Genomic DNA, 230,686 nt, shown 5'->3' on the forward strand with positions numbered 1-230,686 from the left:
CTCAGCCCGGAGGCGGAGACGGTGCAGGTCATACGGCACTCCCGTGGACGTCGCGGAGGAAGGGGGAAGGGACGGGGAAGGAGGCGGGGGCGGTCACGCCGCGTTCGCCCGGCCGGAGTCGAAGCGGTCGCGGAGCAGCACGAGCAGCCCGGCGGCGAGGACGGCGACCAGCGCCGACACGCCCTGCCCGGCGGCGGTGAACGGGGCGAGCGGGTCCTCGGCGCCGGTCCGGGCCGCCTCCGCCGTCACCAGCAGCGCGATCCAGCCGACGCCGACGAGGGACGGCCCGCGCACCGGGCCCAGCCGGGCCGCCAGCGCGAGCCCGGTCGCGGTGAGCGCGAGGGCGGGCAGCAGCCAGCCCAGGGCCCGCAGTCCGTACCCGGGCAGGGCGAGGGTCGCCAGCCCGTTGAACCCGATCCCGACGGTGAGCACCGCCACCGTGCGGATCATCAGCAGCCGGAAGCCGTGCACCGGGGCGACGACCGCCATCTCGTACGTGGGGTCCAGCGCGGGCCCGTACGACAGGGCGACCCCGGCCAGCGGCAGCAGCGGCGCGAGGGCGAGGAAGAGGGCGGGCGAGCCGCCGGCCGAGTGCCCCGCGGTCACGGCCACGGTCAGCAGCAGGACGGCGGCGACCGCGCCCACCCAGGAGCGGCGCAGCGCCGGCGTGGCCGCGAGCAGCCGTGCGGTGTGGTCGGCCATGCCGCACCGCAGCAGCAGCGCCTCCAGGAAGCCGGGCCGGGGCGCGTCCAGTTCGGCGTCGAGCCGTTCCCAGCCGGCGTCGAGGGCGACGGGGTCGCCGACGTCGGCGAGGACGCCCCGGCAGTGCGCGCAGGCGGCGAGGTGGGTGTCGGCGGACCACAGCGCAGGGGCCGTCAGCCCGCCGCGCGCGTAGGCCCGCAGGTCCTCCTCGGACACGTGCCAGCCGGTGCCGCCACCCCTCGCGCCGCCCGTCGTTGCGTCCGTCATGCCAGCGCCTCCCGGAGTTGCCTGCGGGCCCGCATGGCCCGCGTCTTGACCGTGCCCGGCGGGATGCCGAGCAGGACGGCGGCCTCACGGGTGGTCAGCCCGTCGACGACGGTGGCCTGGAGCACCGCGCGCAGTTCGGGCGAGAGCCGGACCAGCGCGCCGGCCAGGTCCCCGTGCTCCACCCCCGCGAGCACGCGTTCCTCCGCCGACGCCTCGTCCCGGTGCCGCAGCCGTGCCAGGGCCTGCCGCAGCCGGCCGCGTGCCCCGGCGCCGCGCAGGGCGTCGACCAGCCGCCGCGAGGCGATCCGCCACAGCCACCCGGCGGCGTCCGCGCCCTCGACGTCCTCGCGGTAGCGGGCCGTGCCGCGCCACACCGCGAGGAACGTCTCCTGGACGACGTCGTCGACGATCCCCGCGTCGGCGCACCGGCCGCGCATCCGGGCGGTCAGCCACGGCGCGTACCGCCGGTACAGCTCCTCGAAGGCGCGCCGGTCGCCGTCCGCCGCGACGGCGCGCAGCAGCTCCCCGTCGCTTCTCGTTTCGCTCACGTCCCCTCATCGCACGGGCCCGGCCGATCGGTTCACCCGGCCGCGGTTGACTTTTCCAGACCCCTTGCACCACCCTTTCACTACTCAATTAGTGAAAGGGTGGTTGTCGAGTGGTCGACTACCGCATCGACCGGCGCAGCGGCGTGGCCACCTACGTCCAGATCGTGCAGCAGACCAAACAGGCCCTGCGCCTGGGCGAGCTGGTGCCCGGCGACAAGCTGCCCACGGCCCGCGAGGTCGTCGAGGCCACCGCCGTGAACCCCAACACCGTGCTGAAGGCCTACCGCGAACTGGAGCGCGAGGGCCTGGTGGAGGCCCGGCGCGGCCTCGGCACCTTCGTCCGGCGCTCGCTGGGCGCCGCCCCCGCCGACTCCCCGCTGCGCGCGGAGCTGGAGGACTGGGCGGCCCGGGCCCGGGAGTCCGGGCTGGAGCGGGAGGACGTGGCCGCGCTCTTCACCGACGTACTCGCGAAGCACTTCCAGGCGCACCAGGCGCCTCAGGCACCTCCAGCACCCCAGACACCCCGAACCCACCAGGCACATCCCCAGGGAGACCCGTCATGACCGACCCGGCCATCGAGGCGACCGCGCTCGGCAAGCGCTTCGGCCGACGCGGGGCGTGGGCGCTGCGCGACTGCTCCTTCCGGCTGCCCGCCGGCCGCGTCTGCGCCGTCGTCGGTCCCAACGGCGCGGGCAAGTCCACGCTGCTCGCCCTCGCCGCCGGGCTGCTGGCCCCCACCGAGGGCACGGTCGCGGTCCTCGGCACCGGCCCGGCATCGGCCCGCCCCCGCGTCGGCTTCGTCGACCAGGACAAGCCGCTGTACCCGCAGCTCACCGTCGCCGAGACGCTGCGCATGGGCGCCGACCTCAACCCCGGCCGCTGGGACGCGGACACCGCCGGACGCGTGGTGGCCGGCGGCGACCTGGACCCGGGCAAGCGGATCCGCTCGCTCTCCGGCGGCCAGCGCACCCGGGTCGCGCTCGCCCTCGCCCTGGGCAAGCGGCCGGAGCTGCTGCTCCTGGACGAGCCGATGGCCGACCTCGACCCGCTGGCCCGGCACGAGCTGATGGGCGTGCTGATGGGGCGGGCCGCCGGGCACGGCACGACGATCGTGATGTCCTCGCACGTGGTCGCCGAACTGGAGGACTCCTGCGACCACCTGCTGCTGATCGGCGGCGGCCGCATCCGTCTCGCGGGCGAGATCGACGACCTGCTGGCCGCCCACACCCGGGTGTCCGTCCCGGCGGGGACCGGCCTCGACCCGCACCGGGTCGTCGAGTCCCGCGCCACCGGCCGCCGGACCGGCGCGCTGATCCGCCCGGCCGGCCCGCTGCCCGACGACTGGCGCGCCGCCGCGCCCTCGCTGGAGGAGCTCGTCCTGTCCTACCTGCGCAACCCCGAGGCCCCCGCCCTCGTCCCGGGCCCGGCGCACGACACCACGGAGGCCGCCGCGTGACCGCCGCCCCGACCGCCCCACCCGCCCCGGCCGCCGTCGCCGACCGCCCCCGGCCGCCCCGCCAGCTGCGCTGGCTGCTGCGGCTGCACCGCCCGGCCGTGCTCGGCTGGACGGCGTTCGTGCTGGTGGCGGGCGCGGCGCTGCTGTGGCTCGGCGGCCCGCTGACCGACGCCTCGGCGGCGGCCTGGAAGGAGTACAACGCCTGCGCCTTCGACGCGCCCTGCTCCTACGACCAGGACGCGATCGTGCTCCACAAGGACGTCTACCTCTACACGACCTCCGCCGTGCTGGTCGCGCCGTTCCTGATCGCCGCGTGGGCGGGCGGCTCGCTGACCGGCCGCGAGACGGAGTCCGGCACCGTGCGGCTGGCCTGGACCCAGGGCGTCACCCCGGCCCGCTGGCTCGCCTCCCGGCTCGCCCTCCCGGCGGTGCTGACCGCCGCCTCGACCGGTCTGCTGGTCTGGCTGCACCGCCTGGCCCGGACCGCGGGCGAGGGCCGGATCGACACCGCCAAGCCGTGGCACGACGTCCCCACCTTCTACGCCGGCGGCACCGTCCCCGTGGCCCTCGCCCTGGCCGGGCTCACCGGGGGCGCCCTGGCGGGCCTGCTGCTGCGCCGCTCCCTCGCCGCGCTCACCACGGCCGCGGTCGCCCTCGCGGGACTGTGGGCGGCCGTCCACCTGCTCCTCCCGCACCTGTGGCCCACGGTCACCAGGGTCAGCGACCTGCGCACCGGGCCGTCGGGCAGCGGCATCGTCGTCGAGCAGGGCGCCCTGACCGCCGACGGCGACCGCCTGCCCTCCCTCTGCGGCGATCACGCACCGCAGGACTGCCACACGGCACCGATCGACCCGGACGTCGTCGGCTTCTACCGCGACCTCCACCCGGCCGCGCACCACTGGCCGCTGCACCTGACGGCCTCCGGCGTGCTGCTCGTCGTCGCCGCGCTGCTGGCCCTGGCGGCGTTCCGCGTGCTGCGCCTGCGCACCGCGGGACCGGCCGGGAAGGACGGCCCGGCATGAGCGCCACCGCACCCGCGCGGCCGTTCCGGACGGTGCTGCGGCTGCACCGCACGGCGCTGATCGTCTGGGGCGCGTTCGTCGCGGGCCTGATCGGCCGGCTGGTGTGGCTGGACGAGATCACCGTGGACGCGGTGCGGGCGGCGGAGGCGGAGTGCTCCCGCGGCCCGTGGGGCTGCGTGGACGTCCTCGAGGCCCTCGACTTCAGCCAGCCGCTCGAGCAGGTCGGCTTCCTCGTCCACCACGGCTTCCTCGCCGTGGCCGCCTTCGCCGGCGGCGCGCTGATCGGGCGCGAGCTGGAGTCCGGCACCGCCAGGCTGGCCTGGACCCAGGGCGTCACCCCGGCCCGCTGGCTGGCGGCCAAGCTGCTCGTGCCCGCGCTGGTCCTCACCGCCGGCGGCACCGCCCTGGTCCTGGTGTTCCGCCGGGTCTGGGCGGCCAACCGGGACCTCGTCGTCCTGGCCGACGGCTGGGCCTCCGCCGACGTCTTCGTGGCCCGCGGCCCGGCGACGGTGGCGTACGCGCTGTGCGCCCTCGCGGTCGGCACGCTCACCGCGCTCCTCCTGCGCCGCGCGCTGCCCGCCCTCGCCGTCTCCGTCACCGCGGTGTGGCTGCTCGGCGCCGTCCTGGAGCGCCACCGCGCCCGGCTGTGGCCGGCCGAGGCGCTCCCCGCGCACGAGGAGTTCGCGCTGCCGGACAGCGCGTGGCGGCTGGAAGCAGTCGGCACCGGCCACCCCACCGCGTACCACCCCGCGTCCCATTTCTGGCCCCTGCACCTCGTCGAGACCGGCCTCGTCCTCGCCGTCGCCGTCGTCGCCGCGGTCGCCGCCTTCGCGGTGCTGCGCCGCCGGACGGCCTGATCGGCGCCGTCCGCACGTCCCTTCCCGGCGCGGCCGTACGTCCCTCCCACGGGGAGAGGGAGGTACGGCCGCTCCCCGCGGGCCACCCCTGCGGACCGCCTCCCGCTATCCGGGACGTCATGTCTTCGTAACCGGAGATTCAGACAGGCTTGCGACGCTCGGCCAATGCATCCCGCCGTGCCGGAACCTTCACCACCCCGACGGGGGAACGGGTGGAGCGGGGAAGCCTCAGGGCCACCACCACTCCCACCCGCATTTTCCGACGCGCTCGTGATGCGGTCGGCGCGGAAGAATGGGTCCATGAGCCAGCAGAACGCCCAGGCACAGCAGGTACAGCACGCGCAGCCCTCCGTGGGCTCCATAGCCGCCCACCGCCCGCACACCGTGGCCGGGGTGGTCTCCGACCTGGAACCCGACATCGACGCCGACCTCGGCGGGTACGAGGAGTCCCCGAGGGACGCCCTCCAGCTGCCGCAGGGCCGCTTCCTCGACCGGGAACGCAGCTGGCTCGCGTTCAACGAACGCGTCCTGGAACTCGCCGAGGACCCCGAGACCCCGCTGCTGGAGCGGGCGAACTTCCTGGCGATCTTCGCCAGCAACCTGGACGAGTTCTTCATGGTCCGGGTGGCCGGTCTGAAGCGCCGCATCGCCACCGGTGTCGCCACCCGCTCCGCCTCCGGCCTCCAGCCGCGCGAGGTGCTGGAGATGATCTGGTCCCGCTCCCGCGAGCTGATGGCGCGGCACGCCGCCTGCTTCCACGAGGACGTCCTCCCCGCGCTGACGGACGCCGGCATCCACCTGGTCCGCTGGAGCGAGCTGACGGAGAAGGAGCAGGCCCGCCTGTTCACCCTCTTCCGGCACCAGATCTTCCCGGTCCTCACGCCCCTCGCGGTCGACCCGGCGCACCCCTTCCCGTACATATCGGGCCTGTCGCTGAACCTGGCCGTGGTCGTCCGCAACCCGGTCACCGGCCACAAGCACTTCGCGCGGGTCAAGGTGCCGCCGCTGCTGTCCCGCTTCCTGGAGAGCTCCCCGGGCCGCTACGTCCCGGTCGAGGACGTCATCGCCGCCCACCTGGAGGAGCTGTTCCCGGGCATGGAGGTGCTGCAGCACCACGCCTTCCGGCTCACCCGCAACGAGGACCTGGAGGTCGAGGAGGACGACGCCGAGAACCTGCTCCAGGCGCTGGAGAAGGAGCTCATGCGGCGCCGCTTCGGGCCGCCGGTGCGGCTGGAGGTGGAGGAGTCCATCGACCGGGAGGTGCTGGACCTGCTGGTCCGGGAGCTGAAGGTCGGCGAGGCCGAGGTGTACCCGCTGCCCGGCCCGCTGGACCTCACCGGTCTCTTCCGCATCCACAGCCTGGACCGGCCCGAGCTGAAGTACCCGAAGTTCATCGCCGGCACCCACCGCGACCTGGCGGAGGTGGAGTCCGCCTCGGCCCCCGACATCTTCGCCGCGCTGCGCAGCCGCGACGTGCTGCTGCACCACCCGTACGACTCGTTCTCCACGTCCGTCCAGGCGTTCCTGGAGCAGGCCGCCGCCGACCCGGACGTCCTCGCCATCAAGCAGACGCTGTACCGGACGTCGGGCGACTCCCCGATCGTGGACGCGCTCATCGACGCCGCCGAGTCCGGCAAGCAGGTCCTCGTCCTGGTCGAGATCAAGGCCCGCTTCGACGAGAGCGCCAACATCAAGTGGGCGCGCAAGCTGGAGGAGGCCGGCTGCCACGTCGTCTACGGCCTGGTCGGCCTGAAGACCCACTGCAAGCTGTCCCTGGTGGTCCGTCAGGAGGGCGAGACGCTCCGGCGGTACAGCCACGTCGGCACCGGCAACTACCACCCGAAGACGGCCCGCCTCTACGAGGACCTGGGTCTGCTCACCGCCGACCAGCAGGTCGGCGCGGACCTCTCCGACCTGTTCAACCGCCTCTCCGGCTACTCCCGCCGGGAGACCTACCGCCGGCTCCTGGTCGCCCCCAAGTCCCTGCGGGACGGGCTGGTCTCACGGATCGACAAGGAGGCCCAGCACCACCGCGCCGGGCGTCCCGCCCACGTCCGCATCAAGGTCAACTCGATGGTCGACGAGGCGGTCATCGACGCCTGCTACCGCGCGTCCCAGGCGGGCGTACCGGTCGACATCTGGGTGCGCGGCATCTGCGCGATCCGGCCGGGCGTGGAGGGCCTGTCGGAGAACATCCGGGTCCGGTCCATCCTCGGCCGCTTCCTCGAGCACTCGCGCGTCTTCGCCTTCGGCAACGGCGGCGAGCCCGAAGTGTGGATCGGCAGCGCGGACATGATGCACCGCAACCTCGACCGCCGCATAGAGGCACTGGTCCGGGTCACCGACCCCGCCCACCGGGCGGCCCTCAACCGGCTGCTGGAGACCGGGATGTCCGACAGCACCGCCTCCTGGCACCTCGGCCCGGACGGTGAGTGGACCCGGCACGCGACGGACGCGGACGGCCAGCCCCTGCGCAACGTCCAGGAGATGCTCATTGACGCCCGGAGGCGCCGGCGTGGCACAGCGACACCTTGACCCGACGGCCGGTCCGGTACCGGCGGACGCCCTGGCCGGCTACCTGCGGGGCCGGGCGACCGAGTTCCTCCGCGCGCTGCGCCTCCACCGGGAGACCGGCGCGGGCGCGGCGGAGGACTCCGTCGAAGCGGCCCGGGCGCTGCGCCGCGCCTCCCGCCGCATCAGCGCCAGCCTGCACACCTTCCAGCCGGTCCTGGACCCCGACTGGTCGGAGGCGATGCGCCCCGAACTGGCCTGGGTCTCCGGCACGCTGGCCCTGGAACACGCGTACGGGGCCCGTCTGGAGCGGCTGCTGCTGGCCCTGCACCGGTTGTCGGGCGCCGCCACCGCCTTCCCCCCGGCCCAGGAGGAGGGCGGCGCGGTCACGGTGCCGGGGGCCACCGACCGCGTCACGCGCACGGCGGGCGGGCCGGCCGGCCGTCCCCCCGGCGCCACCGACGGCACGCCGGACGCGGAGAGCACGGCACGGCGGCTCGCCCCCGACGCCGCCACCGCACGCCCCGGCGGATCCGGCCGGGCCACGGCCACCGTGCCGACCACGGGCACCGACCGCCTCCCGGGCACCCCCCTCCCCACCGGGAGGACCACCGTCACCGGCACGGCGGGCGTGACCCGCGCGGCCCCCGCCACGGGCACCACCGTCGACCGCGGCCACCTCACCGTGGGGGCCGCCAAGGCGGGCGCCCTGCTCGACCGGCAGCTGACGCTCGCCCGTACCCGGGCCCACTCCACCGCCCTCCAGGCCCTGCGGTCCTCCCGGTTCCACGCGATCGCCGACAAGGTCGCCGTGCTCGCCAGCGAGGTCCCGCTGTCACCGGCCGCGTCCGCCGCGGACCTCGTCCCCCTGGCGGCGGCCGCGCGCGAGCGCCTCGTCGACGCCGTCGCCGCGCTTCCCCTGCTCACCGCGGGCAGCCCGTACAACGCGGAGGCGCTGATCCACGGGCTGTCCCCGGACCCCGCCCCGCACCCGCAGGACGCCCCCTGGCACCAGGTCCGCCTGCTGCTGCGCCTGCACCGCTACGCCCGCGAGGTCCTGCACGCCGGAGCCGGCGCGGACCCGGCCGCCGAGCGCCTGCGCGCCGCCGGCGAGGCCCTCGACCGGCACCGCGACGCCTCCGAGGCGGCGGCCGCCGCGGCACAGGCGGCGCGCACCCCGCGGATCGCCCCGGCCACGGCGTACGCGCTGGGCGTGCTCCACGCCGATCAGCGGCATGAGGTGGAGGCGGCGCGGTACGCGTTCCAGCGTGCGTGGCAGAAGGACGTCGTCGGCACGTCCTGAGGAGACAGGGAGGTACCCGATGAACTCCCCGGGCTCAGGATCCGGCCCAGGCTCCGGCCCAGAATCCGGATCCAGCTCAGGGTCCGGCTCCGGCTCCGGCAAGCATCCCTCCCTCACCGTCCAGGCCGCCGGCTGCGTCCTGTGGCGCCGCTCCCCGGTGACCGGGGAGCTCCAGCTCTGCCTGGTGCACCGGCCGAAGTACGACGACTGGTCCTGGCCCAAGGGCAAGCTCAGACGGGGCGAGGACCCGCTGGCCGGCGCGCTGCGCGAGGTCACCGAGGAGACGGGCCACACCGCGGCGCCGTCCGCCGAGCTCCCCTCGACGCACTATCTGGCCAAGGGCCGCCCCAAGCGGGTCCGCTACTGGGCGGCCGAGGCCGTCTCCGGCACGTTCACCCCGAACGACGAGATCGACCGCATCCTGTGGCTCCCCCCGGACGCGGCCCGCTCCCGCCTCACCGCGCCCGGGGACGCCGCCCTGGTGGACGCCCTGCTCGCCGTCCTGCGCCCGGCCGCTCCCTGAGCGCGGTCCCGGGTGCCCCGTTCCGACCCGGTCGCCCGGTATCCTCCCGTGTCCTTGACGTAAGCGTTCCGTTACCTCACCGCACCGTCCACAGGGGTTCACCCCCCGTTCATTTACGCCCATCGGCGCCGTCACCTGATCTGCCTAATTTCGGCCTTACGCGATGCGGATCGCCCGGGAAGAGGGAGACCGCAGCACTCACACTTCGCACGCCGCCGAATGCAGGACGGCGGCTCCTGGAAGGAACTCAAGTGAAGCTTCAGCGCAAGAACCGGCGGGCCCTCGCTCTCGGCGCTCTCGCCGTCTCCGGCGCCCTGGCCCTCACGGCGTGCGGCTCCGACGACACCGGCGGCGCCGGCAACGGCGACGCGTCGTCCAGCACGGCGGCCGGCAACATCGACTGCGGTGACGCCAAGGGTCAGCTGCAGGCCTCCGGCTCCTCCGCCCAGAAGAACGCGATCGACGCCTGGGTCAAGCAGTACACCGCGGCCTGCAAGGACGTGCAGATCAACTACAACCCGACCGGTTCGGGCGCCGGCATCACCGCGTTCACCCAGGGCCAGACCGCCTTCGCCGGTTCGGACTCCGCGCTGAAGCCCGAGGAGATCGAGGCCTCGAAGAAGGTCTGCACCGACGGCCAGGCCATCGACCTGCCGATGGTCGGCGGCCCGATCGCGGTCGGCTACAACGTCCCCGGCGTCGACACCCTCGCCCTGGACGCCGCCACCCTCGCGCAGATCTTCGACAACAAGATCACCAACTGGAACGACGAGGCCATCAAGAAGCTCAACCCCGACGCGAAGCTTCCCGACCTCAAGATCCAGGCCTTCCACCGCTCCGACGAGTCCGGCACCACCGACAACTTCACCAAGTACCTGAAGGCCGCCGCGCCCAAGGACTGGAAGTACGAGCCGGGCAAGTCCTGGGAGGCCGAGGGCGGCCAGTCCGCTCAGGGCTCCTCCGGCGTGGCCCAGCAGGTGAAGCAGACCGAGGGCGCGATCTCGTACTTCGAGCTCTCCTACGCCAAGGACGGCATCAAGACCGTCGACATCAAGACCGAGGCCGCCGAGCCGGTCAAGGCCACCGTCGAGAACGCCACCGCCGCCATCGGCGCCGCCAAGATCGTCGGCACCGGCAAGGACCTCGCGCTGGAGCTGGACTACACCCCGTCCGCCGAGGGCGCCTACCCGATGGTCATGGTGACGTACGAGATCGTCTGCGACAAGGGCAACAAGGCGGACACCCTGCCCGCCACCAAGTCCTTCCTGAACTACGTGGCCTCCGAGGACGGTCAGGGCCTGCTCGCCGACGCCGGCTACGCCCCGATGCCCCAGGAGATCATCACCAAGGTCCGCGAAACCGTCTCGGGCCTGAGCTGACCCGAGTGTGCGGACCGGCCCCCACCACGGGGCCGGTCCGCACCGTCCGGTGCACCGCCATCAGGAGCCCCCGGCCCCCGGACGGCTCCGACCGAGCCGCCCACCCCGGTGGCTCCGCAGACCGGAGAACCCGATGGACATCAAGACACACCGACCCACCGTTCCCCCCACACCCGCCGCACCCGCGCCCGCCGCGCCCCAGGACAAGCGCGCCGCACGCGGTGCCACCCGCCCCGGCGACCGGATCTTCCTCGGGCTCTCCCGCGGATCCGGCATCTTCGTGCTGGCCCTCATGGCCGCCATCGCGGCCTTCCTGACCTACCGCGCCTCCATAGCCCTCGGCGAGAACGAGGCGAACTTCTTCACCTCCTTCGAGTGGAACCCCAGCGGCGTCCCGCCGAAGTTCGGCATCGCGGTCCTGGCCTTCGGCACCGTCGTGTCGTCGATCATCGCCATGGCCATCGCGGTCCCGATCGCGGTCGGCATCGCCCTGTTCATCACGCACTACGCCCCGCGCCGCCTCGGCGGCCCCATCGCGTACGTGATCGACCTGCTCGCCGCCGTCCCCTCCATCGTCTACGGCCTGTGGGGCGCCCTCGTCCTGGTACCGCACCTGGAGGGCCTCTACGGCTGGCTGGACGACTACCTCGGCTGGACCGGCGTCTTCGAGTGGAACGACGGCGCCCCGCGCTCGCTGTTCACCGTCGGCATCCTGCTCGCCATCATGATCCTGCCGATCATCACCAACGTGAGCCGCGAGGTCTTCCGGCAGGTCCCGCGGATGCACGAGGAGGCGGCCCTGGCCCTCGGCGCCACGCGCTGGGAGGTCATCCGCATGTCGGTGCTGCCCTTCGGCCGCTCCGGCGTCATCTCCGCCTCGATGCTCGGCCTCGGCCGCGCGCTCGGCGAGACGATGGCCGTGGCCATGGTGCTCTCCTCCAGCTTCGACATCAACGTCAGCCTGCTCGACACGGGCGGCGGCACCTTCGCGCAGAACATCGCCAGCAAGTTCAACGAGGCCACCGTGACGGGCCGGGACGCGCTGATCGCCTCCGGTCTCGTCCTCTTCGTCATCACGCTGCTGGTCAACGGCGCGGCCCGCATGATCATCGCCCGCCGCAAGGAGTACTCGGGGGCCAACGCATGAGCCACGCAACCCTTTCCCCCCAGCGCAGCTCCCTGCGCGGCGCGACCCTGCCCAAGTGGTTCGCCTGGGCGGTCGCCGCGGGTTCCGCCGTCGCGGGCCTGGGCATCAGCGCCGCGGCCGGCCTGCACAGCGACATCCAGTGGGCCCTGATCGCGGCCCTGCTGTTCGTCCTCGGCTCCTACGGCATCTCCGCCAAGGTCGAGGGCAGCCGCCAGGCCAAGGACCGCACCGCGACCAGCCTGGTGTGGGTCGCCTTCCTCCTGGCCGTGATCCCGCTGGCCTCCCTGATCTGGGAGACCCTCAAGCGCGGCGTGAAGGTCCTCGACGGGTACTTCCTGACCCACTCGATGGGCGTGGTCGCCGACACCGAGCCCGGCGGCGGCATCTACCACGCCATCCTCGGCACGCTGCAGCAGGTCGGCCTCGCCACCCTGATCTCCGTGCCGATCGGCGTGCTCACCGCGATCTACCTGGTCGAGTACGGCCGCGGCCGGCTCGCCAAGGCCGTCACCTACTTCGTCGACGTCATGACGGGCATCCCGTCCATCGTCGCGGGCCTGTTCATCCTCAGCCTGTGGATCCTGATCCTGGACATGGGCTACTCCGGCTTCGCCGGCGCGATGGCCCTGTCCATCCTGATGATCCCGGTGGTCGTCCGTTCCACCGAGGAGATGCTCAAGCTCGTCCCGAACGAGCTGCGCGAGGCGTCGCTGGCGCTGGGCGTGCCGAAGTGGCGCACCATCCTCAAGGTGGTCCTGCCCACGTCGATCGGCGGCATCACCACCGGCATCATGCTCGCGATCGCCCGCATCACCGGTGAGACCGCGCCCGTGCTGCTGCTGGTCTGGGGAACGAACTTCATCAACAGCAACCCGTTCTCCGACCCGCAGGCCTCGCTGCCGATGTACATCTACCTGCAGTACGCCAACAGCGGAGGCTACGGCGCGGCCTACGACCGTGCCTGGGCGGCGGCCCTGACGCTCATCGCGTTCATCATGATCCTCAACCTGGTGGCCCGCGGCATCGCCCGCTGGAAGGCCCCGAAGACCGGTCGCTGACGCGGCCAGGAGCCCTTTTCCGTCAGCGACCCGAAAGAAGCAGTGATTCACATGGCCAAGCGCATCGATGTCAGCGGCCTCAACGCCTACTACGGCTCCTTCCTCGCCATCGAGGACATCTCGATGACCGTCGAGCCCCGCTCGGTGACCGCCTTCATCGGCCCCTCCGGCTGTGGCAAGTCCACCTTCCTGCGCACGCTCAACCGCATGCACGAGGTGACGCCGGGCGGCCGGGTCGAGGGCAAGGTCCTGCTCGACGACGAGAACCTGTACGGCAGCGGGATCGACCCGGTGGCCGTGCGGCGCGAGGTCGGCATGGTCTTCCAGCGCCCGAACCCGTTCCCCACGATGTCGGTCTACGACAACGTGGCGGCGGGCCTGCGCCTGAACGGCAAGTACAAGAAGTCCGAGCTGGACGACATCGTCGAGAAGTCCCTCAAGGGCGCGAACCTCTGGAACGAGGTCAAGGACCGCCTGAACAAGCCCGGCTCGGGCCTCTCCGGCGGCCAGCAGCAGCGCCTGTGCATCGCCCGCGCCATCGCGGTCGAGCCGAACGTCCTGCTGATGGACGAGCCCTGCTCCGCCCTGGACCCGATCTCCACCCTCGCCATCGAGGACCTGATCGGCGAGCTGAAGGAGCGCTTCACGATCGTCATCGTGACGCACAACATGCAGCAGGCGGCGCGCGTCTCCGACCGCACGGCGTTCTTCAACCTGGCGGCGGTCGGCCAGCCCGGCAAGCTGATCGAGATCGACGACACGGAGCGGATCTTCTCCAACCCGTCCGTCCAGGCCACGGAGGACTACATCTCCGGCCGCTTCGGCTGACCCCCCGAACCCCTCGCGGTGCTGCATGGCGGTGCCACCGTGAGGACGAAAAGGGCCCGCCCCCGGCTCCCGGGGGCGGGCCCGTCGTCGTACCGCGTTCCTCTCCGGCCCTAGAGGAACGCCAGGTGCACCAGGCCGAAGGACGCCGCGGCCACCAGCGCCGCCGCCGGCATGGTGATGAACCACCCGAGGACGATGTTCTTGGCCACGCCCCAGCGCACCGCGTTGACCCGCTTCGTCGCCCCCGCACCCATGATCGCGGACGTGATCACATGCGTCGTCGAGATCGGCGCGTGGAACAGGAACGCCGACCCGAACATGATCGACGCGCCGGTCGTCTCCGCCGCGAACCCCTGCGGCGGGTCCAGCTCGATGATCTTCCGGCCCAGCGTCCGCATGATCCGCCAGCCACCCGCGTACGTCCCCGCGGACAGCATCAGCGCACAGGCGACCTTCACCCACACCGGGATCGGATCGCCGTAGTCCTCCACGTCGGCGATGACCAGCGCCATCACCACGATGCCCATCGTCTTCTGCGCGTCCTGCAGACCGTGCCCCAGCGCCATGCCCGCCGCCGACACCGTCTGCGCTATGCGGAAGCCCCGCTTGGCCTTGTGCGGGTTGGCCCGCCGGAACATCCACAGGATCGCCGTCATCACCAGGTAACCGGCGATCAGGCCCACCACCGGCGACACGAACATCGGGATGACGATCTTCTCCAGCACCCCGTCCCAGTACACGGTCGTGCCGCCGGCCAGCGCGGCGCCCACCATGCCGCCGAACAGGGCGTGCGAGGACGAGGACGGCAGCCCGAAGTACCAGGTGATCAGGTTCCAGACGATCGCCCCCACCAGGGCGGCGAAGAGGATCCCCATGCCCGTCGAGCCCTCGGGCGTCTCGATCAGTCCCTCACTGACCGTCTTGGCGACCCCCGACCCCAGGAAGGCGCCGGCGAGGTTCATGACGGCCGCCATCGCGAGCGCGGCCCGGGGGGTGAGGGCCCGCGTCGACACCGAGGTGGCGATCGCGTTCGCCGAGTCGTGGAAACCGTTGGTGTACGTGAAGAAGAGCGCGACCCCGATGGTCACGACCAGAGCGAAGGTGTCCATGGACGGGCCTCAGGACTCCTTGACCGCGATGGTCTCCACCGTGTTCGCCACGTGCTCGAAGGCGTCGGCCGCCTCCTCCAGTACGTCCACGATCTGCTTCAGCTTCAGCACCTCGATCGCGTCGTACTTGCCGTTGAAGAGGTGGGCCAGCAGCTTGCGGTGGATCTGGTCGGCCTGGTTCTCCAGGCGGTTGACCTCGATCCAGTACTCGGTGAGGCTGTCCATCGTGCGCAGGTGCGGCATGGCCTCCGCGGTCAGCTCCGCGGCCCGTGCCAGCACCTCGATCTGCTGCTCGACGCCCCTGGGCAGCTCCTCGATGTTGTAGAGGACGACCAGGTCGACGGCCTCCTCCATGAAGTCCATGATGTCGTCGAGGGAGGAGGCGAGGGAGTAGATGTCCTCGCGGTCGAAGGGCGTGATGAAGGAGGAGTTCAACTGGTGGAAGATCGCGTGCGTGGCGTCGTCACCTGCGTGTTCCGCGGCCCGCATACGCTCTGCGATCTCGGCCCGGGCGGAGGCGTCCGCCCCGAGCAGTTCCATCAGGAGTTTCGAGCCCGTGACGATGTTGTCCGCGGACGCGGCGAACATGTCGTAGAAGCTCGTCTCCCTGGGGGTCAGACGAAAGCGCACGTGGGGTCCTCGGTATGCATCGGTTTCAGTCAGGCTGATGCTAGGCGCATCCTCCGGCCACGACTAACGGGCCGTCCCCCAGTGTCGCCCATCGGACACAGTGATGAGCAGGGGGGCGGTCCGCGGGCCGCGCCCGGCCACAGCGCACGGCAGCAGCCAAGACCCCTGTACCCCGTAAAATTCGGTACCATATACCCACCAGGGGTATATGACGCCCTTCCGTACACCAGGAGGACGCGATGACGACCACCGGGACCGGCGCGAACGCGCCCTCCGCCCCCGCCGTCACGGACATGACCGGTGCGGCCGGCGCGGCCCAGGCACCGGACGCGGCGGACGTCGTGACCGACCACGACCGCGGCATCCACGGCTACCACCACCAGAAGCAGGACCACGTCAAACGCCTGCGCCGCATCGAGGGCCAGATCCGCGGCCTGCAGCGGATGGTCGACGAGGACGTCTACTGCATCGACATACTCACCCAGGTGTCCGCCTCCACCAAGGCGCTGCAGTCCTTCGCGCTGCAACTGCTGGAGGAGCATCTGCGCCACTGCGTCGCGGACGCGGCCGTCAAGGGCGGCGACGAGATCGACGCCAAGGTCAAGGAGGCGACGCAGGCCATCGCCCGCATGATGCGGACCTGAGCGACCCGGCCGGCCCGCGGGCGGAGGGCCCTACTCCCGGGAGTACTCCGCCCGTGCCTCGGCCACCCGCAGCACCTCGTCGATGCTCTCCAGGCTGAGCCGGTCCTCGGCGGCGGAGGCAGCGATGATCAGATCACCGCACAGCTCGATCTCGGCGAGCGCCACGTGATCCTGCACCGTCCCGCCCCTGAGCGGAACCACCCGCCTCACCCCATCCCTGCCGTCGCCGACTTCCTAGGGTAGGGAGCCGCCCACACGCCGCGCATGGCACGGAAGGGCTAGTTCGAGCCGGTCACTCCGCGGCGATCCGGCCGGCGTAGATGTCCTCCCGCGCCGGGAGCCGCACGTCGGCCGGGGCCCCGAAGGCGTACAGCAGCGTGGTCGAGGCGACCGCGACGGGCTCGACCCGCTCTCCGTCCTCCCCGTTGACGAAACTGAACCGGTGCCGGACCTTGCGGATCCGCCCTTCGCCGTCGAGGTAGACGTCGAACGGCACCTCGGTCGTGGCGAACCCCTTCGCCGCCGCGGCCAGCGGGCCGCGGTTCGCGTCCGACGCGTCCCGCGCGGCCTCGGCCAGATCCGCCGTCCCCCGGTAGTGCCGCACCCGCGTCCCCGCGACCTCGGTCCGCCCCACGAACGTCGCCTCGCGCGTCCCGCGCAGCACCTCGGCGGCGGCGAACGGATCGGTGGCCCCGCCGGTGACGAGGTTCCCGTCGGACAGCGTCCCGGTGTCCACCCGCACCCACTTGTCGGCGGGCACCCCGGCCCCCCGGTTCTTCATGAACAGCGCCCCGGGAGCGAGCAGCTCGATGATGGGCCGCCGCGCCGCGGTCCCCGCCGCTCCCTGCGGCAGCAGCACCTCCAGCCGCCCCAGCCGCTTGCGGTAGTCGTACACGCCCTCGCCCCGGATGGTCACCCGGGTCCCGCCGGTGGCCATCTCCAGGGAGGTCCGCGCCCTGGAGCTCCCGGCGTCCACCAGCGCGTCGGCGGCCCGGTGCAGCATCCGCACCGGATCGTCGGCCGGGGCACCCCCGGTCACGGCGGTGCTCCGCGCGCAGCCCGCGGCGCCCAGGCAGAGACAGCCCGCGACCACCATGCCGACCGTCCGCCGGTACCGCTGCTGCCGTCGCGCCATCGCCTGCCTACCCCCGCTCCGTCCGACACGGGCCGTTCGTCGTTCCCGTTAACGACCGGCGGGAGACCCCGTCACGCCGACGCACCGGAGCGCTACGGTGGTCGACGTGGCTCACCAGGACGACGAGGCAGGCCCAGGCCGACACAGCACGACCACCACCGAGCAGGGTCCTTTCTGCGTAGCCCGCTGCACCTGCGGCTGGCGCGGCCCGGCCAGGAGAGCCAGGAGCCTGGCCCGCACGGACGCCGAGAACCACACCCTCGAGTGACCCCGCCCACGCCGGCGTCGTACCGCGCCCGCCCGGGCCGCCCCGGGCGGGCGACGGGGGGCGGCTGCCCGAGCGGAGCCGAGAGCTCGGGGGCGAGGGCTCGGGGAGGGCGAGGGCTCGGGGGGAGGCGCCCGTCGGCACCGGGCCGCGCTCCCCGCCTCCGGCCCACGCCGACCCCGGGCGACCAGCCGGCGCCCGAGCACCATGGAACCCCCGCGCCCCGCCCCCGTCTCGTTCCACGGCCCCGGGAGACCCCATGGAGCGGCGCACCTTCCTCGCCGGCGCGGCGACCGCGGCCCTCACCGCCACCGGCTGCACCCGCAAGGACAGCGGCACCCCCGCACGCACCCCCGCCCCCGCCGACTGGGCCGCCCTGGCCCGGGACCTCGACGGCGCCCTCGTCCGCCCGGGCGGCGCCGACTGGCCGACGGCCCACCGCCTCCACAACACCCGCTTCGACGACCTCGAGCCCGCCGCCGTGGCCTACGTCGCCCACGCCGACGACATCCGCACCGTCCTCGCCCACGCCCGCGCCGTCCCCGTGGCGATCCGCAACGGCGGCCACTCCTACGCCGGTTGGTCCTCCGGCGACGGCCGCCTGATCGTCGACGTCTCAGCGCTCGACACCGTCCGCGCCTCTGCGGGCACCGCCGTCGTCGGCGCCAAGCTCATCGACGTCCACCGCGCCCTCGCCGCGAAGGGCGTGACGGTCCCCGGCGGCTCCTGACCCACCGTCGGCATATCCGGCCTCACCCTCGGCGGCGGCCACGGCGTGGTCTCCCGCGCCTACGGCCCGACCTGCGACAGCCTCACCGGGGTCACCCTCGTCAGAGCCGACGGCACACGACTCACCGCCGACGCCACCGAGAAGGCGGACCTCTTCGAGACCCGGGGGCGAGGGGGCCGGTCAGGCCGCCAGGTCCCGCTCCTCCGCCCCGGGCGCCCCGTTCCGGGTGCCCGGCACCGCCGAGTTCCGTTCCGCGTGGTTGCGCCCCCGCGCCGCGATCAGCCACCCGGCCCGCGGCGACCGTTCGATCGCCCGCATGACCGGCGTCAGCAGCGCCATGGCGAGCGGCGACAGCAGCAGGGCGACCGCCGTGCCGAGCGCGAGTCCGCCGATGACGTCCGTCGGGTAGTGCACGCCCATGTAGACGCGGCAGAAGCCCGCGAACAGGGCGAGCACGAGGCCGACGAGCCCCAACTTCCGATTGGCCAGGAACAGCCCCACCGCGAGCGCCATGGTGAGCGTCGCGTGGTCGCTGACGAAGGAGTAGTCGGTCTTGCCCTGGATGAGGACCTCGAGCCCCTCGTGGTCGTTGAACGGCCGGGGCCGCTCCACGAATCCGCGGATCGGCACGTTCACCAGGACGGCGACGCCGGCCGCGAGCGGTGCCCACACCAGCGCCGCGACGGAGGACGCCGCGTCCTCACCGCCCCGCCGCCGCACGCCCCACCAGCACCACAGGATCAGCCCCATCACGGCGATCAACAGGCCGAACTCGCCGACGAACTCCATGATCCGGTCGAACCACGGCGGCGCGTCCTTGGCGAGTCCGTTGATGTCATAGAGCAGGTCGACGTCGGGGTTCGACCCGGATTCTGCGAGTCCAGCCATGGTGCTGCGGCCCCTTCGTCATCTCTCCCGGCGTGCCGTGCGCACGCCTCTCCTGCCACCCCCGTGGTTTGTAGACCCGCTCGTCCGCTCGGCTACGAGAACAGGAACGCATGGTCCCCGTCAATACGTTCCACACTCCACCGAATGATCACGCAGACGTTATCGAAGAGAGATTCATCTGCGCAGCTCAGGGGGTGGGTTCACACGTCGCTCACAGCGTCGTGGGCAGTGCTTTCGCGCCATCTTCGGTGACCCGGGTGGCCCCGAAGTAGTCAGGTGTGTCGATCGGGTCGAATCGGATCACGGCACCCGGACGGGGCGCATCGATCATGTATCCACCACCGACATAAATGCCCACATGCCGGATGGCCCGGGAATCGGTGAGGTCGTCCGAGAAGAACACCAGATCGCCGGGGAGGAGTTCACTCCGCTTCGGGTGCGGCCCCGCGTTGTACTGGTCGTTGGCCACGCGCGGCAGCGTGATCCCGACGCTCTCGTACGCCGCCTTGGTCAGACCCGAGCAGTCGAAGCGTCCGCCCTGGTCAGCGGTGCCGTTGCCGCCCCAGAGGTAGGGCGTGCCGAGCTTCTTCTGCGCGTAGGCGATGGCACCGGCGGCCTGCCGGGAGGGGTCGACGCGGCCGACCGGCGCGGCGAAGCTGTCCTCCAGGGCACGGATCCTCTTGACGTAGTTCTGGGTCTCCTTGTACGGCGGCACCCCCTGGTACTTGATCACCGCGTAGGCCCCGGCGTTGTAGGAGGCCAGCATGTTTTCGGTCAAATTCCCGGGGACGTCCTTCACGTAGGACGCGAGCGCGCAGTCGTACGTGGCCGCCGACGGGATGGCGTCCTGCGGATCCCACACGTCGCGGTCCCCGTCCCCGTCCCCGTCGATGCCGTGGGTGGCCCAGGTGCCGGGGATGAACTGGGCGATGCCCTGCGCCGCCGCGTGGCTCTGCGCCTTCGGGTTGAACCCGCTCTCCTGGTAGAGCTGGGCGGCGAGCAGCGCCGGGTTGATCGCCGGGCAGAGGTTGCCCCACTTCTGCACGAGCGCCTGGTACGCGGCCGGCACGGTCCCCTTGGCGAGCGCCTTGGCCGCTCCGCCGCCGACCCCGTTGACGAGGTTCCCGGCGACGACGTAGACCCCGACGACGAGCAGCATCACGAAGGCCAGACCGGAACCGGTGGCGATGGTCACCCCGACCCAGACCTTACGCACCGTCAACCACCCCTCACCGTCCGGGAGTCCACCGCCGGACGTCAGTGTAGGGGCGACACCCCCACTTCGGGGTGATCACGTGACAGAAGTGACGCCCGACCCCGGGGGGCGGGCCGCCGCACCGGACCCGCGCACCGCGCGGCCTTCCCGGAGGAGGGGACCCGGCGACGGAACCACGCACCGGCTTCCCCCCCGGGTTCATTGCCCTGCGTAACTCAGCGTGATACACAGAGTGACGATACGACTCTTCACTCGTCGGAGCACGCCCCTCCCGGAGCCCGGCGTGCGCCGGTGGCAAGCTGTTCGTACGAAACCCGTCAACGGATGACGCCAAGTCGACATACGACAGCGACAATGTCGGTGACAATGAGGCCTGTCCTCTGCACTACCGCAGGGGAAGCGGAACTACCCATACAGGGGCGGTGACTTACATGCTCTTTGCGGCCGACGAGGGAGACATCAACACCATTATCGGCGGGATCGCTCCGGATTGGGGCCCCTTCGGCAGCCTGGGCAACGAGGCCAAGGTGATGATCGAAGTGGTCATGGCGATCGCCATCCTGATCTGCCTGGGCATCGCCATCTGGGGGGCGGCCAAACAGCGCATCGGCGCCACCGCGTTGAGGGACACGTTCAGCGCCGAACAGGGCAAGGGCCTCATCATCGCGGGACTGACGGGCGTCTTCATCATCGGCTCGCTCGGCACGCTGTTCACCATCGTGTACGGCATGGCCGTGTAGGCCCCGCCCACTCCATCGGTCCCGACCGGGCACGCCCGGCCTCCCCTCCACCCCACCCGCCCGTCGTGCCCACCGGCTGAGGTTGTGCTTCCCTGATGTCCAGTCACCACACCGCGCCCGCGCGGGAACCAACACGGCTACCGTCGTACGTGGAGTACACGGAGCACGAGGTGTTTCCGCACGACGCTGAAAGGGCGTACGCGGTATGAGTCTCGGAGACGAGCACGAGACCTCCGGTGGGTACGGCGGCACGGGCCAGACCCGCACCCGCCTGCCGGGAAGGGACGACGACCTGCACGGCGGCACGCGCAGAGGCGGCCGTTCGTCGTCGCGCAGCCTGGTCACGGTCGTCGGCGTGGTGGTCCTCCTCATCGCCGCGATCGCCTTCGCGAACCGCGGAGGAGGCGGTTCCTCCTCGACGGACGACTCCGACGACTCCCCCAAGGCGGCGGCGACGGCCCCTTCGGGGGAGAAGCCGGTGGGGGCGAAGGCGGCGGGGATCCCCTCGGGCTTCGCCCACGACCGCCAGGGAGCGGAGAGCGCGGCGGCGAACTACGCGGTGGCGCTGGTCTCCGCCGACATCCTCAAACCCGCGCGGCGAACCGAGATCGTCCAGCAGGTCTTCATCACCGACAAGCAGGCCGTCCTGGAGGAACGCTTCAACAAGGCGTACACCAAGGAGTTCCTGAGCAAGCTCGGTCTCGACGAGAACGGCAACCCTGTCGCGGGCAACACCTACGTCTCGCGCACCGTGCCGATCGGCACCAAGGTCACGAGTCACTCGGACACCTCCGCCACCGTCGAGGTCTGGTGTTCGGGCGTGTTCGGCACCGCCGGAGAGAAGTCCACCAACCCCGTCAGCAGCGACTGGTTCACCATGACGCTTCAACTGCGCTGGGCGGACGACGACTGGAAGGTGGACAGCTTCTCGCAGAAGGACGGCCCCGCGCCCGTCCCCGGAGACGACAAGGCGTCCACCGCCGAGGAAATGGCCAAGGCCGTCCAGGAGTACGGAGGCTTCACATATGCCCGGTAGCCCGCGCCGCGTACTCAAGGTCGCCACCCTCCTCACGGCCGTGCAGGCCACGGTCGTGCTACTGGCCACTCGTGCCACAGCGGTTCCCACCCCGTCACCGACCCCGTCGGACGACAACTGCGACCTCATCGTGGGTCCCGCCAAGGACTACTGCGAGCGAGGCGAAGGCGGCTCCTCCGGAACCAGCAGCATCCCCGACGGCCCCACCTCCGCCCTCGACCCCCTCGCCTCCCTGGCCCAGGGCTGCGCCGACGCCGCCGCCTGGACCGTCAAGCAGCTCAGCAAGGCCGTGGAGGAGACCGCGGAGGTCGACTTCACCAACGACACGTTCCTCAAGCAGTACGCCGTCGTCTTCGCCGCGTCGACGATCCTCACCCTCATCCTCTGGCTGCTCGCGGTCGCCAAGCGGGCGGTGCGGGGCGTCCCCCTCACCACCGCCCTCTCCGAGGCCATCGGCTTCCTCTGGCTGACCGTGCTCGCCTCGGCCTTCACCCCGCTGATCCTCTACACCGTCGTCTCGGCCACCGACGGCGTCACCGACGTGCTCGCGAAGGCGACCGGCGACCAGACGGACACCTTCTTCGGCACCTTCTCCGCCGCGCTGGAGAAGGGCGACGACATCGGCGGCGGCCCGATCATGCTGATCGTCGTGTCCCTGGTCTCCATCCTCGCCGCCGGCGTCCTCTGGCTGGAGCTGGTCATCCGCGCCGCCCTGCTCTACGTCGGCGCCCTCCTCGGCACCGTCGTCTACGCGGGCCTCGTCGACAAGAACCTGTGGGGCCACGTCCGCCGCTGGGCCGGGATCATGATCGCGGTGATCCTGGTGAAACCGGTCATCGTCATCGTGCTCGGCCTCGCCGGGGCCCTGTCCGCCGACGACGGCCCCGACGCGTTCTCCGCCGTCGTCTCCGGACTGGCGATCATCCTGCTCGCCATCTTCGCGTCCGCGATGATCTACCGCTTCGTCCCCGGCTTCGGCGACGAACTCGCCCACTCCCGCAGCAACCGCCTCATGCAGGGCGCCGAGGGCAAGGCCGCCGCCGTCATGAGCTCCCCGGCGACCCTGGTCGCGCAGGGCATCAAGACCCACAGCAGCCGGACCGACCACCACGGCGGCGGGGGCGGCCAGTCCACCGGACCGCGCCCCTCCAACCCCGCCTCCGGCGGCGTCGCCGCGCACAGCTCGCGCACCTCCGGCGGCAGCGGCGGATCCGTCCCCTCCGCCGCACCCGCGCCCCGCTCGAGCAGCCCGGTGAACACGCCCCACGCCAGCAGCACCCGCAACAGCAGCAGCAACAACCGCACGGGAGGTGAAGGGCGTTGACGACCGAGTCCCACCTGTCCCATCCGATCACGCCCCGCCGTACGTATCTGATCGGCCGCGCCCGGCCGAACGCGATCGTCGGACGCAACCGCGAGACCGGAGAGATCGCGCTGATCGTCGTGGGCGCGTTCCTCGGCATGATGTGCGGGCTCCTCGTCCCCGTCCTGTCCGTGCGGATCGTCCTCCTCGCGGGCCTGCCGATGCTGGCGCTGTCCGTGGTGTACGTGCCCTACAAGGGCCGCACGTTCTACAAGTGGTTCGAGATCAACCGCAGCTACAAGCGCACCGTGCGCCGGGGCACCACCTACCGCTCCGACGCCGCCGAGGCCGGCACCCGGCTGGACGGGCGCGAGGTGGAGATCGGGCCGCCGCCCGGCATCGGACGGATCACCTGGCTCTCCGCGCCCTTCGGCCCGGACGAGATCGCCGTCCTGCTGCACGCGGACCGCAAGACCGTCACCGCCGCCATCGAGATCGAGGGCCCCGGTGTCGGCCTGCGCGACTCCGAGGACCAGGAGGCCCTCGTCGACCGCTTCGGCACCCTGCTCAAGCACGTCGCCAACGGCGACGGCTTCGTCACCCGCCTCCAGATGCTCGCCCGCACCCTGCCCGCCGACCCCGACGCCCACGCCAAGGACGTCGCCGTGCGCGGCGACGACAGGGCGCCGGCGTGGCTGCAGCAGTCGTACGACCAGCTGCAGTCGATGGTGTCGACCAGCAGCGAGCAGCACCGCGCGTACCTCGTCGCCTGCATGCACTACAACCGGGACCTGGCCGCCGAGGCCAACGCCATGGCGCGGGCGATGCGCGGCCAGGGCGGCGGCAAGGTGGACCGCGACGCCGGGCTCGCCGTCGTCATGGCCCGCGAGCTGACCGACATCTGCTCCCGGCTCCAGGAGGCCGACATCCGCGTACGGCAGCCGCTCGGCCAGAGCAGGATGTCCTCGCTGATCCACTCCATGTACGACCCGGACCACCCGATCGACCACATCCAGGCGATGAGCAAGCGCAACTCCTGGCCGGCCGAGCTGGACGCCATGGAGCCGACCTACCTCCAGGCCAAGACCCGCGAGTCCGCCACCCGCGCCCCCTGGTGCCACGCCACGGCCTGGATCAAGGAGTGGCCGATGACCCCGGTGGGCGTCAACTTCCTGGCCCCGCTCCTCGTCCACACCCCGGACGTGATCCGCACGGTCGCCGTCACGATGGACCTCGAACCCACCGAGATCGCCATCGAGCGCATGCTGACCGAGAAGACCAACGACGCGGCGGAGGCGTCCCGCGCCGCCAAGATGAACCGCACCGTCGACCCGCGCGACGTCGCCGCCCACAGCCGGCTCGACCAGCGCGGCGAGGACCTCGCCAGCGGCGCGGCCGGCGTCAACCTGGTCGGCTACATCACCGTCTCCTCCCGCTCTCCCGAGGCCCTGGCCCGCGACAAGCGGACCATACGGGCCTCGGCCGGAAAGTCGTACCTGAAGCTGGAGTGGTGCGACCGCGAGCACCACCGCGCCTTCGTGAACACACTCCCGTTCGCCACCGGCATTCGAAGGTAGGGGCTGAGCTGAAGATGCGGGATCCGCTGTCCGTCGTCACCGACGCCTTCACGTCCTTCCTGTTCGGGAAGGTCGAGACGACACGGCTGCCGGTGCGCACCTCCACAGGCCAGGCACAGGCGGTCTACCTGCCGACCGCGGCGCCCGGCCTCGGCGACTCCGGCGTCATCATCGGCCGCGAGGTCTACTCCGGGAAGGGGTACATCTACGACCCCTTCCAGCTCTACGGCCAGCAGCTGCCCGCCCCCCACTGGCTGGTCCTCGGCGAGTCGGGAAACGGCAAGTCGGCCCTGGAGAAGACGTACGTCCTGCGCCAGCTGCGCTTCCGCGACCGCCAGGTCGTCGTCCTGGACGCGCAGGGCGAGGACGGCGTCGGCGAATGGAACCTCATCGCGCAGGAACTGGGCATCACCCCCATCCGGCTGGACCCGATGGCCGCCCTGGACCACGGCATCCGGCTCAACCCGCTCGACCCGTCGATCACCACCACGGGCCAGCTCGCGCTGCTGCGGACCATCATCGAGGTCGCGATGGGGCACGGCCTGGACGAGCGCTCCGGCTTCGCGCTCAAGGTCGCGCACGCCTACGTCAACGAGACGATCGTCGAACGCCAGCCGGTCCTCTCCGACATCGTCGAGCAACTGCGCCACCCCGAACCGGAGTCGGCGGAGGCGATGAACGTCGCCATAGACGACGTACGGGCCTGGGGCCTGGACGTGGCGCTCGTCCTGGACCGCCTGGTCGACGGTGACCTGCGCGGCATGTTCGACGGCCCCACGACCGTCGGCATCGACCTGGACGCCCCGCTGATCGTCTTCGACCTGTCCCACATCGACCGCAACTCCATCGCCATGCCGATCCTGATGGCGATCGTCGGCGTGTGGCTGGAGCACACCTGGATCCGCCCCGACCGGAAGAAGCGCATCTTCCTGGTCGAGGAGGCCTGGCACATCATCAACAGCCCCTTCGTCGCCCAGCTGTTCCAGCGCCTGCTGAAGTTCGGCCGCCGGCTCGGCCTGTCCTTCGTCGCGGTCGTCCACCACCTGTCCGACGTGGTGGACGGAGCGGCGGCGAAAGAGGCCGCGGCCATCCTGAAGATGGCCTCCACCCGGACCATCTACGCCCAGAAGGCCGACGAGGCACGGGCGACCGGGCGGGTCCTGGGCCTGCCGAGGTGGGCCGTGGAGATCATCCCGACCCTCACCCCCGGCATCGCGGTCTGGGACGTCAACGGCAACGTCCAGGTGGTCAAACACCTGGTCACCGAGACCGAACGCCCGCTGGTCTTCACCGACCGCGCGATGACCGAGTCCTCCGCCGACCTGTCCGACGACGCCCTGCGCGCCGCCGAACTGGAGGCGGAGGAGCGCGCGGCGGCCTTCGTGGAGCAGCACGTCGGGGACCCCCGGTCGACGGTGGCGTAGGGACGAGGGTGCACGGGGAGGACGTGTGAGACCGGACGATCACCGCGGGAGCGGCCGGAGCGGCCAGGGCGGCATCCCGGACGGGCTGCTGATCGGCCTCATCGCGTTCCTCCTCGGCATGACCCTGCTGGTGTGGACGGCCACGGGCCTCGCGGGCCTCTTCGCCCACGGCTCCTGGCCGTCCGGGCTCGCCTTCGCCCGCACCCCCCTGGCCATGCGCCACCTCGTCGCCGAACCGCACGACATCCCCGGCGCCTGGCCGCAGACGCCGGCGTCCGACCTCTCGGGCTACGGCCTGTTCTGGGGCCTGTTCATCGGCCAGTTGATGCTCCTGACCGTCCTGACCGTGTTCGTGCTGGGCACGGTGGCCCGCTGGAGAGCGGTACGGGCCCGGCGCCGCGCGGAACGGACGGCGCCGGAACGGGCGACGACCGCGGTCCCGGAACCGGCACAGGCACCGGCACAGGCGCAGGCGCAGGCACCGGCAGAGCACGAAGTGCCCCTGCCGAGGACGGCACCGGAGCCCGTGCGGGAGACGAAGCCGCTCCGGCCCACGGCACCGCAGGAGGCCGCGCCCCCCGCCCCTCCGCCCGACGGCGGACGGCTGGACGAGCGGGAGGCGCACCGCGTCGAAGGAACGGTGCACTACGGCCCACCGGACCTGCGCCACCTGACCGCCGTCCAGGCCGTACGGGACGCCGACGGCCCCGCCCTCGTCATCACCTCGAACCCCGCGCTCTGGGCGGAGACCAAGGACGCCCGGGCCAAACTCGGCCCCACCCACCTCTACGACCCCACGCACCTCTGCGACACCCCGGCCCGCCTCCACTGGTCCCCCACGGTCGGCTGCGAGGACCGGCGCACCGCCGCCTCCCGCGCGGCGGCGCTCCTCGCCCCCGTGCGCCCCGCCTCCCGCCTGGACCAGGCGGTCAGCGACACGGCCGCGACCCTCCTGCGCAGCTATGTGCACGCCGCCGCCGTGGACGGCCGCACCGTCCGCCACGTCCACCGCTGGGCCCAGGGCCTCCAGGTCCAGGACGCCGTGCGCATCCTGCGCACCCACCCCCAGGCCGCCCCCGGCGCCGCGGGCGAACTCGAAGCGGCCCTCACCGCCCACCCCGAACGCCGGGACATGGCCCAGCAGCTGACCACCCGTGCGCTGTCCGCCCTCGCCACGGTCAACGTCCGTGAAGCCTGCACCCCCAACCGAAATGATGCCCTCGCCTTGGATTCCTTCATCCACGAGGGGGGAACGCTTTACGTAGTGGGCGAATCCATCGAGGACCCCCGTACCAGCCCGGGCGCGATGCCCCTGCTGACGGCCCTCGCCGCACACGTGGTCGAGCGCGGCCGGCGCATGGCCGAACGGTCATCCTCCGGTCGGCTCGACCCACCACTCACCCTCGTCCTGGACGACATCGCGGCCGTGGCCCCGCTTCCCCAGCTCCCGGAGCTCCTGGCCACCGGGGCGGACCGGGGCATGCCGACCCTGGCCCTGCTCCGGTCCCGCGAACAGGGCCGGGCCCGCTGGCCGCACGACGAACTGCCGGTATGACCACCGACGCCCCGGACGGCACGGGCGTCCTTCCCCCTCCGCGCGGCACGGGCGACACCGACGCCCGGCGCGACACCGGGGCCGGCGGCGGTCAGCGCGCCACCGGGACCGGGGCCGACGTCGGTCAACGCGATACCGGGGTCGACGTCGGTCGGCGCTCGACGACCATCTCCAGCTCGTGCTCGTCCGGCTTCCCCGCAAGCGGCACGGTCACCCCGCTCTCCACGAACCCCGCCTTGCGGTAGAAGCCCAGCGCCCGCGCGTTCTCCGGATGCACGATGAGCCGCACACGCTCCGCCCCGCGCCCCCACGCCCACTCCAGCGCGGCGTCGAACAGCGCCCCGGTCACCCCGCTCCCCCGGTGCCCGGGCCGCACGTACACCCCGACGAGATGCCCCTGCCGCCGCGCGACCGGGAACCCGGCCCAGTCCGTCGCCCCGGCCTCCTCGATCAGCACGGTGACCGTGCCCACCCAGGACCCGTCCGCCGCCTCGGCGACGAACTGCCGCACCCCGCCCGCGTCCTCCGCCGCGTTCGCCGTCCGCTCCCGCCAGTAGGAGTCGGGCCGGCCCACCGCCTCCTCATGGGTCTCCAGGTACGCGAGATGCGCCACCGGGTCCCGCAGCGCCGTCAGCCGCAGCTCCCTCACCGGCGCGCACCGGCCGAACCGCACGGTCCTCGAAGGGCTCACTCCTCATGCCGGCCACGGTAGTACCGGAGTACCACGGCCCTCACCCCGCACACCGCCCCCGGTCCGACGCCCGCCGCCCCCGCACGGACGAGCATCGAAGCATGATTACGGCACAGGGCCTCACCCAACGCCACGGCGACCGGACCGTCGTCACCGACCTGCCCTCCACCGTCCGCCCCGGCACCGTCACCGGCTTCCTCGGCCCGGACGCCCCCACCCGCGGTCACGCCACCGTCGACCTCGCCGTCCTGGGCGTCCTCGCCACCGCCGGCGAGTACTCCACCGGCCGGATCCGCGCCACCATGACCGCCGTCCCGCGCCGCCTGCCCGTCCTGACCCCGTGGGCGGCGGTCTCCCTCGCGGCCGCCGCGACGGCCCTGCGCCGCCGGGACGTCTGATCCATGGCCCCCACCGTGTTCCCCCCGACCGACGGACCCACCACCATGAACCTCGTGGCGAACGACCAGGAGGCATCCGCGGGAGGACGGCCGACGGAACCCCTCACCCCGTACGTGCAACGCCTCGCCCAACGGGTGCGCGCCTTCGACCGGCGCCACCCGCTGCTGTGGGACCTGCACTTCACCGGCTTCTGGGTGACCGCCGCCCTCATCGACCACCTCGGCGGCGGCTGGCGCACCACCACGCACAACCCCGACACCCCCGGCCGGCTCCTGCTCGCCCTGAGCCTCGGCCTGTCCGTCCCCCTCCTCCTGCGCCGCACCCGCCCCGCGGCGGCCCTGCTCGTCCTCACCCCGTTCGCCCTCGTCAACGCCTGGACCGGCGCCGCCCTCCAGGCGGCCCTGCTCCACCTCGTCGTCGTCTACCACATCGCCCTGCGCCTCCCCCTGCGCGACCTGTGGTGGGCGACCGCCCTGGTCCTCACCCCGGTGGCGGTCTCCACGGCCCGCCACGGGGAGGGCGACTGGAGCCAGCAGATCGGCTCCCAGCTGACGTCCGTCGTCGTGGCGGTCCTGATCGGCATCACCGTCCGCACCCGCCGGAACTACACCGAGGCCCTGGAGGACCGCGCCCGCCGACTGGAGATCGAACGCGACCAGCAGGCCCGGATCGCCGCCGCCGTCGAACGCGCCCGCATCGCCCGCGAGATGCACGACATCATCGGCCACAACCTCTCCGTCATCACGGGTCTGGCCGACGGCGGCGCCTACGCGGCCGCCAAGTCCCCGGAACGCGCCGTCCAGGCCCTGGACGCCATCGCCACCACCAGCCGCCAGGCCCTCGGCGAACTGCGCCGCCTCCTGGACGTCCTGCGGGACGACGAGTCGACCCGCCCCGCCGAGCTGACCCCTCAACCCACCCTCACCGACCTCGAGCACCTCGTCGACGGCGTCCGTGCCGCGGGCCTCCCCGTCCACACCACGGTCGAGGGCCGGGCCACCCTCCCCGCGGGCCGCCAGCTCACCGTCTACCGCGTCGTCCAGGAAGCCCTCACCAACACCCTCAAGCACGCCGGCCCGGACGCCACCGCCGAGATCACCCTCTCCTACGGCGACAAGGGCGCCGTCACGGTCACGATCACCGACACCGGAGAACCCGGGACGACCGTCCCCGGCGACGGCCGCGGCCTCCCCGGAATGCGCGAGCGAACCACCCTGTACGGCGGCACACTTGAGGCCGGCCCACGCCCCCACCCCGAACGGGGCTGGCGCGTCCACCTGCACCTCCCGGAGGAAACCCCGCAGTGACCACCGTCCTCATCGCCGACGACCAGCCCCTCCAGCGTTTCGGCTTCCGCATGCTCCTGGAGAGCCAGGACGACATGACGGTCCTGGGCGAGGCGGCGAACGGCACCGAAGCGATCCGCATGACGGCCGAACTGCACCCCGATGTGGTCCTGATGGACATCCGCATGCCCGGCCTCGACGGCATCGAGGCCACCCGTCGCATCGTCGCCACGGGCGACCGCACCCGTGTCCTCATCCTCACGACCTTCGACCTCGACGAGTACGCCTACGCCGGCCTGCGCGCGGGCGCCTCCGGCTTCCTCGTCAAGGACGTGCGGCCCGAGGAACTCCTCTCCGGCATCCGCGCGGTGGCGACCGGCGACGCGGTGGTCGCCCCCAGCCTGACCCGCCGCCTCCTGGACGCCTACGCCCACCATCTGCCGGTCGGCGACACCGAGGAGAAGCCGACGTCCGACGACCCCCGGCTGTCCGCCCTCACCGAGCGGGAACGGGAGATCCTCACGGTCATCGGCAAGGGCTGGACGAACACGGAGATAGCGACCCGCTTCCACCTCGCCGAATCGACGGTGAAGACGCACGTCGGCCGCATCCTCGCCAAGACGGGGTCCCGCGACAGAATTCAGGCGGTGATTCTGGCGTACGACGCCAAGCTGGTGGAGCCGGCCTGAAACGCAGAAATCCCCCGTGCCGAATGGCACGGGGGATTCCCTGAATGATTGTTCGGCGGCGTCCTACTCTCCCACAGGGTCCCCCCTGCAGTACCATCGGCGCGGTAGGGCTTAGCTTCCGGGTTCGGAATGTAACCGGGCGTTTCCCCTACGCTATGACCACCGAAACACTATGAAACAATCAACAACCGTTGGCTGTTCGTGGTTTCAGAACCAACACAGTGGACGCGAGCAGCTGAGGACAAGCCCTCGGCCTATTAGTACCGGTCACCTCCACACGTTACCGTGCTTCCAGATCCGGCCTATCAACCCAGTCGTCTGCTGGGAGCCTTACCCCATCAAGTGGGTGGGAGTCCTCATCTCGAAGCAGGCTTCCCGCTTAGATGCTTTCAGCGGTTATCCCTCCCGAACGTAGCCAACCAGCCATGCCCTTGGCAGGACAACTGGCACACCAGAGGTTCGTCCGTCCCGGTCCTCTCGTACTAGGGACAGCCCTTCTCAAGACTCCTGCGCGCACAGCGGATAGGGACCGAACTGTCTCACGACGTTCTAAACCCAGCTCGCGTACCGCTTTAATGGGCGAACAGCCCAACCCTTGGGACCGACTCCAGCCCCAGGATGCGACGAGCCGACATCGAGGTGCCAAACCATCCCGTCGATATGGACTCTTGGGGAAGATCAGCCTGTTATCCCCGGGGTACCTTTTATCCGTTGAGCGACGGCGCTTCCACAAGCCACCGCCGGATCACTAGTCCCGACTTTCGTCCCTGCTCGACCCGTCGGTCTCACAGTCAAGCTCCCTTGTGCACTTACACTCACCACCTGATTGCCAACCAGGCTGAGGGAACCTTTGGGCGCCTCCGTTACCCTTTAGGAGGCAACCGCCCCAGTTAAACTACCCATCAGACACTGTCCCTGATCCGGATCACGGACCCAGGTTAGACATCCAGCACGACCAGACTGGTATTTCAACGACGACTCCACGACCACTGGCGTGGCCGCTTCACAGTCTCCCAGCTATCCTACACAAGCCGAACCGAACACCAATATCAAACTGTAGTAAAGGTCCCGGGGTCTTTCCGTCCTGCTGCGCGAAACGAGCATCTTTACTCGTAGTGCAATTTCACCGGGCCTATGGTTGAGACAGTCGAGAAGTCGTTACGCCATTCGTGCAGGTCGGAACTTACCCGACAAGGAATTTCGCTACCTTAGGATGGTTATAGTTACCACCGCCGTTTACTGGCGCTTAAGTTCTCAGCTTCGCCTGGACGAATCCAAGCTGACCGGTCCCCTTAACGTTCCAGCACCGGGCAGGCGTCAGTCCGTATACCTCGCCTTACGGCTTCGCACGGACCTGTGTTTTTAGTAAACAGTCGCTTCTCGCTGGTCTCTGCGGCCACCCCCAGCTCACCGGGCAAAGCCGGATCACCAGTGATGGCCCCCCTTCTCCCGAAGTTACGGGGGCATTTTGCCGAGTTCCTTAACCATAGTTCACCCGAACGCCTCGGTATTCTCTACCTGACCACCTGAGTCGGTTTCGGGTACGGGCCGCCGTGCAACTCGCTAGAGGCTTTTCTCGACAGCATAGGATCATCCACTTCGCCGCAATCGGCTCGGCATCGGGTCTCAGACGATGTGCCAGGCGGATTTGCCTACCTGACGTCCTACACCCTTACCCCGGGACAACCACCGCCCGGGCTGGACTGCCTTCCTGCGTCACCCCATCACTCACCTACTACCAGCTCGGGTCACCGGCTCCACCACTCCGGCCTCGTCCGAAGACTCGGCCGGCGGCTTCACGGGCTTAGCATCACTGGATTCGGTGTCTGGCGCTGCACCGCGGGTACCGGAATATCAACCGGTTGTCCATCGACTACGCCTGTCGGCCTCGCCTTAGGTCCCGACTTACCCTGGGCAGATCAGCTTGACCCAGGAACCCTTAGTCAATCGGCGCACACGTTTCTCACGTGTGAATCGCTACTCATGCCTGCATTCTCACTCGTGAACCGTCCACAACTCGCTTCCGCGGCTGCTTCACCCGGCACACGACGCTCCCCTACCCATCACGATCCCCGTTGGGGGTACATATCGCAATGACACGACTTCGGCGGTACGCTTGAGCCCCGCTACATTGTCGGCGCGGAATCACTAGACCAGTGAGCTATTACGCACTCTTTCAAGGGTGGCTGCTTCTAAGCCAACCTCCTGGTTGTCTCTGCGACTCCACATCCTTTCCCACTTAGCGTACGCTTGGGGGCCTTAGTCGATGCTCTGGGCTGTTTCCCTCTCGACCATGGAGCTTATCCCCCACGGTCTCACTGCCGCGCTCTCACTTGCCGGCATTCGGAGTTTGGCTAAGGTCAGTAACCCGGTAGGGCCCATCGCCTATCCAGTGCTCTACCTCCGGCAAGAAACACACGACGCTGCACCTAAATGCATTTCGGGGAGAACCAGCTATCACGGAGTTTGATTGGCCTTTCACCCCTAACCACAGGTCATCCCCCAGGTTTTCAACCCTGGTGGGTTCGGTCCTCCACGAAGTCTTACCTCCGCTTCAACCTGCCCATGGCTAGATCACTCCGCTTCGGGTCTTGAGCGTGCTACTGAAACCGCCCTGTTCGGACTCGCTTTCGCTACGGCTTCCCCACCCGGGTTAACCTCGCAACACACCGCAAACTCGCAGGCTCATTCTTCAAAAGGCACGCAGTCACGAGAACGAGGCAAGCCTCGTTCCGACGCTCCCACGGCTTGTAGGCACACGGTTTCAGGTACTATTTCACTCCCCTCCCGGGGTACTTTTCACCATTCCCTCACGGTACTCTCCGCTATCGGTCACCAGGGAATATTTAGGCTTGGCGGGTGGTCCCGCCGGATTCACACGGGATTTCTCGGGCCCCGTGCTACTTGGGTGTCTCTCCAACGAGCCGCTGACGTTTCGGCTACGGGGGTCTTACCCTCTGCGCCGGACCTTTCGCATGTCCTTCGCCTACGCCAACGGTTTCTGACTCGTCCCACGGCCGGCAGACCGTGGAAGAGAGATCCCACAACCCCGCATGCGCAACCCCTGCCGGGTCTCACACGCCTGCGGTTTGGCCTCGTCCGGTTTCGCTCGCCACTACTCCCGGAATCACGGTTGTTTTCTCTTCCTGCGGGTACTGAGATGTTTCACTTCCCCGCGTTCCCTCCGCACTGCCTATGTGTTCAGCAGCGGGTGACAGCCCATGACGACTGCCGGGTTTCCCCATTCGGACACCCCCGGATCACAGCCTGGTTGACGGCTCCCCGGGGCCTATCGTGGCCTCCCACGTCCTTCATCGGTTCCTGGTGCCAAGGCATCCACCGTGCGCCCTTAAAAACTTGGCCACAGATGCTCGCGTCCACTGTGCAGTTCTCAAACAACGACCAGCCACCCGTCACGCACCGCTCACGCGGTGCTGCACCGGGGCCGGCGACCGAAGACCCGGCCGTGCGGCCGTGCCCTCAGACACCCAACAGCGTGCCCGACACCCTCCCCACCCGTGGCCTGCGTTCCACGCTCCGAAGAGCAGTACTGGCAGCCCGAGGCGGCTGATGATGCCGAGTAGTCAACGTTCCACCCATGAGCAACCAGTGCGGGACGTGCGCCCGCATGCTGGCCCCTGGACCGCCGGAGCGGCCTAGAAGTGCTCCTTAGAAAGGAGGTGATCCAGCCGCACCTTCCGGTACGGCTACCTTGTTACGACTTCGTCCCAATCGCCAGTCCCACCTTCGACGGCTCCCTCCCCAGGGGGGTTGGGCCACCGGCTTCGGGTGTTACCGACTTTCGTGACGTGACGGGCGGTGTGTACAAGGCCCGGGAACGTATTCACCGCAGCAGTGCTGATCTGCGATTACTAGCGACTCCGACTTCATGGGGTCGAGTTGCAGACCCCAATCCGAACTGAGACCGGCTTTTTGAGATTCGCTCCACCTCGCGGTATCGCAGCTCATTGTACCGGCCATTGTAGCACGTGTGCAGCCCAAGACATAAGGGGCATGATGACTTGACGTCGTCCCCACCTTCCTCCGAGTTGACCCCGGCGGTCTCCCGTGAGTCCCCAGCACCCCCGAAGGGGCCTGCTGGCAACACGGGACAAGGGTTGCGCTCGTTGCGGGACTTAACCCAACATCTCACGACACGAGCTGACGACAGCCATGCACCACCTGTACACCGACCACAAGGGGGCACCCATCTCTGGGTGTTTCCGGTGTATGTCAAGCCTTGGTAAGGTTCTTCGCGTTGCGTCGAATTAAGCCACATGCTCCGCCGCTTGTGCGGGCCCCCGTCAATTCCTTTGAGTTTTAGCCTTGCGGCCGTACTCCCCAGGCGGGGCACTTAATGCGTTAGCTGCGGCACGGACGACGTGGAATGTCGCCCACACCTAGTGCCCACCGTTTACGGCGTGGACTACCAGGGTATCTAATCCTGTTCGCTCCCCACGCTTTCGCTCCTCAGCGTCAGTGTCGGCCCAGAGATCCGCCTTCGCCACCGGTGTTCCTCCTGATATCTGCGCATTTCACCGCTACACCAGGAATTCCGATCTCCCCTACCGAACTCTAGCCTGCCCGTATCGACTGCAGACCCGGGGTTGAGCCCCGGGCTTTCACAACCGACGCGACAGGCCGCCTACGAGCTCTTTACGCCCAATAATTCCGGACAACGCTCGCGCCCTACGTATTACCGCGGCTGCTGGCACGTAGTTAGCCGGCGCTTCTTCTGCAGGTACCGTCACTCGCGCTTCTTCCCTGCTGAAAGAGGTTTACAACCCGAAGGCCGTCATCCCTCACGCGGCGTCGCTGCATCAGGCTTGCGCCCATTGTGCAATATTCCCCACTGCTGCCTCCCGTAGGAGTCTGGGCCGTGTCTCAGTCCCAGTGTGGCCGGTCGCCCTCTCAGGCCGGCTACCCGTCGTCGCCTTGGTGAGCCGTTACCTCACCAACCAGCTGATAGGCCGCGGGCCCATCCTGCACCGCCGGAGCTTTCCACACCGAGGAGATGCCTCCCGGTGTCGTATCCGGTATTAGACCCCGTTTCCAGGGCTTGTCCCGAAGTGCAGGGCAGATTGCCCACGTGTTACTCACCCGTTCGCCACTAATCCCCACCCGAAGGTGGTTCATCGTTCGACTTGCATGTGTTAAGCACGCCGCCAGCGTTCGTCCTGAGCCAGGATCAAACTCTCCGTGAATGTTTACCGGTGATCCGGTGCAACACCACGAGAGCGGTGCGAGGGGAGGAATAGTCCCCTCGCACACAGCGTCCTCGCTGTGTTTCTTCAAAGGAACCTCGACCATCGGTGTACCCGATGGACGGGGTATCAACATATCTGGCGTTGACTTTTGGCACGCTGTTGAGTTCTCAAGGAACGGACGCTTCCTTCGTACTCACCCCTCCGGGCTTTCCTCCGGGCGCTTCCCTTCGGTCTTGCGTTTCCGACTCTATCAGATCTTTCCGATCCGATTTCCTCGGTGCTTTCCGGGGTCCCGCTTCCGCGTTTCCCTTTCCGGCGTTTCCGACTCTAGCAGACCCTTTCGGGCCTGACTCCCCGTCAGGAGGGGGTGTCTTCCCGGCCGTTGGGCCGTTCCGACGTTTCAAACCTTAGCGGACTCGCTCGGCGCTTCTCAAATCGGAGCCACTCGGTTCCGTTCAAGCCGCCGTGTCCCGTGCGAATTGAATTTCGGCATGCCGAAAACAACCCGTCAGGGAGGTCGTGCTGGTGGTTTGAGTGCCGCTGTCGCGGCGGAGATGCCGTCGCAGAACCGTTACGGCTCCGCGGCAACTCGAAGAACTCTACGGATCGGGCAGGGGGGTGTCAAGCGCCCCTGTCAAGATCTTTTCGGCCGGACGGAGGGCCTGCTGTCAGTCCAGGTCGGAGAGGCGTCCGCCGGCGTCGGGCTGGGCGTGCTCCACCCTGCGCAGGAGACGGGTGAGGACCTCGCCCAGGGTCACCCGCTCCTCGGGGGAGAGGTCCTGGAGGAGGTCCTCCTCGAAGACGGTGGCCATGCGCATGACCTCGAGCCACTTCTCGCGGCCGGCCGGGGTCAGCTCCACGATCACCCGAACGCGGTTGGTCTCGTCCCGCTCCCGGGTGACCAGGTCCTCGGCGACCATGCGGTCGATCCGGTGGGTCATGGCGGCCGGGGTCAGCCCGAGGCGCTTGGCGAGGTCACCGGGACCCATGCGGTAGGGGGCACCGGAGAGGACGAGGGCCTTGAGGACCTCCCAGTCGGCGTTGGTGATGCCGAGCTCGGCCGTCTGGCGACCGTAGGCGACGTTCATCCGACGGTTCAGACGGGACAGCGCGTTGACGATCTTCTCGACCTGGGGGTCGAGGTCCTGGAACTCGCGCTGGTACGCGGCGATCTGCTCTTCGAGTGTCGGCTCGCCGAGGCCGGTGGTGTCGCCCATGGCCGCAGTATGGCATGCCTTGTCTTTGCTTTGAAGTCCTTCGCTGTGTACTCTTTAGCGTCGAACTTTAGCTTCTAAGTCTTCACTCCTAACCAGTGAGAGAGGTGAATGTGACCAGGGCGATGGGCGCTGCGATGCGTCGGATCCACGTGGGCAACGCACTCAGCGCTTTCGGGCTCGGCTTCACGGTCCCGTACCTGTACGTCTATGTGGCGCAGGTGCGAGGGCTGGGGGCCATGACGGCGGGTCTCGTGCTCGCCGTCTTCGCTGTGGCCGCGCTGATCGTGCTGCCGTTCGCCGGGCGGGCGATCGTCCGGCGCGGCCCGCTGCCCGTACTGCTCGCCGCCCTGGTCACGGCCGCGGTCGGCGCGATGAGCCTGGGACTGTCCGGCAGTGCCGCGACCGTGCTGCTGTCGGCGGCGGCGCTCGGCGCCGGACAGGCCGTGATGCAGCCGGCGCTCGCGACGATGATCGTCGACTGCTCCACCGCGGAGACCCGGTCACGGGCGTTCGCCACGCAGTTCTTCCTGCAGAACCTCGGACTCGGCGTCGGCGGTCTGATCGGCGGGCACCTCGTGGACACCACGAAGGCCGGCTCCTTCACTCTGCTGTTCGCGCTCGAGGCGGTGATGTTCCTGCTGCTCGTCGTGGTGATGGCGACGGTGCGGATGCCGCGTGCGCCGCGCATCGGGGGCGCTCCGGCGCAGTCGGCCAAGGGCAGCTGGAAGGAACTGCTGGGCAACCGGGCCATGGTGCAGCTCTGTGTGCTGGGCTTCGTGCTCTTCTTCGCCTGCTACGGGCAGTTCGAGTCGGGGCTGAGCGCGTACGGGGTCGAGGCCGCCGGGATCTCGACGTCCACGCTGGGGACGGCGCTGGCGGCGAACACCCTGGTGATCGTGGTCGCGCAGTTCGCGGTGCTGCGGTTCGTCGAGCGGCGCAAGCGCTCGCGCGTGATCGCCTCCGTGGGGCTGATCTGGGCCGTCGCGTGGGCCGCGGCCGCGTACGCGGGGCTCGGGAACGGCAGCCAGGCGATGGCGACCGCCGCCTTCATCTCCACGTACGCGCTGTTCGGGCTCGGGGAGTCGCTGCTGTCGCCGACGCTCGCGCCGCTGGTCGCCGATCTCGCGCCGGCCGGTATGGCCGGGCAGTACAACGCGGCGTTCGCCCTGGTGAAGCAGCTCGCGCTGGCCGTCGGTCCGGCGGTGGGCGGGCCGATGGGCGCCTCGCTGCACGGGCCGTACGTGGCGACCTTCCTGCTGTTCTCGCTGGGGATCACCGTGCTGGCGGTGCGGCTGGGACGGCGGCTCACCGAGGCGCAGAACCATCCGGCGGCGCGGAGCCGTGTGGTGACCCAGGGGGGCACCGCGGCGGGGCAGGCACCGGCGCACGCCTGACGTACGCGCCGGCTCCCCGCTTCCACTCCCGCTCCCGTCCCTGTTCCCGACCCGTCCCCGCGGTCCGTCTCACGCGCCGGCGGGTTTCGGCAGGGCGAACTCGCACCAGACCGCCTTGCCGCCGCCCGGGGTGCGCCTGCTGCCCCAGTTGGAGGCGATCGTCGCGACGATGGCGATGCCCCGGCCGGACTCGTCACCGGGCTCCGCGCGGCGGCGCCTCGGCAGGTGGTCGTCCCCGTCGGTGACCTCGACGATCAGGCGCCGGTCGGTGCGGCGCAGGCGCAGCCGCATGGGCGGCGTGCCGTGCTGGAGGGAGTTGGCGACCAGCTCGCTCGCCGCCAGGACGCCCAGGTCGTGCAGGTCGGGAGGGAAGCGCCAGCTGGTCAGCACGCCGGAGGCGAAGGCACGCGCGCGGGGGGCCGCTTCGACGCCCCCGAGGAGTTCCAGGGCGGCGTTGCGGAACAGCTCGCTCTCCGGGCCCGTGCGGGCGGGGTGCTGGAGGACCAGCACGGCGACGTCGTCGTCGTGGTCCGGGGTCACCCCGGCCGAACGGACCAGGCGGTCGCAGACGACCTGGGGGGTGCCGGTGGCTCCGGCCAGGGCGCGCTCCAGGGCGGCGATGCCCTCGTCCAGGTCCTCGTTGCGGCGCTCCACCAGGCCGTCCGTGTAGAGGACGGCGGTGGAGCCGGGGCCGAGGGGGATCGAGCCGGAGGCGTGGATCCAGCCGCCGGTGCCGAGCGGGGGGCCGGTCGGTTCGTCGGCGCGCCGGACGGTGCCGTCCTCGTCGCGGACCAGGATGGGCAGGTGGCCGGCGGAGGCGTACACCAGGCGTCCCTCGTTGGGGTCGTGGACGGCGTACGCGCACGTGGCGATCTGGTTGGCGTCGATCTCCGTGGCCAGTCCGTCGAGGAGCTGGAGGACCTCGTGCGGGGGGAGGTCGAGCCGGGCGTACGCGCGGACGGCCGTGCGGAGCTGCCCCATGACCGCGGCGGCCCGCACGCCCCTGCCCATGACGTCACCGATGACGAGGGCGGTGCGGCCGCCGCCGAGGGTGATCACGTCGTACCAGTCGCCGCCGACGGCGGCCTCGGTGCCGCCGGGGTGGTAGGTGGCGGCGATGCGCAGGTCGTCGGGTTGCTCGAGCTTCTGGGGGAGGAGGGAGCGCTGGAGGGTGACGGCCGTCTCGCGCTGGCGGCGCTCGCTGGCGCGCAGGCGTGCGGCGGCCTCGGCGTGGTCGGTGACGTCGGTGGCGAAGACCAGGACACCGCGCCCGCCGCGCCCGCCGCCCTCCCCTTCGGTGACCGGGGTGCAGGTGAAGGTGTAGGAGCGGCCGTCGGGGGCCTTGCGGGACTTGACCGTGCGGGGCTTGCCGCTGCGCAGGACCTGGTCGAGGAGGGGCAGCAGGCCGAGTGCGTCGAGTTCCGGGAGGGCTCCGCGCGCGGGGGCGTCGACCGGGCGGTCGCCGAAGGCCGCCCGGTAGGCGCCGTTGACGTAGGCGACGCGGTGGTCGGGGCCGTGGACCAGGGCGACGAGGGAGGGGACGTGATCCAGGACCTCGCGCGCCCTCAGCTCGTCGACGGCCGGTACGGACCGCTCGCCGTCGGTGAGCCGTTCGGCGCGGGCCGCGGGCACGGAGCCCTCTCCCCGCCGGTCCGGGGGGACCGTGTGCTCGGTCCGCGCTGCGGCGCGGCGCTGCGTTCCGGGGAGCCGGGCGCTCCAGCGCGTGAAGTTCACGAATCCTTGCCTCGTGTAGTTGTCGGCGGCCGGGAACCGGGACCGGCCGGGGCCCCGGGGCCGCACCGGGGTGGGCTGCGGCCCGCCCGCGGTGGTGGACCAGTCTGGCAGGGTGCCGCCCGGGCCGACATCCGTCAGACGCCGGGCCGGCGGGCGGAGTTCCTGGGTCCGGTCAGGACGACCCCTTCGGGTCGTGCGGGGGGTCCTGAGAAGGCTTTCCACCGGCCGCCAGTTCGAACTCGGCCCGCGGGTGTTCGAGCGAGCCCAGGGAGACGATCTCCCGTTTGAAGAGCCCGGCGAGGGCCCACTCGGCGGCCACGCGCGCCTTGCGGTTGAAGGTGGGGACCCGGCTGAGGTGGTAGGTGCGGTGCATGAACCACGCGGGGTAGCCCTTGAGCCTGCGCCCGTAGACCTGGGCGACGCCCTTGTGCAGGCCCAGGGAGGCGACGGACCCGGCGTACTTGTGGGCGTACGTCTCCAGGGGTTCGCCGCGCAGGGAGTGCGCGATGTTGTCGCCGAGCAGCCTGGCCTGGCGCAGGGCGTGCTGGGCGTTGGGGGCGCACTCCCGGCCGGGTTCCCCGGCGGTGACGTCGGGGACGGCGGCGGCGTCCCCGGCCGCCCACGCGTGCGGGGCGCCCTCGACGGCCAGCTCCGCGGTGCACTTCAGCCGCCCGCGCTCGTCCCGGGGCAGGTCGGTGGCGGCGAGGAGGGGGTGCGGTTTGACCCCGGCCGTCCACACGACCGTGCGGGTGGGGAAGCGGGAGCCGTCGCTGAGCACGGCGAGCCGGTCCGCGCAGGACTCCAGACGGGTCCCGAGGCGTACGTCGATGTTGCGGCGGCGCAGCTCGGTGACCGTGTAGCGGCCCATCTCCTCGCCGACCTCGGGCAGGATGCGGTCCGAGGCCTCGACGAGGATCCACTTCATGTCCTCGGGCCGGAGGTTGTGGTAGTACCGCGTGGCGTACCGGGCCATGTCCTCCAGTTCGCCGAGCGCCTCGACACCGGCGTAGCCGCCACCGACGAAGACGAAGGTGAGGGCGGCGTCCCGCAGGGCCGGGTCGCGGGTGGAGGAGGCGATGTCCATCTGCTCGAGGACGTGGTTGCGCAGTCCGATGGCCTCCTCGACGGTCTTGAAGCCGATGCCGTGGTCGGCGAGGCCGGGGATCGGCAGCGTGCGCGACACGGAACCGGGTGCGAGGACCAGCTCGTCGTACGCGAACCGCCGCCCTCCGGTGCCCTCCTCCTCGGTGGCGAGCGTGGTGACGGTCGCCGTGCGTCCGGCGTGGTCGACGGCGGTGGCCTCGCCGATGACGACGTGGCACCGGTCGAGGACACGACGCAGCGGTACGACGACGTGCCGGGGGGAGATGGCACCGGCGGCCGCCTCCGGGAGGAAGGGCTGGTACGTCATGTACGGATCCGGGGTGACGACCGTGATCTCGGCCTCGCCCCGTCCGAGTTCCCGTTTCAGCTTCCGCTGCAGACGCAGGGCCGTGTACATCCCGACGTAGCCGCCACCGACAACGAGAATGCGCGCACGTTCCTTCACCCTCCCATGACGCACCCGCCGCTTGCGTTTGTCCACAGCCTCGACATTTTGTGTGACCGAAGGACCCGAACGCGCGGAGTTGGCCGATTTACCGATGTGAGTCGAATTCACGCAGGTCAGAAAGGGTGGGCCAGGCCCCGTTCATGGTCACATACGGGACGTATGCCCTTCGTGCTCCGATCGGGGGGCGCTCCGTGCGGAACCTGCCCCTTCTGAATTGACTTCCTCTCAACTATGTTCGTGTGTCGACGGGGTGCAGGGGGATGTGCTCATCGGATCCGCCGCGGGCGGGTCCGGCAGCCGGGTCCGTCCCGCACGCCCCAGCCATCAATGGCGGGGAGAAGTCTCCGGGGGGAGACGTCATTACCGGGGGAACACACATGCATGTTCAGGACTCTCATTGGTCTTCCGCGTCCGCTGTGGCGACCGGCGCCACGATGAGCGCGCCCACGGGCAACGGGCGCGCGGACGGCGCGCGCACGACACCGCTGCGCGTGGACGCCCAGCGCAACCTGGAGCACGTGCTGCGTGCCGCGCGCGAGGTCTTCGGCGAGCTGGGTTACGGCGCGCCGATGGAGGACGTGGCGCGCCGGGCGCGGGTCGGCGTGGGCACGGTCTACCGGCGCTTCCCGAGCAAGGACGTCCTGGTGCGGCGGATCGCCGAGGAGGAGACCTCCCGGCTGACCGACCAGGCGCGTGCGGCGCTCGGCCAGGAGGACGAGCCGTGGTCGGCGCTGTCCCGCTTCCTGCGCACGTCGGTCGCCTCCGGCGCCGGGCGGCTGCTGCCGCCGCAGGTGCTGCGGGTGGGCGTGGCGGAGGAGCACGCGCACGTGCCGCAGCAGCGGACCCAGCCGGCCGCGGGTGAACTGCGGCTGGTGTCCGAGGAGCCGGCGGCCGCCGACCCCGGGGACGCCGGCACGGCCCGGCTCCTCGACGTGGTGGGCCGGCTGGTGGAACGGGCCCGTGCCGCGGGCGAGCTCCGCCCCGACGTGTCGGTGTCGGACGTCCTCCTGGTGATCGCCACGGCCGCCCCCTCCCTGCCGGACGCGGCCCAGCAGGCAGCGGCCTCGGCCCGTCTGCTGGACATCCTGCTGGAGGGCCTGCGCTCACGGCCCGAATAGGAGCCGAACAGAACCCGAACAGAACCAGCCACCGGGGCACCCCGTCCGGCACACCGCGGGCGGGGTGCCCGCCGTCGCGTACGGCGGCGGGCCGGGGACGGCGAAAGGCCCCCCGGCAGCTCCGGCCCGGGGCGGGCTCCATCACCACCGCGGACGCCCCGCGCACCCCCGGACCGAAAGCCGCGTCGCGGGCGTCGCACGCGCCCCCGGCCGCACCCGCACCTGAGAACGCGCCGCGGAGGCACGCACCCCGATCCGCACAGCCCGCCGCGGGCGCCCCGCACCCCGGATCCGCCCGTGCGCCGCAGGCACCCGCGCCCGGCTCCGTCCGTGCGCGGCAGGCACCCGCGGGCACCCGCGGGCACCCGCAGGCGCCCGCCCTACGCCCGCCGTCCTCCGGCCCCCGCTCCCAGCGCTCCCCGCTGCGGCGCGATGCCCGCCGGCACCGCCCGCTGCCGCGCCGGCGTCCCCGTCCAGCACGTCCCCCGGCGCGCCAGCAACCGCCGCAGCCACAGCTCCAGCGCGACCAGCTCCGCCAGCCCGTCCAGCGGGAGCGCCTCCCCCTCCGCCGCCTTCCGCAGCGCCTTCCGCACCACCCGCGCCTCGACCAGTCCCGCCTCCGCCAGCAGCGGCGTGTCGAACAACGTCATCAGCCCGTCCGTCGCCGCCCGCAGCCCCGTCCGCGCCACGGCCGCCGCGGTGGCCCGGGTCGGCGCCCCCCACCCGGCCGGCAGCTCCCGCACGCCCGCCCCCTCCAGCACCGACCGCAGGATCGACGCCCGCGCCCCCGGCCGCACCCGCAGGGCCTCCGGCAGCGCCCGGCACGCCCGCACGACCTGGTTGTCCAGGAACGGGGCGTGCAACCGCTGGGAACGGATCTCGGCGGCCTGCTCCAGCACCCGCAGATCCGCCGCGTACCGGGCCAGCGCCGCCCGCGCCCGGAAGTCACCGGGCCGCTGCCCCGGTCCCACGTCGGACCGCCGCGTCGACGCCTGCAGGCGAACCGATACTTCAGCCAGCGCCTCACCGGTCAGCCAGCGCGCCGCGGGCCCGGGTCTCCCCCAGGTCAGCGCGGCCAGCGAGGCGTCCCCCGCGCCTCCGGGGCCGTCCTCGTCCAGCCGGCGGCGCAGCAGCTGCTCCGCGAGGCCCTCCAGTCCCGTCCGGTAGGGCGTGCGCGCCAGCCGGCGGGCCGCCGCGTACACGCGGGCGGGAACCATCACGGACCCGTCCGCCTTGGCCAGCGCGGCGACCGGCCGCACGAGGTGCCGCCGCTTGCGGTCCATCAGCAGGTCGGCGAGCCGCGCCGGATGCGCGTCCAGCACCTGCCGCGCCCCGTACCCCGTGAAGTGGTCCGCGCTGCCCGCCGCCAGCCGCGCCCGGTGCCGTGCGGCCGACACCAGCGAGGGTCCCGGCTCGTCGGTCAGCGGGCCGTCCAGGTCGGCGTAGGGGAGGGTCTCCTCCCCGCCCGCGACCACCACGTGGTGCAGCCGGGGGTTCGCGGCCAGCGCCCCGGCCCGCTCCAGCTCGTCGTCGTCGCGCCCGCCGTCCGCGCCGCCCGCCGCCGCGAGGTCGTTGAAGGTGACGGCCAGCAGCCGCTCCCCGGCCCCGGTGCCGTGCCCCAGCACGGTCCCCGGCATCCCGGGCAGCCCCGCCGCCAGCAGCGCCAGCGTCCCGGACGCCGGCCCCCCGGACAGGTCGGCCCCGATCCCCGGTACCGGCGTCCCGCGCGCCGCGCGCCGCTCGGCGGGTCCCATCCCCGGGACGGGCCCGGGGTCGATGCCCGCGCCCGGCACGTGCCGGGGCGCGGCCAGCCGCGTCCGCACGGCCTCGACCAGTGCGTCCCCCACCGCCTCCACCGCCCGGTCGGGGTCCGCGGGGGGTGCCGCGACCGCGAGCGAGGCGACGGGCTCGTACCCGGCGACCTCGCGCGCCCCCGCGCGCAGGATCAGCGCGTGTCCCGGCGGAACGCGCTTCACGCCGTCGTACGGGGTCGAGTCGTGCAGCGCGGCCGGTACGTCCGGCACGGCGAGCAGCGCGGCGAGGTGCCCGAAGTCGAGGTTGGCCTCGACGAGGTCGGCGAGCGGCAGCGCGGCGGTCGCGTACGCCGTGCCGCCCGCCCAGGGGGTGTGGAACACCGGCCGGGCGCCCGCGAGATCACCGCAGACGGTGACCCGGCGGCCCACCTGCACGACGGCGGTGTAGCTGCCCGGCCAGGCGGTGAGGTGCCGCAGGGCTCCCCCGCGCGCGGCGAACAGCGCGACGCGCAGTTGCTCGTCGGAGGCGCCGCAGGTGCCGAGGACGGCGATCCGGGTCTGGGCGTCGGACGTGACCACGCGCACCTCGTCGGGACGCCAGTCGCCGACCGCCCACAGCGGGTCGGGGCCGCCCCACAACAGCTGGGAGCCCACGGGCTGCAGGGTCTCGCCGTCGTCCCCGGTGGCGCCGGCGGAGCCGAACCCCACGGCTCCCGCGGCGGTGCTGCTCCATCCCACCAACCACCGCATCGACGCCTCCGCAGGCTGTGGACAACCAGTGCACCGCATGAACCGGTTCCCCATGCTGCCATGAAGGAGGCGCTCGGGAGGCGTGCCGGAGCCGTGTGTGCTCCGTCCCATGCGCCCCGGCGGATACACCACCCCGGGGCGAACGCCCCGCCCGTCGCGGGAAGATCACCGAGTGTCGCCGTACAGCCGTCCCCACCGCTACGACGCGAATGCGCCCCCTCAACGCGCCCCCAGAACCACCAACGCGCCCTCAACTGCCGTGGTAGACACGGGATATCCCGGGAACAGCGGGGATCGATTTTCGGCCAAATCGGAGCGGCGGCCCACGTCCCGAACACGCTCCGTACATGCTCTGCGCACCGCTGGACGGTCGCGCGGTCCGGGAGGCGCCGCACGCCTCCCGGACCGTTCCGCCGCCCGCGGGGATGAAGGCGGCGGTGTCCCCCAGCCCGCTGGATCCAGTACAGCGGGCCGACCCACGCACGGACCATGGAATCGCTCCCGCGGTGGCCGGAGAAGAGCGCACGTACGGGCGCACGGCCACACACCGGGAGCACGCCGCAACTGCGCGTATCGGGGCCGCACTTCCGTACGGACCACAATCCCGCCATCCGGAAGAATGCCCCTTAACGCTTGGGATGCGGCGAACTACGCTGGGTTTACGAATGCCGCGTGGTTATGCCAGAACGGCAGCCGTCTGTGTCGAGGGGTGGCGCATGTCCAGGGAGCAACGCGGGCCGAACGAAAAGCTCGGCGCCGTTCTCGCCCTCGCGGGAATCTCCAACGCGGGCCTCGCACGACGCGTCAACGACCTCGGCGCGCAACGGGGACTGACGCTTCGCTACGACAAGACGTCGGTGGCGCGCTGGGTGTCGAAGGGCATGGTGCCGCAGGGCGCCGCCCCGCACCTGATCGCCGCCGCCATCGGCCAGAAGCTGGGCCGCCCGGTGCCGCTGCACGAGATCGGCCTGGCGGACGCGGACCCCGCGCCCGAGGTGGGCCTCGCCTTCCCCCGGGACGTCGGGCAGGCGGTGAAGTCCGCGACGGAGCTGTACCGGCTGGACCTCGCCGGCCGCAGAGCGGGGGCCGGCGGCATCTGGCAGTCCCTGGCCGGCTCCTTCGCGGTCAGCGCATACGCCACGCCCGCCTCACGATGGCTGATAACCCCGGCCGACAGCTCGGTGGCGCGCGAGGTGAACCCGTCCGAGGGTCCCGGCGCACCGATCAAAGTCGGCCACAGCGATGTGCGGAAACTGCGGGAGGCCGCCGAGGACGCCCGCCGCTGGGACTCCAAGTACGGCGGCGGCGACTGGCGTTCGTCGATGGTCCCCGAATGCCTGAGGGTCGAGGCGGCCCCGCTGCTGCTCGGCTCCTACTCCGACGACGTCGGCCGCTCGCTCTTCGGCGCCGCCGCCGAACTCACCCGCCTCGCGGGCTGGATGGCCTTCGACACCGGCCAGCAGGAGGCCGCCCAGCGCTACTACATCCAGGCGCTGCGCCTGGCCCGCGCCGCGGCGGACGTGCCGCTGGGGGGCTACGTCCTGGCGTCCATGTCCCTCCAGGCGACCTACCGCGGCTTCGGCGACGAGGGCGTCGACCTCGCCCAGGCCGCACTGGAGCGCAACCGGGGCCTGGCCACCGCGCGCACCATGAGCTTCTTCCGCCTCGTCGAGGCACGCGCGCACGCACGCGCCGGGGACGCCCAGGCCGCCGGCACCGCCCTGAAGGCGGCGGAGGGCTGGCTGGAGCGTTCCCGCCCCGGCGACAGCGACCCGACCTGGCTCGGCTTCTACGGCTACGACCGGTTCGCCGCCGACGCCGCGGAGTGCTACCGCGACCTCAAGGCGCCCCGCCAGGTCCGCCGCTTCACCGAGCAGGCGCTGTCGAAGCCGACGGAGGAGTTCGTGCGCTCGCACGGCCTGCGGCTGGTCGTCTCGGCGGTCGCCGAACTGGAGTCGGGCAACCTGGACGCGGCCTGCGAGCAGGGCGTCCGCGCGGTGGAGGTGGCGGGCCGCATCTCGTCGGCCCGCACCACCGAGTACGTCAAGGACCTCCTGCACCGTCTGGAGCCCTACGGCGACGAACCCCGTGTGGTCGAGCTGCGCGAGCGCGCCCGTCCGCTGCTGATGGCCCCGGCCGGCTGACCCCGCCCCGGCACGGCGCCCCGGGGGGCCGCCCCACGGGTGTGACGGCGGCACGGGCACGACGGGGCCGTCCCCCTCACGCACGGCACCGGCGGCGTCCGGGTCGGCCCCGACGCGGTACCGGCCCCGGCACGCGAGGGCCACGACCGGCGCGCGGCGCTCCGCGCGAGCCGGCGGAACCGGGGCGGTGACGGGCGCGGCGGCCGTCCGCCGCGCCCCCGTAAAATCGACAGCACTGTGTCTGACTTCGTGAACACCCCCGAAGCCCCGCACCCCGCGCACGCGCCCGGTGCGTCGATCCGCCGTACCCGGGCCAAGGGGGAGCCGCGGTTCCCGGACGGTCCGAAGGCCGATCCCGCCGGGTCGCACTTCGAGCGGCGCATCCGGAGCTTCCAGCCGCGCCGCAGCCGGGTGACCGCCGGACAGGCGGACGCGCTGCAGCGGCTGTGGCCCCGGTGGGGCTTCGACATCGACGGCCGGCACCGGCTCGACCTCGCGGAGTTCTTCGGCAACGGCAACCCGGTCGTCCTGGAGATCGGCTTCGGCATGGGCGAGGCCACCGCGCAGATGGCCGCAGCCGACCCGGCCACCAACATCCTCGCCGTCGACGTCCACACCCCCGGCCAGGGCAACCTCCTGAACCTGGCCGACCAGCAGGGCCTGACCAACGTCCGCGTCGGCAACGGCGACGCGATCATCCTCCTGCGCGAGATGCTCGCCCCCGACTCCCTCGACGGACTGCGCGTCTACTTCCCCGACCCGTGGCCCAAGAAGCGGCACCACAAGCGGCGGCTGATCCAGCCCGCGTTCCTCTCCCTGGCGGCGACCCGCCTCAAGCCGGGCGCGGTGCTGCACTGCGCCACCGACTGGGAGCCGTACGCCGAGCAGATGCTCGAGGTGCTGACGGCCCACCCCGCCTTCGCGAACACCCGGGCCGACGGCGGTTTCGCGCCGCGTCCCGCGTTCCGGCCGCTGACCCGTTTCGAGGGTCAGGGACTGGACAAGGGTCATGTCGTGAACGACCTGCTCTTCCGTCGCGTACAGCACGACGACCGACCCGGAACAGACCAGCCCGCCCAGCCCTCCACCGGCGCCTGAGCCCACCGCGCGCTCCTGCGGCCGGCGCCCCGTCCCGTTAGGGTCCCTTCCGTGGCCAGCAGCCCTCCCCGTCCGGGGTGTCCCGCAGCGGTGCCCCAGCCCGGCGTGCCCCCGCGACCCGACGGTGCGCTCCGGCACGCGCACTGGTGGCAGCGGCCCTGGGTGCGCTACGGAGCGCTGGTCGCCCTGCTCGCGCTGTCGGGGCTGGTCATCCTCGCGCTGGTGCGCGAGCAGACCGGTACGGAGGGGTTCCTGGTCGGGCTGGGGCTCGCGGTGCTTCCCGTGCCGCTGCTCCTGGCCGCCTTCCGGTGGCTGGACCGGGTGGAGCCGGGCCCCTGGCAGAACCTGCTGTTCTCCTTCGCCTGGGGGGCCTGCGCGGCGGCGCTCATGGCGATCGTGGCCAACAGCTTCGCCACGCAGTGGATAGCGACGGCCACGGCCGACCCGTCGAGCGCGGACACGCTCGGCGCGACCGTCATAGCGCCCGTCGTGGAGGAGACCGTCAAGGCCGCCGCCGTGCTGCTGGTCTTCCTCTTCCGCAGACGCGACTTCACCGGGCTCCTCGACGGCGTGGTGATAGCCGGGGTCACCGCCACCGGGTTCGCGTTCACCGAGAACATCCTCTACCTCGGCACCGCCTTCGGCACCGACCGGCTGACCGGTGACAGCGGCCTCGCCTCGGTCACCGCGGCGACCTTCTTCGTCCGCATCGTCATGTCGCCGTTCGCGCACCCGCTGTTCACCGTGCTCACCGGCATCGGGTTCGGGATCTCCGCGCTCTGCGCGCAGCGGCAGCGGGTCCGCCGGGTGCTGCTGCCGCTGTGCGGACTGCTGCTCGCGATGGGCATGCACGCGCTGTGGAACGGGTCCTCGGCGCTGGGCGACCACGGGTTCTTCGTCGTGTACCTGGTGTTCATGGTGCCGGCGTTCGGCGTGCTGACCTGGCTGGTGGTGTGGACGCGGCAGCGCGAACTGCGGACGGTGCGGGCGGAGCTGCCCGCGTACGCCGTGGCCGGCTGGCTGAGGCCGATGGAGCCGTTCGCCCTGGGCTCGATGTGCGCCCGGCGCGTCGCCCGGCGGTACGCGCGCCGGCACGGGGGGAGGGCCGCGGCACGGGCGGTGGCGCAGTACGAGGCGTACGCGACCTCGCTGGCGTTCCTGCGGCACCGGGGGCGGCTCGGCCGGGCGGGGCCGGACTTCACCGTACGGGAGCGGGAACTGCTGGGAGAGCTGTGGCACCGCCGGGAGGCGGCCCGTCCGGCGCTGGACCACGCGGCCCGCGCCACCGCGCCACCGGTCCCGGCCGCCTTCGCGCCGTGGCCGGCGTACGGGGGCCACGGGCCCTACGGGGGCCACGTACCCCACGGGTTCCAGGGGGCTCAGGGGATGCGGGGGAGCCACAGGTACGGGCCGCCGCCGCAGGCGCACCCGTACTCCGCGTACCCGCCGAACCCCTACCGGTCCTGAGCCGCCGGGCGGCGGGCCGCGGGACGCACGGGCCGTCGGCACCGCGCGCGGGGGCAGGCCGCGCACGCGACCGGCAGCCCTGACGTCGGGGGGTCGCCGTCGGGACTGCCGGGGTGCGGGGAGCTGGGAGCTGCGGTTCCTAGGGGTTGAGGCCCTTGCTGCGCAGCCACGCCAGCGGGTCGATGCCCGAGGAGGAGCCGCCGGAGTGGACCTCCAGGTGGAGGTGGGCCCCGGTGGAGTTGCCGGTGGAGCCGACGCGGCCGATCACGTCGCCGGTGGTGACCTGCTGGCCGACGCTGACGTTGATCGAGGACTGGTGGGCGTACCAGATCTCGGTGCCGTCGTCGAGGGTCAGCACGGTCTTGTAGCCGTAGGAGCCGTCCCAGCCGGCGAAGGTGATCGTGCCGGTGTGGACCGCCTTGATCAGCGTGCCCGAGGGAGCGGCGAAGTCGAGGCCGGTGTGGTAGCCGGAGGACCAGTAGGCGCCGGCCTGACCGAAGGTCGAGCTGAGGGTGTACGAGGAGGTCGGCAGCGCGTACTGCTTGGCGAGCGCGGCGAGGCGCTCGGCCTCGGCCTTCTCCCGGGCCTCCTCCTCCGCCTTCTTCTTCGCGGCGGCGGCCTCGGCCTTGGCCTCCTTCTCCGCCTTGGCGGCGGCCTCGGCGGCCTCCTTCTCGGCGGCGGCGAGGGCCTCGGCCGCGGCCTTGCTCTCGGCCTGGTCCTGCTGCTGCTCGACCTGCGCCATGATCCGGGCGCGCAGCGCCTCACCGGCGCCGGCGGTGCCCTGCTCGGTGTCGGCGGCGGTCATGCCGATGCTGCTGAGCGGAGTGGCGGAACCGGCGGGCTCTTCCTCGTCGGAGATGAGGGAACCCACGTTGGGGAGGTCGGGCACGGAGATCGAGACCGGCGGCTTGCCGGTCTGAGCGCTGGCCATGCCGCCCGCGCCCACCGCGGCGATGACGCCGACGCCCAGGACGGTGGAGCTGCGGGCGAGTCCTCCGCCGCGCTGCTTGCTGACGCGGTGCCGGCCGCGGACCGGGCGGATGGACTCCGCGGTGGGGTTCCACTCCTCGAAGGGGCCCTCGTCGTCGGGGACGCGGCCGTAGCCGAAGGTTTCGCCGTCGCGTTGGCTCGGCATGAAGGGGGCCTCGGGAGCGGGCCGGTTGGACGCCACGTGGGCGTACTCCTTTCCTTCCTCCACCGCCTACCGGGTTAGCTGACGGGTTCGGAGCAGGAAGGTCTCCTACGCGCGTATACGAGCCGTGCTTCCACGGCGGCATCCACGCGATTCACCCCATGGTGGTGGTTCCCCGGTTCCCTTGCGGGATTCGGCGCGTGCGCACGGAGCCGACTTCTGTGACGGCTGGGACGACCGCGCTGCGTTATCGAACGTTAATAGACGCGAGGGCCGGATTCCAAGCCGTTCCTCTTGATCATTCACGGTTCCCGCTGGGACTTAACCGTCAGGAGCAGGCGAAAACGGGCGAGTTGACCGCCTCTCAGGCCTCCATGATCTTCTGACGGTTCGTCAGTCGTTATGCGCAGCGGGGCGGACCGGTCACCTTCGGTGACGGGATCCGCGCACGGGAAAACACCGAGGGCCGGAACCCTTTTCGGATTCCGGCCCTCGGCCTTCAGTAGCGGGGACAGGATTTGAACCTGCGACCTCTGGGTTATGAGCCCAGCGAGCTACCGAGCTGCTCCACCCCGCGTCGGTATGACACCAGTGTACGCCATGCGCGGGACACGCAGCACACCCCTTTCCCCCGCCCCTCCTCAGCGGCCGATCAGGTGGCCGTTCGGCGCCTGGGCCCGCTCCTCGTGCTCCGGCAGGACGACGACGGTGGCGCCCCCGTCCACCAGCACCCCGCTGCCGTCGGCGCCCGGCACGAAGGTGTCCGGCTCGCGCCAGGCCGTGACCACCCGCCGTATCCCCGCGTCCAGGATCAGCCGGGCGCAAGGCGCCGGCCGGGACGCGCGCCGGGCGCAGGGCTCCAGGCTGGAGTACACGGTGGCGGTCGCGAGCCGGGGGTCCGTGGGATCGGTCTTGGCGAGCGCCGCCTCCTCCGCGTGCACCACCGGGTCCCCGCCCTCCCGGGAGTGGCCCCGCGCCAGCTCCGTACCGTCGGCCGCGACCACCACCGCGCCCACGCTGAACGCCGTCCCGGACGGCGGGCACCGCTCCGCGAGGTCGCAGGCGAGGGCCAGCCAGTGGTGGTCGGCGGCGGAGGGCAGCGCACCGGTGCCGGGCGCGGTGGGCCCGTAGCGCATCAGGACGACGTCGCCGACGGCCCGGGTCTCCAGCAGCCGCAGCCGGCCGCCCTGGTAGGAGCCGGGGCCGAAGAGGCGGGGGGCGTCCGGGTCGCCGACGAAGAGCGGGGCGAGGACCAGCTGGAGCTCGTCGGCGAGGCCCTGGGTGAGGAGCTGGGTGTGGACCAGGCCGCCGCCCTCGACCATGAGCCGCCGGACCCCGCGCACGGCGTGCAGGTGCTCCAGCAGCCGGCGCCAGTCGAGCTCGGGACCGAGCGGGACGACGTCGGCCGCGAGGCCGTGGGCACGGGCCCGCTCGGCGCCCCGGTCGGTCGTGTAGAGGACCTTCTCGCCGCCGGTGTGCCAGAACCGCGCCGCCGGGTCCAGGTCGCCGGAGCCGCTGACGGTGACCTTGAGCGGGTACTCCGGCCGGCCCCGGGCGACCCGGTCGGCCCGCCGCTCGGGCGAGTTGACCAGCAGGCGCGGGTTGTCGGCGCGGATCGTGCCGGCGCCGACCAGGATCGCGTCCACCGACGCCCGCACCTCGTCGACCCGGTCGAAGTCGGCCGGGCCGGACAGCAGCAGCCGCTCGGGGCCGGTGTCGTCCAGGTAGCCGTCCAGGGAGACGGCGGCGGACAGCAGGACGTAGGGGTGGGGCATCGGCGCACTCTCCTGGCGAGGACGGCGGACGGGGGCCCGGCCCGTGCGGAGCCGTCCGGGCCGGGTCTGACCACAAGCCTGCACGACGCACGACGCACGGCGGGCCGGGGACCGCGCGCAGGTCGGGCGCCACCGCACCCGGCGGCGGCCGGGGCGACGCCGCACGGGAGCAGCCGGGGCCGGGGCGACGCCGTACGGGGGCGTCAGGGCTCGATCAGGCCCACGCGGATGGCGTACCGGGTCAGTTCCAGGCGGTCCTTCAGGCCCAGCTTGGAGAGCAGGTTGGCGCGGTGGCGCTCCACCGTCTTCGGGCTGATGACGAGGAGGTCGGCGATCTGCTGCGAGGTGTTTCCCTCGGCGACCAGCTTGAGGATCTCCTCCTCCCGGTCGGTGATGGCCTTCGGGGGCAGGTTCCGGCCGTCCCGGGCGAGGTCGAGGTAGTTGCGGATGAGGGCGTTGACGGCGCCCGGGTAGAGGAACGGCTCCCCGCGCATGGTGGCCCGGCACGCCTCGACCAGGTCGCGGTCGGCGACGGACTTGAGGACGTACCCGGAGGCACCGGCGCCGAGGGCCTCGAAGAAGAACTGCTCGTTGTCGTACATCGTCAGGACGAGTATCCGCGTCTCCGGCAGGGTGTGGGAGAGCTCGCGGGCCGCCTGCAGACCGGTCAGACGGGGCATGGCGATGTCGAGTATGGCCAGGTCGGGCCGGTGGACGCGGGCCTGTTCGAGGGCTTCGGCACCGTCGTCGGCCTCGGCGACGACGGTCAGGTCCGGTTCGCCGTCGAGGATGAGGCGGACCCCTCGGCGGACCAATGCGTGGTCGTCGGCGAGGAGGATGCGGGTGGGGGCCGGGTCGGTCATGTTCAGTGTTTCCGGTCGGGGACTGCGAGCGCGAGGGCCGGTACCCGGACGGGCGCCGGCCCCCGCACGGGAACGGGAACGGCCAGACGTACTTCGGTGCCTCCGCCGTCGGCCGGGCCCACGGTGAGGTCGGCGCCGACGAGCAGGGCACGCTCCCGCATCCCGCGGATTCCGGCGCCCTCGGCCACGTCACCGAGGCCGCGGCCGTCGTCGTGGACACGGAGTTCGACACCGGTGGGGACGCGGCGCAGGGCGATCCCGGCACGACGGGCCCCGGCGTGGCGTGCGGTGTTGGTCAGCCCTTCCTGGGCCACCCGGTAGATCACCAGCTCGGCCTCCGGACCCAGGTCGGGCAGATCGGGGCCGAACCGGTGCTGGACGGTGAGGCCGGGGCCGCCGAACTCGGTGGCGAGGGCCTTGAGGGCGGGGATCAGCCCGAGTTCGTCCAGGACCCCGGGGCGCAGCCGGCGGGCGATGCGCCGGACCTCGTCCAGGCTGCTCCGGGTGATCTCCTGCGCCGGGCTCAGCTCCTCGCGCAGTTCCGGCGGGGCGTGGTCGGCGACCCGCTTCAGCTGGAGCAGCACGGCGGTGAGGCTCTGGCCCACCTCGTCGTGCAGTTCCTGGGCGATGCGGCGGCGTTCCGCCTCCTGCGCGGACAGGGCGCGTGCACTGCTCGTGGCCCGTTCGTCCTCCAGCCGGTCGAGCATCGTGTTGTACGTGCTGATCAGCTCGGCGACCTCTCCCCGGCCGGTGACCGCGGGACGCTGCCCGGGGCGGAGGAGGTCGGTGGTGTTCATGGCGCGGGTGAGGCGCTGCAGCGGGGCGAGCCCCACCCGCAGCAGCAGCGCGTTGGCGACCAGCATGGCGGCCAGGCCCACGGTGAGCACCGCGGCCTCGGTGAGCAGGACCGGGGTGGAGACGGTGACCGGCCCGAGCAGCAGGGCGGTGGCTGTGATCAGCACGACGGCGTTGAGCAGGAAGATACGCCAGAACAGTGGCACCCGGTACCACCTCCTCACCGCTCGCCCCGTGCCGCTCGTGTCGTAGGCTCCCGCCGTGCCGGGGCCGGGACAGCCCGCGGGTCCGGGGGCGCGGGCGCGGGCCGTCACGACCCAGCGTGAGCGCTGCACGGGCCGTACGCCATCCGTGGCAGTCCCCATTTTCCGGGCGGCCGGCCGGTGCCGGGCCGGCACCCCTACACCCCGGACCCCCCGGAGATGGGGATCGGACCCGATGGCGGAACCGTCGCCGGCGGGCGACGGTGGGGGCACGGGTGGTGAACCCGGCACCGCCGCACCGCCGTACCGGGCGGGCGACGGCGCGAACGTACGGAAGAGCTCCCTGTGCGTCGGCCCGCGTGCGCGGGCCGACGGTTCGTTCTCCACCCCCGGCGCCACGGGACCGACGCCCGGTGGTGCCCCAGAAGCGGCGGTCGGTGTCGCCCGGCTGCCCACCGGTCGGGAAGGAGGAGCCGTGCCCCAGTCCGACGACGAGCGCCTCGTCGATCTCGCGACCCGACTCCAGAAGGAGGACCCCCACTTCGCGCGCTCGTTCTCCGACGGACGGCCGACCCCGCCGCGCGAGTACCGCCGGACACGCGCCTGGTGGGCGCTGGGGATCGGCCTGACCCTGCTGATCGCGGGCATGGTCCTGCCCGACGGGTTGCTCATCGCGACGGGCCTGGTCGTCAGCGGCATCTCCGTCCACCTGCTCGACCCGGTCGACCCGCACCGGCAGCGGCACCCGCGCAGCCGCTCACCCCGCTCGCCCCGCTCACCCCGCTGACCGTGGACGCCGTCCCCGTCCCCGCTTTCCCGCCGTCCCCGACCCCGGCCGACCGCGCCGACCGGCCGGGCGGCTGCCCGTACCGCTCACGGGCAGCCGCCCGCGCCCGACCGACCGTACGGCTGTCTCATTCGACGCTTCCGCCCGGTCCCCTCCTGCTGCCAGCCTGACCAGCACCCCGCCGGACCGGTCCGCCGAGCCGTGGCCCGTGGCAGCCGCGGTGAGAAAATCCGCCGGGAGAGACCGGAAGGGAAGCGTCAGCATGATCGAGTGGGTGACCCTCGGTACCGGACCGAAACCGGTCCCCCGGCCGGCCGCCACGCCCCTGGTGTGGGCCGGTGCCTTCGGCGGTGCGCCGCTCCTGGTGGCGCTGCTCAACACGACCGTGGGCACGGACCGTCCCGGACTCGCCCTGATCGCCCTGTCCCTGCTGGCCGCCGCCCTCGGCGTGTGCGCCCGGTTCACCGCGGCCCCGGGTACGGCCGTCCTGTGCTGGCTGTTCCTCAACGGCTTCGCGATCCCGCCCGCGGGCACCCTCTCCTGGGCCGGCCCCCGCGACACCTTCTGGCTCGCCTGCCTGCTCGCCGCCGCCCTCGTCGGCACGGTCGTCTCCCGCCTGGCCCACGCCCGCGCGGCCCACCACCGCCTCGCCACGGTCGTCGGCACGCCGCGCACGGAACCGGACGAGTGGCCGCACGCCTCCTGACGGGAGCGGCACGGCCCCGGACCGGCTCGCACGGCATTCGCACGGGACTCGCACGGGAGGGGAGAACGCAGCGGCGCCCGGGCCGGCCGAAGCCGGACCGGGCGCCGCACGGCAGGTCGAAGGGGTCTCCCCTTCCCCGCGGCCGTAGGCCCTGTGGGACTCGAACCCACAACCAATGGATTAAAAGTCCACTGCTCTGCCAATTGAGCTAAGGGCCCAGGCGGTGTCGCCTCCCCGAGCATAGCGGGATGTGGCCGGGTCTCCGATCGGGTATCGGGGAGCCGGACCCGGCCGTGTCCCCCGCGGAAACGCGGAAGGGCCCGCACGACGGGTGTCGCGCGGGCCCTCGGGAACGGCACGGTGAGGCCGCGTCAGCCGTTGCGCTTCCAGCGCGGCTTGTCCTCGCGGCGGCCGAAGGAGCCGCCGCCGCGGTGGTCGTCACGGCGGCCGTACGGACGGTCGTGGCCGCCGGTGCGGAAGCCCGGGCGGTCGCCCTGACGGTCGCGGTTGAAGGGGCGGTCGCTGCCCCGGTGGCCGCCGCGCTCGTCCCGGCGGAAACCGCCGCGGTCACGGTCCCGGTCGCGGTGGAAACCGCCCCGGTCGTCACGGCGCTCGAAGGGACGCCCACCGCGGTCGCCGCGGTCGCCCCGGTCGTCACGGCGCTCGAAGGAACGCCCGCCGCGGTCGCCCCGGTCGTCACGGCGGAAACCGCCGCGGTCGCCGCGGTCGTCCCGGCGGAAGCCGCCCCGGTCGCCGTCACGGCGCTCGAAGCCGCGGTCGCGGTCGAAGGAACGTCCGCCCCGGTCGCCGCGGTCGTCACGGCGGAAGCCGTTACGGTCGCCCCGGTCGCGGTCGAAGGAACGCCCGCCCCGGTCGTCACGGCGCTCGTAGGAACGCCCACCGCGGTCGCCGCGGTCGTCCCGGCGGAAGCCGTTACGGTCGTCCCGGTCGTCCCGGCGTTCACGCCGCTCGTACGGCGCCTCCGCACGCTCCGCGCGCTCGGTCCGCTCGACGTCCCGTGCGGACGGCTGCTCCGGCAGCGAGACCTCCGCCTCGGCCGACACCACGGCGGCCGCCTCGGCCACCACCGCATCGGCGTCCTCGCCCCGCTCGCGCGCCGCCCGGGCCAGCAGCCGGTCCGCCTCGTCGCGCAGCTCGGCCGCACGGCGCTGCGCCCGCTCCAGCTCCTTGGTGAGCTGGGCGACCTCGCGCTCGGCCTGCTGCGCCGCGTTGCCCGCGGACTCGGCCTGCACCTCGGTCATCGACCGGGCGCCGGTGATCTCGGCGAGCTCCGGGTCGAAGGCCGCGCCGCCCTGGATGATGTGACGCATCGCGTCGACGCCCGCGTCCTCCATCAGCCGGAAGATTTGGCGCCGCTGGTGCGGCAGGGCCAGGGACACGACCGTGCCCGTACGCCCGGCGCGCGCCGTGCGGCCCGCCCGGTGCAGGTAGTCCTTGTGGTCGCCGGCCGGGTCGACGTTCAGCACGAGGTCGATGCCGTCGACGTGGATGCCGCGGGCCGCGACGTCCGTCGCCACCAGGACGTTCACGTACCCGTCCTTGAAGTCCGCCAGCGTCCGGGTCCGGGCGCCCTGGGTCATGCCGCCGTGCAGCGCGTCGGCCTTCGCCCCGGCGTCCCGCAGCTGCTCGGCGACGCGGTCGGCGCCCAGCTGCGTCCGGACGAAGATGATGGTGCGGCCCTTGCGGGAGGCGATGGCCGCCGTGACCGGGGCCTTGTCCTTGGGCTTCACCACGAGGATGTGGTGCGACATGGTCGTCACCGCGCCCTGCGCCGCGTCGACCTCGTGCGAGACCGGGTCGTTCAGGTAGCGGTCGACGAGGGTCTTGATCTCGTTCTCCATCGTCGCGGAGAACAGCATCCGCTGGCCGCCCGCCGGGACCTGGTCCAGCAGTTCCGTGACCTCGGGCAGGAAGCCCAGGTCGGACATCTGGTCGGCCTCGTCGAGAACCGCGATCTGCACGTTCTCCAGCGAGCACGCGCCGCGGTTGATGATGTCGCGCAGCCGGCCCGGCGTGGCCACCAGGATGTCGACGCCGCGCTCGAGGGCGTAGATCTGGTTGCCCATGGACGTGCCGCCGCAGACGACCTTCATCTTCAGGCCCAGGACGTCGCCGTACGGCTGGAGCGCGTCGGCGACCTGCATCGCCAGCTCACGCGTCGGCGTCAGGATGACGGCACGCGGCTTGTGCTTCTCGGTCCGGCCGCCGGCCAGCGTGGCCAGCGTCGGCAGACCGAAGGAGAGGGTCTTGCCGGAGCCGGTGCGGCCGCGGCCGAGGATGTCCTTGCCGGCCAGGGCGTCCGGGATGGTCGCCGCCTGGATCGGGAAGGGGGTGGTCACGCCGTTCTGCGCGAGCTTGCGCACGACGCCCTCGGGAAGGCCGAGGTCGGCGAAGGTGAGCTCGGGGGCGGTGGGGGTGGTGGGGTCGGCGTCCTCGGTGTTCTTGGGCACGACGACGTGATCAGTACTGGCGATGGGCATACGAATGCGAAACCTTCCGGAGTCTCTTCGGCACGCGCCCGTCAACTCCGTGATTCGCGATTCGCAATATGACCGCCTCGATGCGGTCCACCACGGCAAGGGAGAGTACGCGCCACACGGCGCGCTCTGCAGTGGCGCCGGGCAAATAGGATCAAACGATCTGCCACCATACGCACCCACCGCCCCCGAAAGCAAACCGGACCCTCGCCGCAGGATCGATCCGCAGGTCAGCGCACGATCCCCGGACGAGCCGGCCGCGACGGCGGACGGACACGCAGGACGACGGAGAAGAGGAAAGAGTCCCTAGACCGGCGCCCCCGCTTCCGGCACCGGCTCCCGCCGTGCCCACTGCGGCTGAGGCGGTTCGGGCGCCGCCGAGGACGGCTCCGGCGGCGTCGGCTCCGGCGGCGCCGACGGCTCGGGCGGCGCCGGCGTGGGCTCCGGGTCCGGCGACCGGCTGGGCACCGGCGGCACGGGCCGCTCCGGCGTCGGACCGGCGGGCTCACCGGGACCACCGGCGGCCGGTGCGGACCGGCTCGCCCCCGCCGACGGCGAGGCCCCCTCCGACGCCCGCTTCCCCGCTCCGCCCTTCTTCCCCTCGCCCCCGCGCCCCCGCTCGTCCCTGCCGCCCGCACGCTCGCCGCCGGCCGCCGTGGCGTCACGGCCCGCCCCGCCGCCCGACACCGCCGGTTTCCCGTCCGACGTCTCGTCGCCCTGCCGCCCCGCCGAACTCGACGGCTCGGCCCTCCCGCCCGCGCCGTCCTCGCCCACGCTCACGCAACCGGCGGCGGCGACGAGGACCACCGTCGTGGCGGCCAGGCGGGCGGATACGTACAAGGGGCGCACGGGCCACCTCCGGTCGGAGTGCGGGGACTACATGCCCAACTCCCTCCACCCGCAAGAGGACACGCGAACGGTTCATCCGTAGCCGAGAGCGTGCAGCCGGGCGTCGTCGATCCCGAAGTGATGCGCGATCTCGTGCACCACCGTGATCTCCGTCTCCGCGACCACGTCCTCCCGCGTCTCGCACATCCGCAGCGTCGGCCCCCGGTAGATCGTGATCCGGTCCGGCAGCACCCCCGCGTACCACTCGCCCCGCTCCGTCAGCGGGGTCCCCTCGTACAGCCCGAGCAGTTCCGGATCGTCCGCCGGCGGCTCGTCCTCCACGAACACCGCCACGTTGTCCATCAACCGCGTCAGCTCCGGCGGGATCCGGTCCAGCGCCTCGGCGACCAGCTCCTCGAACATCTCGCGCGTCATCTCCAGCACAGAGCCATTCTCGGACACGAGCCGTCCGTACGAGATCCCCCACGCCCTCGCATATCCGGTCCCGCGCTGGGGCATACGGGACCAATGTCCCGCGTCCCCTCCGCAGTCGTGAAGTTCCGGCACCGCCTCCGAAGGGCTCCGCGCGTCCCCACCCTCCGCACCCGTCGGCCCGCCTGCGCACCGCTCGCCCTCGCCCCGCGTCCCCGCCACCCCCTGGTCCGCGCCCTGGGGCTCGTCACCGTGGTCGTCCTCGGCGCCTGGCTCGGCCTCCTCGTCGTCGGCAACGTCCGGGTCCCCGTCGGCCCCATGGACACCACCATGACCCTGCGCCCCTCCCTCACCGGCGGCACCAAAATCAACGTCTCTCCCCTGGGCGCGCTGCAACTGGACAGCCACACCGCCCCCGTCCGCCTGGACGTCAACGTCGACCAGCTCGACCCCGCCCGCTCCCAGGCCCTCGTCGACCACCCCGAACGGTTCTCCGGCCTCCAGGACGAGGTCGCCCACGACATCACCCGCGGCACCGCCGACCTCGCCGTGCGCTCCGGCGTCGCGGTCGTCACCGGCGCCACCGCGCTCGGCCTCGCCGTCTACCGGCGCCCCCGCCGCGCCCTCGCCTCCGGCGGCCTCGCCCTCGCCCTCCTCGCCGCATCCGGCGGCACCGCCTACGCCACCTGGAACCCGGACTCCGTCCTCGAGCCCAAGTTCTCCGGCCTGCTCTCCTCCGCCCCCTCACTCGTCGGCAACGCCCGCAGCATCGTCACCGAGTTCGACGTCTACCAGCAGGAACTGGCGCGCCTGGTCACCAACGTGACCAAGCTCTACGACGCCACCTCCACGCTCCCCGCCTACCAGCCCGACCCGACCACCATCCGTGTCCTTCACGTCTCCGACATCCACCTCAACCCGGCCAGCTGGACGATCATCGCCTCGCTGGTGGAGCAGTACCGGGTGGACGTCATCGTCGACTCCGGCGACACCATGGACCACGGCACCGCCGCCGAGAACGGCTTCCTGGACCCCATCGAGGGCCTCGGCGCCCCCTATGTCTGGGTCCGCGGCAACCACGACTCCCTCGTCACCCAGCGCTACCTCGAACGCATGAAGAACGTCCACGTCCTGGACGACGGCCGGGCCACGACCATCGCCGGACTGCGCTTCGCCGGCATCGGCGACCCCCAGTTCACCCCCGACCGCTCCCAGGCCTCCGGAGCCGAGCAGTCCCAGGAACTCGCGGGCGCCCGCCTCGCCTCCGCCCTGCGCGACCAGCGGGCCGCCGGCACCCCCGTGGACGTGGCCGTCGCCCACGAACCGTCGGCCGCCCGCGAGGTCGACGGCACCGTGCCCCTGGTTCTGGCCGGCCACATCCACCGCGAGAAGACCGAGGTCATGAAGTACGGCACCCGCCTCCGCATCGAGGGCTCCACCGGCGGCAGCGGCCTGCGCGCCGTCGAGGGCAAGTACCCCGACCCGATCGAGGCCTCGATCCTCTACTTCGACCGCGACACCCGCCGCCTCCAGGCCTGGGACTCCATCGAACTGGGCGGCCTGGGCCGGACGACGGCAGAGGTCAGCCGCCACCTCCCGAAGGAGAACCAGCCGGGCGCGACCACCTCGCCGAACCCCTCGCCGACCCCCTCTCCCGCCACCCCCTCGACGAACTCCCCGTAAACCGTTTTGGCGATCCCTCTCCCCATCCCATATGCTTCTCACGTCCCCGACGCGCTGAGAAGCGCCCAGGCGGGCCGATAGCCCTCATCGTCTAGCGGCCTAGGACGCCGCCCTTTCAAGGCGGTAGCACGGGTTCGAATCCCGTTGGGGGCACGCACCACCCTGTGCGACACTGTCGTACGACACGCTTGGTCCTGTGGAGCAGTTTGGAGTGCTCGCCACCCTGTCAAGGTGGAGGCCGCGGGTTCAAATCCCGTCAGGACCGCTGATGTTTCACGTGAAACATCGCGGCTGGGTAGCTCAGTTGGTACGAGCGTCCGCCTGAAAAGCGGAAGGTCGCCGGTTCGACCCCGGCCCCAGCCACAGCAAAGGCCCCGATCTTCGGATCGGGGCCTTGTTGGTGTGTACTGCCGAATGGTCGACATCGGCGGCAAAAGTGTTCGCCAGGAATTTCCCGAGGATGAGATCCTGAGTCCCGTATGTCCACGCATCCCGCCCCCGCCCCCGCCCTCGGCGCCCTCGCCTCCCGCCTGACCGAGCTGTCGCTGCGCGACGCGCACCGGCTCGGGCGCAGGCTGGAAGGTGCGCGCAAGATCCGTAAGCCGGAGGCCCGGGCCGCCGTACTCGCCGAGATCGAGGCGGAGACCGTCCGGGCCGAGGAGCGGATGGCCGAGCGGCGCCTCCGTGTGCCGGAGATCCGCTACCCCGAGCAGTTGCCGGTCAGCCAGAAGAAGGACGAGATCGCCGAGGCCATCCGCGATCACCAGGTGGTGATCGTCGCGGGTGAGACCGGTTCCGGCAAGACGACGCAGATCCCGAAGATCTGCCTGGAGCTGGGCCGGGGCGTGCGGGGCATGATCGGGCACACGCAGCCCCGCCGCATCGCCGCCCGCACGGTGGCCGAGCGGGTGGCGGAGGAGTTGGAGACTCCGCTGGGCGAGGCCGTCGGCTGGAAGGTCCGTTTCACCGATCAGGTGAACCCGGACGCCACCTTCATCAAGCTGATGACCGACGGCATCCTGCTCGCCGAGATCCAGACCGACCGCGAACTGCGCGCCTACGACACGATCATCATCGACGAGGCGCACGAGCGGTCCCTGAACATCGACTTCCTGCTCGGCTACCTGGCGCAGTTGCTGCCGAAGCGCCCGGACCTGAAGGTCGTCATCACCTCGGCGACGATCGACCCGGAGCGCTTCTCCCGTCATTTCGGCGACGCCCCGATCATCGAGGTGAGCGGTCGCACGTATCCGGTGGAGGTCCGGTACCGCCCGCTCCTGGAGGAGGACTCGGACGACGCCGACCGGGACCAGATCACCGCGATCACGGACGCCGTCGAGGAGCTGATGGCGGAGGGGCCCGGCGACATCCTGGTCTTCCTGTCCGGGGAGCGGGAGATCCGGGACACGGCGGACGCGCTGACGAAGAAGCAGTACCGGTTCACTGAGGTGCTGCCGCTGTACGCCCGGCTCTCGCACGCCGAGCAGCACCGGGTCTTCCAGCGGCACAGCGGCCGGCGGATCGTCCTGGCGACCAACGTCGCCGAGACCTCGCTGACGGTGCCGGGCATCAAGTACGTCATCGACCCCGGTTTCGCCCGCATCTCGCGCTACAGCCACCGCACCAAGGTGCAGCGCCTGCCGATCGAGCCGATCTCCCAGGCGAGCGCGAACCAGCGCAAGGGCCGCTGCGGACGCACCTCGGACGGCATCTGCATCCGCCTCTACAGCGAGGACGACTTCCTGTCCCGTCCGGAGTTCACGGACGCGGAGATCCTGCGGACGAACCTGGCCTCCGTCATCCTGCAGATGACCGCGGCCGGCCTGGGCGACATCGAGAAGTTCCCGTTCATCGACCCGCCGGACCACCGCAACATCCGTGACGGCGTGCAGCTGCTGCAGGAGCTGGGCGCGCTCGACGCGACGCAGAAGGACCCGCGCAAGCGGCTGACGGAGACGGGCCGGAAGCTGGCCCAGCTGCCGGTGGACCCGCGGCTGGCCCGCATGGTGCTGGAGGCGGAGCGCAACGGCTGTGTCCGTGAGGTCATGGTCGTCGCCGCGGCGCTGTCCATCCAGGACCCGCGGGAGCGGCCCGCCGACAAGCAGACGCAGGCCGACCAGCAGCACGCCCGCTTCCGGGACGAGACGAGCGACTTCCTCGCCTATCTGAACCTGTGGCGCTACGTGCGGGAGCAGCAGAAGGAGCGCGGTTCGTCGTCGTTCCGGCGGATGTGCAAGCAGGAGTACCTGAACTTCCTGCGCATCCGTGAGTGGCAGGACATCTACACGCAGCTGCGCACGGTCGCCAAGCAGATGGGGATCCACCTCAACGACCAGGACGCCCCCGCCGACCGCATCCACGTCTCCCTCCTGGCCGGTCTGCTGTCGCACATCGGCATGAAGGACGTGAAGGAGTCGAAGGACTCCGGTCCGGGCGGGCGCAAGGACGGCGGCCGGAACGAGTACCTGGGCGCCCGCAACGCCAAGTTCGCGATCTTCCCGGGTTCGGCGCTGTTCAAGAAGCCCCCGCGCTTCGTGATGTCGGCCGAGCTGGTCGAGACGTCCCGTCTGTGGGCCCGGGTCAACGCGAAGATCGAGCCGGAGTGGGTCGAGCCGCTCGCCGAGCACCTGCTGAAGCGCACGTACAGCGAACCGCACTGGGAGAAGGACCAGGCCGCGGTGATGGCGTACGAGAAGGTGACGCTGTACGGCGTTCCGATCGTCGCGCAGCGCAAGGTGAACTACGGCCGGATCGACCCGGAGGTGTCGCGGGAGCTGTTCATCCGCAACGCGCTGGTCGAGGGCGACTGGCGCACGCACCACAAGTTCTTCGCCGCCAACCGCCGACTCCTCACCGAGGTGGAGGAGTTGGAGCACCGTGCCCGGCGCCGGGACATCCTGGTGGACGACGAGACGCTGTTCGACTTCTACGACCAGCGGGTCCCGGAGCACGTGGTCTCGGGCGCCCACTTCGACTCGTGGTGGAAGCGCAAGCGGCACGAGCAGCCGGACTTCCTGGACTTCGAGCGGGAGATGCTGATCCGGGAGTCGGCGGAGGCGGTCACGAAGGCCGACTATCCCGACACCTGGCAGCAGGGTCCGCTGAAGTTCCGGGTCACGTACCAGTTCGAGCCCGGGGCGGATGCCGACGGGGTGACCGTCCACATCCCGCTCCAGGTGCTCAACCAGGTCACCGACGAGGGCTTCGACTGGCAGATCCCGGGTCTGCGGGAGGAGGTCGTCACGGAGCTGATCCGTTCGCTCCCCAAGCCGATCCGCCGGAACTACGTACCCGCGCCGAACTACGCGAGGGCGTTCCTGGAGAAGGCGGTGCCGCTCCAGGAGCCGTTGACCACGACCATGGCGCGTGAGCTGAAGCGCATGGTCGGTGTTCCCTTCGACGCGGAGGACTTCGACTGGTCGAAGGTCCCCGACCATCTGAAGATCACTTTCCGGATCGTCGACGAGCGGCGCCGCAAGCTCGCCGAGGACAAGGATCTCGAGGCGCTGAAGCTGCGGCTCAAGTTGAAGGCCCGCAAGGCCCTTTCGCAGGCGGCCGCCGCGACGGCGGAGCGCCGGGGCGGCGAGTCCCTGGAGCGCACGGGACTGACGGAGTGGACCATCGGGACGCTCACCCGGGTGTTCGAGACCCGTCGGGCCGGTCAGCCGGTGAAGGCGTATCCGGCGCTGGTCGACGACGGGGACACGGTCTCCGTCCGTCTCTTCGACACGGAGGCCGAGCAGGCGGAGGCGATGTGGAAGGGCACGCGCCGGCTGATCCTGCTGGGGATTCCGGTGAACCCTGCGAAGTTCGCGTCCGAAAAGCTGTCGAACGCTCAGAAGCTCGCGCTGTCCGCGAATCCGCACGGTTCCGTCCAGGCCCTGTTCGACGACTGCGCGATGGCCGCGGCGGACAAGCTGATCGCGGACTTCGGCGGGCCGGTGTGGGACGAGGAGTCGTACCGGAAGCTGTACGACAAGGTGCGCGCGGAGATCGTCGACACGACCGTCCGCGCGGTGGACCAGGTGCAGCAGGTGCTGGCCGCCTGGCAGGCCTGTGAGCGCCGCCTGAAGGGCGTGCGCAGCCCGGCGCTGCTGCCGAACCTGCAGGACGTGCGGAAGCAGCTGGACGCGCTGGTCCGGCCGGGCTTCGTGACGGAGACGGGCCTGCGCCGCCTGCCGGACCTGATGCGCTATCTGGTGGCCGCGGACCGCCGTCTGCAGCAGATGCCGACGAACGTGCAGCGGGACACGACCCGTATGGCGAAGGTCCACGAGATGCAGGACGAGTACGCGCGGCTGCTGGAGCAGATGCCGCAGGGCCGGCCGGTCCCCCCGTCGGTGCGGGACATCCGCTGGATGATCGAGGAACTGCGGGTGAGCTACTTCGCCCACGCGCTGGGGACGGCGTACCCGGTCTCGGACAAGCGGATCGTGAAGGCGATCGACGCGGCGGTTCCGTGACGGAAACGTGACGCGGCCGGTGCGGAGAGTGAGTTCGACCTGGCGGCCCACCCTCCTGTACAGTCTCTTCTCGCAGCGCAACGCGCACGAAGTCCACTGAGCGGCTTTGTCGCACGGGCCCTGCGAAACCTGGTCCTGTGGAGCAGTTTGGAGTGCTCGCCACCCTGTCAAGGTGGAGGCCGCGGGTTCAAATCCCGTCAGGACCGCCGTAGAGAAGAAGGCCCGCGCCCGCAAGGGACCGCGGGCCTTCCGCATGTGAGGACGGCTCTCCCGCCCGTGCCCTCGCCTTCTCCCTGCCCTCCCCCTCCCCTCTCTCCCCTGCTCCCTCCCCTGCCTCTGCGCCTTCTCGCCCTACGCGCCGTCAGGCCCTTCTCCCGCGCGTTCTCCCCTCTTCCGCGGTTCTCCTGCTCCGAGGCGCTGCGCGGCCCTCACGGGGCCCTCCTGACGTCTTGACGGGCCGGCGTTCCGCCGGTACCTCAGGAGCAGGGTCCCTCTCCGTACGGCCGTGGAGGTGGCGCATGGGGGAATCGGCCAGGCACGAGACGCGGGCGTTGCTCCGCGCGCACCTGTCGGCCGCGTCGTCGTACCGGCACCTGACCCGCCACTGCCCGATCTGCCACCGCCTGCACCGGCTGGCGATGGAGTCGGCACCGGACTCCACCGCGTCCGCCGAGGACGAGAACGTCCCCGACTCCCCTTCCCGCGAGCCCGGTTGGCCCGCGCACTCCCTTTAGCGCATGTGCCACAGCGTCAACAAGCCGACCGGTATGTGACGGGTGTCACCGCATGAGTTTCAGGAAGTGCGGTACTTACACCCCTCCTACAACAGGTCAATTTAATATGTGCAATTGCACCACTCGGAGAGGTCCGCGCCGCCGACCGCGCAGGTGGCCCGCGGTCGCCCCCGCGGAGTCCGGCCGGCCCGCACACGGAGCCACCCCTCCCGCTCCGCCGACCGGGGCCGGGACCGGACCCGGAGTGCCCGAGAGCGGCGCGCACACAAAAGATCGCGCTGGACCCGGCGGAGTCCAGCGCGATCGACGACGCACCCTTGTTCAGTTGTCCGAAGAGTTCTGATCGGCTTGGGCGAGGGGTCTGTTGGGGCAGTCCCCGCGTCGCTTGGAGCTAGGGTTTCGAGCGCCTCGGCCAGTTGGGGGACCAGCCGGTTCGCCCGGATTGTTCAGTTGTTCAGGCCTCGCTGCGCTGCTGCGGAATGCCCGCGAGCAGGGCGCGGACCTCGGCTTCGCGGTAGCGGCGGTGCCCGCCGAGCGTGCGGATCGACGTGAGCTTGCCGGCCTTCGCCCAGCGCGTGACCGTCTTCGGGTCGACGCGGAACATGGTGGCGACCTCAGCCGGGGTCAGCAGCGGCTCGGCATCAGGGGTGCGAGCGGTCATGAGCGGCCTCCTCGGGAGAACCGAACCTTCTCGGTTCTTTCCTCTAAATTCTGCACCTTGACCCGCGTTGCCCGAAATGGCGGACGCGAGTCGAGTCGGTTATAGGACGAACGGCTTGTCCTCGGCACTACAACTACACCATCTGTCCAGCCGCGTCGGCCAAACCGATGGAATTGCCCTCCCAGGTGTTCATCAGCCGCGGAAGCCGATGGACCATGCCATAGCGGACAGTCACGCCGGTGTGACGATCAGTCACACCGGCGATCAGGAGGCACCGGACCCCCCAAAGCGTGCAATGCTGAGATTCCGCCCACAATGGCGGACAGTGGGACGGAGGAGCCCTCCCCGGACTCCTTGTCCTATTTTGGCATGAGGAGGGGCAAGCGGCGCAAGGGCCGCGTACGTGCGGTCCGTCACGCTTGACACGCTTGGGGCATACGCCCAAATCGGCGCCTACGTCCGTTGTCGGGTCCGGGTTGACGGAACCTCAGGGCGAAGACAAAACCCGAAGAAGGGCGTTTGGTCAAACGTCAGTTCGCCGAGCGCAGGTCCCGTACCGACCGCCACCGGTCGACCAGCCGCCCGTACGCGGCGCCCGCGCCCTCGTCGTCACCGCGGCGCAGCGCCGCGATCCCCTCGGCCACGTCCGCCGCCGAGTGGTCGTCCTCCAGCGCGCCGGCCGGCAGGGCGTGCACCAGGCCGCCGTAGTCCAGCTCGACCAGGGAGCGCGGGTGGAACTCCTCGAGCCAGCGACCGACATCGACGAGGCCGTCGATCAGCGGCCCCTCCTCCACCGCGTCGCGCAGGGCCCGCAGACCCCGCGCGACCCGCCGCCGGGCCTGGACCATGGGCGTCCGGTAGCGCAGGAAGGGCGCCTCGTCGGCGGAGCCCTTGGCGTACTCGCGCTCCTCGTCCGCGAACAGCACGAACCAGTTGATCGGCACCTGCCAGGTGGCGGTGCGGATCCAGGGCCGGGCGTCGGGGTGGTCGGTCAGCCAGCGCTCGTAGTCCTGGGCCGCCTGGCGGCGCAGCACCGGGGGCAGGAGCGCGTCGAGGACCGGCGGGGGGAAGTCCTCGGCGAGTTCGCCCAGGGCCTGCCAGCCGCGCAGCCGGGTGCGCCAGGGGCAGACGTGGACCACGCCGTCGCTCTCCAGCACGAACGCGTCGTCGCTTTCGTGAACCGGCACCGGCACCGGCGGGGTGGGCACCAGGTCGGTCAGCGCCCGGCGGAGTTCGTCCTGGTAGGAGGGGCGGTCGGGGCGGTGGGCGTAGCGGGCCCAGTGGTCGCGCTCCGGCTCGGGAAAGGCGGCCAGCGGTTCGTACACGCGCAGGTAGGTCGTGTAGGGGACGATCACCGAGGTCACCTTGGGCACGCCTGCTCCCTCCCCCGAGGACCGCCGTGAAAACCTGCCGGCCCTTCACACGGATGCGCGGGAAATCCATGCAAATCGTCGCACGGCGGTACTCCGGTCGGAGGTGATCCCCGCCACGGTGCGCCCCGCGAGCGCCTCAGGCTCTACCCTCGTGCTCACAGTCCCGCCACCCTCCCCACTGCCACAAGCGCGGGGAACCGGGGAGACTGTTCCCACCCCGCCGCTACTTACTCAGGAGTCACCACAGTGACCGACGTATCTGACGGCGTCCTGCACACCCTGTTCCGTTCGGACCAGGGCGGCCACGAGCAAGTCGTGCTCTGCCAGGACCGTGCCAGCGGCCTCAAGGCCGTGATCGCCATCCACTCCACCGCCCTGGGCCCCGCCCTCGGCGGTACGCGCTTCTACCCGTACGCGACCGAGGAGGAGGCCGTCGCCGACGCGCTGAACCTCGCGCGCGGGATGTCGTACAAGAACGCCCTGGCCGGTCTCGACCACGGCGGCGGCAAGGCCGTGATCATCGGCGACCCGGAGCAGCTCAAGAGCGAGGAGCTGCTGCTGGCCTACGGCCGGTTCGTCGCCTCGCTCGGCGGTCGGTACGTCACCGCCTGCGACGTGGGCACCTACGTGGCCGACATGGACGTCGTGGCCCGCGAGTGCCGCTGGACCACCGGCCGCTCCCCCGAGAACGGCGGCGCCGGCGACTCCTCGGTGCTCACCTCCTTCGGCGTCTACCAGGGCATGCGGGCGGCCGCCCAGCACCTGTGGGGCGACCCGTCGCTGCGGGACCGCACGGTCGGCGTCGCGGGGGTCGGCAAGGTCGGCCACCACCTGGTGGAGCACCTGCGGGCCGAGGGCGCCCGGGTCGTGATCACCGATGTGCGCGAGGACGCCGTGCGGCGGATCCTCGACCGGCACCCCGAGGGCGTCTCGGCGGTCGCCGACACCGAGGCGCTGATCCGGACCGAGGGCCTGGACGTCTACGCCCCGTGCGCCCTGGGCGGCGCGCTGAACGACGACAGCGTGCCGGTGCTGACCGCCAAGGTGGTCTGCGGCGCCGCCAACAACCAGCTCGCCCACCCGGGGGTGGAGAAGGACCTCGCCGACCGCGGGATCCTCTACGCGCCGGACTACGTGGTGAACGCCGGCGGGGTCATCCAGGTGGCCGACGAGCTGCACGGCTTCGACTTCGACCGGTGCCGGGCGAAGGCGGCGAAGATCTTCGACACCACGCTCGCCATATTCGCACGTGCGAAGGCGGACGGGATTCCGCCGGCTGCCGCGGCCGACCGGATCGCCGAGCAGCGGATGGCGGAGGCGCGCCCGGCGGCCTGACACGCGGGGCACGAGGTGTGCGCGGGCGCCCGGCAGCGGGCGCCCGCGCGCGTTCGGCCGGTACCCGCCGGGGGCACTTGGAGAGAACTCTCACTTCTCCCGGCGGGTCGACCGCCGATAAGTGGTTAAAATCGCGTTTGACCAGCGAGGACGGGATGTCTCGAGGGTCTGGGCGCGGGCACGTCATGCGGGCGACGTACCGGATGGGCGCGGGCTCAGGTACCGTGGAAGCTCTACAGACCGGACTCTCCGAGGAGAGTTCGTTCTGGACCATGAACGCGTGTCAAGACTCTGGGGCCGTCGAGCCCCGTCGTTGAGGGGGTCGAGCCATGGGGCGCGGCCGGGCCAAGGCCAAGCAGACGAAGGTCGCCCGCCAGCTGAAGTACAACAGCGGTGGGACGGACCTTGCACGCCTGGCCGAGGAGCTGGGCGCATCGACGTCGAACCAGTCACCGAACGGTGACCATTTCGAGGACGATGAGCGAGACGACGACCTGTACGCACGGTACGCCGATCTCTACGAGGACGACGACGAGGACGAGGACGGCCAGTCCCCGCAACAGCGTCGCGGCGCTTGACCTTGCACTGAGCATCAGCCCGGTCGGTGATTCCGGTCACCGACCGGGTTTCATGCTGCCCGCCCGTCGCACGCGCGGGCAGCATTCCGGTGCTCAGTCCGCGTAGTCGCCCACGAGGGCCGCGCCGGTCGTGTGCTCGCCCCGGCCGGTGATCTCGCCGGCCACCCAGGCGTCCACACCGCGGTCGGCCAGCGTCGCCAGCGCCACGTCCGTGGACTCCTGCGGCACGATGGCGATCATGCCGACGCCCATGTTGAGGGTCTTCTCCAGCTCCGCGCGCTCGACCGAACCGGTCCGGCCGACGAGGTCGAAGACCGGGGCCGGGGTCCAGGTGGAGCGGTCGACGACCGCGTGCAGCCCGTCCGGGACGACCCGGGCCAGGTTGGCCGCCAGACCGCCGCCGGTGACGTGGCTGAAGGCGTGCACCTCGGTGGTGCGGATCAGGGCCAGGCAGTCCAGCGAGTAGATCTTGGTGGGCTCGAGCAGTTCCTCGCCGAGGGTGCGGCCCAGTTCGTCGATCCGGCGGTCCAGGTCGAGTCCGGCCCGGTCCAGCAGCACGTGCCGAACGAGGGAGTACCCGTTCGAGTGAAGTCCGGAGGACGCCATGGCGATCACCGCGTCGCCCTCGCGGATGCGGTCCGCGCCGAGCATCCGGTCGGCCTCCACGACGCCCGTACCGGCGCCGGCGACGTCGAAGTCGTCCGGACCGAGCAGGCCCGGGTGCTCGGCCGTCTCACCGCCGACCAGGGCGCATCCGGCCAGCACACAGCCCTCGGCGATGCCCTTGACGAGGGCGGCGACGCGTTCGGGGTGGACCTTGCCGACGCAGATGTAGTCGGTCATGAACAGCGGCTCGGCACCGCACACCACGATGTCGTCCATGACCATGGCGACCAGGTCGTGGCCGATGGAGTCGTACACGCCCATCCGGCGGGCGATGTCGACCTTGGTGCCGACGCCGTCCGTGGCGGAGGCGAGCAGGGGTCGGTCGTAGTTCTTCAGGGCGGAGGCGTCGAAGAGGCCGGCGAAACCGCCGAGGCCGCCGAGGACCTCGGGGCGCTGCGTCTTCTTCACCCACTCCTTCATGAGCTCGACGGCGCGGTCGCCCGCTTCGATGTCGACGCCCGCCGCTGCATAGCTGGCGCCGCCCCCGGCAAGAGGTGTTTGGGACATGACTGTGAGAGCTTTCGTGTCGTCCGGCAGGGCTTACGGGCGGCGGATCGCGTCGACCGCGGCCGGGGCGGCGGTGCCGGCGGCCAGCTCGGTCTCCAGGAGCTGCTTGCCGAGGAGCTCGGGGTCGGGCAGCTCCATCGGGTACTCGCCGTCGAAGCAGGCGCGGCACAGGTTCGGCTTGGCGATGGTGGTCGCCTCGATCATGCCGTCGATGGAGATGTACGCCAGGGAGTCGGCGCCCAGCGAGGTGCCGATCTCGTCGATGGTCATCCCGTTGGCGATGAGCTCGGCGCGGGTGGCGAAGTCGATGCCGAAGAAGCAGGGCCACTTCACGGGCGGCGAGGAGATCCGGATGTGGACCTCGGCGGCACCGGCCTCGCGGAGCATGCGGACCAGGGCGCGCTGGGTGTTGCCGCGGACGATCGAGTCGTCGACGACGACCAGGCGCTTGCCCTTGATGACTTCCTTGAGCGGGTTCAGCTTCAGGCGGATGCCGAGCTGCCGGATGGTCTGCGAGGGCTGGATGAAGGTCCGCCCGACGTACGCGTTCTTGACCAGGCCGGCGCCGAAGGGGATGCCGGACTCCTCGGCGTAGCCGATGGCGGCCGGGGTGCCGGACTCGGGGGTCGGTATGACCAGGTCGGCCTCGGCCGGGGCCTCCTTGGCGAGGCGGCGGCCCATCTCGACGCGCGAGAGGTACACGTTCCGGCCGGCGATGTCGGTGTCCGGGCGGGCCAGGTACACGTACTCGAAGACACACCCCTTGGGCTTCGCTTCCGCGAATCGGGAGGTGCGCAGTCCGTTCTCGTCGATGGCGACGAACTCGCCCGGCTCGATCTCGCGGACGAAGCTGGCGCCCGTGATGTCGAGGGCGGCGGTCTCGGAGGCGACCACCCAGCCGCGCTCCAGGCGGCCGAGGACCAGCGGGCGGATGCCCTGCGGGTCGCGGGCGGCGTAGAGGGTGCCCTCGTCCATGAAGACGAGGCTGAAGGCGCCCCTGACCTTCGGGAGGACGACGTGCGCGGCCTGCTCGACCGTCACCGGTTCGCCGTCGGCGGCGCGCTGGCCGGCCAGCAGGGCGGTGATCAGGTCGGTGTCGTTGGTGGCCGCCACCTTCGGGGCGCGGCCGTTCTCCTTGGGGAGTTCGGCGACCATCTCGGCGAGCTGCGCCGTGTTGACCAGGTTGCCGTTGTGGCCGAGCGCGATGGATCCGTGCGCGGTGGCGCGGAAGGTCGGCTGGGCGTTCTCCCACACGGAGGCGCCGGTGGTCGAGTAGCGGGCGTGTCCGACCGCGATGTGACCCTGGAGCGAACCGAGCGAGGTCTCGTCGAAGACCTGGGAGACCAGGCCCATGTCCTTGAAGACGAGGATCTGGGAGCCGTTGCTGACCGCGATACCCGCGGATTCCTGGCCCCGATGCTGGAGGGCGTAGAGCCCGAAGTACGTGAGCTTGGCGACCTCTTCACCCGGGGCCCAGACACCGAAGACGCCGCAGGCGTCCTGGGGGCCCTTCTCACCGGGGAGCAGGTCGTGGTTGAGTCGTCCGTCACCACGTGGCACGTCATCGAGTGTAGGCGAGGCCGACCGCTGGTCCGAATGCGGGATGCGCCCCCGCCGGTGGATCACTCGGCGGCGAAGGCAGTGACACGGGTTCCGTTTTCGCTGGTCAGCGTCAGGTTTCCGGGATCGATCCGGTAGGCGACCGTGCCGTCGAAGAGCCGCAGCAGGGTCCTCTCGACGTCCATGAGTGAGTCTTCGCACATCATTCGGGTCATGGCGGGGGCGCCGAGGGTGATATGGCCGTCGCGGACGGTGGCGTCGGCGTTGACGTCGTTGCAGCCGAGGCTGCCGGAGACGGTGCCCTTCTCGTCGAAGGTGAGGTGGGCGCGGCCGTCGGCCTCGGGGAGGGCGACGGTCCACCGCGTGCCGTGCAGCGGCTCGTCGCCGGCCCTGCTGAGGCGGACGGTCGTGCCGTCGTCGGCGGTGAGGGTCAGGCGGTCGTCGTCCACGCGGGTGGTGAGCGCGCCGCCGGTGAGGGTGCGGGAGAGGGTGCGTTCGAAGTCCATGCGCGGTGCTGCGCAGGCCTTGAGGGTGGTGTCGGCGCGCAGGCGGATCCGGTCGCCCTCGAAGGCGACGTCGCCCCGGAACCGGTTGCAGCCGTAGCTGCCCTCGGCCCGGCCGCGGTCGTCGACGCTCATGTGGACGCCCGGGGGCGCGCGGTGGGTGGTGCCGTCCGCGGTGACGCTGTCGACGTTCCACCGGACACCGGTGAGCGGTGGCGCCGCCTCGGCGGAGCCGCTGCCGCGGCCCGCGCCCGCCTGTTCGCCGCCGCAGGCCGCCACGAGCGGGAGAAGCACGGCGGCGGCCACCAGGGTCCTGCGCTGCTGCTGCCTCTGCGTGTCCATGCCCATCCGACGGGGACGGGGAGGAAACGGTTCCCTTCCTCTTCCGCCGCCCTCACGGGTCACGCCAGCAGCGGCAGGTACGGCTCGAGGTCCGCCCGTTCCCCGCTCGCGCTCACCTCGGCGTCGGCCACGGCGTCCCGCCAGGCCTTCCGCCCGGTGGCCAGCCGGATCCAGGTCAGCGGGTCGGTCTCGACGACGTGGGGCGGGGTGCCGCGGGTGTGCCGCGGTCCCGGCACGCACTGCACGACGGCGTACGGCGGGATCCGCACCTCCGTCGAGCCGCCGGGCGCCTTCGCGGCGAGCGTGTCGGCGAGCAGCCGGGTGCAGGCGGCGAGGGCCTGGCGGTCGTAAGGGACGTCCAGTCCGGGCACGGCGGCGTTCAGGTCGTCGGTGTGGACGACGAGTTCGACGGTGCGGGTGACCAGGTAGTCGGCCAGCGGCAGGGCACCGGCGCCGGTGGCGAGCAGTCTCGTGCCGGGGTGGAGGGCGAGGTCGGCGGTGAAGCGCTCCTCGGCGGCGGCGAGGTGGGCGTCCGGGTCCGGGTTGCGCTCGGCCTGCTCGCGGGCGTGTGCGGCGATGTCCGGGGCCTCGGCGGCGATCGCGAGCGGCCAGTCGGTCAGCGTCCCGTCCTGTGCGGCCGGCTCCGGGAGGTCGACCAGGCGGGCGACCGCCCCCAGGGACTCCCCGAGGTGCGCGACCAGGTCCCGCACCGTCCAGTCCCCGAGCCGTGTGGGCAGCGCGAGCTGCTCGGGGGTGAGGGTGCGCACGGCGGCCCGGACGTTCCCGAACTGGGCCAGCACCGCGGCACGGATCTTGACGGGGTCGTAGGAGCGGGTGCGTTTCTTCGCCGGTGGCATGGGAGGAGCCTATGCGGGACGGAAGGGGAAGTCGGAGGGCTCCGGGAGGGAATCCGGCGCGGGGGCGGCCGGCGCCGGCTGCGGTACGTCGAACGTCTCCCCGTTGCGCGGTACGCCGATGCCGCGCCAGGTGAACGGGACGCCGCGCGCGGTGTCCGGGTCGGGGCCGTCCATCAGCTGGAAGTGCAGGTGCGGCTCGGAGGAGTTGCCCGAGTTGCCGCAGCGGGCGAGCACCTGCCCGGCGCGCACCGTGTCGCCCACGCGGACGGCGAGGGAGCCGCGGCGCAGGTGGGCGTAGGCGGCGTGGGTGCCGTCGCCGAGGTCCAGGACCAGGTGGTTGCCGAGGATCCGGCGGACCCCGGACATCTCGCGCACCGAGCCCTCGATCAGCATCAGGTACAGCAGCCCGGGCAGCGAGGTGCGGCTGAGGTGGTCGCGCTGCCGGTCGTCGGCCCGGACGACCGTGCCGTCGGCGACCGCGTGCAGCGGGGCGCCGAACGCCGGGAAGTCGGCGGGGCGGCGGACGAGCGGCCACAGCGGGGAGAAACCCGGGCGGGCGCCCGGCTCGGGTTCGGCGACGACGTCGATGGCGTACGTCTGGCCGTAGGCGTGGACGCCGTGGCTCGGGGTGCGGTCGGCCGGGCTGTTCAGCGCGGACCAGCGGCCGGTGACCGGCGGGGCGACCTCGACCGGCTCGCGGGCGGCGCGCGGGGCGTCCGGAGCGCCGCCGCCCCACCGGTTGACCACGGTGATCAGGAGGTGGGCCAGGACCAGCGGGAGGAAGTTCCACCACCAGGGGTGTCCCCAGTCGAAGCAGAGGTCGGCGGCCACCAGGGCGACGAAGCCCAGCTGCAGGCCCCGGAAGACGGTCATGGCGAGTTTGCGTGCGGACATGGTTCCCCCTCGATCGCGATGTCCCCGGTCAGTCGCGCGCCGCCGACAGCACCACCAGCAGCGGTACGACCCGGCCCGGCGGCACCTCGTGGCGGCCGCGGCCGGTGGTGTGCAGCCAGCCGGCGCCGGTGAGCTGGCGCAGGTGGTGGTAGATCTGGCCGGTCGTGCCGACCCCGTCCAGTTCGGCGAGCTCGGCCGCGGTGCGCCGGCCGCCGACGATCTCGCGGAGCAGCCGCAGCCGCACCGGGTGACCGAGCGCGGCGAACGCCTCGGCGGCGGCCGGCCAGTCGTCGTTCAGCAGCCCTTCGGTGAGCGCGCCGTACTGCCACTCGTACCGCTCGCCGGTGGGCAGCCGGACCGCGCCGGTGAACAGCACGCCTCCGTCGGCCGCCTCGATCCCGGCGAGCCGGTCCTTCCAGCCCTCCAGGGCCCAGAAGTCGCCTTCGCCGGGGCGGGGTGCGCCGCGCCGGTCCGCCTCCAGTGCCGCGAGGCGGCGTTCGAGGTCGGCGACGCGCTCTTCGAGTTCCACGACCACGAGATTACGTAACTACGTAATCCCGTGCAAGCAGACGCGGAGACACGCCGAAGCCCCCGCCCGGCAGCGGACCGGGCGGGGGCTTCGTACGAACAGGCGAGGCGGGAGGAGCAGGCCGGCGGCGATCAGGCCAGCAGCGCCGGGATCGTCCTCTCGTGCACCTCGCGCAGTTCCCGGAGGGTCAGCGTGAACTCGCCCTGGACCTCCACGGTGTCTCCGTCGACGACGCCGATGCGGGTGGCCGGGAGGCCGCGCGCGCCGCACATGTCGTTGAAGCGGACCTCCTCCGAGCGCGGTACCGCGACGATCGCGCGGCCGGCCGACTCGGAGAACAGGAAGGTGAAGGCGTCGAGCCCGTCCGGGACGACCAGACGCGCGCCCTTCTCCCCGAGCAGCGCCGACTCGACGACCGCCTGGATCAGACCGCCGTCGGACAGGTCGTGCGCGGAGTCGATCATGCCGTCGCGGGAGGCGGCGATCAGGATCTCGCCGAGCAGCCGCTCGCGCTCCAGATCGACCTGCGGGGGCAGACCGCCGAGGTGGTCGTGGACGACCTCGGACCAGGCCGAGCCGCCGAACTCCTCACGGGTGTCGCCGAGGAGGTAGAGCAGCTGGCCCTCCTCCTGGAAGGCGGCCGGGGTGCGACGGGCCACGTCGTCGATGACGCCGAGGACCGCGACCACCGGGGTCGGGTGGATGGCCGTCTCGCCGGTCTGGTTGTACAGCGAGACGTTGCCGCCGGTCACCGGGGTGCCGAGCTCCTGGCAGGCGTCCGCCAGGCCGCGCACGGCCTCCGCGAACTGCCACATCACCGCGGGGTCCTCGGGCGAGCCGAAGTTCAGGCAGTCGGAGACCGCGAGGGGCTTGGCACCGGTGGTCGCCACGTTCCGGTAGGCCTCCGCCAGGGCCAGCTGCGCGCCCGTGTACGGGTCGAGCTTGGCGTACCGGCCGTTGCCGTCGGTGGCGATCGCGACGCCGAGGCCGCTCTCCTCGTCGATGCGGATCATGCCGGAGTCCTCCGGCATGGCCAGCACGGTGTTGCCCTGCACGAAGTGGTCGTACTGCTGGGTGATCCACTGCTTGGAGGCCTGGTTGGGCGAGCCGACGAGCTTCAGGACCTGGTCCTTGAGCTCCTCGGACGTCCGCGGCCGGGGCAGCTTGTTCGCGTCGTCGGCCTGGAGCGCGTCCTGCCACTCGGGGCGGGCGTAGGGGCGCTCGTAGACCGGGCCGTCGTGGGCGACGGTGCGCGGGTCGACGTCGACGATCTTGCCGCCGTGCCAGTAGATCTCCAGGCGGTCGCCGTCGGTCACCTCGCCGATGACGGTGGCGATGACGTCCCACTTGTCGCAGATCTCGAGGAAGCGGTCGACCTTGCCGGGCTCGACGACCGCGCACATGCGCTCCTGCGACTCGCTCATGAGGATTTCCTCGGGAGAGAGGGTCGAGTCGCGCAGCGGGACGTCGTCGAGGGTGACGCGCATGCCGCCGGAGCCGTTGGAGGCCAGCTCGGACGTGGCGCAGGACAGGCCGGCCGCGCCGAGGTCCTGGATGCCGACGACCAGCTTCTCCTTGAACGCCTCCAGGGTGCACTCGATGAGGAGCTTCTCCTGGAAGGGGTCGCCGACCTGGACGGCCGGGCGCTTGGAGGGCTTGGCGTCGTCGAAGGTCTCGGAGGCCAGGATCGAGGCGCCGCCGATGCCGTCACCGCCGGTGCGGGCGCCGTACAGGATGACCTTGTTGCCCGCGCCGGAGGCCTTGGCGAGGTGGATGTCCTCGTGCCGCATCACGCCGATGGCTCCGGCGTTGACCAGCGGGTTGCCCTGGTAGCAGGCGTCGAAGACGACCTCGCCGCCGATGTTGGGCAGGCCCAGGCAGTTGCCGTAGCCGCCGATGCCGGCGACGACGCCGGGCAGCACCCGCTTGGTGTCGGGGTGGTCGGCGGCGCCGAAGCGCAGCGGGTCCACGACGGCGACCGGGCGGGCGCCCATCGCGATGATGTCGCGGACGATGCCGCCGACGCCGGTGGCCGCGCCCTGGTAGGGCTCGACGTAGGAGGGGTGGTTGTGCGACTCGACCTTGAAGGTGACCGCGTAGCCCTGGCCGACGTCGACCACGCCGGCGTTCTCGCCGATGCCGACGAGCAGGGCGTCGGACTCGGGGGCCTTCTCCCCGAACTGGCGGAGGTGGACCTTGGAGGACTTGTACGAGCAGTGCTCGGACCACATCACCGAGTACATGGCGAGTTCGGCGCCGGTGGGCCGGCGGCCGAGGATCTCGACGATCCGCTCGTACTCGTCCTTCTTCAGGCCGAGTTCGGCCCAGGGCAGCTCGACGTCGGGGGTCGCGGCCGCGTGCTCGACCGTGTCCAGAGGCGTCCGGCTCATGCGTTGACCAGCTTCTTGAGGATCGAGGTGAAGAACGGGAGCCCGTCGGTACGGCCCGTACCGATCAGCGACTCGACGGCGTGCTCGGGGTGCGGCATCAGGCCGACGACGTTGCCCGCCTCGTTGGTGATGCCGGCGATGTCGTTGAGCGAGCCGTTGGGGTTGAAGTCGAGGTACCGGAAGGCGACACGGCCCTCGGCCTCCAGCTCGTCCAGCGTGTACCGGTCGGCGACGTAGCGGCCGTCCATGTTCTTCAGCGGGATGTGGATCTCCTGGCCGGCCGTGTAGTCGGTGGTCCAGGCGGTGTCCGCGTTCTCCACCCGCAGCTTCTGGTCGCGGCAGATGAAGTGCAGGTGGTCGTTGCCCAGCATGCCGCCGGGCAGCAGGTGCGCCTCGGTGAGGATCTGGAAGCCGTTGCAGATGCCGAGGACGGGCAGGCCCGCCTTCGCCTGCTCGATGACGGTGTCCATCACCGGCGAGAACCGGGCGATGGCCCCGGCGCGCAGGTAGTCGCCGTAGGAGAAACCGCCGCACAGCACCACGGCGTCGACCTGCTTGAGGCTCTTGTCCTTGTGCCAGAGCGCCACGGGTTCGGCGCCGGCGACCCGGATCGCGCGCTGGGTGTCCCGGTCGTCGAGGCTGCCGGGGAAAGTGACGACGCCAATACGAGCGGTCACTTCACGGCCTCCGCGACTGCCTCTTCCGACTCCACCCGGACGGTGAAGTCCTCGATCACGGTGTTGGCGAGGAAGGATTCCGCAAGATCGTGGATGCGGGCGAGCGCGGCCTCGTCGACCGGCCCGTCAACTTCCAGTTCGAATCGCTTTCCCTGACGGACGTCCGAGATCCCTTCGAAACCCAGCCGCGGCAGTGCGCGCTGCACCGCCTGGCCCTGGGGGTCGAGGATCTCCGGCTTGAGCATGACGTCGACTACGACGCGTGCCACTGGCACTCCCGGTGTGTGGTGCTGAGCAGGTTCCTTCAGACTACCCGTACAAAATTTCTACGCGAGTAGAGTTGGAGGAATCTACGTGAGCACGATCACGATCGGGTGACATGAGGAGGCGTCGGGGAAAAGATCCGGGAAAGATCCGCGTTCTCTCGCCCATCTCTATTGCGCCACGGACACGCGGACAGATTTAGTCGAGCTTCACAATGCATTGCCGGGCACTGTACAAATGAATTGCCATTAGCAGATACTTTGCCCGATTACAGGCGAACAGACGGCATCTCGGTGACGTCCCGGCACGTCATCACGGACGTCCGGACCGAGATCCCGCACGAAGGGACCGATATTCGTGGCGCAGAAGGTCGTGGTCACTCTCTTTGACGACATCGACGGCTCGGAAGCGGCGGAGACGATCGCCTTCGGACTCGACGGCAAGTCGTACGAGATCGATCTGAACGAAGCCAACGCCGGCGAACTACGGAAGGCGCTCGCGCCGTACGTGGAGGCCGGGCGCAAGCGGTCGCGCTCGGGCCGGACGTACCGGCAGACGGAGGTCGCCCCCGACCCCGCGGCCGTGCGCGCCTGGGCCCAGGCGAACCGGATGGACGTCCCGGCGCGCGGGCGGATCCCCAAGAGGGTCTACGAGGCGTTCGCCGCCGCACGGTGAACGGCCGGCACCCGCGGAGCCGTCCCCCGACGGCCGGTCACCCGCCCCGTGGCACAACCGACTTGCGCACCACCCCAGGTGATCAGCTAGAGTCTGGAGCACGCCGCGGGGCAAGGCCGGAAGGCCCGGCCCACGGAGTACATGCGGGTGTAGTTCAGTAGTAGAACATCCCCCTTCCAGGGGGAAGGCGCAGTGTGCAATTCCTGTCACCCGCTCTACACGGCCGTACCGTCCCCTTGCGGGATGCCTCCCGATCGAGCACTGTCGAGAGCTCGGGGGAGGATCAGGTAGGCTGGTGCGTGCACCGATCGGTGAAAGCCGGTCGGGAGCCATGCGGACGTAGCTCAGTTGGTAGAGCGCAACCTTGCCAAGGTTGAGGTCGCGAGTTCGAGCCTCGTCGTCCGCTCGGGAAGAAGGCCCCGGTCCATCGGACCGGGGCCTTCTCGTGCGTGCGCTCCCGGCCGTCTGACATTTGTCATGCCCGGTGATGACAGCCCGCACTGCCGCCCCCTTCACGGCTCGACGATGATTGGATCATGCAAGCACATGGGCACGAGCACGTGATAGAGGTCACTGGCCTGCGACGCGTGTACGGGGACGGGTTCGAGGCGGTGCGCGGGATCGACTTCTCCGTGCGCCGCGGGGAGATCTTCGCGCTGCTGGGCACCAACGGCGCCGGCAAGACGTCGACGGTCGAGCTGCTGGAGGGCCTCGCCGCGCCGGCCGGCGGCCGGGTGCGCGTGCTCGGGCACGACCCCTACACCGAGCGGGCCGCCGTGCGCCCCCGCACCGGCGTGATGCTCCAGGAGGGCGGTTTCCCCTCCGAGCTGACCGTCGCGGAGACCGCGCGGATGTGGGCCGGATGCGTCACCGGGGCGCGCCCGCCGCGGGAGGCGCTGGCGCGGGTCGGGCTGGAGAAGAAGACCGACGTGCGGGTGAAGCAGCTCTCCGGGGGCGAACGGCGGCGGCTGGACCTGGCCCTCGCCCTGCTCGGCGACCCCGAGGTGCTCTTCCTGGACGAGCCCACCACCGGACTCGACGCCGAAGGACGCCGGGACACCTGGGAGTTGGTGAGCGCGCTGCGCGACGGCGGCACGACGGTGCTGCTGACCACCCACTACCTGGAAGAGGCCGAGAACCTCTCCGACCGGCTGGCGATCCTGCACGAGGGACGCATCGCCGCCACCGGCACCCCGGCCGAGGTGACGGCCGCGCAGCCGTCCCGGATCACCTTCGAACTGCCCGAGGGCTACTTCCTCGGCGACCTGCCCCCGCTCGACGAACTGGGCGTGTGCGGGCACGGGGCGGACGGACGGCTGGTCCGGCTGCAGACCCGTGAGCTGCAGCGGGCGGCCACCAGGCTGCTGGTGTGGGCCGAGACGGCCGGAGTGGAGCTGCGCCGCCTGGACGTGCGGTCGGCGTCCCTGGAGGAGGCGTTCCTGGGGATAGCGAAGGAGGCGTCCGCGCAGACGGGGACGCCGCGGACGAAGCAGACGAAGCAGGAGTACGCGGCATGAGCGGCACGACCCCGACCGTCACCACACCGATGAGCCGGATGGCCGCCCTCGCCCGCGCCGAACTGACGCTGTTCGGACGGAGCAAGGGGACGCTCGTCGCCGCGCTGTTCGTCCCCCTGGTCCTGCCGGTGAGCGTGGCGGCGACGGCCGAGGAGATGGACCTCGCCGGGGCCGGGCTGACCGTCGGCGCCGTCGTGCTGCCCGCCGCGATCGGCTTCTCGCTGCTGTTCGCCGTCTACTCGGCCCTCGTCGGCGCCTTCGTCGCCCGGCGCGAGGAACTCGTCCTCAAGCGGCTGCGCACCGGCGAGCTGAGGGACGCCGAGATCCTGGCCGGGTCGGCCCTGCCGGCCGCCGCCACGGGGCTCGCGCAGTCGCTGCTGCTGGCCGCCGGCTGCATGGTGCTGCTGGACATGGCGGCCCCCTCGGCCATCCACCTGGCGGTGCTGGGGCTGCTGTTGGGGCTGGTGATGTGCGCGGCGCTCGCCGCCGTCACCGCGAGCTTCACCCGGACCACCGAGAGCGCCCAGGTCACCCCGATGCCGCTGATGCTGGTCTCCATGATGGGCTCCGGGATGATGTTCCCCCTGGAACTGTTCCCCGACCGGCTCGCCTCCTTCTGCGAACTGCTGCCGCTCACCCCCGTCATGACCCTGGTGCGCGGCGGCTTCACCGGCGGCCTGTCGGCGTCCGAGACGCTGACCGCCCTGGTCACGGCGGTGGCCTGGACCGCGTTCGCGGTGTTTGCTGTACGACGGTGGTTCCGCTGGGAGCCGCGGCACTGACGGAGGCGGGAGCGGGGAGGGCGGACCATGCGCAGGCCGGGTGGCTGGTGGGGGCGCAAGAGCACCCCGGCGAAGGTCGAGACGTACACGCGGTGGTCGTACCACTTCTTCGCGCTGTTCGAATGCGCGATGGCCGGCCTGCCGGTGGCCGGACGGATCGGGCGGCTCGGGCCGGCCCTCGCGGCCCTGCTCCTGCTCCTGGTGGCCGCGCACAGCGCGGTCTGCGCCGTGACCGCCTCACGGGCCCTGGACTGGCTGCGGGGGCGGCGGGACCAGCCGCTGAGACTGCTGTGGGTGCTCGGCGCCCTCACCGCGGTGGTCGCCGTCACGGTCGTCGCGGTCTCCGAGCACCGCCCGGCGGACGAGGACACCGGCAGCACGGCCGGCGGGATCTTCGGGATCGTCCTGGTCTTCGGCCTCGGGAACATCGCGCTCGGCGTGCGCAGCCGGCGGCGGGTGTTCGCCTCCGTGGTGGGCTTCGCGGCGGGCGCGGGGCTGGTGTCCTTCCCCTTCGGGGCATCCGGCCCGACCGCCCTGGCCGTCGCGGCGGCGGTCCTGCTGGGCGGCGGCTTCCTCGCCTTCACCTCCGTGTTCTCCGTCTGGCTGCTCAACGCCGTCTACGAGCTCGACGAGGCGCGGGAGACCCGCACCCGGCTCGCCGTCGCGGAGGAACGGCTCAGGTTCGGGCGGGACCTGCACGACGTGATGGGCCGCAACCTCACCGTGATCGCGCTGAAGAGCGAGCTGGCCGTCCAGCTCGCCCAGCGGGGACGGCCGGAGGCCGTGGTGCAGATGGTCGAGGTGCAGCGGCTGGCGCACGAGGCGCAGCGCGAGGTGCGCGAGGTGGTGCGCGGCTACCGCGAGGCCGACCTCGCCGGCGAACTCGCGGGCGCGCAGGGTGTGCTGACCGCCGCTGGCATCGACTGCACGGTCACCGGCCCGGCGACGGGACTGCCCGCGCCGGTGCAGTCCGCGCTCGGGTGGGTGGTGCGGGAGGCGGCCACGAACGTCCTGCGGCACGGGGACGCGCGGTGCTGCGCGGTGGAACTGCGGAGAGGGGAGGGCCGTGTGGTGCTGACGGTGGAGAACGACGGGGTGCCGCAGACCGAGGGGCCGGGCCGGGGGTCCGGACTCGTCGGGCTGCGCGAGCGGCTGGCGGAGATCGGGGGGACGCTGCGGGCCGGGCCCACCGGGGACGGGCTGTTCCTGCTGACCGCCGAGGTCCCGCTGCCGGCGCACTCCGGCGAGGCTCCCCCCGCGGCGTCCCCGGCCGCGCACACCCCCCTTCCCCTGAGCGAGGTCACCCCATGACGGCACCCCGGCCCGTACGACTGCTGCTGGCCGACGACGAACACCTGATCCGGGGGGCGCTCGCCACGCTGCTGTCGCTGGAGGACGACCTGCTGGTCGTCGCCGAGGCCGCGACCGGGCCTGAGGCGCTGGCGATGGCGCGGGCGCACGCGCCCGACGTGGCCGTCCTGGATCTGCAGATGCCCGGCGCGGACGGTGTGAAGGTCGCCACATCCCTGCGGGCGGAGCTGCCCGGCTGCCGGGTGCTGATCGTGACCAGTCACGGGCGGCCGGGGCACCTGAAGCGGGCGCTTGCCGCGGGTGTGCGCGGATTCGTCCCCAAGACCGTCAGCGCGCAGCGCCTCGCGGAGATCATCCGCACGGTGCACGCCGGAAACCGCTACGTCGACCCCGAGTTGGCCGCCGACGCGATCGCCGCCGGGGACTCCCCGCTGACCGCGCGCGAGGCCGAGGTGCTGGAACTCGCGGCGGACGGGGCGCCCGTGGCGGAGATCGCGGAGCGGGCCGCGCTGTCCCAGGGCACCGTGCGGAACTACCTCTCCTCGGCCGTCTCGAAGCTCGGGGCGGAGAACCGGCACACGGCGGTACGTCTCGCCCGGGAGCGGGGTTGGGTATAGTTGCTCTCGCGCCACGGCGCAACGCGGACGTAGCTCAGTTGGTAGAGCGCAACCTTGCCAAGGTTGAGGTCGCGAGTTCGAGCCTCGTCGTCCGCTCGGAACCGAAGGCCCCGGTCATCGACCGGGGCCTTCGTCGTGTGCTCCGGCCCGGCGTGTGCTCCCGCCCGTCGGGCGTTCGCGCCTCGTCCGGCGTTCGCGCCTCGCCGGGCGCGTTTCGCCGGGCGCTCAGCTCCAGGCGGTGCCCGTCAGCCGCTCGTAGGCCTCCACGTACTTGGCCCGGGTCGCGTCCACGACCTGCCGGGGCAGCGGCGGCGGGGGCTGCTCGCCCCTGCGGTCCCAGCCGGACTCGGCGGACGTCAGCCAGTCCCGCACGTACTGCTTGTCGTACGACGGCTGCGCGCGGCCCGGCTCCCACTGCTCGGCCGGCCAGAAGCGGGAGGAGTCCGGGGTGAGCACCTCGTCCGCGATCACCAGGCTCTCGCCGTCGAAGCCGAACTCGAACTTGGTGTCCGCGAGGATGATCCCCCGCTCGCGGGCGACGTCGCGGGCGCGGGAGTAGGCGGCCAGGGTCGCCTGGCGCAGTCGGGCCGCGGTGTCCGCGCCGACCTGGCGGGCGACCTCCTCGTAGGAGACGTTCTCGTCGTGCTCGCCCACGGCGGCCTTGGTGGCCGGGGTGAAGATCGGGGCGGGCAGCTCCGAGCCGTCCACCAGGCCCTCGGGGAGGGCGAGGCCGCAGACCGTGCGGGACTCGTTGTACTCGGCCAGGCCCGAGCCGGTGAGGTAGCCGCGGGCCACGCACTCCACGGGGACCATGTTCAGGGACTTGCACACCAGGGTGCGGCCCGCCCAGTCGTCCGGGGCGCCGGCCGGGACCTCGGTGCTCAGGACGTGGTGCGGGAGCAGGTCGGCGAGCTGGTCGAACCACCACAGGGAGAGCTGGGTGAGGACGCGGCCCTTGTCGGGGATCTCGGTCGGCAGCACCCAGTCGTAGGCGGAGATGCGGTCGCTGGCGACCATCACGAGGTCGCCCGCCTCGTTCCGGTACAGCTCGCGCACCTTTCCGGTGTGCAGGTGCACCAGGCCCGGAACCTGGATCGGCTCGGGCTTTTCGACGAATCCGGACACGGTTCCTCCCCGTGGTTCTGTCCAATGCGTCGATTCTCCCGCACGGGGCGAACGGTCTCGGCCAGGGGGCGGTGCGGGGCGCGGGACGCGGGGGTGCGCCGCCCGGCGGATCAGTCGCGTTTGCAGATGCGGTCGAGGAGGTTGGCGGTGGCGCGCTGGATCCGGGGGTCGACGTGGCCGGGTCGGTCCAGGGCCGGGGACCAGGCGAAGGTGCCGGAGGCGAACACCCAGGCGCCGGAGGGGGCCCGGTGGAGGGACGTCTCCTGGTGCCGCCGGACGCCCTCGCGGTCGGTGTACGGGGAGTGCGCGAGCAGGACGCGCTCCTCGTGCTCGGGCAGCGGGGTGCGCGGGAAGTAGCGGTCGGCCTCCCCCGCGACCATCCCCTCGAGGGCCTCGCCCTCGTGCGCGCCGGTCGCCTCCCACATCCAGTGGTCGGCGTTGCGGACGATCAGCGGGTGCGGCTCGGGGACCTGGCCGGCGTACTGGATGCCGAGCAGCTGCTGCTCGGCGCGGTCGATCTCCCGCCACAGCACCGGTTTGCCCGGGCCCTTGCGCTTGCGGCAGGTCAGCAGGCGGTCGGGGCCGGCCGGGGAGGGGGCCAGCTCGACCTGCCAGTACAGGGTGTTGGCGGAGAGGAAGACCAGGGACGTGCCGTGGTCGCGGGCGCGTTCCACGGCGCCGCGCATGGGCTGCGACCAGTACTCGTCGTGGCCCGGGAAGATCAGGCCCCGGTAGCGGGTGGGGTCGACGCGGCCGGCGTGCAGGTCCCGGGCGTCGGCGTAGGCGAGGTCGTAGCCGTAGCGCTCGGCCCAGCGGATCACGTCGTAGGCGTGACCGACGTGCAGCGGGAGGCCGGCGCCCGCGTACGGGCGGTCGAAGGAGACGGTGGTGGCGGCGCCGGCCTCGCCGAGCAGGCGGCCCTCCTCGTCCCAGGCGTGGTAGAGGCTGGCGCCGGTGCGGCCGTCCTCCGGGTAGAGGTTGTACGCCTGCCAGGTGACGTCGGGCAGCACCAGGAGCAGGTCGGCGGGGCGGTCGTCGCGGACCGTGAACGGGATGTGCGAGCGGTAGCCGTCGGCCGTGGTGAGGACGGCGACGTACGCGCCGACGCTCCAGTACGACGGGATCGGCAGCCGCCAGGACAGCCACCAGTGGTGGCAGGAGACGGTGCGGTCGGCGGTGAGCGGCGGGGGCTGCACGATGCCGGAGAGGCGGGGACTTGAGGTGATCTTGGTGGCGCCGTCGCCGCCGTAGTGGCCGATGCGGTAGACGTCGACGCCGAACTCCTGGGGCGGGTCGACGGTGACGTGGAAGTCGATGGCCTCGCCGGGGGCGACCCCGCCCGTGGAGGCGAAGCCCTTGATCTGGCGGCGCACGTCGTCGGAGGCGCGGGGGCCGCCGGAGGAGCGCGGGGCCGGGACCCTGGGCGTGCCCTGCCGCGGGAGGCGGGCGGTGGGCGCGGGCGGTTCCGGGTCCACGTACCAGGGGACGACCTGGCCGGTGTCGTCGAAGTACGTCTCGCTGCCGCGCAGCCACGGAAGGGGGCCCTGCCCGAAGGGGTCGTTCACGGCGTGCGCCAGTGCTCCCGACTCCCAGCGGCGGATGCGTTCCGAACCCATGACCGCTCCCCTCCCTCGTGCCCCGGTGGCGGTGTGGCGCGTGGTGCCGTCCGGCCGTCGTCTGGCGGGTGGTGCCTGCCGACAGTCATGTGCTTGTCGTATGTCACACGCCCTTGCCAGGGAACGCGAACGGTCCAAGCACATCACATTGGGCGCGTACTCCGTCACCGTTCGTTTCGAATTGACCGAAAGCGGAAGGGTGGGCTCCACGCGGGTGGGCGGACGTCCGCTCAGACGAGCCGTACCGGCTTCTCCGGGCGTATCCCCTGCCGGGCCAGCCACAGCCGCAGGGCCGCGGGATCGCCGTCCTCGATCAGGGCCAGGACCTGGGGGGACAGGTCCGCGGCCCGCTCGCCGCCGACGAGCAGGACCGGGCCGTCGAGCCAGTCCAGGCCGGGGACGGCGCCCGCGGTGTCCATCGCCGCGCAGCAGACCATCGCGGTGATGTGGTCGGCGAGAAGTTCGCGGGCGGTGCGCGGGGGCTGGAGGGGGAAGAGGGGAAGGGCCCGGTCGTCCCAGAGGGCGACGGGGTCGTGGGCGGCCGGGGCGGCGGCGTTCCCGGGGGCGGTGGAGGGAGCGGCGGGGCGCGGGGAGGCCGCCGCCTCCTCCCGGGCCAGTTCGGCGCTCAGCCGGGCGGCCAGGGCGGCGCTGCGGGCGGTGGTGTCGGCCAGGTCCTCGTCCTCCGGGGCCGGTCCGGGGCCGGCGGGCGGGGTCGGCGCCGTCGGCGGGACCGGCTCGGCGGCCGGGTCCGGGTCCGGGTTCGTCAGGTGGTCGAGGACGCGGGAGAGGCTCGGGCCGTCGGAGACCGGTGCCGCGCCGTCGGCGGCGGGGCGCACGCGCAGGACGTCCAGGACCCGGTGGAGGCGGGCGGCGTCGGTGCGCCACTTGCGGTCCACGACCTCCTCCGGGTAGTCGCTCCAGTGCACCGGCGACCAGTTCGGGCCGGGCTCCGCGGGACCGCCGTGGAAGAGGCGGGCGGCCAGCAGGGAGGCGGCCTCGTCCACCGCGCCGGGCTCTTCGAGCAGGTCGCAGGCGGGGCGCTCGCCGAGGCGGGAGGCGAAGCCCTCGGCCAGCCGGTCCCGGCGGGACAGCTCGGTGAGCGCCGACACCACTCCGGCGTTGAGCCGCGAGGGCCAGCGGCCCATCCGCCAGGCGGGCAGCGCCACCCGGGTGAGCAGCCGGTCCCAGCCGGCGTACGCCAGACCCACCTGTTCCTGGGCGACGATGCGCAGCCCGTAGTCCACGGCCTGCGCGCGCTCGGCCGCCGCCGCGGCGACCGAGCGCTCCATCTCGGCGGCGTGTCCCCGGCAGCCGCGCAGCAGCACCCGGGCGGCCCAGCCGACGCCCGCGAGCACCGCCCGGAACACCGGCCCCCGGCGGGGCGCGGAGGCCACGGCCACCGCGGCGTCCAGGCCCCGCACGAAGCGCCGGGCGGCCGCTATGTCCGGGTGCGCCGACGGCCCCGTGCCGGCGACGACCGGGGCGAGGACCGCGCGCAGCTCGCCCACGCGCATCCACCACAGGAACGGGGAGCCGATCACCAGCACGGGCGTGGCGGCGCCGTCCGGGTGCCGTCCCGCGGCCGCCGTGACGCCGTGCTCCTCGGCGGGCGGCGGGCCGTGGGCCGGATGGGTGCGGTCCTCGAGCCAGCTGTCGCAGTCCGGGGTGAGCGCTATCGCGGACGGGGCGGGGACGTCGAGGCGGTCGGCGAGGTCGCGCACCATCCGGTACAGCTCCGGGGCCGCCGCCTCGGCGATCGGCACCGTCGGGCTCACGGCGGGCCGGGCCCGGGCGACGACCAGGGCGACACCGGCGGCGGCGAGCAGGACGAGCACCGCGAGCGGCGTGAGGACCCAGCGGGCGAGGTCCCAGACGGTGCCCGGGAGGTGGCCGGTGGGGCCGCCGGCGAGCAGGATCACGGCGCCGGCGGCCGGCAGTACGGCGACGGCCAGTGCCTGGCTGCGGACGCGCAGCACGGCGACCGCCCGCGACCGCGCGGCCTGCGCGCCCGCCTCCGTTCCCGTTCCGCTTCCGCTCATGGCCCGACCCCACCCCCTCCCGGCGGTCCTGACGCTGTCCTGGCGTTGCTCACTCCCCCACTGTGGCACCCGTCCCCGACATCGCAATGCCGATGGGCCAAGTGCCGGAACACATGCGCGGCACCCTAGTTGGGGGTCCGGCCCTCGTCAGCCGGATGGCTCATTGCTCACTCGATGGAATGGCTTTGGGGAAAGGTGGACGACCGACGGCAAGGTTCGGGCCCCGGATCCTGAGACGGATCCGGGGCCCGTGGGGTTCGGCGGCGCCGGCGGCGGACCGGGCGCGGCGCCCGTCGTGGTCAGGCGTCCTGCGCCGCCTTCGCCGCGATGTCCGTGCGGTGCTGGGAGCCGTCGAGGCCGATGCGGGCGACCGAGCGGTAGGCGCGGTCGCGGGCCTCGGCGAGGTCCTTGCCGGTCGCCGTGACGGACAGCACGCGGCCGCCCGCGCTGACGATCGCGCCGCCCTCGCTCCTCGTCCCGGCGTGCAGCACGTACGCGTGCGGCGCGTCCTGCGCGGCGACCTCGTCGAGGCCGGTGATCGGGTCGCCGGTGCGCGGGGTGCCCGGGTAGTTGTGCGAGGCGACGACCACGGTGACCGCGGCCTCGTCGCTCCAGCGCAGCGGCTCCAGATGGGCGAGGTTCCCGGTGGCGGCGGCCATCAGCACGCCGGCCAGCGGGGTCTTCAGGCGGGCCAGGACCACCTGCGTCTCGGGGTCGCCGAACCGGGCGTTGAACTCGATCACGCGGATCCCGCGCGAGGTGATCGCCAGACCGGCGTAGAGCAGGCCGGAGAACGGGGTGCCGCGGCGCCGCATCTCGTCGACCGTCGGCTGGAGCACCGTCTGCACGACCTCGTCGACCAGCTTCGGGTCGGCCCACGGCAGCGGGGAGTACGCCCCCATGCCGCCGGTGTTCGGGCCCTCGTCGCCGTCCAGCGCGCGCTTGAAGTCCTGGGCGGGCTGGAGGGGCAGGACCGTCTCGCCGTCGGTGATCGCGAAGAGGGAGACCTCGGCACCGTCGAGGTACTCCTCGACGACCACGCGCTCGCAGACACCGGCGTGCGCCCGGGCCGCCTCGATGTCGGCGGTGACGACGACGCCCTTGCCGGCGGCGAGCCCGTCGTCCTTGACGACGTACGGGGCGCCGAACGCGTCGAGGGCCGCGTCGGCCTCCTCGGGCGTCGTGCAGACGTACGACCGGGCCGTGGGCACGCCCGCCGCCGCCATGACGTCCTTGGCGAAGGCCTTGGACCCCTCCAGCCGCGCGGCCTCCCCGGAGGGGCCGAAGACCGCGATGCCCGCGTCGCGCACGGCGTCGGCGACACCGGCGACGAGGGGGGCCTCCGGGCCGATCACCACGAGGTCCGCGCCGAGCCGCGCGGCCAGCGCGGACACGGCCGCACCGTCGAGGGCGTCGACCCGGTGCAGCTCGGCGACCTCGGCGATGCCGGCGTTGCCGGGGGCGCAGTGCAGCGCGGTGACGTCGGGGTCGAGGGACAGGGAGCGGCACAGGGCGTGTTCGCGGGCGCCGCTTCCGATGACGAGGACCTTCACGGGGTCAGCCTAACGGGAGGCGGCGGATTCGCTTGTGCGGGCTTCCGAAGGAACGGGGGGCACGGGTTTGTGGGTTCCTCCAGAAACGCGCGCACGGCACGCCGGGCCGGCGAGGCGACAGGTCGCCGGGTCGGTGGGCCGGTGGGCCGGTGGGCCGCCCTACTCGTTGGCGATCTCCTCGACCACCGTCGCGCCGAGCTCCCGGACGATCAGCTCCTGCCCGGAGAGGGCCGACTCGTCCAGGTCGGGGTCGTCGTCCTCGGGGATGTCGTCCTCGGGGGAGACCGGGGGCGGCGGTTCCGGGGCGGACGGCCGGGGTGCCGGGGCGGACGGGGCGGACGCGGGTGCCGTCGGGGCGCCGGTCGCCTGCGCGGGACCCGCGGGGGACGGGGCGGGCGGCTGAGCGGCGGGCCGCCGGCCGGGCCCGGCTCCGGTGCCGCCGTACCCGCCGCCCCCGCCGTGGCCTCCCCCACCGCCGTGGCGGACGCCGGCCGGGCCCGCCGGGGCGGGGGCCGCCGCGCCGCCGCCACCGGACGGGTCGACGATCGCCTCGATCTTCCACTGGACGTTGAACTGATCGGCCAGCGCCTGGCGCAGCACGTCCTCGCTGCCGCTGCTGAGGAAGTTGTCGCGGGCGCCCGCGTTCACGAAGCCGAGCTGGAGGGTCGTGCCGTCGAACGAGGTCACCTGGGCGTTCTGGCTGAGCAGGATCCAGGTGAAGCGGCGGCGGTTCTTGACCGCCTCCAGGATGTTCGGCCAGAGCATGCGGGGGTCGAGGCCCCCGCCGCCTGCGGCGGGGGCCGACGGGGCGGGAGCCGCCTGGGGCGCGGGGGCGCTCGGCGCGGCCGCGACCGGGGACGGGGACGGCCCGCCGCCCGCCGGGGCGGCCGTGGGCCAGCCGCCGGGCCGACGGCCCCCGCCGCCGACGGAGGCGGCGGTGGGCCAGGCCCCGGGAGCGGGCGTGGGCGCGGGCGCGGCAGGGGCGCTCGGCGCAGCCGGCGGCGGAGCCTGCGCCGGAGCCGGTGTGGGAGCGGGTGCGGGCGGGGCCGGAGCGGGCGCGGCGGCGGGACCGCCCCCCGGAGCCCGCACCGCGGCCCGGGCTGCGGCGGGGCCGCCGCCCGGCGGGACCGGGGCCTGGCCCTGCGCCGGGCCGGCCGCCGCTGCGCCGTGGACGTCCGGTCCGGGCACGTATCCCAGGGCGGGTGCGCCCGCGCCGCCGCCCGCCGAGAAGTTCACGCCGCGCTCGATCCGGTCCAGGCGGGCCATGACCGAGCGCTCGTCGCCGTAGGCGGCGGGCAGCAGCACGCGGGCGCAGATCAGCTCGAGCTGGAGGCGGGGCGAGGTGGCGCCGCGCATCTCGGTGAGCCCCTCGTTGACGAGGTCGGCGGCGCGGCTGAGCTCGGCGGCGCCGAAGGTGCCGGCCTGGGCCAGCATCCGCTCGATGACGTCGGCGGGGGCGTCGATGAGCCCCTTCTCCGCGGCGTCCGGCACGGCGGCGAGGATCACCAGGTCCCGCAGCCGCTCCAGCAGGTCGGCGACGAACCGCCGCGGGTCGTTGCCGCCCTCGATCACCCGGTCGACGACCTCGAAGGCGGCGGCCCCGTCACCGGTCGCGAAGGCCTCCACCACGGAGTCGAGCAGCGAGCCGTCCGTGTACCCCAGCAGGGAGGTGGCCATGGCGTACGTCACGCCCTCCGCCCCGGCGCCGGCGAGCAACTGGTCCATGACGGACATCGAGTCCCGCACGGATCCGGCGCCGGCCCGCACGACGAGCGGCAGCACGCCCTCCTCGACGGGGATGTCCTCCTTCGCGCACACCTCGCCGAGGTAGTCCCGGAGGGTGCCCGGCGGCACCAGCCGGAACGGGTAGTGGTGGGTGCGCGACCGGATGGTCCCGATGACCTTCTCGGGCTCGGTGGTGGCGAAGATGAACTTCAGGTGCTCCGGGGGCTCCTCGACGACCTTGAGCAGCGCGTTGAAGCCGGCCGACGTGACCATGTGGGCCTCGTCGATGATGTAGATCTTGTAACGGCTCTGGGCGGGCCCGAAGAACGCCTTCTCGCGCAGGTCCCGGGCGTCGTCCACACCACCGTGGGAAGCGGCGTCGATCTCGATGACGTCGATCGAGCCGGGGCCGTTGCGCGCGAGGTCCTGACAGGACTGGCAGGTGCCGCACGGGGTCGGCGTGGGACCTTCCTCACAGTTCAGGCACCGCGCGAGGATCCGCGCACTGGTCGTCTTGCCGCATCCGCGCGGGCCGCTGAACAGGTACGCGTGATTGACCCGGTTGTTCCGCAGCGCCTGCTGCAACGGGTCGGTGACATGCTCCTGCCCGATGACCTCGGCGAACGACTCCGGGCGATAGCGGCGGTACAGCGCGAGAGACGACACGCCTACGAGGTTATAGGCGCCCGCCGACATCCGGTCCCGTCCGCGGCCCCGCCCCCGCGGGCCGGTCTCCCCGGGCCCGCGTCCGCACACGCAAGCGCCCCCCACGCACCCGCCAGAGCCAACCTACCCTTGCTGCCTTCCGGCCCTGGGGGAGTTCAGTCAGATAGCGCCGCGTGAGGGGCTACGCAGAGGCTACCTCATGTCGCGGGGAGGGAACGAGTTCGCGAGCACTCCTCTCGGTCATGTAATGTTTCCGGCGGAGGATTCGCCTAGAGGCCTAGGGCGCACGCTTGGAAAGCGTGTTGGGGGCAACCCCTCACGAGTTCGAATCTCGTATCCTCCGCCAGTGCCTCACCGGGCACGATGTCGAAGGGCCCCACCGCTTGCGGTGGGGCCCTTCGACGTTGTCCGTCCCCCTCGAAGCACCCGCCCCCGAGCCGGGAGCGGGTGTGGCTTCCCTCACCTCCTGCACGGGGACGGTGCCGACACCGCCGTGCTCGCCGGTCGTCGTCCCAGGGGCGTTCTCGGAGAAGGAGACCGGCAGGTCGACGGCGAACACCGGGGTGCCCATGAACAGGACGCACGCGCTCGACCAGGCCGCCCGCCTCGGCCCGTCACTCCACCGGCGCCGGGCGGGCGGACGGCGATGGTTCCGCGCCGCCGGGCGAGCCGTGACTGCCGGCCGTCAGCGGGGAGGGGAGAGCGGAAGGGCGTCCGTGTAGGCGTTCGCCGGCCGGTCGACCTCGCTGACGGTGCGGGCGTCGAGCGCGACCGGGGCGGAGCTCGTACCGAGGGTTCCGCCCGCGTGCCAGGTGCCCTCGACCGTCACCCAGGTGTCGGCGGGCGGGGCCGGGGCTCCGTGGATCCGCACCTTGACCGACTGGGCGTCCGCCGCGCAGCAGTTGATCAGGAGCCGGGTCAGGTACCAGCCCTCGCCCCGCCCGCCGGGGGTGACGAAGCCGGTCATCCGGACGGTGCGGCCCTTGATGGCCTGCTCGCGGTCCTGCTGGACGCGGCTGGTGAAGTCGCGGAGGGTCAGCGGGACCGGTGAGGTCGCGGGCAGGGGATCGAACTCGTCCTGCTGCACGACCGGTTTGGTGGCCTGGCGGGAGGCGGTGTAGGCGCCGAGGGACGGCGGGGCGTAGAAGAGCAGGCTCAGGGCGGGGAGGAAGAGCAGCCAGGCCACACCGGGCACACCGGAGTGGTCGTGGCCGTCACCGTCATGACCGTCGCCGTGGCGGTCCTCGTGACGGTGGTCCTCGTCGGTCTCCCGGCGCCTGCCCGGCCTCCGCAGCGACCAGGCCTCCGCCGTGCCGAGCAGGAGCAGCACCGCCCCCGACGCGATCAGCAGCGGACGCATCCAGTCGTTGACGTACCTCAGGTAGAGGTCGGTGAGGAGCGAGGCGTGCAGCAGGCCGACGCCGCTGAGGACGAGCAGGACCGCCTGCAGGGGGCGCTTCACAGCAGGGTTCCTCCGATGAGCACGCTGCACAGGACGGCGACGACCGCCGTGGCGGCGGAGAAGCGGATCGCGAAGGCCCGTCCGAAGGTGCCCGCCTGAAGGGCGATCAGCTTCAGGTCGACCATCGGTCCGACCACCATGAACGTCAGCCGCGCGAGGGGCGAGAAGCCGGTGAGGGAGGCCGCGAGGAACGCGTCGGCCTCGGAGCAGACCGAGAGGAGGACGGCGAGCGCGGCCAGGAAGAGCACCGACAACCAGGGCGAGTCGGAGAACACGCCGAGCACGGAGTCGGGAACGGCCACGTTGAAGGTGGCCGCCGCCATGGCCCCGACGATGACGAAGCCGCCCGCGTGCAGGAAGTCGTGCTGGAAACCGAGCCGGAACTCCCTCCAGCGGCTCCGCCCCGGCCGGTGCCCGGTGTGCCGTACGGCCGGCCGCAGCCACTTCTCGCGGCCCAGCCAGAGCCACAGCCAGCCCATCGCACTGGCGGTGGCGAGCGAGGCGAGCAGCCGGGCCAGCACCATCTCGGGGCTTCCGGGGAAGGCGATGGCCGTGGTGGTCAGGACCACCGGGTTGATGGCGGGGGCCGACAGCAGGAACGCGAAAGCGGCGGCCGGGGTGACGCCCCGGCCGATGAGGCTGTTGGCGACCGGCACGGAGGCGCACTCGCAGCCGGGCAGGACGGCCCCGGCGGCCCCGGCGACCGGGACGGCGAGCGAGGGGTTGCGGGGCAGCGCCCGGGTGAACACCCGGGCCGGCACGAACGCGTTGATCGCGCCGGACAGGGCCGTTCCGAGCAGCAGGAACGGCAGCGCCTGCACGGTGATGGAGAGACAGACGGTCCGCCAGGCCTGCACGGCCGGCTCGTCCCCCCACCGGCCGACGACGAAGAGCATCGTCCCGGGAAGCACGGCCGCCCCGAGGAGCAGCAAGGGCCAGTACCGGGGCCAGCCGCCCGCCAAAACCCCATCGGCGTCCGCCGGGGCTCCAGCGGCGTCCGCGGGGGCCTCGTCGTCGACCGCGGGGGCCGTGACGCTCCCGTACGGCTCCCCGGCCCGTTCCTCTGCCTGTCGCATGCCGCTCCGTGTGTCCGACGTCCGGAGCGAAAGATAGCGGCCCTCGGGCACCCGTGTTCGAGCGCGCTGCGCACGGGCCCTTCGCCCGCTCCTCGTCGGCCGTGCGCCCGGACCACGGGCACCCCGGGTCGTGGTCCGGACCGACCCCCTGGACTCATACCCCTAGGGGGTATACCGTGGGGAAGGTGGGGCCCTGTGGGGGACACCGGACGGACAGGGGATGAAGGCCATGGAGCACACCGGTCGGCACGGCGACACCACGCATGCCCACGCCGCCCGCCGAAGCCACGGCGGGCACGGAGACCTGGCGGGCGGTGAAGCCCGCCACGACACCCACACCGACCACACCGCTCACACCGCCCATGGCGCCCACGGCCCCCGCGCCGGGGCCTCCTGGGCCATGGCCGTGAAGGCGACCCTGCACTGCCTGACCGGCTGCGCCGTCGGCGAGATCCTCGGCATGGTCGTCGGGACGGCGCTGGGCTGGGGCAACCTGCCCACCATGGTCCTGGCGATCGCGCTGGCGTTCCTGTTCGGCTACTCGTTCACCCTGTTCGCGGTGGTCCGGGCCGGCCTGGACCTCAAGTCCGCGATCAAGGTGGCACTGGCCGCCGACACCGTCTCGATCGCGGTGATGGAGGCCGTCGACAACGGCATCGTCGCCCTCACCCCGGGCGCGATGGACGCCCATCTGTCCGACGGGCTGTTCTGGTCGGCCCTGCTCGGCGGGTTCGCGGTCGCCTTCCTGATCACCACCCCGGTCAACAAGTGGATGATCGGCCGCGGCCGGGGCCACGCCGTCGTGCACGCCCACCACTGAACACCGGACCGGTCCTCGCGTCCGGGGCGCCGCGGAAGGGTTCGGGGTGCCCCGGAGGGGTCCGGGGCACCCCGGACGCGTTTGCGTTCCCCGGCCGGGCCAACCCGGCAGGGGCGGGGGCGGACCGAACGCGGCCACCCCGGACCGCACCGCCCCGGCGACGACCGAGGAGGACCGATCGTGACGACCGTCAAGGACATGCTCGCGACCTACCCCGCCGACCTGGGCCGGGTGGACCGCGACAAACTCACCCGGTGCATCGAGGAGTGCGTCGCCTGCGCCCAGGCGTGCACCGCGTGCGCGGACGCCTGTCTGTCCGAGAGCATGGTCGGCGAGCTCACCAAGTGCATCCGCACCGACATGGACTGCGCCGACATCTGCAACGCCACCGCATCCGTCCTGTCCCGGCACATCGGCTACGACGCCCACGTCACCCGCGCGATCCTCACCGCGTGCGCCACCGCCTGCCGGGCCTGTGCGGACGAGTGCTCCGCCCACGCCGACCGGCACGAGCACTGCCGCCTGTGCGCGGAGGCCTGCCGCTCGTGCGAGCAGGCGTGCGACGAACTCCTCCGGTCCCTCGGCTGACCGCCCGGCCGGCTCCGCCGGTGTCTGCGGGGTGGCGCGGCGGGTAACCGGGCCCCATGGGCGACATCCTGGTGGGCACCTGTTCCTGGACCGACCGGGCGCTGGTCGGCAGCGGCTGGTACCCGGCGGGGCGGCGGGACGCCGAGGGACGGCTGCGGTACTACGCGCAGCGGTTCCCCGTCGTCGAGGTCGACGCGTCGTACTACGCCCTGCCCTCCGAGCGGAACAGCCGGCTGTGGGTGGAGCGGACGCCCGACGGGTTCGTGTTCGACGTCAAGGCGTTCTCCCTGCTGACCGGGCACCCCACCCGGAGCGCGGTGATGCCCGGCGGGCTGCCGCCCGACGCGCGCGACCCGGCGGTGCTGGACGAGGTGTGGGCGCGGTTCGCCGAGGGGATCGGGCCGCTGCGTCGGAGCGGGCGGCTGGGGAGCGTGCTGTTCCAGTTCCCGCCGTGGCTGCGGGCCGGGGCGGGGGCCGAGGCGTTCGTGGAGGAGTGTGCGCGGCGGGCCGAAGGGTGGCCCCTCGCCGTGGAGTTCCGGCATCCCTCGTGGTGGGAGGCGGGGCGCGCCGAGGCCACGTCCGCGCTGCTCGCCCGGTGCGCGATGGCCGCGGTCGGCGTCGACATGGTGCAGTCGCTGCCCTCGTCCGTACCGCCGGTCACGCCCGTGACCTCGCCCCGCCTGTCCGTGGTGCGGTTCCACGGGCGCAGCGCCGCCTGGGGCACGGGCAGCAAGGAGGACCGGTTCCGGTACGCGTACGGGGCGGAGGAACTCGGGGCGTGGGTGCCGAGGTTGCGCCGGCTGGCCGACCGGGTCGAGCAGGTGCACGTGCTGTTCAACACGTGCTGCGGGGACGCCTCCGTGCGGGCCGCCGAACTCATGAGCGGGCTGCTCGGGCTTTCCGCCGACGGGCGGACCCCGCGGGCGGACGGCCCGTCGACGGACGGCCCGTCGACGGGAGATGCGTCAACGAGCGATCCGCACCTTCCGTGACGCGCTCACCTGGTCCAGCTCGGTCACCCTGACCGTCGCCTTCATCGTCCAGGTGCCCTCGAGGGGCAGGTTGAGGTCGCTGGTGGCCCAGTAGCCGCCCCGGTCGGTCAACCGGGCGTCGACGGGCCCGATGTCCTTCGCGGCGAGAGTGAAGGACAGCCTCAGTTCCGGGACGATAGTCAGCCCGCCGTCCGCGCCGAAGACCACCGCCTGGACGCCGTTCTCGCCCACCCGGCCCGGGTCCAGCGTGATCTGCACCCGGCCCTTGCCGCCGGGGGTGCCGACGTCGTAGGGGATCGTGACCGTCGACGCCCCGGGGAGCCCGGCCACCGGGGCCGTCCCGGCGGTCTCGGCGGCCGCGGCCTCCGCGCGGGCCGGGAGGGTGCCGGTCAGCACCGACGTGACCAGCAGCACCACGATGCCCACGGCCACTTCGACCAGCACGGACAGCCGCAGGGCCCGGCGGTGGCGGTCCGGCTCGTCCGCCGGGGGGCGCGGCCGGTCCCCGGGGCCCGCCTCCGGCTCCCCGCTCCCCGGCTCTTCGGTCCGCGACTTCCCGGTCCCCGGCTCTTCGTTCCCCGGGCCCCCGGTCCCCGGCTTCGTCTCCGGGCCCGCCCCCGCCGCTCCCACCAACTGCGGCACCCGCTCCTCCACCGCCACCGGTGCCTTCGCCGCCGCCAGCCGTGCCGTCCAGTGGCGGGACAGTCCCGCCGCCGCCAGCAGGAGGGCCGTCACGACGAGTTTGACGGTCAGGGTCCTGCCATACGACGTCTCCGTGAGCGCGGCCCAGGAGCCGAGGCCGCGCCAGGACTGGTAGACGCCGGTGACGACGAGGACGGTCACCGAGGCGAAGGCCAGGCGGGAGAAGCGGGTGACCGTGGCCACGGGCGGCGGGGTCCGCGTGCGGCGCAGGGTGAGGAGCAGGGCCGTCAGGCCGCCGAGCCAGCACGCCATCGCCAGCAGGTGCAGGACGGAGGAGGTCATCGCCAGCGGGACCTGGATCCCGGCGGAGGCGTGCTCGGCCGCCGCCCAGGTCAGGGCGAGGCCGACGGACAGGGCGGCGCCCGCCGCCAGGTGCGCGCGGGGCGTCCGGTCCGGTTCCGGCGCGGGGCGCCGGGAGAGCCACAGGAGGACCGCCGCCGTCAGCAGGAGCAGCGCCAGCCGGGTGAGCAGGGCGATCCCCGGACGGCCGGTGAGGGTGCGGGCGAAGGCGGAGGCGTCGAAGGCGGTGGCCGGTGCCGTCCCGGTCTCGTACGGGGCGCGCAGGACGAGGAGGGCGACCGTGGCCGTCAGCAGCGTCCACCAGCCGGTGAGCAGCGGCGTCCGCAGCGGGGCGGGGTCCGGCGGACGGCACAGGGCCACGAACGCCGCCGTGCCGACGAGCAGGGCGGCGGCGATGTACGCGAGGTGGCGGCCGGTGTCGTAGAGGCTCTTGGTGACCGGGTGCTCGACCTGCTCCGCGGGCACCGCGGGCGCGGTGGGCGAGGGCTTGCCGATGGAGAAGGAGAAGGCACCGGAGGCCGGGTGGCTGTCGGCGGAGATCACCCGCCAGGCCACCGTGTAGGTGCCCTCGGCGAGCCCGTCGGGCAGGTCGATCCGGGCGGTGTCGGAGGCCCCGTCCGCGTGCTGCGGCTCGCCCAGGCTCACCCGGCGGTTCTCGGGGCTGTAGACGCGGAAGGAGTCCTCGAGCAGGCCGACGGACTCCGTGAAGGTCAGGGTGACGTACCGGGGGGCGGACTCGAGGACGCTTCCGTCCTCGGGGTCGGCGCCGCGGAGGCCGGCGTGGGCGCTCGCCGGGGCCGCGCCGCCGAGGAGGAGCAGGACCAGCACGGCTCCCAGCAGCACCAGCCCCCGAAGCCGCCGGGTTCCGCGGCCCGCCGCCCCGCCCCGTCCGCCGTCCGTCGCCCCGCCCCGTCGCTCACCGTCCGTCGCCGCCCCGCTGCGCCGTCGCTCCACGTCGTACCCCGCCTTCCGGCAATCCGGCTCCGGTGGGGTACGGACGGAAGGCGCGGTGCGTTCACCGCGCGGCCCGCCCCCGCCGTTTCACCAGGTCGGCCGGGCCGAGACCCCTCCGTCCACCACCAGGTCGTGGCCCGTCACCCAGGACGCGAGCCGGGAGGCCAGGAACACGCAGGCGTCGCCGACGTCCTCCGGACGGCCGAGCCGGCCCACCGCGGACGCCCGCCGCCACCGGCGCACGCCCTCCGGCCAGGCGTCCTCCAGCCCCTCCCGTTCGATCAGGCCGGGCGAGACCGTGTTGACGCGGATCCCCCACGGGCCGTACTCCAGGGCCGCCGCGCGGGCGTGCATCACCACGGCCGCCTTGGACGCGCAGTAGTGGGCGTGGCCCGGTGCCGGGCTGCGCGCCTCCACGGACGCGATGTGGGTGACCGAACCGCCGCCCGCCGGCCGCATGAGCTCCGCCGCCGCCCGGGTGCAGGCGAAGACGCCGGTGGTGTTGGTGTCCACGACCGCCCGCCACTCGGCCGCCGTCATCCCGGCGAGCTCCTGGACCGGCTGCACCCCCGCGCAGTTGACCAGGGCGGTCAGCCGGCCCCCGCCCCACCGGGCCGCCTCCGCCACCAGGCGGCGGCAGGCGTCCTCGTCGGTCAGGTCGGCGCGCAGGACGACGGCCTCGCCGCCCGATCCCCGGATGCGGTCGGCGAGCTCGCGCGCGGACGACACCGCCGTACGGCAGTGCAGCGCGACCGCGGCGCCCTCCTCGGCGAACCGCAGGGCGATGCCCCGGCCGATGCCGCCGCCCGCGCCGGTGACCAGGGCGACCTGCCCCTCCAGCAGTCCCGGCGGGCTCACGGGCGGCACAGTTCCACGATCCGCTCCGCCTGGTCCGGGTAGCGCGCCGCCAGCTCCGCCGCGTCCCCGTGCTCGTAGCCCTCGTAGGTGAACCCGGGCGCCATGGTGCAGCCGAAGAGCGTCCAGGCCCCGCCCGCCGCCACCCGTGCCCCCATCCAGGTGCCCGCGGGCACGACGAGCTGGACGTGCTGGCCGCCGAGGACGTCCGGGCCCAGCACGGGGGTGCGGGCGGTGCCGTCGGGGGCGAGGAGGAGCAGCCGGAGCGGGTCGCCGAGGTGGAAGTGCCAGACCTCGTCGGCGGGCAGGCGGTGCAGGGCGCAGAAGTCGTCCGGCGCGTCGGTGAGCAGGACGAGGGCGGCGGTGCCCTCGGGCCGGCCGTCGGGCCGCTCGGGACCCGCCCAGGTCCGCCGGAACCGCCCGCCCTCGCGGGGGATCGGTTCCAGTCCGTAGTGGGCGACGAGATCGTCGGGGGTCACCCGCCGAAGGCTACCTCGCGGGTGAGGAAGGCGAGCCGGGCCTTCTTCCGCGGGAGGTACACGTCGGGCAGGTCGACCTCCGGCAGCACGACCTCGGGACCGGCGGTGAAGCCCTGCCGCAGGAAACGGGCGATCGCCTTCCCGTTGGCCACGTCGGGGTCGACCACCACGCGCTCGCGGTCCAGCCCCAGCAGGACGTACCCGGTGACGGCGGTCAGCAGCCCGGCGGTCCAGCCGGAACGGGCCGCGCCGGGCGCGGCGGGGGCGACCAGCAGGTGGATGCCGATGTCGCCGGGCGCGACGGGGTAGCACTCCGCGACCCGGTCGGCCGCCGGCTCGTAGGTCTGCAGCAGCGCGGCCGGCGCGCCGTCCTTGAGGACGAGGTGGGCGTGGTGGGTGTCGAGCGTGTCCATGTGGGCGTAGACCTCGGCGACCTGCTCCTCGGTGAGGCCGTTCATGCCCCAGAAGACGGCGCGCTCCGCGTTCACCCAGCGGTGCAGCAGGGGGGCGTCGGCCCGGGCGTCCAGCGGCAGGACGCGCACGGTTCCGAAGCCGTCGACCACCTGCTCGTGGACGGCCGCGCGGGAGGCGTAGGGGTCGGACATCGGTCTCCTCGTCAGTCGTTCGTCGGTCGTTCCTCAGTCGTTCCTCAGTCGTTCGCAGGTCGTGCGCCGGTCTCCCGGTGCAGCCGGTCCCAGTCGGTGACGACCGGGACCAGGTCCCCCGCGCGCCACAGGGGCTGCTGGTCGCGGTGGTGGGGCGAGCCGGGGACGCCCGAGGCGCCGAACGGCACCACCCAGCGGCTGTCCTCGCGCCGGGCCAGGTCCCAGACGTACCGGGCGGCCGGGCCGCGCGCGGCGAGGTCGGTCAGGCCGGGCACGGGCGAGGTGCACAGCACGCAGTCGTGGTCGCCGGACAGGCCGGGCTCCTCGTACGGCGTCGTCGGGGGCAGGGCCCGCCAGGGCGCCAGGCGGTGGGTGTCGCCCCAGGTGCCGGCGGGCGGCCGGGCGGCCACCTCCTCCAGGGCCGCGCGGACGGCCGCCGGACGGTCGACGCCGAACAGCTCGTCGGCGGTGAGGAGGTGTTCGAGGGCGTACCCGATCCGCGGGACCAGCGCGAGCCAGGGCCGGAAGACCTCCGGGTACGCGGGCGGCACGGCCGTCGCGGCGAACGCGGGGTGCGCCGCGAGGTGCCGTACGACCGCGCCGCGCACGGCCGCGAAGGCGGCCGCGTCGGCGCTGTCCGCGTCCATGCGGCGGTCCCAGCGCAGCAGGCGGTCGCGCAGGGCGGCGGCCGGTCCGCTCAGGTCCGTGCCGTCCAGCGCGGCGAGGCGGTCCAGCAGGGCGGCGGCGGAGGCGAGGTGGGTGTCCGTGTGGATCGCGGGCATGTCGGCGGCCGACCAGCGCTCCCGGCCCGCCAGCAGCGCGGCGATGCGGTCGGCGCGGTGCGGCGGGGCGAACTCGACGCCGAGCGGGGCCGCGGGGCCGCGCTGGTTCGCCATCACGGCGACCCCGTCGGACAGCCCGGCGCGCGGCGGCTCGTGCCAGCCCCGCCACTCGTGGCCGGGCTCCCAGGCCGGCACCAGGCGGACCCGGTTGGCCTCGGAGCGCACCGGGACCCGGCCGGCCACCCGGTGCAGCGTGCCGCCCTCGGTGTCGGCGGCCAGGAGCACGTTGACCGGCTCGGCCCACCGGTCGGCGGCCCGGTCCACGTCGGCGACCCGGCGGGCCCGCAGCAGCGGCAGCAGGGCGCCGAAGCCGAGGTCGCCGGTGACCCGGGGCGGATGGCGCAGGGCGACGGCGAGCGGAGGCCCGCCGGGTGCGGGCACGCCGTCGTCGAGGCCCTCGGGGCCGCCGATGACGACCGGGCCGCGGTCGGTCTCGATCACCTCGACCTCGACCGGCTCCCCGCCGGCCACCTCGACGGTCTCGGTGTGCCGGGCGGCCGGGTGCCACGCCCCGTCCGGACCGAGCGCCTCCACTGCCTGCCCCGGGCTTCCGGCTCCTCCCCCGTCGGTGCGCCGCAGCCGCTCGCGGTAGAGGTCCTGGTAGTCGGCCATGGCGTTGGTGATGGCCCAGGCGACCGTGCCGGTGTGGCCGAAGTGGGCGATGCCGGGCACGCCGGGCACGGCGAGGCCGACCACGTCGAACTCCGGGCAGGCCAGGCGGATCTGCTGGTAGACGCCGGGGTCCTCGATGAAGCGGTGCGGATCCCCGGCGATGACCGCCTGCCCGGTGACCGTGCGCTCCCCGGCGACCAGCCAGCCGTTGCTGCCCGAGGTGCCGGGGCCGTCGGTGGCGAACAGGCCGACGGCGTCGGCGCCGAGGTGGGCGGCGAGGTGCTCGCGCCACAGCTTGGCGGGGAAGCCGGCGAAGAGGATGTGGGTGGCGAGCCAGATCCCGAGGGGGGTCCAGGGCTCCCAGCGGCCGGGGGCGAGGCCCGTGCGGGCGAACTCGGGGGCGGTGGCGGCGCCCAGCCCCTCGTTCACGCCCGCGGTGTAGGCCCGGACCCAGTCGGCCGTCTCCGGGTCCGTCCGCTCCAGTTCGGCCCAGCAGCGGCGGGCCGTGTCGGCCAGGCGGGCGCGGCGGACGAAGCGGTCCCAGGGCAGGGCCTCGGGGCCGAGGAAGGACGCCGAGGTGCCCTGCGCGCGGTGCCGTTCGACCTCCAGCTGCCAGGCGCGGTCGAGGGCGGTGACCCGGCCCTGGGCGTGCGCGAGTTCGTCCGCGCTGTCTGCGCGCAGATGGGGGATGCCCCAGGGGTCCCGAAAGATCTCGCCGGCCACTGTGCCCCCATTCCTTTAGGTTAGGCTCCCCTAACCAAACAATCGTGGCGGAATCGTACGCGAAGGACGCGGACGCGAGGGGGCGGGGGCGGGACCGGGAGGACGCGGCCCTCGGACCGCCGCGCGCGAAGGACTTCGGGTCCACCGTGACGGGGCCGAGGACGCCACCGCCGCGTACCGGCGGGTGCGCGCGCCGGGGCACCGGCGCGCGAGCCGAGCGGCGGCGCGGCCCGCGTCCGCCCGCCCGGGAGCCGATTTCCGGTCCCTCCCGGTTCCGGGTGGTTTTTTCGGCGTCGTACTCCGTCGCCATGGCTGCGCCCGGAACGTCTCGACCGGTAGGCTTTCCGTGTGATCTTCAAGCGCATCGGAAACGGCCGGCCGTACCCCGACCACGGCCGGGAGAGCACCCGGCAGTGGGCGGACGTCGCGCCGCGCCCGGTCCGCCTCGATCAGCTCGTGACGACCAAGCAGCAGCTCGACCTCGAGACCCTCCTCGCCGAGGACTCGACCTTCTACGGCGACCTCTTCGCGCACGTCGTGAAGTGGCAGGGCGACCTGTACCTGGAGGACGGACTGCACCGCGCGGTCCGGGCGGCGCTCCAGCAGCGGCAGGTGCTGCACGCCCGCGTCCTCGAGGTGGACTGACGCCGCTCCGGCACCCCGCCGGCACCCCGCCTCGGCCGGTTTGCCCCTTTCGGGTCAGACTGCACACAGTCGGATGATCACCCGGTAGGCATTGCTGCCCGGGCGCACTACGCTGCGCCCATGAGCATGCTCACTCCTCCCGGCATGGGCGGCCAGTACCGGATCACGGGTGACAAGTACCCGCGGATGCGCCGACCCCGGCGACACGGCAGGCTCGTCGTCCTGGCCGTCGCCTCGGTCGCCGTGCTCGGTGGGGCCGGCTGGGGCACGCTGCAGCTCATCGACGTGTTCACCGGTGGCGGCGACTCCGCCCCCACCGGCAAGGCCAAGGCGGCCTGCGCCGTCAGGGCGACCCCCGCGGCCGCCCCGAGGGCCCTCCCCGAGCCCGGCACGATCACGGTCAACGTCCTCAACGCCACGACCCGCAGCGGTCTCGCCCAGAAGACCGCCGACGAGCTGGAGAAGCGCGGCTTCAAGATCGGCGAGGTCGCCAACGCGCCCGAGGAGTACGACAAGAAGGTCGAGGGCACCGGAGTCCTGCTCGGGCCCGCCTCCGCCCTCGACACCTCGCTGCCGGTGCTCGGCGCCCAGCTCGCCGGCGCCGAACAGCGCACCGACGCCGCCCGCGAGGGGGACGCGATCGACCTCGTCATCGGCGACGATTTCCGGAGCCTGACGCGGAAGGCGGACGCCGACCGGGCGCTGGCCGCACTGACCGAGCCCGAACCGGCGCCCACCACGAAGAAGAATTGCTGAACGGCGGCGGGTGACGGCCCCGCCGCCGGACCGGTCTATTCGGCCGCGCCGTACATCCGGTCCCCGGCGTCGCCCAGGCCCGGCACGATGTAGCCCTGCTCGTCGAGGCGCTCGTCGACCGACGCCGTCACGACCGTCACCGGGGTGCCGGCCAGATCGCGCTCCATGACCTCGACGCCCTCCGGCGCGGCCAGCAGCACCACGGCGGTCACGTCGTCCGCGCCGCGCTCGATCAGCTCCCGGATCGCCGCGACCAGCGTGCCGCCGGTGGCGAGCATCGGGTCCAGGACGTACACCTGACGGCCGGAGAGGTCCTCCGGCATCCGGGTGGTGTACGTGGAGGCCTGCAGCGTCTCCTCGTTGCGGATCATGCCGAGGAAGCCCACCTCGGCGGTCGGCAGCAGCCGGACCATGCCGTCCAGCATGCCGAGGCCGGCCCGCAGGATCGGCACCACCAGCGGACGCGGGTGGGACAGCTTCACTCCCGTGGTGCGCGCCACCGGCGTCTGGATGTCGACCTGCTCGGTGCGCACGTCACGCGTGGCCTCGTAGGCGAGCAGGGTGACCAGCTCGTCGGCCAGACGGCGGAAGGTCGCGGAGTCGGTGCGCTGGTCGCGCAGCGTGGTGAGCTTGTGGGCGACCAGGGGGTGGTCGACGACGTGGAGACGCATGTCCCCAACAGTAACCGGGCCCAAGAGGCCCATTGTCCCCGCGCACGGCAAGCCGCGGGGCCTGCCGTCACTCGTTCGCTGGCGTCAAACCGCCCGTCCGGGGAAGGTGGGAGGGACGGACTGGGGTGGTGAACCGATGCCTGAGCAGGAGTACCGAGACGACCCGTCGCCGCGTGGAACGCCCGGCCCGGCCGAGACGGAGGCCGAGCGACGACGGCGGCGCGCCCGGTTCCTGCGCGAGCTCGCCGAGGCCCGGGCCCTGCGCGACCGGGTCCAGCCGCGCCGCGCCAAGGCGGCCCGGCTGCGCCACGCGATGCGCATGCGGACCTTCCGCTGGTAGGCGGCCCCCCGGGTGAACGCCGTACCGGCGGTCCGCACCGGGCCGACCCGTCGGCGGTGCGGACCGCGTGGACGGCGCGTGTGCGGGAAGATCGTGGCACACCCGCGTGTTTCCCGAAGTGGCCGCGCGGGGACCGCGGGTAAAGCCGCGTACGATCCGCACGTGGCGGCGACGAGAGCGCCGGTGGTTCCTTCACGGGCGCCCTCGGCGACCCGATGATCGAAACTGCCGGACACAGGGAGCCGAAGACGTCCCCTGACGGCCTTGTTTCTGCCACGATTCCGAGTGGGTGGGGCTCTCAGGAGCACTTCCCGCCCGCAGCCTCCGCCGGGGGGACCCCCAACCGGCACGCCTATGACCAGTGGGAGAGTCACGGTGTACTTCGCCGCACTGCTCGCGCGCACCGAAGACGGGTGGGAAGCGAGCGACACGGAACTCGACGATGTGGAAACCCTGTCGGATCTGGCCGACCTGGCCCGGGAAGCCTCTCCCGACGAGGACACGGTGCTCGTGCTGATCGAGCAGGAGAACAGCTGGTTCGGCGTCGTCCGCGTGGACGGCGAGGAGGATCCCCGGATCTACGTCTCCGACGCCGCCGCGGCCTCCCGCAGCAGCTACGGCGAGATCCTGCTCACCGACGAGCTGCTGGGCCGTGAGCCCGGGAACGACGGCACCGACCTGGACGCCCTGGACCTCGACGGCACCGAGGACGGTGAACCCGACGACGGGGACGCCGACGAGGGCGTGGTCACCGGCTCCGGCGACGCCGTGCCGCACGGACCGGTCGGTGACCCGCAGGTCCTGGAGGACCTGGGCGTGAGCGAGAAGGAGTTGCGTGCGATGACCGAGGACGCCCTCGGCGAGATCGCCGAGGCCCTGGGCGCCTCCGAGGTCCTGGAGACCGTCCGCTGACCGTGCAGACCACACCGGGGCCGCCGGACCCGGTACGCGACCCCTGGCGGCCCGCGATGCGACTCGCCCTGGACGAGGCCGAACGGGCCGTCCGGGGCGGGGACGTCCCCGTCGGGGCCGTCGTCCTGGCCCCGGACGGCACCACCGTGCTGGCCCGCGGCCACAACGAACGCGAGGCCGCCGGCGACCCCACGGCGCACGCCGAGGTGCTCGCCGTCCGGCGGGCCGCCGCGGAGCTCGGGCAGTGGCGGCTGGCGGGCTGCACCCTGGTGGTGACGCTGGAGCCGTGCACGATGTGCGCGGGCGCGATCCAGCAGGCGCGGGTGGACCGGGTCGTCTACGGCGCACGCGACGAGAAGGCGGGCGCGGCCGGCTCCCTCTGGGACCTCCTGCGCGACCGGCGGCTCAACCACCGGCCCGAGGTGGTCGAGGGCGTGCTCGCCGAGGAGTGCGCCCGGCTGCTCACGGAGTTCTTCCGCGAGCGGTGAACACCGATTGAACACCGATTTCGGAGCACGACCCACCTTGCTGTAAGGTCTCCCTCGGTAGCGTGTCCGAGCGGCCGAAGGAGCTCGCCTCGAAAGCGAGTGTGGCGCAAGTCACCGAGGGTTCAAATCCCTCCGCTACCGCTCCTGAAGAGCCCCGTCGCCAGACGGGGCTCTTCGTGCGATCATGGGCCCGCTCGATGCGCGTGCGACACCGGTGCACGTCAGTGACAGGGGAGGGCCGCGGTGGCGGTGAACGCGAAGAAGATCGCCGTCTTTGTTCTCGTGGTCTTCGTGCTGTACGTGATCATCACGGATCCGGCCGGGGCGGCCGACTACGTCCAGATAGGGTTCGAGGGCATCTCGGACGCCGCGAAGGCCATCGGCGACTTCATGACCTGGCTCGCCGACGGAGGAAAGTGATGATCCGCCATCTGGTGCTCTTCCGGCTGAACGAGGGCGTCGAGCGGGACGACCCGAGGGTCGTGAAGGGCGTGGAGGCCTTCCGGTCGCTCGAGGGCAGGATCCCGGAGATCCTCTCCTGGGAGTGCGCCTGGAACGTCAGCGACCGCCCCATCGCCTACGACTTCGTCATCAACTCGGCGTTCGAGGACGCCCGGGCCCTGCACCGGTACGTGGAGCACCCGGAGCACCGGGCGGGCGTGGCCCTGTGGCGCGAGTTCGCCACGTGGGTGATCGCCGACTACGAATTCTGACGCTCCGCCTTCCGGAGCCCTCCGCCGTGACGGCGGAGGGCTCTCCTGCGTTCTGTGTCCATGATCGGGCTCAACACGGAATATGCGGTGCTTGCACACATTGAGCCTGTCTTGTGATGCTATGACCGCTTTTGATGGATGAGTCGACGGACGAGTTGACGAGCGAGTTGACCGATGAAGAGGTGGCGTTGACCGTGTCGGCCAGTACTGCGCCGCCCCAGAACCAGGCGTCCGCCCAGGCCCCGACTCCGGCTTCACCCCCGGCTCGGTCACCGGATCCGGCACCGGACCCGGCTCCGGACCCGGCCACCGACCAGCACCCGGCCCCGGACCCGGCCAAGCGCCGCGGCGCCGACACCCGGGCCCTGACCCAGGTGCTCTTCGGCCAGCTCAAGGAGCTGGAGCCGGGCACACCGGAGCACACCCGCGTGCGCGCGGCGCTCATCGAGGCCAACCTCCCCCTGGTGCGGTACGCCGCCGCCCGCTTCCGCTCCCGCAACGAGCCGATGGAGGACGTCGTCCAGGTCGGCACCATCGGGCTCATCAACGCCATCGACCGCTTCGACCCGGACCGGGGCGTGCAGTTCCCGACGTTCGCGATGCCGACGGTGGTCGGCGAGATCAAGCGGTACTTCCGCGACAACGTCCGCACCGTCCACGTACCGCGCCGGCTGCACGAACTGTGGGTGCAGGTCAACGGCGCGACCGAGGACCTGACGACCGCCTTCGGGCGCTCCCCGTCGACCGCGGAGATCGCCGAGCGGCTGCGCATCACCGAGGAGGACGTGCTGTCCTGCATCGAGGCCGGCCGCTCGTACCACGCCACCTCGCTGGAGGCCGCGCAGGAGGGCGACGGCATGCCGGGGCTGCTGGACCGGCTCGGCTACGAGGACCCCGCCCTGGACGGCGTCGAGCACCGCGACCTCGTCCGGCACCTGCTCGTCCAGCTGCCCGAGAGGGAGCAGCGCATCCTGCTGCTGCGGTACTACAGCAACCTCACGCAGTCGCAGATCAGTGCGGAGCTCGGCGTCTCGCAGATGCACGTGTCCCGGCTACTGGCACGTAGCTTCCAACGGTTGCGGTCCGCAAACAGGATCGACGCGTAACCTGTTCGAGCGAATCGCTCATCAGTGCTGTTCTGCGCGTTTCTGAGCCGAAAGGCCGTCAGACCCTCTGTTTACAGGGCCGATTCGCCTCTCGGATGTCGACATGTCACTACAGCGCGTTGCCGACATGTGACATTCTGCGGGAAGCGCGTTTGCCGGAGCCCCGGCGCCGGTATTCAGGTGAAGGCTGCGTTCCTCAGACGGGAGCGCCGGCCGCGACCGTCCCGCGACCCAAAGGGGGTGGCATGTCCGCAGAACAGGGCAGCTCGAAGGTGCTCACGCTCGCGGAGAGCGACACGGCTCCCCATGCTCTCGACGCACTCGGCCCCATCGACGAGGGCCCGGCCCTCCCGGCCGCGCCCGCTCCGGACCTCCCGGACACGGCGGCCCTCGACACCCGCACCCTGTCCCGTTCCCTGTTCCTGCGGCTCGCCGTACTCGACGAGGACAGCCCGGAGCGCGTCTACGTCCGGGACACCCTGATCGAGCTCAACCTCCCGCTGGTGCGGTACGCCGCGGCCCGCTTCCGCTCCCGCAACGAGCCGATGGAGGACATCGTCCAGGTCGGCACCATCGGGCTGATCAAGGCGATCGACCGCTTCGACTGCGAACGGGGCGTGGAGTTCCCGACGTTCGCGATGCCGACGGTGGTCGGTGAGATCAAGCGGTTCTTCCGCGACACGTCGTGGTCGGTGCGGGTGCCGCGCCGCCTGCAGGAGCTGCGCCTGGCGCTGACGAAGACCAGCGACGAGCTCTCCCAGAAGCTGGACCGCTCCCCCACGGTCACCGAACTCGCCACCGCGCTGGGCGTGTCGGAGGAGGACGTGGTCGACGGCCTCGCGGTCGGCAACGCCTACACCGCCTCCTCATTGGACTCCCCGGCACCCGAGGACGACGGCGGCGAGGGCTCGCTCGCGGACCGGCTCGGCTACGAGGACACGGCGCTGGAGGGCGTGGAGTACCGGGAGTCGCTCAAGCCCCTGCTGGCCAAGCTGCCGCCCCGGGAGCGGCGGATCATCATGCTGCGCTTCTTCGCCAACATGACCCAGTCGCAGATCGGCGAGGAGGTCGGCATCTCCCAGATGCACGTCTCCCGGCTGCTGACCCGGACCCTGGCCCAGCTGCGGGAGGGCCTCATCTCGGACTGAGGCACCGAAGGGCCGGACACGGCACCGGGCCGCCGGGGCGCCTCCTCGCGTGGGCGCAACGGCGGCCGTCGTGTGTCCGGTCGTTCCGGGCGGGGGCCGCCCCGGCGCGGGTTACTTCAGCGCGAGCCAGGCCACCGCCGCGACGATCGCCACGGCGACGACGACGCCGACGATCAGACCGATCCGCGGCCCGCCGCTCGAGGCGGCGGCCTGCCGGCCCTGCGGGGCCTCGTCGACGAACGCGCGGAACATCTGGGTGCTGCCGGCGGGGTCGTGGTGGCCCTGCGGGCCCTGGGTGTTAGCCATGCCCCGAGACCCTAGCGAATGCCCGGTGGAGGGCCCAAGTGGGGTCAGGGGGAGGGGTTGTCGGCCGGACGGGCCGGGTGCGGCCCCGGGACGCGGACGAGGCAGGGCCCACGGCGACCGGCGGGCGCGGCCTCGCCCGTGCGGGCCCCGCCGCCGGGGGCCGTCACCCCCGTCGCGCGGCTCACCTGCAGGTTTACTCTTGTGATTACTTGCCTTTGCCAAGTTTTTGAGCCGCATCACCTCTTTTTCATTGCCTGTGGCAACCATCGACTTCTATGGTTGCCCTAAGCAACAAATGGGAGGTGTCATGGCCGAGCGAGCGCAGTACGAGGAGCTGGTCCGGCAGTTCAGTGCCTTCGGCGCGGTGAAGCGGGAGATGGGCCGGATCATGCCGGCCGACTGCCACAGCGGCTCCGCCGCCGTCCTGACGCTCCTCGGCCGCCACGGCGACATGCGCCTGAGCAGGCTCGCCGAGCTGCTCTCCGTGGACCTGTCGGTCACCAGCCGCCACGTCGCCCACCTGGCCGAGCGCGGCTGGATCGCACGCTCCCCCGACCCCGCCGACAAGCGCTCCCGCATCCTGCGCCTCACCCCCGCCGGCCAGACCCAGCTCGACGAGCTGTTCCGGCGGACCACGCAGCTGCTCGCCGAGCGCCTGGGCGACTGGTCGGACGAGGAGGTCGGCCGGCTCACCCAGCTCATGGCCCGGCTCAGGGACAGCTTCGGCGAGGGCCGGTCCACGGCCCGCCCGGCCCCGCCGCCGCCCCACCCGGCGCCTCCCGCACTCGAACGGACCACCCGTACACCCGCAAGCACGTAAGAGAAGGAAGCCCATGGCAACGACCACACCAGCCGGTGTGCGGGCTCATGCCAAGCACGGGGGAGGCTCCTCCGAAGGTCATGCTCCGATGACGCACCGACAGATCATGGAGGCTCTGTCGGGCCTGCTGCTCGGCATGTTCGCCGCGATCCTGTCCTCCACCATCGTCACCAACGCCCTGCCCGAGATCGTCTCCGACCTCGGCGGCGGCCAGAGCGCCTACACCTGGGTCGTCACCGCCTCGCTGCTGGCGATGACCGCGTCCACCCCCCTGTGGGGCAAGCTCGCCGACCTGGTCAGCAAGAAGGCGCTGGTCCAGATAGCCCTGGTGGTCTTCGTCATCGGGTCCGTGGTGGCCGGCATGGCGCACAACCCGGGCACGCTGATCACGGCCCGGGTCATCCAGGGCCTGGGCGCCGGCGGTCTGTCCGCCCTGGCGCAGATCATCATGGCCGCGATGATCTCCCCGCGCGAGCGCGGGCGCTACTCCGGCTACCTGGGCGCGACGTTCGCCGTCGCGACCGTCGGCGGGCCGCTGCTCGGCGGTGTCATCACCGACACCAGCTGGCTCGGCTGGCGCTGGTGCCTCTACGTCGGCGTGCCGTTCGCGGTGATCGCCCTGCTGGTGCTGCAGAAGACGCTGAACCTGCCGGTGGTCAAGCGCAGGGTCAAGGTCGACTGGGCCGGCGCCTTCTTCGTCACCGCGGCCGTCTGCCTGCTGCTCGTCTGGGTGACCTTCGCCGACGACAAGTACGCCTGGCTCTCCTGGCAGACGTACACGATGGTCGGCGGGTCGATCGCCCTCGCGCTGATCTTCGTCCTCGTCGAGTCCAGGGCCGCCGAGCCGATCATCCCGCTGCGCCTGTTCCGCAACCGCACCATCACCCTGGCGTCGCTCGCCTCGCTGTTCGTCGGCATCGCGATGTTCGCGGGCACCGTCTACTTCAGCCAGTACTTCCAGCTGGCCCGGGGCAAGTCCCCGACCATGTCGGGCGTCATGACGATCCCGATGATCGGCGGCCTGTTCCTGTCGTCCACGGCGTCCGGTCTGATCATCACCAAGACCGGCAAGTGGAAGAGCTGGCTGCTGGTCGGCGGTGTGCTGCTGACGGCGGGCCTGGGCCTGATGGGCACCATGCGCTACGACACCCCGTACTGGCACATCGCGCTCTTCATGGCGCTGATGGGTCTCGGCGTCGGCATGATGATGCAGAACCTGGTGCTCTGCACGCAGAACCAGGTGGCCCCGAGCGACCTGGGCGCGGCCTCCTCGGTCGTGACCTTCTTCCGGTCCCTCGGCGGCGCGGTGGGCGTCTCGGTGCTCGGCTCCGTGATGTCCTCCCGGATCAGCCACTACGCCGCGGACACCATCGGCACGCTCGGCCCGCAGGACCGGGCGGTGGCCGGTCAGACCTCCGGCGGCGCGATCCCCGACATGGACCTGCTGCCCCCGGCCGTCCGCACCTGGCTGGAGAGCGCCTACGGGCACGGCATCGCCGACATCTTCCTGTACGTCGCGCCGATCGCCTTCCTCGGCTTCCTGGTGACCCTGTTCATCAAGGAGGTCCCGCTGCGCACCGCCGGCGGGCTGGCCCAGGCGGCCGAGGCACCGGCTCCGGCCGGAGCCGGTGCCTCGGCCCGGGCCGCCGCCGGGACCACCGCTCCGGTCGCCGCGACGGCCGCCGCCCCCGCCGCCGTCGCGGACACCGGGGCGGCGGACCCGGGCACGGCCGCCCGGCCGCTGTCCGCCGTCGCCACCGTCGCACCCCCGCAGGAGTCCACCGGGGGCGGCATCCCGGTGCGCGGTGTGGTGCGGGGCACCGAGAGCGCGCCCGTGCCGCAGGCCGCCGTCACGCTGATCTCGCTGGCCGGGCGCCAGTTGAGCCGGTCGGTGGCGCAGGCCGACGGTTCCTACGCGGTGGACGCGCCCGGGGCCGGGTCGTACGTCCTGATCGCCTCCGCCGACGGCCACCAGCCGCAGGCGTCCACGATCGTGGTGAACGGCGAGCCCGTCTCCTACGACATCCTGCTCGGCGGGACCGGCGGGCTGACCGGTCTGGTCCGGTCCGCCGACAGCGGGCTGCCGGTGCCGGGCGCGATGGTCATCGTCACCGATGTGCGCGGGGACCTGCTGGCCACCGGGAACACCGACGAGCAGGGCGGCTTCTCCTTCGCCGAGCTGGTGCCGGGAACGGTGACCGTCGCGGTGAACGCCCTCGGCCACCGGCCGCGCGCGCTCCCCGTCGAGGTGGGCGGCGCCGGGGTGACCCGGCTCGAGATCGAGCTGGAGACCGGCGCCCGGGTGCAGGGCGTGGTCCGCGCCCCGCACGGGCCGCTGGCCGACGCCCGGGTGACCCTGGTCGACGCGGCGGGCAACGTGGTCGGCACGGCCACGACCGGCGCGGACGGGGCGTACGCCTTCGCCGACCTGGACGGCGGCGAGTACACCGTCATCGCCACGGGCTACCCGCCGGTGGCCACCACGCTGACGGTCGCCGGCGGCGGAGTCGACGGCCACGACATCGTGCTCGCCCACCCGGGCGAGTGACCGGACCCCGGCCCGTGGCGGGCGAGCGCGTTCCGAGCGGGGACGCGCCCCGCCACGGGCCGGTCCCCCCTCAGACCCTTTCGCCATCCTTCGCAGGGAGAACAACGGGATGCCACTGACCGCGAGGATCCGTACCCGGGACGGATGGGCCGTGTCGCACGCGGTCGTCACGGTGGTCGACGCGACCGGTACGCAGGTGCTGCGCACCGAGGCGGACGCCGAGGGCGCCGTCCGGGACGCCACCGCGCTGGCACCGGGGGCGTACACCGTCGTCGTCACCGCGGTCGGCTACGCGCCCGCCGCCGCCAGCGCCCTCGTCACGGGCGGGGGAGGGCGGGCCGAGGTCGGCACCGTGACCCTGGCCCGGCAGGGCGGCACCGAGCTGCCGCCGCCCGGTCCGTGGACCGTGGACCCCGCGCACTCGAGCGTGGCCGCCGTCGCCCGGCACCTGGGCATCTCCAGCGTGCGCGGCCGGTTCACCGACTTCTCCGCCGCGCTGGAGATCGCGCCGGACGACGTCGCCGGGTCCCGGGTGGAGGCGGTGATCCGGGCGGCCTCCATCGACACCGGCAACGGCGTGCGCGACACCCACCTGCGGTCGGCGGACTTCCTGGACGTCGAACGGCACCCCGAGATCACCTACCGGTCCACCGGTCTGACCGGGGCCGGCTCCGACCGCTGGACGGTCCACGGCGAGCTGACGATGCGCGGGGTCGCCCGGCCGGTCGACCTGGACCTGGCCTACCTCGGCACCGGACCGGACCCGTGGGGCGGTACGCGGGCGGCGTTCCGCGCCACGGCCGAACTGCGGCGCGAGGACTTCGCGATGAACTACAACCAGGTCCTCCAGGCGGGCATCGCGGCCATCGGCACCACACTCCGGGTGGAGCTGGACGTCCAGGCGGTGCGGGGGACGTCAGTTCCGGCCGTCTGAGGGCCCGTTCGCGGTGCGCGCCACCACCTGGGCGCACAGATCGCGGAGTTTGATGTTCCGGTCCTGTGAGACGCGGCGCAGCCGTTCCAGGGCCCGGCCCGCGTCGATCCGCTCGCGGGCCATGAGGATGCCGGTCGCCTGGTCGATGACGCTGCGCGAGAGCAGGGCGGTGCGGACGTCGGCGGCGGACTGCCGACCGCGTTCGATGCGCAGGGCGGTGGTGACGGTGTCCGTCACCCGGACCGCGAGGGCGCGGGCCGCCTCCCGTCCGGCGGCGAGCGCGCCGGGACGCTCGCCGTAGAGGTTGAGCGCGGCCCCCGACGCGCCCGCCACGTCCAGCGGGACCGCCAGCACCGTGCGCACCCCGGTGGCCAGCGCGTACCGCGTGTACTCCGGCCAGCGCGTCTCGGCGGCCAGGTCGGGGGAGTACTGCTCGGTGCCGGTCCCGGCGGCCGCCACGCAGGGGCCCGAACCGTTCTCGTACTGCCGCTGGTCGAGGCCGCTGGGCAGGCCCGCGCTGCCCGCGAGGGTCAGCAACCGGTCGGCCCGACGCACCGTGATGCTGCACGCGGCGGCGCCGGGCACTTCCTGCACCGCGCGGTCGGTCAGGTCGCGCAGCAGCGTGTCGAGACCGCTGCTGCGCACCATCGCCTGATCGAGCGTGTCGGACGTCTCGGAAGTCATGCCCGTACGGATATCCCGCGGGAGCCCGCCCACGCCCGCGGGCGGATCACCGGGCGTCGGGGGTGTTGTGCGCGTCGACGATGCGGCGGGCGAGGTCCCGGAGCTTGACGTTCTCCCGCTGCGATGCCTTCACCAGGCTGTCGAAGGCCCCGGCCGCGTCGATGTTCAGGCGCTCCATGAGGATGCCGGTGGCCTGGCCGATCAGGTCCCGGGTGCGCATGGCCTCGGTGAGCTGCTCGCGCACGGTGGCGGACTCCAGGGCGATGCCGACGTGCGCGGTGAACAGCCGGCCCACCCTGAGCGCGGTCTCGTCGAAGGCGCGCGGCTTGCGGGCGTAGGCGGTGAGCACGGTCAGCCGGCGGCGGTCGGCGCGCAGCCGCAGCGACAGCACGGAACGCAGGCCCAGTTCGGACAGCGCGTCCTCGCCCTCGTCGCCCTCGCTGTCCGTGACCTCGGCCACCGGGGCGGTCCACAGCCGCTGCCAGTACGGCTGCCGGTCCCCCGCGGGGTGGCCGTCCTCGGCGGCGCGCACGACCTCGTCGGTCCAGGCGAGCGTGCGGCGCAGGTTGTTCCGCTCGATGAGGGAGATGCCGGCGTGCTCGGCGCCGGGCACGAGGTCCACCGCGAGGCGGACCGCGGTGTCCAGGGTGGAGTCCGGGGTGGGCGTCTCGTGGAGTCGCCGCGCCGCAGCCGTCAGCGCTTCCGCCAGGTCACCACCGGATGGAAAACAGGGCAAATCAGCAAACTCGGACGCAGCCACCACGAACCTCTTCGGCGTGCACGACCACATGGCCGTGCGCAGGAGAGCTCCGCAGCACATTCCTGACTGCGAGCACAGGACGTAAGAACTCTAACCGTTCACTTGCCGGGAGGTGACGCCCGGATGCCGGGAGGCGGTCGCCCGCACCCGCGGGGTCCGAACACGCCTCGCGCGCCCCCCTGGGGCCGCTTCCGCCGGGGCCCTCCGGCATGGTGCAATGGCCGGACGGGTCAGGAAGCGGCCTCACTGGAATACCGGACGAACGTCTGCCAGGTGACTGCCGTGACCTTCCCCCCGTTCCCCCCTCCCGAACCGCACGACCCGTCCGAGCGCGTGCTGTTCCCGTTCCCCCCGGAGATCGACTTCTCCACCGCCTCCGATCTGCTGCCGCTGATCCTGTCGCGGACCCACGCCCGTCCCGGCGGCCCGCCGGGGGTCCTGGTCCTCGACCTGACCCCGACCCGCTTCATGGACTCCCAGGGCGTCCGCCTCATCAACGAGGTGCGCCAACTGCTGCGCCCCCGCACCCGCGTCCACGTGGTGGCCCGGCCGGACGGCCTGGCGAGCCACGTCCTGGAAGTCACCGGACTGCGCCGCGACGTCCCCGTGTACGACAACCTCCCGGAGGCGATGGCCGCCTAGGCTCGCCCCACGACACCGGACATCGCGACGAACACCCGTGTCTCCCCGGACGAGTTGCTGGACTTCGTACGGCCCCGGCACCGCGCGGTCCTGCTGACCCGGCGGGCCGACGGCGCTCCCCAGGGCTCACCGCTGACCTGCGGGGTCGACGACTCGGGCCGGATCGTGGTCTCCACGTACCCGGAGCGCGCCAAGACCCTCAACGCGTGGGGGCACCTCCCAGGCTCTTGAGGCACTGGGGGAGGGACGCGCGGGTGAGCGTGATCGTGCTGAGCGACGACTGGAACGGTCCCTGGGTGCGGATCGACGGCACCGCCGAGGTCGTGGACGCGCCCGACTCGGTGGAGCCGCTGGTGGAGTACTACCGGAACATCGCCGGGGAGCACCCCGACTGGGACGAGTACCGGGCGGCCATGGTCAGGCAGGGCAAGTCGGTCATCCGGATCACTCCCGAGCGGTGGGGCCCGGTGGCGACCGGCGGGTTCCCGGCGCGGCTGGTCGAGGGGGAGTAGGCCCCCGGTCCCCTCAGTCCCGGCCGCGGGCCACCATCGTCTCGATGCCCGCGACCAGCAGGTCCAGGGCGAACGCGAAGTCCCGCTCCATCATCTCCTCGACCGTGTCGCCGCCGCGGGCCTCCATGATCCTCGTCGTCTCCTGGGCGACCTCGGCGGTGTCGGGCGCCCGCGTCACCGCGCTCATGGCCTGCCGGTGGTACTCGTCGGGGGTCATGTCCGTCTCGGCGACCCGGGCGAGGAAGTGGCCCTCGATCGTGCCGTAGCCGTACACGAACTGGAAGACGGCCGAGATGGCCCCGGTCACCCCGTGCGCGGGCAGGCCCGCCTTGTGGACGACCCGCTGGATCACCCGGGAGAACGACAGCGAGTTCGGCCCGATGTTGAGGAAGTTCCCGGCCAGCGGCGACAGCCAGGGGTGGCGCACCAGAAGGGCGCGGTACTCCCGCGCGAGCACGCGCAGTTGGTCGCGCCAGTCCTCGTCGGCGGCCGGGTCGGGCAGCGCGAGTTCGCCGTGGACCGCGTCCAGGGCGAGTTCCAGGAGGTCGTCCTTGGTGTCGACGTACCAGTAGACGGACATCGCCGTCACGTTCAGCTCGGCCGCGAGCCGCCGCATGGAGAACCGGGCCAGGCCCTCGGCGTCCAGCAGCCGGACGGTGGCCTCGGTGATCCGCTCCCGGTCCAGCCCCGACGGCTGCCCGCCGCCGCGCCCGCCCCGGCGGGTCCTGCCCTCCAGCCAGACGCTGGGCCGCGCACCCCTCCCGGACCGCTGGGCTGCCCTCACCATGGCGCACCTTCCTCGACTCGCCGACGCCGATCATGCTAGGGCGTGGCGCGAGAGCCCCGCCTTCGTCCGGACGACCCCGGTCCTCAGGACTTCTCCCCGGAGTCTGCCCGGCCCGCCCGGTGCAGCAACGCCGCCGCGACCAGTCCGCCGAGCAGCACGGCCGGCGCCCCCACCAGCAGACTCGTCTCCAGCCCGGAGGAGAACGCGTCGGTGATCCGCCCCCGTTCGCCCGCCGAGTCCGCCGCGGCCAGCGCCGCCGGGAGCGAGCTCGCCGCCACCGGCACCAGGGCCGCGAACCGCGCGTTGAGCACCGCGCCCAGCACGGCGACCCCGAGCCCGTGGCCGAACTCGGCGAGCGTGCCGTTGATCCCGGCCCCGACGCCCGCCTTCTCCCGGGGGATGGAGCTCATGACCGCGTGCGCCATCACCGGGCTGCCGAGCGCCGTGCCCGCCCCGATCAGGACCAGGCCGAGCAGCGTGCCGGCGTAGCCGTGCCCGGTGAGGGTGGCGATCGACACCAGCCCGCCCGCCATCAGCGCCATGCCGAGGGCGATGGAGAGCGGGGTGCCCAGTTTCGCCGCCCACTTCGTGCCCACGCCCGTGAAGTTGAGGGCGACGACGGTCAGGGCCATCGGCGCGGTGCGCAGGCCCGCCTCCAGAGGGCCGTAGCCGAGGACGAACTGCAGGTACTGGGTGAGCAGGAAGAGCGCGCCGCCCATGCCGAAGGTGATCAGCACCAGGCCGCCGACCGCGCCCGTGAACCGGCGGTTGCGGAAGAAGTGCGGGTCGAGCATCGGGTGGGGGATCCGGCTCTCCCAGTACGCGAAGGCGCCGAGGACCACGACGGCCACGGCGGCCGTGGTCAGCACCCGGCCCGAGGTCCAGCCGTGTCCGGGGCCCGAGATGATCGCGTAGACCAGTGCCGCCATGCCGAGGGTGGAGAGCACGGCGCCGAGCAGGTCGGGGCGGTCGCCCTGCCGGTTCCTGGACTCGGGGACGTAGGCCACGACGGCGGCCAGGCCGAGCACCGCGACCGGCAGGTTGATCAGGAAGATCGCGCCCCACCAGAAGTGGTTCAGCACGAAGCCGCCGACCAGCGGGCCGGCCGCGAAGCCGAGCGAGTTGACGGCGCTCCAGATGCCGATCGCCCTGGGCTGCTCCTCGGGCGTGAAGATCTGCATCACGACGGCGAGGGTCGTGGTCAGCAGCAGCGCGCCGCCGACGCCCATGCCGGCCCGTGCCGCGATCAACTGGCCGGGCGACTCGGCCAGTCCGGCCGCCAGCGAACCCGCGCCGAACAGGGCCAGACCCACGATCAGCATCCGCTTGCGGCCGTAGCGGTCGGCGGCGTTGCCCGCGGTGAGCAGCAGGCCCGACTGCACCAGGGAGTACGCGTTGATCATCCATTGGATGTCGGCGGTCGAGGCGTCCATCTCCCGGGTGAGCGAGGGGATCGCCACGTTCAGGACGGTGTTGTCCAGCAGCACGGTGAGCTGGGCGAGGCAGATCACGCCGAGGATCAGCCAGCGCCGGGAGTGGCCCTGGGGCTGCTGGGACCGCTGGGTCCGCTCACCCCGGTCCGGGGTCCGGTCGGGGGTCTGTTCCTGGGGGGAGGCCGTCATGCCGTACACCGTAGAGCGGTTCCCATACGGCGTACAGCTCCCCTCTCCTCCGCGCCGTGCGACGAGGTCCCCGGGAGGAGAAGGAGGTCCCCAGGAGGAGAGGGGAGGGCGGCGGCCGGTGCGGCACCGGCCGCTTACGCCCTCACACCGCGGGCTTGATCATGTACCCGGCACCGCGCCGGGTGTGGATCATCGGTTCCCGCCCCGCGTCGATCTTCTTGCGCAGGTACGAGATGTACAGCTCGACGACGTTCGCGTGCCCGCCGAAGTCGTAGGACCAGACCCGGTCGAGGATCTGCGCCTTGCTGAGCACGCGCCGCGGGTTGCGCATGAGGAAGCGCAGCAGCTCGAACTCGGTGGCGGTGAGGTGGATGCCCTCCCCGGCCCGGGTGACCTCGTGGCTGTCCTCGTCGAGGGTGAGGTCGCCGACGACCAGCAGGGACCCGGCCCTGCGGTCGGCCGCCCCGGAGCGCCGGATCAGCCCGCGCAGCCGGGCGACGACCTCCTCCAGGCCGAACGGCTTGGTGACGTAGTCGTCGCCGCCGGCGGTCAGCCCCGCGACACGCTCCTCGACGGAGCCCTTGGCGGTCAGGAACAGCACGGGCACGTCCGGCAGTTCACGGCGCAGCCGCCCGAGGACGGACAGCCCGTCCATGTCCGGCAGCATCATGTCCAGGACGACGGCGTCGGGCCGGAGCTCCCGCGCGGCCCGGAGAGCGCCCTGACCGTCCCCCTCGCTGTGTATCTGCCAGCCCTCGTACCGCAGGGCCATGGACAGCAGTTCGGTGATCGACTGCTCGTCGTCCACCACGAGCACGCGGACGGGGCCCCCGTCCGGCCTCAGCAGTTCGGTGCGCCCCCGGGGCGAGATGGTGGTCATGCCGGACACGATGTCCGCCGCCTCTGAGAGCATCCTTTCGCCCTTCTGTGTTTTTGCTGAGAAACGCACGGGAGGCGCCGGGCCCCGGCCCGGGCCGGCGTCCGGCCGCCGCCCGGTCCGGTACTCGGACCGCCGGGCCCGGTGTCCCGGCCGCCGCCCGGTCCGATACGGGCCGCCCCGTCCGGCGCTGCGGCCTCCGCCCGGCGCTCCGGCTGCCGTCCGGCTCAGTCGGGCAGGCCGAAGAGCCGTGCCGCGTTGTCGTGGCACACCGCCCTCAGCCACCCGTCCCCGAGCCCCAGCCGCTCCAGCGCGTGGAGCTGGTGGACGTACGGATACGGGATGTTGGGGAAGTCGGAGCCGAGCAGGACCCGGTCGCCGAGGGCGGCCAGCCGGGGCAGGGCCCGCCGGGGGAACGGCGCCATGCGCTCGCTGAAGTCGGTGAACGCCATCGTGGTGTCCAGCCGCACCTCCCCGTACCGCTCGGCGAGGTCCAGGAAGTCCTCGTACTCGGGCATCCCGAGGTGCGCCACGACCAGCCGGAGCCGGGGGTGTCGCGCCAGCACCCGCGCGATCGGCTCGGGACCGGTGTGCTTGCCGGGCGCGGGCCCGGACCCGCAGTGGATCACCACCGGGACACCCGCCTCGGCGAGCAGCCCCCACACCTCGTCCAGCAGCGCGTCGGCCGGGTCGTACGCACCCACCTGCACATGCGCCTTGAACACCCGCGCCCCCGCCTCGACGGCCTCCCGGACGTGGTCCGCGGCGCCCGGCTCGGGGAAGAGCGTCGCGGTGTGCAGGCAGTCCGGCGTGCGGCCGGCGAACCCGGCCGCCCAGTCGTTGAGCCACCGGGCCATGCCCGGCTTGTGCGGGTAGAGCATCGCCGTGAAGGCGCGCACCCCGAACTCCCGCAGCAGTGCGGCCCGTTCGTCCTCCTCATGGCGGTAGGTGATCGGCCACTCGATCCCGCCGGTCAGCTCCCCGAGCGCGTCGAAGTACGCCCACACCTTGCGCAGCACCCGCTCCGGCATGAAGTGCGTGTGCACGTCGACGAGCCCGGGCAGCCCGAGCCCCTCCCAGAAACGCCGCACGTCACCGGCTTCGGTCCGCGGATCGAGATGAGCACCCATGCCCCCACGATCACCCCTGAGCAAGCGCTCGGTCCACCCCTGTGGACGGGGCGACCGGGAGCCGGGCCGGTTCAGAACAGCCCGTCCTGCCGTCCCGGCCGCTGCGTGAACCCCTTGACCGGCACGTCGAGTTCCCGCTCCCGCCCGCCGGCCGGGACCAGCCCCCAGCCGGCCAGCAGCCGCGTGTCCAGCACCACCACCCCGGCGCGCGTCGCCAGGTGCAGATCGGGCCCGGCGGCGGCCACCAGCTCCCCGCTCACCCCGCCCCCGGCGACCAGCTCGCTCACCGCTCCCACGGCGGCCGGCGCCCCCGCCAGCCCGAACACCCCGACGTGGTCGACGGGCCGGAACGGCTCACGGCCGAGCGACTCCGGCCAGCCGCTCAGCGCCACCGCCCGCGCGTGCAGTGCGGCGATCTCCGCCGCCCGCGCCCCCTCCGTCTCCGGCAGGGCGGCCCGCACCGCGCGCTTGTCGGCGTAGGGGATCCGGTCGGGCACCCCGAGCGCGGCGCGCAGCAGTTCCTCGGTGCGCCGCGCCGCCATCAGCGGCCCGGTCCCCAGCCAGCTGAAGCAGACCGCCCCCTGCTCCAGCAGCCGCGCCGGACCCCGCTCCACCGCGGTGATCCCGACCTTGGCCATCCCGGGCCCGAACCACGCCAGGTAGACGCGGTACGGCCGCGGATCGTCCGCAAGGGTGTCGGCGGCCACGGAGTGCGCCCGGTCCAGCCGCGCGCACTCCTCGCAGCGCGCCCCCGTGCTCCGCCCCGGCACCACCGCGCCGAGCGGACACCGGTGCCCCCGCGCCCCCACGCAGGTCCGCACGCCCGCTTCCTCGACGCCGAAGGCCACCCGCTTGCCCCGGGACAGCGCACTGCGCCGCCCGCCGTCCCACGCCAGCTCGGGACCGTCCGCGGACCACCGCAGCCCCGAGCACCTCCATGCCTGTGCCATCCCCGACGAGCCTAGGGGCCACCGCCGACAACGGCTCCGCGCGGCGGCTCGGCCCCGGCGCGGCCGGTGCCCACGGGATCCGCGTCCGCGGTTCCGCCCCGGGGCGCGGGAACGGCCTCCCGGCCGGAAGCCACCCGCGCCGCGTCCCGGCCGCCCCGCCCCCGGCCCGCCAGTCGGCACCCGAGGCACCGGGCGTGCCCTTCCAGTGCCTCCAGGTCCCGCACCCGCCAGTCCCACTGCTCCCTCGGCCGCGGCCCGGACGCCTTGCCCCAGCCGGCGAGGTGCAGCACCCAGGTGGTGAGGAGGCCGACCACCACGATCCCCGCCCCGACGGCCGACAGCGGGCCGGACACCGTGCAGACCCCCAGGCCCAGTACGGCCGCTCCGGCCGTGACGATCCCGAAACCGGTCCATCCGGCGACCGTGTGCCCATGGTCATATGGATGTGCGCCCACGTCTGCCCCTTCACGCAGTCGGTGCCCCACGACGAACATCTCACGTCGTGAGGAGTTTACGGAAGAAATATCTCACGAGCTAAGTGAAATGAGGAACCCGGGATGCACGCCACTCCACGCCCGCCCGCGACCCAGGAGCAGGCGATGTGGGCGATGGACCAGCTCATCGCGACCCACCTGGTGGGTCAGCAGGAAATGGCCCAGCAGGCCGGCCTGAACGTGACCGACATGACCTGCTTCGGCTTCGTCATCGCGGCCGGGGAGAACCTGCTCACGGCCGGCGAGCTGGCGGAGCGCGTCCACGTCACGACGGGAGCGATGACCGGGATCCTCAACCGCCTCGAACGCGTGGGCTACATCACCCGCCGCCCGGACCCCGCGGACCGCCGCCGCGTCCGCGTGGCCGCGCAGCCGGACGCCGTGGTCCTCGTGCGCAAGCTCTACGAGCCCTACTACGTCCGTCTCGCCGCGCTCTTCGCCGACTACTCCCCCGACGAGATCGCCGTCCTGCACGACTGGTTCACGCGCGCGACGTCCCTGGCGGCGGGCCACCTGGAAGAACACCGGCGCACCGGCTGACGGGCCGCGCGCGGTGCGGCACCGAGATGCCGGGTGCTCCGCCAGGTGCAAACCTGAAGGAGAAGATGCACCGTTCGGGGGACTTCCGAAAGGTCGAACACATGGCGAGCAACGTCGGTAGTACGCACCGCCCGCGGGCCGGGTGGGAGGCGGAGAGCACGTGGGCCACGGGCTGGACGGTGGCCGCGGCGGCCCTGATGACCTTCGGCGGCATCATGGCCATCTTCCAGGGCATCGCCGCCATCGCCCAGGACGACGTCTTCGTCACCACCCGCAACTTCACGTACGAGTTCAGCCTGACCGGCTGGGGCTGGGTGCACCTGATCCTCGGCGCCCTGGTGACGGCCGCCGGCCTCGCCCTCTTCCGCGGCGCCCCCTGGGCCCGTGCGGTGGGGGTCGCCCTGGCCGGACTGAGCATGATCGCCAACTTCGTGTGGCTGCCCTACTACCCCGTCTGGTCGATCGCCCTCATCATCATCGACGGCTTCATCATCTGGGCCCTGTGCGCACCGCGCCGCGAGTCCTCGACCGCCTAGGCCGTCCGGGCCACCGGCCGCCTCCCGCCCCGCAGGCCCATGGCAGGCGACCGCGCCGCGCCCTTCCCCTCGTGGGAGGCCATCTGGCCCTGGCTCGCCCAGCTGGGCGGCCTGACGGCCATGGTCACCGCCTACTTCCTGCTGCCCCTGGACCGCCTGGGCCCGGACCGCCCGGTCCTGAGCTGGATCCTGTTCGGCCTCGCCCTGGCGCTGATCGCCCTCCTGCTGCTGCGGCAGGTCGTCAGCCTCCTGCTCGACCGCCCGGGCACCCGCCCGGGCCTGGTCATCTCCCTGCTGATCTGCCTGTCCGTGCTGGTCTTCGCGACCGCCTACCAGGCGCTGGCCCAGCGCCCCGGCGAGCTCGAGGGGCTCACCACCCGCCTGGACGCCCTCTACTTCACGCTGGTCACCCTCGCCACCATCGGCTACGGGGACATCACTCCGCACGGCCAGACGGCCCGCCTGGTCGCCATCCTCCAGATCCTCTACACCTTCGTCTTCCTCACCGCGGCGGCCACCGCCCTGACCCGCCACCTGCGCAACACGCTCCGCCACCACGAGGACGTCCGCCGGCACGACCGCCCCTGACTCACCCGCTCCGCCCGGCCGCCGGGTACCGCTCGAGCGCGACCACCCCGTCCGCGTCGAACTCCCACCGCCGGACCGCCCGCCGCAGTTCCTCCTCGGTCAGCCACCCCCACCACGTGACCTCCCCCGGATCCGGGGCGAGATCCCCACGTCCACCGTCGACTCCCCCACCTCGACGGCCCCGCCGACCAGCCGGTCGAACTCGTCCACCCGCTCCACCAGCTCGCTCATGGGGTCACCGGGCCAGCTATGCGGCCCGTTCACCGCCGGTGAGTCCAACGCGATCGACCAGGTCCTCTCCGGCCTTTCTCCGGTTCTCCTCGGGTTCTCCTCGGGTTCTTCTCGGGCATTTCTTTTCGGCGCCGCAGTACGGCCGCTCCGGTCGAAGACGCGCCAGTGCCGGTCGGCGGCCAGGACGCGGCGCAGGCACCGCCCACCCCCGAGTGACATGCATCACAAAAGAACGTGGACGTCATGAACAACCGTCCCCGTCTGCCCTTTTCATCCGACTGAAACCCCCTCAGGGACAACCGCGGGCCGAAAGAAAAACCAGCCCATTCCTTTACCCCGGCCATAAACTCATCGGTATTCGAGCCGCCCTGCGCACATTGCACGGCGGCCGTTCTCCTTTTCTCTTCCGGCAAGAAGGGTTCCCAGTGAAGCTTTGCCGTTCCCTCGCCGTGGCCGCCGCCGTCGCGGTGACCGCGCCCGTCGCGCTGTTCACCGCCGGTCCGGCCCTCGCCGCCGGGACGCCCGCGGCACAGACGCAGCACCAGCCGACGTACGCGGAGCTGGAGAAGGCGGCTGCCGACGCGGAGAAGGCGTACGAGAAGGCCGTCGCCGCCGAGGCGGAAGGGCGCAAGAAGCTCGAGGCCACCCTGGACTCCCTGGACTCCGACACGCACCCGCTCAAGGCGGCCACGATCACCGCGGACAGGGCGGCCAAGGAAGCGGCCGGCGCCGAGGCCGCCGCCGAGAAGGCCGTCGCGGACGCCGAGGCCGCGCTCGAAGCGGCCGGGAGCGACACCGAGAAGGCCGAGGCGCAGCAAGCCCTCGACGCCGCCGAGGCCGATCTGGCGAAGGCGGTCGAGGTCCGGCAGGAGGCCGACGCCGCGGCCAAGGCGGCCCGCACCGCACTGGACGACGCCCGGGTGGCGGCCGTCCGCGAGTACGGCGTGGTCAAGGACACCCTCGAGAAGGCCCGCGAGACCAAGGAGGCCGCCGAAGCAGCGCTCGCCACCGCCGAGGAGTGCGTCCGTGAGAACGGGCTGACCTCGCTCGCGGTGGGGCTGCCGTCCGAGGTCGTCGCGGGGACCACCGTCGATTTCACCCTGCGCGTGACCAACGGAACCCGGCGCACCCTGGCGGTGGACCCCCTGGTGTTCTTCCACGCGGACAGCGAAGGCCGCGGCGAGAAGAACCCCCTGGAGGTGCAGTGGTCCAACGGCTCCGGCTGGCGGACCCTCAACGGCAGCGAGCCCGAGCACATCGCGCGCATCGACACCATGAAGCCGGGCGAGCAGAGCGAGGTGAAGCTGCGGATGAAGGTCGACTCCGCGGCCCGGGCGGCCGACGCCTTCGCCCTGTTCGCCGGCGACGCCTCCGACGCGTACCGCCCCTGCGTGCTGGGCCCGATGAAGCGCTACGACTTCACGCTGCTGCCCGCGGGCAGCAAGCCCGGCCCCGTCGACGAAGCCGAGCCCGGCCGTCCCGGCGAGGACGACGACAAGCGGCCGGTCACCGCGGAGCCCGGCAAGGGCACGGGCGCGGGCACGGGCCCCTCGGCGCAGGGCGGGGCGTCCCGGCAGGCGGCCACCGGGACCGGCGCCGGGGGCAGCCTCGCCGCGACCGGTACGTCCTCCGCCATGGCACCGCTCGCCCTCACGAGCGCCGTCACCGTCGCACTCGGCGCCGGAGCGGTTCTCACCCTGCGCCGCCGCAAGGCCGCGGACAACGCCTGATCCCGACGCCCGACGCCTGACCCCGACGTCCGGCGCCGGCGGGCGCGGCGCTCCCTGCCGGGAGCCCGACGCGCAGCGGCCGTCCCTCACCCTTCGTAACCGAGCACCTCGGAGCGTGAGGGATGGCCGCGCCGCACGCCGGGGCCCTAGGATTCCGGCGATCCAGCGATCCCGGTGATCTCAGCGATCCCGGCGATCCCCCAGGCCGAGTGACCGATGACGACAGCCGTCGGCCGGTGCCGGTCGCCGTCGGACACCGCCGTCACGGCAAAGGACCGGAGGCCCTGGGGAGTGGTCCCAGGGCCTCCGGTGTGCTGGGCACCCGGCGGTGGGACAGGTCTCCCCGGCTGGGGCGAGGCGCTCAGGCCACGGACCACGGTGCGGCGGGCGGAAGCGCTCTCCGGCACGTCGCCCGGCCGCATACCCTCCGGTGCCGAGCAGAGTCAGCGCGATCCCGGGACTTCCGAGTGCCACCAGCACCGTCGGCGCGACGGAGCTGTACGCCCCTGGAACACCAGGGGCTGGAACGCCAGAGGCCCCGGATCACTCCGGGGCCTCTGGTCTGTGTGCACTCGGCAGGATTCGAACCTGCAACCTTCTGATCCGTAGTCAGATGCTCTATCCGTTAAGCTACGAGTGCCTGTTTCTGCAATTTTCTCGCCGCTCCCGGCCCTTCCGGCCCGCTCGCGGCGACAGGAAGAACATTACATGACTGCCGCCGCCATGTGAAATCCGTTCACCGCACCCCTTGTGACCTGCGAAAACGCGGATAAGGGCGGTAACGGGGGTGGCAACGACGAAGCCCCGGCGGACGGGCCGGGGCTTCGTGATCGGGGCGGAGGCGGAGGGATTTGAACCCTCGATGGGCTTTAAGGCCCAAACCGCATTAGCAGTGCGGCGCCATAGACCGGACTAGGCGACGCCTCCCCGCGCCACCCTTCCGCGCGAGCGCGAGCGGGTGGTGCGTGCCGATGATGACACAGCCGCGCGGGCCGTCACCAATCGACCCCCACGGTACTAGGCAGGGAGCCCGCAGGGCAAAGCCCTTACGACCGGCACGTCGCGGTGGCGCAACGTTCCGTCTCCTCACGCGTTGATCAGGCCATGCTGCAGATCAACCTTTCGGACACCCCCCGGCTGCGACGGGTCCTCGTCGGTGCCGCCGCCTCCCTCACCGCCCTCGCCTCGCTGTCCGCGGCACCGGCGTCGTACGCCCGGGACATGCCGCCGGACGGCGACCGCCTCACCGTCACCGTGCGCGACGCGGGCGACGGGGTGGACGGGACGTACGAGCTGCGCTGCCGGCCCAGCGGCGGCAGTCACCCCGACCCCGCCGGGGCCTGTGCCGCCGTCGACCGGAACACCCGGTGGGGGGAGGACGCCTTCGCCCCGGTGCGGCGGGACACCGTCTGCACCCTGCAGTACGGCGGGCCGGCCACCGCCCGCGTCACCGGCACCTGGGCCGGGCGTCCCGTCGACGCGGCGTTCGACCGCGGGGACGGGTGCGGGATCGCCCGCTGGGACCGGCTCGTACCGCTGCTGCCCGAGGTGCGCTCCACGGGGCGCCCGTGAACCGGGGAACACGCGCCGGGGCACGCTCCGGGGCACGCGATGAGGGGAGGGACCCGGGGCGGGTAAAGGTCCTGCGAAGGTTCGGGCGGCGTCGGCGCAGGCCGTGGAGCGTTCCGGGCGATCCGGACGTCACATCGCCGTCACTTCCTCGTGCGGCCTCCACCCCATCCGGCGCCGCGAGCGCAACCTCAGCCCTTAGACTCCCTCGCGTGACACGTTGCGGGCAGGTTGGCAAGATGGCCCGAGCGGTCGGCACGTCGCGGTAACAGGGAGGAAGCGTCTCGTGAGCAGCAGGCCATCCCGAGGCGCTGCTCGCCTCGCAGCCATACTGGACGCGCTTCCCGACGCCCTGGTGCTGGTCAACGCCAACGGGACCGTCGTCAACGCGAACACCATCGCCCTGGAGGCCTTCGAGACCCCGGGCACGGCCCTGGTGGGACGCGGGCTGCTGGACCTGCTGCCGCAGTTCGACTCCAAGCTCATCCCGGGGTCCATGCGGCGGCCCGACCACATCGACCCCCGGGCGCGGACCAAGCCGACGCGGATGATCGCCCGGCGGACCGACGGGAGCGAGTTCCCGGTCGAGGTCACCAGCGCGAACCTGGAGAACGGCCAGCAGGACTACGACACTTACGGCTACACCGGCGACGAGCTGCTGATGCTCGTCGTCCGCGACCTCTCCGGCACCGTCGACACCGAGGCGGAGCTGGCGCGGTCGCAGCGGCAGACCGAGATGATCCTGCGGGCCGCGTCCGAGGGCGTCGTGGGGACCGACACCGACGGCCGGATCGTCCTGGTGAACCCGGCCGCCGCCCAGATACTGGGGTACCGGGCCGGCGAGCTCGGCGGGCGCGAACTGCACACGCTCGTCCTGCACTCGCGCGCCGACGGCTCCCCCTTCCCCTACGACGAGTCCCCGCTCGCCGACACCCTGCGCTCCGGGCGCAAGCACCGGGTGCGCGGGCAGGTGCTGTACGCCAAGAGCGGCGACAAGCTCCCGGTCGACCTGACCACCGCGCCGGTGCGCGACGGCGACCAGCTCGTCGGCGCCGTCATGACCTTCCTCGACCGGCGCCCCTACGACGCGCTCGTCAAGGAGAAGGAGGAGAGCGAGCGGCGGCACGCCGAGGAGCTGGAGCGCCTCGCCGAGGAGCACGGCTCCGAGCTCACCGCCCTGCGCCAGAGCCACGTCACCGAGATGGAGGAGCTGCGCGAGCAGCACGCGGAGCAACTCGCCGCCAACGAGGAGCGGTACGCCGCCCTCGGCGAGCGGGAGAAGGACCGCTACGAGGCCCTCGCCGCCCGGCACGAACAACTGCTCACCCTGCTCGGGCAGTCCCTGCGGGGACCGCTGGAGGAACTGCGCCGCGAGCTGGCCGCGCTGGCCGCGGACGACGCCGGGCAGCTGTGGCCCGAGGCCAACCAGGTGCTCCACCACCTGTCGGCCGGCTACTCCCGCATCACCACCCTCATCGACAACGTCCTCGGCTACCAGCGCCTCGACACCGGGGCCGAGGGCATCACCCGGACGAAGGTGATGCTCGACGCCGTCGTCGCCGCCGGCGTGGACGGGGCCGTGGAGCTCGTCGGGCCCGGCCGGGTGCAGTTCGCCGTGCACGCGCCGCCCATCGAGGCCGAGGTCGACTCCCGGCTGCTCGCGACCGCCCTCGCGCACCTCGTCGCGGACGTCGCGGGCGTCGACGCGACCGGCAACACCCCCGTCTCGACGGGCGGGTACCTGGACAACACGGTCGTGGTCGCGGCGGCGCAGCGCGGTGAGGTCGTCCGCATCGAGGTGCGCGGGCCGTACAGCGGCGGCGACCCGGTGCACGAGCCGATCGTGCGCGGGATCGTCCGGGCGCACGGCGGCGTGCTGCAGACGCACGAGGTGCCGGGGATGAGCGGCAGCGCGTTCGTCCTGGAAGTGCCGATCGGGGGCGGGGCGGGGACCGTCCCGGCCACCGAGGCACCCGCCGCGCCGGCGGACGAGGAGACCGCTCCGGCCGATGACGCCGCGCGGTCCACCGGTGGTGGACGGCGACGGGCACGGCGTGCCTCCGTGGACGCCTTCCTGGAGAGCGAGGTGGCGGGCGCGCAGCAGGCCTCCGATGCGGAGGCCGCGGCGCCCACCGGGCGGCGCAGGCGCCGGGCGGCCGCCCCCGACGAGCCCGCGCGGCCGCAGCTTCCGGTCCGGACGCCCGGCGAGGACGCGGTGGCCTCCGGCGGTACCGGACGGCGGCGCGGGCGGGCGGCCGAGGACGCACGGGCGGCCGCCGCGCTCGAGGGCGCCGCTGCTGGGGTGTCCGAGGGGGCCGTCGTCACGGCCGCCGAGCACGCGGCGGGGACCGCCGCGTCGAACACCGGGCTGGGCGGGACCGTACCGCCGCAGGGGGTGCCCACGCCCTCCGGACGGCGTGCCCGGCACGGGTCCGGCGAGCAGCAGGCCCTGCCGCCGGCGCTGCCCGCGCCGTCCCCCGGGAACGGTGGGCCGGCCGACGCGCCCCAGATCGCCCCGGTCCAGGAGCAGCCGCAGCCGACGGGGCGGCGCCGGCGTGCGCTGGCCGCCGCCACCGAGCGCGCGGCGGCGCAGGAGGCCGCGCCCCGTACGGTGTTCGCGCTGCCGCCCGCCGAGGCGGACCAGGGAGAGCAGGCCGGGCAGACCGGGCAGGCCGAGGTGCTCGGCCGGGCCGCGGCCCCGCAGGAGGACGGGGCGCCTCACGCGAGCGCGCCCGTGCCGACCGCTCCCGGTGACGCCCCGGTCGACGACGGGCGCCATGACGCCGTCGCGCACGACCAGGCCGACGACCACACCCCGCCGCAGCCGCATCCCACCAGCGCGCCCACGGGCCGCCGCCGACGGGCCGCCGCCCGGCCGACGGAGGCCCCCGGGACGGCCCTGCCCGCACCCGCGCCCATGCCCGTGCAGGTACCGGCCCAGGCGGGTGCGGCGCAGGCTGCTCCCGGGGAGGGCGCTCCGGCGCAGTGGGGGGCCGTGCCTCAGCAGGCGATGGCCGTTCCGCCGCAGGTCGCTCCGATTCCGGCGCAGGGCGCACCCGTTCCCCCGAGCGGAGCGGTCGCCTCATCGCCGGGCGCTCCGGTTCCGGCGCAGGGTGCTCCGGTTCCGGCCCAGGGCGCTCCCGTTGCCCCGAGTGGGACGGCCGTCCCGCCGCAGGGTGCCCCCGTGCCGCCGCAGGGTGCTCCGGTTCCGGCCCAGGGCACTCCCGTTCCGGCCCAAGGCACTCCCGTTCCCCCGAGCGGGGCGACTGTCCCGCCGCAGGGTGCCCCCGTGCCACCACAGGGTGCTCCGATTCCGGCCCAAGGCGCTCCCGTTCCCCCGAGCGGGACGGCCGTCCCGCCCCAGGGAGCTCCGGTCCCACCGCAGGGCGCCCCCGTTCCGTCGGCCGTTCCCCCGCAGGGTGCGCCCGTGCCCGGGCAGGCGCCGGTGGCCCAGCCGCCGGCACCCGCACCGGCACCGGCACCGGCACCGCCCCGGGCCGTCCCCGTCGCCGCCGAGCAGCAGGCCGTCGCCCAGCCGCTTCCCGCCGAGGCGCCCCCGGGTCAGGGGGCCACTCCGCCGAACGGCACCCCGGCCCCGCAGCAGTGGCCCGCCCCCGGAGACGCCTCCGGCGCCGGTGCGCCCCTCCCCCCTGCCCCGAACCCGCCGCAGCCGACCCCCTCCGCCGGCACGCCGCTGCCTCCCGAGGGCGCTCCGGCGCCGGCGCAGCGGGCCGCCCAGCCGTTGCCCGCCGAGGCCGCGGTGCCGGTGGACCCGAACTCCACGCAGGGGCGGGCGATCAGCGTGCGGACGCTGGGCCAGGGCGTGCCGTTCACCCGGCAGGCCGCTCAGGTCCAGCAGCCGCTGCCGTCGGCCACGCCGCCCCCGCAGCAGCCGGGCGGTTCGGGCCGCCGCCGCAAGCTCGGCACGCGTCCCGACGCGGTCGCGGGCGCCGAGCAGAGCGCGCGTCCGCACCCGTCGGCCGAGCCCGCCCCCGCCCGGACACCGGCACCGGCTCCCGCGCCGGCCCAGCCCCAGCACTCGCTCGGCGGGCAGTCCCGGCTCGCGCCGGCCACCGAGGGCACCGGGCGTTCCTACGCCATAGGCGCGCCGGACGCGGACGCCGCCGAGGGGCCCGAGCCGCTGGACGGCCCGGGCGGTGCCGTCGAGGTGGCGGACACGCCGCGTCCGCAGCCGATGGACGACGAACTGCCGCCGGAACCGCTGGACAACCCGCGCCGGCTGCTCGTGTGGCCCGCGCCGGACGTCTCCACGCAGCAGGCGCTGAGCGACCGCGGCTACCGGCCGGTGATCGTGCACTCGCGCGAGGAGGTCGACGCGCAGATCGCGGCGTTCCCCGCCGCGCTGTTCGTGGACCCGCTGACCGGTCCGATCACCCGCACGGCCCTGCAGTCGCTGCGGCAGGCGGCGGTGGCCGCCGAGGTGCCGGTGCTGGTCACGGCCGGACTCGGGCAGGCCTCGCGGGACGCGGCCTACGGCGCCGACCCCGCCGTTCTGCTGAAGGCGCTCGCGCCGCGGGACAGCGAGCAGCACCCGCCGCGGGTGCTGCTGATCGAGGAGCACGCGGAGATCGCGCTGGCGCTCACCGCGACGCTGGAGCGGCGCGGCATGCAGGTGGCACGGGCCGGGAGCGACGCCGACGCGGTGGCGCTGGCGGGGCAGTTCCGGCCGAACCTGGTGGTGCTGGACCTGATGCAGGTGCGGCGGCGGCAGGCCGGGTCCGCCGGGATCATCGACTGGCTGCGGGCGAACGGGCAGCTCAACCGCACCCCGCTGGTCGTCTACACCGCCGCCGTCGACCAGGCCGACCTGCCGCGGCTGGCGTCCGGCGAGACGGTGCTGTTCCTCGCGGAGCGGTCCACCAACGACGAGGTGCAGGCCCGGATCGTCGACCTGCTCGCGCGGATCGGCACCAACTGACGCCGGGCCGCCCGCGCCCGTCAGCAGGTCGGCGGGCGCGGGGCACGGACGTGCGCCGGGCGGTGGGCGGGAGTGCCGCCCACCGCCCGGCGCGTGCGGTCCGGGCCGGGGTCAGATCCGGCTGACGTCCAGCGCGCCCTCGGCGTACTGCCTGCGCAGCACCTTCTTGTCGAACTTGCCCACGCTCGTCTTCGGCACCGACTCGATCACCGTCCAGCGCTCCGGGAGCTGCCACTTGGCGATCCCGCCCTCCTCCTGGAGGAAGGCGCGCAGGACGGCGAAGTCGGCGGTGGCGCCCTCCTTGAGGACGACCGTGGCCAGCGGGCGCTCGCCCCACTTGTCGTCCGGGACGGCGACGACGGCGGCCTCGGCGACGTCCGGGTGGGCCATCAGCGCGTTCTCCAGCTCGACGGAGGAGATCCACTCGCCGCCGGACTTGATGACGTCCTTGGCCCGGTCGGTCAGGGTGAGGAAGCCGTCGGGGCTGATGATGCCGACGTCACCGGTCTTGAGCCAGCCGTCCTCGCTGAACTTGTCGGCGGGGCGCAGGGGTTCGGCGCCGGGGCCGTTGTAGTAGGCGCCCGCGATCCACGGGCCGCGCACCTCCAGCTCGCCGGCCGACTCGCCGTCCCAGGGGAGGCGCTCGCCGCCGGGGCCGGTGAGGCGGGCCTCGACGCCGGCCGGGAAGCGGCCCTGGGTCAGCCGGTAGGCGAACTCCTCCTCGGTGCCCACGGCGTGGGCCGGCGGCCGGGCGATGGTGCCGAGCGGGGAGGTCTCCGTCATGCCCCAGGCGTGGCAGACCCGCATGCCGAGCTTGTCGAACGCCTCCATCAGGGAGGGCGGGCAGGCCGAGCCGCCGATGGTGACCTGGGTGAGGGCGGAGACGTCCCGGGGCCTGGCGGTCAGCTCGGCGAGCAGGCCCTGCCAGATGGTGGGGACGGCGGCGGCGTGGGACGGCCGCTCGCTCTCGATCATCCCGGCGAGCGGCGCGGGCTGCAGGAAGCGGTCGGGCATCAGCATGTTGACGCCGGTCATGAAGGTGGCGTGCGGCAGGCCCCAGGCGTTGACGTGGAACTGCGGAACCACGACCAGCGAGGTGTCCCGGTCGGTCAGGCCCATCGACTGGGCCATGTTGACCTGCATGGAGTGCAGGTAGATCGAACGGTGGCTGTAGACCACGCCCTTGGGGTCACCGGTGGTGCCGGAGGTGTAGCACATGGCGGCGGCGGCGCGTTCGTCCAGCTCCGGCCAGTCGTACGCGGTCGGCTTCCCGGCGATCAGGTCCTCGTACTCGTGCACCTGCACGGAGGCGTCCGCCAGCGCGGAACGGTCCCCGGGGCCGGAGACGACCACGTGCTCGACGGTCTTCAGGTGCGGCAGCAGCGGAGCGAGCAGCGGGATCAGCGAACCGTTGACCAGGACCACCCGGTCGGCGGCGTGGTTGACGATCCACACGAGCTGCTCGGGCGGGAGGCGGAGGTTCAGGGTGTGCAGGACGGCGCCCATGGAGGGGATCGCGAAGTACGCCTCCACGTGCTCGGCGTTGTTCCACATGAGGGTGGCGACCCGGTCGTCGCCGGCGACGCCGAGGTCCTCGCGCAGGGCGTGTGCCAGCTGGGCCGCGCGGGCGCCGATCTCCGCGTAGGTGCGGCGGTGCGGTTCGTCCTCGCCGGTCCAGGTGGTCACCAGTGAGGTCCCGTGGATCGTCGACCCGTGCGTCAGGATCCTCGAGATCAGCAGCGGTACGTCCTGCATGGTGCTCAGCACGGCGTCCTCCTGGGCGACATTGCCTGCGCGGCGGTAAGAGTTGCGCTGATTCTGCGCACATACCACGCGGTATGTCACTAGGGGAGCGACGATCGATCACACCCCGAGGCATGACAATTCTCCTCAAGAGCGAACAAACCCCAGCTCAGGATCGTCGCGCAACTTGCCCAGCGCCCGTGACACGGCCGACTTCACCGTGCCCACCGACACCCCGAGCACCTCGGCCGTCTGCACCTCGCTCAGGTCCTCGTAGTACCGCAGGACGACCATCGCCCGCTGCCGTGCGGGCAGTCGCATGATCGCCCGCCACATCGCGTCGCGCAGCGCCTGCCGCTCGGCCGGGTCGTCGCCACCGGGCACCGGGTCCGGCTCGGGCAGCTCGTCGCAGGCGAACTCGTCCACCTTGCGCTTGCGCCACTGCGAGGTCCGCGTGTTCAGCAGGGCCCGGCGCACATAGCCGTCGAGCGCGCGGTGGTCCTCGATGCGCTCCCAGGCGACGTACGTCTTGGCGAGCGCGGTCTGCAGCAGGTCCTCCGCGTCGCTCGGGTTCCCGGTCAGCGACCGGGCGGTCCGCAGGAGCACCGGCTGACGGGCCCTCATGTACGAGGAGAACGACGGGTACGGGAGGGTCTGCGCCGCGGGGGCGGCGGCGTTCGAGGCGCTGGTGCAGACGGGTGTGGTCATGGCTCAACGCTATGAGCGGGGACATGTCCGGCGGATCGGCCGCAGGTCCCGAAGCCGAGTCCCCCTCAGGTTGTAGGGGTGGGGCCCGCCGCACCTCCTGTAGGTGGAGGAGAGGGGGCGGAACCCTGCGGGTTCGCCCCTGGGGGGGTGGCCCCCGAGGGCGGCACCGGTGCGCGGCCCGGCGCCACCGGAACCGGCCCCGCCGCCGCCCGGTGTCCCGCGTCCGGCGCCTCACACACGTCTGCGCGGCGGTACCGAAGCACCGCCGCGCAGACGCCCTGCACCCCACGAAGCACACCCCTGGGCCGTCGGAGGACCGACGGCCCCCTCACCTCACCACAGCGGGCTGAAGCTGATGGCCACGTTGTCGTTGCCCTGGTTGACGGCCGTGAACGCCGAACCGTCGACCTGGGCGGTGTTGCTCTGGTTCGCCGCTCCGGAGCCGATGGCCTGCTGCTGCGTGGTCGCCGAGTTGCCGGAGTTGTCGCCGCCGACCCCGCTGCCGAGGACACCGGCGTCGGCGCCGGTGGCCGTCGCGTTCGATCCGTCGTCCGCGAGGGCGCCGTTGTCCGCCGCCGCGACACCGGTGAAGAGGGCGGCCGCGAGTGGAAGGGCGGAGACGGCGGCGATGACACGGGCGGTACGGATGCTTGCCATGTTGTGTTCCCTCCAGAACAAAGGACGCACCGGCTCGTGGCCGCTTGTGCGTGCGGTACGGCTGGTACCGGAGGAGTCGGCCGACCCGTCCGGCGCTGTGCACGACGTCGCGGGATCAGAGTTGCCCACCGCCTCCCCGCGAACCACCCCGGAAGGCGCTCTTCGCACGGAAGCGTGACGACCCGCCGATAAACCCCTTCACCCCCTCGCGCCCCGGCATGACCGCACAGGGGCGGTACCACCCCGATCCCCGCAAGGGGTGAAGCGTTCCGGCACCTCTCCGTCCCCTCACCACCCCGGCGCGCCGCGCCCGCTCCCCCCTTTCCTTTTTCGAACGCCCGTACGAATATAGAGATATGGCCACCCCCGACCGGCAGGGCGCGACGCTGGCCCTCGCACACGCCCTGTCAGCCGCCGAGCGCGGTCTGGCCGTCATCCCCCTGTCCCGGACGAAGCTCCCGGCCCTGCGCTCCCCGCACCGCGACGACCCCGACCCCGCCCCCTGCCACGGCGAGTGCGGCCGCTCGGGCCACGGCGTCCACGACGCCTCCACCGACCCCGTCCGCATCCGCGAGCTGTTCGCCGCCGCGCCCCGCGCCACCGGCTACGGCATCGCCTGCGGACTGCCCCCGCACCACCTCATCGGCATCGACCTGGACACGAAGGGCGGCACGGACCCCTCCGCCGCCCTGCGCGAACTGACGCTGCGTCACTCGTTCACGATCCCCGCCACGGTGGTCGTACTGACCCCGAGCGGCGGCCGTCACCTGTGGCTGAGCGGCCCGCCGGACGTCGTCGTCCCCAACTCCGCGGGCCGCCTCGCCCCCGGCATCGACGTCCGGGGCGCCGGCGGCTACCTCGTCGGCCCCGGCTCCCGTACCGACCACGGCACCTACACCACCGCCCCGGGCACCGCGCACCTGCCCCCGGCGGCCTGCCCGCCCGCCCTCCTGCGCCTGCTCCTCCCGCCGCCCCGCGCGCACCGCCCGACGCCCCCGTCGACCGGCGAACACGGCCGGGGACTGGTCCAGTTCGTCCTCGCGGCGCACGAGGGCCAGCGCAACACCCGCCTGTTCTGGGCGGCCTGCCGCGCCTACGAGGACGGCATCGGCCCCGCCCTCGTGGCCTCCCTGGTCGACGCGGCCCGCAGCACCGGCCTGTCCGAACGCGAGGCCCGCGCGACGATCGCGTCGGCGGCGCGGATGGTCGGGCACCGCCCCTGACCGCCCTGCCCCTCGCCCCGCTCCCCCACCCCGAAAAATCGAAAGACCCCGATGTGCCACCGCCTTAGAGTGCCGACCATGGCACTCGCCCGCGTCGTCCTCGCCTCCGGCCGCTCGGTCGACCTCTGCGAACTGCGGATGTCGTCGACGTACGGCGGACTGCTCGAGGGGTATCCCTGCAAGCCCCTCAACGACCGCACGATCGACCGGCTGCTCCGGTCCGCCGGACAGGCCTTCGCCGGAGCCCCCGTCCACCTGGTCCCGCCCCCGCGCGAGTACCCCGACCAGTACGCGGGCGCCTTCGGCCCCGTGGAGGTGCTGCCCGCCGTGACGTGCGTCGGCAGCTTCCGCTCCGAGGCGCTCGACCCGGCCCACGACCGCGCGCTGTACCGCTCCCGCCTCACCGTCGTCTGGTTCCAGACCGCCCCGCACGTACCGTCGGGCTGCGACGCGGAGCCCGCGCTGCGGGACCTGCCCTGGGAACGGCTGGCCGAGGACGAGGAACTCTGACCCTCCTCCGCACCGCAGAAGGACGCCGCATGAGCACCCCCGCCCCCACCACCCGGACCGGCCTGCTGCGCTGGCAGTTCGAGCTGACCTGGTCCCTGTTCGAGTACCACCTCGAGCGGCTGGAGCCGGAGGACTTCCTGTGGGAGCCCGCGGCCCACTGCTGGACGGTGCGCCGGTCCCCGGAGGGCGCCTGGGTGCCGGACTGGGCGGAGACCGAGCCCGACCCCGTCCCCGTGCCCACCGTCGCCTGGGTGAGCTGGCACATCGGCTGGTGGTGGAGCGTGGCCCTCGACCACGCGCGGGGACACCGCCCCCGGGAGCGGACCGACGTCACCTGGCCCGGTGAGGGAGCACCGACCGTGCGGTGGCTGCGCGGGCTGCGCACGGAATGGCTCGCGGCCCTGGACGGCCTCACCGACGCCGATCTGGACGCCACGGCCCCGTTCCCCCGGTCGGACGATCCGGCGTACACCGTGGCCCACATGCTCGCCTGGGTGAACGCCGAGCTGATGAAGAACGTCACGGAGATCGGCCACCTGCGCCTGCTGCGGGCGGCCTCGTAGCTCCGGACCGGCCGTGTCGTGGGGCACGGGGTGACGGGCGCGCGCGATGATGCACACGTATGGGGTGACGTCAGTCCGGGTCTCGCCACACGTACGGGTGAGCGTCCGACCGGATCGCCTGGGTACGGAACCGCCGGCCCGCTGTCCGCGGAAAACCGGTTCCGATGACGGTCCGGGAGGCGAAAAGACCTGGTCGAAGGGGCTTTCCGGGAAAGGGGGCCGCACCGCGGAAGGCGTGCGCGGACACCTTCCACCAGCGGCGTGCGCGTGTCTACACCGCCCCAAACGTCCTGATTGTTCAGAATGTTGCCCACTGCCCCAGTTGAAACTATGAAGTTTCGTTGCCGAGGAGCATGACATGCAGGTTCGCAGGTGGCTCCCAGACCAGCCCACCCGTATCGGTCGGCACGACTGGCCGGACGAGGGGGACAACGGAACGCACATGCGACTGCGGGCCGGCTCCATCGTGGTACTGGACCGGCAGGCGTGGCGGATCCTGGAGATCAACGGCTACCCGAGCGACCGGTGGCCGGACTCCTACGAGAAGGCCTGGCGTGACCACGTGGAGCTGTGGTGGCACGCCAACGAACTGCGACGGGCCAACAACCAGACGGTCAAACCGGCCCCCGAGCGGGCCGAGTTCTACAAGCGCCCGGTGGTGCTGGTGCTGCGCAACGAGAACCTGCCCCGCTCCGCGCCGAAACACTGGTGCGCTCCCGCCAGCCACGACTGGCGGGTCCTCCCCGAGCACCACGCCGTCTGCCGCGCCTGCGGTGAGCTGCCGCCCTGCCACCACGGGGAGTACCGCTGGGAGGGCGGCCCCCGCTGGCCGGAGCAGAACGGCGGCATCCCGCTCATGGTGCCGGAGGGCTGCTGCATGGGGTGCGCCGAGCCGATCAGGCCGCGGGTGCGGACCGTGCGCTTCCCGGGGCCGAACCTCTGGTACCCCGACCTGGGGGAGGACACGGCCGTCTTCCACGCCCGCGCCTCCTGCGCCGACCAGGTCGACTGCTACCGCATGCAGTGGCAGACCGAGTACAACCCGCGTCCCGCCGCGCGCCCCGCCACCCTCGCGTTCCCGGGTTTCGAGCACTTCGTCCTCCCCCGGACGCGTCACGCCCCGGACGTGCCCGCCCACGACCCGCGGACCTCCCGGGACCCGCATCCCGTGCAGCCCGCACAATCCGCGCAATCCATGCAGCCCGCGCAGTCCATGCAGCCCGCGCAGCTCGCGCAGTCCGCGTCGGCGCGGCCGGGGGAGGAGGAGTGCACCTCCGTGACCGGTGACTTCGGCGCCTTCCCCGCCCCGTTCGACGGGCACCGGAAGGAGCCGGGGAACGACTCGTCCCCGACCGGTCCGTCGGCACCGGCCGCGCCCGAGCCGCCGCACCGGCCGGCCCCCGCGGCCACCGGCGCACCCGCGGCGGACCCGGTGGCACCGGCGCCTCCCCCCGCGGCCGAGGCGCCCGCTCCCGCCGCCGAGAGCGTCGGGTCGGCCCTCCGGTCGGCGCAGGAACTGGACCTGGCCCTGGCGGGAGGCCCGGCCTTCCACAACGCGGAGCAGGCGGCCCGGGTGATCGAGGAACTCACCGCCGCGGTCCGGAACATCGCCCTCTGCCTGAACAACCCGCCCGCCCGCGAACGCTCCTGAACCACGGACGGCCGGACGGTGGGCCGGAGGGGGCAGGCCCCCGCGCCGAAGGGGCACGCCCCCGAGGCGCCCCCCTTCCGACCTGCCCTCGAACCGCCCCGAGGGCGGCGCCGTCATGGCCGGGGCATGCCGTCGTCCCGCCGGCGGCCGCCCGGGCGCCGGCTCACCAGCATCATGAGGAGCCCGGTCAGCAGGAGTCCGCTGCCCGTCAAGGTCCCCCACTGCCGGAGGTCGATGTCGCCGACCACCAGCCCGAAGACCAGCTGGCAGCACAAGGCGGCGGCCACCACCAACCGGCCCCACCCGTGGAGGCGCACACGGTGCACCGGACGCCGGTTCCCGGGAAACACCCGGCCCCGGGCGACGGCCGCCACTCCCGAGGCGGCGACGAGCGACGCCGTCAGCACCAGGAACACGGCGATGCAGAGCCGCACGACTCCCCCTCCCCGCGCACCGGATCCGCACCGAACGCCCCGTGATCATGGCACCCGTCACACTCCGCGTCCACGCCCCCGCGCGGCCACGACCTCCCCGCCCGAAGCCGCCCGCCGATCCCGTCGGGGACTTCGACCACGCCCCGGGGACGGCTGTCCACGGGCCGGCTCCGGACCTCCCCCGCAGAGGACGCGGTGGTCTGCGCGCACCCGTCCGCGCCCCGTCCGCGCCCCGTCCGTGCCCCGTTCGTGTCCCCGTCCGGGCCCGGTCGAGCGGGAGCCCACGGGAGGACGTGGCGCTCGGCGGACAGCGCACAGCACGACGGCCCCTGACCGTATGACCGGGTCAGGGGCCGTTCTCACTGCTCATCGCGCGGAGGCGGTGGGATTTGAACCCACGGTGACATCGCTGCCACGACGGTTTTCAAGACCGTTCCCTTCGGCCGCTCGGGCACGCCTCCCCGCGCCGGCCGGTGATCGGCGGCGCGGGGACAAGGGTAACGGGTCCGGTGCCCGTGGGTGGGGTCAGCTGTCGCCGACGCGGGAGCCCAGGGTGAGTTCCGTGGTGTGCTCCTTGCCGCCGCGTTCGTAGGTGATCGTGACCTTGTCGCCCGGCTTGTGGGTCCAGATCTCGCCGATCAGGGTCGGACCGGAGTCGATCACCCGGTCGTCGAGCTTGGTGATGACGTCACCGGGCTTCAGACCGGCCTTGGCGGCCGGGCCGCCGGGTTCGACCGCGTCGGAGCCGCCGGCGCCCTGCTCGGTGATCTTCGCGCCGCCCGACGTCTCCTCCAGGGAGACCGACGCGCCGATCTTGGCGTACACCGGCTTGCCCGTCCTGATCAGCTCCTGGGCGACGAACTTGGCCTGGTTGATCGGGATGGCGAAGCCCAGGCCGATCGAACCGGCCTGCCCCGTGCCGAAGCCGCCGTTGCCGGTGGACTGGATCGCGGAGTTGATGCCGATGACGTTGCCCTGCGCGTCCAGCAGCGGCCCGCCGGAGTTGCCCGGGTTGATGGACGCGTCGGTCTGCAGGGCGCTCATGTACGACGCCTGGCTGCCGGTGCCGTCGCTGGAGGCCACCGGGCGGTTCTTCGCGCTGATGATGCCCGTCGTCACCGTGTTGGACAGGCCGAAGGGCGCGCCGATCGCGATCGTCGAGTCGCCGACCGCCACCTCGTCGGAGTTGCCCAGGGGGAGCGGCTTCAGGTCCCCGGGAGCGTTCTTGAGCTTGATGACCGCGACGTCGTAGCCCTGGGCGTGGCCGACCACCTCGGCGCCGTACTTCTTGCCGTTCGGGAAGGTCGCCGAGAGCCTGCCGCCCTCGACGGCGTCCGCCACCACGTGGTTGTTGGTGACGATGTGGCCCTGGGTGTCGAAGACGAAGCCCGTGCCGGTGCCGCCCTCGCCGCTGCTGCTCTCGGCCTCGATGGTGACCGTGCTGGGCAGCGCCTTGGCGGCCACGGCGGCGACCGTGCCCGGCTCGCGCTTGATGTCCCCGCCGCTGGTCGACGCCGAGACGGTGGTCGATCCGCGGGAGTCGTTCTCCTTGGCCAGGGTGTAGCCGAGGCCGCCGCCCGCGCCGCCCGCGATCAGCGCGGCCACCAGGACCCCGGCGATCAGACGGCCGCGTCCGCCGCCGTTCTTCGGCGCCGGCTGCTGGTAGGAGGAGCCCCAGCCGCCGGCCCCGTGCCCGGCGCCGCCGGCCCCGTAGGCCGGGGGCGCCGGGGGCGGGGGCCAGGAGGCGCCGGGAGGCGGCGGGGGTCCCGCGGGCCCCTCGGGGACGGGCGTGCCCTGCGCGCCGTGACCGGGGCCGGGCTCGGGGGAGCCGTGGCCGGCCGGGGGGCCGTTCTGCGGCGCCGGGGAGCCGGGGGCACCCGGCGGGACCGGGGGCAGGGGGGCCGTCGAGGGAGCCCCGTCCGGAGCGGGACGCTCCTGGTGTGCCGAAGCAGCGGGAGCATCCATCGGCACGGGAGGTGCGGACGGGGCCGGGGGTACCGCAGTGCCCTCGTTCTCGGTGCTCACAGCTTCTCTCCTCGATCCACGGCTGTTGTTCTCGGTCCCGCGCGGTCCCGCGCGGTCACGTTCGCGCATGCCCGCTCTCACGCTCGTCGTGAGTCCGGCGCGACGCAGCTGTGCATGTCTCTTTCTATGACGTCAGCTTTTCCTACGAGCCGTCAGGGCACCGTAAGCCGTTCCTGTGGGTCCGGAGTCATTCTTTATATAGGGCATTACCAACAAAAGGAGCGCCACCTCAATGCCTCCGACCGGATCTCCGCACCGGCCGCGACCCTCCGGCCGCACGTCTACCCGCGCGCGATGGCACCATGACGCGGTGACCCACGCACGACAGCATCCGACCCAAGTCGTCGCACACCGCGGGGCCTCCGAGGACGCCCCCGAGCACACCCTGGCCGCGTACCGCAAGGCGATCGAGGACGGTGCGGACGCACTCGAGTGCGATGTGCGCCTGACCGCCGACGGCCACCTGGTCTGCGTGCACGACCGTCGTGTCAACCGTACGTCCAACGGCCGCGGTGCGGTCTCGGCGCTGGAGCTCTCCGACCTGGCCGCCCTGGACTTCGGCTCCTGGAAGAACCGCACCCCCTTCGGCGGGCGCACCGAGGAGCCCGACTGGGAGCACCGCCCGGAGGACCGGGAGGCCACCTCCGTCCTCACCCTGGAGCGGCTGCTGGAGCTGGTGAGCGACTCCGGGCGCCGGGTGGAGCTGGCGATCGAGACCAAGCACCCCACGCGGTGGGCGGGGCAGGTGGAGGAGCGGCTGCTGCTCCTGCTCAAGCGGTTCGGGCTGGACGCCCCGGCCGCGGCCGAGGAGTCCCCGGTGCGCGTCATGAGCTTCTCCGCGCGCTCGCTGCACCGCGTGCGCGCCGCGTCGCCGACGCTGCCGACGGTCTACCTCACCCAGTTCGTCTCGCCCCGGCTGCGCGACGGGCGGCTGCCCTCGGGCGTGCGGATCGCGGGGCCCTCCCTCCGGATCGTGCGCAGCCATCCCGCGTACATCGAGCGCCTGAAGGCGTCCGGCCACCAGGTGCACGTGTGGACCGTGAACGACCCCCGGGACGTGGACCTCTGCGTCGACCTCGGGGTGGACGCCATCATCACCAACCGTCCCCGCGCGGTGCTCGAGCAGCTCGGCCGCTGACCCGTGCGCCGCCCCGGCCGGCCCCCGTCGCCGCACCGCGGTGCCCCGCCGTCCCTCCACGCGGTCGCCGCCGGAGCTTGACCCGGCGCCCCGTCCCGTCCCATCCTCGCTTCTCGGCCATACCGTCGAAATCCAGCCACTTCCTCACAGGGAGTGCTCCGGCGCGTTCGGTGCGTATTCGATCGTTGCGAGTGCGTCACCGCACGGAGATCGGCCGGTTTCCGGTTCAGGTCGATGGGGCATCCACACCGTGGCGTGGGGCGAAGGAGGTTTCGGGGGTGGCGTTGGTGGTGGCACAGGAGGTGCCCACGTCGTCGTGCATGGTCGTGCCCCATGGCCCTGCGGGCGTGGGGAAGGCGAGGCGCCTGATGCGCACGCAGCTGCGTGACGGGGGCGTGGCGGACACGATCGTCGACGATGCCGTACTGATCCTTTCCGAACTGCTGAGCAACGCGTGCAAACACGGCCGGCCCCTCGGTGACGCCCTGGCCGGGGACGGCGACGTCCGCGCCGCCTGGCAGGTGGATCCCTGCGGGCGGCTCGTCGTCGAGGTCACGGACGGCGGCGGCCCGACCCGGCCGGCGCCCGCCACCCCGTCGGTCACCGCGCACGGCGGCCGGGGGCTGAGCATCGTCACCGCGCTGTCCGACGACTGGGGCGTACGCGACGAGGTGCCCGGCGAGGTCACCGTGTGGGTCGTCGTCCACCGCGACGTGCACGACCCGGACGCCGGTCACCGGCGCGACGACTTCGCCGCGCGGGTGACGGCCCCCGCGGTGTCCCGGATCCCCGGACTGGACTTCGCGGACGTCTTCGACGACCTCGACTGAGGCCGCGCGGGACCGGCGTGCCGGAGGCGAACCGGGCTCCTCGGACGGCACGGCGCGCCACCGGAACCCGTCGGCCGCCGCGTGAACGGCTAGGCTCGGCGCCTGTACGAGACGAGCCGTAACCGGGAGACACCCACGATGGCCAAGAAGCGACCCCAGACGAAGGCCAAGCGCCCGCAGCTCACGGACGGAGAGGTCCCGGTCGTCGGCGCCCGCGAGCCCTGCCCGTGCGGCAGCGGCCGCCGCTACAAGGCCTGCCACGGCCGCGCCGCCGCGCACGCCGTGACCGAACTGGTGCACCGCCCGTTCGAGGGCCTGCCGGGCGAGTGCGACTGGGTGGCGCTGCGCGAGCTGGTGCCGGCCGCCACCGTCGAGCTGACGCTCGAGGGCGGCCTGCCCGAGGGCGTCCCGTCGGTCACCCTGGCCACGGTGCTGCCGATGGCCTGGCCCGCCCTGCGCCGCGACGACGGCTCGGTCCTGCTCGGCCTGCAGAACGACACCTCCTCCGGTGACATCAGCCGCGACCTGGCCGACACCCTGCGGCGCGCGCTCACCGCCGACCCCGGCACCCCGGTGCAGGGCCGCCGCGCCCCCGCCGACGGCCCCCGGCTGCAGGACCTGCTGGACCCCGAGGGCGCCTTCGAGCCGGTGGTGCACAGCGGGTTCGAGTTCTGGGTCCCGGACCCGGAGAACGCCGCGCCGGACGTCGCCGCCTCCCTGGAGCGGGCCAACGCCGCGGCCATCCCGACCGTCAAGCTCTCGGGCGTGGACTCCGCGTACTGGTGCCAGACCCCGGAGAAGAACCACCTGCGGTGGGTCATGCCGCACCCCGAGGAGCAGCTTCTGGACGCTCTCGCGCGGCTGCACGCGGCCGGGCGGTCCTCGCTCGGCGAGGGCACGCGGCTCGTGGGCTCCTTCCGCGCCCACGGGCTCACCGTGCCGGTCTGGGACCTGCCCAGCGGGGTCACCGCCGAGGACGTGGAGAAGCCGGCGGCCGAGTTCGCCGAGCGGCTCACCGCCGCGCTGGCCACGGACGCGCCGCTGACCGCCGACGAGCGCCGTGCGCGCGGCGGACTGACCAACCGCCAGGTCACGCTCAACTGAGGCGCTCCCGAGCGACCGGGTTCCGCTGATCGACCGGTCAGCAGAACCGCCCCGTCCGCACCTCCTGCCTCAGAGGCAACTCCCGGTGCGGGCAAGCCAGTCGGTGACCGGAAAAGCCGGGATCGAATTTGCGAACCGCCGATCTCTTGTTACCGTTCGAGTAGCCCGGTTGCTGGTGCATCCCCCGTCGCCAGCAACCGGGTCTTTCCGTGCCGGTCCCCGTTCACGGACCGCAATCGTGTGCCGACTGCCCGTCCCCACCGGTGTGTTGCTCCCGGAGCGCGACGGGGAGGCAGCGGTCCTCCGGGGGCGGGGCGCGGATCCCCACGGCCGTGGCGGCCGAAGCGGGCCCGCCGGGCCCCGGGCCCCGTCGTCGCCTTCCCGTCGTTCGCCCGGAGAGCCGTCCCCGCGGCGACCTGGGCCCCCTGCCCGAACGAAGCCGGGAGCCCGTGAAGCGTGCGGCCGCGAGGCGCCGGAGCGCCCGCGCGGCAAAGTCACGCGGGCGCTCCGGCGACGCGGCGGGCGTGCGGGCCGAGCGCCGCGGGACGGGCGGGAGTTCGGCGGCAGCGCCTAGAGCTCGGGTGCGCTCACGCCCGTACGGGTGAGGGCCTCGACCACGGCGTCCACCACGGCCTCGACGTCGGGCACCCAGGGCGAGGCCGAGCCGGGCAGCGGAGCACGCTCCCAGCGGATGTCGCCCTGCGCGGTCACGGACGGGGGCAGGGCGAGGTAGCCGCCCTCGCCGTGGAAGCGGAGGGAGCCGGGGACGAAGTCCTTGGCGTACAGCAGTTCGCCCAACTGCTCCAGGGAGTACGGCTTCACCAGGATCGACCAGCGGGTCGGCGAGGCGACGACCGGTCCGAGCCGCACGCCGCGGCGGTCGAGCGCGTCGAGGGCGCGGGCGGCCGGCAGGGCCGGCAGCGAGACCGCGCAGGGGGCCTTGCCGCCGGTGGCCAGGATGATGGGGGCCGCCGGCCGGTTGCCCCACCACCAGCGCACCATGCGCGCGTCGGTGGTGGCGGCGAGGAGGCCGGGATCGAAGGGATGGGCGCCCGGCACCGTGCACTCGGGGTCGGGGCAGCCGCAGCGGGACCTGCCGCCCTGCGCATCCGTCGCCACGCCCGGGAGTACGGGCCACTGCCATTCCGTGGTGAAGGTCAGGGCCGCGCCGATCAACTCCGGCCCTCCGTCACCGCGCCGGGACAGGAGCCTGCGTCGCCTTCCGAGGATCTCGCGCATGAGCGCTCGTTCCTTTCCGTTGCACGCCTGGCAACACCGTGGTCCACATCACAACATGCGTCGATCGCTTCACTGTGCGTACCTGTTGGCGCATCACGCCCCCGCGCCGGGCAGGGGGAATCCCATGGGCCGAGCATGGGCTGCCTCCGCGGCCGTTCCACCCCTACCGCGTCCGTCGGAAGCGTGGGCATGGCGTGGGGGTGGCGAAGTCTGGCGTTTACCGTCGCGCGTGGTTCTCTCCGCCTCCGCCACGGGAGGATGGGGCACGGCCTTCGATGGTTGAGACGCCCGGTTCCGTCACCAGGTTCCCGGGCGGCTCCCCGCCACCCCTGGCCTTCACCGAGTACGTACCCATCACGACCGTCGTGACGCTCCGTCGAGCAAGCCCAGTCGACCGCAATACACCTCCCCCTGAGGCAGTTTCAAGCCAACTTCGCCTTTCGGCAAGGGGTCTGCGGGGAGTTCCTCCCCACCCCGCGGACACCAGGAATCCCCGCAGGACAATGCTGGACATCTCCTTACGAGTACGTGTACATCTGGAGACACTGCCGGTGACGCAGAACACATGGGGGTTTGCGATGCTTTTGAGCAGTACGCACCGGTCGGAAAGCCGGTCACCATGAACGCCTCGCACCCTCCGAAAGTGGCCGGAATCGATTCAACGGTCCCGGCGCCCGCCCACACTGTCGCGTCCGCCGCCGCGGCCGCCTCCGCCGTGCCGGGGCCTCCCCGGCACGCACCGGGCGCGCTGCTCCAGGACCGTCTCGCCGGATGGGTCTCCGACCTCACGACCCTCCACGAGCTCACCGAACGCCTGGTCCGCGTGCACGCACTTGACGAGGCACTCCGGGAACTGCTGCGCGCGGGCTCCGCCCTGGTGGGCGCGCGGCGCGGTCTCGTCGCCCTGGAACCCGCCGACGGCCTCGGCCCGGACACCACCGTCGGCCTCGGCCTGGCCCGCGCCGACCTCGGCCACATGGAGACGGTGCCGCGCGGCTCCCTGGCGCACGGCCGGATCCTGGACGGGCAGCCCGGCGCCGACGACGGCATCGCCGAGCCCGACCTGTTCGCCGAGCAGGGGATCGACCCCCGGCACCGCGAGGTCGCCGCGCGCCTCGGCTACGCCGCCAGCTACGCCCTCCCGCTCACCACCGACGCCGCCGGCCGCCTGGGCGCCGCGGTGTGGCTCTACGACGAGCCCGCCGAGCCGTCGGAGCGGCAGCGCCACCTCGTCGGCCTGTACGCCCGGCACGCCGCCGAGCACCTCGCCCGGCTCCTCGAACTCGAGCGCACCCGCGCGTGCCTGGCCACCGTGTCCGAGGAGCTGCTGCCCTCGCGCCTCCCCCGCGTCGCCGGCGTCCAGCTCGCCGCCCGGCACGCCACCTCCCCGCGCGGGGGCGGCGACTGGTACGACGCGCTGCCCCTGCCGGACGCCGCGCTCGGCCTCGCCGTGGGGTCCGTCACCGGGTCGGGGCCCAGCGCGGTCGCCGCGATGGGGCGGCTGCGGGCGTCCCTGCGCGCGTACGCCGTGATGGAGGGCGAGGACCCGGTCGCCGTCCTGTCCGACCTGGAACTGCTGCTGCGGCTCACCGAACCGGCCCGGTCGGCCACCGCGCTGTTCGGCTACTGCGAACCCGCGCTGCGCAGGATCACGCTGGCCGGGGCCGGGCACAGCCCGCCGCTGCTGCTCGGCGAGCGGCGCACGGAGTTCGTGGAGACCTCCGTCTCCGCCCCCCTGGGCATGCTGGCCTGCTGGGAGGCGCCGAGCGTGGAGGTCCGCCCCGAGCCGGGGGAGACGGTGCTGCTCTACACCGACGGGCTGCTGCACCGCACCGGCGACCCCACCGACCGCGCCTTCGCCCGGCTGCACGCGGCGGCGGCCGGGGTGCCGAGGCCCCTGCGCCACGACCCCGGCGCGATCGCCGACCACGTCCTGCGCACGGTGCTGCCCCGGGGGGCGGACACGGCGGACTCCGCGGAGGACGTGGTGCTGCTGGCCGCGCGGTTCGAGTAGGCGCGCGGGCCGCGGCCCGGTCATCCTCCGTGCGCCCTCGGTAACAGGCCCTCGCGCTCTTCGGCCGTTTCCGTACGACCGTACGATGGTGGGGGTCCCCCTGCTCGAGCGAAGCCGAGAGCTCGGGGAGGTCCCGTGCCGTAGCGAGGAGGATGACCGTGGCGGAGGAACTGCCGGAGACCCCGGAGACCGCTGAGGAAGAGCCGATCAAGCAGCGCAAGAACGGGCTGTACCCGGGTGTGTCCGACGAACTGGCCGCGAACATGAGGAGCGGCTGGGCCGACACCGAGCTGCACGAGCTGGAACCGATCCCCCAGGCCGCCGAGACCGCCGCCCGCCGCGCCGCGCTGTCCGCCCGCTTCCCGGGCGAGCGCCTGGTCGTTCCCGCCGGCAACCTGAAGACCCGCTCGAACGACACCGAGTACTCCTTCCGCGCGTCGGTCGAGTACGCCTACCTCACCGGCAACCAGACCGAGGACGGCGTCCTCGTCCTGGAGCCCACCGCCGACGGGCACCGGGAGACGCTCTACCTCCTGCCGCGCTCCAACCGCGAGAACGGCGAGTTCTGGCTGGACGGCCAGGGCGAGCTGTGGGTCGGCCGCCGCCACTCCCTCACCGAGGCCGAGAAGCTGTACGGCATCCCCGCCTCCGACGTGCGCGAGCTGGCCGGCAGGCTGCGCGAGGCCACCGGCCCGGTGCGGGTCGTGCGCGGTCACGACGCCGGCGTCGAGGCGGCGCTGACCGACAAGGTCACCGCCGAGCGCGACGAGGAGCTGCGCGTCTTCCTCTCCGAGATGCGGCTGGTCAAGGACGACTTCGAGATCGGCGAGCTGCAGAAGGCCGTCGACTCCACCGTGCGCGGCTTCGAGGACGTCGTGAAGGTCCTCGACAAGGCCGAGGCGACGAGCGAGCGCTACATCGAGGGAACGTTCTTCCTGCGCGCCCGCGTGGAGGGCAACGACGTCGGCTACGGCTCCATCTGCGCCGCCGGCCCGCACGCCACCACCCTGCACTGGGTGCGCAACGACGGACCGGTCCGCTCCGGCGACCTGCTGCTGCTCGACGCGGGCGTGGAGACGCACACGTACTACACGGCCGACGTCACGCGCACGCTGCCGATCAGCGGCCGGTACAGCGAGCTGCAGAAGAAGATCTACGACGCCGTGTACGACGCCCAGGAGGCCGGCATCGCGGCGGTGAAGCCGGGCGCCAAGTACCGCGACTTCCACGACGCCGCCCAGCGCGTGCTGGCCGAGCGGCTCGTCGAGTGGGGTCTGGTCGAGGGCCCGGTGGAGCGGGTGCTGGAGCTGGGCCTGCAGCGCCGCTGGACGCTGCACGGCACCGGTCACATGCTCGGCATGGACGTCCACGACTGCGCCGCCGCGCGCACCGAGACGTACGTCGCGGGCACGCTGGAGCCCGGCATGGTGCTCACGGTCGAGCCGGGTCTGTACTTCCAGGCCGACGACCTGACCGTGCCCGAGGAGTACCGGGGCATCGGCGTCCGCATCGAGGACGACATCCTGGTCACCGAGGACGGCAACCGGAACCTGAGCGCCGCGCTGCCCCGGCGGTCGGACGACGTCGAGGCGTGGATGGCCTCCCTGAAGGGCTGACGCGACCCGGGACAAAGGGCCGGGCACCCGCGGGTGCCCGGCCCTTTGTCCGTGCGCGGCCGGCCGTGCCGCGGACGGGGCGGGCGGGGTGGCCGGGGGTCGGGGCCGGGGGCCGGGGGCCGGGGGTCGCTACACCGCCACCAGTGGGGCGTCCTCGCGCCACTTCAGGATCTTGTCGAAGCTCACCACCGCGCCGCCCCGGCCCGGCTTGTTGCCGATGTGGACGTGGTCGGCCAGCTCCTGGATGAGACACAGGCCCCGGCCGTGCTCCGCGTCGGGCGGCACGGGGCGGGCCGGCGGGCGGGAGGGGCCCGCGGTGCCGGCGGGGAAGCCGGGGCCCGCGTCGGCGACCTCGATGCGGCACTTCTCGCCGTCGAGGTAGGCGGTCACCCGGTACGCCTCCGAACTGCCGCCCCGCGTGGTGTCCCCGCCGTGCTCGACGGCGTTCGCGCACGCCTCGCTGAGGGCGACGGAGAGGTCGTAGGAGATGTCGGGGTCGACGCCCGCGGTCTCCATGGTGCCGAGCAGCAGGCGCCGGGCGAGCGGCACGCTCGCGGCATCGCGCCGCAGATGGAGTGACCACCAGATGCTCATGCTCCAGCCTCCCGGCCGCGGCTCGACATACCGTTACGTATTGCCCTGAGTACTCACTTGTAAGCGTGAAGTTGACGTGAAGCCGCCCATACGGCGGGTGTGTCGCGAAACCGATCGGTGTATGTGGGACGGGCCGTGGCAGAGGTGACCTTCCGGTCGTTCCTCATCTTGCGGACCTGCCGTACGGCGGCCGGCGGGCCAGTGCGATGATGAGCCCGTCATGTCTGCCCCCCACGCGCGCGCGACGCGCTCCGGACGAGGGCTCCGGATCCTGCGGGCCGCGGTGTTCGCCGCGGTCTGCGTCGTGCTGGCCGGGGCGGGCCACAGTTTCGCCTCCTGCGCCGCCGTTCCGCTGTGGACGCTGGCCGTCGGGTTCCTCGTGACGCTCGTGATCGCCGCGCCGCTCGCCGGACGCGCGCGTTCCGTGCCGGCGATCACGGCACTGCTGGCGGTCGGTCAGACGGCGCTGCACATCCTGTTCGGCTTCGGGCAGCACGGCACCGCGCTCCCCGCGGGCTCGCCGCCGCTCCTCTCCGACGCCGCGCTGGTCGAGCGGGCCGCGCTGCTGGTGTGCGGGCCCAGCGCGGCGGCGATCAGCCCCGCGCAGGCCCACCGCATCCTCGCCGACGCGGGGATCCACCCGGGCACGGCGCGCACCCCGGCGGCGGACGCCCTGTCCACCGCCGCGGGTTCCCCGGTGTCCCTGCTGCCGTCGCTGCCGATGCTGCTCGGCCACGTCCTCGCGGCCATGGCCGCGGGCTGGCTGCTGCGCCGCGGCGACCTGGCCCTGCTGCGGCTCACCGAGCTGTCGGCGCACGGCGTCGCCGAGGGGGCCCTCGTCCGGTCCCTGCGCGCCGCGCTCGCCCTGGTGCGGGCCCTGCGCGCCGGGCTCCCCGGAACGCCGGAGGCGGGCCCCCGCACACCGCGCGCCGCGCTGCCCGAGCCGCCCGCGCCCCGCACCACCGCGCTCCAGCACTCGGTGATCCGCCGCGGCCCGCCGGCCGCCGCCACCGCACTCGCCCTCGCCGCCTGACGCGCCGCGACCACCACTTCGCCGCCCCGGTTCCCGGGTCCGGGAGAGGGACGCCGGCGTGCGGCACACGCGGGTGCGTCCGGTTCCGCCGCGCCCGAGCCCTCCCCGGAGGACCGGGAGGGGCCGGGAAGGGCCAGGAGGTCCTCCCGCCGCGGGCGCGTGTCCCTCACCGTCAGCGAAACCCAACCGAAGCGGAGTGCTTCTGCCATGAAGGCTTCCCGTACCGCCGCCGCCGTCGCCGTCGCCGGTGCCGCCGTCCTCGCCGTGTCCACCCCCTCCTTCGCGCACGTCAGCGTGCAGCCCGAGGGGGAGGCCGCCCAGGGCGGTTACGCGGTCGTCAACTTCAAGGTCCCCAACGAGCGGGACGACGCCTCGACCACCAAGCTGGAGATCACCTTCCCCGCGGAGCACCCGCTGGCCTCCGTGATGCCGCAGCCGATCGAGGGCTGGGACATCAAGGTCACCACGTCCAAGCTGGACAAGCCGCTCGAGGTGCACGGCAGGAAGATCAACGAGGCCGTCACCAAGGTGACCTGGACCGCCGACGGCGACGGCGTCGAGCCCGGCTTCTTCCAGAAGTTCCCGGTGTCCGTCGGCACGCTGCCCGAGAACACGGACGAACTCGTCTTCAAGGCGCTGCAGACGTACTCCAACAAGGAGGTCGTCCGCTGGATCGAGGTGCCGCAGAAGGGCCAGGAGGAGCCCGACCACCCGGCCCCCGTGCTCACGCTCTCGGCCGCCTCCGGGGACGGCCACCACGGCGCCTCGGACGACGACAAGGCCGAGGACAGTGCCGGATCCACCGAGAATGCCTCCGCCGAGACCGCCACGGCGTCCGACTCCGACGACTCCGGCGGCACGGACACCCTCGCACGCGTCCTGGGCGTCGTCGGCATCGTCATCGGTGCCGCGGGCGTCGCCTACGGCGTTCTGGCCGGGCGTCGGCGCACCTCCGCCTGACCCCGTCCTCCTTTCAGCGGCGCGCACCGGGCCGGTCACGGCCCGTGGCCTCCCGGTGCGCGCCGGAGCACCTCACCTCAGGACACCTTTCATGCGCAAGAAGACCTTCGCGGCGGCCGCCCTGCTCGCCGCCGCCTCCCTGACCCTCTCCGCCTGCGGCAGCGGCGACGGCGACGGCGGCAAGCCCGTCGCCGTGGTCTCCGAGGAGGCCGGTGCCGACAAGGCGGCCACCGTGCTCGACAAGCCGTTCGAGAAGCCGGACCTCGTCCTCACCGACACGCACGGCAAGAAGTACGACTTCCGCAAGGAGACCGCGGGCAAGCCCACGCTGATCTACTTCGGTTACACGCACTGCCCCGACGTCTGCCCGCTGACGATGAACAACATCGCGGTGGCCAAGAAGCAGCTGCCCCAGGACCAGCAGGACGAGCTGCGGGTGGTGTTCGTCACCACCGACCCCGAGCGGGACACCGCCGCCGCGCTCGGCACGTGGCTCAAGGGCATCGACCCCCAGGTCGTCGGCCTGACCGGTGACTTCGCCACCATCCAGGCGGGCGCCCGCACCCTCGGCATCACGATCGACCCGCCGCGCAAGGACGACCAGGGCAAGGTCGTCTCCGACCACGGCACCCAGGTCATCGCCTTCTCGCCGAAGACCGACGGCGGTTACGTCCTCTACGGTGAGGACGCCACCGTCGACGACTACACCGAGGACCTCCCCGAGCTCATCAAGGGTGAGCGGCCGTGAGGCACCGCGCGGCCACGGCCCTGGCCGTCGCCGGGGCACTGGCCCTGGCCGGGTGCGGCGGCTCGGGCTCCGGCGAGGACGCCCCGGACCTGTCCGTCGGCTCGGCCTACATGCCCCAGCCGGTGTCGGACCTGGCGGCGGGCTTCCTCACCATCACCAACGAGGGCGGCGCGGCGGACCGGCTGACCTCCGTCAGCAGCGACATCGCCGACCGGGTCACCGTGCACGAGACCGTCGACGGCTCCATGCGGGAGGTCGACGGGCTCGACATCCCGGCCCGCGGGAGCCTCGTGCTGGAGAGCGGCGGCAACCACCTGATGTTCGAGCAGCTGAAGCGGAGGCCCCGGGAGGGCCAGAAGGTCTCCGTCGAGCTGCGCTTCGACCGGTCCGACCCCGTCACCGTCGAGGTCCCGGTGGAGGCCGCCACCTACACGCCGAAGACCGGACGCACCACCGGACAGGGGACCGGACACGAGACCGGCCACGAAACCGGCCACGAGACCGGACACTGAGGGAGACACCCCCGTGACCCAGACCATCGCCCCCCGCCTGCGGACCCTGGTACTGCTGTTCCTGGCCGTCGCCGGCGCGCTCCTCGCCGGAGCCGCTCCCGCTTCCGCGCACGCCGCGCTGACCGGGAGCGATCCGCAGCAGGGGTCGGTGGTCGACCGGGCCCCCACCCAGGTCTCGCTCACCTTCTCCGAGCCGATCGCGGTGAGCGACGACGCCGTGCGGGTGCTCGACCCCAAGGGCCAACGGGTCGACAAGGGCGCCCCGGTCAACCCGAACGGCACCACGTACTCCGTGCAGCTGGTGGGCGGGCTGCCCGACGGCACGTACACCGTGGCCTACCAGGTGGTGTCGGCGGACAGCCACCCCGTCGCCGGTGCCTTCACCTTCTCCATCGGCGCCCCCTCCGAGACCTCCGTCCCGGCCTCCGCCCAGGCCTCCGGCGACGGGCTGGTCGGCGGACTGTACGGCTTCGGCCGGTACGCGTCGTACGCCGGGTTCGTCGTCCTGGTGGGCGGGGCCGCCTTCGTCCTCGCCTGCTGGCAGCGCGGCTCCGGGGTGCGGGCGGTGCAGCGGCTGATCGTCTCCGGGTGGCTCGCGCTCACCGCGGCCACGCTCGCACTGCTGCTCCTGCGCGGTTCGTACACCCGCTCCGGAAAGGTCGGCGACGTCTTCGACCTGACGCTGCTCGGGGAGGTGCTCCAGACCAAGACCGGCGCGGCGCTGGTGTCCCGGCTGCTGCTGCTCGCCGCGGCGGCGCTGTTCATCGCGGTGCTGTTCGGGGCGTACGAGAAGCGGGAGGACGAGGAGAAGCGGGACCTGACCTTCGGGCTGGCGATCGGGGGGACGGTCGTGGCGGCCGGGCTGGCCGCGAGCTGGGCCATGTCCGAGCACGCCTCCCAGGGGCTCCAGGCGGGCATCGCCATGCCGGTCGACGTCCTCCACCTGCTGGCCGTCGCCGCCTGGCTCGGCGGGCTCACCACCCTGCTCGTCGCGCTCTACCGGGCGCCCGCCGACACCCCGGTCGACCGGACCGCCGTGCGGCGGTTCTCCCGGCTCGCGTTCGGCAGCGTGGTCGTGCTCGTCGCCACCGGGGTCTACCAGTCCTGGCGGCAGCTCGGCTCCTGGTCGGCGTTCACCGACACCCGTTACGGGCAGCTGCTGCTGGCCAAGATCGGGCTCGTGGTGGTGCTGGTCGCGATCGCCTCCGTCTCACGGCGGTGGACGGCGCGGCTGGCGCAGGCGGCGGCACCGGCGGCGGCCGATCAGGAGCACGAGGGGGAGAAGGAGCCCGCGGACGCCGTGCCCGCGCAGCAGTCCGAGACAGGGCGGGCCGACGCGCAGCGGTCCGACGCGGGACGGGCCGGGGACGGCGGGTCCGGGGCCACCGGAGCCGAGGAGGCCGCCGGGCCCGAGGAGCAGGACGGGCCCGAGGAGCAGGACGGACGCGAGGAGCAGGACGGACGCGAGGAGCAGGACGGACGCGAGGAGCAGGACGGACGCGAGGAGCAGGACGGACGCGAGGAGCAGGACGGGGCGGACTCCGCGCGGGCCGCTCAGCTCGCCCGGCAGCGGGCCGCGATGGAGACCGCCCGGCAGAAGCGGCTGCGGGACGCCGATCCGAACCGCTTCGGCCTGCGCCGCTCCGTACTCGCCGAGGCGGGCGTCGCCGTCGTCCTGCTCGCCGTCACCACCGTGCTGACGCAGACCGAGCCGGGGCGTACGGAGCAGGAGGCCAAGGCGGCCGCCTCCATCTCGTCCCCGTCGTCCGCCGCGCCCGGCCAGGGCACCGGCGCGGTGACCCTGAACATGCCGTTCGACACCGGCGGCGGCAACGGCAAGGGCATCGTCACGATCGACCTCGACCCCGCGGGGGTGGGCGACAACGACCTGCACCTCTATGTGGAGCGCACGGACGGCAAGGCCTTCGACGTCCCCGAGGTGAAGGTCGCCCTCACCCTCTCCGCCCAGGACATCGGACCGCTGCCGGTCGTCCCCGACCGCGTCGCCACCGGACACTGGTCGGCGAGCGGCGTGCAGATCCCGATGGCGGGCGACTGGAAGATCGAGGTGACCGTGCGGACGTCCGACATCGACCAGGTGACCGTCTCCAAGAACGCGAAGATCGGCTGAACCACCATGGCTGACCAGTCCATTCCGCAGGCCCGCACCCCGGAGGCCGCCCAGGAGGGAGCCACCGCACAGAGCACCGGGGCGTCCGGGAAGGGCCTGTCCCGACGACGGTTGCTCGGCACCGCCGGGGCCACCGGGCTCGTGCTCGGCGCGGCGGGCGGAGGGGCCGTGGGATACGCGGCGGCGCCCGCCGGGGCCACTCCGCTGACCTCGGTGGGTGCCGGGCGGGTGACGTTTCACGGGAAACATCAGCCCGGCATCACCGAAAGGCTCCAGGCCCGCGGTCATCTGATCGCCTTCGACCTGGCGCTCGGCGCCGGCCGCAAGGAGGCGGCCGCCCTGCTGCGCCGCTGGTCGGACACGGCCCGTCGGCTGATGGCGGGCGAGCCGAGCCGGCAGGACGACACCGGTGTGGCCCGCGACGCCGGTCCCTCCTCGCTGACCCTCACCTTCGGCTTCGGCCACGGTTTCTTCGCCCGCACCGGCCTGGAGGAACAGCGCCCGGTCGCCCTGGACCCGCTGCCCGACTTCTCCTCCGACCGCCTCGACAAGAGTCGCAGCAACGGCGATCTGTGGGTGCAGATCGGTGCCGACGACGCCCTCGTGGCCTTCCACGCCCTGCGCGCGGTGCAGAAGGACGCGGGATCGGCGGCCCGGGTGCGCTGGCAGATGAACGGCTTCAACCGCTCACCGGGGGCCACCGCCCACCCCATGACGACCCGCAACCTGATGGGCCAGATCGACGGCACCCGCAACCCCAAGCCCTCCGACTCCGACTTCGACCGGCGCATCTTCGTCCCGGAGAACGGCGAGCCCGCCTGGATGGCGAACGGCTCCTACGCCGTCGTCCGCCGTATCCGCATGCTGCTGGACGACTGGGAGAAGCTCGGCGTCGCGGAGCAGGAGAACGTCATCGGGCGCCGCAAGTCCGACGGGGCACCGCTGTCCGGGGGCACCGAGACGTCCGAGATGGACCTGGAGAAGACGGACGCCGAGGGCGGCCTGGTCGTCCCCTTCAACGCCCACGCCCGGATCACCCGCCCCGACCAGAACGGCGGCGCGGCGATGCTCCGGCGCCCGTTCTCGTACCACGACGGCATCGACGCGGACGGGGTGCCGGACGCGGGTCTGCTGTTCATCTGCTGGCAGGCCGATCCGCTGCGCGGCTTCGTGCCGGTGCAGCGCAAGCTGGACCGGGGCGACGCCCTGTCCCCCTTCATCCGTCACGAGGCGAGCGGGCTGTTCGCTGTGCCGGGCGGGGCGGCGGAGGGCGAGTATGTGGGGCAGCGGCTGCTGGAGGGATGAGAACCGCTCCGCGTCATCCCCAGGGGGCGCATGCGGAGATGAGGGCGGCGGGTGCCCATTAGGGTGAAGTCATGCCAGCGAGCTATGCGTATCTCGGACCCGAGGGCACCTTCACCGAAGTCGCCCTGCGTACGCTTCCCGAGGCTGCCGTCCGGGAGCTGATCCCGTACGTGTCCGTGCAGTCCGCGCTCGACGCGGTCCGCGTCGGCGAGGCCGAGGCCGCTTTCGTCCCCATCGAGAACTCCGTCGAGGGCGGCATCACCACCACCCTCGACGAACTGGTCGCCGGCACCCCCCTGATGATCTACCGCGAGGTGCTGCTGTCGATCACCTTCGCCCTGCTCGTGCGCCCGGGCACCAAGCTGTCGGACATCAAGACGGTCACCGCCCACCCGGCCGCCCAGCCCCAGGTCCGCAACTGGCTCGCGACCCACCTCCCGGACGCCCACTGGGAATCGGCCGCCTCGAACGCGGACGGTGCGCGCCTGGTCCAGGAGGGCCGGTACGACGCCGCCTTCGCCGGCGAGTTCGCCGCCGCCCGGTACGGCCTGGAGGCCCTGGAGACGAACATCCACGACGCGGAGAACGCCCAGACCCGGTTCGTGCTGGTCGGCCGGCCCGCCCGGCCCGCCGCACCCACCGGCGCGGACAAGACCTCCGTCGTGCTGTGGCAGCGCGACGACCACCCCGGCACCCTGCGCGACCTGCTGGGCGAGTTCGCCTCGCGGGGCATCAACCTGATGCTGCTCCAGTCCCGGCCCACCGGGGCCGGTATCGGCAACTACTGCTTCTGCATCGACGCCGAGGGGCACATCTCGGACCGCCGGATGGCCGAGGCCCTGATGGGGCTGAAGCGGATCTGTCTGCAGGTGCGCTTCCTCGGCTCGTACCCGCGTGCGGAGGTGCGGCCGGGGGAGGTGCGGCCCCCGTTCCCCGGCACGTCGGACGCGGAGTTCGTGGGCGCGGCGGACTGGGTGGCGCGGTGCCAGGACGGCCGGTTCTGACGGGAGGCCCAGCCCGAGCGCCACCGGTCCTACCTGCTGATTTTCGCCATCCACAGAAGTTATCCACAGGTCAGCTTCTCGACCTCAGGACAAGTCGACAGCCTCGCCCCTTTGGGTCGACAAATCACCTTGCGCGCCATGATCGCACCTGCCGCCCTGTGGATCACTTTTGTCCACCCTTTTCCTCTGATCAATCCTTTGGGGTGAACCCTTTCCCCTCAAAAGTGAGACTCCAGGTGTCCTGTACAGGGAATCCCGGCGTCCAGCCCCCTTTCGGAGGGATCAATTCCGAAGTCCACAGAACTTCCCCACACCCTGTGGATAACTTTTCAGGGGTGTGGACACCTGTGGACAACCGAGCCCCAAGTCGCGCTTCCACCAAGGAATTCGAGTCAACCGGCCACCCGCGACCCGACCCTCACCGGGGAGACGCGCCCTTCTTCATTGACGTGCCGGACATACTCCGCAATTCTCCTCATAACGGAAAGTGGATCACCGCGCTGCACAAGTGGGTCGTGGGCCGTCACACCGCACCGGTAGCCTTGGCCGTGTGATTGACCTTCGCCTGCTCCGTGAGGACCCCGACCGTGTGCGTGCTTCGCAGCGCGCCCGTGGAGAGGACGTCGCGCTCGTCGACGCCCTTCTGTCTGCCGACGAACGGCGCAGGTCGTCCGGCGTCCGCTTCGACGAGCTGCGCGCCGAGCAGAAGGCGCTCGGCAAGCTCGTCCCCAAGGCGACCGGCGACGAGAAGGCCGAGCTGCTGAAGAAGGCGGAACAGCTCAAGGCCGACGTGAAGGCCGCCGACGCCGACCGGGACGCCGCCGCGGCCGAGACCCAGGAACTCCTGCTCAAGCTGGGCAACCTGATCCACCCCGACGTCCCCGTGGGCGGCGAGGAGGACTTCGTCACGCTGGAGACGCACGGCACCGTCCGCGACTTCGCCGCCGAGGGCTTCGAGCCCAAGGACCACCTGGAGCTCGGCCAGCTCCTCGGCGCCATCGACGTGGAGCGCGGCGCCAAGGTCTCCGGCTCCCGCTTCTACTTCCTCACCGGCGTCGGCGCTCTGCTCGAGCTCGCCCTGGTGAACGCGGCGATCGCCCAGGCCACCGCGGCCGGCTTCACCCCGATGCTCACCCCGGCGCTGGTGCGTCCGCAGTCCATGGCGGGCACCGGCTTCCTCGGCCAGGCCGCCCAGGACGTCTACCACCTCGACAAGGACGACCTCTACCTGGTCGGCACGTCCGAGGTGCCGCTGGCGGCGTACCACATGGACGAGATCATCGACGCCGACCGGCTGCCGCTGCGCTACGCGGGCTTCTCGCCCTGCTTCCGCCGCGAGGCCGGCTCGCACGGCAAGGACACCCGCGGCATCTTCCGGGTGCACCAGTTCGACAAGGTCGAGATGTTCTCCTACGTCGCCCCCGAGGAGTCGCAGGCGGAGCACCAGCGGCTGCTGGAGTGGGAGAAGCAGTGGCTGACCTCGCTGGAGCTGCCGTTCCGCGTGATCGACGTCGCCTCGGGCGACCTGGGCTCCTCCGCCGCGCGTAAGTACGACTGCGAGGCGTGGATCCCGACCCAGGGCAAGTACCGCGAGCTGACCTCGACCTCGGACTGCACCGAGTTCCAGTCCCGCCGGCTGCAGATCCGCGTCCGCGACGGCAAGACGGTGCGCCCGCTGGCCACGCTCAACGGCACCCTGTGCGCCGTGCCGCGCACCATCGTGGCGATCCTGGAGAACCACCAGCAGGCCGACGGCTCGGTGCGCGTGCCCGAGGTGCTGCGTCCGTACCTGGGCGGCCGGGAGATCCTGGAGCCGGCCGCCCAGTGAGCAACCCCTCCTCACCCTTCCCGTACCGGCTCGTCGCCACCGATCTCGACGGCACCCTGCTGCGTGACGACCACTCGGTCTCCCGCCGCACCCGGGACGCGCTCGGCGCGGCCACCGCGGCGGGCGCCGCGCACATCGTCGTCACCGGCCGCGCGGTGCCCTGGACCCGCCCCATACTCGACGACCTCGGCTACCGGGGTCTCGCCGTCTGCGGCCAAGGTGCCCAGGTGTACGACGCCGGCGCGCACCGCCTGCTCACCTCGGTGACGCTCGACCGGCAGCTGGCCGGGGTGGCGCTGGCCAAGATCGAGGCGGAGGTCGGCCCGCTGCACCTGGCGGCGAGCCGCGACGGGCTGGACGGCGAGGTGCTGGTCGGCCCCGGCTACGAGGTCGTGGGCGGGCTGCCCGCGACGCCGTTCACGGACGCCTCGGACCTGTGGACGGCGCCGCTGAACAAGCTGTACATCCAGCACCCGGACCTGACCTCCGACGAGCTCGCCGAGGCGGCCACCCGCACCGCGGGCGGTTTCGTCACGGTCACCATGGCGGGCGAGGGCATCGTCGAACTGCTCCCGCTCGGGCTGTCCAAGGCGACGGGGCTGTCGCTGGCGGCGCGCCGGCTGGGCGCGAAGGCGACGGAGACGATCGCCTTCGGCGACATGCCCAACGACGTCCCGATGTTCGCCTGGGCCGCGCACGGCGTGGCCATGGCCAACGCCCACCGGGAACTGAAGGCGGTGGCCGACGAGGTGACGTCCTCGAACGAGGAGGACGGGATCGCGGTGGTGCTGGAGCGCCTGCTGGGCTGAGGCCCGGCGTTCGGCGTTCGGCGTTCGGCGTTCGGCGTTCGGCGTTCGGCGGAGGATGCACGGATCGAACGTGCGCGGGTCTTCCGGACCCGACCACGGCTTGGGCCAAGCCGGTGCCCTACCCCTCGGCCAATCCTCCGGGTGGGCGGCCCACGCGCCGATGTACGCGTGCTCGAAGCGGCCGCCCCGGGCAGTTCCCCGTGCGGGGCGGACTCGACGGAGCAGCAGGGATCACTCCGGAATCCGCCGTGGGCTGCCCTGACGGGAGCCGGACGCACTGCCGTGCACGGACATCGTCCCGCTCCTCTCCCAGCAGACGGCGCCGGGCCTCCCCGGCGGTGCGGACACCACCACCCCGCCCGCCGGGGAAGTCGGGCGCCACCGATCAAACGCGGCGGGCGGCGCCCGCCCGGCCGCCGCCCGCCACCGCTCGAAGACCCCTCACTCCTCGCCGGCGAGCGTCAGCGTGCGCAGCTTCCGACCGGCGTACCAGGTGGCCAGGACGGTGACCGTCGCCAGCAGGACCGTCCCGGTCGTCAGGCTCACGTCCGAGGTGACCAGCTCACCGCCGGAGACCTCCTGGGCCACGGCCAGCGACCACTGCTGGACGCTCAGCGTGCGCGCGCCGGGCACCAGGGAGCCGAACAGGGCCTCCCAGACCAGCGCGTAGACCAGGCCGAGCACCACCGCGTGCCGGGAGACCGTGCCGAGCAGGAGGAAGATCGCCGCGTACGCGATGGAGGCGACCAGCGCGGCCACCGTGTAGGCGACGGCGACCTGCCGGCCGTTGCCGTTCAGGACGAAGCCCGCGATCAGGGTCGGCACCGCCGAGAACACCATGGTCACGGCGATCGCGACGATCAGTTTGGTGGAGATGATCGTCGGCCGCTTGATCGGCTTGGACAGCAGGTACACCACCGAGCCGTCGTCGATCTCGGGACCGATCGCGCCGGTGCCCGCGATGACACCGATGATCGGCACCATGGTGGCGAGCGCCAGCCCGCCCAGCACGTCGGCCGCGGTCTGGTCGTCGGCCCCGGCGAGCCCGCGCACCGCCAGGGAGATCACGACCAGCAGCAGGGGCAGCGCGCCCAGGATGAGGGCCCGGCGACGGCCGAGCAGGGCCCGGTAGGTGAGTCGGGCGACTGTGGGGTCGTACATCTTCGGCCTCCTACGCCGCGACCAGATACGAGAAGACGGACTCGAGGGACTCGTCGGACGGCGAGACCGTGAGCAGGCGGATGCCGTGCTCCTTCGCGACCCTCGGCAGCAGGGCCGTGAAGCGGCCGAAGTCGACGGCCTGGATGCGCAGGACGCCCTCGGTGCGGTCGACCTCGATGCCGGACGTCGACGGGTCGGCGATCAGCGCGGCCGCGAGGGCGCGGTCGTCGCTGGAGCGCACCAGGTAGCGGTGCGGGCGGTCCGTCATCAGCCGGCGGATCTTGCGGAAGTCACCGCTGGCCGCGTGCCGTCCGGCGACGACGACCTCGATGTGCCGGGCGAGCTGCTCGACCTCCTCGAGGATGTGCGACGAGAACAGCACGGTGCGGCCCTCGTCGCCCATGCGCCGCAGCAGGTCCATCAGCTGCATCCGCTGGCGCGGGTCCATGCCGTTGAAGGGCTCGTCCAGCAGGAGCAGGGACGGCTCGTGCACCAGCGCGGAGGCCATCTTCACGCGCTGCCGCATGCCCTTGGAGTACGTGGCGATCTTCCGGTCCTGCGCGTACTCCATCTCGACCGTCGCCAGGGCCCGCTGGGCGGCCTTGGCGCCCAGGCCGTGCAGTTCGGCGTTGGCGAGGACGAACTCGCGGCCGGTGAGGAAGTCGTACATCGCCTCCCGCTCGGGGACGATGCCGATGTGCCGGTAGATGGCCTCGTTGCGCCACACCTGCTGCCCGTCCAGGGTGACGGAGCCGGTGGAGGGGGCGAGGAAGCCGCCCATCATGTTGATGAGGGTGGACTTCCCGGCGCCGTTGGGGCCGAGGAGCCCGGTGACGCCGGGGCCGATGGTCATGGTGACGTCGTTGACGGCGACCACGTTGCCGAACCAGCGGGAGACGTGGTCGATGGAGAGAGTGCTCACGGGCGCAGCCCATTCCTTGGGAGGGTGGTGGCGGGCGACGGGTCGGGCGTGGTCACAGCCCCACCTTCTTGTAGCGCCGCATCAGGAGGCCGTAGCAGGCGGCGATCAGACCGAGGCTGAACAGGACGTAGACCACGCCCTCGGCGTTGCCCGGGCCCACGCCGCCCGGGAAGGTGGAGCTCGCGCCCAGGAAGGCGGACTGCACCCCGTCGATGAGGGTGACCGGGGAGAACAGGCCGATCCACGCGATGGAGCCGCCGCTGCCCTGGACGTCCGCGATCGCCTGGAGTGTGGAGACCGCTCCGTAGGAGATGGTCAGGACGGCGATCACGGCGGCGATGCCGAAGCCGCGGCGCGGGGTGACCGACGCGATGACCAGGCCGATGCCGGCGAAGAGCAGCGAGAGCAGTGCCACGGAGACCAGTCCCTGTGCGAATCCCTTGGTCTGGTCGGCGAAGTCCAGCTCGGCCAGCAGCGCGCCGACGTACAGCACCAGCAGGGGGGAGGCGGTGAGGATGAAGAGGGCCGAGGCCAGCGCGGTGTACTTGGCGCGCACGTAGTCGGAGGTCTCGATGGGCCGCGAGAAGTACAGCGGCACGGTCTTGAAGCGCAGGTCGCGGGAGACGGACTGGGGCGCCTGCGAGGCGACGTACAGGCTGATGACGGCCTGCATGATGATCGCGTAGCGCGTGTAGTCGACCGGCAGGTCGCCCGCCTTGGTGGCGACGGAGACGGCCACCATGATGGCGGCGGGCACGCACATCACCACGAACAGCAGCATCGGCAGCACCTTGGACTTCACCGAGCGGCCGAGGCCGTAGGAGCCGCGCAGGGACTGCGAGTACAGCGACAGGCGGGCGTAGGAGCGGCCGAGGCGGGGGCCGTCGTAGGAGCGGTAGCCGATGTTGTGGATACGGGTGTCACCCGTCGCGGTGGCCGGTGTCTGCGGGGACCGCACGGACTGCTCAGCCGCCATGGCCGACCGCCTCCTTCCGCTGCTCGTCGCTGTTCCTGAAGACCTCGGAGATGTGGTGGCGGCGCTGCTCCATGCGCACCAGGCCGAGGCCGAGCTCGGTGATGACGTCCCGGACCAGGTCGTACGTCTCCTCGCCCCGCGCGGTGAGCAGCAGGACGTGTCCGGCGCCCGGCAGCCCGCTGCCGTCCTCGACGGTCACCCCGCGCGCGTGCAGCGCCTCGCGCACCGCGCGGGTGCCGTCCGGGTGCTCGTCGGTGTCGGTGACCTCGACCGCGAGGGTGGTGGTGGTCTGGGTGAAGTCCGTGGTGGAGCTGGAGCGCAGCAGCTTGCCGCCGTCGACGACGACGACGTGGTCGCAGGTGCGCTCCAGTTCGCCCAGCAGGTGCGAGGTGACCAGGACCGAGATGCCGAAGTCGGTGTGGATCCGGCGGATCAGGCCGAGCATCTCGTCGCGGCCGACCGGGTCGAGGCCGTTGGTCGGCTCGTCCAGGAAGACCAGCTGCGGGTCGTGCACCAGGGCCTGCGCGAGCTTCACGCGCTGCTTCATGCCGGTGGAGTAGCCGCCGATGGGACGGTAGCGCTCCTCGTACAGGCCGACGTGGCGCAGGGTGTCCGCGGTGCGTTCGCGCGCGGCGGTGGGCGGCAGGCCGGACATGCGCGCCATGTGGACGACGAACTCGGTGGCCGAGACGTCCGGCGGCAGGCAGTCGTGCTCCGGCATGTAGCCGACCCGCTCGCGGATGGCGGGGCCCTCGGTGGCGACGTCGAGACCGAGCACTTCGGCGCGGCCCTCGGAGGCGGGGGACAGACCCAGCAGGATTTTGATCAGTGTGGACTTGCCGGCCCCGTTGGCTCCGACGAGACCGGTCACACCGGGCCCGACGTCCACGGAGAGCCGGTCAAGCGCGGTCACCCGGGGGAACCGCTTGCTCAGGCTTTCGGTCGCGATCACAGTCACGTCGTCGACGGTAGTGACCCCCACCGTCCCGGTCGTCAGACCGGAGAGCCGTCTTGACGTCCCCCTGGAGTCGTACGGACCCGTAGGGGGCCCCTGCCCGGGAGTGACCCGCGGACCGCGGGGCGCTATTGACGATTCCTCTAACGACTGCCACATTCGCCGGTGTGACGGGGATGACGGGCGCGCGGGAGCGCCGGGTGCACACGGGCGGGATCGAGCTGTGCGTGGCCGAGCTGGGCGACCCGGACCGGCCGACGGTCGTCCTCGTGCACGGCTACCCCGACAGCAAGGAGGTGTGGTCCGAGGTCGCGCCGCGCCTCGCCGAACACTTCCACGTCGTGGCGTACGACGTCCGGGGCCACGGCCGCTCCACCGCTCCGCGGCCGCTGCGGGGCGGGTTCACCCTGGAGAAGCTGACCGACGACTTCCTGGCCGTCGCGGACGCGGTCAGCCCGGACCGGCCGGTGCACCTGGTGGGGCACGACTGGGGCTCGGTGCAGTCCTGGGAGTTCGTCACCGTGGCCCGCACCGAGGGGCGGATCGCCTCCTTCACCTCGGTGTCCGGGCCCTCCCTCGACCACCTCGGGCACTGGATCGGCCGCCGCCTCGGGCGCCCCACCCCGCGCCGGATCGGCCAGTTGCTCGGCCAGGGCGCCAGGTCCTGGTACGTGTACCTGCTGCACACGCCCGTGCTGCCCGAACTCGCCTGGCGCGGCCCGCTCGGCAGGCACTGGCCGCGCCTCCTGGAACGCGCCGAGAAGGTCCCCGGCGGCGACTACCCCACCCCGTCCCTGCCGTCGGACGCGGCCCACGGGGCCTGGCTCTACCGGGACAACGTGCGGCCCCGGTTGCGCAGTCCGCGCGCGGACGCCTACGCGCACGCGCCGGTGCAGCTCATCACGCCGCTGGAGGACGTGTTCCTGTCGGAGCGGCTCCACGACGAACTGGAGCGGTGGGCCCCGCGGTCGATCCGGCGGACGCTGCCGGCCAAGCACTGGGTGCCGCGCACCCGCCCCGACCTGCTGGCGCACTGGATCACCGAGTTCGTGACGTCCGTGGAGGACGGACGGCCGAAGACGGCGGCCCCGGGCCGGTACGCCGACCGCTTCGGCGGGCAGCTCGTCCTGGTCACCGGGGCGGGCAGCGGCATCGGGCGGACGACCGCGCTCGCGTTCGCGGAGGCGGGCGCGCGCGTGCTCGCCGTCGACCGGGACGGCCGGGCCGCGGCCCGCACCGCCGAGGAGGCCCGGCGCCGCGGCGCGGCGGCGGCCTGGGCCCGCACGGCGGACGTCTCCGACGAGCAGGCCATGGAGAGGCTCGCCGAACGGGTCACCGCCGAGCACGGCGTGGTGGACGTCCTGGTGAACAACGCCGGCATCGGCCTGGGCGGCTCCTTCTTCGACACCACGCCGAAGGAGTGGAAGGAGGTCCTCGACGTCAACCTGTGGGGAGTGATCCACGGCTGCCGGCTCTTCGGGCGGCGGATGGCCGAGCGGGGGCAGGGGGGCCACATCGTCAACGTCGCCTCGGCGGCGGCGTTCCAGCCGTCCAGGTCCCTGCCCGCCTACGGCACCTCCAAGGCGGCGGTGCTGATGCTGAGCGAGTGCCTGCGCGCGGAGCTGGCCGGGCGGGGGATCGGCGTGACCGCGGTGTGTCCCGGGTTCGTCAACACCGCCATCACCTCCACCGCCCGCTTCGCGGGTGCGGACGCCGAGGAGGAGCGGCGCCTGCGCAAGCGGGCGGCACGCCTCTACGGGCTGCGCGACTATCCCCCGGAGAAGGTCGCCGCCGCGATCCTGCGCGCGGTGGTGCGGAACGAGGCGGTGGTGCCGGTGACCCCGGAGGCGCGGACCGCGTACGCGCTGTCGCGGTGGATGCCGGGTGCGCTGCGCAGGATCGCGCGGGTGAAGCCGCCCGTGTGAGTCCGGGCGGGCCGGTTGTCCACAGAAACCCCCAACTCTCCTGTGGATAACAGCACTTGGTTGTGGATCAAACCTGGTGGGCGAAATCCGTCGCGTGATGTGCGTCTCTCCCGGCAGGCTGGAGAGATGGACGAAAGACGCACCGTGAAGGTGTCGAAGTACCTTTCCCGGCATCTGCGCCACCAGCCCGGACGGATCGGGCTCTCGCTCGACGAGGGGGGCTGGGTGGAGATCGACACGCTGATCGCCGCGGCGGCCGCCCACGGCTTCCCGTTCACCCGCGAGGAACTGGACCACGTCGTCGCCGTCAACGACAAGCGGCGCTTCGCCGTCGAGGGTTCCCGGATCCGCGCCAGCCAGGGCCACAGCGTCGAGGTCGACCTCGGACTGCCCCCGGCCGCGCCGCCGCCGTACCTGTACCACGGCACCGTCGCCCGCGCCCTGGACGCGATCCGCGCCGAGGGGCTCCGGCCCATGGACCGGCACGACGTGCACCTCTCCGCCGACCGTGAGACGGCGACCCGGGTGGGCGCCCGTCGCGGCCGTCCGGTCGTCCTGTCCGTGGACGCGGCCGCCATGCACCGTGACGGACACGTCTTCCGGGTGAGCGCCAACGGTGTGTGGCTGACCCGGGCCGTGCCCGCTCGGTATCTGCGGTTCCCCGGCGGCCGCTGAAGCCGCATGATCCATGGCATGGACCACGTGCCCACCACCGAGGCCGCCGTCACCGCTCTCCGGGTCCTCGCCGACGCGTACCAGCGCGAGATCGAGGTCACCCATGACATCGGCGCCGATCAAACCTCGCGCCGCACCGCCGCGGGCGTCGGCGTCACCACCGACCCCGACGGCGCCCTCCCCCATGAGGCCCATGTCGAGTTCGGCGGCCTGCCGCGGGTGAGCGTGCGGCTCCACCCCGAGGACGACGCGCTGATCGGCGTCGAAGGGGTGGAGTGCCCCGACATCGCGCGCGACGACGTGCCCGCCTTCCTCCACTCCGTCTTCGACGGCCTGGCGTACGTCAGGGCGCGGCGTTTCCCACCCGGGTACTTCCTGGTGGTGCCGCTTCCCGGGGACCGGACGCACAAGGAGTTCATCCCCATGATCGTTCTCACGCCGTGGCTGAGCGCACAGGTGCGATGACCGAGCGCGGCCGGGATCGCCGAGGGCCGACGTGATGCTCGGGAGCGCCGGTCGTTTCACGTGAAACCGGTGACGGCACATAGGCTCGGTGACATGAGTCTGCGCCTGAGCACCGTGATCCTCCCGTACCGCCGCTGGAACGAGGGCAGCCGTGCGGCCTGGGAGCGTGCCGAGGACCTCGGTTTCCACACGGCGTACACCTACGACCATCTGTCCTGGCGCAGCTTCCGGGACGGCCCGTGGTTCGGTGCCGTCCCGACCCTGACCGCCGCCGCGGCCGTCACCGAACGGATGCGGCTGGGCACCCTCGTGACCTCGCCGAACTTTCGGCACCCGGTGACCCTGGCCAAGGAACTCATCACCCTCGACGACATCTCCGGCGGACGCGTCACCCTCGGTATCGGCGCGGGCGGCACCGGCTTCGACGCCACCGCGCTCGGCCAGGAACCGTGGACGCCGCGCGAGCGTGCCGAGCGCTTCGGGGAGTTCGTCCCGCTGCTCGACCGGCTGCTCACTGAGGACTCCGTGTCGTACGAGGGCGACTTCTACGCGGCGCACGAGGCCCGCAACATCCCCGGCTGTGTGCAGCGGCCCCGGCTGCCGTTCGCCGTGGCGGCCACCGGGCCGCGCGGACTGCGGCTGGCGGCACGGTACGGGCAGGCGTGGGTGACCACGGGCGACCCCAGGCTGTACGAGAACGGCACGCCCGAGCAGTCGGTTCAGGCCATTCGCGGTCAGGCGGAGAAGCTGGCCGACGCCTGCGCCGAACTCGGCCGGGACGTGGGCGAGCTGGACAAGATCCTGCTCACCGGGTTCACCCCGGACCGGGGCCGACCGTTCGAGTCCCTGGACGCGTTCGTCGACTTCGCGGGTCGCCACGCCGAGCTGGGATTCACCGAGATCGTGATCCACTGGCCCCTCCCCGACTCGGACTTCGCGGTGGACCCGAAGGTCTTCGAGCGCATCGCGATGGAGGCGCCGGCGCAGTTGCGCTGAGCGCCGGACGGACCCGACGCCGCCCCACGGCTCCGCTCCGCGCCCGGGCCCCGGTGAGGGCGGCCGTCACGCGGAGGCGAGGGCGGTAATCACTCAGATGTGCACAGTGCCGCACGCCCGTGCGGGCATATGCGGAACAATGGCCGGGTGACCTCAGCGACCCGACAGCCCGAGACCCCGGCCTCCCCCACGTTCTCGACTGTTCCCCCATCCTCGGCTCCGCTCGAGCGGGGGCACCACCAGGAGCAGGGAGGCACCCCGATCCTTCCCCCACGGCTCATCGCCACCGACCTGGACGGCACCCTGCTGCGCGACGACAAGTCGGTGTCCCCCCGCACCGTCGCCGCGCTGGCCGCCGCCGAGGAGGCGGGCATCGAGGTCTTCTTCGTCACCGGCCGCCCGGCCCGCTGGATGGACGTCGTCAGCGACCACGTCCACGGCCACGGGCTCGCCATCTGCGGCAACGGCGCGGCCGTCGTCGACCTGCACGGCGGCCCCGGCGCACACCGCTTCGTGAAGGTGCGGGAGCTGGCCAGGGAGAACGCCCTGGACGCCGTACGACTGCTGCGCGAGGCCGCGCCGGGCACGGTGTACGCCGTGGAGCAGACGTACGGCTTCCACCAGGAGCCGGCGTACCCGAAGCTGCACATGGAGGTCCCGGACCTCCTCAGGCCCGCCGAGGAGCTGCTGGGCCCGGACGGTCCCGCCGCCGACGAGCCGGTGCTCAAGATCCTCGCCCACCACCCCGCGCTCGACCCCGACGCCTTCCTCACCCTGGCCCGGCTCGCCATCGGCGACCGTGCCAACGTCACCCGCTCCAGCCCCAGCGCCCTGCTGGAGATCAGCGGCCCCGAGGTGTCCAAGGCCAGCACGCTCGCCCTGTGCTGCGCCGAGCGCGGCATCTCCCACGAGGAGGTCGTCGCGTTCGGGGACATGCCCAACGACATCGAGATGCTGACCTGGGCGGGCCGGTCCTACGCGATGGGCAACGCCCACCCGGACGTCGTCGCCGCCGCGTCGGGGCGCACGGTCGCCAACAACGACGACGGAGTGGCCGTGGTGATCGAACGCCTGCTGGCGGAACACTCCTAGGACCTGCCCGAGCGCGCCGCCGGCGGCCCGGGCACCGTTCACAGGGGCACCCCGCGCTGTGCCAGCCACGGCACCGGATCCACCGCCGAGCCCATCTCCGGAGTGACCCGCACCTCGAAGTGGAGGTGCGGTCCGGTGGAGTTGCCGCTGGTGCCGGACTGACCGATCCACTGCCCGGGCGCGACCCGGTCGCCCTGGTCGACGGCGACGGCGGCGAGGTGGGCGTACTGGGTGTAGTAACCGCCCGCGTGCTCCAGCACGACCTCGATGCCGAAGGCGCCTCCGCAGGACACCTTCACCACCTTGCCGGCGCCCGCGGCCCGGACCGGTGTGCCGATCGGCACCGCGAAGTCCTGCCCGGTGTGCCGGTTCGCCCACCGCGCGCCGCCGCTGCCGAAGGACGCGGACAGCACGTACGTCTCCACCGGCGCCACCCAGGAGGCGGTGAACCGCGTCTCCGGCTGGTCGAGCCGGACCGCACCGGCGCAGGCACCGGCCGCGACCGAGACGTCCGCCTGGCCCTGGAGCTCCCACCGCGCCGTTTCGAGCTTCTGCTCGATGCTCTGCTTCAGGGCGGCGAGTTCCGCGTTCCGCTTCTGCAGCGCCTTCCACGCCGCCGCGGCCTTCGCCTCGGCCCGGGTGAGCCGTACCTCGGCCCGCTCGCTCTTCTCGATCGCCCTGTCGAGCGACAGTTGCGCCTGCCACACGGCCCGCTGACTGCGCATCAACTCCTCCGGGTCGTCCGCGAGGATCATGTGCACGGTGAGCGGCAGACCGCCGCCGCTGCGGTACTGGGAGCTGGCGATCCGCCCCAGTTCATCGTGCAGGACGGCCGTCGCCCGCCGCTCGCGGTCGAGCCGCTCCTCCAGCCGCCGTGCCTCGGCCTTCTGCTCCTCGGCCTTCCGGCGCCCCGCCTCGTACTGCTGGGTCGCCACCGCCGCTTCCTCGTACAACCGCGCCACCTGCGCGCTGATGCCGGATGCGGAGCCGTGGCCGGGGGCGTGGGCGCCGTCGCCGTCGGCGGGCCGGGCGGCGAGCACGGCGAGCGCGCACAGCAGCACGACGGCGAGCGACGGATGACGGCGGGTGAGGCGCATGCCTGCGATCCTGACGCCCGTCCCGGCGCACAGCCCTGTTCAGGTCGTACGCATGGGGGACCGAACACCCCGGATGGACCAGCGATACCCCCATACCGCCGAACGACTGCCCATCCGGTCCCGGTTGACGTCCCGTCACCCGCGGAGCGTTCGGCTAGCGGGCGCCCACCCGCAGGTCCGACTCCGCCTCCCGCTGCACCATCGACCTCAACACGCCCTCCACGGAGGCCAGTTCGGCGTACGGGCCGCGCTGCACCACTCGCCCCCCGTCCAGCACGATGATCTCGTCCACCGCCTCCAGACCCGCCAGCCGGTGGGTGATGAGCAGCGTCGTGCGGCCCTCGGTGGCGGCCAGCAGATCGGCGGTGAGCGCGTCCGCGGTCGGCAGGTCGAGGTGCTCCGCGGGCTCGTCCAGCACCAGCACGGGGAAGTCCGCGAGCAGTGCCCGGGCCAGCGCCAGCCGCTGCCGCTGCCCGCCGGACAGCCGCGCCCCGTGCTCGCCGACGAGCGTGTCGAGCCCGTCCGGCAGGCTGTCGGCCCACTCCAGCAGCCGGGCCCGGGCGAGCACGTCGCGCAGGTCGTCCTCGGTCGCGTCCCGCTTCGCGAGCAGCAGGTTCTCCCGCACCGTGCTGTCGAAGAGGTGCGCGTCCTGGGCGCACAGCCCGACCAGCCGCCGTACGTCGTCGCCGTCCAGGGCGCAGGCGTCCACCCCGGCCAGCGTGTACGCGCCGGCGCCCGGGTCCAGGAAGCGCAGCAGCACCTGCGCGAGCGTCGTCTTGCCGGACCCGGACGGGCCGACCACCGCGATCCGGCGGCCCCGCTCCAGCGTCAGGTCCAGCCCGGCGAGCGCGTCCCGGTCCTGCCCGGCGTACCGGGCGGTCAGCCCCTTGACCACCAGGGGGAACGGCGACGCGGGCGCCTTCCGGGGACGCTCCGGCTCCCGTACGGGCACCGGGGCGTCCAGCACCTCGTACACGCGCTCGGCGCTCCGGCGCACCCGCTGCCGGTACTGCACGGCGAGCGGCATCCCGAGGACCGCCTCGAACGCCGCCAGCGGGGTGAGGACGACGACGGCCAGCGCCACGCCCTCCAGCCGGCCGGCGGCCACCGCCTGGACGCCGACGAGCGCGGCGGCCGCGACGGTCAGACCGGAGATCAGTGCGGTGAGCCCGTCGCCGAGCGCGGTGGCGGTGGCGGCGCGCGAGGCGATCCGGGTGAGCGTGCCGTCGGCCCGCCGCGCCTCCGCGGTCCGCGCGGGCAGGGCGCCGGCCACGGTCAGCTCCGCGGTGCCGGTGAGCAGATCGGTCACCCGGGTCGCGAGCACACCCCGGGCGGGTGCCAGCCGGCGTTCCGCGCGCCGGGCCACGGCACCGGTGAGCAGGGGCACCCCGGCTCCCGCCGCCAGCAGTCCGGCCGCGAGCACGGCCCCGGCCTCGGGCAGCAGCCAGGCCGTGAAGCCGACGGAGAGGGCGGAGACCACGACGGCCGCACCGGCCGGAAGCAGCCACCGCAGCCAGTAGTCCTGGAGGGCGTCCACATCGGCGACCAGCCGGGAGAGCAGATCGCCCCGGCGCGCCTCGCGCAGCCCGGCGGGCGCCAGCCGCTCCAGCCGCCGGAACACCGCGACCCTGAGGTCGGCCAGCATGCGCAGGACGGCGTCGTGGGACACCAGCCGCTCGGCGTACCGGAACACCGCCCGCCCGATGCCGAAGGCCCGGGTCGCCGTCACGGCCACCATCAGATACAGCACGGGCGGCTGCTGCGAGGCCCGGGAGATGAGCCACCCGGACGTGGCCATGAGCCCGACGGCGCTGCCCAGGGCGAGCGTGCCGAACAGCAGCGCGAGCGTGAGCCTCCCCCGCCGGGCGCCGGACACGGCGCGGACGCGGTCGAGGACACCGCCCGGGGCCGGGTCCGTGCCGGGCCCGGCGGGTCCGCCCTCCGGCACGGGCTCCGCCTCGGGGACCGTCGTGGTGCCGGTCTCCCGGCGCACGGCCTCCCCGGGGCCGGCGAGAGCCGGTACCGCGAGCCGCACCACCCGGTCCGCGACGGCCAGCAGCGCCGGCCGGTGCACCACCAGCAGCACCGTCCGTCCGGCCGCCAGCCGTCGCACCGCCGCCACGACCTCGGCCTCGGTCGCGCCGTCCAGCGCGGCCGTCGGCTCGTCGAGCAGCAGGACGGGCCGGTCCGCGAGGAAGGCCCGGGCGAGCGCCAGCCGCTGCCGCTGCCCCGCGGACAGCCCCGCTCCGTCCTCGCCGAGCAGGGTGCCGGTGCCCTCGGGCAGCGCGTCCACGAACTCCAGCGCGCCGGCGTCCCGCAGGGCGCGCCGCACGGCCTCGTCGTCCGCGTCGGGCCGGGCCAGCCGTACGTTCTCCGCGATCGTCCCGGCGTACAGGTGCGGCCGTTGCGGCACCCAGGCGACCCGGCGGTGCCACTCGGCCAGGTCGACCCCGGCGAGGTCCGTTCCCCCGATCCGCACCCGTCCGGCGGTCGGCCGGACGAACCCCAGCAGCACGTTCAGCAGCGTGGACTTGCCCACCCCGCTCGGCCCGACGAGCGCGACCGTCTCCCCCGGGGCGACGGTGAAGGACACGTCCGACACGGCGTCCTCGGAGCGGCCCGGGTAGCGGACCGTCACCCCCTCGAAGGCGAGGCCGCCCGTCGGAACGGCCCCGGTGCCCGACGCCGGAACGGGCGTCTCCAGCACCGAGAAGATCTCCTCGGCCGCCGCCAGCCCCTCCGCCGCCGCGTGGTACTGCGTCCCGACCTGCCGCAGCGGCAGGTACGCCTCGGGCGCGAGGATCAGGATGACCAGACCGACGACGAGGTCCGCGTCGCCGTACACCAGCCGCATTCCCATTGTCACCGCGACCAGGGCCACCGAGAGGGTGGAGAGCAGTTCCAGCGCGAAGGAGGAGATGAAGGCGATCCTCAGCGTCCGCATGGTCGCCCGCCGGTACTCCGCGGTGATCCGGCGGATCGACTCGGCCTGTGCCTTGGCCCGCCCGAACACCTTCAGCGTCGGCAGCCCGGCGACGACGTCCAGGAAGTGCCCGGACAGACGGGACAGCAGCAGCCACTGGCGGTCCATCCGGTGCTGGGTGACCCAGCCGATCAGCACCATGAAGAGCGGGATGAGCGGCAGGGTGCCGGCGATGATGGCCGCCGAGACCCAGTCCTCGGTGACGATGCGCGCCAGCACCGCCACCGGTACGACCACCGCGAGCCCCAGTTGGGGGAGGTAGCGCGAGAAGTAGTCGTCGAGGGCGTCGACCCCGCGGGTCGCCAGGGCGACGAGCGAACCGGTGCGCTGTCCGCTCAGCCACCCCGGGCCCAGCGCCGCCGCCCGTTCCAGCAGCCGCCCCCGCAGCTCCGACTTCACCGCGGCGCTCGCCCGGTGGGCGGCCAGCTCGGTGAGCCAGCCGACCAGCGCCCGGCCGACCGCGACGGCGACGAGGAGCAGCAGGGGAGTGCCGAGTTCGCCGGCGGACAGGCCGTCCTGGAACGCGCCCACCACGATCTCGGCGATGAGCACGGCCTGGGCGACGACCAGCCCCGCGCCGACGGCGCCCAGGCCGACGACCGCCACCAGGAAGAACCGGGTGGCACGGGCGTACCGGAGCAGTCGCGGGTCGATTGGTTTCACGTGAAACACACCTCAGTGCACGGGATCGGCGATGTGCTGGGTGCCGATCCGCTTGCGGAACACCCAGTAGGTCCAGCCCTGGTAGAGCAGCACGAGCGGCAGCGCGATCACCGTGAGCCAGGTCATGATCTTCAGGGTGTAGGGGCTGGAGGAGGCGTTGGTGACGGTGAGGCTCCAGTCCGCGTCGAGCGTGGACGGCATGACGTTCGGGAAGAGCGTCAGGAAGAGCATCGCCACGGCGGCCACGATGGTGACGCCGGACAGCGTGAACGACCAGCCCTCACGCCCCGCCTGGTTCGCGACCAGAGCGGCGACCAGCGCGGCCACGGCGACGACCAGCGCGATCAGACTCGTGCCGTCCCCCTGGTCGGCCTGCGTCCAGAGCAGGAAGGCCAGTGCCAGGACCGCCGTGACGAGACCCAGGCGCAGCGCCAGCCGACGCGCCCGCTCCCGGATCTCCCCGACCGTCTTGAGCGCCGTGAACACCGTCCCGTGGAAGGTGAACAGGGTGAGGGTGACCAGGCCGCCCAGCAGGGCGTACGGGTTGAGCAGCTCCCAGACGTTCCCCACGTACTCGAACGAGGCGTCGATCTTCACGCCCCGGACGATGTTGCCGAAGGCCACGCCCCACAGGAAGGCGGGGATCAGCGAGGTCCAGAAGATCGCCGTCTCCCAGTTGCGCTGCCAGTGCTCCTCCGGCCGCTTCACCCGGTACTCGAAGGCGACGCCGCGGATGATCAGGCAGATCAGGATGACCAGCAGGGGCAGGTAGAAGCCGGAGAAGAGGGTGGCGTACCACTCGGGGAAGGCGGCGAAGGTCGCACCGCCCGCCGTGAGCAGCCACACCTCGTTGCCGTCCCAGACGGGGCCGATGGTGTTGATCAGCACCCGCTTCTCGGCACGGTCGCGGGCGAGCAGCCGGGTGAGGACACCGACCCCGAAGTCGAAGCCCTCGAGGAAGAAGTAGCCGATCCACAGGACGGCGATCAGTACGAACCAGACGTCGTGCAGTTCCATGACGGTGCAGCTCCCTCGGCCTAGTACGAGAAGGCCATCGGCTTGTCGGCGTCACGGAGGTCGCCGCCGAGCTTCGTGGGCGGGTTGAGATCGGACTCGGTGAGCTCGGGCGGACCCGCCTTGACGTACTTGGCGAGCAGCTTGACCTCGATGACGGCCAGGACGGCGTAGAGCAGGGTGAAGACGCTCATCGAGGTGATGACCTCGGCCTGGGAGACGCCGGGGGAGACGGCGTGCCTGGTCTGCATCACGCCGTAGACGACCCAGGGCTGACGGCCCATCTCGGTGAAGATCCAGCCCCAGGCGTTGGCGATCAGCGGAAAGCCCATCGTCCACAGCGCCAGGAGCCAGTACAGCCGGGACAGCCTCGCCCCGAGCGGCTTCCTCAGCAGCACCAGGTGCGGCACCTCGTCCTCCCCGGTGCGCAGGGCGGCCGGCAGCAGGAACTTCTTCCGCGTGAGCCACAGCCCCAGCAGTCCGAGCGAGAAGGACGCCATGCCGAAGCCGATCATCCAGCGGAAGCTCCAGTAGGCGACGGGGACGATGGGCTTGTAGTCGCCGGGGCCGAACTGCTCCTGCAGGGCCTCGTTGGTGTCGTTGATGCCGGGCACGTACGACTCGAAGTCGCTGTGGGCGAGGAAGGACAGCAGGCCGGGGATCTCCAGGGCGACCTTGTTGTGGCCCTCGTCGACGTCCCCGTAGGCGAACACGGAGAAGGGTGCCGGCCCCTCGCCGTCCCACAGGGCCTCGGCGGCGGCCATCTTCATCGGCTGCTGCTCGTACATGACCTTGCCGAGGGTGTCGCCGCTGACCGCGGTGAACAGGCCCCCGACCGCCAGGGTGACCAGGCCGAGCCGGAGCGAGGTGCGCATCACCGGGATGTGCTTCTTGCGCATCAGGTGGAAGGCGGCGATGCCCACCATGAAGGCGCCACCGGTCAGGAAGGCCGCCGAGAAACTGTGGAAGACCTGGTTGAGGGTGGTGTTCTGGGTGAGCACCAGCCAGAAGTCGGTGAGCTCGGCGCGGCCCTTCTCCTCGTTGATCCGGTAGCCGACCGGGTGCTGCATCCAGGAGTTGGCCGCGAGGATGAAGTACGCCGAGAGCAGCGTGCCGATCGAGACCATCCAGATGCAGGCCAGGTGGATCTTCTTGGGCAGCTTGTCCCAGCCGAAGATCCACAGACCGATGAAGGTGGACTCGAAGAAGAAGGCGATCAGCGCCTCGAAGGCGAGCGGGGCACCGAAGACGTCACCGACGAACCGCGAGTAGTCGGACCAGTTCATGCCGAACTGGAACTCCTGCACGATGCCGGTGACCACGCCCATCGCGATGTTGATCAGGAAGAGCTTGCCCCAGAACTTCGTCGCCTTGAGGTACTTCTCCTTCCCCGTGCGCACCCAGGCGGTCTGCAGCCCGGCGGTGAGGGCGGCCAGCGAGATCGTCAGGGGAACGAAGAGGAAGTGGTAGACGGTGGTGATACCGAACTGCCACCGCGCCAGGGTTTCCGGCGCCAGAGCCAGATCCACGTCGTCGCTCCTTACTTCGCCGCGGTCAGCAGCGGCTGTTTGACCCCGTTCGTCCCCCACAACTCGGGAAAACAGGATCCGCTTGTGAACGCGTTCACATTCACAAGCAATTATGACCTACTGCTTTTCGGATCAGGAAGGGGGGTCCCCTGTGACGTCAACCCCTCTTCGGGAACTTCTACACCCTGTTGACGCGAAGCCCTCGACACGTTGACGTGAAGCCCTCGACACCGGGTGGCCCGTTTCACGTGAAACCGGCATCACACGACAAACCGGCCGACGACTGAGTCGCCGACCGGTCGAGGACGTCAGGGCCCGAACCCGCGCGGGCCGAGGCCCGTGCCGCTAGAGCTGCTTGTGGAAGCCCTCCGCCACCTTCAGGAAGATGTCGTTCGCCTCGGTCTCCCCGATGGTCACCCGCACTCCCTCACCGGCGAACGGCCGGATGACCACGCCCGCCTGCTCACACACCTGCGCGAACTCCACCGTGCGCTCCCCCAGCCGCAGCCACACGAAGTTGGCCTGGCTCTCGGGCACCGTCCAGCCCTGACCACGCAGTGCGTCCATCACGCGGTTGCGCTCGCACACCAGCGAACCGACCCGGCCGATGAGCTCGTCCTCGGCCCGCAGCGACGCGATCGCCGCTTCCTGTGCGATCTGGCTCACACCGAACGGCACCGCCGTCTTGCGCAGCGCCGCGGCCACCGGCTCGTGGGCGATCGCGAAACCGACCCTCAGCCCCGCCAGGCCGTACGCCTTGGAGAAGGTCCGCAGCACGCAGACGTTGGGCCGCTCCCGGTAGATCGCGACGCCGTCCGGCACCTCGGGGTCCCGGATGAACTCGCGGTAGGCCTCGTCGAGCACCACCAGGACGTCGTCGGGCACCCGGTCGAGGAAGCGCTCCAGCTCGGCCCGCCGCACCACGGTGCCGGTCGGGTTGTTGGGATTGCAGACGAAGACGAGCCGGGTCCGGTCGGTGATCGCCGCGGCCATCGCGTCCAGGTCGTGCACCTCGCCCGGTGTCAGCGGGACCTGCACGGACGTGGCACCGCTGATCTGGGTGATGATCGGGTACGCCTCGAACGAACGCCAGGCATAGACCACCTCGTCGCCGGGGCCCGAGGTGGCCTGCAGCAACTGCTGGGCGACACCGACCGAGCCGGTGCCGGTGGCCAGGTGGGAGGTCGGAACGGCGAAGCGTTCGGACAGTTCGGCCATCAGGGCCGTGCAGGCCATGTCCGGGTAGCGGTTGAAGGAGGAGGCCGCGGCCGCGACGGTCTCCATCACACCCGGCAGTGGCGGATAGGGGTTCTCGTTGGAGGACAGTTTGTAGGCCGCCGGGCCACCGGCCGCCGCCGGCTTGCCCGGCTTGTACGTGGGAATCCCCTCCAGCTCGGCGCGCAGCTTGGGGCTCGTCTCGCTCACCGCAGTCCTCCTCGCGAAGACCGGCGGCCCATGACCGCCGCCGACATTCAATACTGCTCACCTTATGAGGATTCGGCGCCGCTGCGTATAGGGGCGACGAAGCCGCTCACCGAGCCTCGTCCGCCCCACGGGCAACAGGGGCAACATCACCCGAAGGTGCATGAAGGGCGCGCGGGTCGGGGGCGCGCCGCACATATATCTACGCGCCGGTGGCTTGCGCCGTAGCGCGCATCACCCTTGCAGGTGAGTTGAGACCTCTTCGCAACATCGCCCCCTCGACAGGCCCGCATGGGCCGACACGTCAGGTACTGGCATGCAAGCGCTCAACTGCCTTGCATTCCAAGGAGATTGACATGAGATGATCTTGCAGAAACGTACCTGTCAATGCATGCATATGCGTCCGCCCTACCCCACCACATGAGCCCTACTATCGGCTCGCCATGACAGCAGCAGGGAAGCACCAGGTGAGCCGCGCGGAAACCTCACGCCGAGGCAACCGGCCGGGTCGAGCGGGCATCAGGGACGTGGCCGCCGCCGCCGGAGTCTCCATCACGACCGTCTCCGACGCCCTCAACGGCAAGGGCCGGCTCCCGGACGCCACCCGGCGCCACGTCCGCGAGGTCGCCGACAGACTGGGGTACCGCCCCTCGGCCGCCGCCCGCACGCTGCGCACCGGCAAGTCCGGGCTCATCGGCCTGACCGTGACGACCTACGGGGATGAACCTTTCACCTTCACGGAGTTCGCCTACTTCGCCGAGATGGCGCGCGCCGCCACCTCCGCCGCGCTCGCCCGCGGCTACGCCCTCGTCATCCTCCCCGCGACGTCCCGCCACGACATGTGGTCCAACGTCGCCCTGGACGGCACGGTCGTCATCGACCCCTCCGACCAGGACCCGGTCGTCAGTGAACTGGTCCGCCAGGGTTTACCGGTCGTCTCCGACGGCCGGCCCGCCGGCTCGCTGCCGGTCACGGCCTGGGTCGACAACGACCACGAGGCCGCGGTCCTCGGTGTCCTCGACCACCTCGCCGACGCCGGCGCCCGCCGCATCGGCCTGCTCACCGGGACGACGACCGACACCTACACCCGTCTGTCGACCACCGCGTACCTGCGCTGGTGCGAGCGGGTCGGCCAGGATCCGGTGTACGAGTCCTACCCGGCGCACGACCCGTGCGCGGGCGCCGTCGCCGCCGACCGGCTGCTCGCCCGACCCGACCGCCCCGACGCCGTCTACGGCCTGTTCGATCCGAACGGCACCGATCTGCTCGCCGCCGCCCGCCGCTACGGCCTGCGCGTCCCGGACGACCTGCTGCTCGTCTGCTGCAGCGAGTCCACCGTCTACGCCGGCACCGAGCCGCCCCTCACCACGCTCTCCCTGAAACCGCGGCGCATCGGCACGGTCGCGGTCCAGCTGCTCATCGACGCCATCGAGGGGGTCGACTCCGACCAGCCGGTGGAGCAGGTGATACCGACCGAGCTGATCGTGCGCACCTCCTCGCAGCGCCGGCCGCCCCGTACGACGATCAGCCCGCCGAGGACACCGAAGGGGACCTGACGCCGGGGCGCCGACGGGGCGGGGCGGCGGCCCGGGAGGCCCGGGTGAGGCAGCGGGCCGGAAGGCCGGGCGGGACGGCGTCCCGGAAGCGGGGCCCGCTTCCGCGGGAGTGAAGCGGGGCCACTCCTCCGTCACCCTTCCGGGGAAACGGCCCGGAAGGCCGGGGGGAACGGCCGGTCCCGTGCACGGCAACCACGGCGGGGAAGGTCGCAGAAGGGACGAAGACCGGCCGAAACGGGGCGAAAGCCCCGGTGAACGAGAGGCTTGTTCCGATTCACCACCCCTGGGTCATCACATGGCGCGATCCGCATTCCTATGATGGGCCCACGACACCGCGGGCCGCTGCGACCAGGCAGTCCGACGCGGTGCAGATGCGGCGCGATGGTGGAGGGGTCGATGACTCAGGGGGCCGGTCAGGGACCCGAGGTGGAGCGGACGGCGACACTGCGTGACTTCCGGGTACCCGCGTACGTCCACGAGACCGGTCCGTACGTCCAGAGCACCCACCCGGGCAACGTCGCCCCGCCGTCCGAGGAGGCCTACCCGGAGGGGTACACCCCCACTCAGCGGGACCTCCCCGTCATCAATCGGGGTGACACTGTCCAGGTGACCGTCGACCCCGCGTCCGTGCCCGCCCCGCAGCCCGCGGCCGGGCCCGGCCCGCTGTACGTGGTCGGTGACGTCCACGGCTACCTCGACGAGCTGGTGGCCGCCCTCCAGGAGCAGGGCCTCATCGACTCCGCGGGGAAGTGGTGCGCCGGTACCGCGCGGCTGTGGTTCCTCGGCGACTTCACCGACCGCGGCCCGGACGGCATCGGCGTCATCGACCTCGTGATGCGGCTCTCCGCGGAGGCCGCCGCGGCCGGCGGCTACTGCAAGGCCCTCATGGGCAACCACGAGCTGCTGCTGCTCGGCGCCAAGCGGTTCGGCGACACCCCCGTCAACTCCGGCGCGGGCACCGCCACCTTCCAGGCGGCCTGGCTGCTCAACGGCGGCCAGAAGACGGACATGGACCGCCTCCAGGACCACCACCTGCAGTGGATGGCCCGCCTCGACGCCGTCGAGGAGGTCGACGGCCACCTGCTGCTCCACTCCGACACCACCGCCTACCTCGACTACGGCCGCTCCATCGAAGAGGTCAACGACACCATCCGCGAGACGCTCACCCGCAACGACGTGGACGAGGTCTGGGACCTGTTCCGCAAGTTCACCAAGCGGTTCTCCTTCCGGGACGAGGGCGGCGCCGACGCGGTGCGTTCCCTGTTGGATACGTACGGCGGCACCCGGGTCGTTCACGGCCACAGCCCCATCCCGTACCTGCTGGGCGAAGTCGGCTCCGAGGACGGCGAGGACGACACCGGCCCCGTGGTCTCGGGACCGCACGTCTACGCCGACGGTCTCGCCATCGCCATGGACGGCGGCGTCACGATGGCCGGAAAACTGCTGGTCCAGCAACTGCCGCTCGACATCTGACGGTTCACGGGGCCGTCGTCCGGCGGCCCGCGACCGCATCGCACACGCGGCAATTTCGGTAAACCCCCTGTCACCGCGTACCGTCACCGCTCTACCATCGGCTTATCCGTAGCAGGCTCCCCTCCGTTTCTGCCCGACGGCTCGTCAGCATGCCGAGCCCCAAGCCCTACGGAGCATCGGGGGATGCACATGAACAGCGTTCCGCAGTACCTGTTGAACGAGGACCGCACGGAATACGAGCGGATTCTCGATGAGGCGCTGCGCTCCGCACCACACCGCCCGGAACTGGCCGCTGTGGGACAGCGGCTCACTCTCGAACAACTGCGCACGATGGCGCTGGGCGCCACCGCGATCATCACGGCGGCCGCGGCGACCGAGTACCAGCACTACGTGAAGATCCGCGAGGAACTGCGCCGGCCGACGGCGCCGTCCGCCCCGTCCGTCCGCGACTCCGACTCCGCCGAGCCGGGCGCGCACGCGGGCGGGCTCGCCTCCACCGTGGGCGAGGTCGCCGAGGCCTCCGGCGCGGGCGCCGTCGCCGTCGTCGCCGTCCTGGCACCCGTCCTGGCCGGAACCGCGGCAGCGATATTCCTGCTCGTCGGTTACGTCCTGCGGATGCTCGACCCCGACGCCGCGTTCGCCCGGACCATCCTCACCACCGGCTGGGTGTTCGGCGCCGTGACGGCGGTCGCCATCCTCGTCGCCGCGGTGGGTCTGCTGCTCACCGCACTGCGCAACAAGCCCTCGGCCCTCGCCGCCCCGTACGACGTGCTCGACGGGGAGCTGACCCGGGCCAGGGACGCCTGGCGCGAGGCCCTGCTGGAACGGGGGATCCTGCCGTTCCTGCGGGACGCGCTCGCCGACCCGGCGGCGGCCGGCGCACTGCGTCACACGGCACCGCCCGCGCCGACCAGCCGCATTCCGCACCTCGGTTACGGCCGGCCGGGTTTCACCAGCCCCGGCGAAGGCCCGGCCCGCGGTCCGCGGCCGAGCTACTCGAGCCCGGACTACTCGAGCCCGGACTTCGGGGGGCCGGAGCACCGACCGGAGTAGCCGGGCGGACCGTCCGTCGGCTCGCGCCCCCTTCGGGCGGAGCCCCTCGGGGCCCCGCGTCGGAGAGCGCGAGCCGGGTGGGTGGTGCCTGCCCGCGGTGGGCCGCCGTGCGCCGGTCAGAGAATGCCCGCCCGCCGCGCGGCCGTGATCCACATCGGGAACTCGGACAGCAGACGGTCGTACAACTCCGGGTCCGGCACGGTGCCGATGTCGTCGACGGCGAAGAAACCGACGTTGTCGACGCGGCGTCCGGGCAGCGTGTCGAACCGCTCCAGCACGCCGTAGTTCGACCGGCCCAGCCCCACGAACTGCCAGAAGACCGGTTCCTCGACGGCCTCGCGCAGCTGCTGCTCGATCTCGGCGTTGCGGTAGACACCGCCGTCGGAGAAGAACAGCACCAGGGTCGGCACGGAGGCGGGGTTCTCCCGGACGTACGCGCGGACCTCGGCGATGACCTTCTGCTCCTCGTTCTGGAACCCGACCTCCCGCATGTCGACCTGGCGCGGGTCCAGCCCCTTCTTCCGCTTGCGCCGGAACAGGCCCAGCTCTCCCACGCGCACGTGCAGCCGCAGCCACTCGGGGAGCTCGCCGATCTGCAGATCGGGCAGCCTGGCCGGGTTCGTGGCGAACGTCCAGGCCTGCATCTCGCCGTCGTCGTCCAGCTGAGCGGCGACGGCGGCCATGCGCTCGACGACGTCGTTCACGACGCCCTTGGTGTACAGGGGGGCCATGGAGCCGGAGGCGTCCAGTACGAGGACGACGCGTGCGGTGACCCCGGTGGCCCCGTGCTTGCGCAGGCTGACCGCCACCTGCTCCTTGCGCAGGGACAACCGCTTGCGCATGTCCACGGGCAGCCGCTCCTCGCCCTTGGTGAGCCGCGGGGCGCCCGCCCGGGGGACGGAGGGCGGTGCGGTCGCCGTGGGCCCCGCGGGAGGCACCGGCGGAACCGAGGGGGAGGGTGGAGCCGGGGCGGGCGGGGGCACCGGGGCGGTGACCGCCGGGGAGCCGCCGTCCGGCAAAGGGGCGTCGTCCACGGTGATACCGAAGTCGGTGGCCAGCCCGGCGAGCCCGGAGGCGTACCCCTGCCCCACCGCGCGGAACTTCCACGCCCCCTGTCGCCGGTACAGCTCGCCGCCGATGAACGCGGTCTCCGTCCCGGCCGCCATGTCGAACCGCGCGACCTCGGTCCCCGTCCCGGCGTCGAGCAGCCGGAGCACAAGCCCCGGCACCTGGCCGAACGTTCCGCCGTCCGCCGACGCGCACAGCACGATCCGCTCGACGGCCGGTTCCAGCGAGCGCAGATCCACCTCCACCGTGTCGGTCGCGGCCCCGGCGGCGCTCCGCTTCCCCAGGTGCGTCACGGCGCCCGACGCGTGCCGCGGCTGGTTGTAGAAGACGAAGTCGCCGTCGTCCCGCACCCGTCCCGCCTCCGTGAGGAGCAGGGCCGAGGCATCGATGTCGGGCACACCGGGCCCGGCCGCCCAAGCGAGCTCGACGCGCACCGCGGGGGCGTCGACGGGAAGGTTGGACCCCTTGCTCATTGCTCTCGCTGTCATGGGATCAGTCTGCCGAGCCGGCACCGCGCTGGGGAGGGGAGACCCGGCGCGCCCCTCGTGGGCGACCCCTGCGGCCTGCACGCGCCACGCGCCCGGCCCGCTACGTGCCCGGCCCGATGCCCGCCGTCGGCTCGCGCCCGGTGGTGTGTTCCGCCGTCAAGGGATCGGCGGACTCAAGCTGAGCCGGGGAGCCGTGGCGCCCTTCGGCGAGAGGGCGGAGGAACGGGCTCCCGGGCCCGACGCACCGCCGGCCCGTCTCACGGGTCCGGCGCCTTCGTCCGTCGTACGCCCACGCCCCCACGCAGTGATCGCCCCAGGCCACAGGTGGGCGGCTGGGCGGTGCTCACGGCCGGTGGTGGACCGTGAGCACCGCCCCTGGACGACGTCAGTCCGCGAGGGGCAGGTACACCCGGTTCCCGTTGGCCGCGAACTCCTTCGACTTCTGGAGCATCCCCTCGGCGATCTCCTCCGCCGTCGCCCCCTCGGCCGCATCACCGCCGAACCGTTCGGTGATGTCTCGGCTGATCTTCATCGAGCAGAACTTGGGCCCGCACATCGAGCAGAAGTGGGCCGTCTTGGCCGGTTCGGCCGGCAGGGTCTCGTCGTGGAACTCGCGCGCCGTGTCCGGGTCGAGGGCGAGGTTGAACTGGTCCTCCCACCGGAACTCGAAGCGGGCGTCGGACAGCGCGTCGTCCCACTCCTGTGCGCCCGGATGCCCCTTGGCGAGGTCGGCGGCGTGAGCGGCGATCTTGTAGGTGATGACGCCGGTCTTGACGTCGTCGCGGTGGGGCAGGCCCAGGTGTTCCTTGGGCGTGACGTAGCAGAGCATGGCCGTGCCCCACCAGGCGATCATCGCGGCGCCGATGCCGGAGGTGATGTGGTCGTACGCCGGCGCGACGTCCGTCGTCAGCGGGCCGAGCGTGTAGAACGGAGCTTCGTCGCAGATCTCCTGCTGAAGGTCGATGTTCTCCTTGATCTTGTGCATCGGGACATGTCCCGGGCCCTCGATCATGGTCTGCACGTGGAAGCGCCTCGCGATCCGGTTGAGTTCCCCGAGTGTGCGCAACTCCGCGAACTGCGCCTCGTCGTTGGCGTCCGCGATCGAACCGGGCCTGAGGCCGTCGCCGAGCGAGTACGTGACGTCGTACGCGGCGAGGATCTCGCAGAGCTCCTCGAAGTTCTCGTACAGGAACGATTCCTTGTGGTGCGCCAGGCACCACGCGGCCATGATCGAACCACCGCGCGAGACGATGCCGGTCTTGCGGTTCGCGGTGAGCGGTACGTAGGCGAGCCGCACACCGGCGTGGACCGTCATGTAGTCCACACCCTGCTCGGCCTGTTCGACGACCGTGTCCTTGTAGATCTCCCAGGTCAGTTCCTCGGCCTTGCCGTCGACCTTCTCCAGCGCCTGATAGAGCGGCACGGTGCCGATGGGCACGGGGGAGTTGCGCAGCACCCACTCCCGGGTGGTGTGGATGTTGCGGCCGGTGGAGAGGTCCATCACCGTGTCGGCGCCCCAGCGGGTCGCCCAGGTCATCTTCTCCACCTCCTCCTCGATGGAGGAGGTCACCGCCGAGTTGCCGATGTTGGCGTTGACCTTCACCAGGAACCGTTTGCCGATGATCATCGGCTCGGTCTCCGGGTGGTTGACGTTGGCCGGGAGCACCGCCCGGCCCGCCGCGATCTCCTCGCGGACCACCTCGGGAGAGACGTTCTCCCGGATCGCCACGAACTCCATCTCGGGCGTGATCTCGCCCCGGCGCGCGTACGCCAGCTGCGTGACCGCCCGGCCTTCGCGGCTCCGGCGCGGCTGACGCGGCCGGCCGGGGAAGACCGCGTCGAGGTTGCGCAGGCCGCCGCGCGGCGAGGTGTGCTTGATCCCGTCGTCCTCGGGACGGACGGGACGGCCCGCGTACTCCTCCGTGTCACCGCGGGCGATGATCCAGTTCTCCCGCAGCGGGGCCAGGCCCCTGCGGACGTCGGTGTCGACGAGTGGATCGGTGTACGGGCCCGAGGTGTCGTACAGCGTGACCGACCGCCCATTGGTGAGGTGCACCTGACGGACCGGCACCCGCAGGTCGGGGCGTGTGCCCTCGACGTACGCCTTGTGCCAGCCGATGGACTTCCCGCCCTCTCCGTTCGCCGACGTCTCCGTCGGGTTCTGCGTGGAGGCAGGCGTGCGTGCGTCCTTGTTGGTCATGAGACCTACTCCCTACGCCGGCATTACCCGGTAACAGGTTCGGCGGTCGACGCAGCGGTTTCCGTCTGTCGACGTTCCGTGGGAAACATCACGCGCACATCGGTGATGTTTCATGTGAAACGTCGCTGGGACGGAGGTCAGCGCCCTCTCAGCCCGGTGCTCCGAGCTCCCGCGTGTACAAAAGGTGCCCCCACGCTAGCGTCCCTTCTGGCGCGGTGACCAGAGGGCCCCTCGCGTTCTTGCGATGATCGGTCGGTGACCTCGATGCAGCCTTCCTCGTACCCACCGCCCGAGCCTCCCCGCGGACCCGGCGCCGGAAGCGGCGGCGGCCACGGCAGAGGGCCGGGCCCCGACCACGCGGTGGGCCGTGGGAACGACGGCGGACACGGCAGCGCTCCTCACCCGGGTGAGGACAGCCGCGGCCACGGTCACGGAGGTGACTCCGGCGGCGGATCCGACCCCGGGGGCCGTTCCGGGGGTGGGCACGGCCACTCGCACGGGCACAGCCACGGCCCGGCGGCTCCCGTCTCCCAGCACCTGCGCAAGGTCATCGCGGCGATCCTGATTCCGTTCGCCGCGGCGGTGCTGATCGGCCTCGCCGTGCTGTGGCCGGGGGGTACCCCGGGGCACGAACGCACCGGCGTCGGTTTCGACCGGCAGACGCAGCACGCCACGGTCACCGAAGTGGTCGAGGTGAGCTGCCAGTCCGTCAACGCCTCCGGAGGCGTCCCGACCGGCGACACCTCCACCGCCGAGGGCTCCTCGGCCCAGCAGCAGGCGACCGGTACCTGCAAGAAGGCGACGATCCGGGTCGACACCGGCGAGGACAAGGGCCGTACGTTCACCGAGATCGTGCAGCCGGACCAGTCCCGGCAGTTGAGCGAGGGCCAGGAGGTCGTGGTCGCCTACGAGCCCGCCGCACCGGAGGACCTGCAGTACTCGGTCACCGACGTGAACCGGCGTTTCCCCCTGGCACTGCTCGCCGGCGTCTTCGCGCTCGCCGTCGTGGCCGTGGGGCGGCTGCGCGGTGTGATGGCGCTGGTCTCACTGGCGGTCAGTTTCCTGGTGCTGAACTTCTTCATCCTGCCCGCGATCCTGCAGGGCTCGAACCCCTTGGTCGTGGCGGTGGTGGGGGCCAGCGCGATCATGCTGGTCGCGCTCTATCTGTGCCACGGGCTGTCGGCGCGTACGTCCGTGGCGGTCCTCGGCACACTGGTCTCCCTGCTGCTGATCGGCATCCTCGGCTCGGTGTTCATCGGCTGGGCCGCACTGACCGGCAACACGGACGACAACACCGGTCTGATCCACGGGCTGTACCCGGAGATCGACATGAGCGGTCTGCTGCTGGCCGGCGTCATCATCGGTTCGCTCGGTGTCCTCGACGACGTGACGGTCACGCAGACCTCCGCGGTCTGGGAGCTGCACGAGGCCAACCCGTCGATGGGCCGGCGCGGGCTGTACCGCGCGGGCATCCGCATCGGCCGCGATCACATCGCGTCCGTGGTCAACACGCTCGTCCTCGCCTACGCGGGCGCCGCGCTGCCCCTGCTGCTGCTGTTCTCCATCGCGCAGAGCAGCGTGGGGACGGTCGCGAACAGCGAGCTGGTCGCGGAGGAGATCGTGCGGACCCTGATCGGTTCGATCGGCCTGGTCGCCTCGGTGCCGGTCACCACGGCCCTGGCCGCCCTGGTGGTCTCGGCCGACCGGTCGGCGGTCCGGGTGCCGGCACAGGACGCCCGGCCGGTTGCGGCACGCGGCGGGAGGGGCCGGCGCCGTAAGCGCTGACGCCGACCGCACCGACCGGCCGACGTGACCGGCTCCGCCCCGGGGCGGTCACACCGGCCGGCTCTGCGCCGGGCCGGATGCCGACCGACTCCGCCGGGCGCCGCCTCCACGGAGGTGTTGGGGAAGCGTTCCTGCGGAGCGTGGCGGAACACGGTGCAGCGTTCCGCCCGCTACCACCCGACCGGCGTAACGCTTCACCCGGCGCCCTGCTCCGCCAGGATCCGGTCGAGCGCGTCGTCGAGGTGGGCGTCGAAGTCGGCGAGCGCCCCCTCCTGGCCCAGCGGCACCAGTTTGTCGGTGCGGTCGAGGAAGGCCACGAGCGGCGCGGTCGACGAACGGAACAGGGCCTGATCACTGCCGACCTGGAGCCGGATCAGCACCTCGCCCAGCGTGTCGGGATCGACCGGTGAGACGCGCACGTCCCCCTCGCCGCACGGGCGGCCGACGCCGTCGACCAGCAATTCCCTGCCGAACGCCCAGGTCACGGGAGCGTCCCCGGGCAAGTGGAAGGTCAGCCGTACGGCATAGGGATCACAGGTGTCATAACGCAGCTCCACCGGGATGCGGAAGGACAGCTCCTCCGACACGAGAAAGCTCATCATGACCTCTGCCTGTACGGATTCGCGCATCGCCTACCCCGTCATTCGCCGCGGACTGGCCGGGCATGGACCCTGACACCTGATGGAATCTTGCTGAACGTACACAGCAGATCACAAGGAGTGATTTTTCAGATACTGATAGAGAGCGCCAACGACCCCACCAGGCGCCCCATTTCGGCCTGCAGTCTCCGTGCCGTGGGGAGCAGCCGATCGGCCTGGTGTGCGGGCAGGGAGATGGCCATCGTCGCGGCCGTGGTGCCGATGGTGACCGGGATCGCGGCGCAGACCGTCCCCAGGGCGTACTCCTGACGCTCGATCACCGGCTCCATGCGCCGCACCCGCTCCAGGCGCCTCAGGAGGCTCTGGGCGTCGCGCACGGTGTACGGCGTGACGGGCCGCACGGGGTGGCGGTCGAGGTGGTCGCGGCGGGCCTCCTCGTCGAGCTGGGAGAGCAGGCACTGCCCGACGGCGTGCGCGTGCCCGGTCTCGCGGAAGTCGGCCCACTCCTCCACCGCGGGGTGCACGGGGCTGTCGGAGACGCACACGACGTCGATCTCGCCCTCGCGGTACACGGCGCAGTACAGGGGCACACCGATCGCGTCGCGCCAGCGGGTCAGCAGGTCGACGATCGTGCTGCGACGTTTCTGCTGCGCCCCGCTGCCGGTCAGCCGCTCGGTCGCCTCGCCGAGGAAGAACAGCCCCTTGTCCCGGCGCAGATAACCCTCGTGCACGAGGGTGCGCAGCAGGTGGTACGCGGTGGGAAGCGCCAGCCCGGTCTCACGGGCCAGTTGCTTGGCGGGGGCGCCGTACGGATGCCCGGCGACGGTCTCCAGCAGGCGCATGGCCCGCCGCACGGAACCGATGAGCGTGGTGGGGGGCACCGGTGCGGGGGACGACGGGGCGTGGGGCTGCGGGGGGACGGCAGCCGTCAGGTGTGCAGGGGCGGTGCCAGTCGTGGCCAAGGGTCACTCCCGAAACGCGAGGGGGCAGCCCGTGCGGGGGAACACGGGTGGGGGTCGCCGCTCGCGGGGATCGTCCCCGCGTCGAGTTCCGGACTCTAACCGGCTGTCACCGCACGCATACGGTCCGTCGGGAAACTTCCCCCGCCCGAGGGAACCGGCGATTCCTGTTACCGGCCCACCGGTCCCCCGGGGCTCACCAGTCGCTGCGCGACGAGGAACTCGACATGAACTTCCGCACCACGTAGATCAGTCCGCCGACCAGCGCGACGAAGACCAGCACCTTGAAGAGCAGTCCGATCACGAAGCCGACCACACTCGCTATCAGCCCGCCGAACACGACCAGGGCGATGACCGGCACCGCGACCCACTTCACCCACCACGGCAGTTCCGCGACAATCTCTCGCATCGCCTTGTCCTTTGCCTCTCCACCCGCCGAGTACCGGGTCGTGTCGATGATGTCCTGCACTCGATGCTAGGGCCGGGGACGGCCCGACGGGGGCCTCGGACCCCTTGTCGTCCCCTGACCCGTCCCCTAGGGAACCCCGAGGCCACGACTCAGCTCTCCGGGGGAGAGAACACCACCAGCACCCGCAGGTCCTCGCTGATGTGGTGGAACTTGTGCGGCACGCCGGCCGGTACGTACACCACGCTGCCGCGTGCCACCTGGGTGGTCTCCGTACCGACGGTGATCGCCGCCCGGCCGCTGACGACGAAGTACACCTCGTCCTGGCGGTGCGGCTGCTGCGGATCCTGTTCACCCGCGTTCAGGGCGTAGAGGCCGACCGACATGTTCCGCTCCCGCAGGAACTGGAGGTACGCCCCGTCGTTGGCGGCGCGTTCCGCCTCCAGTTCGTCCAGCCGGAATGCCTTCATCGCCTCGTCCCGCCCCCTGGCTCACTGCTCATGTCCGATCCTGTCTGCCACGATCAGACACATGAAGAATTTCCTAGTCAAGACGATCGCCAACGCGGGCGCCCTGGCGGTCGCGGTGTGGCTGCTCGACAAGATCACCCTGACGGGTGACAGCACGGGCAAGGAGATCGGCACCCTGATCCTGGTCGCACTGATCTTCGGTCTGGTGAACGTCCTGGTCAAGCCGGTGGTGAAGCTCCTGAGCGTGCCCCTGCTCATCCTGACGCTGGGCCTGTTCACCCTGGTGGTGAACGCGCTGATGCTGCTGCTCACCTCCTGGCTCGCCGGTCTGTTCGACCTGAGCTTCCACGTCGAGGGCTTCTGGACGGCCGTGCTCGGCGGCCTGATCATCTCGGTCGTCTCCTGGGCGCTCAACGTCGTCCTGCCCGACGGGGACTGAGCGCGATGACCTACCGCGTCTGCTTCGTCTGCACCGGCAACATCTGCCGTTCACCGATGGCCGAGTCCGTCTTCCGGGCGCGCGTGGCCGAGGCCGGTCTGGACGGCCTGGTCGAGGTCGACAGCGCCGGCACCGGCGGCTGGCACGAGGGCGACGGCGCCGACCCCCGCACGGTGGCCGTCCTCCAGGAGAACGGTTACGACACCGACCACACGGCCCGGCAGTTCGACCCGGCCTGGTTCGCCCGCCTCGACCTCGTCATCGCGCTCGATTCCGGCCACCTCAGGGCGCTGCGCCGGATGGCCCCCACGGAGCGGGACGCGGACAAGGTGCGTCTGCTGCGCTCCTACGACCCCGCCGCCGGTGACGATCCGGACGTACCGGACCCCTACTACGGGAACGCGGACGGCTTCGACGACTGTCTCCGCATGGTGGAGGCGGCGAGCACCGGCCTGCTCACCGCGGTACGCGAGCACGTGGAAGGACGAGCGGCATGAACGATTCGGCAACCGAAGGCGGCCCCGGGGCCGCCGCCCCCGGCTCCCCCTGTGGTGACGGCACCCGCGCGGTGCGGGCCGGGCTGCCCGAGCCGGTCAAGCACGAGCCGACCCTGCCCGGGCCCGTGTTCGCCGCCCACTTCCATCTGCCGGGCGACCCCACCGGCCCGTACACCTACGGCCGGGACGAGAATCCGACCTGGACGCTGCTGGAGCGTGCCGTCGCCGAGCTGGAGGCGCCCGGGCAGGACGGGGTCGAGGCCCTGGTGTTCGCCTCGGGCATGGCCGCGATCTCCTCGGTGCTCTTCTCCCAGCTCCGCGCCGGGGACACCGTCGTCCTGCCGAGCGACGGGTACCAGGTATTCCCCCTGGTACGGGCCCAGTTGGAGTCGTACGGCATCGAGGTACGCACCGCGCCGACGGGCGGTGACGCCCAGCTCGAGGTCCTCGACGGCGCGCAGCTGCTGTGGCTCGAGACACCGTCGAACCCCGGGCTGGACGTGTGCGACGTACGGCGGCTCGTCGAGGCGGCACACGCGCAGGGCGCCCTGGTCGCCGTCGACAACACCCTCGCGACGCCGCTCGGCCAGCGTCCGCTGGAACTCGGTGCCGACTTCGCGGTGGCCAGCGGCACCAAGCAGCTCACCGGGCACGGAGACGTCCTCCTGGGGTACGTCACCGGCCGCGACGCCGAGGCCATGGCCGCCGTCCGCCGCTGGCGCAAGATCGTCGGTGCCGTTCCCGGGCCCATGGAGGCCTGGCTGGCGCACCGCTCCATCGCCACGCTCCAGCTGCGCGTCGACCGGCAGAACGCCACCGCCCTGACGCTCGCCCAGGCGCTGCGGAAGCGGCCCGAGGTGACGGGGCTCCGTTATCCGGGACTGCCGGACGACCCCTCGCACAAGATCGCCTCACAGCAGATGCGGCGCTATGGGTGCGTGGTGTCCTTCACGCTGCCCACCCGCGCGCGTGCCGACCTCTTTCTCGACAGACTGCGGCTCGTGGACGACGCGACGAGCTTCGGTGGCGTGCGCTCGACCGCGGAGCGGCGCGGCCGGTGGGGCGGGGACGCGGTGCCGGAGGGTTTCGTCCGCTTCTCCGTGGGCGCCGAGGACCCCGAGGACCTGGTGGCGGACGTGCTCCGCGCACTGGACGAATCCGCTGGCTGAGGGGCGGTGCGGTCGGGCCGCCAGGTGCTCCGCTCGTCGCGACGGACGGTCCGAGCCTCCCCCCTCGTGGCTCGGACCGTCCCCGGTTCCGCGCGCGAAGAACCGCGCGCACTAGGCTAGTTGACTCAGTGTCAGTGTCCAATCACAGTAGCGACAGCGACCTATCGACTTATTTATAGTTGGGCCTGTCCGGGGCCGGCAGCGGGGCTGACGAGAAGGGGATGACACGGCGTGGATCTGGCCTTGCTGCGGACCTTCGTGACCGTGCACCGGGCCGGTTCCTTCACTCGTGCCGCCGCCCTGCTCGGTCTCTCCCAGCCGGCCGTCACCTCCCAGATCCGGACGCTGGAACGGCAGCTGGGGCGGCCTCTGTTCCTGCGGCAGGCCCGCGGCGTGACACCGACGTCCATCGGGGACGAACTCGCCCACAAGGCGGCACCGCACCTCGACGCCCTCGTGGAGATAGCGGAATCCGGTCTCGAGGAGGACTCCTCCTTACGCACCCTCCATCTGGCCGGTCCCCCGGAGTTCACCGCCGAGCGGGCGTTGCCCGTGCTCACGGAGCTGGCCGGTGACGACGGCCTGGGCTTCGCCCTGCGAGCCTCCTTCGGCACCGCCGAGGAAACCCTGGAAGGGCTGGCCGCCGGACATCATGATCTGGCCATCAGCACGCTCCGGCCGCGTGGTGCCCTGCTCTCGGCGACTGCGCTCTGCGACGAGGAGCACGTTCTGATCGCCGCTCCGCGCTGGGCCGGGCAGATCGGCCCCGGCGCCCTCCGTCGCACCGGGGCAGCCCTGCTGGAGCAGGTCCCGGTGATCGAGGTGCACGAGTCGCTGCCGTTCGTCTCCCGCTACTGGGCCTCCGTGTTCGACTCCCGCCCGATCAGCCCGGGGACCGTGATCGTCCCGGATCTACGCGCGGTGCTGGCCTGCACCGCAGCGGGCGCGGGGCTGGCGGTACTGCCCCGCTACCTGTGCACGGCGGCGCTCGAGCGGGAAGAGGTGATCATCCTGTACGAACCGACGGTGCCCCCGCTGCGCACCTACTTCCTGGCGGCCCGCACCGGCACCCTGGCCATGCCGCACATCGCCCGTGCCCATGAGCGGTTGCAGCAAGCGGCCACCGACTGGTGCTGACCTTCCGGACGGACGGCCCGTTCCGGGAACCCGGCTGATGACGTTGCGCGAGGTTTCACGTGGAACCATCCGGGCCACATTTCCCCCATGACCGTCCGACCCGTGGTCAAGCGCACCGCTCGTGCCGTTCTGCTGGACGACGACCATCTGATCCTGATCAAGCGCACCAAGCCCGGCGTGGATCCCTACTGGGTCACCCCCGGCGGCGGAGTCGAGCCGGATGACCCGACGGTCGTCGACGCCCTGCACCGCGAGGTGTACGAGGAGCTCGGTGCCAAGATCACCGATGTGGTGCCCTGTTTCGTCGACACCGTGGAGCACATCGGTGAGGACGGAGGCACCACCGGTGTGAAGGTGCAGCACTTCTTCGTGTGCCGCCTGGCCTCCATGGATCCGTCCCTCCGGCACGGACCGGAGGTCGATGAACCCGCCGGCGAGTACGAGATCGTCCGTGTGCCGTTCACCCGTGTCGGCATCGCCTCGGTCCATCTCGTACCGCTCTCGCTGCGGCACTATCTCGACGGCAACATCGAGGGTGTACGCGCGATGCACGCCCCCGACCTCGGCTGACGTCCGAGGCCGCCGCGTCGGGCACACCTGCCGGGTCCACCGGCGCCATGAACGGTCCGGCGGGGAACGTGACCCGTACATCGCGTGTCCACCCCGGCCGATGAGCCGTTCCACGAAGAAGGTGAGGAAAGGAAGGAAAGGAAGGAAAGGAAGGGACAGCGACACCATGGCGCGGTAGTCACCGTTCCGTGTGGGCTCCGCGCCGATCTCCCGGCGTGGCGGGAGAAACGGTCTATGAGGCGTTCTTGCGGTTTCACGTGAAACATCCCCGCCCGGGCACGCGTTCCGTCGTCGGCCGCGGCATGGCCGAAAGCGGGCCGAGTCTCCGGAAACAGGTGGACGCTCCTCCCCCCGGTCGGACAGCCTGACCTGCGTGCCGACACCTTCCCTTGCCTCTCTGCCCATCCGCCGTCTGACGCTCCGCGATCTCACCGCCTGCGCCGACTTGTCCGAGGACCGGGGGTGGCCGCGGGAGGAGCACAAATGGGGGCTCCTCCTCTCGGCCGGGAAGGGGTACGGCATCGACGACCCCGAGGGTGGTCTGGTGACCGCCTGCGTCGTCACCGAGTACGGGCCACAGGAGCGTCCCGCCCTGGGAGCCATCGGCATGGTCCTGGTCGCCGAACGGCATGCACGTCAGGGGGTGGGGCGTCGGCTGATGCGCCACGTCCTCTCGTCGATGGGCACCACGCCACTCACTCTGTACGCGACCCCTTACGGCCGTCCTCTCTACGAGGAACTGGGCTTCAAGGTCACCGGTCGGGCGGAGATGCTGCGAGGTCGCTTCGTTCCCACAGGAGCACAGCACGAGGTCGCCACTCGTGCCGCGACCGCCGAGGACCTCCCCGCGATCCTCCGGCTGGACGAGGAGGTGTTCGGGACCGACCGCACCCACGTCATCGCCCGCTTGCCCGCTTTCGCCGACCGGTTGCGGGTCGCCGAGGAGGACGGACGGCTCATCGGATATGCGGCCGCCTGGCCCAACATGGACACCCATGTCGTCGGCCCGCTGATCGCCCGCGACACCCCGACGGCTCAGGCGCTCCTCGCCTCCCTCGCCGCCCACACGGACCGGCCGCTGCGCATCGACATCGACGTGCGGCACGAAGAGCTGCTGGGCTGGGTGAAGGAGCACGGGCTGGCGTCCGTCACGTCCCATGCCGTCATGACCTACGGAATCACGGAGCTGCCCGGGGACGGGGGACGCCGGTTCGCCCCGGTGACGGTCGCGGCGGGCTGACGCCCCTCCGCCGAGACCTGGCACCCGTCCACCGACACGACGACGCCGGCGCCCGACAGGATCGGGAACCGGCGTCGTCGTGTCGCGGGGCCCGTCGTCAGGCGAGGGTCTCCACGGCGGACGTGGCGAAGGCGTGGTCCTGCTCCGGGGCCCCGCCGCCGACACCGATCGCACCGATCAGCCGACCGTCGCGCCGGATGGGCACGCCCCCGGCGATGAACAGCAGCGGCCGGTCGAGCGCGGTGGGAAGGGTGTGGAAGAGGCCCCCGGGCTGCACGGCGTCCACGAGGTCGGCGGTGGGCGCGTCCAGCTGGAGAGCGGTGTACGCCTTGCGGGTGCTGGTTTCGCCGGAGATCAGCACGGCGCGGTCGTCCCTCCGGAACGCGAGCAGGTTCCCACCGGCGTCGAGGACGGTGACGCTGACCGTGACACCGGTGGCCTCGGCGGCCCGGTGTGCGGCGGTGATGAGGGTGTCGGCGTCCGCGATGGTGAGCGGGGCGACGGCGATGGTGCTCATGAAGAGGTTCTCCTCGGAGTACGGGTGTGGTCGGTTGTGCGGTGGAAGGAAGCACGGACGGGTGCGGGGACGGCCCTGGCCCCGCACCGGGCGGGTCCTGCGGATCAGGGGGAGACGGCGGTCCGCTCCTCTGCGGGCACCGAGCCGGCGGGCACGGAGCCGGTGACCTGGTCGCGACGCTCGAGGGCGGCCGAGACGAAGGCCAGTGCCAGGGCGCTGGCGGCAAGGAGTGCGCCGACCCAGTTGGGCGCGGTGTAGCCGAGGCCCGCGGCGATCACGATGCCGCCGAGCCAGGCGGACAGCGCGTTGCCGAGGTTGAAGGCACCGATGTTCACGGCCGAGGCCAGGGTGGGGGCACCGTGCGCCTGGTCGAGAACACGCTTCTGCAGCGGCGGAACCGTGGCGAAGCCCAGGGCACCGATCAGGGCGATGGTGACGGCCGCGACGATCTTGTTGTGCGCGGTCAGGGTGAAGAGCGCGAGGACGACGGCCAGGGCGCCCAGCGACACGTACAGCATCGGCATCAGGGCGCGGTCGGCGTACCTGCCGCCGATGAGGTTGCCGCCGACCATGCCGAGGCCGAAGAGGACCAGCAGCCAGGTGACGGAACCGTCGGCGAAGCCGGCGACATGGGTCATCATCGGCGCGATGTAGGTGATGGCCGCGAAGACGCCGCCGAAACCGAGGACGGTCATCGCCATGGCGAGCAGGACCTGGACGTTCTTGAAGGCGGCCAGCTCGTGGCGCAGCCGTACGCCCTCGGGCTTGGGCATGTCGGGCACGAGCCGGGCGATGCCGGCCAGACCGACGAGACCGAGGGCGGCGACGATGCCGAAGGTGACGCGCCAGCCGATGGACTGCCCGATGAGCGTGCCCAGCGGGACGCCGATGACATTGGCGACGGTCAGCCCCGTGAACATCATGGCGATGGCTCCGGCCTTCTTGTCCGGGGCGACCAGATCGGCCGCGACCACCGAACCGATGCCGAAGAAGGCACCGTGGGCCAGTGAGGCGACCACCCGCCCGATCAGCATGACGCCGAAGACCGGGGCCAGCGCCGAGAGCAGGTTCCCGGCGATGAACAGGCCCATGAGCAGCATCAGCATGCGCTTGCGGGAGACCTTGGTGCCGAGCACGGTCATCAGCGGTGCGCCGAACACGACGCCCAGGGCGTAGCCGGTCACCAGATGGCCGGCTGTGGGGATGGAGACACCGAAGTCACCCGCGACCTCGGGCAGCAAACCCATGATCACGAATTCCGTCGTTCCGATCCCGAAGGCCCCGATCGCGAGGGCCAGAAGCGCGAGAGGCATGGGAGAGTGGACCTTCCAAGTAGTTGCAGGAGCGCTCTAGGTGCGATCACAATAATTGCATGCGCGGGTTATTTGCAAACGCCGTATATTGCGCTCTTGCTCTACCCTGGTGTCAGCAGCTCCTGGACGGAGGAAACGCCATGACAGCCACGGACCCCGCACTCACCGCCCTCGCCCAGGGCTGGTGCGCCCTCTCCCTGCTGCACAGAAAGATCGAGACGCACATCGAGCGCGCCCTTCAGGCCCGGCACGACCTGAGCGCGCGGGAGTACTCCCTGCTCGACGTGTTGAGCCGGCAGCACGACGGCGAGGGCGGCCATCTGCAGATGAAGCAGGTTGCCGACGCGGTCGTACTCAGCCAGAGCGCGACCACCCGCCTGGTCACGCGACTCGAGGACCGCGGCCTGCTGGAGCGCTATCTGTGCCCCACTGACCGGCGCGGCATCTACACCAACGTGACGGAGTCCGGCCTCAAGCTCCTGGAGGAGGCCCGGCCGACCAATGACACCGCCCTGCGCGAGGCCCTGGACGAGGCGGCCGAGAACCCCGAACTGGCCCCGCTGGTCAGGGCGGTGGAGACGCTGAAGGCTCCCGTACCCGCCTGACGGTCGCGTCGGAATCGGCATCGCCCGTTCCGGCCGCGCCTGCGTAGGGTGGCCGACATGGGAGATCTTGACATACGTGCCGCGGTGGCCGCCGACATCCCCGCGATCGTCGGCATGCTCGCGGATGACCCTCTGGGCGCGCAGCGCGAGTCGCCGGACGACCTCGGTCCGTACCTGGCCGCTCTGGAACGGCTCAGCACGGACCCGAACCAGAACCTGGTCGTCGCCGTCCGCGGAGACCGTGTAGTCGGCACGCTCCAGCTCACGATCGTTCCCGGGCTGTCCCGTCGTGGTGCCACCAGGTCGATCATCGAGGGGGTCCGCATCCACGCCGACGAGCGCGGCAGCGGCCTGGGAACCCGGCTCATCGAGTGGGCGATCGACGCCTCCCGTCGCCACGGCTGTCACTTGGTCCAGCTGACTTCCGACAACACCCGCACCGATGCCCACCGCTTCTATGAGCGACTCGGCTTCACGGCCTCACACGTGGGTTTCAAGCTGCAGCTGTGACAGCGGGGCGAGGGGCGCTGTTCCACGTGGAACAGCGCCCCTCGCAGGCCCCGGACGACCGGGGACCACGGGCCTACCGGATCCCCCGCCACCCGCCCGGTTCTACTCCACCCGGCACGGGAGCCCTTTCGTCGTACGGCTGACGCGTGAACACGAACGACCCGAGGTCGAGGTGGCTCACCGACCCGTCCGGTCGCCGTACGGGTTTCAGGAGCTCTCCGGCGTAGTAGCCCTCCAGCCCCGTCCAGGTACCGTCCCCGTTCGAACGGAAGCGCGAACGCCGGCCGATGCCGGACAGCGGTTCCAGCGAGACGCCACCATCGGCCGACCACCGCAGCGCGAAGGCCTGGGTGCCCCAGTACCACTGCCCCACCAGCTCCAGTACCGCCGGCTCGGCGTCCCGCAGCGGCCGCCAGGGAGCGGGGATGCGGGGCTCCGCCTCCGCGACGATCCGGACGAGATCGGCGGCGACCGTGAACGGCGCCGGTCCCGAGGTGCAGTTGGCCAGGACCACCGCGGCGACATCGTCCACCAGGCTGATCACCAGGCAGGCGAGAAAGCCCGGCAGCGACCCGGTGTGCCCGACGAGAGTCAGCCCGTCCTGGTGGCGGATCTCCAGGCCCAGACAGTACGCGTAACCGCTCGCCACGTCCGCCGTCCCCATCGGAGCCGCCGGTGTCCTCATCTCCCGCAACGACTCGGCGCTCAGCACCCGGTCGTCACCGCCGACCAGGAAGGCCGCGAAGCGCGCCAAGTCATCGGTGGTGGACCACAGTTGCCCGGCGGGCGCCATCCGTCCGAGATCCTCCACGGGCTCGGGCAGCATCACGTCGGCCCACGGATGCACCGCCCAGCCCTCCGCGTGCGGCGCCTCGGGGTGCACGCTCGTACGACGCAGCCCCAGGGGTTCGAGCACTTCGCGCCGCAGCACCTCCTCCCACGAGGCGCCGCGCACCTTCTCGACCAGTGCACCGAGCAACGCGTATCCGGGGTTCGCGTAGTGGAACCGCCGGCCGACGGGGTGCACGAAGGGCCGCTCGCCCAGCACGTCGGCGAGGTCGGGCCGCAGGGTACCGGGGGTTCGCTCCCACCAAGGGCCGGGTGTCTCGGCGGCCAGCCCACCGCTGTGTGCGAGCAGTTCGGCGATGGTCGCCTCGCCCGCGCCCGTTCCCGGCAGGTGCTCCTCCAAGGGGTCGCCGAGATCGAGCACTCCCTCGTCGCGGAGCCGGAGGACCAGGACAGCGGTGAAGGTCTTGGTGATCGAACCGATCCGGTACTGGACGTTCCCGTCCGGAGCCCGCCCCTCCGCCGACGCCCGTGCCCCCGTCCACACGGCTTCCCCACCCCGCACCACGGTCGCGACGAGCGACGGCGCACGCCCTTCCGCCTGGGCGACGGCGATCCGGTGCAGCAGTGCACGACGCGTTCCCGGCAACAGTTCTTCCTGAAGTGTCGTCATGCCCTCAGTTCACCAGGAACATCACGTCCCCCGTTGTCCCCCGGGTGGCCTCACCGGCTTCCACCACGGACACGGACGTGTCGTTCTCGGCGGACGTCCACGAGCCGTTCACCGCACTCCTGGACCGGCACGGCTGCGACCTCCGGGACGGGCATCAGGGTGATCTCGATCATGGCCCGACCATCTCGGGAGAAGGACGCGGAGCCGGGGACCCCACGGGAACCCGATCAGGTCTGTGCCATGTCCACGAAGCGCGAGTAGTGGCCCTGGAAGGCGACCGTGATCGTCGCGGTCGGGCCGTTTCGGTGCTTGGCCACGATGAGGTCGGCCTCGCCCGCGCGCGGGGACTCCTTCTCGTAGGCGTCCTCGCGGTGCAGCAGGATGACCATGTCGGCATCCTGCTCGATGGACCCGGACTCACGCAGGTCGGAGACCATCGGCTTCTTGTCGGTGCGCTGCTCGGGACCACGGTTGAGCTGGGAGAGGGCGATGACCGGGATCTCCAGCTCCTTGGCGAGCAGCTTGAGGTTACGGGACATGTCCGAAACCTCCTGCTGACGGCTCTCGGCGCGCTTGGAGCCGCCGGACTGCATCAGCTGGAGGTAGTCGATGATGACCAGCTTCAGGTCGTTGCGCTGCTTCAGACGGCGGCACTTCGCGCGGATCTCCATCATCGACAGGTTCGGGGAGTCGTCGATGTAGAGCGGCGCCGCCGAGACGTCCGGCATCCGGCGGGCCAGGCGTGTCCAGTCCTCGTCGGTCATCGTGCCGGACCGCATGTGGTGCAGGGCGACCCTGGCCTCGGCGGACAGCAGGCGCATCGCGATCTCGTTGCGCCCCATCTCGAGCGAGAAGATGACGCTCGGCAGGTTGTGCTTGATCGACGCGGCCCGCGCGAAGTCCAGCGCGAGCGTCGACTTGCCCATCGCGGGACGCGCGGCGATGACGATCATCTGTCCCGGATGCAGGCCGTTGGTCAGCGAGTCGAAGTCGGTGAACCCGGTCGGCACACCGGTCATCTCACCGCTGCGCGATCCGATCGCCTCGATCTCGTCGAGCGCGCCCTCCATGATGTCGCCGAGCGGGAGGTAGTCCTCGCTGGTGCGCTGCTCGGTGACCGCGTAGATCTCGGCCTGGGCCCGGTTGACGATCTCGTCGACGTCGTCGTCGGCCGCGTATCCCATCTGCGTGATGCGCGTACCGGCCTCGACCAGACGGCGCAGCACGGCACGCTCGTGCACGATCTCCGCGTAGTACGCCGCGTTGGCCGCCGTGGGCACCGTCTGGACGAGGGTGTGCAGGTACGAGGCCCCGCCGACCTTGTTGATCTCGCCCCGCTTGGTCAGCTCCGAGGCGATCGTGATGGGGTCGGCCGGCTCGCCCTTGGCGTAGACGTCGAGGATGGCCGTGTAGACGGTCTCGTGGGCCGGCTTGTAGAAGTCGTGGCCCTTGAGGATCTCGACGACGTCGGCGATGGCGTCCTTGGACAGCAGCATGCCGCCCAGAACGGACTGCTCGGCTTCGAGGTCCTGCGGCGGCATCCGCTCGAACGCGGAGCCCCCGCCGTCCCACACGCCGCTGTCCCGGCCACGGTCGTGCTGCTCGTCGCGGCCACGGCCGCCGCCTTCGCGGCGGGAGGCGGGCAGACGATCACTGGGGCCGCTGTCGGCCCACGGATCGTCCAAGGGCTCGGAAATGCTCACCGAGCCACCTCCTCCCGTCCGCCGAGCGGACCTCGCCGCGCCCTCTGTTCTACGGCACGGCACTGACAGATAAGAGGCTCAACTCCGGTTGCCGCGCGCCGGTTTTGCGGGGTTTTTCGAAGTCGGCGGACGGAGCGAGCGCCGGACCACCGTAGGCCCGTCGGCACCGTCAGCCAATCTGGTTATCCACAGCCCCTGTGGACGACCGCCCCAATGCTGTGGAGAAACCCGTGAAACCTGTGCACGACCCGGTGGACAGCCCTGTGAACAAGACCGCAAGGCACTCCACAGCACACGCCTGACCTGCACGTTTACCGTCCACCGGCTGTGCAGAAGAAAAACTTCCCCAGTCGGATCAAGATCACTTCGAGCGGCGTGCACAAGCCCGCACCCCGAGCCACGAAGTAAGGGTCGTGAGAGCTTTGCATCTCTTACCTGTGGACGATTAGATTGGTGCACATGACACAGGCCCCCGCGCGCCCCCGAGCCGCCCGACGGCAGCACGACAGAGAGATCGTCCTGCTGGCCGTACCGGCCTTCGGCGCCCTCGTCGCCGAGCCGCTCTTCGTCATGGCCGACAGCGCCATCGTCGGCCACCTCGGCACGGCACAGCTCGCCGGTCTCGGCATCGCCTCGGCCCTGCTGATGACCGCCGTCAGCGTGTTCGTCTTCCTGGCCTACGCCACGACTGCCGCCGTCGCCCGGCGCGTCGGGGCGGGCGACCTCCAGGGAGCCATCCGCCAGGGCATGGACGGAATCTGGCTGGCCCTGCTGCTCGGTGCCGCCGTCATCGCCGTCGTCCTGCCCACGGCGCCGGGCCTCGTCGATCTCTTCGGCGCCTCGGAGACAGCGGCGCCCTACGCGACCACCTACTTGCGCATCTCCGCGCTCGGCATACCGGCCATGCTCGTCGTACTCGCCGCGTCGGGCGTCCTGCGCGGACTGCAGGACACCCGGACACCGCTCTACGTCGCCGTCGCCGGTTTCCTCGCGAACGCCGTGCTCAATGTCGGGCTGGTCTACGGCGCCGGCCTCGGCATCGCGGGCTCCGCCTGGGGCACCGTCATCGCCCAGTGCGGCATGGCCGCGGTCTACCTGACCGTGGTGCTGCGCGGGGCACGCAAACACGGTGCCTCCCTGCGCCCGGACTCCGCCGGGATCAGGGCGTCGGCTCAGGCCGGCGTCCCTCTGCTGGTGCGCACCCTCTCCCTCAGGGCCATCCTGATGATCACGACAGCCGTCGCCGCCCGCCTGGGCGACGCCGACATCGCGGCCCACCAGATCATCCTCTCCCTCTGGAGCCTCCTCGCCTTCGCACTGGACGCCATCGCCATCGCCGGTCAGGCCATCATCGGCCGTTATCTGGGAGCCGGCGACGCCCAGGGCGCCCGTGAGGCGTGCCGTCGCATGGTGGAGTGGGGCATCGCGGTGGGAGTCGTGCTCGGCGTGCTGGTGGTGCTCGCCCGCCCGGTACTCCTGCCCCTGTTCACCAGCGACGCCACCGTCAAGGACGCGGCCCTGCCCGCTCTGGTGCTCGTGGCGCTCTCCCAGCCGATCTGCGGCATCGTCTTCGTCCTGGACGGAGTTCTGATGGGCGCGGGCGACGGGCCGTATCTGGCCTGGGCGATGCTGCTGACCCTGGTGGTCTTCACGCCGGCCGCCCTGCTGGTCCCCGTGCTCGGGGGCGGACTCACCGCGCTGTGGGGCACGATGACGCTCATGATGTCCGTGCGGATGCTGACTCTGTGGCTCCGCAGCCGCTCGGGCCGCTGGGTCGTCACGGGTGCGACGCGCTGACCGTTTCCTGTGAAACACCGCGTTTCGCCTGCAGCACGCACCGCCCGTCGGCCCGTTAGCCGGTCCCGTCCACCTTCACACCCGTGGACACGACGACAGGGGCCGCACCCTCGAAAGGGTGCGGCCCCTGTGCTCACTGCTTCAGCGAGCGCGGCGTTCAGGCCGCGACGACCTCGACGTTGACCTTGGCGGCAACCTCGGGGTGCAGACGCACGGACGTCTCGTGAGCGCCCAGCGTCTTGATCGGCGCCCCCAGTTCGATGCGGCGCTTGTCGACCTCGGGCCCACCGGCGGCCTTGATCGCGGAAGCGATGTCGGCCGGGGTGACGGAGCCGAAGAGACGACCGGCGTCGCCGGAGCGGACGGCCAGGCGGACCTTGACCCCCTCGAGCTGGGCCTTCACCTGGTTGGCCTGCTCGATGGTCTGGATCTCGTGGATCTTGCGAGCACGACGGATCTGCTCGACGTCCTTCTCGCCGCCCTTGGTCCAGCGGATCGCGAGCTTGCGCGGGACCAGGTAGTTGCGAGCGTAACCGTCCTTGACGTCGACGACGTCGCCCGCGGCACCGAGGCCGGAGACCTCGTGGGTGAGGATGATCTTCATGAGTCGGTCACCCTTCCCTTAGCGCGCAGTGGAGGTGTAGGGCAGCAGCGCCATCTCACGGCTGTTCTTGACGGCCGTGGCGACGTCACGCTGGTGCTGCGTGCAGTTGCCGGTCACGCGGCGGGCACGGATCTTGCCGCGGTCGGAAATGAACTTCCGCAGCATGTTCGTGTCCTTGTAGTCCACGTACGTGACCTTGTCCTTGCAGAATGCGCAGACCTTCTTCTTCGGCTTGCGCACAGGCGGCTTCGCCATGATGTTTCTCCTGTGTGATCAAGAAGTGCGGGTACGGCCCGCCTAGAAGGGGGGCTCGTCCGAGTAGCCGCCACCGCCGCCGGAGCCGCCGCCCCAGCCGCCGCCCTGCTGCTGGCCACCGGCGGGAGCGCCGGTCGCCCAGGGGTCGTCGGCGGGAGCGCCGCCCTGCTGCTGGCCGCCGCCGGGGCCTCCGCCCCAGCCGCCGCCCTGCTGGCCGCCACCGCCGCCGTAGCCGCCCTGGCCACCGCGGCCGGTGGTCTTGGTGACCTTGGCCGTGGCGTTGCGCAGGCTGGCGCCGACTTCCTCGACGTCCAGCTCGTAGACCGTGCGCTTGACGCCCTCACGGTCCTCGTAGGACCGCTGCTTCAGCCGGCCCTGCACGATGACGCGCATGCCTCGCTGGAGCGACTCGGCGACGTTCTCCGCCGCCTGGCGCCAGACCGAGCAGGTCAGGAACAGGCTCTCGCCATCCTTCCACTCGTTCGTCTGACGGTCGAAGGTGCGGGGAGTCGACGCGACACGGAACTTCGCGACGGCCGCACCGGACGGGGTGAAGCGCAGCTCGGGGTCATCGACAAGGTTGCCGACGACCGTGATGACGGTCTCGCCTGCCATGGGGGAACCTCTCGGCGGGTTTGCTGCTGGCTGCTTGTGCTGCTACTCGAGTCCCGGGATCGACTGAGCGGGAGGCTCAGTGGGTCTCGGGGCGGAGGACCTTGGTCCGGAGGACCGACTCGTTCAGGTTCATCTGGCGGTCGAGCTCCTTGACGACCGCAGGCTCGGCCTGCAGGTCGATGACCGAGTAGATGCCCTCGGGCTTCTTCTTGATCTCGTACGAGAGACGACGACGGCCCCAGGTGTCGACCTTCTCGACCTTTCCGCCACCGTCACGGACGACGGAAAGGAAGTTCTCGATCAGCGGGGAGACAGCACGCTCCTCGAGATCGGGGTCGAGGATGACCATCACCTCGTAGTGACGCATGTGGAACCCACCTCCTTTGGACTCAGCGGCCACGGTCGTTCCGTGGCAGGAGGGTCGTGATGCGTTGCGCAACGATGTCTGTCAGTACAACAGCCGCCACTGACAATCGGGGTCGGTCGGCGGCCTTCCGGGCCGGCCGGGACGGACCGTGGTCCTGTCCCGCCTTCTCGACCGGCGTTGTCCGGACGGACATCGGTGCGGACGGTACAGGGTACCCACACAGCGGCTTCCGGTTGAAATCCGGCCGGGCTGCCCGTCAATCTGTACGCATCGGGTGTGTACGGCGCTACGATGCGCCGCCTTTCGCAGGAGGTGCCCCATGGCACAGGCAATGCGACCCAACACCGCCGGCGGCCTTTTCGCCACGGACGGCAAGTCCCATCCACTCCAGGACGCCCTGCTCGCGGTGACCCTGGTGCTGGGGATCACGTCCTTCATCACGGCGATGTTCCACCATCTGCACCTGCTCAGCTCCTGGACCGGTCTGGTGGGAATCCTCACCGGCGCGTACGGCCAGTGGATCTCGGTGACGACGCGTGAGCGCTTCGGTCTCGTCCTGGGCCTCGGTGCCGCGGCGGTCGGGTTCTTCCTGGGCATGGCGCACGGTGGCCTCTTCGGCGGACTCCTCGACTGACGTCGGACACCCCTTCCGCACACCGTCGAACACCTCGCCCCGGCAACAGGCCGGGGCGAAGGCCCTGTGCGCCCATCCAGGGCGCTCCCCGGGCGCAGTAGGCTTCGCGCGAGAGCCGGAGCCCCTGACCCCATGGGGACACACCAGCCCGAGGAGCGCCCCGAATGAGCCTGACCCTGAGGACCATCAGTCGAGAGCAGCATCTGGCGTACATCCAGAGTCTGCCGTCGGCGAGTCACATGCAGGTCCCGGCCTGGGCGGACGTCAAGGCGGAATGGCGCTCGGAGAACCTCGGCTGGTTCGACGACCGGACCGGTGAGATGGTCGGCGCCGGGCTCGTCCTCTACCGGCAGCTTCCCAAGATCAAGCGCTACCTCGCCTATCTCCCCGAGGGCCCGGTCATCAACTGGTTCGCGCCGAACCTCCAGGAGTGGATCGAGCCGATGCTCGCGCACCTGAAGCAGCAGGGCGCGTTCTCGGTGAAGATGGGTCCGCCGGTGATCATCCGGCGCTGGGAGGCCTCGACCATCAAGAAGGGCATCCAGGACCCGGACGTGAAGCGTCTGCGTGACCTGGAGGCCGACTTCATCGAGCCCCGCGCCTTCGAGGTCTCCGACAAGCTGCGCCGCATGGGCTGGCAGCAGGGTGAGGACGGCGGCGCCGGCTTCGGCGACGTCCAGCCCCGCTACGTCTACCAGGTGCCGCTGGCGAACCGCTCCCTGGAAGAGGTCCACAAGAACTTCAACCAGTTGTGGCGCCGCAACATCAAGAAGGCCGAGAAGGCCGGCGTCGAGGTCGTCCAGGGCGGCTACGAGGACCTGGCCGAGTGGCAGCGGCTGTACGAGATCACCGCCGTGCGCGACCACTTCCGGCCCCGCCCGCTGTCGTACTTCCAGCGCATGTGGACGGCCCTCAACACCGAGGACCCCAACCGCATGCGGCTGTACTTCGCCCGGCACAACGGCGTGAACCTGTCCGCGGCGACGATGCTGATCGTCGGCGGGCACGTCTGGTACTCCTACGGAGCCTCCGACAACATCGGCCGTGAGGTCCGGCCCTCGAACGCGATGCAGTGGCGGATGCTGCGCGACGCCTACGCGCTCGGCGCCACCGTCTACGACCTGCGCGGCATCTCGGACTCCCTGGACGAGACCGACCACCTCTTCGGTCTGATCCAGTTCAAGGTCGGCACGGGCGGCCAGGCCGCCGAATACCTCGGCGAGTGGGACTTCCCGCTGAACAAACTGCTCCACAAGGCGCTCGACATCTACATGTCGCGCCGCTGACCCCTGCTTCGTCGCTCCGACGGCTTCACCAGCTTCCACACCTCTGATACACCGCAGCCACGAGAAAGGTTCCAGGTCCGGCCATGGCGCTCACGCTCTACGTCGACACCGCGCGCTGGCGGGCGCATCACAAGCACGTGCAGGAGCAGTTCCCGGGACTCGTCCCGGTCTGCAAGGGCAACGGCTACGGCTTCGGCCACGAGCGGCTGGCCGAGGAGGCCACACGGCTGGGCTCGGACGTCCTCGCCGTCGGCACGACGTACGAGGCCGCCCGGATCAAGGACTGGTTCAGCGGTGACCTGCTGGTGCTGACGCCGTACCGGCGCGGCGAGGAGCCCGTACCGCTGCCCGACCGGGTCATCCGCTCGGTGTCGTCGGTCGACGGCGTGTACGGACTGGTCGGCGCCCGGGTGGTCATCGAGGTGATGTCCTCGATGAAGCGGCACGGCATCAGCGAGCAGGACCTGCCCCAGTTGCACGCCGCCATAGAGAACGTCCGGCTGGAGGGCTTCGCCATCCACCTCCCGCTGGACCGCACCGACGGCTCGGACGCCGTCGAGGAGGTCATCGGCTGGATGGACCGCCTGCGGGCGGCCCGCCTGCCGCTGCACACGATGTTCGTGAGCCACCTCAAGGCCGACGAACTCGCCCGGCTGCAGCAGCAGTTCCCGCAGACCCGCTTCCGCGCCCGGATCGGCACCCGGCTGTGGCTGGGGGACCACGAGGCCACCGAGTACCGCGGCGCGGTCCTGGACGTCACACGCGTCGCCAAGGGGGATCGGTTCGGCTACCGGCAGCAGAAGGCCGCCTCCGACGGCTTCCTGGTGGTCGTGGCGGGCGGTACGTCGCACGGGGTGGGCCTGGAGGCCCCCAAGGCGCTGCACGGCGTCATGCCGCGCGCCAAGGGCGTCGCCCGCGCCGGACTCGCCACCGTGAACCGGAACCTCTCCCCGTTCGTCTGGGGCGGCAAGCAGCGCTGGTTCGCCGAACCGCCGCACATGCAGGTGTCGATCCTGTTCGTGCCGACGGATGCGCCGGAGCCGAAGGTCGGCGAGGAACTCGTGGCCCATCTCCGGCACACCACCACGCAGTTCGACCGCCTGATCGACCGCTGAGCGCACCGGGGACATCCGGGAACCCGCCCTCACGCGGGCAGTGAGAAGGCCGTACACGGGTGACCCGTGTACGGCCTTCTCACTGCCCTGGTGGTCGCGCGTCCCGGACCGTTCGCTCAGAGCGAACTGCCCGTGGCTCCGGTCGTGCCCCACTTGACCCGTGGCCCCTCGAAGTGGACCGCGTGCCGCGCGGGACGGGCCGCGGGACCGAGCACGAACACGTCCTCGGCTCCGTCGAGCACCCCGCCCGACGGGTCGTCCTCGCCCGACCGCCGTACCGGATCCCGCTCCGGCATCAGGATGTCGCGCACGACCATGACGCACAGGTACAGCGTCCCCAGCAGATGAAGAGCGATGGCCCAGTGATAGCCGTCGGTGGGCAGTCCCTTGTGCGCGTCCCCGCTGGTCGTGTACGCGAGGTACATCCAGATGCCCAGGAAGTACGCCACCTCGCAGGCCTGCCAGACGAGGAAGTCCCGCCACTTCGGCCGGGCGAGGGCCGCCAACGGCACCAGCCACAGGACGTACTGCGGCGAGTAGACCTTGTTGGTGAGGATGAACGCCGCGACGATCAGGAAGGCGAGCTGGGCGAACCGCGGCCGGCGCGGGGCCGTGAGCGCGAGCACCGCGACGCCCGCGCAGCAGAGCAGCATCAGGAGCGTGGCGAACGTGTTGACGGTCTCGGTGCCGAGCGGATCGCTCGAGTTCTGGGCCATGATCAGCCAGAAGGAACCGAAGTCGACACCCCGCTCCTGACTGAACGTGTAGAACTTCGACCAGCCCTCGAAGGCGAAGAGCATGACGGGCACGTTGACGACGGCCCAGGCGACGACCGCGCCCCCCAGGGCCTTTCCGTACTCCCGCCAGCGGCCCGCGCGCCAGCACAGCACCAGCAACGGCCCGAGCAGCAGCACGGGATAGAGCTTGGCGGCCGTGGCGAGCCCGAGGAGGACGCCGAAGGCGAGGGAACGCCCCCGCGACCACATCAGCATCGCCGCGGCCGTCAGGGCGACGGCCAGCAGGTCCCAGTTGATGGTCGCGGTCAGCGCGAAGGCGGGCGCCAGCGCGACCAGCAGAGCGTCCCAGGGCCGCCGGGCGTGCGTACGGGTCACGCAGACGGCGATGACGGCCGCGCACGCCATGAGCATCCCGGCGTTGGCCATCCAGTACCACTGCGCCTGGTCCTGGAGGCTGCCGCTGCCGGGCGTGAGCCAGGCGGCGACCTCCATGAACACGCCGGTCAGCACCGGGTACTCGAGGTACTGCATGTCCCCGGGGAGCTTGTCGAAGTACGGCACCAGTCCGTCGGCGAAACCACGCCCCTGGTAGAGGTGCGGGATGTCTGAGTAGCAAGCATGCGTGTACTGGGAGCCGGCCCCGAAGAACCAGCCTCCGTTGTAGCAGGGCGCTTTCTGCACCAGGCCGAGGGCGAACATGCCGATCGCCACGAGCGCGATGACCCGGACCGGGGACCACCAGGACGCCCCGGTCAGGGCACGCCGCCCGAGCGGACCGCCGATCAGCTCACTGCCGGCGGCGGCGACCCGGTCCTCCTGGGTCGGCCGTACCGGCTCGGGCTCGTGGTCGCTCGCTTGCGTCGATTCTCCACTGGGCATGTCGCACATCCTGCCGTACGCGACCGGGGAGACGCCGAGGGCCGCCGTACCCGAGGGGTACGGCGGCCCGTGTTTCACGTGAAACACCCAAACCGGGCGATAGGCGGGCTAGCTGCCCGGACCTCCGAAGAGACCACCGCCGTTGTTGTTGCCGTTGCCTCTGTTCTCCCCGGGCTCATCCGTGTCCGTGGGCGTCGGCGACCCGGTCACTCCTCCGTCCGTGCCACCGATGTCGGTACCGCCCGTTCCGGTGCCACCCGTGTCGTCGTCGTCCTTGCACCTGAAGTCGAACGGCCTGCACGTGTTGGAGGCCGTGGGGGACGGAGTGGTCTCGGTCTCCGTGGGCGTCGGACTCGTCGACGGAGTCGCCTCCTCGGTTTCGGTGGGCGTGGGGGTGGGAGTCGGCGTCGGATCGTCGTTGATGATCACCCCGATGGGCTCGGGGATCGGGAACTTCTTCGCCGGCTGCCCCTTCAGCGCGTTCCCCATGTAGTCCGCCCAGATTTCGGACGGGAACGAGGAACCGTGGATCTTCTTCTGGCCACCCGTTCCGAACATCTTCAAGAACTGGCGGTTCTTGATGGTCTCGTCGTCGGGGTACCGGAACATGCTGATCGCGGTGGACAACTGCGGGGTGTACCCGACGAACCAGGCGGACTTGTTGCCGTCGGTCGTACCGGTCTTTCCGGCCACCTCGCGGCCGTCGAGCTGGGCGTTGCTACCGGTTCCCTCTTCGACGACGGTCTTCAGGACGTCCGTGATGTTGTCGGCGACCTTCGCGGTGAACGCCTGCTCCGTCACCGTCTTGTGGGTGAAGATCGTGCCGTTCTTGCTCGTCACCCTCTTCACCGAGAACGGCTCGCGCTGCTTGCCGCTCGCCGCGAACGTGGCGTACGCGCCTGCCATGCGGATCGCGCTGGGGTTGGAGGTACCGATGGAGAACGAGGGGTAGTCGGTACCGGCGAGGCTGCTCTCCAGGACACCGGCGTCGACCGCCGCCTCCTTCACCTTGTCCAGACCGACGTCCATGCCGAGCTGCACGAAGGAGGAGTTCACCGAGTAGCGCATCGCCTCACGGAGGTCGATCTTGTAGTCGGGCGGCGTGCCGTACGTCTGGTCTCCGTCATTGACCTGCTCCCACTGCTCGCCCTTCTCGTTCTGCCAGACGTTCCCGTTGTACTCCCGGATCTTGAGCCTGTTCTTGCCGTTGTAGAGGCTCTTCGGGGACACGAGGGTGCGCTCGTCCTGCGCCTGCACCGGGTCCAGGTCCGGGTCCCGGACGCCCCACTTCATGGCCGCCGCCAGCACGAACGGCTTGAACGTCGAACCGACCTGGGCACCGGTCTCGTCGGCGTTGTTGGTGAAGTGCTTGGTCGCGTCCTCACCGCCGTAGATGGCCTTGATCGCGCCGGTCGCGGGGTCCACCGATGCCCCACCGAACTGGACGTGGGTGTCCGTGTCCGGTCGCTCCTCGGGCTTGATGTTCTTTTTGTAGACCTTCTTGATCGATTTCTCGAGTTCCTCGACCTTCTCCTTGTCGAAGGTCGTGTAGATCGAGTAGCCGCCCTTCGCCAGATCGGCCTCGGTGATGCCGGTCTCTTCGCTGTTGTTGATGATGTACGCCTTGGCCAGGTCGACGAGGTAGCCGATCTGACCGCTCAGCGCCGTGTTCGACCGGGGGTTCTGCCACTTGGGCAGCTTGGTGTGCTTGGCCCGCTCCTCGGCGCTCAGGCGGTCGTACTCGACCATCTTGTCCAGCGTGTCCTGCATCTGCCTCAGGGCACGGGCCCGGTTCTTCTCGGGAGTGGCCTCGACCCGGTCGATGGAGCTCGCGCCGGCCGGGTCGTAGTAGGTGGCGCCCTTGAGCACCGCCGCCAGGAGAGCGCACTCGCCCGCGTCCAGGTCCTTGGCGTCCTTGTTGAAGTACGCGCGGGAGGCCGCCTGGATCCCGTAGGCCCCGCGACCGTAGTACGCGGAGTTCAGATAGCCCTCGAGGATCTTGTCCTTGGGCTCGGTGGTGCCCACCTTGATCGAGACGAAGATCTCCTTGAACTTCCGGGAGATCGTCTGCGACTGGTCGTCCAGCATCGCGTTCTTGACGTACTGCTGGGTGATCGTGGAGCCACCCTGCGTGTTGCCGCCGCGGGCCATGTTGAACAAGGCGCGGGCGATGCCCTTCGGATCGATGCCGCTGTCGCTGTAGAACGTCTTGTTCTCCTGGGAGATGACGGCGTTCCGCATGTCCTTGGGGATCTGCTCGAGACCGATGATCTGGCGGTTGCGCTCACCGCCCGTGGCGACCATCGGCGAGTCGTCGGACCAGTAGTAGACGTTGTTCTGCGCCGTGGCCGTCAGGGCGAGGTTGGGCACCTCCACCATGGCGTAGCCGATTCCCGCAACGGCCACCAGACTTCCGAAGAAGCCGATGCAGAGCCCGGAGACGAGTTTCCAGGACGGCATCCAGCGGCGCCAGCCGTCCTTGCCGTAGCGGGGATAGTCGATCATCCGCTTCTTGCCGGGAGGCGCCGCGCGCCCTCTGCCACGTCCGGGCCCGGTGGAACCGGCCCGGCGGCTCCCGCCTCTCCGTGCCGCGCGCCGCGCCTCGGCGCGACTTCCATACGTACGGCCCTCGTCCCCCGGGCCGCGGGCACCCGCCCCATAGGAACCGGACGGAGACCCGGTGGCGCCTCGCGGTGCCGCGCGGCGGCCGGAGGACGAGCCGGACTGGCCGCGTCGGGCCGCGGCACGTCCGCCTCCCTGCGGCTGCGGCGGTTTGCGACGGTGCTCGCTCATCGAACGACTACTCCTCGGGCAGGCGCACCCTTGCGCGCCTGGCAACGGCGGCTGGTTTCCGGTCCCCCCGAAGTACGGATGCGGCGCTTTCCGCATTCACCCGTACTGCACCGGGGACAGGGACGTCCCCGGGCGTCACTCGGTTCCCGGTGGTCTGCATGGCGCACAGACTACGCACCGCCAAAACCCTCCGAGCACAGAAGTTCACCTCAAATCAGGCAACTTGGTCCTTGTGAATCGATGATGTGATCCCGTTCACCCCACCTCCCCTTGTCGCATCCGGGAGGCCGTTCTATCGTCGTGATGTATCGAGTCGATACATCAGCTCGGCATAAGGACGGCGATGGGCCGGACACGGGCCCGTCACGGCAGGGCCGCGGCAGAGGGGAGGCGACGATGAGCCGGCGTTCCGGGATCCTCGAGTTCGCCGTACTCGGTCTGCTCCGCGAATCTCCGATGCACGGCTATGAGCTGCGCAAACGACTCAATACGTCACTGGGTGTGTTCCGTGCGTTCAGCTACGGGACGCTCTATCCCTGCCTCAAGACGCTGGTCGCCAACGGCTGGTTGATCGAGGAACCGGGGAACACCGCCGAGGACGCCCCCGCCGCCCCGCTCACGGGTCGTCGCGCCAAGATCGTCTACCGGTTGACGGCGGAAGGTAAGGAGCACTTCGAGCAGTTGCTCTCCCAGACGGGGCCGGACGCGTACGAGGACGAGACCTTCGCCGCGCGGTTCGCCTTCTTCGGGCAGACCTCCCGTGATGTGCGCATGCGCGTCCTCGAGGGCCGCCGCAGCCGGCTGGAGGAGCGCCTCGAGAAGATGCGTGCTTCCCTGGCCCGCACCAGGGAGCGCCTCGACGACTACACGCTCGAGCTCCAGCGCCACGGGATGGAGTCCGTGGAGCGCGAAGTGCGCTGGCTGAACGAGCTCATCGAGAGCGAGCGGGCAGGGCGGGACCTGAAGGGGTCCGCCACCGGGGGGTCCGCTCAGCAGGACACCACATCTGGAGCGACGGGCGGCCTGCCCCGGCCCGGGGACGACCCCCGGCCGGATACGCCCGACGACACCGCCACGTGAGACCCCACTCAGGGCCTCACTCGTACACACAGGGAGCAACCGGAATGGGTTCGGTTCGCGTAGCCATCGTCGGCGTGGGCAACTGCGCCGCATCGCTGGTGCAGGGAGTCGAGTACTACAAGGACGCCGACCCGGCGTCCAAGGTGCCGGGCCTGATGCACGTCCAGTTCGGCGACTACCACGTCCGCGACGTCGAGTTCGTCGCCGCCTTCGACGTGGACGCCAAGAAGGTCGGTCTCGACCTCGCGGACGCCATCGGCGCCTCCGAGAACAACACCATCAAGATCTGCGACGTCCCCCGCACCGGTGTGACGGTCCAGCGCGGCCACACCCTCGACGGTCTCGGCAAGTACTACCGCGAGACCATCGAGGAGTCCGCCGAGGCGCCGGTCGACGTCGTCCAGGTCCTCAAGGACAAGCAGGTCGACGTCCTGGTCTGCTACCTGCCCGTCGGCTCCGAGGACGCGGCGAAGTTCTACGCCCAGTGCGCCATCGACGCCAAGGTCGCCTTCGTCAACGCCCTCCCGGTCTTCATCGCCGGCACCAAGGAGTGGGCGGACAAGTTCACCGAGGCCGGGGTTCCGATCGTCGGTGACGACATCAAGTCCCAGGTCGGCGCCACCATCACGCACCGCGTCATGGCGAAGCTGTTCGAGGACCGCGGCGTCATCCTGGACCGCACGATGCAGCTGAACGTCGGCGGCAACATGGACTTCAAGAACATGCTCGAGCGCGACCGCCTGGAGTCCAAGAAGATCTCCAAGACGCAGGCCGTCACCTCCCAGATCCCCGACCGGGAGCTCGGCGAGAAGAACGTCCACATCGGCCCGTCCGACTACGTCGCCTGGCTGGACGACCGCAAGTGGGCCTACGTCCGCCTCGAGGGCCGCGCCTTCGGTGACGTCCCGCTGAGCCTGGAGTACAAGCTCGAGGTCTGGGACTCCCCGAACTCCGCCGGTGTCATCATCGACGCCCTGCGCGCCGCGAAGATCGCCAAGGACCGGGGTGTCGGCGGCCCGATCCTGTCGGCGTCCTCGTACTTCATGAAGTCCCCGCCGGTGCAGTACTTCGACGACGAAGCCCGCGCGAACGTCGAGAAGTTCATCCAGGGCGAGGTCGAGCGCTAGGACCCGCTCACCGTGGGCAGAGGAGGGTCTCCGGGGTCGCACGTCCCGGAGACCCTCCCCGTATGTGAGGCTGAGCCCCATGGCCGTCGTCCGTGACCTGCGCATTCTGCTGCGTTTCCAGGGCTTCAGACGCCTGCTCGCCGTCCGGCTGCTCTCCCAGGGCGCCGACGGCGTCTTCCAGGTCGCCCTCGCCGCCTATGTGGTCTTCTCGCCGGAGAAGCAGACGTCGGCCGCGGCGATCGCCTCCGCGATGGCGGTCCTGCTCCTCCCGTACTCGCTGGTCGGCCCCTTCGCCGGAGTGCTGCTGGACCGCTGGCGCCGCCGCCAGGTGTTCCTGTACGGCAACCTGCTGCGCGCCCTGATGGCCGCGGTGACCGCCGTCCTCATCCTCGGCCGGGTCCCCGACTGGCTCCTCCTCCTCTCCGCCCTGTGCGTCACCGCCGTCAACCGCTTCGTCCTCGCCGGACTGTCCGCCGCGCTTCCGCGCGTGGTCGACGCCGAACGGCTGGTCATCGCCAACTCCCTCTCCCCGACCGCCGGAACACTCGCCGCGACGGCGGGCGGCGGCCTCGCCTTCCTCGTCCGTCTGGTCATCGCCGACTCCGACGCGGCCGTGGTGCTCGTGGGCGCGGCCCTGTATCTGTGCGCGGCCGGGGCATCGCTGCGCATCGCGAAGGAACTCCTGGGTCCGGACCGTGCCTTGGCGCACCCACGGCTGACCACGGTGCTCACCGGGACGGCGCGCGACCTGCTGGCAGGCTTGCGCCACCTCGCCGCGCCGCCGCGCAGGGAGGCCGCCTGGGCGCTCACGGCGATGTCACTGATGCGGTTCTGCTACGGCGCCATGCTCGTGATGCTGCTGATGCTGTGCCGGTACGCCCTGACCTCGAGCACGGACGAGGGAATCGCCCTGCTGGGGCTGGCGTTGGGCGTCTCCGGAGCCGGCTTCTTCGTCGCGGCCGTCATGACGCCCTGGGCCGCGGGGTGGCTCGGCCCCGGCCGCTGGATCATGGTGTGTTCCGGATCCGCAGCGGTTCTGGAACCCGCGCTCGGCCTGCCCTTCGCCTCGGGGCCCCTGCTGGCAGGGGCGTTCGTCCTGGGCCTGACCACCCAGGGCGCGAAGATCGCCACGGACACGATCGTCCAGTCCTCCGTCGACGACGGCTTCCGTGGCCGGATCTTCTCCCTCTACGACGTCCTGTTCAACGTGGCTTTCGTCGGAGCCGCCGCCGTGGCCGCCCTGATGCTGCCGCCTGACGGCCGATCGGTCCCGCTGGTGATAACAGTCGCCGTTGTCTACGGGGCAGTAGCTGTGGCTATGGCCCGTTTTGAGCGCCGATAAGTGTCACATCAATGCCACAGAGGTCCCTTGGGCTACAGAGTTGTCAGTGGTGGCCGATAGCTTACGTGCGTCTTATCAACGCACCATTCGCGTCACGCATCCACGTTCCAGGGGGACCCCAGTGACCACTCCGCCGCCCCAGGGCAACCCTTTCGCGCAGAGCCAGCAGCAGCCCCACGACCAGTCCCAAGGCCAGGCTCCGTACCCGCCCCAGGGCGGTTTTCCGCAGCAAGCCGGTCAGCCTGGGTTCCCCCCTCCGGGTGCTCCCGTTCCGCCGGAGCAGCCGCGTCGCAAGCTCAGCTTCAAGACGATCAAGAACATCGTCATCGCCGTAGTGGTCGCCGGTGTGGCCATCGGTGGTTTCATCGCCAGCCGGGACGACGCCAACACCGCCGCGGTCGGCGACTGCATGAGCCGTGGCAGCACGGACGACAACGACCCGGACCTCGAGGTCGTCGACTGCGGCTCCTCGACGGCGCAGTACACGGTGCTCGCCAAGGTGGAGGGCAACTTCTCCGGCATCACGGCGCAGAGCAAGTGCGAGGCGGCATCCAAGGACTTCCAGTACGTGTACACGGAGACCAATGGCAGCAAGAGCTTCCTCCTCTGCCTGAAGGACAAGTAAGACAGACGACGGAGGGCTGTGTTTCACGTGAAACACAGCCCTCCGTCAGGGTGCGGGGCCGTGTTTCACGTGAAACACGGCCCCGTTTCGCAGGTTCAGCCCTGCCGTTCGGCCCACCACTCCTTGAGCGCCTTGACCGCCGCATCGTGCTCCATCGGACCGTTCTCCAAGCGGAGCTCCAGCATGTGCTGGTACGCCTGCCCGACGACCGGCCCCGGCTTGACCTCCAGGATCTCCATGATCTGGTTACCGTCGAGATCCGGGCGGATGGCGTCCAGCTCCTCCTGCTGCTGAAGCTGGGCGATCCGTTCCTCCAAACCGTCGTACGCACGCGACAACGCGGCGGCCTTGCGCCGGTTGCGTGTGGTGCAGTCCGAGCGGGTCAGCTTGTGGAGCCGATCCAGGAGCGGCCCCGCGTCGCGGACGTAGCGGCGGACGGCGGAGTCCGTCCACTCTCCCGTGCCGTAGCCGTGGAACCGCAGATGGAGTTCGACGAGCCGTGAGACGTCCTTCACCAGCTCGTTGGAGTACTTGAGCGCCGTCATGCGCTTCTTGGTCATCTTCGCCCCGACCACCTCGTGGTGGTGGAACGAGACCCGTCCGTCCTTCTCGAAGCGGCGTGTGCGCGGCTTGCCGATGTCGTGCAACAGGGCCGCCAGGCGGAGGGTCAGGTCGGGGCCCTCGTCCTCAAGGGCCATCGCCTGCTCCAGAACGATCAACGTGTGGTCGTAGACGTCCTTGTGCCGGTGGTGCTCGTCACGTTCCAGACGCAGGGCCGGCAGCTCGGGCAGCACATACTCCGCGAGCCCGGTCTCGGTCAGCAGGGTCAGACCCTTGCGCGGGTGAGAGGAGAGGATCAGCTTGTTCAGCTCGTCCCGGACGCGCTCGGCGGAGACGATCTCGAGGCGTCCGGCCATCTCCTTCATCGCCGCCACGACCTCGGGCGCCACCTCGAAGTCGAGCTGGGCGGCGAAGCGCGCGGCCCGCAGCATCCGCAGCGGGTCGTCGGAGAAGGACTCCTCGGGCGTGCCCGGGGTGCGCAGCACACGCGTGGCGAGGTCGTCGAGGCCGCCGTACGGGTCGACGAACCGCTTCTCCGGGAGCGCGACGGCCATCGCGTTCACGGTGAAGTCACGGCGGGCCAGATCCTCCTCGATGGAGTCGCCGTACGACACCTCCGGCTTGCGCGAGGTGCGGTCGTACGCCTCCGACCGGTAGGTGGTCACCTCGATCTGAAAGCTTCGATCAGCGTCTCCGACGCGGGCTTCCTTCTGCGCCCCGACCGTCCCGAAGGCGATCCCGACCTCCCAGACGGCGTCCGCCCAGGGGCGCACGATCTTCAGCACGTCCTGTGGGCGGGCGTCGGTCGTGAAGTCCAGGTCGTTGCCGAGGCGGCCGAGCAGTGCGTCCCGCACCGAACCGCCGACCAGGGCGAGTGAGAACCCGGCCTCCTGGAAACGGCGGGCGAGGTCGTCGGCGACAGGGGCTACCCGCAGCAGTTCACTCACGGCGCGGTCCTGCACCTGGCTCAGGGCACTGGTTTCTTCGTTGGCGTTCGGCACAACAGAAGAGGGTACGTGGCGCGGGCGGCCGGAATCTCCTCCATTCCGCGCCTAAGGCCCCCGTCGATACACACACAAAGCCTGCGCTTGGGACGCGGGGCCCTACTCCTCTTCATACAGTCCCATACAGGGCAGGCCGACTCTGTCCCCGATCTTGCGGAACGGTCCGCGGCACTTCCCCTCAGCGAGCATCGTTACCATGCGTGGACGCACATTCCGACGACCACTGACGACGACGAGGGACGGGCGAGCGCGTGGCCGAGGCGGCAGACTTCCAGGGGACCCGTCCCTCACCTGCCCTCCGTCGGCTGCGGCGCATCGGAGCCCTGCTCACCGGAGGACTCCTGCTGGCGGGGCTCCTCCAGCTACCGGCCGCGGCTCCCGCTGACGCCACCGGGCAGACCACGCCGCAGGCCGCCTCCGGCGTCGGCTCGGTCTCCGTCTCCGTGGACTCGCTCACTCCCAGCGCCCCCACCGAGGGGGACACCGTCACCGTGACGGGCACGGTGACCAACAAAAGCAAACAGACGGTCACCGACGCCCGCGTCGGCCTGCGGGTGGGCCCGCTGCTGAACACCCGCTCGGGGATCGACAGCCTCGCCCGGAACAGCGACGACGTCCAGAGCGTCGTCAGCCCCGAGATCGGCGGCAAGTACGCCGAGGAGTTCCCCAGGCTCACCCCGGGCGTCTCGCGGCCCTTCAGCATCTCCGTCCCGGTCGCCAAGCTGGACCTCGGGGAGGACGGCGTCTACCCGCTGGCCGTGTCGCTCGCCGGGCAGACCCCCGCGCAGCCCTGGGAGCAGGTCCTCGGCGTCCAGCAGACCTTCCTGCCGTGGCAGCCCGGGAAAACCGGCACCCGGACGAAGACGACGTTCCTGTGGCCGTTGATCTCCACCGCCCACATGACGGCGGAGACGGGTTCGAACGAGCAGCAGACGCCGCTCTTCCGCGACGACGACCTCGCCGAGGAGATCTCCCCGGGCGGACGGCTGGACCGCATGGTGGCGCTGGGCCGGGACCTCGACGTCACCTGGGTGATTGACCCGGACCTGCTGGCGTCCGTCGACGCGATGACCGAAAGGTACGAGGTACAGGGCGAGGGTGACACCGACACGGTCGGCAGCCATCAGGCGGTCGCCAAGCGATGGCTCGCCGAGGTGCAGCAGGCGGTGGCGGACCGGGAGGTCGTCGCGCTGCCGTTCGGCGATCCCGACCTGGCCTCCCTCGCCCACACCGGCACCGCCGTCACCGGCTCACTGAGCCACCTCAAGGAAGCCACCGGCGTCGCCTCGGACACGGTGGAGTCGATCCTCCACGTGAAACCCACCACGGAGTTCGCCTGGCCCGTCAACGGCGCGGTCGACCCCTCCATCGTCAAGGTCGCCACGTCCGCCGGCGCCGACAAGGTGATCGCCCGCAGCGACACCTTCGAGGAGAGCGGCGACCTGTCGTACACGCCTTCCGCGCCCCGTCCCATCGGCGGCGGCACCACGGCCGTCGTGGCGGACGCCCGGCTCTCCACGGCCTTCCAGGGCGACATGACCAAGGCCTCCACGTCCACGCAGGCGGTACAGCGGTTCCTGGCCCAGAGCCTGACGCTCGGCCTCCAGACGGGCAAGCAGCGCAGCGTCGTCGTCGCCCCGCAGCGCACCCCGTCCGCGAGCCAGGCCCAGACGATGGCCGAGGCGCTGACCGCCCTCCAGGACAGGGCCTGGTCCGAGTCCCAGGACCTCACGGCGGCCGCGAGGACCAAGCCGGACCCCGCCGCCACCACCAAGGTTCCCTCGGCCTCCGCGTACCCCTCCTCGCTGCGCAGGCACGAGCTGCCGCGGTCGGCGTTCGAGCAGATCGCGAGGACGCAGGACAAGCTCGACAGGTTCAAGGTGATCCTCTCCGACCAGTCCCGGGTGGTGACCCCGTTCGGACGCGCCCTGAACCGGGGGATGTCCGTGTCCTGGCGGGACCGGGGCACCGAGGCGGCGGTCTACCGGAGCGGTGTCGAGGCGTATCTCGACACGCTCATCGACCAGGTGAAGCTCATCGACAAGTCGGAGACGAAGCTCTCCGGCCGCAGCGCCACGATCCCCGTGACGGTCCAGAACAACCTGGTGCAGGGCGTCGAGCACCTGGTGCTGCGACTCTCCTCGACCAACCCGACCCGTCTCGAGATCGGTGGGGACGCCTACGAGGAGCAGCCCATCGCCGTCTCCGGCGGGCACAGCCAGTCGGTGAAGTTCACCACGTCCGCCAACGCCAACGGCCGGGCGACGGTGGTCGCCCAGCTGTACACCCAGGACGGTCAGAAGTACGGCGACCCCGTCACCTTCGACGTGAAGGTCACCGAGATCACCGCCACGGTGATGCTGGTCATCGGCGGCGGCGTGCTGCTGCTCGTCCTCGCCGGCTTCCGTATGTACACGCAGCGCAAGCGTGCCGCGGCCCGCGAGGCCGAGGAACAGCACGACGAGGCGGGCGAGGACGTCGACGGACCACCGGACCCGGGAGCCTCCGCTGCGCGTCCCGAGGAGCCCGGTGCCGGCGCACGGGCAGACACGCCGGAGCAGCCGAGTGACCCGGCACCGGACACCGCACCGGAAAGCGCAGACCCGTCCGGCGCGGGTGAGAGAGTGGACCGTTGAGGATGTCGTGGCCGGTGGGCCGGGGACGATGAGGTGGGGTAAACCATGAACGCGCCGTACGACGGTGACCGCGGCCATGCCGCGGGCAACTCGGGCCACCCCGAGTCGGATCCCCCCGAGGGTCCGCCGCCCGGGCACGACCAGGCGCCGCAGCCGTCCGCCGACCCGTACCTCCAGGACGCCTACGGCCAGGATCCCTACCGGGCGCAGGACGTCGCCGCCCAGGATCCCGTCGCGGAGGCGCTCTACGACCGTGCCGCGCACCCTCCGCCTCCTCCGGGTGCGTACCCCCCTCAGCAGCCGCTCTACGGGCAGCCGCCCCAGTCGCCGTACGCCCCCGATCCGCGGGTGTGGGCCCAGACCCCCGCACCGGAGCCGGACGGGCCGACGCAGTACCTGCCGTACGGCGACGATCCGCGCACGACGCAGTACGTGGGCGTGGACGACCTGGTCGGTCAGGCCGGGGACCAGCGCCGTGAGTCGGACGCCTTCGCCCACCTCTTCCACGACCAGCAGCAGAGCGGTGCCTTCCCCGACCAGCAGCAGGGCGGTGGACACCCCGGTCGGCCGCCGGCGGCGGGTGTCCGGCAGCCCTACGCGTCCGCCGCATCGGTGACCGGCCCGTCCGCGGCCCCCGGCCACTATGCGGGGGCTACGCCCCCTCCCGCCGCCGAGGCTCCGGCCCCGGAACCGGCTCCCGCGCCCGCTCCGAAGAAGGGCGGACGGGCCGGAGGCCTGCTGAAGTCCAGTGCCGTGATGGCGGCGGGCACGATGGTGTCCCGCCTCACGGGGTTCATCCGGTCCGCGATGATCGTCTCGGCGCTCGGCCTCGCTCTGCTGGGTGAGTCGTTCCAGATCGCGTACCAGCTGCCGACGATGATCTACATCCTGACCGTCGGCGGTGGCCTCAACTCCGTCTTCGTGCCGCAGCTCGTGCGGGCGATGAAGGACGACGAGGACGGAGGCGAGGCGTACGCGAACCGCCTGCTGACGCTCGTCATGGTGGCCCTGGCCGCGCTCACCGCCCTCGCGTGGCTGGCCGCCCCGCTCCTCGTGCGCGCGTTGTCGAACCCGGTCGCCAACGACCCCGCGGCCAACGACGTCGCCGTCACCTTCACCCGCTACTTCCTGCCCTCGATTTTCTTCATGGGCGTGCACGTGGTGATGGGTCAGATCCTCAACGCCCGCGACCGGTTCGGCGCGATGATGTGGACCCCGGTCCTGAACAACATCGTCATCATCGTCACGCTCGGCGTGTTCATCTGGGTCTACGGCACCGCCGCCGACTCCGGCATGACCGTCGAGAACATCCCGCCGGAGGGCGAGCGGCTGCTCGGCGTGGGCGTCCTCCTCGGCCTGGTGGTCCAGGCCCTGGCGATGATCCCCTACCTCCGCGAGACCGGGTTCCGGATCCGTCTGCGCTTCGACTGGAAGGGCCACGGTCTCGGCAAGGCCGCCATGCTCGCCAAGTGGACGATCCTGTTCGTCCTCGCCAACCAGGCGGGCGCACTGGTCGTCAGCCAGTTGGCCACCGCGTCGGTCGTCGACACGAAGATCGCCGGTACGGGCTTCAGCGCCTACGCCAACGCCCAGCTGATCTGGGGCCTGCCCCAGGCCATCATCACCGTCTCCCTGATGGCCGCCCTGCTGCCCCGCATCTCGCGCTCCGCGGCCGAGGAGGACGGTGGCGCCGTCCGGGACGACATCTCCCAGGGCCTGCGCACCACGGCCGTCGCGATCGTGCCGATCGCCTTCGGCTTCCTCGCGCTCGGCATCCCGATGTGCACGCTGATCTTCGGTTCCTCGGGCACCGGCGCGGCCACCAACATGGGCTACATGCTGATGGCCTTCGGTCTCGGTCTGATCCCGTACTCCGTGCAGTACGTCGTCCTGCGCGCCTTCTACGCCTACGAGGACACCCGGACCCCCTTCTACAACACGGTCATCGTGGCCGCGGGCAACGCGGTCGCCTCGCTCATCTGCTTCTTCGTGCTCCCGGCCCGCTGGGCCGTGGTCGGCATGGCCGCCTCGTACGGTGTCGCCTACGCACTCGGCGTCGGCATCGCCTGGCGCCGGCTGCGCCAGCGGCTGGGCGGAGACCTGGACGGCGCCCGGGTGCTGCGCACGTACGCCCGGCTGTGCATCGCGTCGGTGCCGGCCGCGTTGCTCAGTGGCGCGACCTGCTACGGCATCAGCCAGACGCTCGGCCAGGGGGTCGTGGGCTCGTTCGCCGCGATCCTGGCCGGCGGAGCCGTCCTGCTCGGCGTCTTCTTCGTCGCCGCTCGCCGGATGCGCATCGAGGAGCTCAACTCTCTGGTCGGCATGGTCCGCGGACGCCTGGGACGCTGAGGCAGGGGGTAGGCGCACAACCATCGTCAGCCACCGCGTGTCGTGCATAGCGGCGGACTGTGGGCACAATTGGTTTCGGCGTGGGACGGCGCGCAACGGACGCCGGTCCGCGCGCAATGGATGGGGAGGCAGGGAACGACGGTGGCGGAACGGAGCACAGCTGCCGTCGACGTGGCAGACAACAGCGGCGACCAGTCGCTGACCGCACAGGCGGACCAGTCCACGGCCGACGGGGTGGCCAAGAACCGGGAGCGGGACACGGACAGCGACGAGGCACAGGAGAACACCGGGGCCGACGGTCCCGGAAAGACCTCGCCGCCCGAGCTGCACAGTGGTCACAAGCTGGCCAGACGCTACCGACTCGAGGAGTGCGTCACCCGTCTGGACGGGTTCAGCAGTTGGCGTGCCGTGGACGAGAAGCTCCGTCGTGCCGTCGGCGTGCACACCCTGCCCGCGGACCACTCGCGTGCCCGGTCCGTCCTGGCCGCGGCCCGCTCCTCCGCCCTGCTGGGCGATCCCCGCTTCGTCCAGGTCCTGGACGCCGTCGAGGAGAACGACCTCGTCTACGTCGTACACGAATGGCTCCCCGATGCCACCGAGCTGACCACGCTCCTGGCCGCCGGCCCGCTGGAGGTGTACGACGCCTACCAGATGGTCAGTCAGGTCTCCTCCGCCATGGCCGCGGCCCACCGCGAGGGTCTCGCCCATCTGCGCCTGAACCCCAACGCCGTGCTGCGCACTTCGACCGGCCAGTGGCGCATCCGCGGCCTCGCCGTGAACGCGGCGCTGCGCGGCGTCGGCTCCGACACCCCGCAGCGCACCGACACCGAGTCCATCGGTGCCCTCCTCTACGCCGCTCTCACCCAACGCTGGCCGTACGAGAACGACGCCTACGGCATGTCCGGTCTGCCGAAGGACATCGGGCTGATCCCGCCGGACCAGGTGCGGGCCGGTGTCCACCGCGGCCTGTCCGAGCTCGCGATGCGGGCGCTCGTCAACGAGGGGGCCACCGCCTCACGTCATGAGTCGCCGTGCACCACGCCGGAGGAGCTGGTGAAGGCGATCGGTGAGATGCCCCGCATCCGCCCGCCGGAGCCCGCGTTCACCACCCCGCCCGAGTACCAGCGCACGACCTACCAGCAGGGCACGTACGGCCGTCCGGCCCCGCATCCCGGCGCCACCCAGCCGGCCCCGGTTCCGCCTCCCCCGCTGCAGAGCCGCACGGGCAAGGCGCTGAAGTGGGCCGTCTCGGCCCTGCTGATCGCCGCGCTCGGCCTGGGCAGCTGGCAGCTGGCGGACGCCCTCATGGACCAGGGCGGCAAGGCGGACGAAACGAACGAGACCCAGACGACGGACGGGGACGACAGGAGCCCGAAGAAGCCGGTGAGCGGCAAGCCCATCGCCATCGAGAGCGCCCGTGACTTCGACCCGTTCGGCTCCGACGGATCCGAGAACCCGAGGGACATAGACAAGGTCTACGACAGCGTTCCGGGCACGTACTGGCAGACGAGCTACTACGAGAGCGCTGACCTGGGCCGGCTGAAGCCGGGCGTGGGTGTCATCCTCGACCTCGGCAAGACCCAGCAGATCGGGAAGGTCACCGTTTCCTTCATGGGGAACACATCGGTCGAGCTCCGCGCCGCCTCCAGCGACGCCGGGGGGCAACCGACGTCCTTCGACGCCTACACCAAGGTCGCCGAAGGGACGGGCGACAGCGTCACCCTCAAGCCCGAGAAGGCGCTCGAGTCCCGGTACTTGCTGGTCTGGTTGACCGAGCTGCCGGTACAGGCGGACGACGGCAAATGGCGCGGCAGGGTCGTGGACGTCAAGGTGAGCAGCTGAGGTCTTCTGCACCCAGGGGAAGGGGGACCCGTGGCGGACGCCGACGGATACGACACGGCGAGCGATCAGGACCTGCTCGCCCGCCACGTGGAGGGCGACCCCGACGCCTTCGGTGAGCTCGTGCGCCGTCACCGCGACCGGCTCTGGGCCGTAGCCCTGCGGACGCTGGGAGACCGGGAGGAAGCCGCAGACGCGGTTCAGGACGCTCTTGTATCCGCTTACCGGGCCGCCCACACCTTCCGCGGCCAGTCGGCCGTCACCACATGGCTGCACCGGATCACGGTGAACGCCTGTCTGGACCGTGCCCGCAAGGCGGCTTCCCGGAAAACCGCCCCGGTCGACGACACCGAGCGCCTGGAGCAGCTGCTGGAGCCCCACGAGTCCGCCTCGGCACCTGCGGAGCGCAATGATCTGCACCGCCAGCTGATCGAGGCGATGGGCACGCTCCCGCCCGATCAGCGAGCGGCCCTCGTCCTCGTGGACATGCAGGGCTATCCGGTCGCCGAAGCCGCCCGCATCCTCGACGTGCCCACCGGCACGGTGAAGAGTCGCTGTGCCCGGGGCAGAGCCAGACTCCTGCCCTTGCTCGCCCACCTGAGGTGGGAGGGCGCCGGCGAAGGAAAGAAACAGAAGGGGGAACGGAACCGGATGCAGGGAGCATCCGTCCCACCCGCAGCAGGGCCGCGTCGAGCGGACCCCCCAGACACAGGACCGAGTGATCCGGCGGCATTGAAGGGCGGAGGTGGGCGAGCGTGACGTCGACGACAGGCAAGGCGGAGCACCCGGACGTCGCGGAGATCTCCAACCTCACCGAGGGACTTCTTCCACCGGCCCGGACCGCCGATGTGCGCCGGCATCTGGACGAGTGCGAGCTCTGCGCGGACGTCCATGCTTCGCTCGAGGAGATCCGGGGCCTGCTCGGTACCCTGCCGGGCCCGCCCCGCATGCCCGCCGAGGTCGCAGGACGCATCGATGCCGCACTCGCGGCAGAGGCCCTGCTCCATGCCACCGCACCGGACACCGAGGAAGCCCTCGACACGTCTCCCGGAGCGCTCAGTGACGAGCCGACGCATGTTTCACGTGAAACGTCGACGCCTCCGGACCGACCGACCGGGCGCCCTCGCTCCTCCACCACCGGTCCGGGCCGCAAGACCCGCCTGCGGGGAGGCCGCCGACGGGTCGCCGTCCTGGGAACCGTGTTCACCGTCGCCGCGCTCGGGCTGGGGTCAGTGTTGCTGTCGTCCTGGAACGACGGCACGGGGCCGGGTGAAGAACCGCGTACCACCGCCGCGGACACCTTCTCCGAGGGAAAGCTGGAGAAGCAGGTCACCGACCTCCTCGCGCAAAGTCAGCAGGAAGGTGGCGGCTCCCGGCCTCCGGACACCTTCGGAACACAGTCGGAGTCCGGCGCCGCCCGCCCCAAGGTCCTCAAACAGCCCGCGGTCCCGGGATGTGTCCGTGAAGGCATCGGCCGCAATGACGCCGCGCTCGCCACCGAGCAGGGCAGGTACAAGGGGAAGGAAGCGCTGCTCGTCGTGCTCCCCGACGCCTCCGACGACACTCGTGTGACCGCGTACATCGTCGAGGCGACCTGTGTGGACAACCCCTCCTCGGGCACTGCGGCGAAGGTTCTGCTGAAGCATTCCTACCTGCGCTCCTGACGAGCGACGCTTCGTCCTTCCCCGCGGGGTCACCCGTGCGATGAGGGGCCGCCGTGCGCCCCTCCCGTGATCGTCTCCGCCGTGCCCGGGCACGGCGGGAATGCCCGCCCCTTAGGATCCGTTGGGTGGGGTGAGAGTCCTGAAAGAAGCTCCCACCGGTCGAACGACGCAGACCAGAGACGAGGAAACAAGCTGTGAGCGACGTCCGTAACGTGATCATCATCGGCTCGGGGCCCGCCGGCTACACGGCGGCGCTCTACACCGCCCGTGCGTCGCTGAAGCCCCTGGTGTTCGAGGGGGCTGTCACCGCTGGCGGTGCACTGATGAACACCACCGAGGTGGAGAACTTCCCTGGCTTCCGGGACGGCATCGTGGGCCCCGAGCTCATGGACAACATGCGCGCCCAGGCGGAGCGCTTCGGTGCCGAGCTCGTTCCGGACGACGTGGTCGCCGTCGACCTGACCGGTGAGATCAAGACCGTCACGGACACCGCAGGCACGGTGCACAAGGCGAGGGCCGTCATCGTCGCCACGGGCTCGCAGCACCGCAAGCTCGGCCTGCCGAACGAGGACGCCCTCTCCGGCCGTGGTGTCTCGTGGTGCGCCACCTGTGACGGCTTCTTCTTCAAGGACCAGGACATCGCCGTGATCGGCGGTGGCGACACCGCGATGGAGGAGGCCACCTTCCTCTCGCGCTTCGCCAAGTCCGTGACGGTCGTCCACCGCCGTGACACCCTGCGCGCCTCCAAGGCGATGCAGGAGCGCGCCTTCGCCGACCCGAAGATCTCGTTCATCTGGGACAGCGAGGTCGCCGAGGTCCAGGGCGACCAGAAGCTCTCGGGCCTGAAGCTGCGCAACGTCAAGACCGGCGAACTCTCGGACCTGGCAGTGACCGGCCTGTTCATC

Annotated in this window: 198 protein-coding genes, 15 tRNA genes, 3 rRNA genes, 1 other RNA gene, 2 pseudogenes and 1 riboswitch (2 of these 220 running past the window's edge); of the genes and pseudogenes, 121 read left to right on the forward strand and 98 right to left on the reverse strand. The window is 71.9% G+C overall.

Features of this window, described 5'->3' with window-relative positions:
• The 3 genes from CP969_RS18735 to CP969_RS18745 all read right to left on the reverse strand — a co-directional run.
• Positions 1–32 carry the start of an ABC transporter ATP-binding protein gene (locus CP969_RS18735; RefSeq protein WP_016825611.1) on the reverse strand. Its footprint begins 829 nt before the window's first position, so 32 of the gene's 861 nt are visible here — the first part of the coding sequence; it begins with the start codon at positions 30–32; its stop codon lies beyond the left edge, outside the window.
• 61 nt (positions 33–93) lie between these two features.
• Positions 94–969, reverse strand: coding sequence for a cupin domain-containing protein (locus CP969_RS18740; RefSeq protein ID WP_004986377.1), 876 nt, complete (start codon positions 967–969; stop codon positions 94–96).
• Entirely contained in the window at positions 966–1,517 is a 552-nt protein-coding gene (locus tag CP969_RS18745) for an RNA polymerase sigma factor (protein WP_016825610.1), read from the reverse strand. Before CP969_RS18745 ends, CP969_RS18740 begins: the two co-directional genes overlap by 4 nt.
• Before the next feature lie 110 nt (positions 1,518–1,627).
• Here CP969_RS18745 and CP969_RS18750 point away from each other — a divergent pair, with 110 nt between their 5' ends.
• The 11 genes from CP969_RS18750 (at position 1,628) to pstB (ending at position 13,601) form a co-directional block, all read left to right on the forward strand.
• On the forward strand, positions 1,628–2,080 hold the full coding sequence (locus CP969_RS18750) for a GntR family transcriptional regulator (RefSeq protein ID WP_004986374.1): 453 nt from the start codon (positions 1,628–1,630) through the stop codon (positions 2,078–2,080).
• On the forward strand, positions 2,077–2,973 hold the full coding sequence (locus CP969_RS18755; RefSeq protein WP_004986373.1) for an ABC transporter ATP-binding protein: 897 nt from the start codon (positions 2,077–2,079) through the stop codon (positions 2,971–2,973). The genes CP969_RS18750 and CP969_RS18755 overlap by 4 nt, the downstream gene beginning before the upstream one ends.
• Positions 2,970–3,995: a hypothetical protein gene (locus tag CP969_RS18760; RefSeq protein WP_016825609.1), complete on the forward strand. Its 1,026-nt coding sequence runs from the start codon at positions 2,970–2,972 to the stop codon at positions 3,993–3,995. Before CP969_RS18755 ends, CP969_RS18760 begins: the two co-directional genes overlap by 4 nt.
• Complete coding sequence (locus CP969_RS18765; RefSeq protein ID WP_016825608.1) at positions 3,992–4,852, forward strand: hypothetical protein; 861 nt, start codon at positions 3,992–3,994, stop codon at positions 4,850–4,852. The genes CP969_RS18760 and CP969_RS18765 overlap by 4 nt, the downstream gene beginning before the upstream one ends.
• A 165-nt stretch (positions 4,853–5,017) precedes the next feature.
• A complete protein-coding gene (locus tag CP969_RS18770; RefSeq protein ID WP_086015476.1) occupies positions 5,018–7,387 on the forward strand; it encodes an RNA degradosome polyphosphate kinase in 2,370 nt (789 codons plus the stop codon).
• The gene (locus CP969_RS18775) at positions 7,368–8,666 is read left to right on the forward strand and encodes a CHAD domain-containing protein (RefSeq protein ID WP_026085064.1); all 1,299 of its coding nucleotides are present in this window, start codon (positions 7,368–7,370) and stop codon (positions 8,664–8,666) included. The genes CP969_RS18770 and CP969_RS18775 overlap by 20 nt, the downstream gene beginning before the upstream one ends.
• A 19-nt stretch (positions 8,667–8,685) precedes the next feature.
• Positions 8,686–9,189: an NUDIX hydrolase gene (locus tag CP969_RS18780; protein ID WP_026085063.1), complete on the forward strand. Its 504-nt coding sequence runs from the start codon at positions 8,686–8,688 to the stop codon at positions 9,187–9,189.
• A 251-nt stretch (positions 9,190–9,440) separates the two neighbouring features.
• Positions 9,441–10,568: a phosphate ABC transporter substrate-binding protein PstS gene (gene pstS, locus CP969_RS18785; RefSeq protein WP_004986362.1), complete on the forward strand. Its 1,128-nt coding sequence runs from the start codon at positions 9,441–9,443 to the stop codon at positions 10,566–10,568.
• Between the two features lie 133 nt (positions 10,569–10,701).
• A complete protein-coding gene (pstC, locus tag CP969_RS18790) occupies positions 10,702–11,715 on the forward strand; it encodes a phosphate ABC transporter permease subunit PstC (protein WP_016825604.1) in 1,014 nt (337 codons plus the stop codon).
• On the forward strand, positions 11,712–12,773 hold the full coding sequence (pstA, locus tag CP969_RS18795; protein ID WP_016825603.1) for a phosphate ABC transporter permease PstA: 1,062 nt from the start codon (positions 11,712–11,714) through the stop codon (positions 12,771–12,773). Before pstC ends, pstA begins: the two co-directional genes overlap by 4 nt.
• Positions 12,774–12,824: 51 nt before the next feature.
• Positions 12,825–13,601 carry a phosphate ABC transporter ATP-binding protein PstB gene (pstB, locus tag CP969_RS18800; protein WP_004986357.1) on the forward strand — a complete coding sequence of 259 codons (777 nt, stop codon included), beginning with the start codon at positions 12,825–12,827 and terminating at the stop codon, positions 13,599–13,601.
• Positions 13,602–13,711: 110 nt separating this feature from the next.
• On the opposite strand, the gene CP969_RS18805 is transcribed toward pstB, so the two are convergent.
• Together CP969_RS18805 and CP969_RS18810 are read right to left on the reverse strand one after the other, a co-directional pair.
• Positions 13,712–14,710 (reverse strand): inorganic phosphate transporter, encoded by a 999-nt coding sequence (locus tag CP969_RS18805; protein WP_004986356.1) that lies wholly within the window; start codon positions 14,708–14,710, stop codon positions 13,712–13,714.
• A 9-nt stretch (positions 14,711–14,719) separates the two neighbouring features.
• Complete coding sequence (locus tag CP969_RS18810; RefSeq protein ID WP_004986355.1) at positions 14,720–15,340, reverse strand: DUF47 domain-containing protein; 621 nt, start codon at positions 15,338–15,340, stop codon at positions 14,720–14,722.
• Positions 15,341–15,579: 239 nt separating this feature from the next.
• Here CP969_RS18810 and CP969_RS18815 point away from each other — a divergent pair, with 239 nt between their 5' ends.
• The gene (locus CP969_RS18815) at positions 15,580–15,984 is read left to right on the forward strand and encodes a metal-sensitive transcriptional regulator (RefSeq protein WP_016825601.1); all 405 of its coding nucleotides are present in this window, start codon (positions 15,580–15,582) and stop codon (positions 15,982–15,984) included.
• Between the two features lie 30 nt (positions 15,985–16,014).
• On the opposite strand, the gene CP969_RS18820 is transcribed toward CP969_RS18815, so the two are convergent.
• Both CP969_RS18820 and CP969_RS18825 read right to left on the reverse strand, forming a co-directional pair.
• Positions 16,015–16,194, reverse strand: coding sequence for a hypothetical protein (locus CP969_RS18820; RefSeq protein WP_078495386.1), 180 nt, complete (start codon positions 16,192–16,194; stop codon positions 16,015–16,017).
• Between the two features lie 82 nt (positions 16,195–16,276).
• Positions 16,277–17,119: an SCO4651 family lipoprotein gene (locus tag CP969_RS18825; RefSeq protein ID WP_004986347.1), complete on the reverse strand. Its 843-nt coding sequence runs from the start codon at positions 17,117–17,119 to the stop codon at positions 16,277–16,279.
• A 106-nt stretch (positions 17,120–17,225) separates the two neighbouring features.
• On the opposite strand from CP969_RS18825, the gene CP969_RS33270 reads away from it, so the two are divergent.
• On the forward strand, positions 17,226–17,387 hold the full coding sequence (locus CP969_RS33270; RefSeq protein ID WP_170102213.1) for a hypothetical protein: 162 nt from the start codon (positions 17,226–17,228) through the stop codon (positions 17,385–17,387).
• 256 nt (positions 17,388–17,643) lie between these two features.
• Positions 17,644–18,339, forward strand: a pseudogene (locus CP969_RS18830) (FAD-binding oxidoreductase); the annotation flags it as partial.
• Here CP969_RS18830 and CP969_RS18835 read toward each other — a convergent pair.
• Both CP969_RS18835 and CP969_RS18840 read right to left on the reverse strand, forming a co-directional pair.
• Positions 18,295–19,002: a phosphatase PAP2 family protein gene (locus CP969_RS18835; RefSeq protein WP_004986342.1), complete on the reverse strand. Its 708-nt coding sequence runs from the start codon at positions 19,000–19,002 to the stop codon at positions 18,295–18,297. The pseudogene CP969_RS18830 and the gene CP969_RS18835 overlap by 45 nt on opposite strands.
• Positions 19,003–19,213: 211 nt before the next feature.
• Positions 19,214–20,224, reverse strand: a complete 1,011-nt coding sequence (locus CP969_RS18840) for a C40 family peptidase (RefSeq protein ID WP_026085062.1) — start codon at positions 20,222–20,224, stop codon at positions 19,214–19,216.
• A 425-nt stretch (positions 20,225–20,649) separates the two neighbouring features.
• Here CP969_RS18840 and CP969_RS18845 point away from each other — a divergent pair, with 425 nt between their 5' ends.
• From CP969_RS18845 to CP969_RS18870, 6 genes are all read left to right on the forward strand, one after another.
• Complete coding sequence (locus tag CP969_RS18845) at positions 20,650–20,958, forward strand: hypothetical protein (protein ID WP_004986337.1); 309 nt, start codon at positions 20,650–20,652, stop codon at positions 20,956–20,958.
• A 205-nt stretch (positions 20,959–21,163) separates the two neighbouring features.
• Complete coding sequence (locus CP969_RS18850) at positions 21,164–21,994, forward strand: DUF8175 domain-containg protein (protein ID WP_016825597.1); 831 nt, start codon at positions 21,164–21,166, stop codon at positions 21,992–21,994.
• Positions 21,984–23,318, forward strand: a complete 1,335-nt coding sequence (locus CP969_RS18855) for a hypothetical protein (protein WP_016825596.1) — start codon at positions 21,984–21,986, stop codon at positions 23,316–23,318. Before CP969_RS18850 ends, CP969_RS18855 begins: the two co-directional genes overlap by 11 nt.
• Positions 23,315–24,874, forward strand: coding sequence for an SCO6880 family protein (locus CP969_RS18860; RefSeq protein ID WP_016825595.1), 1,560 nt, complete (start codon positions 23,315–23,317; stop codon positions 24,872–24,874). Before CP969_RS18855 ends, CP969_RS18860 begins: the two co-directional genes overlap by 4 nt.
• Positions 24,875–24,888: 14 nt before the next feature.
• On the forward strand, positions 24,889–26,298 hold the full coding sequence (locus tag CP969_RS18865; RefSeq protein WP_016825594.1) for an ATP-binding protein: 1,410 nt from the start codon (positions 24,889–24,891) through the stop codon (positions 26,296–26,298).
• 25 nt (positions 26,299–26,323) lie between these two features.
• Positions 26,324–27,853, forward strand: a complete 1,530-nt coding sequence (locus CP969_RS18870) for a type IV secretory system conjugative DNA transfer family protein (protein WP_016825593.1) — start codon at positions 26,324–26,326, stop codon at positions 27,851–27,853.
• 124 nt (positions 27,854–27,977) lie between these two features.
• Here CP969_RS18870 and CP969_RS18875 read toward each other — a convergent pair whose 3' ends face one another.
• Positions 27,978–28,526, reverse strand: a complete 549-nt coding sequence (locus CP969_RS18875; RefSeq protein ID WP_016825592.1) for a GNAT family N-acetyltransferase — start codon at positions 28,524–28,526, stop codon at positions 27,978–27,980.
• A gap of 119 nt (positions 28,527–28,645) precedes the next feature.
• Between CP969_RS18875 and CP969_RS18880 the strand changes: the two genes are divergently transcribed.
• From CP969_RS18880 to CP969_RS18890, 3 genes are read left to right on the forward strand one after another with little or no spacing between them, the layout of a single operon-like run.
• Entirely contained in the window at positions 28,646–28,942 is a 297-nt protein-coding gene (locus CP969_RS18880; protein WP_016825591.1) for an ATP-binding cassette domain-containing protein, read from the forward strand.
• Positions 28,943–28,945: 3 nt separating this feature from the next.
• On the forward strand, positions 28,946–30,250 hold the full coding sequence (locus CP969_RS18885) for a sensor histidine kinase (RefSeq protein WP_016825590.1): 1,305 nt from the start codon (positions 28,946–28,948) through the stop codon (positions 30,248–30,250).
• Complete coding sequence (locus CP969_RS18890) at positions 30,247–30,918, forward strand: response regulator (protein ID WP_004986324.1); 672 nt, start codon at positions 30,247–30,249, stop codon at positions 30,916–30,918. Before CP969_RS18885 ends, CP969_RS18890 begins: the two co-directional genes overlap by 4 nt.
• 50 nt (positions 30,919–30,968) lie before the next feature.
• Here CP969_RS18890 and rrf read toward each other — a convergent pair.
• The 4 genes from rrf to CP969_RS18915 all read right to left on the reverse strand — a co-directional run bounded on the left by rrf (position 30,969) and on the right by CP969_RS18915 (position 37,342).
• A 5S ribosomal RNA gene (rrf, locus tag CP969_RS18895) occupies positions 30,969–31,085 on the reverse strand.
• Positions 31,086–31,155: 70 nt separating this feature from the next.
• Positions 31,156–34,281 (reverse strand): 23S ribosomal RNA (locus CP969_RS18900).
• A gap of 310 nt (positions 34,282–34,591) precedes the next feature.
• A 16S ribosomal RNA gene (locus CP969_RS18905) occupies positions 34,592–36,122 on the reverse strand.
• Together the 16S, 23S and 5S rRNA genes form the textbook arrangement of a ribosomal RNA operon.
• Positions 36,123–36,793: 671 nt before the next feature.
• Complete coding sequence (locus CP969_RS18915) at positions 36,794–37,342, reverse strand: MarR family winged helix-turn-helix transcriptional regulator (protein WP_004986314.1); 549 nt, start codon at positions 37,340–37,342, stop codon at positions 36,794–36,796.
• A 122-nt stretch (positions 37,343–37,464) separates the two neighbouring features.
• On the opposite strand from CP969_RS18915, the gene CP969_RS18920 reads away from it, so the two are divergent.
• Positions 37,465–38,736, forward strand: a complete 1,272-nt coding sequence (locus tag CP969_RS18920; protein ID WP_026085061.1) for an MFS transporter — start codon at positions 37,465–37,467, stop codon at positions 38,734–38,736.
• A 69-nt stretch (positions 38,737–38,805) separates the two neighbouring features.
• On the opposite strand, the gene CP969_RS18925 is transcribed toward CP969_RS18920, so the two are convergent.
• Both CP969_RS18925 and CP969_RS18930 read right to left on the reverse strand, forming a co-directional pair.
• Positions 38,806–40,470 (reverse strand): ATP-binding SpoIIE family protein phosphatase, encoded by a 1,665-nt coding sequence (locus CP969_RS18925; RefSeq protein WP_016825588.1) that lies wholly within the window; start codon positions 40,468–40,470, stop codon positions 38,806–38,808.
• Between the two features lie 172 nt (positions 40,471–40,642).
• Positions 40,643–42,019 carry an NAD(P)/FAD-dependent oxidoreductase gene (locus tag CP969_RS18930; RefSeq protein ID WP_016825587.1) on the reverse strand — a complete coding sequence of 459 codons (1,377 nt, stop codon included), beginning with the start codon at positions 42,017–42,019 and terminating at the stop codon, positions 40,643–40,645.
• A gap of 380 nt (positions 42,020–42,399) precedes the next feature.
• Here CP969_RS18930 and CP969_RS18935 point away from each other — a divergent pair, with 380 nt between their 5' ends.
• A complete protein-coding gene (locus tag CP969_RS18935; protein WP_004986310.1) occupies positions 42,400–43,140 on the forward strand; it encodes a TetR/AcrR family transcriptional regulator in 741 nt (246 codons plus the stop codon).
• Positions 43,141–43,520: 380 nt separating this feature from the next.
• Here CP969_RS18935 and CP969_RS18940 read toward each other — a convergent pair whose 3' ends face one another.
• Positions 43,521–45,644: an asparagine synthase-related protein gene (locus CP969_RS18940; protein ID WP_150474946.1), complete on the reverse strand. Its 2,124-nt coding sequence runs from the start codon at positions 45,642–45,644 to the stop codon at positions 43,521–43,523.
• A 716-nt stretch (positions 45,645–46,360) separates the two neighbouring features.
• On the opposite strand from CP969_RS18940, the gene CP969_RS18945 reads away from it, so the two are divergent.
• The 3 genes from CP969_RS18945 (at position 46,361) to CP969_RS18955 (ending at position 50,353) form a co-directional block, all read left to right on the forward strand.
• Complete coding sequence (locus CP969_RS18945; RefSeq protein WP_004986307.1) at positions 46,361–47,788, forward strand: hypothetical protein; 1,428 nt, start codon at positions 46,361–46,363, stop codon at positions 47,786–47,788.
• 237 nt (positions 47,789–48,025) lie between these two features.
• On the forward strand, positions 48,026–48,886 hold the full coding sequence (trmB, locus tag CP969_RS18950; protein ID WP_171817490.1) for a tRNA (guanosine(46)-N7)-methyltransferase TrmB: 861 nt from the start codon (positions 48,026–48,028) through the stop codon (positions 48,884–48,886).
• 90 nt (positions 48,887–48,976) lie between these two features.
• Entirely contained in the window at positions 48,977–50,353 is a 1,377-nt protein-coding gene (locus tag CP969_RS18955) for a PrsW family intramembrane metalloprotease (RefSeq protein ID WP_016825584.1), read from the forward strand.
• Between the two features lie 139 nt (positions 50,354–50,492).
• Here the strand turns inward: CP969_RS18955 and CP969_RS18960 are convergent, their stop codons facing one another.
• The 5 genes from CP969_RS18960 to CP969_RS18980 form a co-directional block, all read right to left on the reverse strand.
• Positions 50,493–51,524, reverse strand: a complete 1,032-nt coding sequence (locus tag CP969_RS18960) for a M23 family metallopeptidase (protein ID WP_004986304.1) — start codon at positions 51,522–51,524, stop codon at positions 50,493–50,495.
• Between the two features lie 12 nt (positions 51,525–51,536).
• Positions 51,537–51,694: riboswitch (cyclic di-AMP (ydaO/yuaA leader) on the reverse strand.
• A gap of 294 nt (positions 51,695–51,988) precedes the next feature.
• Positions 51,989–52,062 (reverse strand) — tRNA-Met (locus CP969_RS18965).
• A 64-nt stretch (positions 52,063–52,126) separates the two neighbouring features.
• Positions 52,127–53,260 carry a dihydrofolate reductase family protein gene (locus CP969_RS18970; protein WP_016825583.1) on the reverse strand — a complete coding sequence of 378 codons (1,134 nt, stop codon included), beginning with the start codon at positions 53,258–53,260 and terminating at the stop codon, positions 52,127–52,129.
• A gap of 203 nt (positions 53,261–53,463) precedes the next feature.
• A complete protein-coding gene (locus CP969_RS18975) occupies positions 53,464–54,123 on the reverse strand; it encodes a response regulator (RefSeq protein ID WP_004986301.1) in 660 nt (219 codons plus the stop codon).
• A 2-nt stretch (positions 54,124–54,125) separates the two neighbouring features.
• Positions 54,126–55,124, reverse strand: coding sequence for a HAMP domain-containing sensor histidine kinase (locus CP969_RS18980; RefSeq protein WP_004986300.1), 999 nt, complete (start codon positions 55,122–55,124; stop codon positions 54,126–54,128).
• A 472-nt stretch (positions 55,125–55,596) separates the two neighbouring features.
• On the opposite strand from CP969_RS18980, the gene CP969_RS18985 reads away from it, so the two are divergent.
• Positions 55,597–55,908 carry a DUF3040 domain-containing protein gene (locus CP969_RS18985; protein WP_039831596.1) on the forward strand — a complete coding sequence of 104 codons (312 nt, stop codon included), beginning with the start codon at positions 55,597–55,599 and terminating at the stop codon, positions 55,906–55,908.
• Positions 55,909–56,170: 262 nt separating this feature from the next.
• Positions 56,171–56,614 carry a hypothetical protein gene (locus tag CP969_RS18990; RefSeq protein ID WP_016825581.1) on the forward strand — a complete coding sequence of 148 codons (444 nt, stop codon included), beginning with the start codon at positions 56,171–56,173 and terminating at the stop codon, positions 56,612–56,614.
• 145 nt (positions 56,615–56,759) lie between these two features.
• Here the strand turns inward: CP969_RS18990 and CP969_RS18995 are convergent.
• From CP969_RS18995 to CP969_RS19010, 4 genes are all read right to left on the reverse strand, one after another.
• Positions 56,760–56,832: transfer RNA gene (locus tag CP969_RS18995), tRNA-Lys, on the reverse strand.
• Positions 56,833–56,985: 153 nt separating this feature from the next.
• Entirely contained in the window at positions 56,986–59,115 is a 2,130-nt protein-coding gene (locus tag CP969_RS19000) for a DEAD/DEAH box helicase (protein ID WP_016825580.1), read from the reverse strand.
• Between the two features lie 303 nt (positions 59,116–59,418).
• The gene (locus tag CP969_RS19005) at positions 59,419–59,961 is read right to left on the reverse strand and encodes a hypothetical protein (RefSeq protein ID WP_078495385.1); all 543 of its coding nucleotides are present in this window, start codon (positions 59,959–59,961) and stop codon (positions 59,419–59,421) included.
• Between the two features lie 72 nt (positions 59,962–60,033).
• Positions 60,034–60,384: a metallopeptidase family protein gene (locus tag CP969_RS19010; protein WP_004986297.1), complete on the reverse strand. Its 351-nt coding sequence runs from the start codon at positions 60,382–60,384 to the stop codon at positions 60,034–60,036.
• Positions 60,385–60,468: 84 nt separating this feature from the next.
• Here CP969_RS19010 and CP969_RS19015 point away from each other — a divergent pair, with 84 nt between their 5' ends.
• The 7 genes from CP969_RS19015 to CP969_RS19045 all read left to right on the forward strand — a co-directional run bounded on the left by CP969_RS19015 (position 60,469) and on the right by CP969_RS19045 (position 67,252).
• The gene (locus CP969_RS19015; protein ID WP_016825578.1) at positions 60,469–62,055 is read left to right on the forward strand and encodes a metallophosphoesterase family protein; all 1,587 of its coding nucleotides are present in this window, start codon (positions 60,469–60,471) and stop codon (positions 62,053–62,055) included.
• A gap of 80 nt (positions 62,056–62,135) precedes the next feature.
• Positions 62,136–62,208: transfer RNA gene (locus CP969_RS19020), tRNA-Glu, on the forward strand.
• 37 nt (positions 62,209–62,245) lie between these two features.
• A tRNA-Asp gene (locus tag CP969_RS19025) sits at positions 62,246–62,320 on the forward strand.
• A gap of 24 nt (positions 62,321–62,344) precedes the next feature.
• Positions 62,345–62,418 (forward strand) — tRNA-Phe (locus tag CP969_RS19030).
• 116 nt (positions 62,419–62,534) lie between these two features.
• Entirely contained in the window at positions 62,535–66,518 is a 3,984-nt protein-coding gene (gene hrpA, locus CP969_RS19035) for an ATP-dependent RNA helicase HrpA (protein ID WP_016825577.1), read from the forward strand.
• 131 nt (positions 66,519–66,649) lie between these two features.
• Positions 66,650–66,724: transfer RNA gene (locus CP969_RS19040), tRNA-Asp, on the forward strand.
• 312 nt (positions 66,725–67,036) lie between these two features.
• Entirely contained in the window at positions 67,037–67,252 is a 216-nt protein-coding gene (locus tag CP969_RS19045; protein WP_016825576.1) for a DUF6274 family protein, read from the forward strand.
• A 454-nt stretch (positions 67,253–67,706) separates the two neighbouring features.
• On the opposite strand, the gene bldC is transcribed toward CP969_RS19045, so the two are convergent.
• Together bldC and CP969_RS19055 are read right to left on the reverse strand one after the other, a co-directional pair.
• The gene (gene bldC / locus CP969_RS19050) at positions 67,707–67,913 is read right to left on the reverse strand and encodes a developmental transcriptional regulator BldC (RefSeq protein ID WP_003949541.1); all 207 of its coding nucleotides are present in this window, start codon (positions 67,911–67,913) and stop codon (positions 67,707–67,709) included.
• Positions 67,914–68,443: 530 nt separating this feature from the next.
• Complete coding sequence (locus tag CP969_RS19055) at positions 68,444–69,286, reverse strand: DUF8083 family protein (protein ID WP_004986291.1); 843 nt, start codon at positions 69,284–69,286, stop codon at positions 68,444–68,446.
• Between the two features lie 246 nt (positions 69,287–69,532).
• Between CP969_RS19055 and CP969_RS19060 the strand changes: the two genes are divergently transcribed.
• Positions 69,533–70,621, forward strand: a complete 1,089-nt coding sequence (locus tag CP969_RS19060; protein WP_016825575.1) for a Leu/Phe/Val dehydrogenase — start codon at positions 69,533–69,535, stop codon at positions 70,619–70,621.
• A 329-nt stretch (positions 70,622–70,950) separates the two neighbouring features.
• Complete coding sequence (locus tag CP969_RS19065) at positions 70,951–71,199, forward strand: DUF3073 domain-containing protein (protein ID WP_004986289.1); 249 nt, start codon at positions 70,951–70,953, stop codon at positions 71,197–71,199.
• Positions 71,200–71,292: 93 nt separating this feature from the next.
• Here the strand turns inward: CP969_RS19065 and purM are convergent, their stop codons facing one another.
• The 9 genes from purM to purS all read right to left on the reverse strand — a co-directional run bounded on the left by purM (position 71,293) and on the right by purS (position 80,393).
• Positions 71,293–72,372 (reverse strand): phosphoribosylformylglycinamidine cyclo-ligase, encoded by a 1,080-nt coding sequence (gene purM, locus CP969_RS19070; RefSeq protein ID WP_004986288.1) that lies wholly within the window; start codon positions 72,370–72,372, stop codon positions 71,293–71,295.
• A 33-nt stretch (positions 72,373–72,405) separates the two neighbouring features.
• The gene (gene purF / locus CP969_RS19075) at positions 72,406–73,932 is read right to left on the reverse strand and encodes an amidophosphoribosyltransferase (protein WP_016825573.1); all 1,527 of its coding nucleotides are present in this window, start codon (positions 73,930–73,932) and stop codon (positions 72,406–72,408) included.
• Positions 73,933–73,994: 62 nt separating this feature from the next.
• Positions 73,995–74,783 carry an META domain-containing protein gene (locus tag CP969_RS19080; RefSeq protein ID WP_016825572.1) on the reverse strand — a complete coding sequence of 263 codons (789 nt, stop codon included), beginning with the start codon at positions 74,781–74,783 and terminating at the stop codon, positions 73,995–73,997.
• Positions 74,784–74,836: 53 nt separating this feature from the next.
• Positions 74,837–75,634, reverse strand: a complete 798-nt coding sequence (locus tag CP969_RS19085; protein WP_016825571.1) for a maleylpyruvate isomerase family mycothiol-dependent enzyme — start codon at positions 75,632–75,634, stop codon at positions 74,837–74,839.
• Between the two features lie 9 nt (positions 75,635–75,643).
• Positions 75,644–76,528 carry a M23 family metallopeptidase gene (locus tag CP969_RS19090; RefSeq protein WP_016825570.1) on the reverse strand — a complete coding sequence of 295 codons (885 nt, stop codon included), beginning with the start codon at positions 76,526–76,528 and terminating at the stop codon, positions 75,644–75,646.
• Between the two features lie 28 nt (positions 76,529–76,556).
• The gene (locus CP969_RS19095; RefSeq protein ID WP_026085057.1) at positions 76,557–77,057 is read right to left on the reverse strand and encodes an ArsR/SmtB family transcription factor; all 501 of its coding nucleotides are present in this window, start codon (positions 77,055–77,057) and stop codon (positions 76,557–76,559) included.
• Positions 77,058–77,188: 131 nt separating this feature from the next.
• Positions 77,189–79,447 (reverse strand): phosphoribosylformylglycinamidine synthase subunit PurL, encoded by a 2,259-nt coding sequence (purL, locus tag CP969_RS19100; protein ID WP_016825568.1) that lies wholly within the window; start codon positions 79,445–79,447, stop codon positions 77,189–77,191.
• Complete coding sequence (gene purQ / locus CP969_RS19105; protein WP_004986279.1) at positions 79,444–80,124, reverse strand: phosphoribosylformylglycinamidine synthase subunit PurQ; 681 nt, start codon at positions 80,122–80,124, stop codon at positions 79,444–79,446. The genes purL and purQ overlap by 4 nt, the downstream gene beginning before the upstream one ends.
• Positions 80,121–80,393, reverse strand: coding sequence for a phosphoribosylformylglycinamidine synthase subunit PurS (gene purS, locus CP969_RS19110; RefSeq protein WP_004986278.1), 273 nt, complete (start codon positions 80,391–80,393; stop codon positions 80,121–80,123). Before purS ends, purQ begins: the two co-directional genes overlap by 4 nt.
• Before the next feature lie 352 nt (positions 80,394–80,745).
• Here purS and CP969_RS19115 point away from each other — a divergent pair, with 352 nt between their 5' ends.
• From CP969_RS19115 to CP969_RS19150, 8 genes are all read left to right on the forward strand, one after another.
• Positions 80,746–81,063, forward strand: coding sequence for a histone-like nucleoid-structuring protein Lsr2 (locus CP969_RS19115; protein WP_004986277.1), 318 nt, complete (start codon positions 80,746–80,748; stop codon positions 81,061–81,063).
• A gap of 143 nt (positions 81,064–81,206) precedes the next feature.
• Positions 81,207–81,278 (forward strand) — tRNA-Gly (locus CP969_RS19120).
• A gap of 118 nt (positions 81,279–81,396) precedes the next feature.
• Positions 81,397–81,469: transfer RNA gene (locus tag CP969_RS19125), tRNA-Gly, on the forward strand.
• A 130-nt stretch (positions 81,470–81,599) separates the two neighbouring features.
• On the forward strand, positions 81,600–82,580 hold the full coding sequence (locus tag CP969_RS19130; protein ID WP_026085056.1) for an ABC transporter ATP-binding protein: 981 nt from the start codon (positions 81,600–81,602) through the stop codon (positions 82,578–82,580).
• Positions 82,577–83,362: an ABC transporter permease gene (locus CP969_RS19135; protein ID WP_004986275.1), complete on the forward strand. Its 786-nt coding sequence runs from the start codon at positions 82,577–82,579 to the stop codon at positions 83,360–83,362. The genes CP969_RS19130 and CP969_RS19135 overlap by 4 nt, the downstream gene beginning before the upstream one ends.
• 27 nt (positions 83,363–83,389) lie before the next feature.
• Positions 83,390–84,673 carry a sensor histidine kinase gene (locus CP969_RS19140; protein WP_016825566.1) on the forward strand — a complete coding sequence of 428 codons (1,284 nt, stop codon included), beginning with the start codon at positions 83,390–83,392 and terminating at the stop codon, positions 84,671–84,673.
• Complete coding sequence (locus CP969_RS19145) at positions 84,670–85,290, forward strand: response regulator transcription factor (RefSeq protein WP_004986271.1); 621 nt, start codon at positions 84,670–84,672, stop codon at positions 85,288–85,290. The genes CP969_RS19140 and CP969_RS19145 overlap by 4 nt, the downstream gene beginning before the upstream one ends.
• Before the next feature lie 23 nt (positions 85,291–85,313).
• Positions 85,314–85,386, forward strand: a tRNA-Gly gene (locus CP969_RS19150).
• 129 nt (positions 85,387–85,515) lie between these two features.
• Here CP969_RS19150 and CP969_RS19155 read toward each other — a convergent pair.
• The 6 genes from CP969_RS19155 to ffs form a co-directional block, all read right to left on the reverse strand.
• On the reverse strand, positions 85,516–86,415 hold the full coding sequence (locus tag CP969_RS19155; RefSeq protein WP_016825565.1) for a phosphoribosylaminoimidazolesuccinocarboxamide synthase: 900 nt from the start codon (positions 86,413–86,415) through the stop codon (positions 85,516–85,518).
• A 110-nt stretch (positions 86,416–86,525) separates the two neighbouring features.
• Positions 86,526–88,031 (reverse strand): N,N-dimethylformamidase beta subunit family domain-containing protein, encoded by a 1,506-nt coding sequence (locus tag CP969_RS19160; protein WP_004986268.1) that lies wholly within the window; start codon positions 88,029–88,031, stop codon positions 86,526–86,528.
• A 230-nt stretch (positions 88,032–88,261) separates the two neighbouring features.
• Positions 88,262–90,070 (reverse strand): M48 family metalloprotease, encoded by a 1,809-nt coding sequence (locus tag CP969_RS19165; protein ID WP_016825564.1) that lies wholly within the window; start codon positions 90,068–90,070, stop codon positions 88,262–88,264.
• A gap of 299 nt (positions 90,071–90,369) precedes the next feature.
• Positions 90,370–91,623 carry a phosphoribosylamine--glycine ligase gene (gene purD, locus CP969_RS19170; protein ID WP_016825563.1) on the reverse strand — a complete coding sequence of 418 codons (1,254 nt, stop codon included), beginning with the start codon at positions 91,621–91,623 and terminating at the stop codon, positions 90,370–90,372.
• A 159-nt stretch (positions 91,624–91,782) separates the two neighbouring features.
• A complete protein-coding gene (locus CP969_RS19175) occupies positions 91,783–94,014 on the reverse strand; it encodes a DNA polymerase III subunit gamma and tau (RefSeq protein ID WP_150474947.1) in 2,232 nt (743 codons plus the stop codon).
• Between the two features lie 87 nt (positions 94,015–94,101).
• An RNA gene (ffs, locus tag CP969_RS19180) (signal recognition particle sRNA small type) lies at positions 94,102–94,200 on the reverse strand.
• Between the two features lie 72 nt (positions 94,201–94,272).
• On the opposite strand from ffs, the gene CP969_RS19185 reads away from it, so the two are divergent.
• Positions 94,273–94,360 (forward strand) — tRNA-Ser (locus CP969_RS19185).
• A 339-nt stretch (positions 94,361–94,699) separates the two neighbouring features.
• Here CP969_RS19185 and CP969_RS19190 read toward each other — a convergent pair.
• Positions 94,700–95,476, reverse strand: coding sequence for a TIGR03943 family putative permease subunit (locus tag CP969_RS19190; protein ID WP_016825558.1), 777 nt, complete (start codon positions 95,474–95,476; stop codon positions 94,700–94,702).
• Positions 95,473–96,552, reverse strand: a complete 1,080-nt coding sequence (locus tag CP969_RS19195; protein ID WP_016825557.1) for a permease — start codon at positions 96,550–96,552, stop codon at positions 95,473–95,475. The genes CP969_RS19190 and CP969_RS19195 overlap by 4 nt, the downstream gene beginning before the upstream one ends.
• A 220-nt stretch (positions 96,553–96,772) precedes the next feature.
• Between CP969_RS19195 and CP969_RS19200 the strand changes: the two genes are divergently transcribed.
• The 3 genes from CP969_RS19200 to CP969_RS19210 all read left to right on the forward strand — a co-directional run bounded on the left by CP969_RS19200 (position 96,773) and on the right by CP969_RS19210 (position 98,952).
• Positions 96,773–97,372, forward strand: a complete 600-nt coding sequence (locus CP969_RS19200; RefSeq protein WP_016825556.1) for a DUF4396 domain-containing protein — start codon at positions 96,773–96,775, stop codon at positions 97,370–97,372.
• Between the two features lie 177 nt (positions 97,373–97,549).
• Positions 97,550–97,960, forward strand: a complete 411-nt coding sequence (locus tag CP969_RS19205) for a four-helix bundle copper-binding protein (protein WP_026085055.1) — start codon at positions 97,550–97,552, stop codon at positions 97,958–97,960.
• 56 nt (positions 97,961–98,016) lie between these two features.
• Positions 98,017–98,952: a DUF72 domain-containing protein gene (locus tag CP969_RS19210; protein ID WP_016825554.1), complete on the forward strand. Its 936-nt coding sequence runs from the start codon at positions 98,017–98,019 to the stop codon at positions 98,950–98,952.
• On the opposite strand, the gene CP969_RS19215 is transcribed toward CP969_RS19210, so the two are convergent.
• From CP969_RS19215 to CP969_RS19235, 5 genes are all read right to left on the reverse strand, one after another.
• Positions 98,926–100,797 (reverse strand): copper resistance CopC/CopD family protein, encoded by a 1,872-nt coding sequence (locus tag CP969_RS19215; protein WP_016825553.1) that lies wholly within the window; start codon positions 100,795–100,797, stop codon positions 98,926–98,928. The genes CP969_RS19210 and CP969_RS19215 overlap by 27 nt on opposite strands.
• 198 nt (positions 100,798–100,995) lie before the next feature.
• Positions 100,996–101,766, reverse strand: coding sequence for an SDR family NAD(P)-dependent oxidoreductase (locus CP969_RS19220; protein WP_399474515.1), 771 nt, complete (start codon positions 101,764–101,766; stop codon positions 100,996–100,998).
• Positions 101,763–102,242 carry a cupin domain-containing protein gene (locus CP969_RS19225; protein ID WP_004986241.1) on the reverse strand — a complete coding sequence of 160 codons (480 nt, stop codon included), beginning with the start codon at positions 102,240–102,242 and terminating at the stop codon, positions 101,763–101,765. Before CP969_RS19225 ends, CP969_RS19220 begins: the two co-directional genes overlap by 4 nt.
• Complete coding sequence (locus CP969_RS19230; RefSeq protein WP_004986238.1) at positions 102,239–102,847, reverse strand: GNAT family N-acetyltransferase; 609 nt, start codon at positions 102,845–102,847, stop codon at positions 102,239–102,241. The genes CP969_RS19225 and CP969_RS19230 overlap by 4 nt, the downstream gene beginning before the upstream one ends.
• A 44-nt stretch (positions 102,848–102,891) precedes the next feature.
• Complete coding sequence (locus tag CP969_RS19235) at positions 102,892–105,024, reverse strand: penicillin acylase family protein (RefSeq protein ID WP_016825552.1); 2,133 nt, start codon at positions 105,022–105,024, stop codon at positions 102,892–102,894.
• Between the two features lie 348 nt (positions 105,025–105,372).
• Here CP969_RS19235 and CP969_RS19240 point away from each other — a divergent pair, with 348 nt between their 5' ends.
• Both CP969_RS19240 and CP969_RS19245 read left to right on the forward strand, forming a co-directional pair.
• Complete coding sequence (locus CP969_RS19240) at positions 105,373–105,669, forward strand: type II toxin-antitoxin system VapB family antitoxin (RefSeq protein ID WP_004986236.1); 297 nt, start codon at positions 105,373–105,375, stop codon at positions 105,667–105,669.
• 144 nt (positions 105,670–105,813) lie between these two features.
• Positions 105,814–106,425, forward strand: coding sequence for a LytR C-terminal domain-containing protein (locus tag CP969_RS19245; RefSeq protein WP_004986235.1), 612 nt, complete (start codon positions 105,814–105,816; stop codon positions 106,423–106,425).
• Positions 106,426–106,460: 35 nt separating this feature from the next.
• On the opposite strand, the gene upp is transcribed toward CP969_RS19245, so the two are convergent.
• Entirely contained in the window at positions 106,461–107,096 is a 636-nt protein-coding gene (upp, locus tag CP969_RS19250) for a uracil phosphoribosyltransferase (protein ID WP_004986233.1), read from the reverse strand.
• 136 nt (positions 107,097–107,232) lie between these two features.
• Between upp and CP969_RS19255 the strand changes: the two genes are divergently transcribed.
• The 8 genes from CP969_RS19255 to CP969_RS19285 all read left to right on the forward strand — a co-directional run bounded on the left by CP969_RS19255 (position 107,233) and on the right by CP969_RS19285 (position 111,803).
• Positions 107,233–107,436: a hypothetical protein gene (locus CP969_RS19255; protein WP_016825551.1), complete on the forward strand. Its 204-nt coding sequence runs from the start codon at positions 107,233–107,235 to the stop codon at positions 107,434–107,436.
• A 375-nt stretch (positions 107,437–107,811) separates the two neighbouring features.
• Positions 107,812–108,348 (forward strand): tRNA adenosine deaminase-associated protein, encoded by a 537-nt coding sequence (locus CP969_RS19260; protein ID WP_016825550.1) that lies wholly within the window; start codon positions 107,812–107,814, stop codon positions 108,346–108,348.
• Positions 108,349–108,404: 56 nt separating this feature from the next.
• Positions 108,405–108,836: a tRNA adenosine(34) deaminase TadA gene (tadA, locus tag CP969_RS19265; protein WP_016825549.1), complete on the forward strand. Its 432-nt coding sequence runs from the start codon at positions 108,405–108,407 to the stop codon at positions 108,834–108,836.
• A 56-nt stretch (positions 108,837–108,892) separates the two neighbouring features.
• Positions 108,893–108,977: transfer RNA gene (locus CP969_RS19270), tRNA-Ser, on the forward strand.
• A 102-nt stretch (positions 108,978–109,079) separates the two neighbouring features.
• Complete coding sequence (locus CP969_RS33275) at positions 109,080–109,256, forward strand: hypothetical protein (RefSeq protein ID WP_004986220.1); 177 nt, start codon at positions 109,080–109,082, stop codon at positions 109,254–109,256.
• Complete coding sequence (locus CP969_RS19275) at positions 109,256–109,549, forward strand: Dabb family protein (protein WP_004986216.1); 294 nt, start codon at positions 109,256–109,258, stop codon at positions 109,547–109,549. Before CP969_RS33275 ends, CP969_RS19275 begins: the two co-directional genes overlap by 1 nt.
• Before the next feature lie 134 nt (positions 109,550–109,683).
• Positions 109,684–110,655, forward strand: coding sequence for an RNA polymerase sigma factor SigF (locus CP969_RS19280; protein ID WP_078495384.1), 972 nt, complete (start codon positions 109,684–109,686; stop codon positions 110,653–110,655).
• A 245-nt stretch (positions 110,656–110,900) separates the two neighbouring features.
• Positions 110,901–111,803, forward strand: coding sequence for an RNA polymerase sigma factor SigF (locus CP969_RS19285; RefSeq protein ID WP_004986212.1), 903 nt, complete (start codon positions 110,901–110,903; stop codon positions 111,801–111,803).
• Between the two features lie 111 nt (positions 111,804–111,914).
• On the opposite strand, the gene CP969_RS19290 is transcribed toward CP969_RS19285, so the two are convergent.
• Positions 111,915–112,109, reverse strand: coding sequence for a hypothetical protein (locus CP969_RS19290; protein ID WP_016825547.1), 195 nt, complete (start codon positions 112,107–112,109; stop codon positions 111,915–111,917).
• A gap of 307 nt (positions 112,110–112,416) precedes the next feature.
• On the opposite strand from CP969_RS19290, the gene CP969_RS19295 reads away from it, so the two are divergent.
• From CP969_RS19295 to CP969_RS19305, 3 genes are all read left to right on the forward strand, one after another.
• Positions 112,417–112,929 carry a MarR family winged helix-turn-helix transcriptional regulator gene (locus CP969_RS19295; protein WP_004986205.1) on the forward strand — a complete coding sequence of 171 codons (513 nt, stop codon included), beginning with the start codon at positions 112,417–112,419 and terminating at the stop codon, positions 112,927–112,929.
• A gap of 13 nt (positions 112,930–112,942) precedes the next feature.
• Positions 112,943–115,477 (forward strand): MFS transporter, encoded by a 2,535-nt coding sequence (locus CP969_RS19300; protein WP_150474948.1) that lies wholly within the window; start codon positions 112,943–112,945, stop codon positions 115,475–115,477.
• A 109-nt stretch (positions 115,478–115,586) separates the two neighbouring features.
• Positions 115,587–116,411 carry a YceI family protein gene (locus tag CP969_RS19305; protein ID WP_004986193.1) on the forward strand — a complete coding sequence of 275 codons (825 nt, stop codon included), beginning with the start codon at positions 115,587–115,589 and terminating at the stop codon, positions 116,409–116,411.
• On the opposite strand, the gene CP969_RS19310 is transcribed toward CP969_RS19305, so the two are convergent.
• On the reverse strand, positions 116,394–117,095 hold the full coding sequence (locus tag CP969_RS19310) for a GAF and ANTAR domain-containing protein (RefSeq protein ID WP_016825546.1): 702 nt from the start codon (positions 117,093–117,095) through the stop codon (positions 116,394–116,396). The two genes, CP969_RS19305 and CP969_RS19310, sit on opposite strands and share 18 nt — an antisense overlap.
• A gap of 46 nt (positions 117,096–117,141) precedes the next feature.
• Positions 117,142–117,885, reverse strand: a complete 744-nt coding sequence (locus CP969_RS19315) for an ANTAR domain-containing protein (protein ID WP_050793788.1) — start codon at positions 117,883–117,885, stop codon at positions 117,142–117,144.
• A gap of 252 nt (positions 117,886–118,137) precedes the next feature.
• On the opposite strand from CP969_RS19315, the gene CP969_RS19320 reads away from it, so the two are divergent.
• Together CP969_RS19320 and CP969_RS19325 are read left to right on the forward strand one after the other, a co-directional pair.
• The gene (locus CP969_RS19320; RefSeq protein WP_016825544.1) at positions 118,138–118,497 is read left to right on the forward strand and encodes an STAS domain-containing protein; all 360 of its coding nucleotides are present in this window, start codon (positions 118,138–118,140) and stop codon (positions 118,495–118,497) included.
• A gap of 21 nt (positions 118,498–118,518) precedes the next feature.
• Positions 118,519–119,009: pseudogene (locus tag CP969_RS19325) on the forward strand (PPOX class F420-dependent oxidoreductase).
• Positions 119,010–119,022: 13 nt separating this feature from the next.
• Here CP969_RS19325 and CP969_RS19330 read toward each other — a convergent pair.
• The 6 genes from CP969_RS19330 to CP969_RS19355 all read right to left on the reverse strand — a co-directional run bounded on the left by CP969_RS19330 (position 119,023) and on the right by CP969_RS19355 (position 124,830).
• Complete coding sequence (locus tag CP969_RS19330) at positions 119,023–119,796, reverse strand: TetR/AcrR family transcriptional regulator (protein WP_016825543.1); 774 nt, start codon at positions 119,794–119,796, stop codon at positions 119,023–119,025.
• 83 nt (positions 119,797–119,879) lie between these two features.
• Positions 119,880–121,418, reverse strand: a complete 1,539-nt coding sequence (locus CP969_RS19335; RefSeq protein WP_016825542.1) for an MFS transporter — start codon at positions 121,416–121,418, stop codon at positions 119,880–119,882.
• A gap of 142 nt (positions 121,419–121,560) precedes the next feature.
• Positions 121,561–122,298, reverse strand: a complete 738-nt coding sequence (locus CP969_RS19340; protein ID WP_171817489.1) for a response regulator transcription factor — start codon at positions 122,296–122,298, stop codon at positions 121,561–121,563.
• Between the two features lie 224 nt (positions 122,299–122,522).
• Entirely contained in the window at positions 122,523–123,425 is a 903-nt protein-coding gene (locus CP969_RS19345; protein ID WP_004986171.1) for an amidohydrolase family protein, read from the reverse strand.
• Positions 123,426–123,496: 71 nt separating this feature from the next.
• Entirely contained in the window at positions 123,497–124,375 is an 879-nt protein-coding gene (locus tag CP969_RS19350; protein WP_016825540.1) for a DUF2797 domain-containing protein, read from the reverse strand.
• Between the two features lie 11 nt (positions 124,376–124,386).
• The gene (locus CP969_RS19355; RefSeq protein WP_099156156.1) at positions 124,387–124,830 is read right to left on the reverse strand and encodes an HGxxPAAW family protein; all 444 of its coding nucleotides are present in this window, start codon (positions 124,828–124,830) and stop codon (positions 124,387–124,389) included.
• Positions 124,831–124,932: 102 nt separating this feature from the next.
• On the opposite strand from CP969_RS19355, the gene CP969_RS19360 reads away from it, so the two are divergent.
• The 3 genes from CP969_RS19360 to CP969_RS19370 all read left to right on the forward strand — a co-directional run bounded on the left by CP969_RS19360 (position 124,933) and on the right by CP969_RS19370 (position 126,533).
• Positions 124,933–125,409: a MarR family transcriptional regulator gene (locus CP969_RS19360; protein ID WP_004986157.1), complete on the forward strand. Its 477-nt coding sequence runs from the start codon at positions 124,933–124,935 to the stop codon at positions 125,407–125,409.
• 101 nt (positions 125,410–125,510) lie between these two features.
• Positions 125,511–125,945 carry a DUF7144 family membrane protein gene (locus tag CP969_RS19365; protein WP_004986153.1) on the forward strand — a complete coding sequence of 145 codons (435 nt, stop codon included), beginning with the start codon at positions 125,511–125,513 and terminating at the stop codon, positions 125,943–125,945.
• A 39-nt stretch (positions 125,946–125,984) separates the two neighbouring features.
• Positions 125,985–126,533 (forward strand): potassium channel family protein, encoded by a 549-nt coding sequence (locus CP969_RS19370; protein WP_016825536.1) that lies wholly within the window; start codon positions 125,985–125,987, stop codon positions 126,531–126,533.
• A gap of 99 nt (positions 126,534–126,632) precedes the next feature.
• Here the strand turns inward: CP969_RS19370 and CP969_RS34260 are convergent, their stop codons facing one another.
• A complete protein-coding gene (locus CP969_RS34260; RefSeq protein WP_016825535.1) occupies positions 126,633–126,764 on the reverse strand; it encodes a hypothetical protein in 132 nt (43 codons plus the stop codon).
• Positions 126,765–127,189: 425 nt separating this feature from the next.
• Here CP969_RS34260 and CP969_RS19380 point away from each other — a divergent pair, with 425 nt between their 5' ends.
• Positions 127,190–128,494, forward strand: a complete 1,305-nt coding sequence (locus CP969_RS19380; RefSeq protein WP_026085053.1) for a hypothetical protein — start codon at positions 127,190–127,192, stop codon at positions 128,492–128,494.
• Between the two features lie 567 nt (positions 128,495–129,061).
• Here CP969_RS19380 and CP969_RS19385 read toward each other — a convergent pair.
• Both CP969_RS19385 and CP969_RS19390 read right to left on the reverse strand, forming a co-directional pair.
• A tRNA-Arg gene (locus CP969_RS19385) sits at positions 129,062–129,134 on the reverse strand.
• A gap of 196 nt (positions 129,135–129,330) precedes the next feature.
• Positions 129,331–129,421, reverse strand: a tRNA-Ser gene (locus tag CP969_RS19390).
• A 177-nt stretch (positions 129,422–129,598) separates the two neighbouring features.
• Here CP969_RS19390 and CP969_RS19395 point away from each other — a divergent pair.
• Positions 129,599–130,066 carry an SSI family serine proteinase inhibitor gene (locus CP969_RS19395; protein WP_016825533.1) on the forward strand — a complete coding sequence of 156 codons (468 nt, stop codon included), beginning with the start codon at positions 129,599–129,601 and terminating at the stop codon, positions 130,064–130,066.
• A 283-nt stretch (positions 130,067–130,349) separates the two neighbouring features.
• Positions 130,350–135,002, forward strand: coding sequence for a hybrid sensor histidine kinase/response regulator (locus CP969_RS19400; RefSeq protein WP_150474949.1), 4,653 nt, complete (start codon positions 130,350–130,352; stop codon positions 135,000–135,002).
• Positions 135,003–135,113: 111 nt separating this feature from the next.
• Here CP969_RS19400 and CP969_RS19405 read toward each other — a convergent pair whose 3' ends face one another.
• The 3 genes from CP969_RS19405 to CP969_RS19415 all read right to left on the reverse strand — a co-directional run bounded on the left by CP969_RS19405 (position 135,114) and on the right by CP969_RS19415 (position 138,110).
• Positions 135,114–136,769: a long-chain fatty acid--CoA ligase gene (locus CP969_RS19405; protein WP_004986134.1), complete on the reverse strand. Its 1,656-nt coding sequence runs from the start codon at positions 136,767–136,769 to the stop codon at positions 135,114–135,116.
• Positions 136,770–136,892: 123 nt separating this feature from the next.
• Positions 136,893–137,453, reverse strand: a complete 561-nt coding sequence (locus CP969_RS19410; protein WP_016825532.1) for a SigE family RNA polymerase sigma factor — start codon at positions 137,451–137,453, stop codon at positions 136,893–136,895.
• A 333-nt stretch (positions 137,454–137,786) separates the two neighbouring features.
• Positions 137,787–138,110 (reverse strand): hypothetical protein, encoded by a 324-nt coding sequence (locus CP969_RS19415; protein ID WP_004986130.1) that lies wholly within the window; start codon positions 138,108–138,110, stop codon positions 137,787–137,789.
• A 356-nt stretch (positions 138,111–138,466) separates the two neighbouring features.
• Here CP969_RS19415 and CP969_RS19420 point away from each other — a divergent pair, with 356 nt between their 5' ends.
• The 4 genes from CP969_RS19420 to CP969_RS19435 all read left to right on the forward strand — a co-directional run bounded on the left by CP969_RS19420 (position 138,467) and on the right by CP969_RS19435 (position 142,057).
• Positions 138,467–139,333 carry a bifunctional DNA primase/polymerase gene (locus CP969_RS19420; RefSeq protein WP_004986127.1) on the forward strand — a complete coding sequence of 289 codons (867 nt, stop codon included), beginning with the start codon at positions 138,467–138,469 and terminating at the stop codon, positions 139,331–139,333.
• Between the two features lie 78 nt (positions 139,334–139,411).
• Positions 139,412–139,843, forward strand: a complete 432-nt coding sequence (locus CP969_RS19425) for a hypothetical protein (protein WP_016825531.1) — start codon at positions 139,412–139,414, stop codon at positions 139,841–139,843.
• 29 nt (positions 139,844–139,872) lie between these two features.
• Positions 139,873–140,406 (forward strand): DinB family protein, encoded by a 534-nt coding sequence (locus CP969_RS19430; protein WP_016825530.1) that lies wholly within the window; start codon positions 139,873–139,875, stop codon positions 140,404–140,406.
• Positions 140,407–140,764: 358 nt separating this feature from the next.
• Positions 140,765–142,057: a hypothetical protein gene (locus CP969_RS19435; RefSeq protein ID WP_026085051.1), complete on the forward strand. Its 1,293-nt coding sequence runs from the start codon at positions 140,765–140,767 to the stop codon at positions 142,055–142,057.
• Between the two features lie 113 nt (positions 142,058–142,170).
• Here the strand turns inward: CP969_RS19435 and CP969_RS19440 are convergent, their stop codons facing one another.
• The 3 genes from CP969_RS19440 to CP969_RS19450 all read right to left on the reverse strand — a co-directional run bounded on the left by CP969_RS19440 (position 142,171) and on the right by CP969_RS19450 (position 144,516).
• Positions 142,171–142,491: a hypothetical protein gene (locus CP969_RS19440; RefSeq protein ID WP_004986116.1), complete on the reverse strand. Its 321-nt coding sequence runs from the start codon at positions 142,489–142,491 to the stop codon at positions 142,171–142,173.
• A gap of 374 nt (positions 142,492–142,865) precedes the next feature.
• Positions 142,866–142,952, reverse strand: a tRNA-Ser gene (locus CP969_RS19445).
• Between the two features lie 64 nt (positions 142,953–143,016).
• Positions 143,017–144,516, reverse strand: a complete 1,500-nt coding sequence (locus tag CP969_RS19450) for a S1C family serine protease (protein ID WP_004986113.1) — start codon at positions 144,514–144,516, stop codon at positions 143,017–143,019.
• Between the two features lie 310 nt (positions 144,517–144,826).
• On the opposite strand from CP969_RS19450, the gene CP969_RS19455 reads away from it, so the two are divergent.
• The 3 genes from CP969_RS19455 to CP969_RS19465 all read left to right on the forward strand — a co-directional run bounded on the left by CP969_RS19455 (position 144,827) and on the right by CP969_RS19465 (position 147,588).
• Entirely contained in the window at positions 144,827–145,654 is an 828-nt protein-coding gene (locus CP969_RS19455) for a glycerophosphodiester phosphodiesterase (protein ID WP_004986106.1), read from the forward strand.
• A 191-nt stretch (positions 145,655–145,845) separates the two neighbouring features.
• On the forward strand, positions 145,846–146,484 hold the full coding sequence (locus tag CP969_RS19460) for an ATP-binding protein (RefSeq protein ID WP_004986103.1): 639 nt from the start codon (positions 145,846–145,848) through the stop codon (positions 146,482–146,484).
• A gap of 138 nt (positions 146,485–146,622) precedes the next feature.
• Entirely contained in the window at positions 146,623–147,588 is a 966-nt protein-coding gene (locus CP969_RS19465; protein ID WP_016825528.1) for a DUF5926 family protein, read from the forward strand.
• Between the two features lie 570 nt (positions 147,589–148,158).
• Here CP969_RS19465 and CP969_RS19470 read toward each other — a convergent pair.
• The gene (locus CP969_RS19470) at positions 148,159–148,827 is read right to left on the reverse strand and encodes a bifunctional DNA primase/polymerase (RefSeq protein WP_004986098.1); all 669 of its coding nucleotides are present in this window, start codon (positions 148,825–148,827) and stop codon (positions 148,159–148,161) included.
• Between the two features lie 619 nt (positions 148,828–149,446).
• Here CP969_RS19470 and CP969_RS19475 point away from each other — a divergent pair.
• Complete coding sequence (locus tag CP969_RS19475; RefSeq protein ID WP_099156155.1) at positions 149,447–150,841, forward strand: PP2C family protein-serine/threonine phosphatase; 1,395 nt, start codon at positions 149,447–149,449, stop codon at positions 150,839–150,841.
• A gap of 158 nt (positions 150,842–150,999) precedes the next feature.
• The gene (locus CP969_RS19480) at positions 151,000–152,457 is read left to right on the forward strand and encodes an aminopeptidase P family protein (protein WP_086019064.1); all 1,458 of its coding nucleotides are present in this window, start codon (positions 151,000–151,002) and stop codon (positions 152,455–152,457) included.
• Between the two features lie 129 nt (positions 152,458–152,586).
• Here the strand turns inward: CP969_RS19480 and CP969_RS19485 are convergent, their stop codons facing one another.
• Positions 152,587–153,051, reverse strand: coding sequence for an ATP-binding protein (locus tag CP969_RS19485; RefSeq protein ID WP_004986085.1), 465 nt, complete (start codon positions 153,049–153,051; stop codon positions 152,587–152,589).
• 220 nt (positions 153,052–153,271) lie between these two features.
• Here CP969_RS19485 and CP969_RS19490 point away from each other — a divergent pair, with 220 nt between their 5' ends.
• From CP969_RS19490 to CP969_RS19530, 9 genes are all read left to right on the forward strand, one after another.
• Positions 153,272–154,084: a hypothetical protein gene (locus tag CP969_RS19490; RefSeq protein ID WP_004986084.1), complete on the forward strand. Its 813-nt coding sequence runs from the start codon at positions 153,272–153,274 to the stop codon at positions 154,082–154,084.
• A 207-nt stretch (positions 154,085–154,291) separates the two neighbouring features.
• A complete protein-coding gene (locus tag CP969_RS19495; protein WP_016825525.1) occupies positions 154,292–155,044 on the forward strand; it encodes a YcnI family copper-binding membrane protein in 753 nt (250 codons plus the stop codon).
• A gap of 91 nt (positions 155,045–155,135) precedes the next feature.
• A complete protein-coding gene (locus CP969_RS19500; protein ID WP_004986079.1) occupies positions 155,136–155,792 on the forward strand; it encodes an SCO family protein in 657 nt (218 codons plus the stop codon).
• Positions 155,789–156,304, forward strand: coding sequence for a copper chaperone PCu(A)C (locus CP969_RS19505; RefSeq protein WP_016825524.1), 516 nt, complete (start codon positions 155,789–155,791; stop codon positions 156,302–156,304). The genes CP969_RS19500 and CP969_RS19505 overlap by 4 nt, the downstream gene beginning before the upstream one ends.
• 13 nt (positions 156,305–156,317) lie before the next feature.
• On the forward strand, positions 156,318–158,435 hold the full coding sequence (locus CP969_RS19510) for a copper resistance protein CopC (protein ID WP_016825523.1): 2,118 nt from the start codon (positions 156,318–156,320) through the stop codon (positions 158,433–158,435).
• 6 nt (positions 158,436–158,441) lie between these two features.
• Positions 158,442–159,740, forward strand: coding sequence for an iron uptake transporter deferrochelatase/peroxidase subunit (gene efeB / locus CP969_RS19515; protein WP_016825522.1), 1,299 nt, complete (start codon positions 158,442–158,444; stop codon positions 159,738–159,740).
• Between the two features lie 71 nt (positions 159,741–159,811).
• Positions 159,812–160,744, forward strand: a complete 933-nt coding sequence (gene pheA / locus CP969_RS19520) for a prephenate dehydratase (protein ID WP_004986064.1) — start codon at positions 159,812–159,814, stop codon at positions 160,742–160,744.
• A 550-nt stretch (positions 160,745–161,294) separates the two neighbouring features.
• A complete protein-coding gene (gene serS / locus CP969_RS19525) occupies positions 161,295–162,572 on the forward strand; it encodes a serine--tRNA ligase (RefSeq protein WP_004986063.1) in 1,278 nt (425 codons plus the stop codon).
• Positions 162,569–163,381, forward strand: a complete 813-nt coding sequence (locus CP969_RS19530) for an HAD family hydrolase (RefSeq protein WP_016825520.1) — start codon at positions 162,569–162,571, stop codon at positions 163,379–163,381. The genes serS and CP969_RS19530 overlap by 4 nt, the downstream gene beginning before the upstream one ends.
• 49 nt (positions 163,382–163,430) lie before the next feature.
• On the opposite strand, the gene CP969_RS19540 is transcribed toward CP969_RS19530, so the two are convergent.
• The 5 genes from CP969_RS19540 to CP969_RS19560 all read right to left on the reverse strand — a co-directional run bounded on the left by CP969_RS19540 (position 163,431) and on the right by CP969_RS19560 (position 167,392).
• Positions 163,431–163,520: transfer RNA gene (locus tag CP969_RS19540), tRNA-Ala, on the reverse strand.
• A gap of 302 nt (positions 163,521–163,822) precedes the next feature.
• Positions 163,823–164,542, reverse strand: coding sequence for an ABC transporter permease subunit (locus CP969_RS19545; RefSeq protein ID WP_016825519.1), 720 nt, complete (start codon positions 164,540–164,542; stop codon positions 163,823–163,825).
• A gap of 10 nt (positions 164,543–164,552) precedes the next feature.
• Positions 164,553–165,464, reverse strand: a complete 912-nt coding sequence (locus CP969_RS19550; protein WP_004986059.1) for an ABC transporter ATP-binding protein — start codon at positions 165,462–165,464, stop codon at positions 164,553–164,555.
• Positions 165,465–165,516: 52 nt separating this feature from the next.
• A complete protein-coding gene (locus CP969_RS19555; RefSeq protein ID WP_016825518.1) occupies positions 165,517–166,440 on the reverse strand; it encodes a membrane protein in 924 nt (307 codons plus the stop codon).
• Positions 166,430–167,392, reverse strand: a complete 963-nt coding sequence (locus tag CP969_RS19560; protein ID WP_004986054.1) for an ABC transporter ATP-binding protein — start codon at positions 167,390–167,392, stop codon at positions 166,430–166,432. Before CP969_RS19560 ends, CP969_RS19555 begins: the two co-directional genes overlap by 11 nt.
• Positions 167,393–167,562: 170 nt before the next feature.
• On the opposite strand from CP969_RS19560, the gene CP969_RS19565 reads away from it, so the two are divergent.
• From CP969_RS19565 to CP969_RS19585, 5 genes are all read left to right on the forward strand, one after another.
• Positions 167,563–169,320: an SDR family oxidoreductase gene (locus CP969_RS19565; RefSeq protein ID WP_026085050.1), complete on the forward strand. Its 1,758-nt coding sequence runs from the start codon at positions 167,563–167,565 to the stop codon at positions 169,318–169,320.
• 126 nt (positions 169,321–169,446) lie between these two features.
• Positions 169,447–169,995, forward strand: a complete 549-nt coding sequence (locus tag CP969_RS19570) for an RNA 2'-phosphotransferase (protein WP_004986050.1) — start codon at positions 169,447–169,449, stop codon at positions 169,993–169,995.
• A 6-nt stretch (positions 169,996–170,001) separates the two neighbouring features.
• Positions 170,002–170,460, forward strand: a complete 459-nt coding sequence (locus CP969_RS19575; RefSeq protein WP_039831050.1) for a hypothetical protein — start codon at positions 170,002–170,004, stop codon at positions 170,458–170,460.
• A gap of 93 nt (positions 170,461–170,553) precedes the next feature.
• Positions 170,554–171,456 (forward strand): LLM class flavin-dependent oxidoreductase, encoded by a 903-nt coding sequence (locus tag CP969_RS19580; protein ID WP_016825515.1) that lies wholly within the window; start codon positions 170,554–170,556, stop codon positions 171,454–171,456.
• 129 nt (positions 171,457–171,585) lie between these two features.
• On the forward strand, positions 171,586–172,548 hold the full coding sequence (locus CP969_RS19585) for an HAD-IIB family hydrolase (protein WP_171817486.1): 963 nt from the start codon (positions 171,586–171,588) through the stop codon (positions 172,546–172,548).
• 38 nt (positions 172,549–172,586) lie between these two features.
• Here CP969_RS19585 and CP969_RS19590 read toward each other — a convergent pair whose 3' ends face one another.
• The 5 genes from CP969_RS19590 to hisC all read right to left on the reverse strand — a co-directional run bounded on the left by CP969_RS19590 (position 172,587) and on the right by hisC (position 181,259).
• A complete protein-coding gene (locus CP969_RS19590) occupies positions 172,587–173,645 on the reverse strand; it encodes a M23 family metallopeptidase (protein WP_004986045.1) in 1,059 nt (352 codons plus the stop codon).
• A 154-nt stretch (positions 173,646–173,799) separates the two neighbouring features.
• Positions 173,800–177,291 carry a thiol reductant ABC exporter subunit CydD gene (cydD, locus tag CP969_RS19595; protein ID WP_016825514.1) on the reverse strand — a complete coding sequence of 1,164 codons (3,492 nt, stop codon included), beginning with the start codon at positions 177,289–177,291 and terminating at the stop codon, positions 173,800–173,802.
• Positions 177,292–177,303: 12 nt separating this feature from the next.
• The gene (gene cydB / locus CP969_RS19600; protein ID WP_004986038.1) at positions 177,304–178,308 is read right to left on the reverse strand and encodes a cytochrome d ubiquinol oxidase subunit II; all 1,005 of its coding nucleotides are present in this window, start codon (positions 178,306–178,308) and stop codon (positions 177,304–177,306) included.
• A 20-nt stretch (positions 178,309–178,328) separates the two neighbouring features.
• Positions 178,329–179,834, reverse strand: a complete 1,506-nt coding sequence (locus CP969_RS19605; protein WP_004986035.1) for a cytochrome ubiquinol oxidase subunit I — start codon at positions 179,832–179,834, stop codon at positions 178,329–178,331.
• Positions 179,835–180,179: 345 nt separating this feature from the next.
• Positions 180,180–181,259, reverse strand: a complete 1,080-nt coding sequence (gene hisC, locus CP969_RS19610; protein WP_016825513.1) for a histidinol-phosphate transaminase — start codon at positions 181,257–181,259, stop codon at positions 180,180–180,182.
• A 440-nt stretch (positions 181,260–181,699) separates the two neighbouring features.
• Here hisC and CP969_RS19615 point away from each other — a divergent pair, with 440 nt between their 5' ends.
• The 3 genes from CP969_RS19615 (at position 181,700) to CP969_RS19625 (ending at position 185,338) form a co-directional block, all read left to right on the forward strand.
• Entirely contained in the window at positions 181,700–182,812 is a 1,113-nt protein-coding gene (locus CP969_RS19615) for a LacI family DNA-binding transcriptional regulator (RefSeq protein ID WP_004986028.1), read from the forward strand.
• A 381-nt stretch (positions 182,813–183,193) separates the two neighbouring features.
• Entirely contained in the window at positions 183,194–184,285 is a 1,092-nt protein-coding gene (locus CP969_RS19620; protein ID WP_004986027.1) for a metallophosphoesterase, read from the forward strand.
• Between the two features lie 183 nt (positions 184,286–184,468).
• Entirely contained in the window at positions 184,469–185,338 is an 870-nt protein-coding gene (locus CP969_RS19625) for a hypothetical protein (protein ID WP_016825510.1), read from the forward strand.
• 116 nt (positions 185,339–185,454) lie between these two features.
• Here CP969_RS19625 and CP969_RS19630 read toward each other — a convergent pair whose 3' ends face one another.
• Together CP969_RS19630 and thiC are read right to left on the reverse strand one after the other, a co-directional pair.
• On the reverse strand, positions 185,455–186,894 hold the full coding sequence (locus tag CP969_RS19630) for a VWA domain-containing protein (protein WP_026085049.1): 1,440 nt from the start codon (positions 186,892–186,894) through the stop codon (positions 185,455–185,457).
• A gap of 385 nt (positions 186,895–187,279) precedes the next feature.
• Positions 187,280–189,094: a phosphomethylpyrimidine synthase ThiC gene (thiC, locus tag CP969_RS19635; protein ID WP_004986024.1), complete on the reverse strand. Its 1,815-nt coding sequence runs from the start codon at positions 189,092–189,094 to the stop codon at positions 187,280–187,282.
• A gap of 264 nt (positions 189,095–189,358) precedes the next feature.
• On the opposite strand from thiC, the gene CP969_RS19640 reads away from it, so the two are divergent.
• A complete protein-coding gene (locus CP969_RS19640) occupies positions 189,359–190,879 on the forward strand; it encodes a YibE/F family protein (protein WP_399474637.1) in 1,521 nt (506 codons plus the stop codon).
• Positions 190,880–191,073: 194 nt separating this feature from the next.
• On the opposite strand, the gene CP969_RS19645 is transcribed toward CP969_RS19640, so the two are convergent.
• From CP969_RS19645 to CP969_RS19660, 4 genes are all read right to left on the reverse strand, one after another.
• Positions 191,074–191,508, reverse strand: coding sequence for an SsgA family sporulation/cell division regulator (locus CP969_RS19645; protein ID WP_026085047.1), 435 nt, complete (start codon positions 191,506–191,508; stop codon positions 191,074–191,076).
• Between the two features lie 98 nt (positions 191,509–191,606).
• A complete protein-coding gene (locus CP969_RS19650) occupies positions 191,607–192,359 on the reverse strand; it encodes an IclR family transcriptional regulator (protein ID WP_016825506.1) in 753 nt (250 codons plus the stop codon).
• A 274-nt stretch (positions 192,360–192,633) separates the two neighbouring features.
• A complete protein-coding gene (locus CP969_RS19655) occupies positions 192,634–192,846 on the reverse strand; it encodes a DUF5326 family protein (protein ID WP_004986020.1) in 213 nt (70 codons plus the stop codon).
• 149 nt (positions 192,847–192,995) lie between these two features.
• Entirely contained in the window at positions 192,996–193,313 is a 318-nt protein-coding gene (locus CP969_RS19660; RefSeq protein ID WP_004986019.1) for a cupin domain-containing protein, read from the reverse strand.
• A 61-nt stretch (positions 193,314–193,374) separates the two neighbouring features.
• On the opposite strand from CP969_RS19660, the gene CP969_RS19665 reads away from it, so the two are divergent.
• From CP969_RS19665 to CP969_RS19690, 6 genes are all read left to right on the forward strand, one after another.
• Positions 193,375–193,752: a phage holin family protein gene (locus CP969_RS19665; RefSeq protein WP_004986017.1), complete on the forward strand. Its 378-nt coding sequence runs from the start codon at positions 193,375–193,377 to the stop codon at positions 193,750–193,752.
• Positions 193,753–193,757: 5 nt separating this feature from the next.
• Complete coding sequence (locus tag CP969_RS19670) at positions 193,758–194,249, forward strand: low molecular weight protein-tyrosine-phosphatase (protein WP_004986016.1); 492 nt, start codon at positions 193,758–193,760, stop codon at positions 194,247–194,249.
• Positions 194,246–195,418 carry a cystathionine gamma-lyase gene (locus CP969_RS19675; RefSeq protein WP_016825505.1) on the forward strand — a complete coding sequence of 391 codons (1,173 nt, stop codon included), beginning with the start codon at positions 194,246–194,248 and terminating at the stop codon, positions 195,416–195,418. The genes CP969_RS19670 and CP969_RS19675 overlap by 4 nt, the downstream gene beginning before the upstream one ends.
• Before the next feature lie 231 nt (positions 195,419–195,649).
• Entirely contained in the window at positions 195,650–196,555 is a 906-nt protein-coding gene (locus tag CP969_RS19680) for a LysR family transcriptional regulator (protein ID WP_016825504.1), read from the forward strand.
• 87 nt (positions 196,556–196,642) lie between these two features.
• The gene (locus CP969_RS19685; protein WP_004986011.1) at positions 196,643–197,125 is read left to right on the forward strand and encodes an NUDIX domain-containing protein; all 483 of its coding nucleotides are present in this window, start codon (positions 196,643–196,645) and stop codon (positions 197,123–197,125) included.
• Between the two features lie 373 nt (positions 197,126–197,498).
• Positions 197,499–198,365, forward strand: coding sequence for a GNAT family N-acetyltransferase (locus CP969_RS19690; protein WP_004986010.1), 867 nt, complete (start codon positions 197,499–197,501; stop codon positions 198,363–198,365).
• Between the two features lie 97 nt (positions 198,366–198,462).
• Here the strand turns inward: CP969_RS19690 and CP969_RS19695 are convergent, their stop codons facing one another.
• Together CP969_RS19695 and CP969_RS19700 are read right to left on the reverse strand one after the other, a co-directional pair.
• The gene (locus tag CP969_RS19695; protein ID WP_004986009.1) at positions 198,463–198,882 is read right to left on the reverse strand and encodes a GlcG/HbpS family heme-binding protein; all 420 of its coding nucleotides are present in this window, start codon (positions 198,880–198,882) and stop codon (positions 198,463–198,465) included.
• Between the two features lie 104 nt (positions 198,883–198,986).
• Positions 198,987–200,195 carry an MFS transporter gene (locus tag CP969_RS19700; protein WP_016825502.1) on the reverse strand — a complete coding sequence of 403 codons (1,209 nt, stop codon included), beginning with the start codon at positions 200,193–200,195 and terminating at the stop codon, positions 198,987–198,989.
• Between the two features lie 140 nt (positions 200,196–200,335).
• On the opposite strand from CP969_RS19700, the gene CP969_RS19705 reads away from it, so the two are divergent.
• Both CP969_RS19705 and CP969_RS19710 read left to right on the forward strand, forming a co-directional pair.
• Positions 200,336–200,800, forward strand: a complete 465-nt coding sequence (locus CP969_RS19705) for a MarR family winged helix-turn-helix transcriptional regulator (RefSeq protein WP_016825501.1) — start codon at positions 200,336–200,338, stop codon at positions 200,798–200,800.
• A 57-nt stretch (positions 200,801–200,857) separates the two neighbouring features.
• Positions 200,858–201,310, forward strand: a complete 453-nt coding sequence (locus CP969_RS19710; protein ID WP_004986006.1) for a GNAT family N-acetyltransferase — start codon at positions 200,858–200,860, stop codon at positions 201,308–201,310.
• Between the two features lie 73 nt (positions 201,311–201,383).
• Here the strand turns inward: CP969_RS19710 and CP969_RS19715 are convergent, their stop codons facing one another.
• Entirely contained in the window at positions 201,384–202,769 is a 1,386-nt protein-coding gene (locus CP969_RS19715; protein WP_026085045.1) for a serine hydrolase domain-containing protein, read from the reverse strand.
• A 227-nt stretch (positions 202,770–202,996) separates the two neighbouring features.
• A complete protein-coding gene (dnaB, locus tag CP969_RS19725; protein ID WP_004985996.1) occupies positions 202,997–204,472 on the reverse strand; it encodes a replicative DNA helicase in 1,476 nt (491 codons plus the stop codon).
• Between the two features lie 459 nt (positions 204,473–204,931).
• Here dnaB and CP969_RS19730 point away from each other — a divergent pair, with 459 nt between their 5' ends.
• Positions 204,932–206,269 carry an MATE family efflux transporter gene (locus CP969_RS19730; RefSeq protein WP_016825496.1) on the forward strand — a complete coding sequence of 446 codons (1,338 nt, stop codon included), beginning with the start codon at positions 204,932–204,934 and terminating at the stop codon, positions 206,267–206,269.
• Positions 206,270–206,426: 157 nt separating this feature from the next.
• Here the strand turns inward: CP969_RS19730 and rplI are convergent, their stop codons facing one another.
• The 4 genes from rplI to rpsF form a co-directional block, all read right to left on the reverse strand.
• On the reverse strand, positions 206,427–206,873 hold the full coding sequence (rplI, locus tag CP969_RS19735; RefSeq protein ID WP_004985988.1) for a 50S ribosomal protein L9: 447 nt from the start codon (positions 206,871–206,873) through the stop codon (positions 206,427–206,429).
• An 18-nt stretch (positions 206,874–206,891) separates the two neighbouring features.
• Complete coding sequence (gene rpsR / locus CP969_RS19740) at positions 206,892–207,128, reverse strand: 30S ribosomal protein S18 (RefSeq protein WP_003949403.1); 237 nt, start codon at positions 207,126–207,128, stop codon at positions 206,892–206,894.
• A gap of 42 nt (positions 207,129–207,170) precedes the next feature.
• A complete protein-coding gene (locus tag CP969_RS19745) occupies positions 207,171–207,743 on the reverse strand; it encodes a single-stranded DNA-binding protein (protein ID WP_016825495.1) in 573 nt (190 codons plus the stop codon).
• A 76-nt stretch (positions 207,744–207,819) separates the two neighbouring features.
• The gene (rpsF, locus tag CP969_RS19750) at positions 207,820–208,110 is read right to left on the reverse strand and encodes a 30S ribosomal protein S6 (RefSeq protein ID WP_004985983.1); all 291 of its coding nucleotides are present in this window, start codon (positions 208,108–208,110) and stop codon (positions 207,820–207,822) included.
• Between the two features lie 319 nt (positions 208,111–208,429).
• Between rpsF and CP969_RS19755 the strand changes: the two genes are divergently transcribed.
• The 3 genes from CP969_RS19755 to CP969_RS19765 all read left to right on the forward strand — a co-directional run bounded on the left by CP969_RS19755 (position 208,430) and on the right by CP969_RS19765 (position 211,145).
• Positions 208,430–208,744, forward strand: a complete 315-nt coding sequence (locus tag CP969_RS19755; protein ID WP_004985979.1) for a hypothetical protein — start codon at positions 208,430–208,432, stop codon at positions 208,742–208,744.
• 164 nt (positions 208,745–208,908) lie between these two features.
• Positions 208,909–210,030, forward strand: a complete 1,122-nt coding sequence (gene femX, locus CP969_RS19760) for a peptidoglycan bridge formation glycyltransferase FemX (protein ID WP_004985976.1) — start codon at positions 208,909–208,911, stop codon at positions 210,028–210,030.
• A gap of 83 nt (positions 210,031–210,113) precedes the next feature.
• Positions 210,114–211,145 (forward strand): alanine racemase, encoded by a 1,032-nt coding sequence (locus tag CP969_RS19765; RefSeq protein WP_004985973.1) that lies wholly within the window; start codon positions 210,114–210,116, stop codon positions 211,143–211,145.
• Between the two features lie 116 nt (positions 211,146–211,261).
• Here the strand turns inward: CP969_RS19765 and CP969_RS19770 are convergent, their stop codons facing one another.
• Together CP969_RS19770 and CP969_RS19775 are read right to left on the reverse strand one after the other, a co-directional pair.
• Positions 211,262–212,770, reverse strand: coding sequence for a glycosyltransferase family 87 protein (locus CP969_RS19770; protein WP_026085044.1), 1,509 nt, complete (start codon positions 212,768–212,770; stop codon positions 211,262–211,264).
• A 99-nt stretch (positions 212,771–212,869) separates the two neighbouring features.
• On the reverse strand, positions 212,870–215,266 hold the full coding sequence (locus CP969_RS19775; RefSeq protein ID WP_016825492.1) for a transglycosylase domain-containing protein: 2,397 nt from the start codon (positions 215,264–215,266) through the stop codon (positions 212,870–212,872).
• A gap of 684 nt (positions 215,267–215,950) precedes the next feature.
• On the opposite strand from CP969_RS19775, the gene CP969_RS19780 reads away from it, so the two are divergent.
• From CP969_RS19780 to CP969_RS19795, 4 genes are all read left to right on the forward strand, one after another.
• Entirely contained in the window at positions 215,951–216,634 is a 684-nt protein-coding gene (locus CP969_RS19780) for a PadR family transcriptional regulator (RefSeq protein WP_004985967.1), read from the forward strand.
• A 44-nt stretch (positions 216,635–216,678) separates the two neighbouring features.
• Positions 216,679–217,761, forward strand: a complete 1,083-nt coding sequence (locus CP969_RS19785; protein WP_004985963.1) for an inositol-3-phosphate synthase — start codon at positions 216,679–216,681, stop codon at positions 217,759–217,761.
• Between the two features lie 79 nt (positions 217,762–217,840).
• Complete coding sequence (locus CP969_RS19790; protein WP_016825491.1) at positions 217,841–219,103, forward strand: MFS transporter; 1,263 nt, start codon at positions 217,841–217,843, stop codon at positions 219,101–219,103.
• Positions 219,104–219,224: 121 nt separating this feature from the next.
• Positions 219,225–219,728 carry an LppU/SCO3897 family protein gene (locus CP969_RS19795; RefSeq protein WP_026085043.1) on the forward strand — a complete coding sequence of 168 codons (504 nt, stop codon included), beginning with the start codon at positions 219,225–219,227 and terminating at the stop codon, positions 219,726–219,728.
• A gap of 95 nt (positions 219,729–219,823) precedes the next feature.
• Here the strand turns inward: CP969_RS19795 and CP969_RS19800 are convergent, their stop codons facing one another.
• A complete protein-coding gene (locus tag CP969_RS19800) occupies positions 219,824–221,290 on the reverse strand; it encodes a CCA tRNA nucleotidyltransferase (RefSeq protein ID WP_399474520.1) in 1,467 nt (488 codons plus the stop codon).
• 254 nt (positions 221,291–221,544) lie between these two features.
• Between CP969_RS19800 and CP969_RS19805 the strand changes: the two genes are divergently transcribed.
• From CP969_RS19805 to trxB, 6 genes are all read left to right on the forward strand, one after another.
• A complete protein-coding gene (locus CP969_RS19805; protein WP_004985953.1) occupies positions 221,545–223,929 on the forward strand; it encodes a DUF6049 family protein in 2,385 nt (794 codons plus the stop codon).
• Between the two features lie 45 nt (positions 223,930–223,974).
• Positions 223,975–226,278, forward strand: coding sequence for a murein biosynthesis integral membrane protein MurJ (gene murJ, locus CP969_RS19810; protein WP_016825488.1), 2,304 nt, complete (start codon positions 223,975–223,977; stop codon positions 226,276–226,278).
• 141 nt (positions 226,279–226,419) lie between these two features.
• Positions 226,420–228,120 carry a protein kinase family protein gene (locus CP969_RS19815; RefSeq protein ID WP_016825487.1) on the forward strand — a complete coding sequence of 567 codons (1,701 nt, stop codon included), beginning with the start codon at positions 226,420–226,422 and terminating at the stop codon, positions 228,118–228,120.
• Positions 228,121–228,150: 30 nt separating this feature from the next.
• A complete protein-coding gene (gene sigM, locus CP969_RS19820) occupies positions 228,151–228,876 on the forward strand; it encodes an RNA polymerase sigma factor SigM (protein WP_016825486.1) in 726 nt (241 codons plus the stop codon).
• Positions 228,873–229,781: an anti-sigma factor family protein gene (locus tag CP969_RS19825; RefSeq protein WP_016825485.1), complete on the forward strand. Its 909-nt coding sequence runs from the start codon at positions 228,873–228,875 to the stop codon at positions 229,779–229,781. Before sigM ends, CP969_RS19825 begins: the two co-directional genes overlap by 4 nt.
• 194 nt (positions 229,782–229,975) lie before the next feature.
• Positions 229,976–230,686, forward strand: the 5' portion of a protein-coding gene (gene trxB, locus CP969_RS19830; protein WP_004985947.1) for a thioredoxin-disulfide reductase. 258 nt of this gene lie beyond the right edge of the window; only the first 711 of its 969 coding nucleotides appear in the window; it begins with the start codon at positions 229,976–229,978; its stop codon lies off the right edge, out of view.

Source organism: Streptomyces viridosporus T7A (assembly GCF_008704515.1).
GTDB classification, from domain to species: domain Bacteria; phylum Actinomycetota; class Actinomycetes; order Streptomycetales; family Streptomycetaceae; genus Streptomyces; species Streptomyces viridosporus.

Excerpts from the sequence above, each read along its gene's own strand:
- CP969_RS18740 (WP_004986377.1), bottom strand. The coding sequence starts at position 969 with ATGACGGACGCAACGACGGGCGGCGCGAGGGGTGGCGGCACCGGCTGG.
- CP969_RS18755 (WP_004986373.1), top strand. The coding sequence starts at position 2,077 with ATGACCGACCCGGCCATCGAGGCGACCGCGCTCGGCAAGCGCTTCGGC.
- CP969_RS18765 (WP_016825608.1), top strand. The coding sequence starts at position 3,992 with ATGAGCGCCACCGCACCCGCGCGGCCGTTCCGGACGGTGCTGCGGCTG.
- CP969_RS18770 (WP_086015476.1), top strand. The coding sequence starts at position 5,018 with ATGCATCCCGCCGTGCCGGAACCTTCACCACCCCGACGGGGGAACGGG.
- CP969_RS18780 (WP_026085063.1), top strand. The coding sequence starts at position 8,686 with ATGAACTCCCCGGGCTCAGGATCCGGCCCAGGCTCCGGCCCAGAATCC.
- pstC (WP_016825604.1), top strand. The coding sequence starts at position 10,702 with ATGGACATCAAGACACACCGACCCACCGTTCCCCCCACACCCGCCGCA.
- pstA (WP_016825603.1), top strand. The coding sequence starts at position 11,712 with ATGAGCCACGCAACCCTTTCCCCCCAGCGCAGCTCCCTGCGCGGCGCG.
- pstB (WP_004986357.1), top strand. The coding sequence starts at position 12,825 with ATGGCCAAGCGCATCGATGTCAGCGGCCTCAACGCCTACTACGGCTCC.
- CP969_RS18805 (WP_004986356.1), bottom strand. The coding sequence starts at position 14,710 with ATGGACACCTTCGCTCTGGTCGTGACCATCGGGGTCGCGCTCTTCTTC.
- CP969_RS18815 (WP_016825601.1), top strand. The coding sequence starts at position 15,580 with ATGACGACCACCGGGACCGGCGCGAACGCGCCCTCCGCCCCCGCCGTC.
- CP969_RS18825 (WP_004986347.1), bottom strand. The coding sequence starts at position 17,119 with ATGGCGCGACGGCAGCAGCGGTACCGGCGGACGGTCGGCATGGTGGTC.
- CP969_RS18835 (WP_004986342.1), bottom strand. The coding sequence starts at position 19,002 with ATGGCTGGACTCGCAGAATCCGGGTCGAACCCCGACGTCGACCTGCTC.
- CP969_RS18845 (WP_004986337.1), top strand. The coding sequence starts at position 20,650 with ATGCTCTTTGCGGCCGACGAGGGAGACATCAACACCATTATCGGCGGG.
- CP969_RS18850 (WP_016825597.1), top strand. The coding sequence starts at position 21,164 with ATGAGTCTCGGAGACGAGCACGAGACCTCCGGTGGGTACGGCGGCACG.
- CP969_RS18855 (WP_016825596.1), top strand. The coding sequence starts at position 21,984 with ATGCCCGGTAGCCCGCGCCGCGTACTCAAGGTCGCCACCCTCCTCACG.
- CP969_RS18865 (WP_016825594.1), top strand. The coding sequence starts at position 24,889 with ATGCGGGATCCGCTGTCCGTCGTCACCGACGCCTTCACGTCCTTCCTG.
- CP969_RS18880 (WP_016825591.1), top strand. The coding sequence starts at position 28,646 with ATGATTACGGCACAGGGCCTCACCCAACGCCACGGCGACCGGACCGTC.
- CP969_RS18885 (WP_016825590.1), top strand. The coding sequence starts at position 28,946 with ATGGCCCCCACCGTGTTCCCCCCGACCGACGGACCCACCACCATGAAC.
- CP969_RS18915 (WP_004986314.1), bottom strand. The coding sequence starts at position 37,342 with ATGGGCGACACCACCGGCCTCGGCGAGCCGACACTCGAAGAGCAGATC.
- CP969_RS18920 (WP_026085061.1), top strand. The coding sequence starts at position 37,465 with ATGGGCGCTGCGATGCGTCGGATCCACGTGGGCAACGCACTCAGCGCT.
- CP969_RS18935 (WP_004986310.1), top strand. The coding sequence starts at position 42,400 with ATGCATGTTCAGGACTCTCATTGGTCTTCCGCGTCCGCTGTGGCGACC.
- CP969_RS18940 (WP_150474946.1), bottom strand. The coding sequence starts at position 45,644 with ATGCGGTGGTTGGTGGGATGGAGCAGCACCGCCGCGGGAGCCGTGGGG.
- CP969_RS18945 (WP_004986307.1), top strand. The coding sequence starts at position 46,361 with ATGTCCAGGGAGCAACGCGGGCCGAACGAAAAGCTCGGCGCCGTTCTC.
- CP969_RS18970 (WP_016825583.1), bottom strand. The coding sequence starts at position 53,260 with ATGCCCCACCCCTACGTCCTGCTGTCCGCCGCCGTCTCCCTGGACGGC.
- CP969_RS18975 (WP_004986301.1), bottom strand. The coding sequence starts at position 54,123 with ATGACCGACCCGGCCCCCACCCGCATCCTCCTCGCCGACGACCACGCA.
- CP969_RS18990 (WP_016825581.1), top strand. The coding sequence starts at position 56,171 with ATGATCGAGTGGGTGACCCTCGGTACCGGACCGAAACCGGTCCCCCGG.
- CP969_RS19000 (WP_016825580.1), bottom strand. The coding sequence starts at position 59,115 with ATGCCCATCGCCAGTACTGATCACGTCGTCGTGCCCAAGAACACCGAG.
- CP969_RS19015 (WP_016825578.1), top strand. The coding sequence starts at position 60,469 with ATGTCCCGCGTCCCCTCCGCAGTCGTGAAGTTCCGGCACCGCCTCCGA.
- hrpA (WP_016825577.1), top strand. The coding sequence starts at position 62,535 with ATGTCCACGCATCCCGCCCCCGCCCCCGCCCTCGGCGCCCTCGCCTCC.
- CP969_RS19045 (WP_016825576.1), top strand. The coding sequence starts at position 67,037 with ATGGGGGAATCGGCCAGGCACGAGACGCGGGCGTTGCTCCGCGCGCAC.
- bldC (WP_003949541.1), bottom strand. The coding sequence starts at position 67,913 with ATGACCGCTCGCACCCCTGATGCCGAGCCGCTGCTGACCCCGGCTGAG.
- CP969_RS19065 (WP_004986289.1), top strand. The coding sequence starts at position 70,951 with ATGGGGCGCGGCCGGGCCAAGGCCAAGCAGACGAAGGTCGCCCGCCAG.
- purM (WP_004986288.1), bottom strand. The coding sequence starts at position 72,372 with ATGTCCCAAACACCTCTTGCCGGGGGCGGCGCCAGCTATGCAGCGGCG.
- CP969_RS19080 (WP_016825572.1), bottom strand. The coding sequence starts at position 74,783 with ATGGGCATGGACACGCAGAGGCAGCAGCAGCGCAGGACCCTGGTGGCC.
- CP969_RS19085 (WP_016825571.1), bottom strand. The coding sequence starts at position 75,634 with ATGCCACCGGCGAAGAAACGCACCCGCTCCTACGACCCCGTCAAGATC.
- CP969_RS19090 (WP_016825570.1), bottom strand. The coding sequence starts at position 76,528 with ATGTCCGCACGCAAACTCGCCATGACCGTCTTCCGGGGCCTGCAGCTG.
- purL (WP_016825568.1), bottom strand. The coding sequence starts at position 79,447 with ATGAGCCGGACGCCTCTGGACACGGTCGAGCACGCGGCCGCGACCCCC.
- CP969_RS19130 (WP_026085056.1), top strand. The coding sequence starts at position 81,600 with ATGCAAGCACATGGGCACGAGCACGTGATAGAGGTCACTGGCCTGCGA.
- CP969_RS19135 (WP_004986275.1), top strand. The coding sequence starts at position 82,577 with ATGAGCGGCACGACCCCGACCGTCACCACACCGATGAGCCGGATGGCC.
- CP969_RS19140 (WP_016825566.1), top strand. The coding sequence starts at position 83,390 with ATGCGCAGGCCGGGTGGCTGGTGGGGGCGCAAGAGCACCCCGGCGAAG.
- CP969_RS19145 (WP_004986271.1), top strand. The coding sequence starts at position 84,670 with ATGACGGCACCCCGGCCCGTACGACTGCTGCTGGCCGACGACGAACAC.
- CP969_RS19160 (WP_004986268.1), bottom strand. The coding sequence starts at position 88,031 with ATGGGTTCGGAACGCATCCGCCGCTGGGAGTCGGGAGCACTGGCGCAC.
- CP969_RS19165 (WP_016825564.1), bottom strand. The coding sequence starts at position 90,070 with ATGAGCGGAAGCGGAACGGGAACGGAGGCGGGCGCGCAGGCCGCGCGG.
- CP969_RS19195 (WP_016825557.1), bottom strand. The coding sequence starts at position 96,552 with ATGCGACAGGCAGAGGAACGGGCCGGGGAGCCGTACGGGAGCGTCACG.
- CP969_RS19200 (WP_016825556.1), top strand. The coding sequence starts at position 96,773 with ATGAAGGCCATGGAGCACACCGGTCGGCACGGCGACACCACGCATGCC.
- CP969_RS19210 (WP_016825554.1), top strand. The coding sequence starts at position 98,017 with ATGGGCGACATCCTGGTGGGCACCTGTTCCTGGACCGACCGGGCGCTG.
- CP969_RS19230 (WP_004986238.1), bottom strand. The coding sequence starts at position 102,847 with ATGTCCGACCCCTACGCCTCCCGCGCGGCCGTCCACGAGCAGGTGGTC.
- CP969_RS19245 (WP_004986235.1), top strand. The coding sequence starts at position 105,814 with ATGGGCGGCCAGTACCGGATCACGGGTGACAAGTACCCGCGGATGCGC.
- upp (WP_004986233.1), bottom strand. The coding sequence starts at position 107,096 with ATGCGTCTCCACGTCGTCGACCACCCCCTGGTCGCCCACAAGCTCACC.
- CP969_RS19255 (WP_016825551.1), top strand. The coding sequence starts at position 107,233 with ATGCCTGAGCAGGAGTACCGAGACGACCCGTCGCCGCGTGGAACGCCC.
- tadA (WP_016825549.1), top strand. The coding sequence starts at position 108,405 with ATGCGACTCGCCCTGGACGAGGCCGAACGGGCCGTCCGGGGCGGGGAC.
- CP969_RS19275 (WP_004986216.1), top strand. The coding sequence starts at position 109,256 with ATGATCCGCCATCTGGTGCTCTTCCGGCTGAACGAGGGCGTCGAGCGG.
- CP969_RS19280 (WP_078495384.1), top strand. The coding sequence starts at position 109,684 with ATGGATGAGTCGACGGACGAGTTGACGAGCGAGTTGACCGATGAAGAG.
- CP969_RS19285 (WP_004986212.1), top strand. The coding sequence starts at position 110,901 with ATGTCCGCAGAACAGGGCAGCTCGAAGGTGCTCACGCTCGCGGAGAGC.
- CP969_RS19290 (WP_016825547.1), bottom strand. The coding sequence starts at position 112,109 with ATGGCTAACACCCAGGGCCCGCAGGGCCACCACGACCCCGCCGGCAGC.
- CP969_RS19295 (WP_004986205.1), top strand. The coding sequence starts at position 112,417 with ATGGCCGAGCGAGCGCAGTACGAGGAGCTGGTCCGGCAGTTCAGTGCC.
- CP969_RS19300 (WP_150474948.1), top strand. The coding sequence starts at position 112,943 with ATGGCAACGACCACACCAGCCGGTGTGCGGGCTCATGCCAAGCACGGG.
- CP969_RS19305 (WP_004986193.1), top strand. The coding sequence starts at position 115,587 with ATGCCACTGACCGCGAGGATCCGTACCCGGGACGGATGGGCCGTGTCG.
- CP969_RS19310 (WP_016825546.1), bottom strand. The coding sequence starts at position 117,095 with ATGACTTCCGAGACGTCCGACACGCTCGATCAGGCGATGGTGCGCAGC.
- CP969_RS19315 (WP_050793788.1), bottom strand. The coding sequence starts at position 117,885 with ATGTGGTCGTGCACGCCGAAGAGGTTCGTGGTGGCTGCGTCCGAGTTT.
- CP969_RS19330 (WP_016825543.1), bottom strand. The coding sequence starts at position 119,796 with ATGGTGAGGGCAGCCCAGCGGTCCGGGAGGGGTGCGCGGCCCAGCGTC.
- CP969_RS19335 (WP_016825542.1), bottom strand. The coding sequence starts at position 121,418 with ATGACGGCCTCCCCCCAGGAACAGACCCCCGACCGGACCCCGGACCGG.
- CP969_RS19340 (WP_171817489.1), bottom strand. The coding sequence starts at position 122,298 with ATGACCACCATCTCGCCCCGGGGGCGCACCGAACTGCTGAGGCCGGAC.
- CP969_RS19345 (WP_004986171.1), bottom strand. The coding sequence starts at position 123,425 with ATGGGTGCTCATCTCGATCCGCGGACCGAAGCCGGTGACGTGCGGCGT.
- CP969_RS19350 (WP_016825540.1), bottom strand. The coding sequence starts at position 124,375 with ATGGCACAGGCATGGAGGTGCTCGGGGCTGCGGTGGTCCGCGGACGGT.
- CP969_RS19360 (WP_004986157.1), top strand. The coding sequence starts at position 124,933 with ATGCACGCCACTCCACGCCCGCCCGCGACCCAGGAGCAGGCGATGTGG.
- CP969_RS19365 (WP_004986153.1), top strand. The coding sequence starts at position 125,511 with ATGGCGAGCAACGTCGGTAGTACGCACCGCCCGCGGGCCGGGTGGGAG.
- CP969_RS19370 (WP_016825536.1), top strand. The coding sequence starts at position 125,985 with ATGGCAGGCGACCGCGCCGCGCCCTTCCCCTCGTGGGAGGCCATCTGG.
- CP969_RS34260 (WP_016825535.1), bottom strand. The coding sequence starts at position 126,764 with ATGAGCGAGCTGGTGGAGCGGGTGGACGAGTTCGACCGGCTGGTCGGC.
- CP969_RS19395 (WP_016825533.1), top strand. The coding sequence starts at position 129,599 with ATGCTGCAGATCAACCTTTCGGACACCCCCCGGCTGCGACGGGTCCTC.
- CP969_RS19410 (WP_016825532.1), bottom strand. The coding sequence starts at position 137,453 with ATGACCACACCCGTCTGCACCAGCGCCTCGAACGCCGCCGCCCCCGCG.
- CP969_RS19415 (WP_004986130.1), bottom strand. The coding sequence starts at position 138,110 with ATGGCAAGCATCCGTACCGCCCGTGTCATCGCCGCCGTCTCCGCCCTT.
- CP969_RS19420 (WP_004986127.1), top strand. The coding sequence starts at position 138,467 with ATGGCCACCCCCGACCGGCAGGGCGCGACGCTGGCCCTCGCACACGCC.
- CP969_RS19425 (WP_016825531.1), top strand. The coding sequence starts at position 139,412 with ATGGCACTCGCCCGCGTCGTCCTCGCCTCCGGCCGCTCGGTCGACCTC.
- CP969_RS19430 (WP_016825530.1), top strand. The coding sequence starts at position 139,873 with ATGAGCACCCCCGCCCCCACCACCCGGACCGGCCTGCTGCGCTGGCAG.
- CP969_RS19435 (WP_026085051.1), top strand. The coding sequence starts at position 140,765 with ATGCAGGTTCGCAGGTGGCTCCCAGACCAGCCCACCCGTATCGGTCGG.
- CP969_RS19465 (WP_016825528.1), top strand. The coding sequence starts at position 146,623 with ATGGCCAAGAAGCGACCCCAGACGAAGGCCAAGCGCCCGCAGCTCACG.
- CP969_RS19470 (WP_004986098.1), bottom strand. The coding sequence starts at position 148,827 with ATGCGCGAGATCCTCGGAAGGCGACGCAGGCTCCTGTCCCGGCGCGGT.
- CP969_RS19475 (WP_099156155.1), top strand. The coding sequence starts at position 149,447 with ATGAACGCCTCGCACCCTCCGAAAGTGGCCGGAATCGATTCAACGGTC.
- CP969_RS19485 (WP_004986085.1), bottom strand. The coding sequence starts at position 153,051 with ATGAGCATCTGGTGGTCACTCCATCTGCGGCGCGATGCCGCGAGCGTG.
- CP969_RS19490 (WP_004986084.1), top strand. The coding sequence starts at position 153,272 with ATGTCTGCCCCCCACGCGCGCGCGACGCGCTCCGGACGAGGGCTCCGG.
- CP969_RS19495 (WP_016825525.1), top strand. The coding sequence starts at position 154,292 with ATGAAGGCTTCCCGTACCGCCGCCGCCGTCGCCGTCGCCGGTGCCGCC.
- CP969_RS19500 (WP_004986079.1), top strand. The coding sequence starts at position 155,136 with ATGCGCAAGAAGACCTTCGCGGCGGCCGCCCTGCTCGCCGCCGCCTCC.
- efeB (WP_016825522.1), top strand. The coding sequence starts at position 158,442 with ATGGCTGACCAGTCCATTCCGCAGGCCCGCACCCCGGAGGCCGCCCAG.
- pheA (WP_004986064.1), top strand. The coding sequence starts at position 159,812 with ATGCCAGCGAGCTATGCGTATCTCGGACCCGAGGGCACCTTCACCGAA.
- CP969_RS19545 (WP_016825519.1), bottom strand. The coding sequence starts at position 164,542 with ATGTACGACCCCACAGTCGCCCGACTCACCTACCGGGCCCTGCTCGGC.
- CP969_RS19555 (WP_016825518.1), bottom strand. The coding sequence starts at position 166,440 with ATGGCGGCTGAGCAGTCCGTGCGGTCCCCGCAGACACCGGCCACCGCG.
- CP969_RS19570 (WP_004986050.1), top strand. The coding sequence starts at position 169,447 with ATGGACGAAAGACGCACCGTGAAGGTGTCGAAGTACCTTTCCCGGCAT.
- CP969_RS19575 (WP_039831050.1), top strand. The coding sequence starts at position 170,002 with ATGATCCATGGCATGGACCACGTGCCCACCACCGAGGCCGCCGTCACC.
- CP969_RS19580 (WP_016825515.1), top strand. The coding sequence starts at position 170,554 with ATGAGTCTGCGCCTGAGCACCGTGATCCTCCCGTACCGCCGCTGGAAC.
- CP969_RS19585 (WP_171817486.1), top strand. The coding sequence starts at position 171,586 with ATGCGGAACAATGGCCGGGTGACCTCAGCGACCCGACAGCCCGAGACC.
- CP969_RS19590 (WP_004986045.1), bottom strand. The coding sequence starts at position 173,645 with ATGCGCCTCACCCGCCGTCATCCGTCGCTCGCCGTCGTGCTGCTGTGC.
- cydB (WP_004986038.1), bottom strand. The coding sequence starts at position 178,308 with ATGGAACTGCACGACGTCTGGTTCGTACTGATCGCCGTCCTGTGGATC.
- CP969_RS19615 (WP_004986028.1), top strand. The coding sequence starts at position 181,700 with ATGACAGCAGCAGGGAAGCACCAGGTGAGCCGCGCGGAAACCTCACGC.
- CP969_RS19620 (WP_004986027.1), top strand. The coding sequence starts at position 183,194 with ATGGTGGAGGGGTCGATGACTCAGGGGGCCGGTCAGGGACCCGAGGTG.
- CP969_RS19625 (WP_016825510.1), top strand. The coding sequence starts at position 184,469 with ATGCACATGAACAGCGTTCCGCAGTACCTGTTGAACGAGGACCGCACG.
- CP969_RS19630 (WP_026085049.1), bottom strand. The coding sequence starts at position 186,894 with ATGACAGCGAGAGCAATGAGCAAGGGGTCCAACCTTCCCGTCGACGCC.
- thiC (WP_004986024.1), bottom strand. The coding sequence starts at position 189,094 with ATGACCAACAAGGACGCACGCACGCCTGCCTCCACGCAGAACCCGACG.
- CP969_RS19640 (WP_399474637.1), top strand. The coding sequence starts at position 189,359 with ATGCAGCCTTCCTCGTACCCACCGCCCGAGCCTCCCCGCGGACCCGGC.
- CP969_RS19645 (WP_026085047.1), bottom strand. The coding sequence starts at position 191,508 with ATGCGCGAATCCGTACAGGCAGAGGTCATGATGAGCTTTCTCGTGTCG.
- CP969_RS19655 (WP_004986020.1), bottom strand. The coding sequence starts at position 192,846 with ATGCGAGAGATTGTCGCGGAACTGCCGTGGTGGGTGAAGTGGGTCGCG.
- CP969_RS19660 (WP_004986019.1), bottom strand. The coding sequence starts at position 193,313 with ATGAAGGCATTCCGGCTGGACGAACTGGAGGCGGAACGCGCCGCCAAC.
- CP969_RS19665 (WP_004986017.1), top strand. The coding sequence starts at position 193,375 with ATGAAGAATTTCCTAGTCAAGACGATCGCCAACGCGGGCGCCCTGGCG.
- CP969_RS19670 (WP_004986016.1), top strand. The coding sequence starts at position 193,758 with ATGACCTACCGCGTCTGCTTCGTCTGCACCGGCAACATCTGCCGTTCA.
- CP969_RS19675 (WP_016825505.1), top strand. The coding sequence starts at position 194,246 with ATGAACGATTCGGCAACCGAAGGCGGCCCCGGGGCCGCCGCCCCCGGC.
- CP969_RS19685 (WP_004986011.1), top strand. The coding sequence starts at position 196,643 with ATGACCGTCCGACCCGTGGTCAAGCGCACCGCTCGTGCCGTTCTGCTG.
- CP969_RS19695 (WP_004986009.1), bottom strand. The coding sequence starts at position 198,882 with ATGAGCACCATCGCCGTCGCCCCGCTCACCATCGCGGACGCCGACACC.
- CP969_RS19700 (WP_016825502.1), bottom strand. The coding sequence starts at position 200,195 with ATGCCTCTCGCGCTTCTGGCCCTCGCGATCGGGGCCTTCGGGATCGGA.
- CP969_RS19705 (WP_016825501.1), top strand. The coding sequence starts at position 200,336 with ATGACAGCCACGGACCCCGCACTCACCGCCCTCGCCCAGGGCTGGTGC.
- CP969_RS19710 (WP_004986006.1), top strand. The coding sequence starts at position 200,858 with ATGGGAGATCTTGACATACGTGCCGCGGTGGCCGCCGACATCCCCGCG.
- CP969_RS19715 (WP_026085045.1), bottom strand. The coding sequence starts at position 202,769 with ATGACGACACTTCAGGAAGAACTGTTGCCGGGAACGCGTCGTGCACTG.
- CP969_RS19730 (WP_016825496.1), top strand. The coding sequence starts at position 204,932 with ATGACACAGGCCCCCGCGCGCCCCCGAGCCGCCCGACGGCAGCACGAC.
- rplI (WP_004985988.1), bottom strand. The coding sequence starts at position 206,873 with ATGAAGATCATCCTCACCCACGAGGTCTCCGGCCTCGGTGCCGCGGGC.
- rpsR (WP_003949403.1), bottom strand. The coding sequence starts at position 207,128 with ATGGCGAAGCCGCCTGTGCGCAAGCCGAAGAAGAAGGTCTGCGCATTC.
- CP969_RS19745 (WP_016825495.1), bottom strand. The coding sequence starts at position 207,743 with ATGGCAGGCGAGACCGTCATCACGGTCGTCGGCAACCTTGTCGATGAC.
- rpsF (WP_004985983.1), bottom strand. The coding sequence starts at position 208,110 with ATGCGTCACTACGAGGTGATGGTCATCCTCGACCCCGATCTCGAGGAG.
- CP969_RS19755 (WP_004985979.1), top strand. The coding sequence starts at position 208,430 with ATGGCACAGGCAATGCGACCCAACACCGCCGGCGGCCTTTTCGCCACG.
- femX (WP_004985976.1), top strand. The coding sequence starts at position 208,909 with ATGAGCCTGACCCTGAGGACCATCAGTCGAGAGCAGCATCTGGCGTAC.
- CP969_RS19765 (WP_004985973.1), top strand. The coding sequence starts at position 210,114 with ATGGCGCTCACGCTCTACGTCGACACCGCGCGCTGGCGGGCGCATCAC.
- CP969_RS19770 (WP_026085044.1), bottom strand. The coding sequence starts at position 212,770 with ATGTGCGACATGCCCAGTGGAGAATCGACGCAAGCGAGCGACCACGAG.
- CP969_RS19775 (WP_016825492.1), bottom strand. The coding sequence starts at position 215,266 with ATGATCGACTATCCCCGCTACGGCAAGGACGGCTGGCGCCGCTGGATG.
- CP969_RS19780 (WP_004985967.1), top strand. The coding sequence starts at position 215,951 with ATGAGCCGGCGTTCCGGGATCCTCGAGTTCGCCGTACTCGGTCTGCTC.
- CP969_RS19785 (WP_004985963.1), top strand. The coding sequence starts at position 216,679 with ATGGGTTCGGTTCGCGTAGCCATCGTCGGCGTGGGCAACTGCGCCGCA.
- CP969_RS19790 (WP_016825491.1), top strand. The coding sequence starts at position 217,841 with ATGGCCGTCGTCCGTGACCTGCGCATTCTGCTGCGTTTCCAGGGCTTC.
- murJ (WP_016825488.1), top strand. The coding sequence starts at position 223,975 with ATGAACGCGCCGTACGACGGTGACCGCGGCCATGCCGCGGGCAACTCG.